This window comes from Pectobacterium parmentieri (genome assembly GCF_001742145.1).
In the GTDB taxonomy this organism is placed as follows: domain Bacteria; phylum Pseudomonadota; class Gammaproteobacteria; order Enterobacterales; family Enterobacteriaceae; genus Pectobacterium; species Pectobacterium parmentieri.
This window is the reverse complement of record NZ_CP015749.1, coordinates 288,357-519,042: the sequence shown is the minus strand read 5'-3', so window position 1 is coordinate 519,042 and position 230,686 is coordinate 288,357. Positions and strand designations below refer to the sequence as shown.

The window sequence follows — 230,686 nt, the reverse complement described above, 5'->3', positions numbered from 1 at the left end:
TGGTCGTGTCGCTGCTCATCGGGAAATCGCCGCTGATTCTGATTAGTGGCTTGGGCGCAATGGCCGCCGTGCTGATGTTGGTGTTCAAAGATCCAATTATGGGGCTCGTCGCCGGCATCCAGCTTTCCGCCAACGACATGTTAACACTGGGAGACTGGCTCGAAATGCCGAAATACGGCGCTGACGGAGCCGTCATCGACATCGGGCTGACGACGGTAAAAGTGAAAAACTGGGACAATACCGTCACCACCATTCCCACCTATTCGCTGGTGTCCGACTCCTTCAAGAACTGGCGGTCGATGTCGGAATCAGGAGGACGCCGCATCAAGCGCAGTATCAATATCGATACCACCAGCGTGCATTTTATGACGGAAGATGAACAGGCGCGCTTGCTGCGTAGCAAGCTACTGTCAGCGTATATTCAGAACAAGAAGAGCGAGTTGGAGCAACACAACGCACAGTCCGACGCCGACCTGACATCACCGCTGAACGGCCGTCGTCTGACGAATTTGGGCACGTTCCGCGCCTACCTTCAGGTTTATTTGCGCACCCATCCGGGAATTCATAAAGGGATGACGCTGATGGTACGCCAGCTTGCGCCAACGTCAGAAGGAGTGCCATTAGAGATTTACGCGTTTACCAACACCACCGCTTGGGTCGATTACGAAAGCATTCAATCTGATATTTTCGACCATATCTTTGCGATTCTGCCTGAGTTCGATCTCCGCATTCATCAGACGCCAACCGGTCACGATATGCGAATGATGGCGCAGCAGATGACTACGCCGGAAGCGTGAAAATAGGCACAAAAAAACGCTACAATGGGAACGTTGAGGTTGCTCACAAAGCCAGTAACGCGGGAATAACGGATAGATCGTAAAGACGCTGTAAATACATCCCTGTACGCTCGGATTGCGCCATCCATGGCGCAAACGCTTTACTCTTCTATTCCGTTACTCCCGTTCTCGTTCGGAAAATAGGTTAGTCAACGTACAGTCTGAGCGCTTCTTCCAATAACAAGCAACTCGCTTAATTCTGTGCAGCCACCGCGTTCTGACGCTTTTTCTTCCAAACATAGCCCACTAAAAGCACCAAAATCCAGATAATACCGACATACAGCGATATACGGGTATCCGGGAAGTAGCCAATTAATCCGATGATAAAGAATAAGAAGACGATACCAAATACAGAGGTCGCGATCCCCCCACGCAGCGGGAATGCCAACGCCTTCACTTCATCAGCACTTAGACGGCGGCGGAAAGCGATCTGAGAGAACAAAATCATGATCCACACCCACACTGTCGCAAAGGTGGCCAATGAAGCAATCACCAGGAACACTTTGCCGGGCATAATGTAATTCAGGTACACCGCTACCAGCAGTGCCATCATCATCACGACCACCGTTACCCACGGAATACCACGTTTGGAAATGCGGCTAAACACTTTCGGTGCATGTCCCTGTTCCGCCATCCCATGCAGCATACGGCCTACGCCGAACACGTCACTGTTAATCGCCGACAGCGATGCAGTAATCACGACAAAATTCAGAATACCCGCCGCTGCCGTAATGCCCATATGCTGGAACGTCAGCACAAACGGGCTACCGTTGGTGCCTACCTGATTCCACGGGTAAATGGACATAATGACGAATAGCGTACCAACATAGAACACCAGAATACGCCACGGTACAGAGTTAATTGCGCGAGGGATGGATTTATGCGGGTCTTTGGCCTCACCGGCAGTGATTCCAATGATCTCCACCCCACCATAGGCAAACATCACCAGTTGTAACGATAGGATCATCCCCATCACACCGTTACTGAAGAACCCGCCATTGCTCCATAGATTGTGGATACCGGTGGGTTCGCCACCGTTGCCAATGCCCCAGATAATGATGCCGATCCCGGCAACGATCATGATGATAATAGTGGCAACTTTGAAGAAAGAGAGCCAAAACTCCAGTTCGCCAAAGGCCTTCACATTCATCAGGTTGATGGCACCGATGATGAGCACCACGCTCAAGACCCACACCCAGTGTGGCACCGCAGGGAACCAGACGCCCATGTAGATGCCAAACGCGGTCACATCGGCAATGGCGACAATCAGCATCTCAAAGCAGTAGGTCCAGCCAGTGATATATCCCGCTAACGGCCCGAGATAATCTTGCGCATAGCGAGAAAACGAGCTGGACTGCGGGTTATGCACCGACATTTCACCCAGTGCGCGCATGATGATATACGCCACAATCCCACCAATCAGGTAAGCCAGCAACACGCTGGGACCCGCCATTTGGATCGCACTAGCAGAACCATAAAACAGACCGGTTCCGATCGCCGAGCCAAGGGCGATAAAGCGGATATGCCGCGTGCTTAACCCACGCTTGAGCTTGGAAGATGGTTGTTCCATTGATAAGCAACCCTGTCTTATAAGAGAAAAACATTACAAAAAGAAAAACCACAGGCAAATACCTGTGGTGCAGAAACCTAACGCAGTGCTGGAGCAGTAAGATATCCCCAGCGCTATCAGGTATGAACGATATTATTGATGTACCGTAACTTCCTGACGACCACACAGTCTGTCGTAAATCACTGCAATCAGTAAAACCAGCAGCGACGGTGGCAACCAGGCCAATCCTTGCTCACTCAGTGGCAAATTGAGGCTCCACTCTGGCAACAGCGACTTGAAAGCCGATGATTTTATACCATCAATCATGCCAAATAACAGGCTGACTAACATGACGGGTGCCACAATACGTGAAGCGCTATTCCACCAACGGAGCGTAAAGCTCAGTAAAACCAGAATGATACAAGGCGGATAAATCGCTGTCAGCACTGGAATAGAAAGTTGAATCAGGTGGCTCAAGCCAAGATTGGACACCACCATCGAGAACGTTCCCAGCACAAATACCAACGTGCGATAGGACAACGGCAGATATTGCGCAAAGAATTCAGCACATGCACAGGTTAAACCCACCGCCGTCACCAGACACGCGATAAAGATTAACAACGCCAGGAAGCTGCTTCCCATGTTACCGAACGTGTGTTGCACATAAGCATGGAGAATCTCTGCCCCATTCAGTGCCTGCGGCACCAGTTCACCACTGACAGAACCAAGCTGGAACAGGCTCAAATAGACCAACGTCAGGCCGATGCCCGCGATTAACCCAGCCCATACGGTGTAACGCGTCAGCAGCACTGAGCTTGTCACCCCACGTGAGCGTGCCGCATTGACAATTACGATACCAAAGACCATCGCGCCCAGCGTATCCATCGTCAGATAGCCGTTAACAAAGCCATTGGAGAACGGCAGATGCTCATACGCTTCTGTCGCAGGGATCGGTGTCCCCGCAGGCCACAGCACTGCGGCAATACCCAATACTGCCAGAGCAATGATCTTCAACGGCGCCAGCACATGGCCGACCGTATCCAGCAGTTTGCCCGGATACAGAGAAATCGCGATGACGATAGCAAAATAAATCAGGCTATAAATCAGCAGAGGGGACGCGCCATTACCAACCAAAGGCGCCAAACCGACTTCAAACGAAACGGTTGCCGTACGCGGCGTCGCGAACAGTGGCCCAACAGCCAGGTAGCACACGGTAGCCAAGACCACACCGGCCTTTTTACCAATCGGCGAGCTTAACGCATCGACGCCGCCACCAACCCGAGCAAGCGCGATGACGGTCAGCACAGGTAGGCCAACCGCCGTCAGCAGGAAGCCGATTGCCGCAGTCCAAACGTGCTCTCCTGCCTGCAATCCCACCATAGGCGGGAAAATGATATTTCCTGCCCCCACGAATAAAGCAAAGGTCATAAAACCTAATGCCACAATATCTTTGGAAGTTAAACGATGGCTCATAGTTATGTCGTGTTGCCTGTATCAAATCGATAAAAAAAATCGTGTCGTTTATCGCCGTCAGAAGCCGTTCGCAAACGGATGGCCCGAAGCATGATGCCAACACTCCGGCGATGTGAAGTATGACGAGTATAGAGGAGTTATTTTTTGCACAGCCATATTGGGTGCTAAGTAAACCGTTTATAGCGTAAAAAGACAAGTGGAGATCTAAAAACCAGAGTATCTAGCCTACTTACACTAAAAAATAAGAATATAAATTGGTTTATCATGATTTGCATAACACATGATTTGCGCATTTATCGATATTTCATTGCAATAAAACTGATAAAAACCGACATAAAATGCGTTGTTTGATCATAAAAAAAACATATTGCACAACAACATCGCGGACGAAGAGCGGGATAACAGCCACAAAAAAGGCCGGATCGTATGATCCAGCCTCTGTATATTCCATTATAAAAATAAGGTTACTTCATCGGTGTCACCACACGCGATTAGCAATATCCACGACAAGCTTCAACTTATTCCATTGTTGCTCTTCCGTCAGGCTATTGCCCTCTTCCGTTGACGCAAAACCACACTGCGGGCTCAGGCAAATCTGGCTGAGATCGACATACTTTGCCGCCTCCGCGATACGAGCCTGCACCACTTCAGCCTCTTCCAACTCACCGTTCTTCGTGGTGATCAGACCCAACACAACCTGCTGATGGCCCGGCTTCACAAAACGCAGCGGCTCAAAGCCACCCGCACGCTCGGTATCGTATTCCAGGAAGAATGCATCGACATTCACTTCACCAAACAGAATTTCTGCAACAGGCTCATACCCGCCTTCAGAAATCCAGGTCGAGCGGAAATTACCACGACAAACGTGTAAACCGATAACCAGATCGGCTGGTTTATCAGCCAAGGCTTTGTTCAGGACATCAGCATAGGTTCGAGCCAGTTGGTCTGGATCTTCGCCACGCTCACGGATCTGACGTTTTTGATCGTCAGAGCACAGGTAGGCCCACACAGTGTCATCCAATTGCAGGAAGCGGCAGCCTGCGTCATAAAATGCGTGGATCGCATCGCGCCAGGTTTGCGCCAAATCGTCGAAGTAGTCGGCCAGATCGGGGTAAACCTTCGCATCAATCGCTTTTCGTCCACCGCGAAAATGCATCACGCTAGGGCTAGGAATCGTCATTTTAGCGACGGCATCGCCAGAAATGCTGTTCAGGTAGCGAAAATGGTCGAGCATCGGGTGCTGAGGGTTAAAACTCACTTTATCCACGACACGAATCGCATGGGATTTGGTCTGAATGCCGTTGAATTGAATACCGTGGTCGGCTTCATAGCGCTCTACGCCGTGCAAATCAGCAAAGAAGTCAAAGTGCCACCAAGAACGACGTAACTCACCATCCGTCACTATCTGCAAGCCAGCTTCACGCTGCTTTTCTACCACCCGCAGAATCTCACGATCTTCAACGTTACGCAGCGCCGCATCATCAATCTCACCCGCCTGATGCTGAAGGCGTGCTTGCTTAATCGCTGCTGGACGTAAAAAACTGCCGACGATATCGGCACGGAAAGGGGATAAAGTGTTCGCCATCTGTCGCTCCTGACATGTTGCCAGCACTCGCCTTCAGGAAAGAAGCGTACTGGCAGATAGTTTCAATGTGAAATATTTGCCCAGAGGGATAGTTACATTTAATCTTATTTAGCCATCTGGACGTCCAAATTTAACAATATCGTGTCACGTGGCGAATCGCAGGGCAATAGAAGAATTTTCACGGCACGTGAAAAAAATTCATGTTCCGTGAAAATAGCGCAAATCCATGATAAGAAGAAAAGTTATTCAGGCAGACCAATCTGCTGGCGCGCCTGACGACGCGTTGCTTCCGGCAGCGGCAGATAGCCATCTTGATTCACCAGCGATTGTCCCGTTTCGGACAGCACGCGTGCCAAAAATGCCGCCGTCAGCGCTTCCAGCGGTTGTCCGGGCGCTTTGTTGACATAGATGTAGAGATAACGAGTGTAGGGATATAAACCGCTGCGGATATTTTCAGTCGAGGGGGAAATGTAGTCGGTGCCTTGTGCGGCTAACGGCAACATCTTCACACCGCTGGTACGAAAGCCCACGCTGGCATAACCAATCGCATCCGTTGATGCTGCAACCGCCTGCACAACGGATGCCGAACCGGGTAATTCATTAACTTGAGGAAGGAAGTCACCGCGGCATAGTGCTTTTTGTTTAAAGAACCCATAGGTTCCCGAAGCAGAGTTCCGCCCATAGCGCAGTAACGTCCGTTTCTCCCAACTACCGCGTAAGCCGAGGTCACCCCACTGTTTTATCGGCTGGTGGTTACCACAGCGTTGCGTAATCGAAAAAATGGCGTCCAACTGTGACACGTTCAGCCCAGACAGAGGGTTATCCTGATTTACCAACACGACGAGCGCATCCATCGCCACCGGCACCGCCAGCGGTGGGTAACCGTAGTGCTGAACAAACGCCTCAATTTCGCTGGCCTTCATTGCCCTGCTCATCGGCCCAAGTTGCGCGGCACCCGACGCCAGAGACGTCGGCGCAGACGATGAACCGGCAGCCTGAATCTGTAAATTCACGTTCGGATAATGCTGGCTGAAATCCGCCGCCCAAAAGGCCATCAGGTTAGCCAGCGTATCCGACCCCGCGCTGGAGAGGTTACCTGCCAGCATCTGACGAGGCTGCGCGGAGCAAAACGCACTAAGCAGCAGTAAAAAAGCGCCCGCAATATGTATGGCGGATATCATAAATAACGTTTTCCGTCAGGCCGAAGGTTTCGCCATATTTTCAGCCAGAGAGGTAGGGACAATCAACCGATTTGGCAACGTAAAGACAAAACGCGATCCCAGACCGTCCTCACTCATGATCTCCAAGCGGGAATCATGATGGCTGAGCGCGTGCTTAACTATCGCCAGCCCCAGCCCGCTGCCTCCCGTCTGTCGCGAACGCGCCTTATCCACGCGATAAAAACGTTCAGTCAGGCGTGGCAAGTGCTCGGCTGCAATCCCCGGCCCGTTATCGCTGACCTGAAATTGCGCCCCCTGTGGGATCTTCTGCCAACAGACCTCGATACGCGTTCCCTCTGGCGTATGGTTGACCGCGTTATACACCAGATTGGATACCGCGCTGCGCAGTTGTTCTTCGTTACCAAACACCCGGAGGTTTTCATTCACACGAAAGACGATCTCATGACGCCCCTGGCTCAAGGTCTGCGCTTCACGCTGCAATACGCGTAGCATCAACGGAATATCGACTTTTTCATTCAAATCGATTGCCGTCGCCGCTTCAATCCGGGACAGGGTAAGCAACTGTTTGACCAACCCGTCCATGCGCCGGGTCTGTTCCTGCATGGTATTCAACGCCTTCCCGCGTAGCGCCGCATCCAGCGTTTCTTCCTGCATCATTTCCAGATAGCCCTGCAACACCGTCAACGGGGTACGCAACTCATGGCTCACATTGGCAAAAAAGTTACGTCTCGCGCCTTCGAGCTGGTGCATTTGCGTAATATCACGCACCACCATCAGCAGTTGCCCTTCGGAATACGGCATCACGCGGAATTCAACATGGTGAGAATTATTCAACTGCAACGTGAGAGGACGGCTAAAGTCTTGCCCTTTCATGTAATTAGTGAATTCAGGATAGCGCAATAAGTTGAGGATATTCTGACCGTTATCCTCCGGCCAACGGAAATTAAGCAGGTGCTGCGCCAGGTGATTACACCAGAAGATCGTTCCCTCTTCTGTGGTGATCACCACCGCATCCGGCAAGGATTCAGCACCGCTGCGAAACCGTTTGATCAGGAGCGCCAGCTCCCGGCGTCGGCGTCGATTACGCAACTGCATCTGATAGAGCCCGTAAAACAGCGGCTCCCAGCTCCAGCGACCGGGCGGTGGCGTCATGCTGCGGTCAACCCACAGCCAATAAGAAAGTTTAAGCTGGTTATAAAAATTCCAGCAGAGTAAGCCTAATACGGCGACCAGCAAAAACCAGGGCAGATAGCCAAAAATCAGCCCCAGCAATAAAGCAGGCAAACAAAAAAAAGCCAGCTCCAATGCCAGCCTTTTCCAGGATAAACGTTCTAGCACGTTAGTGTTTCTCCGGTTACGATCACCTCAGTAACGCGTTGAAAAACGGTAGCCCGTTCCCCGAACGGTTTGCACCATTTTGTCATGTCCGCTGGTTTCCAGCGCTTTACGCAGGCGACGAATATGGACGTCGACAGTACGATCCTCAACATAAACGTTAGTGCCCCACACGTGATTCAGCAACTGTTCCCGGCTATAAACACGTTCAGGATGTGTCATAAAGAAATGCAGCAGTTTAAATTCCGTCGGCCCCATATCCAGCGCGTGCTCTTCAGTTGTCACGCGATGAGAGGAAGGATCGAGACTCAGACCACGCATTTCAATCACTTCTTCCACTGCCATCGGTGAAATTCGGCGCATCACAGCTTTAATTCGCGCCACCAGCTCCTTAGGTGAAAACGGCTTGGTAATGTAATCATCCGCTCCCACTTCAAGCCCGCGCACGCGGTCTTCTTCTTCGCCACGCGCGGTCAACATCATTACCGGAATATCACGCGTCAGCGCCTCGCGCTTCATATGCTTGATGAATTGCAGGCCCGATCCTCCTGGCAGCATCCAGTCCAATAACACCAGCTCTGGGAACGGTTCCGACAATTGCGTTACCGCACTGTCATAATCTTCGGCTTCCACTGGTTGATACCCATTTTGTTCCAGTACAAAGCAAACCATTTCACGAATTGGTGCTTCATCTTCCACGACTAATATGCGTTTTGCCATTGTTAATCCTGTCGTTAATCATCGTCGCTGTTAGCAGGCGAAAAGCATTATGCGTCAGTTTTATGACAGATTTATGAAAAACAAACCGCCCTCATCGCACGATGTTACAGTGCGTACATCCGATTTTTCGAACCGCTTTCCAAACTCGCGATCCCAGCGCGACAGCCATCATCCCTGCTATATATAATCATGGCATTACGATGACAAAACACCATAGCAACGATGCACCGTGCCACATAATGGATAATGATAACGTCATCCAACGCCACGCGGCATGAAGATCGAGAGAACACGATGCGCATTATCCACACCGCCGATTGGCATTTAGGGCAATATTTTTATACCAAAAGTCGCGCCGCTGAACATCAGGCGTTTCTTCACTGGTTGATCATTCAGGTAGAGCAACATCACGTCGATGCCATTATCGTAGCTGGCGATATCTTCGATAACGGCTCGCCCCCCAGCTATGCGCGTGAAATGTATTATAGCTTTGTAGTAGAACTACAGCACACAGGCTGCCAGCTCATCATTCTTGGCGGCAACCACGACTCTGTCGCCACGCTGAACGAGTCGCGAGATTTGCTGGCCTGTCTGAACACGCGGGTGATTGCCTGCGCCAGCGACGATCCAGCCCAGCAAGTGCTTCTGCTGGAAAACCGCCAGCAGCAGCCCGGCGCCCTGCTCTGCGCCATTCCCTATTTGCGCCCACGTGATGTGCTAACCAGCAAAGCCGGACAATCCGGTGATGAAAAACAGCTAGCACTACAGGAAGCGATTACCGCGCATTATCAGCAGTGTTATCAACTGGCTTGCCAGAAGCGAGACGAGCTTGGTCTGCCGCTACCGATTATTGCAACCGGGCATCTGACGACGATTGGCGTAACCGCCTCGGAATCCGTGCGCGATATCTATATTGGCACCCTCGATGCTTTCCCTGCTCAGGCTTTCCCGCCTGCGGATTATATCGCTTTGGGGCATATTCACCGCCCGCAGCGCGTGACTAAAAGTGATCACATTCGCTATAGCGGCTCCCCAATCCCACTGAGTTTTGATGAACTCGGCAGCGAAAAATCCGTTTGTCTGGTCAGCTTTATACCCGATGCACCGCCGAAGATAGACACGCTGCCTATTCCCGTGACTCAACCGATGCAGTTGATTAAAGGCAGCCTGAGCGATATTGAACAGCAACTGGCCACCTTCCAGAACTATCAGGGCGATAAACCCGTGTGGTTGGATATCGAGCTCAACACGCAGGATTATCTGAGCGACATGCAAAAACGCATTCAGGCGATGACAGAACACCTGCACGTTGAGGTACTCCTGCTACGCCGCACGCGCGAACAGCGTTTGCAGGCTATTACCCGGCAGGACAAGGAAACGCTGAACGAATTGAGCGTACATGACGTTTTTGAACGTCGTCTGGCAACGGAAAAAGACATGGAAAACGGTCGCCAACAGCGCGTTCGCACGCTGTTTAATCAGGTTATTAATGAACTAGAAAATAGCGAACCTGCCAAATGAAAATTCTCAGTCTGCGCTTAAAGAATCTCAACGCGCTGAAAGGCGAATGGAAGATCGACTTCACAAAAGAGCCATTTTCCAGCAACGGCTTGTTTGCCATTACCGGCCCAACCGGCGCAGGAAAAACCACGCTGTTGGATGCCATCTGTCTGGCGCTGTACCATGAAACACCTCGCTTGGGTCTGCTTTCCGCCAGCCAAAATGATCTGATGACCCGCGACACGGCAGAATGTCTCGCCGAGGTAGAATTTGAGGTGAAAGGCGTGGGATACCGCGCCTTCTGGAGCCAACGTCGGGCGAGAAATGTCCCAGACGGCAATTTACAGTCCCCCAAGGCCGAGCTCGCACTCATTGAAGGCGGCAAAATCCTGTGTGAAAAGCTCAATGATAAGAAAGAGATGATCACACAACTCACCGGGTTAGACTTTGGCCGTTTCACACGTTCTATGATGCTGTCGCAGGGGCAGTTTGCCGCCTTCCTCAATGCGAAAGCCGACGACCGGGCGGAACTGCTGGAAGAGCTAACCGGCACGGACATTTACGGCCTGATTTCCGAGCACGTCTATGACAAGCACAAACAGGCAAACATCGCGTTGAGCACGCTACAGGCACGCGCATCAGGTATTCAGTTGCTGACCGATGAGCAGCGCCAGCAGGTGGAAGTCCAGCTTGCCGAACTGACCCAGCAAGAGCAACAGGGCAACATTGAGCGTGAGCAAGCACTGACTACGCTACGCTGGTTTGAGCAACTGACGCGGCAGCAAACACAGCTCACCAACACGCAGTTGCAACACGCAAGTGCCGAATCCGCCATTCAGCAGGCCAAGCCGCAGCTCGACAGGTTAGCCAACGGCGAACCAGCAGAAAAACTGAGGCCGTTACATCAGGAACGAGAACGTTATCGACAGGAATCCCTTGCGCTCACTCAGCAGATTGAACAACTGTCAGGAAAGCAGGCCTCTGAGCACACTGCGCTGACAACGTTACGCCAGCAGGAAGAGAAAGCAGAGCAGGGCGTTATTCAGCACAAACAGGTGCAGCAGCAGCAAGAGTTATTGATCAATGAACAAGTTGTACCGCTTGACCATCGTATTGCCACGCTGCAACAGCAAAAAAACCAACAGCAGGACGAACTGGCAAAAACACAGCTTCGCCTACAAGCTGACGAAAGCAAACAAACGCAGATAGCAGCGCAACAACAGCAGGCCAAACAACTGCTTGAACAGATTCAAGCTTATCGCCAGCAACACGCACATCATCAGCAGTGGGGAGAACAACTTCCCCTGTGGCGTACACAGTTTCTGCAATTGCGCCAGCTTCAGGACGAGCAGCAGAAGCTGAGCCAAAAGCAGACGCAACACACCGAACAAGCGGCAGCGCTCCAACAGGAGGCTGCAACGCTGACGGCGCAGCAGCATGAACAACAAACGGTCGTTGATGCAGCCCGTCAGCAATTCATACAACACGATGAAATGCGGAAAAATCAGGAAGCGCATCAGCCGCTTGCAGCTCTACGCCAGCGGTTTAATCAACTCATCGATCAACAAGCCACACGCCGGCAGCTCGCAACAGCCAGCGACCAGTTCCAGCGCCTTCATACGCGTAAGCAGCAGCACCTCGCCAGGCAAGACGAGATACAAGGGCATATCAGCCAATCAGAAATATTACGAAAACAGCAGCAGTCTGATCATGAGCAGCGCAGCCAGCATTTGGCCGATCTGGAAATGCTGTACCGACAGGAAGAACGTATCGTTAAACTGGAAGCCGAAAGGCAGCGGCTACAGGCCGGAGAAGCGTGCCCTCTGTGCGGCTCAACCGAGCATCCAGCGATTGAACGCTATCAGGCGTTACAACCGTCTGAAACCCAAAAGCGCCTGACGGCACGACAGCAGGACGTGAAACAGTTAACAACGGCGCTGGCGAATACGACCGCACAACTCGCCTCGCTGGGGCAGCAGCGGGAACAGTTGCAACAAGAGATCGCACAACTCGATAGCGAACATCAAATCCTGCTGCAACAGTGGCAAGATGTCAGTGAGCGCTTACAGGTTAACTACACGTTGGAACAGCAGAATGAAACCGCAGCCTGGCTTACGCAACGCGAGACCGAGGAGCAGGACATTCGACAGCACATTACCGCACACGAGCAGTTGCAAAAACAGTGGCAGGAAAGTAAGGATTCACTGACGGTTGCAGAAGCCCTACAGAGGGAACTGGATCAGAAAACTGTGCTGAATACCCAGCAACGAACTTCGCTAAACGATATGCAGGCAGATACCCTTCAGTCGCAGCAAAATACGCAGCAACGGCTCGCGCAGCACACTCAGGAAATCACGCAGACGCTGGCAAACACGAATCTGCCTCTTCCGGAAGCCACTGCACAGGATGACTGGTTGGCACAGCGCGACAGCGAGTGGCAAATATGGAAAACCAAAGAACAGGATCAATCCCGCTTAATTCCCCGGTTAGCCACGCTGGAAAGCGATCTTCAGTATCTGAGCCACAGCGTGACCGAGACAACGCAGCAATTACAGGCGCAGCAACAGCAACTGGAGCAGCGCACCGCTCTGCTCAATACGAACCAGCAGGAACGACTGACGCTTTTCGGCGACAGGCAAATCGCCGCAGTACGCGAGCAGCTACAACGAACTAGCCAGCAATATGATAATGCGCTTCGGTTAGCGCAATTAGCACGTCAGCAGGCTGAAACCACGTTGAGCCGCCTGACGGGAGAGCTAACCCGCACGCAACAGCAGTATGAGCAGAGCATGCATCAACGCGATAGTGCGACTGAACGATTCACTCAGGCTTTGCAGCAAAGTGCTTTTGCTGATGAAACCACCTTCCTGAATGCGCTGCTTGCTGAGCAGGAACGACAGACCTTGCAGGTATGGAAGGAAAAGCTGTATCAGAGTTTGCAGCAGGCAGCAGCACTTCACCAGCAGGCTGAACGGGAGCTGCTCGCCCATCAACAAAAGCGACCAACTTCTCTGCTGGAAGATGCCACACAAGAAGCAGTACAGCAGCAGTTGGCAACGCTGGATGAAACGCTGCATTTCACTGTGCGGCAGCAGGGAGAAATTCAGCGTCAACTGAACGACGATCGACAACAGCGTCAAAATCAGCAGGATTTGCTCAATGAGATCGCCCAAAGTCAGCAAAAGTATGACGACTGGAGCTGTCTTAATACGCTCATCGGCTCACAAAGTGGGCATAAATTCCGTAAGTTTGCCCAGGGGCTCACCTTGGATCATCTGGTTTATCTCGCCAATCTACAGCTCTCTCGTCTGCACGGGCGCTATATGTTGAAGCGAAAACCCGGTGACGATCTGGAACTGCTGGTGGTGGACACCTGGCAAGCAGACGCCGAACGCGATACGCGCACGCTGTCCGGCGGCGAGAGCTTTCTGGTGAGTCTATCGCTGGCGCTGGCGTTATCCGATCTGGTCAGCCATAAAGCCAGCATCGACTCTCTGTTTCTGGATGAAGGCTTCGGCACGCTAGATGCCGAGACGCTGGATATCGCGCTGGATGCGCTGGATAACCTGAACGCCTCTGGCAAAACCATCGGCGTCATTAGCCATGTCGACGCCATGAAGGAGCGTATTCCGGTACAGATCAAAGTGCAGAAGGTTAACGGTCTGGGCGTCAGCAAGCTAGCACCGCAGTATGCCGTGTAGCCATTACTTCGTCTTTGGCCAAAGCCAGGCGGCTCCGCGCACTCCGCTGGAGTCGCCGTGTATGGCCTGACGCACAGGCGTTTCGCACTCACCGCCGAAGATCCACGGTTTAATCTTTTCCGGCACGGTCTGATAAAGGCGAGAAACATTGCTCATCCCACCTCCCAGCACCACGACATCCGGGTCGAGCAAGTTGATCACATGCGCCAGCGATTTTGCCAGACGATGTTCATAGCGCTGTAATGCCAGTTCGGCGATGGGATCGCCCTGCTCCGCTAAGGCAATAATTGCCTCTCCTTTGTGCGGCTGCCCACTCAGGCTCTGATAATCCAACGCAAATCCCGTACCAGAAATAAAGGATTCAATGCAGCCGGACTTGCCGCAGTAGCAGGGAACCGTCTGCCGATAGCGTAGCTCATCGTCATCCATCCAGGGCAGCGGGTTATGTCCCCATTCACCCGCAATACCGTTGCCGCCGACGTGAGCCTGGCCGTTCAGCGCAATCCCCGAACCACAGCCAGTGCCGATGATCACCGCGAAGACGGTCTGTTTCCCTGCCCCGGCACCATCAACCGCTTCTGAAACCGCAAAACAGTTCGCATCATTGGCGACCCGCACCGGCCGATTCAGCAACGTGGCAAGATCAAGATCCAGTGCCTGACCGTTGAGCCAGGTGGAGTTAGCATTTTTTACCTTGCCGGTAAACGGTGACAGCGTACCGGGGATCCCCACGCCGACACTGCTGTGGCAACCCGTCGCTTTTTCGGCCCTCTCCACCAACGTGACGATAGTCCGCAGCGTTTCCGGATAATCATTTCTTGGCGTCGGCATACGCTGCCGAAAACGTTCATTCCCCTCGTCATCCAGCGCAATAACTTCTGTTTTCGTCCCGCCCAGATCGATACCGATTCTCATGATGTCTCCCCACGTGTGGTAAATAGGCCCGTGTAAGTTTGCTACCGACCTGAAAACGTTTTTATTTATAGATAGATACCCTAAATAATTCGAGTGGCATAGCCAACGCACATGCAGCTTGAAGTATGGCGGGTATAACCAGAGAAACCAATCGACTGCAATCCAAAACGTGATAGGTATTCCTCTGAATCCAGGTATTTTATTCCACATTACGGCTTCGAATTCGTTATCATGCGCGCAACATTACAAACCCGCGTGCAAACCTGCGCGCCCAGTCAGGGATAACACCATGTTGTGGTTTAAAAACTTAATGATTTACCGCCTAAGCCGGGACAGCGCGCTGTCCAAGGATAACGTTTTATCTGCGGATGAAATGGAAAAACGGCTCAGCGCCTTCGCATTCACCCCGTGTGGCAGTCAGGATATGATGAAAACGGGTTGGGTATCGCCAATGGGATCGCATAGCGATGCATTAACGCACGTCGTTAATGGGCAAATCGTTATCTGCGTTCGCAAAGAAGAAAAAATCCTGCCGTCTCCGGTCATCAAGCAAACCCTTCAGGCCAAAATTGAACGTCTAGAAGCAGAGCAGCACCGCAAGCTGAAAAAAACCGAAAAAGATTCACTGAAAGACGAAGTGCTGCACAGCCTGCTGCCGCGTGCATTCAGCCGTTTCAGTCAGGTCTGGCTGTGGATCGATACGGTTAACGGCCTGATTATGGTCGATGCTGCCAGCGCTAAAAAAGCAGAGGACACGCTGGCGCTGCTGCGTAAAACACTGGGTTCCCTACCCGTTGTACCATTGACGATGGAAAACCCCATCGAGCTGACGCTGACCGAGTGGGTGCGTTCCGGTGAACCGGCGGCAGGGTTCGCGTTACAAGATGAAGCAGAGCTGAAAGCTATTCTGGAAGACGGTGGAGTTATCCGCTGTAAAAAACAGGACTTGGTCTGTGATGAAATCGCCGTGCATATTGAGGCGGGCAAGCTGGTCACCAAGCTGGCGCTGGACTGGCAGGAGCGCATTCAACTGGTCTTGTCTGACGACGGCTCGGTAAAACGCTTGAAGTTCTCAGATACGCTGCGGGAACAGAATGACGATATCGATCGGGAAGATTTTGCTCAGCGGTTTGATGCCGATTTCATTTTGATGACCAGCGAACTGGCTGCATTAATTGCCAATCTGATTGAAGCGTTGGGCGGCGAAGCCCAACGTTAATTCTCGGCCATTGCCCGCTACCGTTCAGGCAGCGGGCAAGACATCCTCTGTGACTGAACCCGCTAAACCCGGAAATGTCCAACAACAGAGTTCAACTCTTCAGCCTGTGATTGCAGCGCACCCGACGCAGCGGCAGACTCCTGCACTAACGCGGCGTTTTGTTGCACCATCGAATCCAACTGTGCTACCGCTTTATTGATCTCATTAATGCCACGCATTTGCTCATCTGCCGCATGCGTGATTTCAGACATCACGGTCGTCACCGTGGACACGCCACCGACAATTTCATTCATCTTGTCACTGGCATGGCGCACCTGCACTGAGCCAGACGTCACGCTAGAGACAGTCGACTCAATCAGCGCTTTAATTTCTTTTGCGGCCTGTGCGCTACGCTGCGCCAGACTGCGAACTTCGCCAGCGACAACGGCGAAACCCCGGCCCTGTTCACCTGCCCGCGCCGCCTCAACCGCAGCATTAAGCGCCAGAATGTTAGTCTGGAATGCAATGCCATCAATCACACCGATGATGTCACCAATTTTACCGGATGCGACCACGATATCTTCCATCGTGACAATCACATCGGACACCACTTGTCCGCCCGTGCTAGCATCTTTCGACAGCAGCAGCGCTTTGGCATTAACCTGCTGCGCCGACCCAGCCGATTGCGTCACCGCCGCAGAGATTTCTTCCAGAGAGGCCGCCGTTTGCTGAATACTCGATGCCGATGCTTCGGTACGCGCGGAGAGATCGTTGTTCCCCGCAGAGATTTCATCCGCTGCCACCTGAAGCGATGCGCTGATGTCGCGAATCTGAATCATTACCTGACCGATTTTATCAATGAAGGTATTAAACGCCCGGGCAATTTGCGCCACTTCATCATGTCCTTCATCCGGCAGTCGCTGTGTCAGGTCGTTGTTACCATTGCTGATATCATCCATTGCATCACGGATTTGCAGCAGTCGCTTGAGCGTAGAGGTAATGATGAAGCCAATAACCAACGTTCCCAACAGCGCGATAACCACCAGCGTGATGACCGATGTAGAAAGCAGTGAACGCATGCCTGCGGTGGCCTCGGTTTTATCCAGCGCCACCAGCATGTACCAGTTCGTGCCAGCAATCGGTTTTGCCAGCACCAGTTTTGTCACCCCAGAAAAATCCACATCGCTAGCACTTTCTGCTGAAAGAATCTCATTCAGATTAATCGCAGGAGCAATGTCGGTGATCTTCTTCAGCGTCAGTTTTTCATCCGGGTGAGCAATGATCGTACCACTACGGTCAATCAGCACGCCGAAACTCCCCGAACTGGGGTTGATAGCCTTTACATTTTCGATCACGCTTTTCATCGTGACATCGCTGCCGACTACGCCTCTAACCGTACTGCCTTCCAACACGGGTGCGACAAAAGAAACCACCAGCGTATTGGTCACCATATCGACATACGGCGCAGTCGCTAGCGGTTTGCCCTCTTTCACCGCCTGCTGATACCAGGGCCTGATAGTAGGGTTGTAATCGGCAGGAATACCGCCAGGATCGGCAAATTTTGCGGTGCCGTTGGCGTACCCCATGTATACATTCAGGAACCCGCCGGATGCTACGATCTGTTTGAACAGTGGGATAGGATCCTCATCCTTTATAGCACGATCGTGTAGCGCAGAGATCATCAGCGTTTTAGAAGCAACCCAGTCGCTAATAGCTATGGTATGGCTGGTCGCAACCGCATCCAGCGTATTTTGGATCGAGGCCTTATTAGCATTATTGGCTATGGTGTAATTAAGAAAAGTATTAATAACAAGCGAAAGTACAACAATGGTCGAACAGGCCGCAAGAATGCGGGAACGCGTCGTTTTCAGCATAAAATACTCTTTGCGTAGAATAGTTATACTATCCATAACGGCACAGAGAAATAAAACTTGAATGCGATCACATTCTACAGAAGCCATTTATCTTAAAAACTGCTTTGAAAATTAATACGTTCAACTAATCTATTACGTAAAAAAAGTAGAGCAATGAAAAACACGCCTAAAAATCAAAGTAAATCACTACCAAAAAACAACAGTGACGAATAAATAACTTATTATTTTCCATAATAAAAAATTATTGATACGATTCATTATTTATTAAACCTTAACAATTCAGGGATAATTCCTAATAATCTCTCTATTCTTTCATGTTATTAATTAATAAAAATAATTAAATAAAATAACTCATGTATGGAATTAATGATGAGCTTTACAGAGAAGAGCGAGAGATTACGCGGCAGAGATATATGCTACAGATTAATAAGTAAGTTTTATTTTATGTGGGGGGCGCAGTGGAATTTTTCGACATAAAATCATTTATTATTGGTGAATAAACAGCCAAAAGTGAACGCTAGCATTAACACACTCCCATCAAGAGCCTGCTGTGCATTTCGTATCGCAGATGCCATCGTCTGACAATGGACTGTAGCGTTGCCATTTTAGGTATAGAGACGATAATACCAGTGGTATTATGAAATCCTACGCAGGTAGATCGGGATCAGAGAAGAATGGAACACGCGCATACTCAATTAATAGAACAGCTTACTCAGCGCTTTGCGACAGTAGACAATACTCCGCTCTACCTAAAGTTTGCCGAAACGGTCAAAAATGCCGTGCGCAGCGGTGCGCTAGAGCATGGCAACATTCTGCCGGGAGAGCGTGACCTGAGTCAGTTAGCTGGGGTGTCACGCATTACGGTACGCAAGGCGATGCAGACGCTGGAAGAAGAAGGCGTTGTTACCCGCGTGCGCGGCTACGGTACACAAATCAATAATATTTTTGAGTATTCGCTGAAAGAAGCGCGCGGATTTTCACAACAGGTCGTGCTGCGAGGCAAAAAACCCAATACGCTGTGGGTGAACAAACAAATCGTAAAAAGCAGCAAGGAAGTAGCTGAACAGTTGGCTATTGCGCCAGAGACTTCCGTTTTTCTGTTAAAACGTATCCGCTATGTGGATGAAGACGCCGTTTCCATTGAAGAGTCGTATGTTCCTGTTGATCTGATCGCTGACGCTGAGGATATCGGCGTCTCGCTTTATGACTATTTTCGCAGCCAGAACATCAATCCGCAGCGTACACGCAGTCGCGTCAGTGCACGTATGCCCGATGCCGAGTTTCAATCACATATTCAGCTTGATAATAAAGTACCGGTTCTGGTCATCAAGCAAATTGCGCTCGACCAGCAGAACCGGCCTATCGAATACAGCATCAGCTATTGCCGTAGCGATCTATACGTGTTCGTCTGCGAGGAGTAACCGAGTACGAAGTTCGGCCTGCGTGGGTGCACAATCTCCCCCCCGGTGGCTCACGACAAAAGCCGCAACAGCATTCCCCAGCGTGACGGCATCCGCCAACGACCACCCAGCGGCCAAACCTGCCAGCGTCCCTCCTGCATGGCTGTCTCCCGCACCGATGGTGTCAACCACAGTTGCGGGAAACGGGGCGACGAGGCCCTCAGAAGTCGCATCAAAATACCAGGCTCCCGCTTTGTCTTGACGGATAATCACCGATGCACAGTATTTCTCCCGCCAGGCACGCCCCAGCGTTTGCACCTCAGCCGACACGCCGAGCATTTCCGCCGCCACTTCCGCCTCCTGACGATTAAGAGATACGACGGGATGAAGCGCCATAATACGCGCCATCAGGTTTGCCGGGATATCGGCAATACGTGGGCCAAAATCGATAAATGGCGTGACGTTATGCAAGGTTTCCAGCCAGCTTACCAGACGCTCGCCACACGGTGCCGCCAGTTGATAGCCCGAAAGCGAGATAAAACTCCCCGATGCGATAGATAACGACGCTAGCCACGTGTCACTCCACTGGTTTTCAACGCCGCTGAAGGACATAAACGTCCGTTCACCGTCCGGCTCAACCAGCGCCAGACACCAGCCATTGTCTCCCGAATTGGTTTGTACCACTGTAGTAATGTTCTGTTTTTCCAGACTATTACGAATGATATCCGCCCACACGCCCTGCCCGACAGGCAAAGCGTTTTGTGCTTCCATCCCAAGACGTTTAAGCGCAATGGCAATATTCAAGGCGCAGCCACCGATATTCACACTTTGCTGCTTCAGTTCAATATCGCATCCGCGGTACGGCAACGCATAAGCATCGGCAATCACATCAATCACCGCAGCCCCAACGATGGTCAGCGGCTGACGTGTCGCTAATTCATCCAATTTTGCGGCAAGTTCGCTGGCCTTCATCACGCCTCCCGTGCTGAACGGTATTGCAGCAGCAGGCTGGCATAGCGATGAAAATCAAGCTGGTTAATGTCATCCAGTTCTTGCTTCAACGCGGCATCAAGCGCCGTTACCCCGTGCAACGCACCACATATCGCCGTCGCCATCGCCCCAATAGTATCGGTGTCCCCCCCGAGGTTGGCGCACAAAATCGCACAGCGGTTTGGGTCAGTTTGCGCCAGCTCCACCATTGCGATTGCAGTAGCAACAGATTCGATCGTGCTCGTTCCCGCACCAATCAGTTGATAAAGCTGCTCGCTGGCACTTTCCGTACCGTTTGCATTACGCACGATACTCAATGCCAACTCCAGACGCGCGGCGAGAGAAGCGCTAAACGTGGTAATTCGTTTTTCCTGTGCATGGCGCGCCACAGATGGCAACGCATCGACGATATCCTGCCAGTCTGATCCGTCAATCGCACGGGAAATAGCCCAGGCAATGACGACGGCTCCCGCAATCGCCAGGTCGGATTTATGCGTCGGGCTAGATGCCAGCGCAACCTGCTCGATGAAGGTATCAAGATCGTGCGTGGGCAGCAGACAACCGAGCGGAGACGCCCGCATCGCAGCACCGTTCGTGACGCCATTATTTTCCAGTTCGCTCACCGGCGTGCCTTGGCGGATCGCATTCAACGCAATTTTAGACGTTGGACCGAGTACGTTTTTATTAAATGCATCGAACGACTCCGCCCACTTCAGGATGTGGCGACCAATCGCATCGGCATTGATTTCTCCATCACATTCAATGATGGCATCAGCCAGACTCAGCGCCATCGAGGTATCATCCGTAAACTCGCCACGACCGAAATAGCACGCGGCATTGTTTTCCGCCGGGCCGGGTAAAAAGCGATCAATCCAGCCGAAATGCGCTTTCACGCGCGTTCGAGGCCACAGTTCCGATGGCATACCCATCGCATCCCCTAAAGCTTGGCCATATAAGGCTCCGAGAATACGTTCTTGTTTCATTTGTTTTCCTCTGTACTGAAATGCTGATTTGCACCTTCTACATCAATCGTCGAGATTGCTTTATCTGACTCACGGAACAGCAGGATAAAGATCAGCGCAATAATCGCGATCATCACCGCACCAAAAAGCCACATGCCGGTCCAGTTGAAGGTCAGGCCGTTTACCGGTTCACCGTGGGCGAAAAGTTTCTCCATCATCACGCCCCCTAAACGGTATCCCAACAGGCTGCCGAAGCCCTGACAGCAAAGCGTAATCAGGCCCTGCGCCGCTGTGCGCATGTGTACAGGCGCTTTTTTATCAACGTAGATATAGGCGGTAACATAGTAGAAATCGTAACTCACGCCGTGCAGCAGAATGCCGAGGAACAGCAGTGCATACGTGAAGTAGTGATAAGCGTCGCCGTAGACGAAGAAGACATAGCGGATAGCCGCCGTCACCAGCCCCAGCAACAATACCTTTTTAATACCAAAACGTTTGGTGAAAAACGGTAACGCCAGCATGAAGAAAATTTCCGAGAACTGGCCCAGCGTCATCCAACCCGTCGCGTTTTTCATGCCAACTTCGGTAAGGAACCCAGTGGCAAAAATGTAATAAAACGCCAGTGGCATCGCGAACAGGAAGGAGCAGACAAAAAACACCAGAAAGTTTTTGTCTTTCAGCAACACAATCGCATCCAGCCCCAGCATGACTTTAACATTCAACTTGCCAGTGCTTTTCGGCTGCGTATCTGGCAGGAAAAAGGCAAAGAAACCGAGTAACGCAGAGCTGGCGGCGGTAATCAGCAACGGAATATTAGTGGGAGAAATATCGCTAAACCCAAGCCACGTCGGCAGAAAGCCACATACGATACCGGAGGCGATCCAGCCGATCGTTCCCAATACACGGATACGTGGGAAATCCCGTTCCACGTCGCCAACGTGGGAGAAAGCGATACTGTTAGTCAACGCGATAGTGGGCATGTAAGTTAATGAATACGCCAACAACAGCGGGAAGAAATACATAAATTCAGTTTGCTGTGCAGCCAGATACATTAGTATCGCTCCGGCGAACATCAGCACCGCCAACACCTTTTGCGCAGCAAAGAAGCGGTCGGTAAGTGACCCCACCAGAATCGGCGATAAAATAGCGGCAATGGCGGTACAGGCATACGACCAGCCGATTTCACCCGCCGTGAACCCACTTTTGCTCAGATACAGCCAGAGTGGAACGAACCAGGCTCCCCAGATAAACCATTCAACGAACATCATGAACGACAGCTTTGCTGTAGTTTTCATATTTACATCCTTCATGACAAAGTAAGGTACACCTTTAAAATACCAATTAATAATACCTTTTAAATACCTTTGAGTTCATTATTTGAACTCCATAACATTTTTGCAGCAAAATTTATCATTCTAGGGAGAAAAAATGACAGAAAAGCGTGATAACAGGTGGGGTTAAAAATGGGGATAAGAAGGATAGTGCAGAATCAGTATAAAAAACGCCGCGTCATGTAGCACATAGCGCGGCGAGAATGATGTATACCCGTCATATTTCAAGTTGCATCTGCGTTGTTCAAAACGCTAACACTTTGTCCTAAAACTCGAATGACTTAGGGTATAGAATATAAATAGGTATTACAAATACTTACACAAATAAGAGGTCGGTTCGACCACCTGTAAATTGAATTCGCTTTTTCCAGGAACGAAAAACGTTTCTCCCGGTGTAAAAACCTGCCAATCCGGTGCGCCGGGCAACAGCACTTTCAATGCCCCGGTGATGACCGTCATTTCTTCCGGCTGTCCGGTTCCAAACGTGTACTCACCCGCATCCATAACACCGACACTGGCGCGGCCAATGCTGTCGCCTTCAAAACCGATTGACTTGACCTTCCCTGCAAAATACTCATTTACATTCAGCATAGCGCGGCACCTATCGTCGAAAAATTCAGGAAATTCATCTTAAAAGGAGAGTCGCGCCACTGTCACGATCTATTCATTGAAAGTTAGTGTTCAATAACACTGACTGATGATTATTTTATCGGTGCCCCGTTTATCACCCTACGCTGCCGACGAGCGCAGCGCCTTCAACACATTTGCCACAATGGCTTCCGGCGTCTGCGACGCATCAATGACGTGATGCGCAACACCGCGATAAAGCGCTTCGCGCGCGGCCAGCACGTCGGCCATTTCCTCGGCGATCGGGCGACCTGTCAGCGTAGGCCGCTGGTTATCCTGCGGGTTTTCCTCCAATCGCTGAGCCAGCAATTCGGCATTCGCATGGAGGTAAATGACAATACCTTGGTCATGCATAAAACGTCGATTGGCTTCAGCCAATACCATACCGCCGCCAGTCGCAACGATGTAACGGTTGGATGTCACCTGCTGAAGCGCTAGACTTTCACGCTGGCGAAAACCATGCCATCCTTCCTGCGCAACCACATCAGCCACCGTCATATTGGTCGTCTGCTGCATAAACAGGTCGGTATCGACAAAGTCATATCCTAACGCCTGTGCCAGTTGATGCCCTACCGTAGTCTTCCCACAGCCTCTGGCACCAACCATAAAAATGGGGTGTGTCATGTAATGACGAATCCTTCTTTTTTACTCACCCGTTCCGTCATATTTCAAGCTGTACGCACATTGACTGCACTGCAACTCAAACAATTTCGGGTATCAAAGATAAATGGGGTGATTACCTGCTTTGTCGTGGACTGAATCATACCGATAAAATCAGCAGAGAGGGAAGTGACTTCTCTATGGGAACAAAAAGCGAGATAAGCAAGAGCAAAAAACCCCGCGTTTAACGGCGGGGCTATCATACTAAAAACCGCTCAGACGCTTAATAAGCGTGGAAGTAATCCTGAATCACGGCTGGGTTCGTCGTTTTCGTCAGTGCCAGCATCAGCAAAATACGTGATTTTGCCGGGCTTAGAGAATCGGCAACCAGACCAGGTTGGCCAGCATCCGGTGGTACGATACCGCTGCCGGTACGGCTGGAGCGCACAACCACCACACCTTTGCTTTCCGCTTTACGGATGCCTGCATCGCCGCGCTTAGATACGCTACCTGCGCCCATACCCGCATACACGATGCCTTTTACACCATGCTTGATAGAGGCGTCATACATATATTCTGGATCGTCCTGATAGCCATAAATAATGTCGACGGCGGGCAGTTTATCAATGTTGGTCACGTCAAACACAGAGCGCGTAGTATGAATTTTATCCAGACGCGTCTGGTAGTACACTTTGTCACCGATAATCACACCAAGATAACCTTCTTCTGGCGCTTTAAAGGTATCCAGCGTAGAGGCGTTGGTTTTGCTGATGAAACGGGCAGAACCGATACGATCGTTCAGCACCACCAGCACCCCACGGCCACGAGAGTTTTTATCCGCAGCCACTTTTACTGCACCGTACAGGTTCATCGGGCCGTCGGCACTGATTGCCGTTGCCGGGCGCATCGCAGCGACAAAGACGACCGGTTTGTCGCTTTTCACTGTCAGGTTCAGAAAATAAGGCGATTCGTCGAGCGTATCCGTACCATGCGTAATGACCACGCCATCAACATCGCCGCGGGCCAGCAGCTCGTTCACGCGCTTGCTCAGCGTTAACAACACATCGCTGGTCATATTTTCACTGCCGATGCTGGCAACCTGCTCACCTTTAATGTTGGCAAGCGTTTTCAGTTCAGGCACTGCTTGAATCAGCGTCTCTACGCCCAGCGCCCCAGCCTTGTACCCAGTGGTTTGCGTATTGGCCGCTGCGGAACCCGCAATCGTACCGCCCGTTGCCAGAATGACAATGTTAGGTAAATTTTCTGCCGCATTCGCCAGAGACGAAAAACAAACAAAAACAACAACGAATAATGCGTTAAACATCCTTTTCATAACCTATACCAACTTATTGAGTTAAGTGGCAGATCAGATACGTCAGGTGTCTGATCTGTAAGTAAAAAACCTCCACTCTGTTGGCAGCCTGCCAACATTGGCGCTTATAATGCCGCAGAATTCAACGGATTAACATATGCCTGTCAGACTTCACGTTAACAGTGTGTCGTGACTCACAGCGCAATGCTCGGACTCACCGATTTGTGCTACCGGCTAATCTGCGCGACGGCATCCTGCGAGGCCTGTTCACGCGCTGCACCCGTCAGTTCTGACAGCGTACCCTGATGCATTTCGAGTAAGCGATCGGCATGTTCAAAGTAGTGATCGTCATGGCTAATCGCCACAATCGTTTTCCCCAATGCACGCAACTGTGGTAACAGCTCAAGATAGAACACACGACGGAATTGCGGATCCTGATCGGCAGCCCATTCATCCAACAGTAGGATGTCCCGCTGTTCGGCAACGGCCAGTAGTAGTGCTACGCGCTTACGCTGTCCCTGTGAGAGCTGTAAATTCATTACCCGATGATTCTCCAGCGTCAATTTATGCCGCATATTCAAGCGATCCAGCCATTCATCAACCAACGCGGTATCCGGCTCCGTTCCCTGCGACCCCATCATCTGTCCGAACAGATGGAAATCGGTAAAAATGGCAGAAAATAGCTTTTGATAATCCCCCCGTGTTTCCGCCGTAACAGGGTGGTTATCAAGCAATAACGTACCGGAAACCGGGGTGTAAAGCCCCGTGAGCAGCATTGCCAGCGTCGATTTCCCGCTCCCGTTACCGCCAATCAGAAACACCAGTTCGCCACGCGTTATCACCAGATTGATTGGCCCAATTTCAAATTTGGAATCGTCATAGCGAAATACCACATCACGTAATTCCAGCGTGTGCCAGTCAGCAGGGGCCATCGCCGAGGAAAAAGCGTCCTGATAGCCCGCCAGATCGAGACATTTCAACTTATTAAACGCGACTTGCGCACTCAACAGCGTCGGCAGTGCGCCAACGGCCTGTAGCATCGGCGTCCGTAAAAAAAGCAGCGTGAGTGAATATGTTGCTGCAACATTGGTATCTGCCCAACCGAGATTGTTTGCCATGAAAAAAACTGCGCCAATCGCGCCCAGCATCATAATGTTCGACCAGTTCACCGCGCTAAGATGGAAAGTGTCGGCACGAATGACATTCTGTCGGTAATCCTGCGCATTGGCCTGATAAACCTCTTCATACAGTTTCTGCGCCCGTTCCCGATTGAGCGCCAGCTCCTTACGCCCGTTAATCACGGTTTCGTAATCTTTCTGGAGGCGATCTTCCGCTTCCCTAACCCGGGCAATATGACGATACACACGGGAAACCAGCATAAACCCACCCCAGAGGGTCACCATAATCCAGATGGACGTGACCACCAGCATCTTAGGAGAGAGCCACGCCAAATAAGCCGCTGAACCGAGGGTAAGCACGATGCCCTGAATCAGCTCCGGCAGCCGCACAAACGCAATCGTGATATTGCGGATATCACTGGACAGGCTGGCAAGCAGTTGCGCACTACCAATCTGCTCAATACGCGCAATATTGGTGTCCAGAATGCGCTTGATAAATTGCCCGCGCAGGCGATAAACAAAATGGTGCCCGAGCGTGGTCAACGCCAGTTGAGATACCAGCGTTACGCCCATCAAAAGCAGCAGCAACCCCAGAAATTGTGGCAATACGCTCAATGACTGATTGACCGTTTCAATCAATTGCAGATTGATAAAGGCAATCAGCCCAATCCCCAACGCGGCACTCAGTAAACTTAAAACGATAACGGCAAGAAATGGCCAACGGTATTGTTGGTAAACAATGCGGAGCAACTCCATAACAACCTAATCTCTATAATGAAAACGATTACGATTGTCCGCAGTGTAATGGGGATGACCGTGATATCAAGAATAATTCTCATATCCAGCCTCACTTCAATGTTGAACGTTCCAAAATCTACAAATGCGACCGTCAGTCAGTGTCTTAGAAAGAGTGCTTTAGAAATAATGGACTGAAAATAAAAACATTAAAAACAATAATAAATAATCACCTCTTATCATCATCACATCTTACGACAAACGTCGTTAACACTGGCAGCACACCACCAAAAACAAAAGAAACAAATTGATACAATTAACCTCATTAAAAACACAGTTACTGCGGCAAAAAAACCAGCACCCTCCCCCTGACCTGTAAAAAGAACACAGCACAAGACTATGACAAACATAATAGAGATGGTAATTCGCCATTATAATTAGCAATATAATAATTAAATAAAAAAACAAACCAGTAAAAATTGCTTATTAAGCAAGAATTTTGCTATGGATTTTTTATTTTCAAAACATTTCAAAAAAATTGGATTTTTAGTTAGGTCACACCTATAAATATCAAGAATCGGATAAATCCTATGCCGTAAAAACTCTCCATGGAAAGGGGCTGACGCACTATTTAATTTAGCCATGCTTTACTTTTTATAAACCAGGTCTGCTTTTGCGCTCCCTATTAGGTTGCGTATATACCTATACGTCCCCCGCTGCAGCACCGTTCTGCCGGAGGATGTATCCAGACAATGGTTGCAGATAAGTAAGAGGCTATTTCATGTCAGAAATGAATATTATTGCGGGAAATGCAAATATCCTGTCGCGTCATGATGGTCAGTTCATCAGTACCGTCCCTCAGGGGGCAACACATGTCGAACTGCTGGAAAGTAGCACTGTAAGGATCTCTGGCACACCAAACATGGTGGCTCGCTACGAGCGTGTCGGCGACGATCTTATCTTGCACATGAAAGACGGCACAACCACCCGCTATGAAAGCTTCTTCACCCTGGACGACGCGGGCTATCACAGTGAGTTAATTTTTGATGATGGCACTCAACTCATCCACGTGCAGTTCCCCGGTGCGGCAGGCGCAGAAGGCGCAGCGCTAGCAGGAGAGGCCATTGCCCTTACGCCAGAATACGCCACGTTGGGCGACATGGCATCGCTACTAATTGGCAGCACCACCGCCAGTACAATTTCTGCAGCAACGCTGGGCGGTATTCTGGGTGCTGTCGCCATCGGCGGAGCCGCCATCGTTGCCGCGTCGTCGAACGATGACAACAATCCCGCAGCGCCCCCTCCCCCAGCGCCTTTAACCATTAATACCTTCGCTGGGGATAATATTTTAAATCGTGGGGAGATAGGTCAATCCCACACTCTCAGTGGAAGCACAAACGGCGTCAGCGAAGGGCAGACGGTCGCGATCACCCTGAACGGGGTAATTTATACCACCACCGTTGCGGCCGATGGCAGTTGGCGCTTTACCCTGCCAGCCGATGCCTTTACCGGGCTGGAAGACAACATTTATACATTAAAAGTGAGCGTGCAGGGTACGGACGGCGTCGTTCACGAGAAAACCCTCGATCTCACCATTGATACCCTACCGCCGCATTTAACCGTTGATAAATTTACCGGTGATAATTACCTCACCGTTGGGGAGTTGGCAAACGGTCAGGTGCTCAACGGCACGGGCGAAGCGGGGGAGCGCGTCACCATCACGCTGAATGGCAAAACCTATACCACCCTTGTTAATGCAGCCGGCGACTGGACGCTAACCGTTCCTGCCGCAGATCTACGGGCGCTGACTGAAGGTGAACACGTGCTATCGTTTACGGTTAGCGATGATGCTGGCAATATCACCGTGGTCAACCGCACCATTATTGTTGACACCACGCCGCCGGAACTCTCTCTGTCACCGTTTACCGGAAACAATCTGGTTACCGCTGATGAACTGCAATCCTCACAATTCATCTCCGGTACGGCGTCGATAGCGGATGTCGGTCAGACCGTGACCGTAACATTCAACGGCGTCACCTATACCACCACCGTAGAGAGCGACGGCACATGGAACGTTTTCATCCCTTCCGGCGATATTCAGGCGCTGACTAACGGTACTTACAATCTGGTGGCATCATTAACGGATAAAGCGGGCAACACCACTACGCTACCTCCGCAAGTCATCACCGTGGATACCAACGCCGAAGCGGTCAACATTAGTATCATCTCATTTGATAATCGCCTGAATGCCGTGGAAGCAGGACAGCCGCTAACGATTGATGGCACCACTGCCAACGTTGCCGCAGGAGAAATCGTCACCGTCACACTGAATGGAAAGTCCTACACCGCAACAACAGGGGCTGACGGCAAATGGTCGGTGGACATCCCTAGCGCCGATCTGCTTGTTCTGACCGATGGCAGCAAGACCGTTACTGCTAGCGTAAAAGGGATCAGCGGGGAAACCGTCACCGTCGACCACACGCTGGATGTACACATCAATACCCTTCCTTCCATCACGCTGACACCACCTTTCACCGACGGCGTATTAAACGGAGCCGAAGCGGCGCAGGATCAGGTCATCAGTGGGGAAACCGGGATCAGCGGCCGAGGCCAGACCGTCAGCCTGACGATCGGAGGATATTACGTTACCGGAACGGTAGATACCAACGGGCATTGGACGGTCACGATACCTAAAGACGTGCTGCAAAACTTGCCATCGGATAACGTCAGTGTGCTGGAGATTGTGGTTCGCGATATCGCTGGCAACGAAACAACAGCGACACAGAATATCAGCGTGGATACAACGCCGCCGACGCTCACAGTCTCCGCCATCGCTCAGGACAACATCCTCAACGGCATGGAGCTGGTGGTCGATCAGATCGTCAGCGGAACAGCATCACTCAGCGAAGCTGGTCGCACGGTTACCGTGACGCTGAATGCCAAATCCTACACCACCACCGTCGGCAGCGACGGAAACTGGAGCATCACCCTGCCAACGGCCGATCTGGTGGCTATCGCAGATGGCAACCAGAATCTGACCGTTACGCTGACGGACGCCGCTGACAACACCACCACGGTCACGCACCCATTGACGATTGACAGTGGCGTAGCAACGCCCCCCGCGATTACCATTAATAACGTCGCGGGAGATAATATTGTTGATGGTGCAGAGGCAAAGGTTAGCCAGCAATTAAGCGGAACAACGGCCAACGTTGAAGCGGGGCAAATTGTCACCATCACGCTGAATGGCAAAACCTATCTTGCTACCGTGCAATCCGGTGGGACGTGGAGCATAGCGGTTCCCACTGCGGATATCGCCCTGCTGACGGACGGTGCGCACAGTATTAGCGTTAATGTGAGTAACAAGGTGGGCAACACAGCGACTGGAAGCCGTGATATTAGCGTCGATAAGTCTGGCGACAGCATTGCCATCAACATCATCGCCAACGATAACCTATTGAATCGGGCAGAATCACTCCAGCCGCTGGCGATCGGCGGTAATACGGCCAATGTCCCTGCGGGTCAAACGGTTACCGTTACGCTGAATGGGAAAAATTATACCACCACTATTGCCGTTGACGGCAGTTGGACGCTGCAAATCCCCAGCGCCGATCTCCAACTTCTGTCTGATGGTAATGCTACCGTCAGCGCCAGCGTCAGTGTAGCAGGTGGTGCCGCCACAGATACGCAGACGCTCGGCGTGCATATTCATACTCTGCCACAGCCGATAATTGATACCCCATTCGGCAATGGTTCACTGAACGGCGCAGAGGTGCTGGTCAGCCAGACGATTACCGGCCACACCGGCATCAGCGGCGCGGGGCAAAGCATCACCCTGTCCCTTGGCGGAAAATCTTACACGGGGACGGTTGATACGGCAGGCCACTGGAAAGTCACCGTGCCTGCGGCCGATCTCCAGCAGTTGCCAGAAGGCGACAATACGCTGTTAGTCACCGCCCAGGATGCCGCAGGCAATCAGGCAGGCCATACGTTTGTCAGCCATACCGATTTTACCGCTCCGACCCTGACTATCGGAACGATTGCAGGCGATGACACCATTAATCTGGTGGAGTCACAAATCAATCAGGCAGTCAACGGTACCGCGTCAGTGAGTGAAGCCGGTCGCACTGTCGTTATCGCTTTCGATGGACAGTTTTATACCGGTATTGTTGGCAGCAATGGCAACTGGAGCATCAATTTACCTACCGCGGCCCTGCGCGGCATGGCCGATGGCAGTTACACGCTATCCGCTTCGCTAACCGATGCGGTCGGGAATACCACTAGCGTCGAGAAGTCCATTGCGCTCAGTGCGGATCCTGCATTCCAGCCAACGATCTTCGTTAACGCGTTTGTTGATGAGAATAACGTCATCAGTGCGGCAGATCTCAAAGTCAGCCAGTGGCTAACAGGTTCTAGCTCGAATGTGGAAACGGGTCAGGTCGCAACTATCACGCTCAACAAAAAGATCTACTTCGCCACCATCCAAAGCGGCGGAAACTGGAGTGTGGAAATTCCGTCTGAACATATGGCAGAACTTAGCGAGGGGACGGTATTAATATCGGCACAGGTTACGGATATGGCGGGTAATGAAGGGAGCCATGAAACCTGGTCCGATGTGGATATTAACAATGACAGCATCTCCATCAGCATTGTCGCGCTTGATAATCAACTCAATCGCCTGGAAGCATCACAACCGCTGACCATTTCGGGTTCGACAGTCAACGTCACCACGGGAGAAAGCGTTACCGTTACGCTCAATGGCAAGACGTATATAGGTACGATTGCCGCGAACGGCAGTTGGAGCGTCACAATCGGCAGCAGTGATTTGCTTGCCTTACCGGATGGCACGGCGACCATTAGCGCCAGCGTCGCCAACCCTAACGATATTCCTGTAACAGCCAGCCGCACTATTGATGTCCATATTAATAACCTGCCGCAACCTACCATCGATCAGCCTTTCGGTGACGGAATACTCAACATCATCGAATCAGCCAGCGGGCAGAACTTGACCGGGAAAACCGGGATCAGCGGAGGAGACCAAAGCGTTACTGTAACGTTGAACGGCAAAACCTATACGGCAACGGTGGATAATCAGGGTAACTGGAGTGCAGCACTTCCCGCCGCCGATCTGCAATCTCTGCTAACCGGCGTGCAGACCATCCGCGTAGAAGCGACTGACACCGCAGGCAACAGCATAGAGAACACCCGTGATGTCACCATCGATATGGTTAGTCCTCTTCTGACGCTAAAACCCCTGACCAGCGACGGCATCATCAACGCGGCCGAAAGTTTGAACGACCAGGTGCTCTCCGGTCATGCACTACAAGCAGATGCCGGACGCACCGTCATTGTCACCGTCAACAATAAAAATTACCTGGCGCAGATTCAGATCGACGGTAGCTGGAGCACCACTATTCCCGCCACCGACCTTCAGGCTTTGGCCGATGGTAATCACCTCATTACGGCAACATTGACGGGCGTATCAGGCAATAGCACCACTAGCACAGGATCGCTAACGCTGGATGCCAGCCCTGCCAACCAGCCTCAACTCACCGTCAACGCCATCGCGCTCAATAACATCATTGATGGCGGTGAAATCAACGTCGCACAAATCATCAGCGGCAGCAGCCTGAATGTCGAAGCTGGCCAGCGCGTTACCGTGACGCTCGGCGACAATACCTACACCACAACGATTGACAGTAACGGTCAATGGCGCGTCAGTGTGCCCTCTGTCGATCTCCTTCATCTGGCGCAGGGGCCCCATACCGTCACGATTGGCGTCAACGATCTCAGCGGTAACCCGGCAACGCTCAGCCAGACGGTTACGGTGAACACCTCGCTGAGCGGTATCGCGATTGATACCATTGCGGGTGATGACAAACTGAATCAAACCGAAGCGGCACAAGACCTGATCATCAACGGCAGCAGCCAGAACGTAGCGGCAGGCACTACTGTCACGATCATGCTGAACGGGAAAAGCTACGCCGGTGTCATTCTGCCGGACGGAGCCTGGAGCATTACCGTCTCTTCGACAGATGTCCGAGTGCTGGCCGATGGTCCATCAACCTTGACAGTCACTACGGTAGACAGTGCGGGGAATGCATTGAGCGGCAGTCGCACCGTGGATGTTTTCACCCACAGCACCCCATCGCTAACGCTGAACACCCCTTTCAGCGACGGCATACTCAATGCCGCAGAAGCGGGTGTTATCCAGACGCTCAGCGGAACAACCGGTATCGCCTCACCAGGGCAAACGATCACCGCCACACTCGGCGGCGTGACTTATACAGGGATCGTCGATACAGCAGGTAACTGGGCGATTTCTCTGCCTGTGGACGGCCTGCAAAATCTGCCGAACGGCACCACGGCCTTGCAGGTTAATGTGAGCGATGCGGCGGGGAACAGCAGTACCTTAACCAGCAATGTTACCGTGGCCCTAACACCGCCTACATTGACGACAGCCAGTTTTGCTACCGACAACATTCTGAATAGCACCGAGGTACTGAGCAATCAGTTGCTAACCGGCACCGCCTCGCTATCCAGCGCGGGGCAAACCGTGACGGCAACGCTGAACGGAAAAACCTACAGCGGCACCGTCGGTAATGACGGCACCTGGAGTATGAGTATTCCGTCAGCCGATCTGAGCACCTTGTCCGATGGCAATTACAGCATCGTGACGCGTCTGACCGATGCGGCGGGTAATACAGCCACGACAACACAGACGGTTGGCGTCGATGCCAGCCCGCTCAACGCCCCTGTCATCACGATTGGTACTTTCGCCGGCAACAACATTATTGACGGAGCAGAAGCACGAATCAGTCAAGTACTCAGCGGCACCAGTAGAAATGTTGAGCAAGGCCAGACGGTGACGATTAGCCTCAATGGCAAAGCGTATACCGCGCAGGTTCTGTCGAACGGGAACTGGAGCACCACGATCTCGGATACTGATATGGCGTTGCTGGTTAATGGCAGCCAGACGATTGCCGTTAGCGTGAGTGATGTCTCCGGCAATACCGCCACATCCAGCAGTATCGTCACGATTAATACTAATGCAAGTGGGCTGTCTATTGCGCCAATCACCGGGGATAACCAGCTAAATGTGCTGGAGGCCACAAACGGTATTACGATTAACGGTAGCGCCGTCAACGTAGCTCCGGGTGCGACTATCAACGTCATCCTCAACGGGAAAACCTACCTCGCTCAGGTGCAACCAGACGGCACCTGGAGCGCAGCGATTCAGTCAGGCGACCTGCAAGCGTTAGGTGATGGTGTCATCACCGTCCATGTCACGGCAGTCGATCAGGCCGGCAACGCCCTGTCAGGTTCGCAGCAGTTGGGCGTCAGCATCAATAACCCACCAGTGGCGTCGCTGAATATACCCTTCAGCAACGGCTACCTGAACCTCAGTGATGCACAGGCAGGACAGACGCTTTCCGGCACCACGGGCCTGCACGGAGCCGGGCAAACCGTCAGCATTACCATTGGCGCCACGGTCTATTCAGGTACGGTTGACGGCAACGGTAACTGGAGCCTTCAACTGCCATCGTCTGCTCTGACTGGGCTGACAGACGGCATACTCAATATTTCCGTTACCGTCAGCGATGCGGCAGGCAATACCTCCACCGTTCAAGGCAGCGCATCCGTTGACCTGACCCCTCCGGTGCTGACTATCAACCCCATTGGCATCGACGATATCATCAACATCGCGGAAAGCCTGCTGCCGCTGGAAATCACGGGTACATCACCGGTCAACGACAGCGGTCGCCCTATCATTGTCAATGTGACCATCAACGGGCAGATCTATCAGGGACTGGCACAGGCCGATGGCACCTGGAGCGTCACCGTATCCGCAGGCGATTTGCAAAACATGCCAAACGGTATTACGGCCATCACCGCCACGTTGACCGATGCGGCGGGCAATACCGGCACCGTCAGCCATTCGATTACGCTGGATACCGATCCGGCCAAAGCACCGCTCCTGACGATAGCCACGCTATCAACCGATGATTACCTCAATCTGACCGAATCGGGCCAGCCGTTGACCATCGCTGGCAGCAGCCAGAATGTGGAACAGGGCCAACAGGTCACCATTACCTTCAACAACCAAACCTACTTTGCCACCGTGGGTGCAAACGGCAGTTGGAGCGTACAGGTTTCTGCCACGGATGTCGGTAATGTGCCTGACGGCAAGCAAACCGTGAGCGCCAGCGTGACAGACGTGAGCGGCAACCCCGGTTCAGCGACCCACTTTATCACCGTCATCACCGATGCCGCCAACCTGCCAAGCGTTGCCATTGCGACGCTGTCGGGCGGCGACATTATCAGTGCACAGAGTAGCCAATTCGATCTACTGATTTCCGGTTCCACCACTAACGTTCAGACAGGACAACGTGTCACGGTGATGTTGAATAGCAAAACCTATCTGGCTACCGTTGGTGCAGATGGCAATTGGAGCACTACCGTTCCCACCAGCGATGTGCAAAACCTGCCACAGGGCAGCCAGAATGTGACCGCGACGGTCAGTGACATCGCACAGAACCCAGCCACAACGACTCATCCCTTTACGGTCGATACCGTTCCACCGCTGCTGTCCATCGACATGCTGGTTGATACCAGCGATATCGGTCTGGCGGACGCGCTGGCCGGATTACCGCTGAGCGGCAAGGCCGAAGCTGGTCTTCAAGTCACCATAAAAGTCGGTACCGCCGTCTACAGCGCTGTTGCCGACAACAACGGTGTCTGGCAAATCGCCATTGCGGCGAACGACCTACTGGCGCTGGGTGACGGCGTAAAAACGCTGGCGGCCAGCGTGACCGATGGCGCGGGAAATGCCAGCGCCACCAGCATTGATATCACGTTGAAAACGCAGTCGCTGCCTACGCTGACGCTGAATTCGCTCTATGACAACAATGTCCTCACTACCTCGGAGCTGGCGACGGCGACGACCATCGGCGGCAGTTATACCAATCTGCCCGTCGGAACGGCGATTCAGGTCACGATAGGCGCTTACACCGTGACGGGCGTGACGCTGGCGGGCGGACTGTGGAGCGCCACCATCCCCGCCAATGCACTTAGCATACTGGCAGATGGCAACGTGCAGGTCAGCGTGACGGTCACAGACAGCGCAGGCAATACGGGTAGCGCGAGCGGCACGCTGGATGTCGTAATCCACACCAATTTCGCCATCAGTATCAACACGCCGTTTATTGACGGTGCGTTAAATCAGGCGGAAAGCACGGCCGATCAACTGCTGACGGGGAGCTCGGGGCTCACCGATCCAGGCCAAAGCGTCTCCATCTCGCTCACCAACGGCACGATAACCACCACCTACAACGCCACCGTGGCGGCAAATGGTCAATGGAGTGTGACGCTGCCAGCGGCCGATTTATCTGCTCTCGGCGATGGTACACACACTATCACCGTGACCGTGACTGACCACGCCGGCAATACGGGAATAGGCAGCAAGACGTTCACCAGCGTGATTGTGGGCGTGCCTGTCGCAACGCTGGATACTCCGTTCGGCGATGGCAAACTGAGTCTGGCTGATGCGCTGCCGGGCGGGACACTATCCGGGCAAACGGGGCTCACCAGCAACGTGGGGCAAACCGTGTCGGTCAGTATTAACGGCACCAGCACCCAGGCTACCGTGAATGCCGATGGCAGTTGGTCGCTGTCGCTAGATAGCGCCACACTGATCAACATGCCGGATGGCACAGCCACCTTCTCGGTCACCGTCACTGATGCGGTAGGCAACACCAGTTCTGCATCAGCCACGGCAGATATTCTGACAACCACGCTGCCTGCGGCAACGCTGAACCTGCCTTTTGGCGATGGCATTCTTAACGCCACCGAAATTCTGACTATCCAGAGCTTAACGGGTAAAACCGGTATTACCGGCGTGGGTCAGAATGTGATCATCACGCTAATCAATAAAACCACGCTGGCAGAAACCACCTTTACCGCCACCGCTGACGGGCTCGGCAGTTGGTCCAGAGATCTGTCCCCTGCTGATTTAGCCATCTTCACCGAAGGCAATTACAGCCTTGCCGTCACCGTCACCGACCGGGTAGGCAATACGAATACCAGCACCCCACGCGATATCAGTGCGGCATTAACTCTGCCTTCCCCGATTGTGGAGGTGCAGCCGTTTGGCATAGATAGCACCCTGAATAGCGCCGAAGCCGCATCAACGCTGTTCTTCTCCGGCCGCACGCAGGTTAGCGGCAGTGGACAAGGGGTAAAACTGGAGATCGACCTCAACGGCATTCGCTACGCCGCAGAAACGGATATCAATGGCAACTGGTCCGTTACGCTGCCACCGAATGCGTTGAACTCACTGGTTGATGGTCAGCACACCATCACGGTAACGGCCGTCGATGCCGCTGGCAACACAGGCTCCACCCCCATAACCTTTACCAGCGATTTCACTCCACCGGCCATTACACTCAATACGCCGTTTGGCGATGGTTATCTGAGTATCGCTGAAGCTGCAACGCTGGCGGGCAGAACGTTAAGTGGTAGTGCAGGTGACGCAGTGAGCGTGAACGTCACATTTGGAGGGCAACCGCTTGTCGTACAGCGGAGTGGAGAAACATGGACCGCAGAGCTGACGACAGCTCAGCTTGCCGATCTTGCCGACGGTACGCACACTATCAGCATTACGGCAACAGATAGCGTAGGCAACACTGGGACATTAAACTCTCAGGCGATCCTCGCAGTACAAACCGCCCCCACACTTACAATTAACGCATTTGCTGGACCGGATGGCCTCGACTACGCGGAAAGTCACACCACACAGACGGTCAGCGGGACATCCACTGGATTAGAAGTGGGACAAAACGTGACCATCTGGTTGAATAACGTCGATTATACGGCAAAAATTCTCGCAGACGGCACCTGGAGCGTGAACATCCCTTCTGCCGCGCTACAAGTTCTGGCGAATATGCAGTACATCATCACCGCCGATGCGACAGATAAAGCGGGCAATCCAGCAGTGCAAGCCAGTGTAGGATTCGATGTCAACTTGACGCAACCTTCAATGACGATGGTGATCGACCCCATCGCAGGTGACGATATTATCAACGCGGCTGAGATAAACGGTAATGTCACCCTATCTGGGCGAGTTACTAGTCTTCCGCCCATGACCCCAATAACCGTGTTAATTGGGGGAGTCCCGCTCTTCACCACCGCCAATGCCAGTGGCGTATGGGAAATCACCATTTCCGCCAGTACTTACTTCACAACAAACGGTGATACTAGTGTCACGGCAAGAGTGACGGCAGTCCCGACAATAACCAGCACCAAAACGGTACTGGTCGATACGGTAGCCCCTACACTGGACATCCTCACCTTTGCGTCGGACAACGTGCTCAACGCCACGGACATGAGCACGGCACAGGCGATTACCGGTACAGCATCACTGGAAGATGCCGGGCAAATTGTCTCGATTAGCCTGAATGGGGAAACCTACAGCGCACAGGTTTCCGTGACAGGAAACTGGACGGTTAATGTGCCAGCCGCCGATCTGGCACTGCTAGCCGACGGCAGCCACACCATTACGGCAACACTCACCGATAAAGCGGGAAATGCCACAACGGATACGCAGGTCGTTACCGTCGATACCGCCATTCCGCTACTCAGCGTCACGCTGTTCGATGACAATATTCTGACGCTGGCTGAGGCGCTGGCTGGCGGGGCGATTACCGGGACGGGTGAAATAGGTGCCACCGTGACGCTCACCGCAGGCCCCCTAACGGGCACAACCACCGTCGGCCCTAATGGAACCTGGACCATCCCCGTGTTGTCTGTCGATTTGCAAAGCCTGGCAGACGGGGTACAGGTCATCGGCGTAACGCTGACCGATGCCTCCGGCAACACCACACACGTTGATGCCACGCTGGACGTTGCACTCAATAAAACGCTCGGCGCCGGTATTAACGATATCTTCGGTAATGATGGCATCCTCAACCTGGCCGAATCGCTGGTGACGCAGGTCATCAGCGGTAACGCAACGGGGGACACGCTGGGCGCGAAAGTCCAGGTCACCGTGCTGGGCACCACGGTGGAAGGCACCGTGGGTGCCAACGGTGCCTGGAGCGTTTCGCTTCCTTCGACATTATTCAACGGGTTAAATAACGGGCTGTTACAGGTTAACGTCGATATCATCGATTCACACGGTAACGTGAAAAATCAACTGGTCAACGTTGACGTACTGAAATCCCTGCCGGTCATTGATTCTGTTTTGGCCTTCACGGATGGCGCATTGAATGCGGCGGACGTCACGACCAGCCAAATCATCAGCGGCGTGGTCAGCAATGTGAATATCGCGGCGGGCGCGAGTGTCACCGTGACGCTGGGTAACACGATTTATGCCGGTATTACCGTCGGCGCTGGCGGTGTCTGGAGCCTGTCTGTTCCCGCCCTTGCTTTGCAAGCCTTGCAGGATGGCACCTTAGCGCTGGGCATCGCGGTCACCGACCACGCGGGTAATACCGCCAGCCAGATCGTTAACGTGCCAACAATCATCAAAAATCTACCGAGCATTACACTCAATCCGGTCTTTGGTGATAGCGTGCTCAACCTGCCCGACCTGTTGGTCAATCAACCTCTCAGCGGCAGCGCCACCGGACTGGCGGGCAGAACCATTACGCTGAGCATTGCGGGTTCACAAATCGCTACGGCTACCGTTGGCACAGACGGTAAATGGAGCGTTGCCGTCACTCCAAGCGTACTGGGTGTGCTGCAAGGGTTGGGTAGCGGTGACTTCACCGTGACCGCGACCGCGACAGATAGCGTAGGCAATAGCGCCAATGCCGGTGCGGGTATCAAGTTCGATTTCGCACAGCCGGTGATTACGCTGAATCCGATATTTGGCGGCGATGGCTTCATCAACGCGGCAGAAGCGTTAGTGGCGCAAACGATCGGCGGTGTGGTTACCAACGCAGCCGTGGGATCGCAGGTTACCGTGACTCTTGGCAGTAAAACCTTCCTGTCTACCGTCGGGGCAGGCGGCGCGTTCAGCTTGACGCTGCAACCGTCCGATCTGAGTGCGCTGGCTGATGGCAACACCACGCTTGGCGTATCCGTCACCAATGCCTCCGGTAACATCGGCACGGTCAATAATGCCATCAATATTATTGCCAAAAACCTGCCAACGATTAGCCTGGGTTCACTGTTTGGTGGCGATGGCTTCCTCAATGCGGCGGAAGCTGCGCTGACACAAACGATTAGCGGGACTACCACCAACGCTATCGCCGGATCGTCAGTGGTAATACGCATCGGCACCCTGACATTGAACGCCACCGTTGGTAATGATGGCACCTGGAGCACCAGCGTCACGCCATTGCAACTGTCCAGCCTGGCCAACGGCAACCTCACCGTCAGTGCGACGGTGACCGATCCGGCAGGCAACAGCAACGGCATCAGCGCTGGCCTCAATGTCTCCCTCTTATCGCCAACCATCACCCTTAATCCGTTGTTCAACGGCGGCATACTGGATCTCTCCAGCCTGCTGAGCGCACAAACCCTCAGTGGGACGACAGCCAATGTAGCAGCCGGTACGGCGATCAACGTCACGCTGGGCAGCAAAAGCTACACCACGACGATTGGCGCGAACGGAAGTTGGAGCCTGCCGATCCCAAGCCTCGACCTGAAAGCCCTCACCGATGGCGCAACTAACGTTAGCGTCCGAGTGGTGGATGCAGCGGGTAACATAGGTGAGAGAACGGGCGCATTAAACGTGGCAATTAACGCTCAGCCAACGCTGACCCTCAATCCACTCTTTGGTGGTGACGGCCTACTGAATGCGATCGAGGCCGCTGCGGGTCAAGTTATCAGCGGCACCAGTACCAATGCGGTAGGTTCTACCATTCAGATCTCGTTGGGAACCAAGAGCTATTCTGCCGTGGTACAGAGTAATGGCAGTTGGTCCGTCAGCCTGCCTTCGCTCGATCTCAATAATCTGACTGACGGTACGCTCTCCCTCAGCGCGTCGTTGACCAACGCGGCAGGGAAAAGTGCCAGCGCAGGGATTTCAGTCGGCGTGGGCGTTCACGCGTTGCCAACAGTCAGCCTTGGCTCTCTGTTTGGTGGGGACGGCTACCTGAATCTGGCCGAAGCGGGCATCAACCAGATCATCAGCGGAACCACGACCAATGCGGCTGGCGGTAGCGTTACACTGACCGTAGGCGGGCTGGTGCTCAGCGCGGCTGTCGCCAGTAACGGCACCTGGAGCATCAGCGTACCGAGCGCTAATCTGCTCAACATTGCCGATGGCAATTTGACCGTGGGTGTCACCGTCACTGACCGCTATGGCAATACCAACAACGCCAACAGCAATGTGATCGTAAAAACGCACCAGTTGCCGCTATTGGGGATTGATGCGGTCGGATCGCTGATTGGCAACACCGTTGGCCTGCTGTCAAACGGTATCACCGTCAGCGGGACATCACGCTATGTGCAACAAGGTACCAAGGTGACCGTCACGCTGCTCGGCCAAACGCTACAGGGCACAGTCGGTGCGGATGGCAAATGGAATGCGCATTTCACCAGTTCCCTGCTGGGTATCAACGTTTTCAACGTGGGGGCGATTTTGACCGCGCTGTTGGGAACGGCGGTAGAAGCGTCCGTCACCGATCAAGCGGGTAATTTCACTGGGGTTTCTGCCGGTTTGACATCGGGTATCGTCCTTGGGTTGCCGCTGATGAGCATGATGGCGCTGGATACCGACGATAGCAGCCTTGCTCAGGTGGCTTCGTTGTCCAGTGAACAGCTCAATACTGGGGAAAGTACCGATATACAGCCCCTTCATGTCAGCTCGAAAATGGCAGCGGCCACGCTCAGCGAGACGCAACCCATTGATAATAACGCCAGCACCGAGATCGAGGACAGCGTGTATGCCATCGGTGGCGTTGTCATCAATCTGGCCGACGGCAGCGTGCAAACGGGGGCAGAGATCGAAGGCAGCGAGGGTGATGACCTCATTACCCTCTCGACGCTCGATTTCACCCATATCGACGGGGGTGACGGCATCGATACTCTGGTTCTCGATGGCAACGAACTCAATCTGGATCTCACCGCGCTGGGGCTGAAAATCGACAACGTGGAGATCTTCGATTTAGGCCAAAACGGCACCAACAGCATCACGCTGGATCTCGACCGCGCCCTGAATGTCACCGACCGACCAGAAGACGATCTGCTGATCGTTGGGGGCGAAGGCAGCAAGGTGAATCTGATCCCAGGCGAAGGAGCCTGGAGCACGGTAGGCCAGCGCGATATTGACGGCCAACACTTCGATGTTTACCACCATTCATCGCTGGACAGTGCCAACAATCTGGGTGATGTACTGGTGCAGCAAGGGCTGCTCGTCAATATGGTGTAACGACAGTCCTCTTATGATGAGGTTTTACTGTTACCCGGCGTAAAAATTATGCAGCGGTAGGCATGAGCACCGAGTGAGCGGCATGGATGCCGCGAAAGTCAGTGCCGCGTAGGACAAAAACGTCAGAGACGTTTTTGAACAGCACTTGTGCTGGCCCGAAGGGCGAGCCCCATTTATGGGGCGAGTAAACGCGTCACTGACGGCTCGAATCGTGCTCATGAACACCGATGGAACCGCGCCAGCGGCATAATTTCCGCCAAAAGCCTGGGGTCTCGGGGCGAGCGGCGTTTGAGCCGTCCCGAGTCGGGCGCGTGCTACGAGGTAGCATAAAAATAGCGGCATTATCGCGCACGAAACAGCCTTAACAGCAGCATAGAAATATGACGAAGAGGGAAAGTGGAAGGGGTATTAATGCATTTTGCCAGCGCGCCCTCTCCCTCTTTTAAAGGAACTAAAACAGACAGTAATGAAAACAGGGGCCATTGATGCACAAACCATTTTTTATCAGGGGGACGTTTTCTCTGCGCAATATCGCTTTTCTGACTCACACATTACGCCATCACACTCCGCGTTATGTGCTGGCGCTCGGACTCGCCTGCGGTAGCCTCGCAGCCTTCTATAGCTCACCGTTACTCGCCCAGACCGTCGCATTTGACTGGTCTGCCGCGCCGACAGAACAACAGGTCGATAGCCTGGATCTCAAGCAAGCCATTCTTCGTGCGTTCGCACGCAACCCGCAAATCGCCCAGGCTTCGGCGCAAATTCGCGTCGGTGAAGCCGATCTGCGCGTGGCGCAAAGCGCCTGGTTTCCGCAAATCGGTTTGAGCGGCAATGTCGGCCGGTCGGATCAAAGTGATACCAGCAGCACGATGAGCAACAACTCCACTGCGGGCATCACGCTGAAACAGCTCCTGTACGATTTTGGCAAGACGGGCGGCAGTATTGATGAGCAGCACAGCCTGTCAGATGCCTATCGCTACCAACTCTATGGCGTCATGACCACGGTCGGCCAGCAAACCTTGCTCACTTACCTGAAAATCAAACGCTATCAGGAACTAAATCAGGCGGCAGAACGCAATATCACGTCACTCAGTCAGGTAAAAGACATCGCTACGCTCCGCTCCGAGGCTGGTCTCAGTACGCAATCAGATATCTTGCAGGCAGAAACCCGTATTGCAGGCATGAAGGCAACGCTGGAACAATACCGGGCGCTGGAGCGTTCCTCACTAGCACAACTCAGCGTGTTGACTGGCGTCATCCCCACCGCCCTGCCCGATCTGCCCCGCGCGCTGCTGCAACAAAAGATTACGCTCAAAGCACTCCCCTACCAGCAAAGTAACGCGGTGTTAAGCGCGCAGTCCAAACAAGAGGCCTCGCGCCAGCGGATCCGTCAGGCGGAAGCCCAGCACTGGCCCACCATTGCCGTGCAGGCAGGCCGTACCCGCTATGAAACCGACCGGCGTAATTACTGGGATGACCAGTTGCAACTGGTTGTGGAAGCTCCGCTTTATCAGGGCGGGGCTGTCAGTGCACGCGTTGATGCCGCGTCAGGCACGCGTGAAGCGGCGCAGGCCGAAGTTGAAGCGGTAAAATTGGATATGAACCAGAAAGCCTCAACCGCCTATGCCGACCTTATTGGTGCGCAGCAGCGTGAAAAAGCCAGCCAGCAGCAAATCACCAGCGCGACCTACACCCGCAACGTTTATCAGGATGAGTACAAACTCAGCAAGCGCAGCCTGAACGATCTGCTCAGCGTCGAACAAGACGTGTTGCAGGCCGAAACCTCACGTATCGGTGCGTTATACGACGGCTGGGAGGCGGCGGTTAACTATGCCGCTGCCGTCGATAACCTGTTGGATATGCTGGGTATTGAGCGTTATCAAGCCAGTGGCGAGACGTTACCGTCACTGTGAGACAGGCAAGAATCGGTAGGAATGTGAATGACACAAGCAACCAAAACTGAGATCTGGATTACGGCGATGGCACGCGCCGCCGCCCACTATGGGCAAGTGGTCGATACCCAGTCGGTGCGCCAGCAGATGCGCTGGTACGAACAGCAGCCCATTGCCCGGCAGTTAGAACAAATCAGCCACCTGATGGGGGTAACCATCAGCCTGCGACACACGGAGAAAATCCGCTGGCGCAATAAGATGCTACCCGTGCTGGCGGAAACCGATGACGGTAGTGTGATCGTCATCGAATCATTAAATGACGAGGGAACCGCGACCTACTGGCTGAATGACGGCGGCGACCTTCGGCGTGAAGCCGAACTGACCGAACTCATCAAACACAGTCAGGGCATTATCGTGCTAGTCGGCATCGCAGAGCGTGGTCGCGATACCCGAATCGATGACTTTGTCAAACCGTACCGCAAGCACTGGTTCTGGCAACATTTTCGCGGCGCAAAACGACAGATCGGAGAGATCTCTCTGGCATCTATTGTGGGTAACGTGCTCGCGCTGGCAGGGATTCTGTTCTCCATGCAGGTGTATGACCGCGTGATCCCGGCACAGTCAATTCCCACGCTGTGGGTACTGTTTTTCGGCGTGCTGCTGGCTGCGGCATTAGAGTATGCCATCCGTTTGTCGCGCACCGTCGTCTCCGATTTGATGGGCAAGAGCATCGATTTGCACGTATCGGGGATGCTGTTCGCTCGCGCGCTGGCGATAAAAAATGAGGCCCGGCCTAAGTCCACTGGCTCGTTTATTTCGCAACTGCGGGAAATCGATCAGGTTCGTGAACTGCTGACCTCAACCACCGTCGGTGCCGCCGCCGATATGCCGTTCGTCTTTCTGTTTCTCGGTATCATGGCGATGATCGGCGGGCCGCTGGTGCTGATCCCTATGCTGGCGATCCCGCTGATTGTGATCCCCGGCCTGATGCTGCAATGGCCGATGGCAAAACTCGCTAAAGAAGGCATGCGCGAAAGCGCGTTGCGTAATGCGGTACTGGTCGAGTCGATTGAAGGGGTCGAAGACATCAAAGCGTTACAGGCGGAGCCTTACTTTCAACGTCAGTGGGAGCAGACGCACGAAGTTAGCGCCTCCATCGGGATGAAACAGCGCGTTTGGGGAGCACGGCTCAGCGGCTGGGCGTCAACCGTCCAGCAGTTAACCTATGCCGGCATGCTGGTGTTCGGCAGCTATCTGGTGCTGGCTGGCGACATCACCACCGGTACGCTCGTGGCCTGTAGCCTGCTCTCTTCCCGCACCATCGCCCCACTCATGCAGTTAACGATGGTCTTTTCCCGCTGGCAGCACGCGAAAACCGCCATGACCGGGCTGGATGATTTGCTGCAAAAACCGCTGGATCGGCCAGAAGATGGAAAAATGGCGCACTGCCCGATCCTTCAAGGGCACTTCCAACTCCACAACGTGCAGTACAGTTACGATCCCGAGCAGGGCGATACCGCCTTGCAGATCGGCAAACTGGAGATTAAACCGGGCGAAAAAGTGGCGCTGCTCGGTAAGGTCGGTGCGGGTAAATCCACCCTGCTCAAGCTGCTTGCCAATCAGGCTACCGCGACGCGCGGCAAGGTGATTATTGATGGCGTGGATATCAGCCAGATCGATCCAGTAGATGTCCGCCGCCAATTGGGCTTCCTGTCGCAGGAATCACGCCTGTTCTTCGGTAGCCTGCGGCAAAACCTGATGCTCGGCAACCCGCATGCCACTGAACAAGAGCTGTTGCAGGCGCTACACATTAGCGGCGCACTCAGCCTGATCCAACAGGATGCCGCCAGCCTGGATCGCATTATTCATGAAGGCGGGCGCGGTTTATCCGGCGGGCAGCGGCAAATGATCCTGCTCAGCAGAATGCTGTTACGCCATCCTCAGATTGTGCTGCTGGATGAGCCTACCGCATCCATGGACGAACAGTTGGAAGGTCACGTTATTAACCAATTAAGCAATTGGCTCACGGGCCGCACGCTGGTCCTCGTGACGCATCGGCCGGCACTGCTCAAGCTGGTTGACCGCGTGATTGTCATGGATGGCGGACGCATCGTGGCAGATGGCCCGCGTGACCAGATGTTGAAGGCCATCAACAAGCCAGCAGAGACCGCACAGAGCGTGGCGTAAGGGGAAGCATAATGAGTAGCATCACGATCCATGATGACCTGAGACGCCAGGGTCGACGCGTATCCGTCATTATCTGGCTCAGCCTGCTGGGGCTGGTCGTCTTTTTTGTCTGGGCCAAATTCGCCGTGCTGGATGAGGTATCGGTCGGGACCGGCAAGGTGACGCCCTCGACCCGCGCCCAGGTGATTGAAAGCCTGGATGGCGGGATCATCGGTCAGTTGTACGTGCAACAGGGCAATGTCGTCGAGAAAGGGCAGGTATTGGCACAGTTGGACATCAACCGCTTTCAGTCCGTCTACGGCGAAGCGTTCTCCCGCGTACAGACGCTGCGAGCGTCTGCTGAACGTCTGTACGCCGAACTCAGCGGCGAACCGCTAAAATTCAGCGCGGAAACCATGAAGGAGCCTGCACTGGCCGCACGTGAACGTCAGCTTTATGAATCACGCCTGCGCAATCGCGATGAAACGATCGCCAACCTGCAACAGTCTATGCGACTGGTCGAGCAGGAGCTACGCATGACGGAGCCGTTGGTGCAGCGCGGGGCCGCCAGCACCGTCGAAGTGATCCGGTTACGCCGCCAGATTAGCGAAATCCGCGGCAAAATCGACGAAGCCAGCAACCAGTATGCGGTGCGGGCGCGAGAAGAACAGGTTAAAAACAACGCCGATCTGGAAGCGCAGCGGGAAGTGGTCAGCGGGAAAGCCGATCAGCTCAAGCGTGCTACCATCACCTCACCGGTGCGCGGAATTGTGAAAGACATTCAGGTCACGACCGTCGGCGGCGTGCTGCAACCGGGTGGTAAACTGATGGAGATCGTACCGCTGGAAGATCAGTTGCTGATTGAAACACGCATCAACCCACGTGATATTGCCTATATTCGGCCGGGTTTGCCCGCCACGGTAAAAATCACCGCCTATGATTCTTCCATCTACGGTAATTTAACCGGCGAAGTCGAAAGCGTGTCGCCGGATACCCTTCAGGACGAAGTCAGGCGCGACCAGTTTTACTATCGGGTCTATGTGCGTACCACGCAGGCGGAACTGACCAACAAGGCCGGTGAAAAATTCCCCATCGTACCCGGCATGGTCGCCAGCGTTGAGATAAGAACGGGACAGAAAAGCGTCTTAGACTATTTGGTTAAACCGCTGAACAAGGTCAATGAAGCACTGCGAGAACGTTAAATCAGCACACTCAATGCACGCTGTCATTTTATAAATAACGGTGCTGCGACTGCTGACAAAGTGAGTCGAGCGGTGATAATGGGTAGATCGTAAAGACGCTGCAAGTACCTCCCTGTAAGCTCGAGCCGCGCCATCCCTGGCGCGGACGCTTTACTCTTCTATCCCATTACCACCGTTCTCGTTCTGTAAGTAGATTTGTCAACGCTCTGAACGTTGTCATGACAAAACAACGTAGTAATCAAACTACTTCTTAACGGTAACGTTCTTGATTTGCCATGTGCTGTCGCTGGTCAGTTTGACATTCTTCATCGTCACCTCTATCGGTTTTTTAGCATTCTCACCGTTCAGTACCACGACTCCCTTGGTTTCAGACGTCACGTCCTTAAACGTGATATCACTCCAGTCTGGGACATTACTCCCTTCCTTTTTCTCATATACCGTATCAATCACGATCGGTTTCGCGACATTCTTCATCACGACATTACTATATCGAACACCATTGACCACCCCGGCAGCCGATTTATCGCTTTTGATGCGCAAACCGTTGGTCGTGCCGTTCATCTTCAAATCATCGACCGTGACGTTATAAACGCCCATGGTTTCACTGCCGATCGACATACCATGTCCAGTACCGAAATCGTTATGGAGGATCGAGATATTGCGCGTTTCCGCCCGACCTTTATACGCTTTGATCGCGACGTTATCGTCGCCCGTTGCAATATTGCTGTAGGCAATAGTGATATTTTTTGACGACATCGGATCGATACCGTCCGTGTTTCTGGCGGTGGACGGTGTTTTAATCGTGGTTTTCCACGCGGTAAACCCATCACCGTCGCTAAAGACGACGTGGAAGTTCGGGGAATTGATTAAGGAAACGTTATACAGCGTAAAATTCTTACTCTTATTAATCTGAATCAGCCGAGGAGTATTCTGTTTTAACTTTTTCACTTTGGCATCGGCAGCCAGTTCCCACCAGCTCACCTTTTTATCCTGAAGCTTCACGCCGCCCTGCCCATCAATCGTGCCCGGCCCATAGATTCCGCTATTTGTCGTACTCACGGCAGTAATAAACGCATCACAGCCTTTACCATTTTTATCGACCACACCACAGGATGAAGGCGCATTCTCAAAAGACTTGGCGTTATTCACAGCGCGTAGGGTCACCCCTTTGTCGATTAATAGGCTAACACCTGAAGGCAGAGAGAGTGGACCGCTCAGAAAGACAGAGGTACTCCCTGCGCTCAACCTTACGGCTTTTCCTTGATCGCAATTATTCAGCGCTTTTTGAATCGTACTGGTTGCCGTGCTGCTGTCCGCTTTAAGCGTCGTACAAGAGGATGGTGTTTTCGGTTCACTCACCGTTCGTGAGTCAGAAGCCCATGCCGATGCGCTAAACAAGCCGATAAGACCCAGTGATAATGATAAAACGCGCTTGCCTGATTGATATTCCATGTCAAACCTCACCTTATAAATGTCCGTAATTTTTCGGTTACTAAAAAGGAATTACGCTTTCTTTAACTTAATAAGAAAAATAAAACGCTTTTATAGAAACTCAAAACTATCGCACATACATATGTAGATTAATAAAAGTCCATTTACATAAAAAACCTCAATACTTATTAAAAAAGCACTGGGCTTTATGCGTGATTAAATTATCACCACAAAATTAAATGAAACATCAACAGAACGTGGAAACAAACCGAATCCCGTCACGCGCGGAAGTCTACAGGTGGTAAGATTTTCATCCCTTCTCGATATCCATTTATTATTTCCATTAACAACCCTATAGATATTAATTAAAAAATAAATAATTAAACAAAACATAATTAACAACAAATAAAATTAAATTAAAAATAATAACAAGGTAAATCAAATAATATGATTAACCTCAATATTTCCCCTGAATTATTATTAATCCAAAATCCCCTGTTATATACTTCCCTCGATGCGCTAGGACTCCCTCTTTATTTAGTCTAAATAAAGAGAAAAAATATCCGTTTAATTTACAAGGAAAAACACATGTTTAAGTATTTAACACCGATATTTTTATGTACGGCTGCTTTTTCTTTTCAAGCTCAGGCTGATGACACCATGCTGATGCTGCTGAAAAAAGATAATGCCACCTATTTAAGCTGGTCTACCGATGCAGGCAATGTTGTTCGCCAGGATGTGTATCGCAGCACCAGTAATAATCAGGCTGGCAGCGAAAAAATCGCAGAACTCAATTCTACCGACAGAACCTTTACGGATTTAACCGCCAATCCGAAATCGGACTATTGGTATTGGGTGGATACGGTTAGCAGCAATAATAACGTCCAGAAGTCTAACGCAGCACAAACAGCACCAGCGCCATTACGTGCAGCGCCGCTGAAAGCAGCCAGTTCAGAGTGTAAAGCGGGCGCGGTAATTAAAGATAAAACCGTCGACTGCGGCGGTATTACTCTGGGTCTAAGTTGTACTGGTGACAGTGATAAGCAGCCTCCGGTTATCACGCTGGAAAATGCCACCATTAAGAACCTGCGTATCTCTGAAAAAGGCGGCTCTGACGGTATCCACTGTAAATCAGGCAACTGCCGTATCGAAAACGTGATCTGGGAAGACGTCTGTGAAGATGCAGCAACCAACCTGGGTAAAACCATGACCATCGTCGGCGGTGTTGCCCATAACACCACCAATGGCCCTGGCGGCAAGCCGGACAAAGTGCTGCAACAGAATGCCAAAAACAGCCACACTATCGTACAGGGCAACTTCACCCTGACTGGCCAACACGGCAAACTGTGGCGCTCTTGCGGTGACTGCACCAACAACGGTGGCCCACGTAACCTGACCATCATCAGCGCAACCGTTAACGGCACCATCGACAGCATCGCTGGCGTAAACCGTAACTTTGGAGATGTCGCTGAAATCCGCGATCTGCGTATTAAAAACTACAAAGCCGGTAACCCTAAAATCTGTGAAGAGTTTAAAGGCATCGAAAAAGGGAAAGGAAAGACTGAGAAATATGGTGAATTCTGGGATAGCAAGAACTGCAAAGTCAGCCGTTCAAACGTAAAAGCCCTGTAATTCAGCCAGTAGAACGCACTCCTCTGGAGTTCTTACGCATCAGACGCCAACAGACCGTGCTTATGCCAGCACGGTCTGTTTCATTTCATCACCCTTGCTGCAATTCGGTAAACAGCGTGCGCTTCAGCGCCAGCTCAACGCCGCGCAGTTCCGCCAGCCCTTTCAAGCGACCGATTGCCGAGTAGCCAGGATTGGTTTTCTTTTTCAGATCGTCCAGCATCTGATGCCCATGATCTGGGCGCACAGGGATAGGACGACGATCGCCCGCCTTCTGACGCCGCAACTCTTCCGCCAGGATGGCATTAATGATCGCCACCATGTCCACATCCCCCTGCAAATGCGCCCCTTCGTGGAACGAATTGGGGTTCTCTTCCCGACAGGTGGCACGCAGATGGGTGAAATGCACGCGATCGGCAAACGTTTCCAGCATGTCAACCAGATCGTTATCGGCACGCACACCGTAAGAGCCGGTACAAAAAGTAAAGCCGTTATGAAGGCTGTCAACCGTCTGTTTCAGCCAACGCATATCGTCAATGGTGGACATCACACGCGGCAACCCAAGGATTGGGCGCGGTGGATCATCAGGGTGGATAGCAAGACGGAGACCGGCCGATTCCGCGACAGGCACAATTTCACGCAGGAAGTGACCAAGGTGCTCACGCAGTTTGGCATGGTCGATACCATCATATTCAGCCAAACGACCACGGAATTGATCCAGCGTATAGCCTTCTTCAGACCCCGGCAGGCCTGCGATGATATTGCCGGTCAAGCGCGCAATATCCTCTTCGCTCATACCGCGGTAGTAGTCAGCAGCCTGTGCCTGCTCATCCGCCGTATAATCTTTTTCAGCACCGCGGCGTTGCAGGATATGCAGTTCAAAGGCAGCAAAGGCAATATGATCGAAACGCAGCGCTTTTGAGCCATCCGGCAGCACATATTCAAGATCGGTTCGCGTCCAATCCAGCACGGGCATGAAGTTATAACACACTGTATCAATGCCACACTGTGCCAGATTTCGCAGCGATTGCTGATAGTTGGCAATATGCTGTCGATAATTCCCCGTTTGGGTTTTGATCTCTTCATGAACCGGTACGCTTTCGACCACCGACCACACCAACCCTTTCGCCTTCAATTCAGCTTTACGCTTTTCAATCTCCTCAACCGACCAAATTTCGCCATTGGGGATATGGTGCAACGCCGTCACCACGCCGGTTGCTCCAGCTTGTCGAACATCATCCAGTGAGACAGGATCGTTCGGACCGTACCAACGCCAAGTTTGTTCCATACCGAGTTACCCTTTTTTGCCAAGTGAGATGGTTGTTTTCGTCACTTTTTTCATCAATAAATGAGGAAAAGCCTACCTCACCGATGCAGGCTGTCAAACGAAATGTGTAAATTGATTGACCAATTACACAAAAAATCCATTTTTTGGACTAACAACCTGCATGAATAGGCAATTAAAATGAAAAAAACGTCAGGAATAGATCATTTGGTCTGATATCTTTCTCTCCATACGCCAATATGATGTCGGAGAGAAAATCCACATAGAAAGGGAATAACGGGGAAATTAAGATTCCAGGCGGGAAGGAACGGACTCGAACAGGTAGCCGTCAAAGGTCGGATCGTCCACATTCGAGATTTCCAGCAGTTTAATTTTTACATTCTCCAGATGCTGCCACATCGCCTGACGCGCCATATTCACATCACGACGAGATACGGCCCGCAGGATCTGTTCATGATCGTCCAACCACTGGCGCTGATAGCTGAAATCATCGGTATGAGAGTGAATTCCCTGCCACATTGGACTGCGCTTACGCGCTTGCCACACCTCATACACCATGTTGGCTAAGACACTGTTTTGAGTGGATTGTGCCAACAGGCAATGGAACTGTTCATCAGCGCTTTCATCCACGCTGCCGTTCTCAAGCGACGCCCTTTCCTGTTCAATGGCCTGTCGCATTTTCACAATGTCACTTTTGGTGGCCTGCATCGCGGCAAATGCAGCAACCTCACCTTCCAGCAGTTGGCGCGCCTGCATCAGCTCGAAAGGGCCATAGCCGCTGTCGACTACGCTATCTTTCCCCTGCGCGGTCGGGAGTTGCATAACATAAACGCCCGAACCTTTGCGTACCTCAATCAGCTTTTCCAGCTCCAGCATGATCAGGGCTTCGCGTACCACGCTACGACTAACGTTGTAGGTTTCAGCAATATCACGCTCGGGAGGCAAGCGATCGCCAATCTGATAGTTTCCTTTCAGAATTTCCGCGCGAAGATTGTCACCAATCTGCTGATATAAACGCATACCGCCATCCCTTTATTCAACATCGGCCATCGTAATATTGGCCTGACCAAAAGACAGAAAAAACGCCTAATTTGTCCGAAGTATAACATGAAGCCCCACAGCGCCGCACATTGAGCGCCATGCTTGCTAAATAATTTCAGATATAGTGTTGTCGAATCGCCATATCCCATTAGCTATCAGGTTGATGTCGCCAGCAGGCAAGGAGAATAAATGACAATAAACGTATTCCGGTTCGTTTCGTGGCCAATCTGGAAACGGGTGATGGTAGGTTTGTTCGCCCTCGTGGGCGTGCTTTTTATGGTGGGGTGCAACAGCAATCCACGTGATATGACACCATTAGGGCAACCATCATTCGAGCGCTATCAGCAGGAAACGGCACGCTGGGTAGAGCAGCATCGCGCCTTCCAAACCACCGATAAACAACGGGAATTACGCTGGAATACCCCCAGTGAAACCCGCCCATCGGGTCAACCTCGTAAGGCGATTTTACTGGTGCACGGACTGGGAGACTCCCCCGGTTCGTTCATTGACATCACACCGAAATTGGTCGAACAAGGATTTCTGGTCAGAACCGTTTTGCTGCCGGGACACGGCACGCGCCCTTCCGACCTGCTGCACGTCACCGTTGATGACTGGCGCAAAGCGGTCGCCGAACAGGCAGCAATCCTCAGTAAAGAGGTGGATGAAATCTATCTGGGCGGCTTTTCCACTGGCGGCAACCTGGTGCTGGAATACGCGTCACAACACGCTGAAATCAAAGGGCTCGTGCTGTTTTCACCCGCGATTAAATCCAACGAAAAATACGATTTCATGACGCCACTGCTGTCCGTATTTACCGACTGGCTGATGCCGCCGCGCCCTGGTTATCCTGAGCAGTTAGCGACCCGCTATATGCGCGTACCGACTAACGGTTTCGCTCAATATTACTATTCCAGCAGCGGTGTTCGTTCACAACTGGCCAAAAAACCTTATGACAAGCCAGTGTTAATCGTTCTGGCGGAACATGATTCCGTCGTCGATACGACCTATATTGTCAACATGTTCGATACGCAGTTTACCAACCCGCGCAGTCGCCTAATCTGGTACGGCGATCGCCCTGCTGGGGTACATTCCTCACGAATTTTAGTGCGTACAGGTTCATTGCCTGAATGGCGTATCAGCCAGCTCTCACATATGTCGCTCCTATTTTCACCAGAAAATACGGAATACGGCAAAACCGGCTCAATCGTTATTTGCGCCAACGGACAAACCAATAACGACCTGACGGCCTGCGCGGATCGCAGCACGCTGTGGTATTCCGACTGGGGATATATAGAAAGTGGTAAAACCCATGTGCGCCTGACCTTCAACCCCTATTTCGACTGGCAAAACCAGATTATGCTCAACGTATTAGACGCACAATAACCTTACCCAAACGGATGCATTCCCTAAATAATTCGAGTTGCAGGACAAAACGTTAACGTTTTGAACAACGCAAAGCGTTGGCCCTTTCAGATATGAGCCGAGTATTGCCAACGCACCTGTGGCTTGAAGTATGACGGGAGTTGTCATCATTTGGTCATCAAGGGCAGGTATTTTGACGTAAAGATAAATTCGCCCAAAGATTAACCATGATCGCCATGCCCGTTCCTTGCGCCCGACCGCTCCTTCGCGGTACACCGGTGGCGCGAGATCTTTGCATTCCTCTGCCGGATGTTTCTCCTGACACCGACAATGCCACCGTATTGCAGTTGTTCAGTAAAAATAAAGAATGGGTCAGCCTGCCTGTCGTAGAGGATGGACGTCCTTTCGGCTTAATCAACCGCCATATTTTTCTCTCGCAAATGTCCCGGCCTTTTTATCGCGAACTGTATGACAAAAAGAGCTGCATCGCGTTTATGGATAAAAATCCGCTGATTATCGATGCGCTGGCGTCGTTAAACGACGTCGCCGATCAAACGGTGATCACCGGAGATAAATCGCTGACGGACGGCTTTATGATCACCGAAAACGGGCGTTATATCGGTATCGGACTCGGCATCGATCTGATCAAGGCCGTATCAGATATGCATCTACGCCAACATCAGCAGATCATGCAAAGTATCGAATATGCCAGCGTGATTCAGTCCGCAATGCTAACAACATCAACGCAGGCGATGTCTCGTTCTCTGGCCGATTGGTGCTTAGCCTGGGAGCCACGAGACTGTGTCGGCGGCGACTGCTATGCCTTTAAAACCTATCAAAACGGCTGGCTTGCCGCCGTCACAGACTGTACCGGGCACGGCGTGCCCGGCGCATTTATGACCTTGATCTTCGCTTCTGCGTTGGAACAAGCGCTGACCCAGCACGGCCCCATGCTACCCGCGCGGTTATTACAAGCGATCAACCGCCATATCAAAGACACGCTGGGGCAACGTGACGAAACTCGCCAGCTTTCAACCTCTAATGACGGCTGCGACGCGATGCTGGTGTTCTGCGACACAACGCGCAACACGCTGACGTTTTCCGGCGCACGGATGCCTGCATTTATGCTGCAAAATAGTACCGGGCAACTCACGCCACTCCAGTGCGATCGAATGGGTATCGGCTATACCGAGACACCTTATGACTATCAGTGGTCAAGCTACGAATTGCCGCTGCATGACAATGATATGTTTTTCACCACCACGGATGGATTGACGGATCAAATTGGCGGAGAACGCAGGATTATGTTTGGTAAACGACGGCTACGAGAGCATCTCCAACACTATCAAAGCCAACCCATGCGTGAGCTGGCTAACCAATTGCTATCCGCACACCAGATCTACCAGGGCGATCAGACCCGACGAGATGATTTAACCTTTTGGGGCTTCCGACATTGTTCGACTTTTGTTTAATCAGGTAGGCAGAATGATGCCAGACATCAAATACACCGAGTTCTTTTCACCCTCTCATCAGCATGACATCACGCTGTATTACGTGGGCTATTTTTCACAAAATATCATCAGTTCACTGGCTGAAACCATGAGGCTACAACTGGAGAAAAAGCAGCTTCCCGCCGGTATCCGTCGCAGACTGTTCTCCACATTCGTGGAAATGGTACAAAACATCACTCGCTATTCCGCCGCACAGTTAACTGCGCTTGATCACCCCGTTGAGGTACGTCATGGCTCCGTGTGCCTGGGTTACGAAAATGGGAAATATTTCCTGTTATGCGCCAACCCGGTAAGCCCCGACGATGTAGAGAAGTTACGCGGGCGTCTTGAACCACTGCGCGGGATGACGCTTGATGAAATCCGACTCGCCTACAAAGTCTCTCTGCGCGATGAAACCCCGTCATCAAGCAAAGGCGCAGATATGGGTCTGTTGACCGTCGCACGTGATGCCAGTGAGCCACTCCAGTTTACGTTTCGGGCCGACGCATCAACGGGGCTATCTACGTTTTATCTGAAGGCAATCATTTGACATGAAAAATATAACGACCCTAAGCAACCTCCATATTTCGGGGACATCCTGTACCCCGGCAGTTGATTTTCACTTTGACACACACCGTCTTTATCTTTCCGGCGAATCTTATCCTGAGAATGCTGCGGCGTTTTATCGTCCGCTGCTCACCGAGATTGAAGCCTATCTACACAAACTGACGATCTGCGCAGAAACCATGCCACCGGATGAGACTCAGCCAAGCATCGAAATACATGTTTCCCTGATTTACTTCAACAGCTCCAGCACCAAGATGCTGTTCAGTTTGTTCAACCTGCTGAATCAGGCTGCGGAACAGGCGTTATCGATTGCGCTGTATTGGTATTACGACAAAGACGACGATATTGCGGAAGAATTTGGTGAAGAACTCCATATCGACTTCCCTGCCCTGACCTTTCACAGCACGATTTTGAGTGATAACCATGAGCACAATTGACTTGTTTACACCGGAATACGACATTCTGCTCGCTGCGCGCAACATCGCTAACCAGCAGGAAAGGCCTGCTGAAGTCTATCGTGACACGCTGCTGGCATTAACCGACCATTACCAGCGACTGGTACGAGAGTCACACCGCCTGATTTCACGCAGCGATCGGGCTGAGAAGGAGTTGAATCGCCTGAACGCGCAGCTCAACCAGTTGGCGGTCGAGTTGGAATACAAAGCCAGCCACGATCCATTGACCAGCGTGTATAACCGCGGTGCGATTATTGAACGCATCAACCATGCGCTGGAACGCAACCAGGCAGCGCTCATCGTGTTAGATATCGACCACTTTAAACAGGTGAATGATACCTATGGTCATCCGACGGGCGATGCCGTGATCTGCGATCTGGTATCACGTGTGCAACACCTCCTGAGTACGACAAACAGCATTGGCCGCGTGGGCGGTGAAGAGTTCACCATTCTGCTGGAAGGGCACACACTCATGCAGGCCGTCGCCCTTGCCAGCCAACTCCATCACGATCTCAACAGGATGCCGCTCAGCGTACTGCCACAGCAGCGCGTCACCGCCAGTTTTGGTGTCAGTTGGGCACCGCAGAAGACCCGTTTCGATGCGCTATACGGCGCGGCGGACATTGCGCTTTATAAAGCCAAAGAAAAAGGAAGAAATAGGGTGGAGTTTCAATAAGTCGTAGGCTGAGCGATTGCCGTCGCTCTGGCTCACGACCATAATAGTGGGTATTGGCTCACCCGAGACACATTCCCCTATGCGATTCGATTTAACCGATCTCCGACTGTTTCTCAATATTCAGAAAGCAGGCAGCATTACCGGTGGTGCAGCGGCGTCCAGTCTGACCGTACAGGCCGCCAGCGAGCGAATCCGGGGGATGGAAGAGGAACTGGGTGTAGCGTTATTGCTGCGATCAAAGGCCGGCGTTTCGCTCACCGACGCGGGATTTTCGCTGGCACATCATGCCCACCTTATCCTGCGTCAGGTAGAACATATGCGCAGCGAATTACATCAATACGGCAAAGGGCTGCGCGGTCATATCCCCCTGTTGTGCAACTCTGCTGCACTGAACGAGTATTTGCCTGCTCTGCTGGGGCAATATCTGGTGGCCTGCCCGCAGATATCCGTATCAGTGAATGAAAAACTCAGCCGCGATATCGTCGATGCCATCCGCAACCAAACCGCCGACCTCGGCATTGTGGCCGACTCCGTTACACTCGACGGTTTAGAAACCCGACCATTCCGCCAGGATGAACTGGTCGTTGTGGTTCCTCGAACCAGCATCTGGTCAGGGACAACGCAACTTACCTTTTCCGCCATCTCTGACGCCGAATTCGTCGGGCTCAGCGAAGGTGCTGCGTTACAGGAGCACATCGATGAACATGCCAGAAAGCTGGGAAAACGTCTGAATTATCGCGTGCGTCTTGCCAGTTTCGATGCCGTCACGCAGGTGATCCACAGCGGTATCGGCATTGGCATTCTTCCGCGACATGCTGCACAGCGCATGATGGCGCGGCTAGAGATTCACACGATTCCGCTGTCAGACGAGTGGGCAACGCGCAATCTGGTTATCTGCGCTCGACAATTTTCCACTCTTCCCGGCTATGTTCAGGATTTCGTGACTTTTATTACCGCAGAACATACGGATTAGGCCAGCCCGCGTAGCGCCATGTATCCACCCAGCGCAATCAGCCCGATAAAGAAGCAGCGCCGGAAAACCTGTTCGCTAATAACGTGGCGCAAGCGCTGTCCAATTATCATGCCCAACAGAGCAGGAATTAGCACCAGCACCGACTGCCAGAGATCGACACTCTGTAGCCCGCCTCCCTGCATCAGTTGTAGCGCCAGTCCCAGAGTAGAGACGGTAAACGCCAGCCCCAGCGCCTGTACCAGATCGTTTTTATTGAGCCGCAGGCATTGTAGGTAAGGCACGGCGGGAATCACGAAGACCCCCGTTGCCGCCGTGATTGCGCCCGTGAGGTAGCCCACCAGCGGCGAGAGCCAAATTTCATGACGACCTGGCTGCGGCAAGGTGGTTGCCACGATTCCCCATAGGCCGTAGACCACCAAAATGCCGCCAAGCGCCGCGCTCGTCCATGACGATGATGACGTTAGCGCAGGTAGCCCGTTCCATAACGTCCCAATAATAATGCCGACAAATAGCGTCCAAAACCGCTTAATCAGACTGAAAAAGGCAGGGCCGCAGACAAGCTGCCAAATGTTGGTCACCAGCGAAGGCACAATCAGTAACCCTGCCGCGCTGGCTGCGGGCATCACCAGCGTTAGCAGGCCCATGGCGATCGTTGGTAATCCCAGGCCAATCACACCTTTCACCACGCCAGCCAGCAGGAATACCACCATCATCGTCGTCATTTATCGCCTCGGTTTGTTGCGTCATAGGAAGAACTCTACGCAGGAATAGTCCAATGAGGGCACTACTGGTGTCTATGCGGATTGTATTGAGGCTGATTCAGGGAAAATTTGAGATAAAGGGAGGATTGAGAGTCTTGGAGTCACATCTTTATGCATAATGCATATGCAGGCTCAGAGGCCGTTTCGTGCGCCACAATATCGTTATTTTCATGCTACCTCGTAGCACGCGCCCGACGCAGGGCGCTCAGTCGCCGCCGCCCTGCGAACCCTAGCTTCCGGCTAAATTATGTCGCTACGCGATGCCTTCGTCGGTATCAGGCTTAACGGACCGCTTGCGACACGCTCCCTGCGTGGCGCAAGCTGAGCCTGCTATCTCCTCAGCATAATTTCTTACGCCGGATAACGGCAAACCTCACTTACGTCCCTGCATTATGTAAGAGACAGCCCCTGAGAATGGGGCTGCCACACCAAGCAGATATCTTAGTCACGCTGGCCTTAGCGTGCGCGGCCTACCGCTTCACCAAGCTGCCATACGGCCATCGCGTAATGCGTGCTGTGGTTGTAGCGCGTGATGGTGTAGAAGTTCGGTAAACCGTACCAGTATTGGTAACCCGTCCCAACATCCAACCGCAGCAGGCTGGCTTCACTGTATCCCGCTAGCGAATGCTGTGGCATTAACCCTGCGGCCTGAAGTTCAGTGAGCGAGTAGCGGGTATTAAAACCGTTCGGGAGTAGCGGTGCCTGACCGTTTGCCAGCACCGCGACAGGCGCACCCTTCACCCAGCCGTGCGCTTTGAAATAATTGGCTACGCTGCCAATCGCGTCCACCGGGTCCCACAGGTTGGTATGTCCGTTGCCATCAAAATCCACGGCGTAATTCTTGAAGGATGAAGGCATAAACTGCCCGTAGCCCATCGCACCAGCGTAAGAACCACGCAGGCTGAGCGGATCGTTGCCTTCCTTACGCGCCATCAGCAGAAAGGTTTCCAGTTCGCCCGCAAAGTAATCGGCACGTCGCGGGTAATCAAACGCCAACGTTGCCAGTGCATCAATGATGCGCGTTTTCCCCATTACTCTGCCCCAGCGGGTTTCAACGCCAATAATACCGACGATGATCTCAGGAGGAACGCCGTAAATATTCTGGGCACGCTGTAGCGCATCCTGATATTGATTCCAGAACGCTACGCCGTTCTGCACGTTATCTGGCGTAATAAATTGATTACGGTAGCGGTTCCAGGCACCGTTCGGCCCTGAAGGGGGTCGAGATGTCGGGGCTTGCTTATCCATCAGACGGATCACCCAGTCCAGACTTTTCGCCTGAACCAGCACATCATGCAATTGCTGGCGATTAAAACCGTGCTCCAGCACCATTTTATCGACAAACCGTGCAGTGGCTGGGTTAGTCGCAAAATCGCCGCCTAGCGGATGGACATTGTGTGCAGGTTCAAGCAGGAAACCGCCTTTGAAAGGATTACCCGAAGGGGCTTCTGCAGGAGGGGGGGCTGGCTGAGTGCTACAGGCAGAGAGCAAAACGAGCAGAGGGAGAAAACGAACCAAATGACGCATCAGATATCCGTATAGCCAGGTAAGAAATCAATATCAGCTATGGTAAAGGATTGTCTGATGTGAAAAAACCAGCCAGAGATGAAAAAATGCTGCGCGCCAACCAGAGAGGAGACTGACGCGCGCGTCATCACACCTGAATCAGTTTTTCTTCACAAATTCAGATTTCAGCTTCATCGGACCAAAACCGTCGATTTTACAATCAATGTTGTGATCGCCTTCTACCAGGCGAATCCCTTTCACGCGGGTGCCAATTTTCAGTGGGGTCGAACTGCCTTTGACTTTCAGGTCTTTAATGACCGTCACCGTATCGCCATCCGCCAGCAGGTTGCCATTGGCATCTTTTACCACTAAAACGTCATCCTGCGCCGCCGCATCGCCTGCCGCCGACCACTCATTCCCGCATTCAGGGCAGTTAAGCATTTCGCCCTCTTGCCAGGTATATTCAGAACTGCATTTCGGACAATGAGGTAACTGTTGCATGATAAACTCCTGAAAAATTCACAATAAAAAAGCAATAAATATCATTAGGTAATCACCCTATTTCCGATATTTTACCTTTTTATACCTGTTTTTGATAGTGAAGCTGAGTTTATCGCGACTTTACAGCCCGTCTGACACCGCTCCTCGCCTTGCTGCCAGAAACACAATTAATGCTTCTTGCGTAAGCGCTTTGGAATACAGCCAGCCCTGCGCATAGGCTACACCAAGGCTTTTCAGGTAGGTTTCCTGAATCAGGGTTTCGACACCTTCGGCAACAATTTGTTGGTTAAGGCAATGTGCCATGCTGACGATATGAGACAGCACAATGTCGCCTGGTGAATGATTATTAATATTCCAGACAAAAGATTTGTCAATTTTAAGCTTATTGGCTTTGACCCGTTCAAGATACGACAGCCCGGCATATCCAGTACCAAAATCGTCAATGGCAACATCAATGCTTTTCTGTTGGTACAATTCCACCATCAATCCGGCCTTTTGTGGTTCGATCATTGATGACTCGGTTAATTCGACATTGATATTCGTCCCTTCAAGACCGTGTACGGCAATATACTCCACGAGATAATTGAAAATGGAAATATCTTCAAATTCCGCGGCCTCAAGATTGATAGAAACAAACATCTCAGGATAACTTTTCTTCAGCACGCAGGCCGTTTGTAACGCCTCATCAATGACGTATAACGTCATTGCTTTCATCAACCCCACCTGACGAATCATGGGAATAAAAGAGTCCGGCATAATTACGCGCCCGTCCGAATGACACCAGCGAATCAACGCTTCACACCCCACAACCTGGGCGGTATTCAGTTCAATAATCGGCTGATAATGCAATTCGAACTCTTTTTGCTTCAGTGCCTGATTAAGAACATAACGCGGACTCTGGATAGTCAGTGTTCGCCGAGAGATCAACGTCGAAAGCAGTAGGGAAAAGAGGAAAAAAAGGGGCAAAGAGGAGAAAAAAATTGTCAGATAACGGGTAGTACTCACGGGTTTATCTGCGCTCACCACCAGAGCAAGATTGCTATTTGATAGCGGTTTTAGAACATAATATTTACTATCAATATAAAATCTATCGGCTCGATTTTCTCCCGTTATCAGGCGAGGGAAAACGCTACCATCGATCGAATCCGACAAGATAACCTGTCCATTCTGTTTTTTTCTTTCCAGCAATGTACATCGGATATTATGGCTATGGGAGGGAATATCCAGAAATGAACGCGGATTTAACACGACAAAATGATGCGTTGCGCCAACATAAATCATTCTCTTATTACGGTTCAGCGGGCTTTCGACATTATACCAAACGCCATAGACGCTTTTATAAACAAAATCGGGTTTGGGAAGAAATAAGGTATTAATGTCGTTCAGCATTGAAGAACAGCGCGGCCGATTCCCATCGATATAGACCACGTCCTGAATATAATCATTATCGTAAGCCACCTTGCGTAGCATATTCAGATGAGGATCCTCGCAATAAGGCAAACGGTATTCTTCTAACTTATCCAGCGCGGAGGTCGCCTGCGCCATTATTTCGCCAGCGTGTTCAAGCGTGAGAGTAGAAAACGTCTCCACATCCTCTTCAAACTGTTTGAGTTTGAAAATCGAGTGGACCTCAAGTACCAGCGCAAAAAGCAAAGCTAGGATAAAAAATAGGCTGAAAAATAATAAGAAAAAACCTTTCTTAAAACAGAGCATTTGAAAACAAGCTAACAGGTTCTTTCTCATAGGGAAGGCGACGTATCATCATCACGAGAAATCCAACATAGCACATAACCCTTCCCGACAATGTATGGATATCCTAAATAATTATGATTTCAAGGCCTTGATAACAGGATTGCCAACCGCATGTTGGCTTAGCTCGTTCTGCTATTCCGCGATCCCAAGGTACTGATTACAGGATCGCCGTCTTCGCTACCGAAGGCGCTAAGGAGGAATGATAGGGGATTAACATCCTAAACTTGGCACATAGTGTTGAAATAACCATCACGGCGATGGTTATTTCAACATCACTTATTTCGTCAGCAAGGGCGTAATGCTGGGAAAGTCAAACGCCTCCTCGATATCTTTCCGCGTCATACGACAGGCTTCAGGATAATGCTCACGGTGAGTGCGCCGCAGCGGTTCAGTATCACGCCAGGTATATAAACAGCATTGGCACTGGTATACCGTCCAGATCCCTTTCACTGGCGATGTTGCCATTACTTCAATCTGCTCATCGGCACAACGTGGACAAATCATATGTCACTCCTTCGTTATCGAGTCGCCAACATGGCAGTCAGCTTTTCCACCCAGGCTTTGGCTTCAGGCAAATCTTTCACGGGCTGGCTATAGTGGCCACGGATATCCGGTGCGACTGGCGTGGTGGCATCAATGAGCAGTTTGTCGGTAATACCCGCCGGGCTTGAACTCGGATCCAGCGCCAGAACCGACATATTTGGCAGTTGAACCAGATCGCCAGCAGGATTCACTTTCGCAGACAGCGCCCACATGACCTGAGGAAGATTAAAGGGATCAACGTCTTCATCAACCATGATGACCATTTTCACATAGCCCAGGCCGTGCGGTGTCGTCATGGCGCGCAACCCTACCGCACGAGCAAACCCTCCGTATCGTTTTTTGGTGGAAATAATAGCCAGTAGTCCATGGGTGTACATCGCATTAACCGCCTGTACCTCTGGAAACTCAGCTTTTAATTGCTGATAGAGCGGTACGCAGGTTGCGGGGCCAATCAGATAATCGACCTCAGTCCAAGGCATGCCAAGGTACAGAGATTCAAAAATCAGTTTAGAGCGATAAGATACCTTATCAATTCTGACTACTGGCATATTACGGCCACCAGAATAATGCCCAGTGAACTCTCCAAACGGCCCTTCAATTTCACGCTTACGGCTTTCAATCACCCCTTCCAGAATAACTTCTGAGCCCCAGGGAACATCAAAACCGGTAAGCGGCGCAGTCGATATAGGATAAGGGCTTTCACGCAGTGCACCGGCCATTTCATATTCCGATTGATCATATTTCAGCGGCGTTGCTCCCATTAGCGTAATAATGGGGTCGTTACCGAGAGTAATCGCAATGGGTAAATCCTCGGCGCGCTCTTCTGCTTTACGAAGGTGCATGGCGATATCGTGCATCGGTACTGGTTGCAGACCCAACTTACGTTTACCCTTCACTTCCATGCGATAAATGCCGACATTTTGCTTGCCAAAATGCTCAGGATCGTCGGGATCGCGTGAAACAACGCAGGCTTTATCAAGGTAGAAGCCGCCATCAGCATCATTTAAGCGGAATAATGGCAGAAGAGAGAAAAGATTGATGTCATCCCCCTCTAATGCATTTTCTGCCCACGGTGGGTTCTCACGTCGTTCTGGTGCGACAGGAAAATTATCCCAGCGGCGAATGAACTCATCAATTTGCTGTTTTACCGGCGTATTCCCCGGTAGTCCCATCGAGATCGCATGATTCGGCCATGAACCGATTGTGTTCATCACAACGTGCGCCTCAACAAATCCTTTGATATTTGTAAAAGAAAGCGCAGGTGCACCTTCCCCGATACGTCCCGCAGCATTGGCGGCGGCGGCCAGATCGGGTTCAGCCAAAACTTCCTCATTGATGTGCAGCAGTTGACCACTTTCATCAAGTGCTTTTAAAAAGCCACGTAAATCATCAAATGCCATACTCAGATTCCTTTCTTCCGAATGTGTTGCAGAATAATTAGTCTAGTTGCTACACACGATGCTGCAAGAAACTTGCGAGTCTCCTCGCGCCTCCGATCAATAGTAGAAAAATCGGATACGCATCCTTATCTCAGTCTGGTAACGTCACTCTGGCGCAAAATAACGACCAGCAATGGTAAGATAGCGCACTCGTAGGTGATGTTTTTCATCTGTCAGTCAGTATACTTCTGGCATTCCATTTCAATGCTCAGGTGGCGAGCCATCAGCAAGGTTTACCATTAAGCCCAGTGCCATCACCTGAACGAACAAAAGCGTTAAGACTGAGTAAAATCAATATGAATGAAGCCACAGAGAAGGACTTCACCGCCCACACGCCGATGATGCAGCAGTACTTTAGGCTAAAGGCAGAGCATCCAGAAATCCTGCTGTTTTACCGCATGGGCGATTTTTACGAGCTGTTCTATGACGATGCCAAACGGGCTTCTCAACTGTTGGATATTTCGCTGACGAAACGCGGCGCTTCCGCAGGGGAACCTATCCCGATGGCGGGCGTTCCTCATCATGCTGTTGAGAACTACCTCGCCAGGCTGGTGCAAATGGGTGAATCCGTCGCGATCTGTGAACAGATCGGCGATCCGGCCACCAGCAAAGGTCCGGTAGAACGTAAAGTCGTGCGTATCGTCACGCCGGGAACCATCAGCGACGAAGCCCTGTTGCAGGAAAAGCAGGATAACCTGCTGGCAGCAATCTGGCAGGACGGTCGGGGATTCGGTTACGCCACGCTGGACATCAGCTCTGGACGCTTTCGCGTAAGTGAACCCGCCGATAGGGAAACCATGGCGGCCGAGTTACAGCGCACCAATCCAGCAGAATTACTCTACCCAGAATCCTTTGAGTCCATGGATTTGATCGAAAATCGTCATGGGCTCCGCCGTCGTCCGCTGTGGGAATTTGAACCCGATACCGCACGCCAGCAGCTTAACCTGCAATTTGGTACCCGCGATCTGACCGGTTTTGGCGTAGAGCAGGCGAAGCTCGCGCTACGGGCAGCAGGATGCCTGCTGCAATACGCGAAAGACACACAGCGTACCTCGCTGCCGCATATTCGCGGCATTACAATGGAACGCCAACAGGACGGCATTATCATGGATGCGGCCACACGCCGTAACCTTGAACTGACGCAAAACCTGTCAGGCGGCGTAGAAAATACGCTGGCTGCCGTACTGGACTGCACCGTAACGGCAATGGGCAGTCGGATGCTGAAGCGCTGGATTCACATGCCTAGCCGTGATATTGACGCGCTCAAACAACGCCAACAGGCCATCAGCGCGTTACAAGAAATCACTCCCGATCTACAGCCCTACTTGCGGCAGGTCGGCGATCTGGAACGTATTCTGGCACGCCTTGCTTTACGCACGGCACGCCCACGCGATCTCGCACGTATGCGCCATGCTTTCCAGCAGTTTCCCGCTATTCGCGAACAGCTTTCGCCATTGGAGGCCGATTCCGTTCGCCGTTTGGTCAGCCAGATTGGTCAATTTGACGAACTGCGTGATTTGCTGGAACGCGCCGTTGTCGAAGCACCGCCTGTGCTGGTACGCGACGGCGGGGTCATCGCACCGGGCTACCATGCAGAATTGGATGAGTGGCGGGCGTTAGCTGACGGTGCCAGCGATTATCTGGACCGTCTGGAAATTCGCGAACGTGAAAAACTGGGGCTTGATACGCTGAAAGTCGGCTTCAATGGTGTGCACGGCTATTACATTCAAGTTAGCCGAGGCCAGAGCCATCTGGTGCCGATCCACTACGTCCGTCGCCAGACGCTAAAAAATGCCGAACGCTATATCATTCCCGAACTAAAAGAATACGAAGACAAGGTTCTGACCTCGAAGGGTAAGGCGCTGGCGCTGGAAAAAGCACTCTACGATGAGCTTTTCGATCTGTTGCTGCCTCATCTGGCAGAGCTTCAGCAGAGTGCAACAGCGTTAGCCGAGCTGGATGTACTGGCGAACCTGGCCGAGCGTGCCGATACGTTGAATTACATCTGCCCAACGCTGAGTGATAAACCCGGCATCAAAATCACGGGCGGTCGTCACCCTGTCGTCGAACAGGTGCTGCGTGAGCCGTTTATTTCGAACCCCCTGTCGCTATCGCCACAGCGTCGTATGCTGATCATTACCGGCCCCAACATGGGAGGTAAAAGTACCTATATGCGTCAGGCTGCGCTGATTGTATTGATGGCGCATATCGGCTGCTTTGTGCCTGCGGATCTGGCAGTCATTGGCCCCGTCGATCGCATTTTCACCCGCGTAGGTGCCGCGGACGATCTGGCATCTGGCCGTTCGACGTTCATGGTAGAAATGACGGAAACGGCCAATATTCTACACAACGCCACGGAAAACAGTCTGGTGCTGATGGACGAAATCGGCCGCGGCACCTCAACCTATGACGGTTTGTCGCTAGCGTGGGCCTGCGCCGAAAATCTGGCGAACCGCATCAAAGCCATGACGTTGTTTGCAACGCACTACTTTGAGCTGACCACCCTGCCGGAAAAAATGGAAGGGGTGGTAAATGTCCATTTGGATGCGCGCGAGCACGGCGATACCATCGCCTTCATGCACAGCGTACAAGACGGTGCCGCCAGCAAAAGTTATGGCCTTGCCGTTGCCGCACTCGCGGGTGTACCGAAAGACGTGATTAAACGTGCACGTCAGAAGCTGAAGGAACTGGAAACGTTATCGAATAATGCGTCATCCAGCCATATCGATGGCGCGCAACTGGCGCTGCTGAACGCTGATGAACCGTCACCAGCGATGGAAGCACTGGAAGCCATCGATCCCGATGCGCTCACGCCACGTCAGGCGCTGGATTGGCTTTATCAGCTAAAGAAAATGCTCTAACGCGAGTCAGAATCGGGAACACCGATAGCAAAAAGGCACTGAAATAGTGCCTTTTTTTTCCAACATCACGTTAGTCTATGAATCGCAGTTTAGCTCTGCGTTCATCAAAGCTTTATTGTTACCATCAGGCACCACGGCCTTAATCATTTGCCCCTCTTCCATCGATGGAATGATGGCAAAATGAGCAGGGAGAAGAAGCAGTACCGCCTGGCCGGCTGTACTTCTTATACGAAAATATTGTCTTTCCAGCTCGGCACTATCTTCCATCACGAAGGTTTTTCCCGTCGCACAATCCGAAAACGTCGCGACATCCGCCATATAGCGGTACATCCCCTTCATCAGCATAGGCGTCTTTGGCAGCGGTTGTTCGGACACCGTTAATTGACGAGGAAGAGGCGAATTGATGGGCAGCCCCTGTTCATCCAACAGTTCCAACCCTTTAACAACCGGACGGAAGTAATGTTTTTCGCCTGAACGTTCCGTCAGCACCAGTTTATCTGCCGTGCGACGCCATTGACCATAAGAAGAGAAAACGTTCTCTCCTGGTTGGGTCGTTTTATACTGCTTAAGCAGTATAAATGTCCCATCTTTTTCCAAAAATAGTGACGTATCAACCCCTTCGCAATCAGCACAGGGTAAAACACCGCGATAACTTTGTGCCATGGGCGTAAGTGGCTCTTCCTGAACTTGTGAACGGGTATGACACCCGATCAACCCAGAAACTCCCGCAATCAACAGCACACTGATAGCCAGTTTTTTCATCATTATTCTTCTGTCCCTCTGTCCTGTTTTCCCGTTCTTACTCAATACGCTGTAACGTCCCCAACGTGTCATCATCCCTGAGTCTGAGGAATTTTCCACTCAGAAAATGCTATTTCAAGACTATTCTTATCGCCAGACAACCAGATCGTGCCGTCCTGGATCGTTGCCTGTAATGACATGGTGCGCTGAACCAGCCCGGCAAGCTGAGCCAGTTGGTTGTCATCTAAAAAACGGATCGCCAGATTTTTGTACCCGGAGACCTTATTCGATATCGCATTCCACCACACCTGTGCCGCACGCTCGCTGTAGGCATACAGCACCACGGCACGGGACTGGTTGCAGGCTTTCTTGAGCCGCTTTTCATCCGGCAGGCCTAGCTCAATCCACAGTTCCAATTCCATCGTATCATTACGTCGCCAGATTTCTGGCTCGTCATCTGCGCTAAGCCCTTTAGTAAAACGCAAATTTTCATCCGCATGACAGATCCACGCTAAAAGCCGCAACATCATGCGTTGCTCAGTTTCAGAGGGATGCTGCGCTATCGTCAGGTTCGCATCGTGGAAAAAATTCCGATCCATATCGGCAATATTGATTGCTGCTTTGTAAACCGTTGCTTTTAGTGCCATCAGTGACCTCGTTTTTATTCCCCCCTAGTTTACTTGAGTTAGCGTCATCCTCACAGTAAAGGTGATATCCGCCACGTAACCGATAGATTAGGTCTCTAAGGACTACTGATATCCTGTTAATGCCTATGCTATAGTCGGTTTGATAAATAGAGTTTATCTTCGTAGGCTTACAACATCGCGCGCACAACGAGTGATGATGCATGAATATCTACCGAGCTAAGCTTTTAAGGGAGGATATAGTGCAAGAATACTGTGAATTAGTACGTCGCTTATACGCAGAGATCGCCAGTGGCGATCTGGGCTATATACCCGATTCGCTGGGTTGTGTTTTGAAAACCCTGGATGGCATTGCTGCGAATGAGGCGCTGCCATCCTCCGTCAGGGAACAGGCCGCTTTTGCCGCCGCTAACTTATTGGTGAGTGATTATGTCAATGAGTAATGAATATCAACCCATCAACTGTGATGATTACGACAGCCTGGAAGCCACCTGTCAGCAGAGCCTGACGCTGACGCTGGAACTACGTAATGGTGAAGTTGTGACCGGTAAAGCCAGTGACATGATCTCACGTAAGCAGATCGAATATCTGGTGATTGAAGCCTCTGGCGCAACACGCGAACTGCGTCTCGACCACATCGTCAGTTTCAGCCATCCTGAAATCGGGAAAATCGTCGTCAGCGAATCCTGACAAACCTCCCCTTCCGTTTAGCGGCAAACGCTGAAGAAATGCTTCACAAACGGACAACGCAGCTTGTCCGTTTTTATTTTGAGCCCAGCCCGCATCAGTTTTTCCCCTAGGCTTATTTTTCCCACGTAATGTGCCACACAGGCTGATGTTCTCTCACCTGCCCTTCTTGCGTTACAAATCGCCCAATGGCAGCAATCAGTTGCTCGTTGTAGAACACCAGCGGCGTCCGGTCACGCCACCAGGGCGGAACATCCAGCTCCTGCCAGAGTTTCTTGATTTTCCGCCCGTGTGCTCTGCCAACAATATGCACGGTTCCACTGGTCGAGAAACGAATACTCACCACTTCACCATTTTCCGGTGCACGAACCGCTATCCCACCATCGGTCAGCAACAGCATACCCAAGTTGTCAGGGAGAGATAGCGGGCATGACGTTAGTTGCCACGGCAGAATGCGGTCTTTTAGCGACGGCATCAGCGGTAGCAGGTAAAGATGTTGGCGAAAACGACGGATCTGCATCTGATTCAACTGCAATACAGGTTCCGCATCCTGACGGCTCGTCGCAACCTCATCCCACAGCCGTTGCAACTGCTCGCGCGCAGGCATAGTCGTCCCTTGCTGCGCCAGCCAGCGCCGCAGTAGCGCAAAGCGCCGCACCGGGCTTAGCGGCAGCAGACCGTCAATACTGATCGCACCGTCCGGTTGACACAGCGCCAGCAGTGATTCTTCCAGCAACTCGTCGAGCAATTGTTCCTGTTCGGCACAAAGCTGGGCGCTACGCGCCACGGCGGAAGCGAAATGCGGCCAGCGCTGCGTCAGTCGCGGTAAGATCTGACGGCGTAGAAAATTACGGTCAAAACGCTCATCCTGATTGCTGTCGTCTTCAATCCAGTGAAGCTGATGCCGCTGCGCATAGGCTTCCAACTGGAGACGGGAAAACCCCAACAGCGGACGAATGAGGCGATAATGACCCAGCGTACTTTGCGCTGCCATTGCAGACAACCCGGCAGGCCCGCTGCCGCGTTTAAGCGCCAGTAAAAAGGTTTCGCTCTGGTCATCAAGGTGCTGCGCCGTCAACAGCGTTTCCCCTTCTTGCAGATGTGCTTGTAGCGCCCGATAACGCGCCGTTCTGGCCGCCGCTTCAATACCGCCGTTCTGCGCCTCAACCGTCACAGCCAATGAGGCAAACGGCACCTGCCAGTGTTCACACTGCTGGCGACAATGTTCAGCCCAGCTATCTGCCAGCGGATTTAAGCCGTGGTGGATGTAAGCCGCGCGAATAGCCAGCCCAGAGCGTTGACGCGCAGCCACTAGCAGATGCAGCAACACGCTGGAGTCCATACCACCACTGTAGGCCAGCAGGATCGACCCGCATCCGGCCGTTTGCGTTACGATCGTCTGGAGCAATCCATCGTCAGGTTCAGTGCAGTTCACGGCATCAGATCTCATACAGTTCTAAGGGCAAGCCGTCAGGATCGGAGAAGAACGTGAAGCGCTGCTGCGTTTCAGGATCAATCCTTACGGGTTCGCAGGCGACATCAGTCTGCATCAAAGAGGCAATGGCCTGTTCAACGTCCGCCACGGCAAAAGCCAGATGACGTAGACCACATGCCTCCGGCCGACTGACACGTTCAGGTGGATGTGGGAAAGAAAATAGCTCAATGGTGTAACGCCCATTCAGCGAGAGATCCCCTTTCCACGACTGCCGCGCTGCACGGTAGACCTCATGGTTTAGCGTGAATCCCAGCACATCACAATAAAATGCCTTGCTGCGTTCATAGTCAGAGGCAATTACCGCAATGTGGTGTACATCGAGCAATTTCAGCATTGTTTTCCCCTCATAGCAAAAAATCCGCTGTCATTGCTGACAACGGATTTTCAGAGTAACGCCAGAATAGCCTGATTGATGACACTGTAATCAATCAGACAATCACGTCATCAGCAGTAACCATAGTTCATCAGACGCTGATAACGGCGGTTCAACAGTTCTTCTTCCGTCAGACCATCGAGGTCGAGCAGATCGGCCAGCAGTTGCGTTTTCAGTGACTCGGCCATTACCGGAACGTTACGGTGCGCCGAACCCAGCGGCTCAGGGATCACGGTATCGATCAGTTTCAGCTCTTTCAGGCGCGGCGCGATAATGCCCATGGCTTCAGCCGCCAATGGTGCCTTGTCCGCACTCTTCCACAGGATGGACGCACAACCTTCCGGTGAAATAACAGAGTAGGTGCTGTACTGCAACATGTTGACCTTGTCGCCCACGCCAATAGCCAACGCACCACCGGAACCACCTTCGCCGATAACGGTACAGATGATTGGCACACGCAGCGTCGACATTTCACGCAGATTGCGCGCGATAGCTTCAGACTGACCACGTTCTTCTGCGCCCACGCCCGGATAAGCGCCCGGCGTGTCGATAAAGGTGATAATCGGCATCTTGAAGCGATCGGCCATTTCCATCAGGCGCAGCGCTTTGCGATACCCTTCCGGTGCAGGCATCCCGAAATTACGGCGAATCTTTTCTTTGGTTTCACGTCCTTTCTGATGACCAATGATCATCACCGGACGCCCATCCAAACGGGCAATCCCGCCGACAATGGCTTTGTCATCAGCATAGGCACGATCGCCCGCCAATTCATCAAAGTCGGTAAAGATGTGCTTAATATAATCAAGCGTATAAGGACGTTGCGGATGGCGCGCTAATTGCGCAACCTGCCAGGCACCCAAATCGGCGAAGATTTTGCGCGTCAGTTCAACGCTCTTCTCACGCAGACGCTGGACTTCTTCGTCCAGGTTAATATCTAATTTTTCGTCTTGACGGCTGACTGCGGTCAGCGAGTCAATTTTCGCTTCCAACTCTGCAATCGGCTGCTCAAAATCAAGAAAATTCAGACTCATAGTATTCCTATATTAGTCAAATTCCAGTTCCACCTGCTCATTACCCACTAATGTGCGCAGCTCGTTCAGTAGCGTATCGGCAGGCGTTACACGCCATGCTGCGCCGAAACGTAGTCGGGCGCGCGCATCTTCACGCTGGTAATAGAGATGCACTGGGATCGTCCCCGATCGATGGGGTTCCAACGATTGGCGGAGACGGTTTAATAGCTGGTCATCAATTTGCCTGTCAGTCAGCGAGATAGCAAGCCCGCGCGCGTATTTTTCCCGCGCTTCACTGATATCCATTAACTCTCGGACGGTCATTTTAAGCCCGCCGCTGAAGTCATCAAAGCTGACCTGTCCACTGGCGATAAGGATACGGTCTTTCTCAAGTAAATGCTGATATTTTTCCAATGCATCGGTAAACAGCATAATCTCAAGCCGACCGGAACGATCGTCCAATGTACAGACACCAATACGGTTACCCCGTTTGGTGACCATGACGCGAGCCGCCAACACCAGCCCAACGGCAGTGGTCATTTTACCCCGATCCGTCGGGTGCATATCTTTCAAACGCACACCACCGGCATAGCGTTCAATTTCCTTAATATATTGCGTGATCGGGTGACCGGTCAGATACAGCCCCAACGTCTCCCGCTCACCATCCAACACGACCTGCTCCGGCCACGGTGGCACGGTACTGTAGGATTGCTCCACCTGCTCAGGCGCATCGGCCAGCACGCCGAACATATCCACCTGACCAATGGCTTCCGCTTTAGCATGCTGATCGGCAGCCTTCAGCGCATCAGCCAATGAGTTCATCAGCGCGGCGCGATGCGGCCCAAGACGGTCAAACGCCCCAGACATAATCAGCTTTTCCAGCACACGGCGGTTCAGCTTTTTAATGTCAGTACGCGCGCAGAGGTCAAACAGCTCTCTAAAATAGCCGCCCTGATTACGCGCTTCAATAATCGCCTCAATCGGACCTTCACCGACGCCTTTAATCGCGCCAATGCCGTAAACAATCTCGCCATCGTCGTTAACGTGGAAGTGGTACAGGCCACTGTTGATGTCCGGGGGCAGGATTTTTAACCCCATCCGCCAGCATTCATCAACCAGCCCCACCACCTTATCCGTGTTGTCCATATCGGCCGTCATCACCGCCGCCATGAATTCAGCCGGATAGTGCGCTTTCAGCCACAGCGTTTGGTAAGACACCAGCGCATAAGCCGCGGAGTGTGATTTATTAAAGCCGTAACCGGCGAATTTTTCCACCAGGTCGAAAATCTTAACCGCCAATTCGCCGTTCACGCCGCGCGATTTGGCACCATCTTCAAAGCCACCTCGCTGCTTCGCCATCTCGACGGGGTTCTTTTTCCCCATCGCACGACGCAGCATATCCGCGCCGCCCAGCGTATAGCCCGCCAAAACCTGCGCGATCTGCATCACCTGTTCCTGATACAGGATGATGCCGTAGGTCGGCTCCAGTACAGGCTTGAGAGACTCGTGCTGCCATTCGATATCAGGATATGAAATCGCTTCACGCCCATGCTTACGGTCGATGAAGTTGTCCACCATACCGGATTGCAGCGGACCGGGGCGGAACAACGCCACCAGTGCGATCATATCTTCAAAACAGTCAGGCTTCAGACGCTTGATCAGGTCTTTCATGCCGCGTGATTCAAGTTGGAATACCGCCGTGGTTTCCGAGCGTTGCAGCATGTCGAAGCTTTTCTTATCGTCGAGCGGGATCGCGGCGATATCAATCGGTTCCTGACCTTGCTTCGCACGACGGGCGTTGATCATCTCCAGTGCCCAGTCGATGATGGTCAATGTACGCAGGCCAAGGAAGTCGAATTTCACCAGCCCGGCATATTCCACATCGTTTTTATCAAACTGAGTAACCGGATGGTTCCCTTCCGAATCACAATACAGCGGCGCGAAGTCAGTAATCTTGGTGGGGGATATCACCACCCCGCCAGCATGTTTACCGGCGTTACGCGTGACCCCTTCAAGTTTGCGGGCCATATCGATAAGGGCCTTAACTTCCTCATCGGCTTCATAAATTTCTGGCAACTGCGGCTCGGCTGCAAACGCCTTTTCCAGCGTCATGCCCGGATCGGGCGGCACCAGTTTTGAAATACGATCGACAAACCCATAAGGGTGTCCGAGCACGCGCCCGACGTCACGAATCACCGCTTTAGCCGCCATCGTACCAAAGGTAATAATCTGCGAGACCGCATCACGCCCGTACATTTCCGCGACGTGATCGATAACCTTGTCGCGTTTTTCCATACAGAAATCGACATCGAAGTCAGGCATGGAGACACGTTCAGGGTTGAGGAAGCGTTCGAACAGCAGGTCGAACTCCAGCGGGTCTAGATCGGTAATTTTCAGCGCGTAGGCGACCAATGAGCCCGCACCGGAACCACGTCCTGGACCAACAGGCACATCGTTATCCTTCGACCACTGGATAAACTCCATGACGATCAGGAAGTAGCCAGGAAACCCCATTTGGTTGATAACGCCCAGCTCAATATCCAGACGCTCATCATATTCCAGCCGACGAGCCGCACGCACTTCCGGGTCAGGGAACAGGAATTCGAGACGATCCTCTAACCCTTTTTTCGAGCACTGAACCAGAAAATCTGCGGTGCTCATCTCACCCGTAGGGAACTGCGGCAGAAAATATTCACCCAAGCGGATCGTTACGTTACAGCGCTTAGCAATTTCAACGCTGTTCACTAGCGCTTCGGGGATATCGGCAAACAGCTCGCACATTTCCTCTTCCGAGCGCATGTACTGCTGCGGGCTGTAATGACGTGGGCGTTTGGGATCGTCAAGCGTGTAGCCATCGTGAATGGCTACACGGATTTCGTGAGCATCAAAATCATCAGTGCTGATAAAGCACACTTCATTAGTCGCTACAACGGGTAACCCGTACTTGGTTGCCAACTCCACGGCTGAATGTATGTAGCTTTCTTCATCAGGGCGCGATGTACGGGTCAGTTCCAGATAATAACGCTGGGGGAAGTGTTCCTGATAGAACGCCACACACTGTTCAGCCTGTGCCTGATTACCACGCAGCAAAAACCGGCCAACATCACCCCGGCGGCCACCAGACAGAAGAATCAGCCCTTCCTGATGTTCAATCAGCCAATCGCGGTCAATCGTCGGCCCGGCAGCACCATAGCCACGTTGGTAAGCATGGGAAATCAGCAGCGTGAGATTCTGGTAACCTTCATTGTTCATGGCAAGCACCGTGAGATGCGCCAGTTCATCTCCTAATTCATCGCTTTCGACATAGAAGTCTGCGCCGATGATAGGTTTGACCCCCGCACCATGCGCGCCGCCATAAAATTTAACCAGACCACACAGGTTGGTAAAATCGGTAATCGCCAGCGCTGGCATACCGAGCGCCGCCGCTTTTTTTACCAGCGGACCGACTTTGGCCAGCCCATCGATCATGGAATAGTCACTGTGAACACGCAGGTGAACAAAACGTGGTTCGGCCATATCCAGATCCCAGAATTTATCGAGTAGTCAGCGTTGTGATAGTGATATCACAACACAGAGGATGAATGATGATGTTTTACGCCAGCCCTAATGCACGCTTGACTGGCGCGAAGCTCCGACGGTGAAACTCAGTGGCACCCAGTGCGGCCAGTTTCTCCAGATGAAAAGCCGTTGGGTAGCCTTTGTGTTGGGCAAAACCATAAGCGGGGAAGCGTTGATCCAACTCAACCATCTCACGATCGCGGGTGACTTTCGCCATGATCGACGCCGCACTGATCTCTGCCACACGACTGTCGCCTTTAACCACCGCCTGAGCACGCATCGGCAATGCTGGGCAACGGTTGCCGTCAATAAGAACAAAGTCCGGCACGATAGACAACCCAGCCACCGCACGCTGCATCGCTAGCATCGTAGCATGCAGGATATTCAGTTGGTCAATCTCTTCCGGTTCGGCACGACCAAGGCTCCACGCCAGCGCCTTTTCGTTGATTTCATCATAGAGCGCCAGCCGGCGTTTTTCACTCAACTTTTTGGAATCCGCCAGCCCGACAATCGGTCGGGTCGGGTCAAGGATCACCGCCGCCGTCACGACAGCACCAACCAAAGGGCCACGGCCTACTTCATCAACGCCAGCGATACAGGTCGCCTGCGGGTAAATAAATATTTCGCTCATGGTTTTATTAATATGCTTTTATTAACAAGGATTTACTAATTCCAGTACCGCCTGAGCCGCTTGCTCATCGGCGTTACAGCGGATCTGCTGATGCAAATCCACAAACGTTGTGCGTAATTCAGCCATTTTATCCGTCTCGGCAAACAGCGGCAGCAGCGCAGCCGCGAGCTTATCCGGCGTACAATCAGTCTGTAGCAACTCCGTCACCAGCTCACGCCCAGCCAGCAAATTCGGCAACGACACCCACGGTGTTTTGACCAAACGCTGTGCCAACCAGAAGGTAAAAGGCTTCATGCGGTAACCCACAACCATCGGGCATTTCGCCAGCATACACTCCAGCGCAGCCGTGCCGGATGCCAACAGTGCCGCATCGCTGGCAATCATGGCTTCACGCGCCTGCCCATCCAGCAGATGTACACGCAGGTCGGGGGCCACACTATTTTTTATCCGCTCGAACTGTTCACGCCGTTTGCTGTTCACCAACGGAACCACGATTTCCAGATCGGGAAAATTCTGGCGTAATAGCACGGCAGTATTGAGGAAATCCGCGCTAAGCATTTCAACTTCGGCACCACGACTGCCCGGCAGCAGTGCCAGACAATGCACATCGGGCGCAATACCCAGCATCGCGCGTGCTGCCAGCTTATCGGGATGCAGCGGCATTGCATCAGCCATCGTATGGCCGATAAAGCGACAAGGTACATTGAAACGATCGTAAAACGCTTTTTCAAAAGGCAAGAAGGCCAGCACCAGATTAGTCGCTTTACCTATTTTGAAAACGCGTTTTTGACGCCATGCCCACACGGACGGGCTGACATAGTGAATGGTATTGATACCACGCAGCTTGAGGTTACCCTCCAGCGTGATATTAAAATCAGGTGCATCAATGCCCACGAAGACATCAGGCTGAAGTTCGCTAAAACGTTGGGTTAAATCTCGCCGAATTTTCAGCAGACGAGGAAGGCGTCCGAGCACTTCAACAATGCCCATGACGGCCAGCTCTTCCATTTCGTACCAGGCTTCACAGCCTTCAGCCTGCATACGCGGCCCGGCTACGCCGACAAACCGCGCATTCGGTACCTTTTCTTTTAGCGCCCGGATCAGACCTGCGCCCAGGATGTCGCCGGAAGTTTCTCCGGCGACTAGCCCAATAGTCAAAGGACGTGATGACATGGATTAACGAATGATGCCGCGAGTAGAACGCGCGAAGAAATCGGTAAATGCCTGCACCGCCGGGTGTTCAGCCGCCAGCGCTTCGATTTCCGGTTTTACCTCATCCAGCGTTTTACCGCTACGATAGAGCAGCTTGTATGCATTACGGATCGCATGCAGCGTTTCTTTTTCGAATCCACGACGTTTCAAGCCTTCAATGTTCAGACCAAACGGCGTGGCATGGTTACCCTGCGCAATAACATACGGAGGCACGTCTTGCGCTACACCAGAGCACCCACCAACCATAACGTGAGCACCGATAATGCAGAACTGGTGTACCGCAGTCATTCCGCCAATAATCGCAAAATCATCGACGGAAACGTGGCCACCCAGCGTCGCATTATTCGCCAGAATACAGCGATTGCCCACTACACAGTCGTGTGCGATATGCGTGTTGATCATCAACAAGTTATCGCTACCGACTTTAGTCAACCCACCGCCCTGCGTCGTGCCACGATGAATGGTGACACTTTCACGGATACGGTTACGATCGCCAATTTCAACGCGGGTCGGTTCCCCAGCATATTTGAGATCCTGGTTCACTTCACCAATTGACGTGAACTGATAGATTTCGTTGTCGCGACCAATTTTAGTGACGCCATTGACGACGACATGCGATTTCAGCACCGTCCCTGCACCGATCTCAACTTGAGAACCGATGTAGCAGAAAGGGCCAATATGAACACCAGCGCCAATAATGGCACCGTCTTCAACAATCGAACTAGGATGAATAAAGGCGGTTTGATCAATCACGTTATCAGGACTCCCGACGACGAGCACACATCATTGACGCTTCACAGGCCACTTCGCCATCAACTTTGGCAACACCTTTAAAGCGCGCAACGCCGCGGCGCTCTTTAATGAATTCAACTTCAAGGATCATTTGATCGCCTGGCTGTACCGGGCGCTTAAAGCGCGCTTCGTCAACAGCGGCGAAGTAATACAGCTCACCCGGCTCCAGTTTACCCACGCTTTTAAACGCCAGAATACCCGTAGCCTGAGCCATGGCTTCCAGAATCAACACGCCGGGGAAAATCGGTTTACCCGGGAAATGCCCTTGGAAGAAGGGTTCGTTAAAAGAGACGTTTTTCACCGCCCGCAGAAACTTCCCTTCTTCAAAATCCAGTACCCGATCAACCAGCAAAAATGGGAAACGGTGCGGTAATAATTCTAAAATCTCTTCAATATTCAGAGTATGAGTGTCAGTAGTCAAAATACTCTTCCTGTCCATAAAAAACTGATGCCATCAACAACACGGCCTGCGCAGACCCTAAATTAGGTGTCTTCAGGCAGGCCGCAAATAAAACGCGAGTGATTAAACGTTATCGACTTTTCGTTCAACGGCTTTTAACCGTTTGCTTATCTCATCAATATTCATCACCAGCGCTGCAGTTTTGCGCCATACTTTATTGGGTTGCAAAGGAATACCCGAAGAGTATACCCCAGGTTCAGTGATTGGTCGCATGACCATCCCCATCCCCGTTACCGTCACTTTATCGCAGATCTCCATGTGCCCGTTAATCACGCTAGCACCGCCGATCATGCAATAACGGCCAATTTTCAAGCTCCCCGCCATAATGACGCCACCCGCGACCGCGGTATTGTCGCCAATCACGACGTTGTGCGCAATCTGACATTGGTTATCAATGATAACACCATTGCCAATGACCGTATCATCCAACGCACCACGATCGATAGTCGTGCTCGCACCAATCTCAACCCGATCGCCAATTCTGACCGTTCCCAACTGCGGGATCTTCACCCAGTTGCCACGATCGTTGGCATAGCCAAAGCCGTCAGAACCGATCACCGTGCCAGACTGGATCAGACACTGTTCACCAAGCTCAACGCGGTGGTAAATCGTTACATTTGCCCACAAACGGGTGCCGGCACCAATGCGGGCGTTTTTACCGACAAAACAGCCGGGGCCGATGACAACACCATCACCCAACTGAGCGCCAGATTCGATGACAGCATTTGCACCAACGGATACCTGCTGACCCAGCGTCGCATCGGGAGCAATGACGGCACTCGGGGCGATATCGGTTGCCGGTTGCGGCGTCGTATCCAGCAACTGAGCCATGCGCGCATAGGTCAGATAAGGATTTTTCACTACCAGCGCAGCAACCTGACAGTAAGGTAAATCTGCTTCCGTCAGCACGACGACAGACGCTTGTGTCTCGGCCAGTTGCTCACGGTAACGACTGTCAGAAAGAAACGTAATTTGCCCAGTTTTTGCCGAATGCATAGACGCCACACCGGTGATGACGATATCGCCATCACCGTGTAATTGTGCATCCAACTGTTGAGCTAACGCGTCCAGTCGAATCGAATACATGTATTATTTAACCTGTTTCAGCACATCAGCAGTAATATCTTTAGCATTGGCGACATACGCAACGGCGTTAGCGTCAATCACAACATCATAGCCTTCTTTAGTTGCAACAGCTTTCACAGCATCCTGAATACGGCTCAGAATTTTGTTACGTTCTTCACCCTGACGACGACGGTTGTCCTGCTCAAAAGCCTGCGCTTTCGTAGAGAACTGCTCGCGCTGTGCCATGACGTCTTTTTCCATTTTGCTGCGTTCGCTCGCTTTCATGGTAGAACCATCACGCTGCAACTTCTGCATCTTGCCTTGCAAATCGTTTTCCATCGATTGCAGCTCAGAAGCACGACCTTTGAACTCGTTTTCCAGTTGCTTGCCAACGGTTTCACGCTGTGGCAACTGTTGGAAGATGCTGGAAACGTTAACAACGGCAATCTTGTCAGCAGCCTGAACGCTGGCTGAAGCAGCCAATGCTAAACCGAGGCCTGCGGCACATAACCACTTTTTCACTATAAACTCCTCAACCTAACCTAATTTGTGTCTTAACACTTTAATGATGGGCATCGCGCCAGGGCGTCAACTGGATTTCCAGCATTCACGCCAATGAACAGCGATGCAACATTCCCTGCATACGACCTATGGACGTCACACTACCAGGTTTTGCCAATGTTAAACTGGAATTGTTCCGACTTGTCTCCATCGTACTTTTTAACCGGCTGGGCATAGGAGAAGACCAATGGCCCAAGCGGAGACATCCACTGCAATGCGATACCGCTGGAAACACGGAAATTGCTCGCCTTGCTGTAATCTGGCACGCCTGCATCAATAGTTGCTTGCGTATTTTTCCAGTTGGTATCCCATACCGTACCGCCATCCACAAAGAAGGAAGTACGCACAGAGCTCGCGTATTTGTCACTGATAAATGGCGTCGGTACGATCAGTTCCGCACTCAACACCGCCATCGCGTTACCACCAACGGCATCATCCAGATTGGTTTTATCAATACCACAACCAGAATAAGAAGGTGGGAGAGCTCCACCCGGCGTTGCTGGACGGCATTGATAATACGCTGCTTTAGGCCCAATCGTATTCGACTGGAAGCCACGTACCGTACTGGAACCACCTGCATAGAAGTTGTCGTAGAACGGCACTTCTTTGCTACCGATACCATCCGCAAAACCTGCGCGCGTACGGCCCATCACCACCCAGTTACCGCTATCGCTCAATGGGTAGTAGCTCGCCGAATCAAACGTCAGTTTGTAGTATTCGTTATCCGAACCCGGTACGGCAATCTTGGCATTCGCAGACGCACGTGTGCCTTTCGTCGGGAAGTAGCCGCGATCCAGATTGTTATACGACCATCCGGTATTCAGGAAGAAATCGTTCGCTTTGAAGTCAGCGCTGGATTTGACGTTCTCGCCAACCACGGATGGATTGACACCCACGGAATCCAGATAACGCCACATCGCCACCTGCGGTCTCATGTCCGACAGGTCGTTATGCACATAATCCAGACCGACACGCAGTGAGTTATTCTCGTTAATCGGGAAACCCAAGGTGCTGCCAACGCCATAACTCACGTTGGTGTAGTCGGACAGATCGGCGTCAGACGCTTCAAATTTGTTATAGAAGATGCGGCCACCGAGGCTAACGCCATCAACGGTAAAATACGGGTCGGTCAGTGACAGCTCAACATACGTTTGGTAGTCGTTTTTAGTCCCGCTGATACCAACAGAGTTACCTGTTCCCAGCCAGTTGTCCTGCTGAACCCCAGCCTGGAAACTCACGCCGCTTTCCGTACCGAAACCAACACCAAAGTTGAATGTACCCGTATTACGCTCTTTAACTTTATACGTCACATCAACCTGATCGGCCACACCGGGAACGCGCTGCGTTTCTACCTCAACGCTTTCAAAGTACCCCAGTCGGTTTAGACGCTCTTTGCCCTGCTCAACCAGATCGTTACCTAACCAGGCACCTTCCATCTGGCGCATTTCACGGCGCAGAACAGAATCTTTAGAAGTATCATTGCCGTCAAAGCGAACATGACGCACATAGAAGCGGTTACCTGCATCGACGTTGATGTTTAATCTCACCGTCTTGTCTGCATCATTAATGTCCGGCTGTGTGACCACTCGCGGATAGGCATAGCCATAACGACCCAGCAGTTTCTTGATGTCCTCTTCCATGCGGGTGACTTTCGTCCCGTTGTAGAGTTCACCCGATTCGATTTTCGTCAGCCCTTCGATTTCCGCAGAGTGCCCCGCCAGGTTACCTTTCACCGCAACGCCGGACAGCTTGTACTGCTCACCTTCCGTCATATTAATGGTGATATAGATGCCTTTTCTATCTGGCGTCAGGCTCACCTGAGTGGAATCGATGTTAAAACGCGCATAGCCGCGATCCAGATAGAAGCTGCGTAGGGTTTCGAGATCGCCAGACAGTTTCTGTTTCTGGTATTTACGGTCACCGACCACGTTCCACCACGGCACTTCATCACGCAGTTGAAAACGCGAGATCAATTCGTCGGAACTGAACGCTTTGTTACCGACAATATTAATCTGCTGGATTTGGGCCGACACACCTTCCGTGAAGACCAGTTTCAGGTCTACGCGATTACGTGGCAATGGCGTGACAACGGCTTTCACCGACGCACTGTACTTACCCACGCTGTAATAGAAATCCTCCAGTCCTTTTTCGATGCTGGTGAGCGCCGTGCGGTCTAACGCTTCACCAACGCGCACGCCAGAGGCTTCCAGGTTTTCTTTCAGCATGTCGTCTTTGACTGACTTATTGCCGGAAAACGTGACGCTGGCGATTGTCGGACGTTCTTTCACCTGCACAATCAGCGTTTCGCCGTCGCGCAGGACGCGAACATCTTCAAAATTTCCGGTCGCAAACAAGGCACGGATAGTGTTACCGATATCATCGTCACCGATGGTATCGCCAACGCGGACAGGCATACTGAGGAGTGCCGCCCCGACGGCAACCCTTTGCAGGCCCTCGAAATGAATGTCCTTCACTACGAACCCGTCTGCACCGTATACGGTTGCGCTGCTAAACAGCAGCGACGCTATGAGCAACTTTTTGATCGCCATCGTTGTTATGCGTTTTTCCTAACCTAATCCCGCGCCTAGAGACGCGAGAAATCATTGAAAAGTGCGAGTCCCATTAACAACATCAGCAATACTGTGCCAATACGATAGCTAATGTCCTGCACACGCTCAGAAACCGGCCTACCCTTCAGCTTTTCAACCGCAAGAAAGAGCAGGTGTCCACCATCCAATACCGGCAGAGGAAACAGATTGATGATCCCCAAATTGACGCTGATTAAGGCCAAAAACATCAGGTAATAAATCAATCCATAATCTGCTGACATTCCTGCACCCTGAGCAATCGAAATGGGACCACTCAGGTTATTCAGCTTAACATCACCCATAACCAGTTTGCCTAACATACTGACGGTCAACTTCATCAGTTGCCAGGTTTTATCTGTTGCCTGATAGACAGCGCTGAACGGCCCATACTGGCGCACAGTCCTGTATTCTTCGGGCAGCGGCGTCACGCTTGGCATAACGCCGGCCAACCCTTCAACTTTGCCATTTCCCACAGATTTGCTGTCTGGCGTTAACGTTAACGGCACTACTTCGCCATTTCGTTCCACCTCCAGCGCAATAGATTGTCCGGGGTTATCACGCACGGCGATGACAAAATCACGCCAATGTACTAAAGCCTGCCCGTCGACTTTAACGATCCTATCTCTGACTTGCAAACCTGCTTTTTCCGCTGCCGAGCCAGCCTGCACCTGATTCAGTACCGGTTCAATTTGCGGGCCGCGTGGGATAATCCCGAGCGAAGCAACCGGATCTTGCTTATCAGGTTCAAACTGCCACTCGCGTAAATCCAGGGTTTTCTGGACGACACGGTCAGAGCCTAAAGGTGCGGTTCCGATCACGACATCGCTGTCACCGATTTTACCGATCATCGCCAGACGCGCGGTATCCCAATCAGGCGTTTCGATACCATCAACGGACTTTAGTTCCATTCCTGCCGACATTTCCGCTTGCGCCGCGATGGAGTTGGGCAGTATTTCACCCACAACCGGACGCACGCCAGGAACGCCGAGAATGAACACCAGCCAGTACGCCACAATGGCAAACAGGAAATTAGCGATCGGACCGGCACTGACGATAGCCGCACGCTGCCAGACCGTTTTGCTGTTAAAGGATTGGTGACGAAATTCTGGCGCTACCGTGTCGACACGCTCATCCAGCATCTTCACGTAGCCGCCAAGCGGGATCAGCGCAATCACGAATTCTGTACCAGTACGATCGCGACGGCGCCATAGGGCGCGGCCGAAACCGACAGAGAAGCGCTCTACCTTCACACCACAACGGCGTGCCACCCAGAAATGTCCAAATTCATGGACGGTGACCAGCACACCGAGTGCAATGATAAACGCGGCAAGATTCCAGAGAAAACTCAACATAAATAGCTCTACCGCTTTATTCTAAGCTACTTTAAACAGCAGCAGCATCAGGCAAGAGAACACAGGAACCGCAGCCGTCAGGCTATCGATACGATCGAGCACGCCACCATGCCCCGGAATCAAATGGCTACTGTCTTTGATGCCCGCCTCGCGTTTGAACATACTTTCCGTCAAATCACCCAGTACCGAGGCCAGCGCGGCGACAATAGAACAAATTAACAACGTCGATGCTGCCACCGTTAATGGTGCATAAAGGCTAAACAGCAGAGAGATTAGCGCTGAGGTTGCCAGACCACCGAGAAAGCCTTCCCAGGTTTTGCCCGGCGAAACCTTTGGCGCGAGCTTACGTTTACCAAACAGTTTGCCAAACATGTAGGCTCCGCTGTCTGCACCCCAGACCAGCAGCATGACGTACAGCAGCCACCAGGCACCGGCAAAAGGATTCATCGCATAATTGTAATGACGAAGCGCGACCATACCCCAGAAAAACGGCACGATAGTCATGATACCGAACACCAGTCGCAATGTGCGTGAATGACGCCAGAATGAGGCTGAAGTCGGATAAAACAGAACCAACAGTAGTGCCACACTCCACCACACCAGTGATGACCAAAGCGCGATACTGATTTGCGGAATATGGACAGAATAATGGTAAGCCGGGAGCGATAACAGCATCAGCGCCAGTAAGAAACCACACAGGATCGCGAGCCACAGGCGTTGGCCATAGGAGGCAAACCCCGCCAGTTGACCCCATTCCCATGCCGCCAGCATACAAACAGCCAGCGTAACAAGCGTGAATCCCAAAGGAGGCAGCAAGAACAACGCTGCAATAACAATCGGGATCAAAATAAAAGCAGTAATCAGGCGATACTTCAGCAAAAGTTCCCCCTAGGATGCATCAGCATCGATAGGTGTTGTTCCCCCGAAGCGGCGCTCGCGTTGTGCAAAAGCATTCAGCGCACCTTCAAAGACTTGTTCATCGAAATCAGGCCAGAGGACATCAGTAAAGTAAAGTTCAGCATAAGCAATTTGCCACAGAAGAAAATTACTGATGCGGTGTTCCCCACCGGTTCTGATCACCAAATCAACCGGAGCCAGATCATTCAGACAGATGTACTGACATAATGACGCTTCATTAATGCTATCAGGGCGAAGAATACCTTCCTGCACCTGCTCTGCAAGTTGCCGTACTCCCTGAATAATATCCCAACGGCCGCCATAATTCGCGGCAATATTGAGTGTGAGCCCCTGATTCTTTTCTGTCAGCGTCTCTGAACGACGAATTCGCTCTTGTAAACGTGGGCTGAAACGGCCGATATCGCCAATCACCCGCAAGCGAACATTGTGCTTGTGCAGGCTTTTCACTTCGCTATCCAACGCCCGAACAAACAGTTCCATAAGTGCGGAGACTTCCTGCGCCGGACGGTTCCAGTTTTCACTGCTAAATGCATAAAGTGTCAGAGCGTCAAGCCCTTGGCTCACGGCGAAACTGACTGAACGTCGCACGGCCTTTACACCAGCCTGATGGCCAAAAATCCGCATTTTCCCCCGGTTTTTCGCCCAGCGACCATTGCCATCCATGATAATGGCAACATGCCGTGGCCCAGCGGGTGGCAGATCGTGAATATTTTTTTGATTATCGGACGGCATAACGCGTACTTATTTCCTCAAGCAAGAAATACAACAGTCCTTCCGTAACATCAGACCCCGTTAGCGCAAAAAAAGCCGTGAACGATCACGGCTTAGCGTCACAGTCAATTAAACAAATTTCGCCTAATCAACTATTGAGTGGCGCAGACTATACCACCTCAACCGCACATGAACAAATCGTGCCACGGGCCTATCCGACTATCGTGTGTAATGTGTCAGAGTCTGTGCTGCGGCCTGTCTGGCCCAGCGATCGATAAACAGAACATCGTCAACACTGGCAGGCTCTGGCAGTGTAAGTTGTTCAATGACATCCCGATTTACCGCCGCGATATCCGTAAAGCGTATCTGCGACTGCAAAAATGCCGCTACTGCAATTTCATTTGCAGCGTTCAATGCCGTGGTAGCCGATTGACCATGATGACAAGCGTCAATCGCCAACTGTAAACAAGGATAGCGTGCATAGTCCGGCGCTAAAAATGTCAGCGCACCAATCTGGCAAAAATCTAACGATTTTACGCCCGATGTCACACGTTCGGGATACGCCATCGCATGGGCAATCGGCGTGCGCATATCGGGCGAGCCCAACTGCGCCAGAACGCTACCATCACGATAACGCACCATAGAATGAATCACCGATTGCGGATGAATAATGACTTCCATCTGTTCAGCAGAGGCATTAAACAACCAACGTGCTTCAATATACTCCAGCCCCTTGTTCATCATCGTGGCTGAATCAACCGAAATTTTGCGCCCCATTGACCAGTTTGGATGCGCACATGCCTGATCCGGCGTCATATCCGCCAGCGCCGACACCGACGTTTCACGAAAAGGCCCACCAGAACCGGTCAAAATAATGCGTTCAACCCCATGTTGCGACAATGAAGCGTAACCTAATTGGCGTTGAATTTGCTCAGGTAAACTCTGAAAAATCGCATTATGTTCACTATCAATCGGTAAAAGCTGCGCACCACTTTGTGCTACGGCGTCCATAAAGAGACGTCCACAGGTAACCAGTGATTCTTTATTCGCCAACAAAACCTGTTTTCCCGCATGGATTGCAGCCAATGTCGGCAGTAGCCCAGCAGCTCCCACAATCGCGGCCATGACCTGATCGACGCCATCCAATGCAGCAAGATCACACGCTGCCTGAACGCCCGCCAGCACCTCTGTTTTACAGCCGTATTCCGCCAACTGCTGGCGCAGAACCGTTGCAGAAGCTTCATCAGCCATTGAGGCATAGGCAGGTTGGAAAGTGAGGCATTGCTCCACCATCAGTTTGACGTTATACCCAGCGGATAGCGCACGCACGGCAAATTTATCGGGGTTAGCTTTAATTACCGCCAGAGAACTAACGCCAATAGAGCCGGTGGAACCAAGAATTGTCAGTTGCTTCATTAAAAATGCTCTGAATAACCGGATTTGATGACAGGAAGGTACACGAGTCTGAGACGATTACCATGATATATCTCTGCTATCGATCACAGCCATGACGCTTGCAGGTATATACATGGCAAAAAATTGTTTACTGCCCAGAGGGGCTAGCCTTCACCCATTGATGACATAACGCGCATTATATAAAAATAAAGCGCCGCCGAAAAAAGGGGCAAACCCACAAGTTTCCTGCGACGCACTATCTAGCAGGCTGATTAGAACTCCATCAGCTCCGCTTCTTTTTCTGCCAGTGCCACGTCCACTTTCTTGATGAAGTTATCAGTCAATTTCTGCACATCATCCTGAGCACGACGCTCTTCATCTTCACTGATCGCTTTGTCTTTCAACAATGCTTTAAACTTGTCGTTAGCATCGCGGCGCACGTTGCGTACAGAGATACGCCCCTGTTCTGCTTCGCCACGAACCACTTTGATCAGATCTTTACGACGTTCTTCCGTCAGCGGTGGCAACGGAACGCGGATTACAGTACCCGCAGAAGACGGGTTCAGGCCGAGATCGGAAGCCATAATCGCTTTCTCGACCGCTGGGCCCAGTGAACGATCGAATACCGAAATGGCCAACGTGCGAGAATCTTCTACCACAACGTTAGCGAGTTGGCGCAATGGCGTTGCACTGCCATAGTATTCAACCTGAATGCCGTCAAGAATACTTGGCGATGCACGGCCAGTACGGATTCTGTTGATCTGGTTTTTAAACGCTTCAACACATTTGTCCATGCGCGTTTCAGCATCTTTTCTGATTTCATTAGTCACGTTGTGAACCCTTGAAAACTGGTTGCCTGGCAGGCCATGTCAGTACATAGCCCGGTGAATAATTAATACCAGCGCTTGGCTGGCGTATGGAGCAATACTGACAATATATTACCCCATAACTTGAGTTACTGACTGATTAACGTCCCTTCTTTTTCACCCATGACAACGCGACGCAGTGCGCCAGGTTTGTTCATGTTGAAAACGCGGATCGGCAAATTATGGTCACGAGCCAGCGTGAATGCAGCAAGATCCATCACTTTCAGTTCACGTTCTAGCACATCTTGATAAGTTAGCGTTTCGTACATTGTCGCAGAAGGATCTTGTACCGGATCGGCAGAATAGACGCCATCGACCTTGGTCGCTTTCAATACGACATCCGCTTCAATCTCGATGCCGCGCAGACAAGCTGCGGAATCCGTAGTAAAGAAAGGGTTACCGGTTCCGGCGGAGAAAATCACCACGCGATTATTACGCAGCAGGCTGATTGCTTCCGCCCAACTGTAGTTGTCACAAACGCCATTCAGGGGGATCGCAGACATCAGGCGAGCGTTCACATAGGCACGGTGCAACGCATCACGCATTGCCAGACCATTCATGACGGTCGCCAGCATCCCCATGTGGTCGCCCACAACGCGGTTCATACCCGCTTTAGCCAGACCCGCGCCACGAAACAGGTTACCACCGCCGATAACCACACCGACCTGAATGCCTAACTCAACCAGTTCTTTCACTTCCTGAGCCATGCGATCCAGAATACTCGCATCGATACCAAAACCTTCAGTTCCCTGTAAAGCTTCGCCACTGAGCTTCAGCAGGATTCGTTGATAGACGGGTTTTGCATTGGTTGCCATGGTGTTCTTATCCTACAGGCTGTCGTCGTATTGGGGGTTGTAAAAATCAACACTATTCCACCTGGCCCCTACCTGAATGCAGGAAGCCAAGCGAACTAAAACTATTGGGGCTGGATAAAAAGGAACCGCCAACTGGCGGCTCTTTTTTTACTATTAAGACTGCTTACTCATTGCTGCAACTTCAGCAGCAAAGTCAGTCTCAACTTTCTCAATGCCTTCACCCACTTCGAAACGGATGAAGTTAGTCACATCAGCGTTGTGCTCTTTCAGCAGTTGGCCAACAGACTTAGCTGGATCCATAACGAAAGGCTGGCCAGTCAGAGAAACTTCACCGGTGAATTTCTTCATACGGCCTTCAACCATTTTCTCTGCGATTTCTTTCGGTTTGCCAGACTGCATCGCGATTTCCAACTGAACCTGGTACTCTTTCTCTACCACTTCAGCAGACACGTCTTCTGGTTTAACGAATTCAGGCTTGCTTGCAGCAACGTGCATAGCCAGGTGCTTAACCAGCTCTTCATCAGCGCCTTTAGCGGCAACTAGAACACCGATGCGCGCACCGTGTTGGTAGTTACCCAGCACTTCGCCTTCCAGAGCAGAAACGCGGCGAATGTTGATGTTCTCACCGATTTTAGCAACCAGTGCAACACGCTCTTCTTCGAACTGCGCCTTCAGCACGTTGACGTCAGTGATTTTGCCTACAACCGCAGCGTCCAGCACTTTGTCAGCAAACGCCTGGAAACCACCATCTTTAGCGACGAAGTCGGTCTGGCAGTTAACTTCCAGGATCACAGCGTAGTTACCGTCGATCTTAGTCTTGATCACGCCATCAGCAGCAACGTTACCTGCTTTCTTCGCCGCTTTAATCGCGCCAGATTTACGCATGTTTTCGATTGCCAGCTCGATGTCGCCATTAGCTTCAACCAGCGCTTTCTTACATTCCATCATGCCTGCAGCGGTACGCTCACGCAGCTCTTTTACCAGGGATGCGGTAATTTCAGCCATTCTAAAATCCTCGGAAGATTTGTTCTGCCCGGCCGTCACGACCAAACAGCTTTAAAAGTGAAAAAGGGGCCATAAAAAGGCCCCTAACCAAACTAGTACTACCTGGTTAATAAGGGCTCAACGAGCCAGACTTATTATTCAGCTTCTACTAAGCCTTCTTCTGCCTGCACAGCCAGATCTTGAGAACGGCCTTCGCGGACAGCAGTAGCAACAGCGCTCAGGTACAGGCTAACTGCACGGATTGCGTCATCGTTACCAGGGATGATGTAGTCAACGCCATCCGGATCGGAGTTGGTATCAACCACAGCGAATACCGGAATACCCAGGTTGTTAGCTTCTTTGATTGCGATGTGCTCGTGATCGGCGTCGATAACGAACAGCGCGTCTGGCAGACCGCCCATATCTTTGATACCGCCCAGGCTGTTTTCCAGCTTGTCCAGTTCACGAGTGCGCATCAGCGCCTCTTTTTTGGTCAGCTTGTCGAACGTGCCGTCTTGAGATTGGGTTTCCAGATCTTTCAAACGCTTGATGGACTGACGAACGGTTTTCCAGTTAGTCAGCATACCGCCCAACCAGCGATGGTTCACGAAGAACTGATCGCAGTTGTTGGCTGCATCTTTTACCGCTTCGCTTGCTGCGCGTTTAGTACCAACGAACAGAATTTTGCCTTTGCGAGAAGCAATTTTGCTCAGTTCAGCCAAAGCATCGTTGAACATTGGTACGGTTTTTTCAAGGTTGATGATGTGAACTTTGTTACGCGCACCGAAGATGAATGGCTTCATTTTCGGGTTCCAGTAACGGGTCTGGTGACCAAAGTGTACGCCAGCCTTGAGCATATCGCGCATGGAAACAGTTGCCATGATTACCTCTATTAATTAAGTATGGGGTTATGCCTCCACATGTCCCATTGCGCCGACCCCATCCGGTGAAACACCTCAGGAGCACCCCGGCGAACGTGCCGACATGTGTGTGTTATTTACACAAAGTGAGTTTAGTCGATGATGTAGTCGAATACCGTATAACCGTTATCCAGCCGGATCATCGGCGCGCTTTATACCATAAATCCCCCCACGACACCAACATTTGTTATTCAATGGTCTACAAATCAGAATGATAATTTGGCAAGCCAGCGGCATGGCTGGTAACATAAGTTATTAGTTATCGCTCTTAATTTTCGTGCTTAGCAGGCACCTGCGGACAATTATCAATGGCAATTTCAATCAAAACCCCTGAAGACATCGAAAAAATGCGCGTAGCTGGTCGTCTGGCTGCCGAAGTCCTGGAAATCATCGAACCTCACGTCGTACCCGGCGTGAGTACCGCCGAGTTAGACCGAATCTGTCACGATCACATCACCAACAAGCAGCAGGCTATTTCTGCTTGCCTGGGCTACCACGGTTTCCCGAAATCCGTCTGCATTTCCATCAATGAAGTGGTATGTCACGGCATCCCTAGCGAAGAGCGGATCCTGAAAGACGGCGATATCGTCAACATCGACGTCACCGTGATCAAAGACGGCTTCCACGGCGATACGTCAACCATGTTTATCGCGGGCAAGCCTACCATTCTGGGTGAGCGTCTCTGCCGCATCACACAGGAAAGCCTCTATCTGGCACTGAAGATGGTTAAGCCGGGGATTCGCCTGCGCACCTTGGGCAAAGCGATCCAGCAGTTTGCGGAAGGGAACAACTTCTCTGTAGTACGTGAGTATTGTGGCCACGGCATCGGCAAGGGCTTCCACGAAGAACCGCAAGTTCTGCACTACGATGCAGATGACGGCGGCGTGGTGTTGCAGGCGGGAATGGCCTTTACGATCGAGCCCATGCTTAACGCAGGTGATTACCGCATCCGTACAATGAAAGACGGTTGGACGGTAAAAACCAAAGATCGTAGCTTGTCGGCACAGTACGAGCATACTATTGTGGTAACCGATAACGGCTGCGAAATAATGACGTTGCGAAAGGATGACACTATCCCCAACATCATCACTCATGAGCAGTAAACACTAAGCCGGCAAATGCCGGCTTTTTTATGGCGTGCAGAAAGCACGCCCCCTCCGGGCCGTCGCAAGCGACGTTGAGAAACGCGCTCTGCGTTTTTTTATGGGCTGCGCTATGACAGATAAACGCTTTTCACCAGACAAGACGCCACCTGATGCGTCCTCACCCGACAGCCCTGTAGACGCCATTGCAGCACAGCCCCCTGCTTCACCGCTGACCTACGCCGATGACATGTTGAACTGTCAGGCGTTGAAACAGCAGTTGGAGCTATTCCAGCTCTGGCTCGGTTCAGAATTTCGTTCCGGCGTCAGTGCGGAAAAGCTGATTGATGCCAGAACCTTATTCATCGATCGCCTGTTGCAGCGGCTGTGGTACTTCCACGGTTTTGAGAATATTGCACAAACCGCACTCGTTGCGGTTGGTGGGTATGGCCGCGGTGAATTGCACCCACTTTCCGATATCGACGTGCTGGTATTGAGCCAGACAGAACTTAGTGAAGAACATTCCCAGCGCGTCGGCCAATTCATTACCCTACTGTGGGATTTAAAGCTGGAAGTCGGCCATAGCGTCAGAACGTTGGAAGAGTGCTTGCAAGAAGGGCGTGCGGATATCTCTGTCGCGACCAACCTGATTGAATCCCGCATGATATGCGGCGATGTTGCCCTATTTCTCACGCTGCAAAAACACGTCTTCAGTGATGAATTTTGGCCGTCCTCCACGTTTTTCCCAGCAAAAATTATCGAACAACAGGAACGCCATCAACGCTATCACAGCACCAGCTACAACCTGGAACCCGATATCAAGAGCAGTCCAGGTGGGCTACGCGATATTCATACGCTGCTGTGGGTAGCAAGACGCCACTTCGGCGCAACGTCGCTCAACGAAATGGTGGGTTTCGGCTTTCTGACAGAGGCCGAGCGTAAAGAGCTTAACGAATGCCAGAGCTTTTTGTGGCGTATCCGCTTCGCTCTGCACCTGATCCTGCCGCGTTACGACAACCGACTGCTGTTCGACAGACAGCTTAACGTCGCGCAACTGTTGCAGTATCAGGGCGAAGGTAACACGCCAGTCGAGCGAATGATGAAAGACTTCTACCGCATGACGCGTCGCGTCAGCGAGTTGAACCAGATGCTGTTACAACTCTTTGACGAAGCGATTCTGGCGCTGGATGCGAGTGAAAAACCCCGCCCGATAGACGATGAATTCCAGCTACGCGGCAATCTGGTAGACCTGCGTGATGAAAACTTGTTTATCAAAAAGCCAGAAGCCATCATGCGTATGTTCTACCTGATGGTGCGCAACCGCGACATCAGCGGCATTTATTCCACCACATTGCGCCAGTTGCGCCATGCACGTCGCCATCTCGCCAGCCCGCTTTGTACCATCCCAGAAGCGCGCCAGTTGTTCATGAATATTCTGCGCCATCCGCATGCGGTAAGCCGTGCGCTGCTGCCGATGCACCGTCATAGCGTGCTGTGGGCCTATATGCCGCTATGGGGGAATATTGTTGGTCAGATGCAGTTCGATCTGTTTCACGCCTATACGGTGGATGAGCACACGATCCGCGTTCTGCTCAAGCTGGAAAGCTTCGCCGACGAGAATACGCGACCACTGCATCCGCTGTGCGTAGAGCTCTACCCTCGCCTGCCTCAGCCTGAATTATTACTGCTGGCCGCGCTGTTCCACGATATCGCCAAAGGCCGTGGGGGCGATCACTCTGAATTGGGTGCGCAGGACGTACTGGAATTTACCGCGCTGCACGGGCTGAACTCGCGCGAAGCCCAGTTGGTGTCCTGGCTGGTACGCTGCCACTTGCTGATGTCCGTCACCGCACAGCGCCGCGATATTCAAGATCCCACGGTTATTCAGCAATTTGCTACGGAAGTACAAAGCGAAACCCGCTTACGCTATCTGGTCAGCCTGACGGTTGCGGATATCTGCGCCACTAATGAAACGCTGTGGAACAGTTGGAAGCAGAGTCTGTTGCGGGAACTCTATTTTGCTACCGAGAAACAGCTACGCCGTGGCATGCAAAATACGCCGGATTTACGTGAACGCGTCCGGCATCATCGCTTGCAGGCGCTGGCTCTGCTGCGCATGGATAACATTGACGAAGAGGCGTTGCACCACATCTGGAGCCGCTGTCGGGCCGATTATTTCCTGCGCCACTCACCGAACCAGCTTGCCTGGCACGCGCGCCACCTGCTGGAGCATGATACCGACAAACCGCTGGTGCTAATCAGCCATCAGGCCAGTCGTGGCGGCACCGAGATTTTTATCTGGAGCCCGGACAGGCCTTATCTTTTCGCGGCCGTCGCCGGTGAATTAGACCGACGTAACCTCAGCGTGCACGACGCACAGATTTTTACCAGCCGCGACGGCATGGCGATGGATACGTTTATCGTGCTAGAACCGGATGGCAGCCCGCTGGCGCAGGATCGGCATGAAATGATACGCCAGGCGCTGGAGCAGTCGCTGACCCACCGACACTACCAGCATCCACGGGTGCGTAGGCCGTCGCCTAAACTACGTCACTTCAGCGTGCCAACCGAAGTCAACTTCCTGCCGACGCATACGGACAGACGCAGCTACATGGAGCTCAGCGCACTCGATCAACCGGGGCTGTTGGCACGAATCGGCGAGATTTTTGCCGATCTTAATCTGTCGCTGCATGGCGCACGTATTTCGACAATCGGCGAACGGGTGGAAGATCTTTTCATCCTGGCCGACAGCGACAGGCGAGCATTGAAGCCGGATTTGCGCCTTAAATTGCAAGAACGGTTGACAGAAGCCCTTAACCCAAACGATAAAGTACCATTGAGTTAATTTTTACAATCAGGAAAGAGAAATCAGGATGCACCAACAATTACAGAACATCATTGAAACGGCTTTCGAGCGCCGCGCAGAAATCACTCCGGCAAACGCAGACACCGTCACGCGTGAAGCCGTTACTCAGGCCATCAGCCTGTTAGATAGCGGCGCCCTGCGCGTTGCAGAAAAAATCGACGGCCAGTGGGTTACCCATCAGTGGCTGAAGAAAGCCGTGCTGCTCTCTTTCCGTATTAATGATAACCACCTTATCGAAGGCGGAGAAACACGCTTTTTCGACAAAGTGCCAATGAAATTTGCTGACTATGATGAAGCGCGTTTCCAGCGTGAAGGCGTGCGCGTTGCACCGCCAGCCAGCGTGCGTCGCGGTGCCTATATCGCACGTAATACCGTGCTGATGCCGTCTTACGTCAACATCGGTGCTTATGTCGACGAAGGCACTATGGTGGATACGTGGGTAACCGTTGGTTCCTGCGCCCAAATCGGTAAAAATGTTCACCTGTCCGGCGGTGTCGGTATCGGTGGCGTTTTGGAACCGTTACAGGCTAACCCAACCATCATTGAAGACAACTGCTTCATCGGTGCGCGTTCTGAAGTAGTAGAAGGCGTTGTCGTTGAAGAAGGTTCGGTCATCTCCATGGGCGTGTTCATCAGCCAAAGCACTCGTATTTACGATCGTGAAACCGGTGAAATTCACTATGGCCGAGTGCCCGCTGGCTCCGTCGTGGTTTCCGGCAACCTGCCGTCCAAAGATGGTAGCCACAGCATGTACTGTGCCATCATTGTGAAGAAAGTGGATGCGAAAACCCGCGGTAAAGTGGGCATCAATGAGTTATTACGCTCCATCGACTAAACTGAAAACGGCGGGTGATTAACCCGCCGTTTTTTTACCGAGAAGGTGACGCTATGTATGACAATCTAAAAAGCCTGGGCATTACCAATCCCGATGATATCGATCGCTATAGCCTGCGTCAGGAAGCCAATAACGACATCCTGAAGATCTATTTCCGTAAGGATAAGGGCGAGTTTTTTGCTAAAAGCGTGAAGTTCAAATATCCACGCCAGCGCAAGACCATCGTGGCCGACAACAGCGGACAGGGCTATAAAGAGATCAACGAGATCAGCCCAAACCTGCGTTATGTGATTGATGAACTAGATAAGATTTGTCAGCAGGAGCAGGTTGAAGTCGATCTGAAACGCAAAATCCTCGACGATCTGCGTCATCTGGAAAGCGTCGTTTCGCACAAAATTAGCGAAATCGAAGCCGATTTAGAGAAGTTGACTAAGAATCGCTAAACACGATCGTCTCTAAATGCCATCGTCGCTAGAACACACGGCGATAATAGGCAGCAACGAAAACGGGAGCCGTATTAGCTCCCGTTTCTTATCTCAGTACGACATCACTGGGCATCAACCAAATCGGCCCATTCTTCGACCCACGGGCATGAAATGACTTCAGGTTCAGGATTTTCGACCGCATCAATATCCAAAACATCGCCCAGGCGTTTAGCACCTATTTCCTGCAATAACGCATCGAAAAGATGACCACCCGCACAGAAATTCGGGTAGCTGCTGTCACCCAGCGCAATGACGCCATAGCGCAACGTGGGCTGATAACCGCCTTTCTCCCGCAGAGCCGCGTAAAGCGGAACAATAGAATCAGGCAGTTGGCCCTGCCCTGTCGTTGACGTGACGACTAAAACAGCATGTTCACGGTAGTCCAGCCAGGATCCCAGCGTCGCATCCTCAAAGACCTTCACCTCGTGGCCACGATCTTTGAGAATATTTTCCGCTTCTTCGGCCACCAGCAATGCATTTCCGTAGACCGTACCAACAAAAATACCAATCTGCGCCATGCTTCTGACTCCCTTTTTAATTCGAAATGTTTGATATAAAAGTAATACAAAAGTAATACAGCAGTGATAAGACAGGTATTACTCGACGAGATTCCCGCTATCCTGACCTGACTCTGCAAGAAACTCAACCCCTTCAAACTCAGGGAGAATCCCTTGCCAGCCAAACTGCCTCATCACCCCCTGCCACGGTGCATCCCAGCGTGCCTGCAACGTTAATGGCTGCCCGCTCACGGGATGATTCAACTGTAACTCGCTGGCATGCAGCATGAGCCTGCCGCAGGAGAAGTGCGTTTCCATACCACGATTGTGTCGCAGGTCGCCGTGGGCGGTATCGCCGATAATCGGATGGTGAAGATGTGACATGTGACGGCGTAGCTGATGTTTACGCCCGGTCTGCGGCTTCAGCTCCATCAAACTGTAGCGCGCCGTAGGGTAACGACCGATGGCAACCGGCATCTCAGCCTGTGCTAAAGCGCGGTAATGCGTAACGGCAGGCTGCGGTGCTTTATCAGGATTGGCAAATTTATCGGCAATCTTGTCCAACTCTTCGGTGAGCGCGTAGTCAATCACGCCGTCATCCAGCACATAGCCCCGCACAACGGCATGATACATTTTCTGCATCTGGTGCGATTCAAACTGCTGGGATAGCGCACGCGCCACTTCGCTGGACAGCGCGAGCAGCAACACACCGGATGTCGGCCTGTCGAGGCGATGAACGGTATACACATGCTGACCAATTTGATCGCGCACGGTCTGCATCACCACGACCTTTTCTTTGCGATCCAACCAACTACGATGCACCAGCCAGCCACTCGGTTTATTGACGGCAACCAGATGCTCATCCTGATAAATAATCTCAAGCATCGTGCACTGCGCCATCCTGTACATCGGGGTTGAATAACTCATCGAGCTGCTTGAGACGCAAAAAGACCGCCGCCGTCTGTTCCGGCGAACCTTCTAACGCGTCTTCAAAATAAGGCAGCAGTGCCAGCTCGGCAGGCAACGCTAAATCGCTGTCCAACAAAGCATGCATGCGCGGCAAAAAAACCCACTGCAACCATTCTTCTGGTCGCATGGTATCAAGGCTGAAAGGCTCAGTGCTGTTAAACGCCTCATCTTCCGGTGGGACAACCTGCCAGAAAGGACTTTCTCTCAATGCGCGCTCAATATCGAATAATGACTGACGAACCTGATTCTCTCTACTCATGCGGTTTCTCGCCCTTGAAGCCAACAATAATGGCGGCAAGCATAGCATTGATATCAAGCTGACCCAATCGCCAGTACGAGAAGGCTGTGCGACTACTCACTACGCCCAGGCACATTATCCATCTCTTGTTCAAACACCCTGCAAAACCCCTCTAAATTAGAGAAAAGTTGCTGCGTTTGTTCCTGACCCAAAGCCCCGAAAGCACGTTCACTTAATATCTGCGATTGCGTCAAAATCGGCTGAGTGCGTTTTTTCCCCAGTTCTGTTAGCGTCAGGATCTTTTCTCGCTTGTCGTGTTCGCTTTCAGCGATGTCAATCAGACCTTGTTCTTTGAATAACTTGCAGATGCTAAACACCGTTTGCTTAGGCAAGCTCCATCGCTCACAAATATATTTTTGCGTACATTTTCCATCTGGAGATACCGCCAAAGAATGCAGAACCGCAAAGGCATTCTGATTAAAACCTAGCTTCTTCATCCATTGTTGAAACAAGTTATCGAGGTGATTGAGCTGTCTGCCTAATTCATCTAATCGATGCATATGAAATATCCTACAAATGGGCTACTTGCTCACAATCGCCAAGGCAATGAAACCCGATCACCGCATTACATTACCTACCCAACATATTTCGGGTTACAGGTGCGTTGATATGATTATCCGGCCCATCCATAGGCTTCGTACTATTGGGGAAATGGCAGCCCCCGGGGAATTCATTCGGTTGCTGCCTTTCCACGCGGCCAAAGTATATTGGATACCATGTGCCTTAGTACACTTTTTCCCCTTTGAAATAGGTTGCCAACACCTTGGTATTTTTCAATTTTTCCAGGTCTGCGCTGCCAATATCGGTATCTACAATAATAAAGTCGGCGTTTTTCCCTTTCTCAAGACTGCCGGTGATATCACTGATACCAAGCTGTTTCGCACCGTTAATTGTGTAAGCCTGCAAGCTTTGATCTAACGTCATTGCAGCCTCAATTGGAGGAAGGTAGCCAGCATTCGGCTGACCGCGTTTGATGGCATGATACATTTGGCTGAACGGGTTCACCGCATCAAAGGTATTAGCGGGATAATCAGAACCGAAGGTTACCGCGACGCCCTCGCGTACCACTTGCCCGAGCAGATATTGATGATTGTATGCAGCACTACCAATTTTGGATTTGGTCTCATCTTTTTCATTGACCACCGTCCAGTTTGGCGTCGTTTGCAGGAATAGATTGTCCTTCATTGCGGCAAATTTCTGCACACCCTGTGGCTCAAACACTTGGTTATGGGCAATCACGCGAGCCAAATGCGGGTTAATTTTTTTGTTAGCCTCAAAGGCGTCTAAAATCGACTGCTGCGCTTTATCGCCTATCGCGTGTACATGCACCGAGAAACCCGCTTTCAACGCCGCTGCGACATTGTCGTTAATCTGTTTCTGGCTTAAAAAGGGTTCGACGACCTTGCCGTTGGGATAAGGCCGGTACATCGCCCCCGAATCCATTTCAATCGTGCCATCCATAAATAGCTTATACAGATTCATCGACAAATTGCCCTGGTGATATTTTTCACGCAGGGCTTTAAGGCTGGCAATATTTTGTTCGGTCGATTTGGCAGCATCATAAAAATAGCCGCGCTGATAATAGACCTTCAGTTTCCCCTGCTCGTTTAAGCGGGCAATGGCAGCCACTGTCGTGCTAAACGTATCGCCAACGTCGGTAATCGCCGTAAACCCCAGCGAGTGGTAGGTCTTTAAAATCGGTTGAAGTTTCTCAGCAACGTTTTCTACCGCGTTAAATTGCTGCGCATCAACAACACGGTGCATCGCACTTTCGTGCATAAAACCGGTAGGGTTGCCTTTGTTATCGCGCTCAAAATAGTGTTTACCAGGAATAGGGTCAGGCGTATTCGCATCGACGTGAGCAACCTTCAACGCTGCGCTATTCGCCCATCCCGCATGCATGCCGCTGTCATAAACCACGATCGGAACACGCGTGGATACCGTATCTAAATCAGCAGCCGTCGGCAGCCCTTCTTGTGGTAAACCAAGTGAAGCAACGTTAAATCCTTGTGCCAACAAATAGTTCGCGTTCGGGTGTGCGGTTAAATAATCTTTTAATTGGCTAAGGATCTGCGTCAGCGTTGCCGCACCGTCAACATACACAAAATCGCCCGCCTCCATCACCGCTACCGTTGCTGGATGAGCGTGGCTCTCAATAAAACCGGGAAGTACAGTTTTTCCTTCTAAATCAACCAATTCAGCAGCGGTTGTTTTAAAAGGCTTCGCACCATCACGTCCACCGACATAGATAATTTTGCCCTGATCCACGACCAGAACTGAGGCCGTTGGCTGTTGATCATTAACGGTATAAATCCGTGCATTTTCATAGACGGTGTGTGCGAAAGCATGGCTGGTAAACAAGCCAAGTGTGACTGACAGCATTTTTACATTGAATTTCATCACTGCGTTTTCCTTTGCTAAATAGTCCGATAAATTACTAAAAAATTAAAATAGTAAATTTTCAGACTAATTGCAAATTCTGGACGCAGGGTTACCTTTAGCAGTCACTCAGGTATCACGTTTTAAACATTTTTTCTTCGTAGCATGGGCACAGCATCAATGCGTTCTGGGAGGGAGAGACTTGTCTTACAGGCAAAAAATTGGGGGTACTGATTGCTCAGTACCCCCGGTTCGTTTTATAGCTATCCCGCTACACATTTGCATCCCTGCTCATCCGTGAAAACTTTTCCTTTTTGGTCATCCTGACCCACAATCCCTGCTGGCGTCCCACTTTCGTCCTGACGTTTCCATCCTGTATCTTCCGTGATTCAATCCCTTTAGGCTCCTGCCCCACCGACATTCCTAATCGGCTCTCGATCTCCTTCCTGGAGGTGTCCCTGATTTCATCCTGAAATCGTGTTTCTTCCTGAAAGCTGCGCTTCTTCCTGAAGCTACTGTTTCTTCCTAAAACAATGTCTCTTCCTAAAACAATCCGAGTGCAGTAACAGTGTTTTGTTACCAACAGTCACCGTTACACACACTGTAACCGGTTACTAACTTAAGTAATAAGATGTATTAATTGTCAGCTTTCGGCAAGGGGTAAGTGACAATGTTTCTCAATCTCTCTTAAGCAATACCACTATTTTTTATTATAATTCGCTAATTAATAATGAAAAAATAAAAATGAAACGTATTTTCAAGATTAAAGATAAGACATTTCTTACAGCAAATGTAAGAGATCTCTTACAAAGCAGAAAGTGAAATTCGATTAACCATTAGACTGCTAACGGGTTAAGGCCAGAAAGGAACGCTGCTAGCGTCGGGGCTAAGATTTGACGCTTTTTCGTGCCGAATTCTTCCAGGACAATCTCCCCAGAAACATTACATAACGACACCATTGTCATCTCAGAATCCGTCGTCGCTAAAAACAGCGTAGGCGTGAGCTTAAGGCGTTTCTGCGTTAACAAATGACCAATCAGGTTCTCCTGCATACGGGTGAAATCCTCTTCACTCCACACTTGCAGCAGTTGGCAGGATAGTGAATCAAACTGCGCCGCCATATCCCCGGCATACTGTGCGGTGTAGAAAGCGTGAACATCTGGATGCAGGCTGATTTCCAGCGCGCGCTCCACGCCATCCAATGCGGCAGAAGGAACGAAAGGCTGCGGCGACCAGTAAACTGTCTCCTCATGATTTTCAACAATACACGGGGAGGCTATGCCGTAAAGTGCTTCACTGGCAGGTAAATGCCCCTTTTCCTGTTGCCAACAAGCAACATAGCGCTGGGTAAACGCCGCTAGCGCCGAAACAACTTCATGCTCCATAATTTTTCTCATCACTCTTTTAGTCAGGTTACACTATTCGCCATCACGCTTATTACATCAAGGTAACAGCATGTCCGTTTATGACAAGCACCAGGCCCTAAGCGGGCTAACACTGGGCAAAGCCACGCCCTATCACGACCGCTATGATGCGGCACTTCTGCAACCCGTGCCACGTAGCCTGAACCGCGATCCACTCGGTATTTATCCTGACAACCTGCCCTTTCATGGTACAGATATCTGGACGCTCTACGAGCTTTCCTGGCTGAATCATCGTGGCGTCCCTCAGGTGGCCGTTGGTGAAATGCACCTTAATGCAGAAAGCCTGAATCTGATTGAATCAAAAAGTTTTAAGCTGTATCTGAACAGCTTTAATCAGACGACATTCGATGATTGGGAAGGTGTTCGCGCAACGCTAGCCAAGGATCTGGCGCAGTGCGCACAGGGGGACGTCAACGTCACGCTTTTCAAACTCAGTGAGCTTGAAGGCCAACCGTTAGCCGGGTTTACTGGTGAATGCATCGACGATCAAGACATTCAGATCGACAGTTACGACTTCAACGCAGACTATCTGGCGACAAACGAGCAAGATGCCCCTGTCGTTGAAGAAACGTTGGTCAGCCACCTACTGAAATCCAACTGCTTGATCACCCATCAGCCCGACTGGGGTTCAGTACAAATTCACTATTGCGGCAAACGCATTAATCGTGAAGCGCTGCTGCGCTACATTGTTTCGTTTCGCCATCATAACGAATTTCACGAACAGTGTGTGGAACGAATTTTTAACGACATCATGCGCTATTACCAGCCGGAAAAACTCAGCGTTTACGCACGCTATACCCGGCGCGGCGGGCTGGATATCAACCCGTGGCGCAGTAACTACCCGTTTAACGCGCCAACTGGCCGCCTGCCACGCCAGTAATCGGCCGATAAGTTACGGGTTTGCACGGTAAGATACCCTAAATAATTCGAGTTTCAGGGCAAAAACGGCAAAGCGTTTTTGAACAGCGCTTGCACTGGCCCCGAAGGGACGAGTATTTGAATGAAGGCAACGCACATGCAACTTGAAGAATGACGGGTATATGCGTAGCGTCACGCAAGTTAGGCGAGAGACTGCCGTCAGCATTGGAAAAAATGATGGCAGCGCGTTAAGGTGGTATGCCAGACAACAAAAGATCCATAACGTCTGAACGGTGCTCAAGTAGGTTTCATTTAGGTTCGCTGCATTTAACTTATTCGCATAGCGGCTTAAATGAATGACATTCGTGCCATGGTGCTGAAACGTCGAGCGTGCAACAACGGATCGAGCTCTCGGCAGCCAGCATGGCATCGCGATTATATTGCGTTTCAAGGAGCAAAATTGATTACACATATCAGCCCATTGGGATCGATGGATTTGTTATCTCAGTTGGAAGTCGACATGCTGAAAAGCACGGCCAGCAGCGACCTCTACCGTTTGTTTCGCAACTGTTCCCTCGCCGTACTGAATTCCGGTAGCCAGACAGATAACAGCAAAGAACTGCTGTCTCGTTATGAAGACTTTGATATCAACGTGCTGCGCCGTGAACGTGGCGTCAAACTGGAACTGGTGAATCCACCGGAAGACGCTTTTGTTGATGGCAACATCATTCGAGCGTTGCAAGCTAACCTGTTCGCCGTATTGCGCGACATTCTGTTCGTCAACGGCCAAATCGCCAGCGCAGGGCGCTATCAGAATCTGAATCTGGAAAATTCTGCCCATATCACTAATTTGGTGTTTTCTATCCTGCGTAATGCCAAGGCGCTCCACGTCGGCGAAGAGCCGAACATGGTGGTCTGCTGGGGCGGCCACTCGATTAATGAGATCGAATATCTGTATGCGCGCAAGGTGGGTAGCCAACTCGGCCTGCGTGAACTGAATATCTGCACGGGCTGCGGTCCGGGCGCGATGGAAGCACCAATGAAAGGTGCCGCGGTCGGCCATGCACAGCAGCGCTACAAAGAAGGACGCTTCATCGGCATGACCGAACCGTCTATCATTGCTGCCGAACCACCAAATCCGCTGGTCAATGAACTGATCATCATGCCGGATATCGAAAAGCGTCTGGAAGCGTTTGTCCGTATCGGGCATGGCATCATTATTTTCCCTGGCGGCGTTGGAACAGCGGAAGAGTTCCTCTATTTGCTGGGCATCATGATGAACCCGGAAAACAGCGAGCAGGTGCTGCCAATAATCCTGACCGGACCAGAAGAAAGTGCCAACTATTTCCACGTGCTGGATGAATTCATTGTTGGCACGCTAGGACGTCAGGCGCGTCGCTACTACTCGATCATCATTAATGACGCCGCAGAAGTTGCCCGTCAGATGAAGAAAGCAATGCCACTGGTGAAAGAGAGCCGCCGTCACACGGGCGACGCTTACAGTTTTAACTGGTCACTGCGGATTGCACCCGATCTGCAACTGCCTTTTGAACCGAGCCACGAAAACATGGCCAATCTCAACCTGCATCCGAATCAGCCGGCTGAAGAGCTTGCTGCCGCGCTGCGTCGGGCGTTCTCAGGTATTGTGGCAGGGAATGTTAAAGAAGTCGGTATTCAGGCGATTGAGCAACGTGGGCCGTACAAAATTCATGGCGACCCGCAGATGATGAAAAGCATGGATACGCTGTTACAGGGCTTTGTCGCACAGCAGCGCATGAAGCTGCCCGGCAGTGCCTATATCCCCTGCTACGAAATCTGCGCCTAACGGTTCACCGATAGCACCAACGTGGGGAAGCGTAGCTTCCCCCCTTTTTCAGGAATGATGCGATGCCCGTCCATTTGCTGATTGTCGACGCGCTCAATCTGATCCGCCGCATTCATGCGGTACAAGGTTCGCCCTGTATCACAGCATGCCAACATGCGCTGCATCAACTCATACAAAATAGCCAGCCTACGCACGCGGTGGCCGTCTTTGATGATGACGATCGCGATACCAGTTGGCGTCACCACCTTTTGCCTGACTACAAGGCAGGCCGCACGCCAATGCCGGATAATCTGCAACAGGAACTCCCGCAGATTAAAGCGGCATTTTCCACCATTGGTGTAGCGAGCTGGCATAGCCCCGGTAATGAAGCCGACGATCTCGCTGCTACGCTGGCCGTCAAGCTGTCATCCGCGGGTCATCAGGCAACGATTGTGTCGACCGATAAAGGCTACTGCCAGCTACTGGCACCACATATTCAGATCAGAGATTACTTTCAAAAACGCTGGCTGGATCTGCCGTTTATCGAACAGGAATTTGGTGTTTCACCGCGGCAGTTGACAGACTACTGGGGGCTGGCAGGCATTAGCAGCAGCAAAATCCCGGGCGTTGCGGGTATCGGCCCTAAAAGTGCCGCACAGCTCTTACAACAGGCAGGAAGTCTGGAGTCGCTTTATCAGCAGTTAGATGCGGTGCCAGAAAAGTGGCGTAAGAAGTTGGAACAGCATAAAGAAATGGCGCTAATCAGTCGTCAAATTGCCACACTGCGTACCGATTTAACGCTTAATGGCAATCTGCAACAGTTGAGATTACCCGTGCAGAGTAGCACCCAGCCGAATTCTTACTCACGGCAGAATTAATACGGATGCGTACCTGAATGACTCCAGATACGCATCAACACAATACTATCGCTCGTCGCGACGGCCGGGCACCGCGCTCCAGAAACGACGTACATGCACCGTGACTTCTTCACGGTCATGGTACAAATGCTTGGCATGCACTTCGGCATGAATACCATTTTCACTGAGGCGTTCACGCAGCAACGCCAGATTCTGCGACACTTCTTCGTAGCGCTTCTTCATTGGCAATTTCAGGTTGAATATCGCTTCACGACACCAGCCTTTAATTAACCAATCACTCATCAGGCTCGTGACTTTAGCGGGTTTTTCCACCATGTCGCACACCAGCCAATACACATTATTGCGCGGTGGTTCAAAACGGAACCCATCCGCCTGATGGTGCATCACCTGCCCGGTATCCATCAGGCTCGGTGCCATTGGTCCGTTGTCTACCGCATAAACCATCATGCTGCGTTTGACCAACTGATAAGTCCAACCGCCGGGGCACGCCCCCAAATCCACCGCATACATGCCGCTGCCCAGACGCTCATCCCACTCATCCGCAGGAATAAAGACATGAAAAGCTTCTTCCAGCTTCAGCGTCGAACGGCTTGGTGCATCAGAAGGGAACTTAAGACGTGGAATGCCCATATAAAACGGTGAATGGTTATTGCTATAAGAGTAACCGACATAACAGCAGCCTGGTGCAATAAACAGCACATGCAGCACGGGTCGATCTGCTTTTTCATAGCCCAGCAAAATGTTGTGTTCGCGCAACGCGGCACGCAACGGCACGGTGAATTTGCGGCAGAACTTCATCAGTTCTTTGCTTTCATTGGTGTCAGGGACTTCAACACGCAGCTCCCCTGCGCGTTCAATTGCACCGGTCAACATCCCCACGATCGGCGTAATACGGTCTTCCGGCGGCAGGTCTCGCAGCAAGTCACCGCTGACGAACATCTGACGGACAAAAATCAGCTCATGGAACGGCAGCGTTTTCACCAGACGGTCGGCATCTTCATGCTGATAGCATTCAAATACGACGTAACCGCTGTTTTCTTTTACCCGCGCAAATCCGAACGCATTGTGCTGCGTGGCTTTTTCGGTGATCTCTGCCGCACACTCTTTCTCAAACCCAGGACGGCAATACAAAATGACTTTATTCATGGCGTTCAGCCTTTCTCTTCAGACGCAGTGCGCCAATCAACATTAATATCCATCCCACCAGAAAGCAGGCTCCGCCAATCGGCGTCACATAAACCCATAGTTTCAGGTGAGAAAGCGCCAGACAGTACAAACTTCCACTGAAGAGTACCGTTCCCAACGCCAGAAACACGCTGCTCCAGTAAAACCACAGATTGGTTCGCTGTTGCATCGCAACCGCCAGCGCCAGAATCGCTAACGTGTGAAATGCTTGATACTCCAGGCCGGTTTTCAACCACCCTAGCTCCGTAGCACCCAGCGTTTTGCTGAGCACATGGGAACCAAACGCGCCTAGCGCAACAAAAATAAACCCGCTGATAGCGGCAAACATCAGCATGAAGCGACTATTCATCGTTATTACCTGTACGTTAATACCTATAAACAAGGTGGCTGATAAAAGCCGTTGAGCGGTAGTAACGGATAGATCGTAAAGACGCTGCAAGTACATCCATGTAAGCTCGGATTGCGCCATCCCTGGCGCAAACGCTTTACTCTTCTATTCCGTTACTCCCGTTTTCGTTCGGCAAATAGGCCTATCATCAGCCTGATACGTAGTGACCTGCGTAAATTATTCGGTCCATCGATCTTCGAGAGTCAACGATGCGACCTCAGCGGGTACCGCTGTCATAGCGGAAGCGAAATTTTTCCTGCTCGCTAGCCGCCCGCGCCAGAATCCAGTGGCGAAAGGCGGCTATTTTACCCAGTTCTGCCTGACTGTCATGACATACCAGATAAAAAGCATTCCGGCTCACCAACACATCGTTAAACGGACACACCAGTCGCCCGGCTTCGAGTTCCGTCTGCGCCATCACATTATTCGCCAGCGCCACGCCCTGCCCGTGGATCGCCGCCTGCAACACCATCGCGCTATGGCTGAAAATTGGCCCTTGCTGCACATTAATCTGCACCCCAAGCTGACGCGTATAGGACAGCCAGTCACGGCGCGATGCATCGTGCAGCAGAGTGTGTGCCACCAGGTCATCCGGTGTCTTCAGTGGATGATTCCCCGTCAGCAATACCGGTGAGCAAACCGGCAAGAGATACTCAGCGTAGAGTTTTTCCACCCGCAATCCCGGCCAGTTTCCTCGACCATAAAAAATCGCGACATCCACATCATCCGCCAGACGATCTTCATCACGATCTACCGCCTGAATACGAACATCAATCCCCGGATAGTCGGAGTTAAAGCTCGAAAGACGCGGAACCAGCCAATGAATAGCAAAACTGGGTAGCAGGCTGACCGTTAATGCGCCTTTCGCGCTGCGGGATTGCAGCTTACGCGTCGCGTCATTCAACGATGAGAAGATCTCTTTGATATCAAGGTAGTAACTTTGCCCTTCTTCCGTCAGTAGCAGGGAACGATTACGACGGCGGAATAATTTAAGCCCTAGGAAATCTTCCAGAGATTTAATTTGGTGGCTGACGGCAGCCTGCGTAACAAACAATTCTTCTGCCGCTTTGGTAAAACTTAAATGGCGAGCCGCCGCATCAAAAACGCGCAATGCGTTGAGCGGAGGTAGACGTTTTGACATGAATGAAATCTTTTTGTTTACGCTAGATCAGCGATTTATCAGGCACATTCGTACCCATTAAATCTTAAGATGCAGAAAGGCGACAGCGGGAAAGATCGCCAGCCAATTAGCTGGCTAAGCGATTAATGCCACCAGCAACAGCCAGACTTTCTGCAACGAAAAGATGACGGGTACATCAATACCCTAAATAATTCGAGTTGCATGAAGGAGGCAACCGCACGAGTCCCCAGGAGCTTACATGAGTAAGTGACTGGGGTGAGTAAGGGAAGCCAACACACATGCAGCTTGAAGTATGACGGGTATATTAGTTTTTGTAATCCGAGACATTATAATTTGTCCATTGAGGATGTACCAGCAAATACCTATATTAGCGCAACTTCCTGAGCCGGAACGAAAAGTGCGGATGGGTGACCTGAGGTGCTTTTGGCTTGTGGTTGTGATGTTGTGTTTGCTATTTGTTTGTCTGCCTTTTGCAGATGTGGTAGCGAGTCTACCCTATTCACTTCCTGTACATTTACCCTGTCTGTCCAAAGTGATTTTTTGTGTAGCACCGCAAATTGCGGTGCTTTTTTTTGCTTACGATTTCACGCCTGAACGCCATGACAGTCTTACGTAATTCTGGCGCAGATTAACAGGCAGTGTGTGATAACAGGCAAACGGCGCTATTTTCCTTTCGCCATTTCTTTCACATTATCACGATTAATTTGCTGCTGCTGACCGTAAGCATCGGTATAGCTGATCATACCCGTCTCATCATCAACCTTCGGTTTCCCCTCAGCCACGATGGTACGTCCATCATTAGTATGCATGACGTAATTACTCGAACAGGCTGCCAGAGAAAACGCCATCACGATGGCGGCAAAAATAGAAATTTTATTCTTCATAGTTAACCCTCGATGAATTTAAATGTCTTATAGTTAACCTTATACATCAGGAAATCCTGAAAATTAACACTTTAAAGCGTAGCAATAATTGCTTTTTTTTCCATAAAATCGCATTAGGCATAGTCCTAAACTTGTCTCTCTCGACAAAATGGGACAGGATCTATCCTCTATAAGAGGATGCTCATGACACCGTTTAACCCTGCTACTTTTCGCCAACAGTTCCCCGCACTCCAACATTCGACGGTGTATATTGATAGCGCCGCGACCGCGCTGAAACCGCAGGCCGTCATTGATGCGGTGCAGCAGTTCTATTGCAGCGAGAGTGGTACGGTGCATCGCAGCCAGCATCACGGCGCGCAGGCGCTGACCCAGCGTTTTGAAGGCGCTCGTGAGCAAGTTGCGGCCTTGCTCCATGCAGGCGATCCGCGTTCGATTGTCTGGACCAGAGGTACAACGGAAGCGATCAATCTGGTCGCACAGAGCTATGCCCGCCCTCGCCTTCAGCCGGGCGACGAGATCATCGTTAGCGAAGCGGAGCATCACGCTAACCTTATCCCATGGCTCATGGTGGCACAGCAAACCGGCGCGAACGTGGTGAAGTTACCGATTGGCACGGACTTATTACCGGATATTGAACAGCTAACTACGCTGATCACGCCAAAAACCCGCCTGTTGGCGCTGGGCCAGATGTCAAACGTAACGGGTGGTCAGCCCGATCTGGTTCGCGCAATTACGTTGGCTCATCGCTATGGCACGGTCGTAGTGGTTGACGGTGCACAGGGTGTCGTCCACTCTCCACCCAACGTGCAGGAACTGGATATTGATTTCTACGCGTTTTCCGGGCACAAGCTTTATGCCCCCACTGGAATCGGCGTGCTGTACGGCAAAACCTCCTTGCTGGAAAGCATGATGCCGTGGCAAGGCGGCGGGAAGATGATGACGCAAGTGTCCTTTGACGGCTTCCTGCCACAGGCGATTCCGCAGCGATTTGAAGCGGGAACGCCGCACATTGCTGGCGTGCTCGGTCTGTCTGCGGCCTTAGACTGGCTAACCACGCTGGATTGGCGCGCCGCAGAGCAGCACAGTCAGCAGTTGGCAGAGCTTGCCGAAACGCATCTGGCGCAGTTTCCCGGCTTTCGCAGTTTCCGTAACCCGCATTCCAGCGTGTTGTCCTTTGACATAGCCGATGTACACCACAGCGATCTGGTGACACTACTCGCCGAAAGCGGCATCGCACTGCGTGCCGGACACCACTGCGCACAGCCGCTCATGGACGCGCTCGGCGTCAGCGGCACGCTCCGCGCTTCGTTTGCCCCGTATAATAACCAACAAGATGTTGCTGCGCTTATCGCTGCGGTGGGCAACGCCCTTGAATTATTGATCGACTAAGTGATACCACAAACCATGACTGCACCAACCGACACCACACATCCTTTTGGCCACCACATCTCCGCTGCCGAGCTGCTCATGCGCTTCGATACCTGCCGCTCATGGGAAGATCGCTATCGACAGCTCATTTTGCTGGCAAAAGCGCTGCCAGCGCTGCCCGATGCACTAAAAACCGAGGGTATTTCGTTATCCGGTTGTGAAAATCGCGTCTGGCTGGGTTATCAACGCCAAGAGGACGGCAGGCTACATTTTTACGGCGACAGCGACGGGCGCATTGTGCGGGGATTACTGGCAGTATTGTTAACCGCCGCTGAGGGAAAAACGCCAGAAACGCTATTACAACACGATCCGCTGACGCTGTTTGATATGTTGGGGTTACGTGCTCAGCTCAGCGCTTCGCGTTCAAGCGGGCTAGCGGCGCTGGCCGCCAGAATCAAGGACATTGCCGAACGAGAAGCGGCGAGCAAGTAGCAGATTACGCGATGCTATTTCTGCGCCGCAGACGATCTTCCCCTTTTCGCTATCATCTTCTTCAGCGCATGAGATACCGCAACAAACCCAAAGGTTGCGGTGACCATCGTCGCCGCGCCAAAGCCTGACGCACAGTCCATGCGCATTGCACCATCTGCCGTACTGCGAGACGCACAGACGGAACCGTCGGGCTGCGGATAAACCAGCGGTTCACTGGAAAACACACAATCGATACCCAGCTTTCCTTTGCTGTTTTTCACCACGTTAAAATCGTGCTTTAGCCGTTCACGCAGCTTGGCCGCTAACGGGTCCTGAATCGTTTTGGCTAGATCGACAACCTCAATCCGGGTCGGATCGATCTGCCCCCCCGCACCGCCGGTTGTCACGACCGGGATCTTATAGCGACGACAGTAGGAGAGCAGCGCAGCCTTCGGGCGCACACTATCAATGGCGTCAATCACATAGCTAAAATTTTGGTCGAGCAGTTCCGCCACGTTTTCCGCACTAATGAAATCATCCACGCAGATGACGTGGCATTCCGGGTTGATCGCCAGAATGCGTTCCGCCATCACTTCCGTCTTCGACTGTCCGGTATGTTGACGCAATGCATGAATCTGGCGGTTGGTATTACTGACGCACACATCATCCATGTCAATCAGCGTAATCGCACCGATGCCGGTACGCGCCAGCGCCTCAGCCGCCCAGGAACCAACGCCACCAATACCAATCACACAAACGTGAGCTTGAGAAAACAGCGCCAGCGCCTGTTGACCATATAGCCGGGCGGTGCCGCCGAAGCGTTGCAAATAGGCTTCGGATAATTGCGTATTCATTCAACCAACCTTACGAAAACAAAATCACAGGAAAATAACACGGCGAAAAAGCGGCTCAGGATAGCGCTAAACCCGCACCACATCCACCAGGCAGCTCATAGCGTTCGGCCCCTGCGTCAGCGGCGACGTGCCAATATCCAGCGTTAATACATTCGCATTTCCTGATTGTTCAACCGGATGCCACGTTTTCTGGCCGAAACCGGGCTCAAACCAGGCACCAGTGGACATAACCACCACGCCCGGCCTCACGCCGTCGGTAATCTGTACGCCAGCCAAAATACGACCACGCGCGTTTCTGACTTCGACCTGTGAACGGTCAACGATATCTCGAACAACAGCGTCCTGCGGGTGCATGTACAGCGTCTCTTTTCCTGCGGTCTTATTCGCAGCAACCTGCGGTGTAGCGGCCAGTTGGCTGTGCAAACGGTCAGATGGCTGAATAGAAATAAAGTGCAGCGGCCATTCTTCCGTGCTTTTGGCTCCCAGCCATTCAACGGGAGGCTGCCACTCAGGATGCGGCGCAAAATCGGCATAGCCATAGCTGGCAATCGCTGAGCTGAACAGTTCGATCTTACCGCTTGGGGTACTCAAGGCATGCTGCTGCGGATCGCGGCGGAAATCCTCAAAGAACACAAACGGCTTTTCGTCCATCGGGATTTCTACATGTCCCTTCTGCCAGAAATCCTCAAATGATGGCCAACTGTCAGCCACATCCCGCTGCTTTGAGCGACATTCGTCATAAAGATGTTCCAGCCACTGCTGCTCACTGCGGTTTTGCGTAAACACGTCTCCATACCCTAATCGCTCCGCCAGCTCGCTAAAGATATCCACGTCATTACGCGCCTGATGCTGCGGCGCAATCGCCTGATGCATGGCAAAGACAAAGCGATCGCGGGACGATCCGCCGATATCATTACGCTCCAGCGTGGTAGTGACGGGCAGCACGATGTCAGCCATCTGCGCCGCGGGTGTCCAGACGATATCCTGCACAATCACCGTATCGGGCTTACGCCAGCCGTCCACCAGGCGGTTCAACTGCTGGTGATGATGGAACGGGTTGCCGCCCGCCCAGTGAATCAGGTGAACATCGGGATAAGTGTGGGTTTCCCCCTGAAAGGTATAAGGCGTGCCCGGTTGCAATAGCATATCGGCGATACGCGCTACAGGGATCGCCCGCCCGGCGTTCGGAGTGGAAGGCGAAGCCGGTGCAGGCGTTGAAATCCGCTCGTTACCGACGCTATTCATCGAACCGTGGCCGAAGGAGAAGCCGCCGCCCGGTAGCCCCACCTGTCCCAGCATGGAAGACAGCGCGATCATCATCCAGTACGGCTGTTCACCACGGTGTGCGCGCTGCACAGAGTAAGAGCAGGTAATAAAGCTACGCACGCCAATCAGTTGCTGTGCCAGATGCCGGATACGATCGGCGGGAATGCCCGTAATGTCGCTGGCCCATTCGGGGGTTTTCACCACGCCGTCACCGCGACCGTGCAAATAGTCACTCAGTTGTTCATAACCGACGCAGTAGCGTTGCAGGAAATCCTTATCGTCAGCGCCCAGACGCAGAATCTCATAGCCCAGAGCCAACATGAGGGCAACATCGGTATTCGGGCGGATGGGGATCCACTCAGCATTCACAAACTCAGGGCAATCGTCACGCATCGGGCTGACGTTAATAACGGGGATCCCTTTCGCCACCAGCGCTTCCAGTGCGGGCTTCAGCGTATGGTGCCCAGCACCGCCGGAGGCTATCTGCGAATTTCTTAACGCCAACCCACCAAACGCGAGGAAAATATCACAGTGTTCGGCGACGCTGCGCCATTCGGTCACCTTGCCCGTCAGCGGATGGAAGGTGCCAATCACGTAAGGCAGGAAGAACTGCGCGGCTCCCCAACTGTAATTTCCCTGTTGGTCGACCGCGCCACCACCGGAAAAATAGAAGCGGCGTACCTGAGAACGCGCATGGTGATAACGTCCAGCCGACGACCAACCGTAGGAACCGGCAAAAAGGCCGTCCGCACCATAGCGATCGCGAATACGGCGATTTTCCTGCGCGACCAGATCGAGCGCCACGTCCCAATCCACCTCAACAAAATCCTCCCGACCGCGCAGCGTTTTATCGCTGTTTTCCCGCTTCTGGAGCCAGGAACGGCGCACCGAAGGCCGACGGATACGTCGGTCGGAATACACCAGCGGTACGATGGAGTCGAGCATGGCGGAAGGGGCTGGATCGCCCGCAAACGGCTCGCATCGAATCAGCCTGCCGTCTTCAACCACAGCGGTAAACGCGCCCCAATGCGCAAGATGTGGATAACGTTTAATCGCCATGACAACCTCAGGAAAGCATCAATTTTTGTTAATGATTAACCAGCAACGATCCTGAGCCATTGGTATTCATTGTCGGTGTATTCTGTGCGTTGCTGAATAACGGCTGGCTGCTTTGCCCGTTCTTGAGCACCCAGACCCGACCATAGTGGTTATAAAAACCCGCCGAGTGCCCCGCGTCCGGCCCAATACCCTGATACATATCGAAGTGCTGGCCTTTAATCGCGCCACCAACATCCAGCGCAATCATCAGACGCATTTCATACTTGCCGGTAAATTTGCCGACGTTATCCAGCAATGGCACTTCCATTAACAGAGCCGTGCCTGCCGGGATCAGTGAACGGTCAGAAGCCACGGAAGCCTTCGCCACCAGCGGCACAGCACTCGCCCCTTTCACAGGCGCAGACATCATCGGTTTAAAGAAGACAAAAGAAGGGTTCTGTTCAAACAGTTCACGCACGTCATACTCGGAATGCTGCTCCGCCCATTTGCGGATGGCCTGCATAGACATCTCTTCACGCGGGACTTCACCACGATCGATCAGCACCTTACCAATACTGCGATAGGCATGGCCATTTTTGCCCGCGTAGCCGAAGAACGTCAGCGGGCGTCCATCGCCAAAATCAATATAGGCGCTGCCCTGCACTTCCATCATGAAGTTATCAACCAGAGAATTGGTCCAGGCGAGAACCAATCGCTCATCCAGCGCGCCTGAATAAATTCCGGCACGATCCGGCAGGCGACGGTTATTTTTACCCTTTGACGGCATAGCATATAAAGGATGGCGGAATTCTCCCTGACGGGTATGGCGCGCCTGCAATACTGGCGTGTAATAGCCGGTGAACTGCACGTTACCAAAGTTATCAACGCCTTCCATCTGCCAGGCGTTCAGACCAAATTTACTCAGCTCGCGAGTATCCGCTCCTGACATCATCCAGTTTTCGATCGCCTGAAAGACTGTGTTATTGCGCATATAAAGGTTCGGTGACGCCGACCGAATTTCCGCAACCTGGGTGATGAAATCCCGCGCGTTGACGGGTTTTCCTTTGGCATTGGGTTCATTCACCAATTCCAAAGGCTGGTTGAGGTGACCATCCTTATATTGCTGCCCGCGATCGGTTGGCCTGGATTGGCACCCCGCCAGAATGGCGATGACCACTGCGGTCAGCACATATTTTCCCCACCGTCCCTTCATCTTTTGCGCTCGCTTTTTACATCAAAAATTTACCGTCGAACGATAACAAACGCCTATCCAGAAAGGAATGGGATAGCGCATAAATCAATGAGGTAAGGAAAAACGGTTCGGCGCACGGCATCGCAGGAAGCTATTTTCTGTAAATCGCCCCATTACGTTCACAAAACAACCCATCAGATGGTAAATCAATCACCTAACAGCCAAATGCGGCGCTTTTTACAGAAATAGGTTGCATCAATGTTCATGGAGAGTATAGTGCGCATCCACGGACGCGGGGTGGAGCAGCCTGGTAGCTCGTCGGGCTCATAACCCGAAGGTCGTCGGTTCAAATCCGGCCCCCGCAACCAATTGATGTGAGTCGTCCATCAAAAGCAGTAAAGATTAGTTATTACGGACGCGGGGTGGAGCAGCCTGGTAGCTCGTCGGGCTCATAACCCGAAGGTCGTCGGTTCAAATCCGGCCCCCGCAACCAATTGATGTGAGTCGTCCATCAAAAGCAGTGAAGATTAGTTATTACGGACGCGGGGTGGAGCAGCCTGGTAGCTCGTCGGGCTCATAACCCGAAGGTCGTCGGTTCAAATCCGGCCCCCGCAACCAACTAAAACTATGTCTTCTTAAGAACCAAGCGACAAAGCACCTTAACGGGTGCTTTTTTGTTTTTGGCGTTACATGTTTTCTACGCATACCCTACTTCTACGCTCGTCTACGACACATTATCTCTGAACCGCGCCGACAAGACGCGGTCACTGCGTAATAGTAACGATCCCCCACTATCGCTCAGCCTGACTGGCGAAGTAGGCTTTAATACCCGCAAAAATAGATTCGGCAATCTGCTGCTGAAACTGGCTGGTGCGCAGCTTACGCTCTTCTTCCAGATTACTGATAAATGCCGTCTCGACCAGAACAGAAGGGATATCCGGGGCTTTCAGTACCGCAAATCCAGCCTGATCGACGCTATTTTTATGCAGGCGATTCACCTTGCCCAGTCGAGTCAGGATCTCGTTACCAAACTTCAGACTATCGCCAATCGTCACGGTCTGCACCAGATCGAACATGGTGTGATCCAGATAGCGATCGCCACTCATGCTCACTCCACCGATCAAATCTGATTCGTTCTGGGTCTCAGCTAAAAATTTAGCGGCGGTGCTGGTTGCCCCTTTTTTCGAGAGTGCAAAAACCGACGATCCCCTGGCTGAGCGGTTGGTAAAGGCATCTGCATGGATCGAAATGAACAGGTCGGCCCGCTGCTTGCGCGCTTTTGCCACCCGCACACGCAGCGGAATGAACACATCTTCATTACGCGTCATATACGCTTTCATGTTGGATTCATTATCGATCAACTTGCGCAGGCGACGGGCAATTTGTAGCACAATGTCTTTCTCACGCGTTTTATTCTTGCCAATCGCGCCGGGATCTTCACCGCCGTGACCGGGGTCGAGCATAATAATCAGCGGACGATCGCGACCCGCTTTCCCGGCTTTCGGCGCTTCTGCCGGCAGCGTGCGCTCCAGTTCGCCTTTGTTGTAATCCTCCAACAGCGCCAGCAGTGGATCTTCTTCGTTATCGTAGCGCCCTGCTGCAGGATACAAATCCAATACCAGCCGGTGCTTAAATTCGGCCACCGGTCCCAGCGTAAAGACTTTAGTCGTTGCCTGCTGCTTGAGTTCTAGTACCAAACGTACCGTACTTTTATCAAACTGCCCGATGCGCGCCTCTTTAATCAGCGGATCGTTATCCTGCTGAAACTGGCTGGCAATCTCCTTCAGTACGCTGTTCAGGTGAACATTTTCGATATCCACCACGATGCGTTCAGGATTACTCAAACTAAACTGTTTATATTTCAGCGGGTGGTTAGATTCTAACGCAACGCGGGTATAGGCGGAGGATGGCCAGACGCGCACGGCGATAACCTGTGTGGTCGCTGCCATTCCTACACCGCTTACGCTTAATAGCCAGGTTGCTGCTGCGCTTTGTAATAGACGCCGCCGAGTCAGATGATGATTCGAATGAGACATGCCACTCCGATCTTATTGCTGTGCGCTACCCTGCATTGTCGTGGTGCCACAGTGCTGGATATGCCATCAAAAAATGAATAAAGGTAAAAATTGTCAAAAACTTTAACGAATCAGCTTCGCTCTGTCATGCAAAAATCATGTGCAGGCCTTATAACAGGCGGATATCATAAATTTGAAGTATTAACCGTGCTTTTCTGGTTAATACTTCCTCTTGCGTTTTATGTCATAAAGAATAAAAATACAGAAATTACGAATAAAAATGCAAAGAGGGCTCACAGTGAAGGAACGTAGTACAGAGCTGGTTCAGGGCTTCCGCCATTCAGTTCCCTATATCAATGCCCACCGTGGCAAAACGTTTGTCATCATGTTAGGTGGCGAGGCCATTGAACATGCCAACTTCTCTAGCATCGTAAATGATATTGGGTTGTTACACAGTTTGGGGATCAAGTTGGTGGTGGTTTATGGTGCCCGCCCCCAGATCGATGCCAACCTGACAACACACCACTACGAGCCCCACTACCATAAAAATACCCGTATCACCGACAGCGCCACGCTGGAACTGGTCAAACAGGCGGCGGGCATGCTGCAACTGGACATCACCGCTCGGCTGTCTATGAGCCTGAACAACACACCACTGCAAGGTGCCCACATTAATGTCGTCAGCGGTAATTTTATTATCGCCCAGCCGCTTGGCGTTGATGACGGCGTGGACTACTGCCACAGCGGTCGTATTCGTCGCATTGATGAAGAAGCGGTTCATCGCCAGTTAAATAGTGGCGCAATTGTGCTGCTCGGCCCAGTTGCGGTTTCCGTGACGGGTGAAAGTTTCAACTTAACCTCGGAAGAGGTCGCAACCCAGCTCGCCATTAAGCTGAAAGCAGAGAAGATGATCGGCTTCTGCTCCTCACAGGGTGTGACCAATGAGGAAGGACGCATCATTTCCGAGTTGTTCCCAGACGATGCGCAGCAGCGTATTGATGTACTGGAACAGGCCGGCGATTACCACTCTGGTACGGTCAGATTTCTGCGCGGCGCAGTCAAAGCCTGTCGTAGCGGTGTGCGTCGCAGCCACTTGATCAGCTATCAGGACGACGGTGCCTTGTTGCAGGAACTGTTCTCACGCGACGGCATCGGCACGCAGATTGTGATGGAAAGCGCCGAGCAGGTTCGCCGTGCAACCATTAATGACATCGGCGGCATTCTGGAGTTGATTCGCCCGCTGGAAGAACAAGGCATTCTGGTCAGGCGCTCACGTGAGCAGTTGGAAATGGAGATCGACAAATTCACCGTTGTCGCACGCGATAACCTGACCATCGCCTGTGCCGCGCTTTACCCGTTCCCGGAAGAGAGCATCGGTGAAATGGCCTGCGTTGCGGTTCACCCGGATTACCGTAGTTCATCGCGTGGCGATATGCTATTACAGCGCGTTGCCGCTCAGGCACGCCAGCAGGGTCTGCAAAAGCTGTTTGTGCTGACGACGCACAGCATCCACTGGTTCCAGGAACGTGGCTTTTTACCCGCCGAGGTGGAGATGCTGCCGAAGAAGAAACAGGAGTTGTACAACTACCAGCGGCGATCAAAGATTCTGGTACTAGACCTCTGAATTATTTCATTCAATAACGCTTCTCGTGGCCGATCGTAACATCGGCCACAGCGCGTTAATCCGCTTATGGCTGCTTGCCAAACTCACAGCTCAGCGTCGTCCACTTCCTTGCTTGTTCACTCAGCGTAAACCCAAGCCCCAGACGATCGGATACCCACATGCGCCCATCGCGTAACTCGAGTTGTTCGTTGAAGAGCGGATTCAGCCACTCGAAGTGCTCCAACCAGGGCTCAATCGGATAAGCGGCGGCCAGATGTAAATGCACTTCCATCGCAAAATGCGGTGCCAGCTTACGACCGTGCTTCGCTGCCAAATCCATGATTCTCAGGAAAGGAGAAATCCCACCTACGCGCGGTGCATCCGGCTGCACGAAGTCACTGGCGTTACCGAGAATCAACTGTTCATGCTCGCGGAAACTGGTCAACATCTCACCCGTGGCAATCGGCGTATCCAGCGCAGCCGTCAGCGCCGCATGACCTTCCACATCGTAGGCATCCAGCGGCTCTTCAATCCAGACCAGATTAAAGGCTTCCATCTTTCTGCCCATCCGAATCGCTGTTTCGCGATCCCACTGCTGATTGGCATCCACCATCAGCGGGAAATCGTCTCCCAACGCTTCTCGCACCGCCGTGAGACGACGGATATCCTCCGCAGTATTCGGCTGCCCCACTTTTAGTTTGATTCCGCCGATACCGCTTTCGCGAGAAATCACGACATTTTTTAATACCTGATCCAACGGCGTATGCAGGAAGCCACCGGAGGTGTTGTAGCACTGAACGGAATCACGATGTGAACCCAACAACTTCGACAGAGGCAAACTTGCACGCTTGGCTTTCATGTCCCACAGTGCGATGTCGAGCGGAGAAATGGCCTGCACTGCCATTCCGCTGCGGCCAACCGATGCGCCGGCCCACAGCAATTTGGTATAGATCTTATCGATATCATTCGGATCTTCGCCTAACAGGTTATCCGCAATTTCTTTCGCGTGAGCATAGATACCTTGCCCACCCGCCCGCTTGGAGTAGCTGAACCCCACTCCTTCAAACCCATCACGACTGCGAATTTCCGCAAAAATAATAGCGACTTCGGTCAGCGGTTTTTGCCTTCCGGTCAGCACTTTTGCATCGCTGACTGGCGTTGCCAACGGCAAAAACGCCAGAGAGAGTTTTACCCATTCGATCCGATCGCCCGATTCGGCAGCCGTTCTGACATTCGTGGCTTTTGCATAACTAACCGCCGCTGAATTTGCACTGATGGTCATGTCTCACCCCTTAAAATGATTGCGCTAACATTTACAAACAGAAAGGAAGATAGCGACAAATGAAGAAAAAACATGCAACTTAGATCACAAAATAATCATTAAAATACCAAAAACACATCCTAAGCAACCAAATAATGATTGCGCAATCACCACAAAAAATAAGAGGATAAAACCAAAATACGAAGCGGAAAATTTAGGTGTCAGCCCGAAAAAACGAGAAAATTCAGGCTGGTTGCTAAAAATACAGGTGACTGGAAAACCGATGTACCATCAACGATAATCTCGCAACACGTGAATGTGCGCGCAACCTCAAAAGAGAACCGGTGATTGAAACACGATAAGAACGCCAGCAGCACCCCGCCTCGCGCGCCCACGCTTGAAGATGTGGCACGCGCCGCGGGTATTTCGCCCATGACCGTCAGCCGTGCACTGAACAACCCGAAAATTGTTCGTGCGGAAACCGTGAACAAGGTGATGGAAGCTGTCCAAGCCACAGGCTACATCCCCAATATGTTAGCGGGTGGGCTGGCTTCCCGGCGCAGCAAACTCATTGCCGTCGTGGTGCCGCAAATCAACAACAACATGTTTGTTGATACTGTTCAGGCAATTAGCGATGAGCTGGCCGCGCGCGGTTACCACATGCTGCTGTGCGTCTCTGGCTATACCAATGAATCCGAGGCGGAGATTGTCACCACTCTGCTTTCTCGCCGCCCTGATGGTATTGTTCTCACCGGTATTCACCATACGCCCGAACTCAAACGCCTTCTGCTCAACGCCGCAATCCCCGTCGTCGAAATCTGGGATCTGACTCCAACACCGCTCGATATGCTGGTCGGTTTTTCCCATGAAAGTATCGGGAATACCATCGGGCAGTATTTGATCGGTAAGGGACATTTGCGCTTCGGCCTTGTCTGGACGGAAGATGCACGCGCCGGACTGCGTAAGAAAGGCATTTACGACATCATACAAAAACAACCGGGAAGCTATGTGCATGAAGCCATCGCCCCGTGGCCCGCAACGCTGGCATTAGGTCGGCAGGGGCTGAGCGAACTTCTCGCCGATGGCGAGGCTTTTGATGTCATCATTTGCAGTTCCGATACGCTAGCGCAAGGTGTGATTATCGAGGCCGCCGCCAGAGGATTAGCGGTGCCGAAGCAACTGGCAGTCATGGGATTTGGCGATCTTGATTTCGCGGCACACAACACGCCAACCATTACCACAGTCAGAATCGATCGCTGGAGAATCGGTACCGATGCCGCAGCAATACTGGCAGAAAAGATTGAGGGGAAAGACGTGCCATCCCCCGTCATGGATATTGGTTTTTCGCTGATTGAGCGCGAGTCCGCCTGACTTTAGCGCTCGTTCAAAAGCAGAACCCTATTCAATGTCCCATTAGTGCGCTAATCCTCTCTTCCAAGCCGCTATAGCGCTGTGTTGGCGTTTTCACCGCCCGACAGAGTATGCGAACATCGGTATAGAGCGACAAACGCTGGCGCGCACGCGTGATGGCGGTATACACCAACTCTCGGGTCAGCACGGGTAAGTAATGGTTCGGCAGTACTAGCGCAGTATGATCGAACTCCGATCCCTGCGATTTATGCACCGTCATCGCATAAGCCGTTTCATGCGGCGGCAGACGGCTTGGCGTAACATCTTTGGTTTCGCCATTCGGCAAGGGGAAAAATACGCGCAGCTCCCTGTTTTCTCCCATCATTGCAATACCGATATCACCATTAAACAGACCCAACGCGGCATCATTACGCTCAATCATCACCGGTCGGCCGGGATACCAGCGGTTAAGCGGATTGCGGCTGCGCTGAATCAGCCCAGACTGATGCAAAGCCTGCTCGATACGCTGATTGAGACCGGCTACGCCAAACGGCCCTTCACGCAACGCACACAGTTGACGATAACGCTGGAAGGCAAGTAACACTGCATCCGGCGGCGCTCCCACAGTGATAAGCTGTAGATAATCACGATACCCCTCGACACACTGCGCCAACATCACCTGATACTCTTCAGCTTCGGCTAACGGACTACAGGTGATATCGGCAAACTCGCCGTTCAGCACCGCACGCACGCGAGCCTCATCGCCACCGTTCACCGCCAGCGCCAGTTGCCCAATACCGGAATGCGGATCGAAGCGGTAGCTGCGGCGTAACAGGCAGATACTGTCACCCACCGTCGTCTGCCCTTCAGGACCGCTTCCATCCAGCATACAGCCCGTCAGGCGCTGCAATTGCTGCGTTCGTCCACGGCTATAGCCAGCCTCGGCAAAACGGCAGATGTCACCTAACACCGCCCCCGCCTCGACGGACGCTAGCTGATCGCGGTCACCCAGAAAGATAATTCGGGCCTGTGCCGGAAGCGCGGCGATCACATTCGCCATCATCGGCAGATCGACCATCGACGCCTCATCCACAATCAGCACATCCAGATGCAGTGGATTTTCCTGATGGTGACGCAGCCGCTGGCTATCCGTCACCGCGCCTAAAAGCCGATGCAGTGTTGTCGCTTCCTGTGGAAACGCCTCTCGCTGCGTCTGATCCACCGCCAGACGGTGCAATGCCAGCCCCAATGATTCCGTTAGCCGTGCGGCCGCCTTTCCAGTAGGCGCAGCCAATTGAATACGTAACGCCTCTCCCGTATTCAACTCAATCAGCGCCGCCAACAGCTTGGCAACCGTCGTGGTTTTCCCCGTTCCCGGACCACCAGAAATAATCGCAATACGGCGCGTCAAGGCAACGGCGGCGGCCACTTTTTGCCAGTCAATCTCTTCGCCCGCGTCAGGAAACAGCCGATCCAGCACTGCCCGGATCGCCGGTTCATCAGCCGATACCGTATCGCGTTCACTGGCAATGAACTGCGCCACGCGGCCCTCACTCTGCCAGCTACGCTGTAAATAAAGCTTTTCACCTTGCAGCACCAGCGGCGTCGGTTTGCTACCGTCGCTAACGGCATCGGACGTCAGCAAACGCTGTTGCCAGGCGGCAGCCGTGTTTAGCCCAACTCCCGCGAGCAACTGCTGTGCCAGTTCAGGATCGCGGCCATCAAACAGCGTCTGTGCTTGCAAATTTCCCAGAGGTAAACACACGTGTCCCGCTCCCGAATGTGCACTCAGGCAGGCCGCCGCCAGCAGCAGATCGGGCTGCGTCTCATCTGCCAGCATTCTGGCAAACTGTATATCCAGCGGGCGCAGCAACCGCCGCGCCTGCGCCATTTCAAGCAAGACAATCATGATGAAATTCCTGTGTCAGCATCATCAGGTACCTTTTCCTTAAACGCATCACCTTTGAACAACGCATCAAGCCCGAAAACAAATTCAGCAGAGGGGCGAAAAGCAAAAATGCCATTACCGGGATGAGATTCCTCAACGCCGCGTAAAAACAGATAAAACACCCCACCAAAATGGCGCTCATAGTCATAATCTGCAATCCGGTGACGTAGATAACGGTGCAAGGCCAGCGTGTAGAGTTGGTATTGCAAATCATAACGGTGCTCAGCCATCGACTGCGCCATGGCAGTTTGGGTATAAGCGCTGGCATCGGGGCCGAGCCAGTTGGATTTATAGTCGAGCAGGTAATAGCGCCCTTCCCAACGAAAGACCAGATCGATAAACCCTTTCAGCATGCCTTTAACCTGTTGAAACGACAGCACGGGACACTGTGCAGATAACGGGTCGTAGCACTTTGCCAATCGATCGAGTTGCGCCGCCTGCATCGGAGCTTCAATCGGTATATAGAACTGTAATTCAGCCTGCTTATCCTGATTCTCCAGTGCCGATAGCGTAATTCCTTGCTCGTCAAGCGGCGTAGTCAAAAGCGTGTCCATCCACACCTTCAACACCGGATGCCAGTGTGCTTCAAATCCCTGTAGCTGCAACTGCTCGGCCAGCCAGTCATCATCAACCGGTTGGGTAAAGTCCAACGTTTCAAACAGGCTATGCAAAAACGTCCCTGGACTCGCACCACGCGGGAACGTATGCGGCGTCAATTGGGTTTCCCCCACTTCCTGACGTTCACCTATCGCTTCAATATCCAGACGTGGCACCAGATCCTGCGTGTTTGTGCTGCCGTGTTGCTGAAGCCCTGAATAACTGGTTACTCGCCAATTATCACGCAGCGGGCGTTCAATATGTCGAGCCCGCAACGCAGTCAATTCCGGGATATCCGGTTGCCAACGCGGTGCTTCCGTCGTCTGTAGCCGCGTCAATGCAACACCGTCGCCCACCATTCCCTCAAGCTCGCTGACCAAGGTGGCGACATCCGCCTCTTGACCCCGCTGGAGCAAATAGCCCAACGCGCTGTGATGCATATCGCTGCTACCATCTTTCTTACGCGACCGCTGAACGGGCGCGACGCCAACGCTACAGTGGTAGATAGAACGGGTTAATGCGACATACAACAGACGTAAATCTTCCGCCAGCCGTTCTTCTTCCGCTAGCGCCTGACTTTCTTCATTATTTTGCAGATCCAACACGGCCTGATAGCTATCACGATCGTGATAAATCCCCTGGTCCTGCACGCGGAAATTACTGATGAAAGGCAGCCACACCAGCGGATATTCCAGCCCTTTCGATTTATGGATCGTCACGATCTGCACCAAATGGCGATCGCTTTCCAGACGTAACTGCTGACTCTCTGCCTGCGGATTAGGTTGGACAATCTGTTGCGATAGCCAGCGCACCAGCGCATGCTCGCTATCAAGCGTTGCCGAGGCATCCTGCAATAATTCGCCAATATGCAGAATATCGGTAATACGGCGTTCACCCTCTGTACTTGCCAGCAAATTCTCAGACAACTGATGTTGGCTCATCAACGCTCGCAGCATTGGTAAAACACCCCGCTGACGCCACAGCGCACGGTAGCCAGCAAACTCATCTACCAGCGCATCCCACGCTGATTCACTTTGCCCCAGTGCATCGACCTGTGCAGCATCCAGCCCCATTAACGCCGTCGCCATTGCGCTACGTAACGTGCGCTCCTGCTCCGGTGCCAACACCGCCTGTAACACCCACAAGATATCGCTGGCTTCCGGCGTACTGAACACGCTATCGCGATTAGACAGGTAGACCGAGGGGATGGATAAACGGCTCAGCGCATCGCGAATCAGAGACGCTTCACGCCGACTGCGCACCAGCACGCTCATGTCAGAGGCTTTGACCAAACGCTGAGAATCATCGGTTATCAACCAGGCTTCATTACGCTGGCTGGCCGCCAGCCAGTCACGAATTTGCGCCGCACACTGACGCGCCATCTGTTGTTGATAATCTCCCACGCCAATCGGTTCCGCCCCCGTTAGCCAGAATTGCAGCGCGGGCTGAGGCTGTCCGGCGACGTCAAACACCAAACTGCGCTTAGATTCAGCAGGGTTAACCGGCAGAAAAGGGATATTGTGAAAAATAAAAGGGTGTTCGAGACGTTCAAACAGGCGATTTACGCCACCTACCATCTGATGAGACGAACGCCAGTTCGTACCCAGCGTATAATGAGCAGCGACTTCTCCACGCGCGTGCATGTAGGTAAAAATATCTGCGCCGCGAAATGCATAAATAGCCTGCTTAGGGTCACCGATCAGCAATAGCCCGCACTGCGGTTGCCCGACATAAAGCGTGCGAAAAATACGGTATTGTTGAGGATCAGTATCCTGAAACTCATCGATCATCGCCACCGGATAACGTTCACGAATGGCGTCAGCGAGCCTTTCTCCTGCCGGCTGTTGTAATGCATCATCCAAACGGCTCAGCAAATCGTCAAACCCCAGTTCCGCACGCTGCCGTTTTTCTTCACGCACAGAATCCCGAATTGCCGACAGTGCACGTACAATGACCAAATCACGCAGTGACAGCGGTGCTACAAGCAGTTGCTCCGTCGCCTCAAACACAGGATGAACCGGTGGAGCGCCTTTCTTCGTTTTCTCGATTAACGTTTGCTGGGAAAATCTCACCAAATCTTTCGGCAGTTGATAATCCAGCGTGAGCTGCTCCGCCCACAGCGTGACTTTCTGCAGCCAATTGGGGAGATGCTTACTGCTATAGCTGCGTTTATCCACACCCGACGCCACGATTAGCGCTTCCAGCTCCGATGCTGATGCCAACCAACGTTGTTTGTAAGCGTCGATCGTCGCCACGATTTTCTCATGTCGACTCAGCAACGTTTCGCTCTCTTCTGGCGGCAAGCGAAATGCAGGTGCTTCGCCGTGCAGATACGGAGCCAGATCGGCTAGCAAATTCTCCGGCCCTTTCCACTCCAGACCGACAATACGCGCAACCTCTACCGGCAGCGGATAGCAATAGCGACGCCAGAAATCGGCGCAGGCCTGACGGCGCAACGGTTGCTCATCTTCTATCAGCATCTGTTCAAACAGCACACCGGATTCAAATGCATTGGTACTGAGCATGCGTTGGCAGAAACCGTGGATCGTGTAAATCGCCGCCTCGTCCATTTGTCGTTCGGCTGCCAACAATACATCGGCAGCCTCTCGATGATCCGCAATCTCCTCCAACAGTTGTGCTAGCGACGTATCCTTATGCTTCCCCGCATTTTCACCCTGAGCGCTTTTACGCAGGCAGGCGATGCGCAACGCGTGGATTCTTGCACGAATACGCTCACGCAGCTCTTCAGTCGCGGCCTCAGTAAAGGTCACAACCAGAATCTCCTCGACCAGTAACGGGCGTGGATACGCGGCTTGCTTACCTAGCCCCAGCAACAGGCGCAGGTAAAGCGCCGCCAGCGTATAGGTTTTACCCGTTCCGGCCGATGCCTCAATCAACCGCTCCCCCAGAAGCGGCAACGTCATGACGTCTAATGATTGCGGCGCGGTGTTCTTCATTCTGCAGAAACCTTACCGACAGCTTCCGACGCGGCTGGTGCAGGGATCATCGCAGGGGCTTTCTCACGTGGTAACGTTTTCTGCAATGACGATGCATCCGCGTAGGTATGCCACCCTTTCGGAGCAGCATAATCGGCTTTACCATGATGGCTACCGGAAACCTGCGACAGCACCGCCAGACCTTCAGGTTTCAGCGCCTGCTGGAAGAAATCCGCCAGTTGCTTCACCGTCAGCGGCTTGATTTGTTCGAGCAGTTTCTCACGCGAATCAAAAGCAAAGTTCTCCCGATCCAGATCGCGGCGCAGTCGGCTGGCCTCTTCGTCCAATGTTTGCGGACGCTGGCTCAGTTCATTCATCACACCTTGCTTATACTGTGCAAACTCTTCTTCACTCATTTCACGCAGTCGTTTTTGCGCTTTCAGGAAGAAGTCTTCATAACGCTGATACAAATAAGCAGGTTGTTTGCTATTGCTTTGCAGCAGGAAGCCGATGCCCATCTGTCGGCCAATGGTCGTCGGGAAGGCAAACACCGCATAGCCCAATTGCTCCTCCGTTCTGAGTTGGCTATAGAACCAAGGCTGGACGATCTGCCCCAGTACGGAGCCATAGGCCATGCTTTCTGTTTCCGAATACCCCGTCGGTACATACACTGCCGCTAGCGCAGAATCCGTGCTGCTGCCTGGGCGCTGTAGATTGGCAAGCTGCGGCTTACTGACCTTAACATCATCACTGCGCGACAGATTCTCTCCACCCGCCTTCAGATGCGCTTTCAGCGTACTCGCCAGTTCGGTTACCCGCTCTGGTGCCAGATTGCCGACAACCAGCATTTCCGGCGTGGCTTTTTGCAGCAGATCGTTGCGGTAGTTAACCACGTCCTGTAAGCGGATGTCCTTCAGTAACTTACGGCGTTCACCGCGCTCGAAGTAAGGCAGTTGTGATACTGCCTGAATCGGCTGTAGCGCCTGTTCAAAGGCTTTTGATTTCTCTACGGCATCCAATTGCTGTAAGTACCAGGATTTAGCCTGCTCTAACTGCGCTTCCGTTGAGGTAAAGGAGGCATAGCCATCCGCCAACGTCAGTAGCAACCGTGGCAAATGCTGGGTATAGCCATCTGCACTAATCACTAGACCATCATTGCTGCGGGTGGAGAAACTGATGCCACCAATCGATGCCTGATAACTCAGCTCATCCAGCGCCAGACCCGCCAGATAATCATTTAACGCAAACAACACCTGATTACGTGCGGTACTACGTGCTTCCTGATTACGCAAAAACAGCGTGATTTCTGCTTTCGGCTCATCAGCGAAATAGTGACTTGGCATGTACAACACGCGCAACCCCGGCTGATTCAGCAGGAGCGTCGGTTTAGTCATCGCCTTATTCGCGTTGATCAGGGAAAAATCATCCGGAATATAAGGGTTGATCGTTGGCAAAGACAGGGACATTTTCTGCCCCAGCGTTTTCCATTTGGCAAAAGTCGTAGACGGGATTTTATCCATCTCGTAAGGCGCATCGACAAAATAGGCCACTTTATTATGCGGCTCATTCGGGCTGATGACCCAAACGCGCGCATTCTGCGGCGTCATCTCGTCCAGTCGTGCAGCGATAGCCTTCGGATCGTAGCGATCCGCCACATACTGTGCATCCAACGTATGCTCAACTGGCACGCGCAGCATGGTATCAACCAACCATTCGATGTAATCCATATCCCGGCTGATGGACGGATAGCGGAAATCCAGATCCAGAACATGCGCGATCTCATCAAAATAACGCTGTTGAATCCCCTCAGTACGGATTTGTTGCAGGTAACGGAATATAGCCGCAATCACCTCGTCACGCTGCGCCAGACCTTTATCAGTCAGCGAGGCCGAAATCGCAAACATACCGCCGTTACGGTCGATAATTGGGGAGGAACCTGCACCGATAGACTCAACCAGCCCTTCCTTTTGCAGCCAGTCGGAAAGCGTATTCTGGCTGCGGTTACCAAGCAGATAGCTGATATAAGTATCTGTCTTGCTACGGAATTCCTGACTAATATCACTGACGCGAAACTCAATACGCAGTTGTTTTCTCGGCTGGGCCGGAACGTAATGAATCATCACGCCACGCTGCTTTTCTGTCGTCACAGGAACGGTAACCACAGGAACGCTAGCATTGTGATTGGCAATGCGCCCGAATGTGTCGGCCGCCAGTTTCGCCAATTCAGGCAGAGGCTGATTGCTGTAAATCACCCCCTTCATCAGGTTAGCTGAGTAGTATTGCTGGTAGAACTTCACCAACTCATCATGCAGTTTACTGTCGGGTTTATCGCTCAGGGTTTCAAGATTGCCCCCCGAGAAACGTGCACTCGGGTGCGCCGGATTCAACGTTTCCGCCCCTACCTGCGCCATGCGGTGACCATCACGCGAACGCGCCATCGTTAATTCCGCATTGACAGCATTACGCTCGCGATCGGCATTCACCGGATCGAGCAGCGGTTCCGCAATCGCATCGGCCATCCTATCTACAGCAGGCCGCAGCGCATCGTTTTCCACTTCCAGATAAAATGCCGTGCGATAAGACGCCGTACTGGCATTGTGGCTGCCGCCGTGCTTTTTCAAAAACTCGGACAGCGCCTCAGGCTCTGGATAACGTTTCGATCCCATCAGTACCATGTGTTCAAGGTAGTGCGCTAAACCCAGTTGGTTATTGGGATCGTCCAATGAGCCAATAGGCAGCGCCAGTGATGCCAAAGATTTGGGTGCTTGCGGATCGGAAACCAGCAGAACGGTCATTCCGTTATCCAGTTTGATCGCCTGATATTGCCGCGGATCTTTTTCGCTTTTTCGAATGGTCTGAGCCAGCGGCTGCCAACCCATTTCAGCCCAACTCGCCGGAAGCCAGAATGTGAATAAAAGAAACCACCCGGTAATCCAGACCCACTGTTTACGCATGCAATTCTCCAACCTCATATCCATCACTTTTCACGTTGCAGTGCGTTATCTTCTCGCACCTCGAAATCTCTTCAAAACCAGCTTATCAAGCCAGATTAGAGCGGAACGGTGGCAGTAGCCAGATTTGTGCCGCTTCAACCACTTCATTCATTCGTTTTTCATCCAATTCACGAACAATACGTTGCAGGTAATAATCTTCGCCTTCGCCCCGCATTCCCATATTACCCTGCCAGGCTTGCAGCAAGCGGGCACGCGCTTTGTTCTGTGCTTCCTCATCCGATCGCAGGCTATCGCTTTCACGATCATAACATTCAGCTAACCACGCACTCCCTGCTTTATTGAGCAGTAATAGCGGCTTACTCATTCCCTGACGATATCCATCCAGCATGACGCTCAGGTGTTCTCTGGCCTGCGCTTCCGACAAGGCAGCAAAGCGCCACGCAGTATCTTCGCGTCCATACAGCCGACTTTCGCCCTGCCCACCCGCGGCACAGTACGCCAGATGTTCCAACCACAGCGTAATACCATCTTTCATGGAAAGCGTACCTGGACGCCAGCGCAGCAAACCATCCGGCTGTACCTGATTCAACCAACCGCTGACGCGCACACCGTCAAGGATAATGTCCACTTCCCGACTCACCGACAGCGTTGGCGTTAACTCATCGCGCACACGCGAAGCCAGTTGCGCCATATCCTGATGTTGTTCCTGCCAGTAAATTTCACCGAATGCCCCATAGGGCAGCTCGCCCGCGGCTCTGGCACGACGATACAGTTTTTCCGTATCACCTTCATTAATCAAGGTGTTAAGCAGTTCACTATTCAATTGATAGCGGTTAAGGCTATCAACCACAAAGGGTTCTTCATCCAACAGTTCGTCACTGTGCAGCATAAAACTCACGCCAAGCCGCAGTTGAAAGAAGGCTCGAACAGGGTGACGATAGAAACGCTTCAAATCGTCCAAACTGACACTGCGATCGCTCGTTTTTTCGGAGAGCACTTCACGATCAAAATCAGGCTGGGCTTCCCCTTTTCGGTTTGCCGCCGCTAACCATTCTGCCGCAAAGCTCAACGGCAGTGGCACCGGCAAGAAATTATTCGCATCAAAAGGCATCCGGCTATGCTCACGGCAGAGGTGCTTCATAACACGCCCCGCGCTGCTATCGATATCCAGCACTTCATCACCCGGCAAGACGTAACTCTGTGCGATATACTCCGTCAGTTCGCTGACCAATACTGAAGGATAGCGGCGCGTATTATCCTGGATCGAGCGCCCGATATAGCTGATATAAAGCTTGTGCTGCGCCGACAAGAGCGCCTCAAGAAATAGGTAGCGATCATCGTCACGTCGGCTACGGTCACCGCGTTTGATTTTTCTCCCCATCAGATCGAACCCAAGCGGCGGTAGTGTTCGTGGGTAAACACCATCATTCATGCCCAGTAAACACACGACCTTAAACGGGATGGAGCGCATAGGCATCAGCGTACAGAAATTGATAGAGCCGGCCAAAAAGCGCTGGCTAAGTCGTTCTTGATCGAGGCGCCGCGACAGCTCATCACGCAGTCGAGAGATCGACACCAGATGCGGATAACGCGCCATCGTGCCCATGCCAATTACGTATTGCCACTGCTTTTCAACCAATGCCAGCGCGGCTTCGGTCTCGCTGTCAGCATCAAAGAAGGTGTCGATCAGCTCTCGACAGAGCGGTAGCCAATCGGCAAGCACACGCGGTTGAGACAGACGCTGACGCCATTGATGGATCTGCATCAGCAGTTCAGCCAGTTGACCGGCCAACTCTGCAATCAAACCGCTGGATTCATCGTAAGGCAGTACCCCCTGCCAATCGCCAACCTGGCTGTCCATCGCATAGCCCAGCAGCATTCTCGTCAAGCCGAAACGCCACGTATGCTGACCCGTTGGTGGCAGCATAAGATCGCGCACGTTGTCATCATCCAATCCCCAACGTACACCCGACTCCACCACCCACAGGCGCAAGCGCCGTAGCCCTTCTTCCTGAATACCGAAACGGGCAGCCAGTGCAGGTACTTCAAGCAATGCTAGAACCTGTTCCGCCGTAAAACGGCTGGTAGGTAAATCCAGCAGGCTAATCACCGCTTGCAATGCGGGATGTGCATGTCGCGCACGCTGGTCAGAGATGGCAAAAGGCAGGTAGCGGTTATCCGGCGCGTTGCCAAATACCGCCTGAATAAACGGCGTATAGCTATCGATATCCGCCATCATCACAATGACATCACGCGGCATCAGTTCAGGATCGTCCGCCATCATAGCCAACAGTCGATCGTGAAGCACTTCAACCTCACGCTGCGGGCTATGGCAAGCATGAAAATCAACCGAGCGATCGTCGAGTGCCAGCAGGCGTTTTTGCGTGCTGGTGTTCTGCGTCTCGTGGCTAACAGCAACCACAGCACAATCTTCCAGCTCAAGAATATCGCGCTGCAAGGTTTGCAGTAGGTTTTCGCCATCCGACTCAACAAAAGCATCGATTTCCTGCACGTTATCCAGCTCAGCCAGCAGATAAAGGTTATCGCGTCCCAGTTTGCCCCACGATGCCAACAACGGATTATTAATCGACTGTTTACCATCGTCATTGAACAGCGTTTCTGCCAGTGAGAGATCGCGAAATAACGGACGAACGTCATCAGTCTGCTCGCCGTCAAAGCGATGTAAGCGCCGATTGCGGGCTTTTAGCTTCGCCAGAAATTTGTAATCCTGAATATCGCTCCAATAATGGCGGCAGGGATTAGTAAACAATAGGTGCACATCAATGTGCTGTGCCAGCGCGTTCAACGCCTGTAAATAGATAGGGGGTAGCGCTGAAATACCGCAGATAAAAACGCGTGGTGGCAGGCCTTTCGGACACTCTTTTGCCTGACCTAACGTGTTGATGAAGCGTTGGTACAGAATCGCATGGTGCCATTCAGGCTGCGCCAATTCGCGGGTGTAATCGACCAACGCACGCCACAGCGCCGACTGCCACAGTTGATTACCACCGAGATCGTCAACCTGTTTTCCCTCTTGCCATGCTTTAATCCACTCAGGGCGATAAATCAGGTATTGATCGAAAAGGTCCGCCACGCGCCCGGCCAACTGATGCAGCTTGTGCTGGTTATCATCATCCTGTAAATAGTGGTTAAGCGCCGAAAAATCAGGCTGTTCCAGCAAATCAGGCAGCAAATGCATGAGCTTCCACGTCATCGCATCCTTGCTGAAGGCGCTTTCTTTTGGAATATCTGACAGCACATGGCGACACATATTCCACAAAAAAACGCCGGGCAACGGGAATTGGATGTTGGCAGCAATACCAAAATCCCCAGCCAGTTCAATTTGCAGCCACTGCGCCATCCCTGGGCTTTGCACCAAAATCACTTCCTGCTGGAAGGGGTCCGCAAGCGGCTGACGTTTTATCAGCTCAACCATCAGTTCTTTCAAGATATCCAACTGATTGGAGTGATAGATTCTAAACATTCTGGCTCCTGCTCGCCGCGGCTTACGATTTATAATTCATAGTTTACCCACACTCGCCGACTAGACAGGCGATAACGGGCAAAACCAACGGTTCAGTGTAGCCTGATAGCGACGTGGCGTCATGACCCTAACAGTTACCTGACGGCATTCGTTGCGCTGTAACTGCTCTGACAGACTAAACTGCCAGTTTTTACTCAAGAAAGACGCAGTATTATCAGGAGCGGACGGATGATACGGCACGCCTGCTTCATAAGCCTCCAACTGCTGCATCGCAAACCGCCAGGCCTGACGCTGCTGCCACTGGTGCTGAAATGACTGCTGTAAGATCTGGTGATATTGCAACAATCCCATCAGCGAGACGGCAAACAGCAGCGCCGCCACCAGCGTTTCCGGTAGGCTAAAACCGGATTGATGACTCACGAATCTGTTGTTCACTGCGCTATTCCGTTGCATCACAGCGTGCCACGTCCTTATCAGGGCAAAAATCCAGCCAGCCGTTACCTAATGGCCGAATCGCGATCTGACCCGACGACAGCGCAGACAATGACACCCGTTGATACAGCTTCAGCGGTCGTGTCGGAGTGGGGAGTGTCCCTTCACCACGCAATAACCCTTGTGTCCCATCAGAGGCCATACGCAAGCACACCACGAGCTGCTCTGCCGGCAATTGCTGACACTGCCAGCTTTCAGTTATCGTGTTCCACTGCTGCCCTCTTGCCCAATTTAGTGAAGACAATGCCTGATTGAAGGCACGCAGATAATGCCGCTCATCGTTCCCCACCTGAATGGCAGTATCAAGCTGGCGCTGCAAACCGGACATCAACAGCAGGCCGATAATGGCAATCAGCAGTACCATCGCCAGTGTACCGCTTCCCTTTTGCGATCCTTTCTTCACTGGTTACGCCTCAATATCAGGCGGGTAATATATTGCCGAACAGCAGGACGCTTGGCCCAATAACCGGCTAGTTGCAGTTCATACAACGCCACATCATTTTGCGCAGACAGGCGCTGTAGCCGGAACACCGTCAGCACCACCTCCTGCGGATCAAACAGCTTCTCCCACCTGTCGCCCTGACAGTTATGTGCGCCACTCTGAATCTCCAGTGACCGACCACGCAGGCGATAGCCAAAAGATTCCGCATCTTGTTGTTCCCCTCCATCCCAAGTCCCATTCCGGTTCAGATCGTAAGAGACATTCAGGCAACTGTTTTCCACTTCCCCCGGGTAATTCCCTATGCTGATCGCCTTTCCCTGACACGTGCCTGCACAAAACCCCGCCCGCCGGATATCTTTCTCAATCCCCATCGCCACCTGACTGAATAGCTGTTCCAGTCGGAAACGCTGTGCACTGTCCTGACTTTGGCTGCGTAACAGCGGGTACAACTGTGCCGCCGATAGCATAATCAGGCTGCCTAAGCTCAGTGCGAGTAAGATTTCGGGCAACGTGAAACCGCGTTGTTCACCCCCTGCCCCTGCTTGCCTCAACGCTGTTTTCCTCAATACGTTTGGCTTCAACACGATCTGTTTCAACATAAGGGAATCGCCAAGACAACTTGCGACTCACTGCACAGACGCATACGCCCCCTCACTGAGATAACAAGACGCAGTTTCCCCGCAGCATTAGACAGCGAGATGTGCCCAGCCTGTGCGGCGTTACGCAAGCCAAAGAACGTAAAAACATTACTTGTAAACGTTGCCAGCACCACATCCTGAGAACGGCGAACAAACTGCCTAGGGTGGTTCTCACGGCACACATCCTCGACCTGTTTTTCACTCTGACCAATCACTATGCACCACAGCGCTCCCTGCTGTTGAAGCTTCACCGTCTGGGTTTCGTTATGCCAATAGGCATTCGCCTGAACCCGACTCAAGAAGTCCAACAGTTGCTGTGCACTCTGTTCCAGACGAATTGCCTGCTGATACTGAACCCAGCCATGCAGGCCACCGCCCGCCATCAGCGCGACAATCGTCAGCACCACCAATAATTCGAGCAAGGTAAACCCCCGCTGTTGCCGATTCCCTATTTTCATGGCGTCAGGATAGTGAGTCCTCTCAATAAAAACAGCGGGTTAATAGCGTTATTCGTGGCGATTCGCAATATTTTACTGCAATGATGTAACAATAGAAAAAGCGTGCGGGGAGGTAGGAAATAAAGAGGAAATCACAAAAAAGGCCGCATATGCGGCCCTGAGAAACAGTGAAAGAATTTAGATCGCAACCGGTGCTTTGATGGCGGGATGCGGATCGTATCCCTCGATTTCAAAGTCTTCGAAGCGATAGTCGAACAGCGTATCCGGGCGGCGCTTAATCACCAGTTTAGGTAGCGCGCGCGGTTCACGGCTCAACTGTAAATGCGTCTGTTCCATATGGTTGTTGTACAGATGCGTGTCGCCGCCAGTCCAGACGAAATCGCCGACCTCCAGATCGCACTGCTGCGCCACCATATGTACCAGCAACGCATAGCTGGCGATGTTGAACGGCAAGCCGAGGAAGATATCGCATGAACGCTGATAAAGTTGGCAAGAGAGTTTGCCATCTGCCACGTAGAACTGGAAAAACGCGTGGCATGGTGCCAACGCCATTTTGTCCAGTTCACCCACGTTCCAGGCAGAAACGATGATACGGCGAGAATCTGGATCTTGTCTCAACTGGGTCAGAACATTCTTCAGTTGGTCGATCTGACGACCGTCAGCCGCTCCCCACGAACGCCACTGCTTGCCGTAAACCGGTCCCAAATCGCCGTTCTCATCTGCCCATTCGTCCCAAATACTGACTTTATTTTCATTCAGATAAGCAACATTGGTATCCCCATTCAGGAACCAGAGCAATTCATGGATAATCGAACGCAGGTGGCATTTTTTGGTGGTAACCAGCGGAAATCCGTCCTGCAAGTTGAAACGCATCTGATGGCCGAAAATAGAACGCGTTCCCGTACCAGTACGGTCGGCCTTCGGCGTACCCTCTTCAAGCACTTTGTTCATCAGATCCAGATACTGTTTCATACTACCTCACCACAAATATTAAAGAAGGACGGCGGATTATTGCTGTGCAGGCTGACGGCGATAAGCCCAAACCATCATCAGAACACCAGCGATCACCATTGGCAGCGACAGGATTTGTCCCATGCTGAACAGGTCACCGAATAGACCCAACTGCGCATCCGGCTGGCGGAAGAATTCGGTAATAATCCTGAACATGCCGTAGCAGATAAGGAAAAGCCCCGACACACTGCCCATTGGCCGAGATTTACGAATAAAGAGGTTCAGAATGATAAACAGAGCCACACCTTCCAGCATCATTTGATACAGTTGGGAAGGATGACGCGGTAGCATACCGTACTGATTGAAAATCGTCTGCCATTGCGGGTTGCTAACGGCCAGCATCATATCTTCGCTGCGCGAACCCGGAAACAGCATGGCCCACGGGGTATCCGTCGTGACACGCCCCCACAGTTCGCCGTTGATAAAGTTGCCCAATCGGCCTGCACCGAGTCCGAAAGGAATCAGGGGCGCAATAAAATCAGCGACCTGGAAGAAATGGCGTTTGGTCCGGTGAGCAAACCACAGCATGACGCAGATAACGCCCATTAAGCCGCCGTGGAACGACATGCCGCCATCCCAGACTTTGAAAAGATAGAGCGGATTTTCAAGAAATGACGGGAAGGCATAAAACAGAACATAGCCCAGACGCCCGCCGACGAAGACCCCAAGGAACCCCATATACAGCAGATTTTCGACTTCATCCTTGGTCCAACCGCTACCCGGTTTATTTGCCCGACGCACCGCCAACCACATGGCAAATACAAAACCCACCAGATACATCAGCCCATACCAGTGCAGCGCCAGCGGGCCAATTGAGAAAATCACTGGATCAAACTGAGGAAATGCCAGATAGCTTGTCGTCATCATTCACCACATATTTTATTGTGTTATCCCTGCTTTCGGGATCGTCATTGATAGGCAAAAGGCAGGAAAATGGATCAGTTCCTGCAAACCGCGGTGGCGAATCATAGCATACGCCCCCGCGCTCGTTGCTCGCATCGGGGAAAAGTTCTGTAAAACATTGAGCCGTCATTAAACATTTATTCGCAATTAAATAGTGATACCAGTAAAAATCGCATCGCTACAAATTAGCGCCCGCCACGAATCAAGCCGCCCAACCCACGCTCTTCCATGAAAATCGCCGCCCACTGTCGGACTTCCATCGCACTCTGTGCGTTCAGTAATTGCTGCACCAACGTCTGCGACTCAGCCAGCGTAATTTGGCGCAGCAGGTATTTAATTCGCGCCACGCTGCGTCCGTTCATACTCAGCGAACGATAACCCAGTCCGGTCAATAACAGTGCGCCAAGCGCTTCCCCGGCCATTTCACCGCACACGGAAAGCGGAATATTATGCCGTTCGCACTCGGCAGCGATCATCCTCAATGCCTGCAACATCGAAGGATGAAGGCTGTCATAGAGCGATGCGACATGGGCGTTGTTACGATCCACCGCCAGCAGATATTGCGTCAGATCGTTGGTGCCAACCGAAACAAAATCGATACGGGAAGCCAGATGAGGGAGCAGAAACAGCATCGACGGAACCTCAATCATGATCCCAATCCGCGGCTTGGGCTGCGGGAAGCCCAATAATTCCTCTACCTCACCTGCCGCTTGATCAATCAGGCGGCGCGCTTCACTGATTTCATCCAGACTGCTGATCATCGGCAGCAGGATATTGAGATTGCCGATATGCGCATTAGCACGCAGCATGGCACGTGCCTGAATCAGAAAGATTTCGGGCTGATCGAGCGTAATACGAATGCCGCGCCAGCCAAGACACGGGTTCTCCTCGCTGATAGGCAGATAAGGTAACGGCTTATCTGCACCAATATCCAGCGTGCGTAGCATCACAGGGCGCGTAGGATAAAGCTGCAACATACTTTGATATTGCGCCATTTGCTCATCTTCGGACGGAAACCCGCTCTGCAGCATAAAAGGGATTTCCGTGCGGTACAGCCCGACACCATCAACCTGATTGATAAAGCGTTTTTCATGTTCGGCACTTAAGCCCGCATTCAGCATAACCTGAATGCGTTCACCGCTTTTCAGCACGGCGGGCTGTTCCATCTCGCCTTCGGCCAGACGAGTTAGCTCATTTTCTTCCGTCAGCAGACGCTGGTATTCCTGCACCAGCACAGGCTCTGGATCGACCAACAGTTCACCGCGATAACCGTCAATGATCAACTGGCGCTGATGCAGTAAATCAGGCTGAATCTCCGCGCCAACCAGCGTCGGAATGCCCATGGCCCGCACCAAGATCGCCGCATGCGAATTGGCGGCACCGTCATAGACAACGACGCCCGCTAACCGCTCCGGCGGCAACTCTGCCAACAGCGTGGCTGTTAATTCGTCCGCCACGAGGATAAAGCGTTCAGGCCACTGCCCCATGATTTGCGCATTATCGTCGAGGTGAAACAGCAGTCGTTGCCCTAACGCACGCAGATCGCCGGCACGCTCACGTAAGTAAGTATCCTGCAAATGGGTGAACTGCGCGGCAAAGCGTTCGATCACCAGTTTGACGGCCCACTCAGCAGCATTGCCTGCATCGACTTCCTGAAATAATTCACGTTTGAGCCGCGCGTCGTTCAGCAAGTGCGAGTACAAATCGAAAATCGCCGCGCTCTCTTTTTGCGCACTGGCACTGAAGCGTTTACTAAAGCGACGGAATTCCGCCGTTGCTTCTTCTAACGCCAGTGTTAAGCGGGAGCGCTCACGCTCGCTGTCCAAACTCGATGCGGGAAAAACCTGTTCCAGAGAAGGCTGGGTACAATCCTGCCAGCCAGGGGCAATCGCCACGCCTGGGGCAGCCACCAGCGCCTTGACGCGCGTCTGGCGGTATTGGCCGAAAAGCGTTTTTATCTGCGAAAGGGAAAGGATCGCGGCCATCTGCGTGGCCAGCGTCACCATGAACGACTCTTCGTTTTTATCGAACTGACGATGTTCGCGCTGTTGAACCACCAGCACGCCCAACAGGTGACGACGGTAAATAATGGGGACACCAAGAAAGGAGCGGAAATGTTGCTCTTTCACAGCGGGGATGAATTTAAAGCTGGGATGCGCACGAGCGTCAGCCAGGTTGATAGGCTCGGCACGTTGCCCGACCAACCCGACAATACCTTGCCCAAATGCCAGCGTAACCGTGCGCCCGCGCGGTTTTTTCAACCCGCGCGTCGCCATCAGGTAATAACATTGCCGATCGTGATCGGCCAGATAAATGGAGCAGACTTCCGTGTCCATAGCCTGACAGGTCTCATTGACCAGAATGTCCAGCGCATCACTAAGGCGGGCCGTTGCCGCAACATTTTCGACAATTTCTCGCAAGCGCGTGAGCATAATGTGCCTGAATTACCCTCTTTTCCGCCGGGGACCGGGTGGAGGGGGCGCCATCCGAACCGCAACACTCTCCTGAAGCAGGATCACCGGGTTGATAAATTCCTTCATCACGCGACGATACACATCCCGCTTAAAAGAGACGACCTGACGTACCGGATACCAGTAACTCACCCAGCGCCAGCCATCAAATTCCGGCGTGCCGCTGCTCTGCATATTAATATCCGACTCATTACACATCAACTGTAGCAAAAACCATTTCTGCTTTTGGCCGATACAGACCGGTTTTGTATCCCAACGCACCAAACGCTTTGGTAATTTATAGCGTAACCAGTTACGGGTAGATGCCAACACGCGCACATCCTTTTTTCTTAACCCGACTTCCTCAAACAGTTCGCGGAACATCGCTTGCTCGGGACTTTCACCGGGGTTAATTCCCCCCTGCGGAAATTGCCATGAGTGCTGGCCATAGCGCCGGGCCCACATCACCTGCCCCTGCCGATTACAAATTACAATACCAACGTTTGGGCGGTAGCCATCATCATCGATCACCGGACTACCTCAATAAACATCAATGCAAAGATAACCCGATTGTTTCACACTCCCGTCAGGCGGTAAACCACTGCTTAGAAAGCATGTGACACGAATAAAACTAAGATAACCCACAGATAAGATCAAAGTTATAAACATGTGAAGACCAGAACCCGCAGTTTATTCACTTTTTCTGTGGACATCTTTGTGCAGAACCCATGAAGAAGTGAGTGAAACTCATTTTTCATGAAGAAAAAATATTACTGAAAATTAAAAAATAGTGCTTTTCATTCATTAAATTACAATCAATTCCAACCGAAATAACGCCCCCTTAATTTTTGCTCAAATGGCATCCAATGCAAGATTGGCGAAAGATCGCACTATGCCGATTTTATCCACAGGGAATGTCTCAAACTCAGGCAATAAATAGGCAAACACAGCAAAAAGGCCGGGAGTCAAGGCTGTAAATGGAACCAGTAATTCATGTTTATGTGGGTTATCCAAGATATCTGTGGATAACCTAGTGTAAAATCCTGTTTATTGTCGGTGGCTATACGTGCACAGTTTGCAAAACCGCATTCAGTGATCGCCATCACATTGAAAAAAAACGCTATGAATCATGCTATTATTGTTTCTCTCCACAACCTTGCAGGCTATGTATTTGTCTTTTGCATTTATTGTATTTTTTTTGAGCGGAAAACATCGAGCTACCCCCTATGAATTCACCCTCGGTTCACGCCACAGCACCACAAAATGAACAAGCCTTGCTGGAACGTGCGCAATCTCTCGCAAGTTATAATCTCGCGGAATTAGCGGACATCGCCCGCCTCCCCCTCCCCGCCAACCTGAAACGCGATAAAGGCTGGATTGGCATGTTGCTGGAACGTTTTCTGGGCGCAAGCGCAGGCAGTAAGCCTGAGCAGGATTTTCCTGACATTGGCATTGAGCTAAAAACTATCCCTATTGATGAACAGGGCAAACCGCTGGAAACCACCTTCGTCTGTGTCGCACCGTTGACAGGCAACAGCGGCGTGACGTGGGAAAGCAGTCACGTGCGGCATAAGCTCGCTCGGGTACTGTGGATTCCGGTGGAAGGCTCGCGTCACATCCCGCTGGGGGAACGCCGTATTGGTACACCACTGATGTGGAGCCCCAATGAAGAAGAAGAAGAGCAACTACGCTGTGATTGGGAAGAGCTGATGGATCTGATCGTACTTGGCAAGGTAGAAAGCATCACCGCCCGACATGGTGAAGTGCTGCAATTACGCCCCAAGGCAGCAAATAGCCGGGCATTAACAGAGGCGATTGGCGAATTTGGTCAACCGATTTTGACCCTACCACGCGGGTTCTATTTGAAGAAAACCTTTACTGCGCCACTGCTGGCCCGCCACTTTATGCAAGTCGAGTGATACATAATTAAGCCTTCCAAACGCATTTTTTCCATTATTCCTACGTTATCCCACACGACCATTTGCTAGACTCACCTTAAGCGTTAGATTTCTTTATGGGTTAATACAATGAAAATACGGCTGAAAATGGCAATAACACTGGCACTATTATTTACCCTTGCGGGCTGCTCCAGTGACTACGTGATGGCGACAAAAGAGGGGCAAATGCTCCTGACACAGGGGAAACCCGTGTTAGATAAAGATACCGGGCTGCTCAGCTACACCGATGAGCAAGGTAATCAGAAACAAATCAACAGCGACCAGATTTCCCAGATCGTACAGCGCTAAGATCGCTGTCAGCCCGAAACGCTCTACCTCGGACTGCATCATCAAGAATAATCCGAAAAGGATAACAGAAGAGACTTCCCCACCCGCCACGGCTTCGTTTATAGTCGAATTCAGGTGTGTCTTCCCAAACTCATTGGAATCGCAGCAAATCATGCGGAGATGACGGGAAATACGCCTGCTATTTTCAGACATAAGGAAGCTGGCAATGCAATATCACCGTATTCCCCATAGTTCTTTAGAAGTGAGCGTGCTGGGTCTTGGTACGATGACCTTTGGCGAACAGAACAGCGAAGCAGACGCTCATGCCCAGTTAGATCACGCCATTGCCGCAGGTGTTAACCTGATTGACACAGCAGAAATGTACGCCGTTCCTCCACGCCCAGAAACGCAAGGGTTAACCGAGAGCTATATCGGGTCCTGGCTAAAATCTCGTGGCGGACGCGAGAAATTAATTGTGGCGAGTAAAGTCTCAGGCCCTGTGCGCGGCAACGATCACAGCATTCGCCCACAGCAGGCGTTGGACAGAAAAAACATCCGTGCCGCGCTGGATGCCAGCCTGCAACGCCTGAATACTGACTATATCGATCTCTACCAGTTGCATTGGCCACAGCGCCAGACCAACTGCTTTGGCAAGCTGAACTATCAATATACCGATGACAAACCGCAATATACCGACGACAAACCGGTAGTAACACTGTTGGAAACGCTAGAAGCGCTGAATGAACAGGTACGCGCCGGTAAGATCCGCTATATCGGCGTGTCCAACGAAACCCCATGGGGCGTGATGCGCTACCTGAATTTGGCGGAAAAACACGATCTGCCACGTATCGTATCGATCCAAAACCCCTATAGTCTGCTGAACCGCAGTTTTGAAGTTGGTCTGGCAGAAATCAGCCAGCATGAAGGCGTGGAACTTCTCGCCTATTCATCGCTGGCGTTCGGTACGCTGACGGGCAAGTATCTGAATGGCGCGAAACCCGTTGACGCACGTAACACGCTATTCAGCCGCTTCACACGTTATACTGGCCCACAGGCTCAGGCAGCAGTTGCCGAGTACGTGGCTCTGGCACAAAAACACGGTTTGAACCCGGCGCAAATGGCATTGGCGTTTGTGCGTCAACAGCCTTTCGTTGCCAGTACGCTGCTGGGTGCGACCACACTGGAGCAGTTGCAAATCAACCTCGACAGCCAGAACCTGATGCTGGACGGCGAGATCCTTGACGAACTGGAAGCCATCCATCGTCGTTTCACATTCCCAGCACCGTAAACGCAAAAAACCGGGCATTGCCCGGTTTTCTTTAATGCATGCACAAGAACGCTGAACAATTACTTCAGCGACTGCAACAGGCCCTTGCGCTGGTTTTCCAACGACGTGACGCGGCTACACACATCATCACCAAAGCGCTGGAATTCAAGTTCCTGATTGTTCCACTCAGCCTGAATCGCTTTCTGTAAACCACCTAGGTTGCCCATCATCGCCTGTAGCGGGTTGCCGCCGCTGGACATTTGTTTTACGCCCATTTCATTCAGGCTGTCCTGCAAGACGCCGCCCATGCTTTGCTGCACGATTTGCTTGCCATCTTGCTCAACCTGCTTGATCGCCTGATGGTGGAACGTCAGGCCATCGCTGCGGTGTTCGATAATACGGTTCATCTGCTGTTTAAGCTGTTTATCCAGCGTGGTCAGACGATTGCGCACATTGCTGTCGCTGCCAAGCTCCTGCACGATGACTTTATCCAGCGCGACCCGCGCTTTTTCCAGATGCTGCTGCGCCCCTTGGTCGATCCACGGCAGTTGCTGGCGTAAATCCGCCTGATAGGCTTTGGATTTCTGGCGCTGTTCGGCGTTCAGGGTCAATGGCGTCCCGTTACGGACGATATCGCCCTGCGGGGAAAGTTGTAAATTGCCGCTGGCACCCACGATCTGTACCTGCTGCGGACTGATAATGATGTCGTCCTGCGGATTCACGTTGCACTGGTAAGCCGCCTGCGCGTGCCAGGACAGCAACATCAACAAACCCAAGGTCATTTTACGCGACATATTTTCTCCTGAAGAAAACAACGGCAGTGGCGGGAAAATAGCAATATGCCAGTGATGAGGCGAATAACGCCTGAGCCAAAATCAGCTCAGGCATTCCTTGATAAGACCAAGGATTACAGCAGGTGTTCTGGCAGATCCCACCAGATATCGAACAGGTTGCTGACTTTCACGTCCGTCAGCTTTTGCTCTTCCAACCAGCGGCTAACCAGTTGACGATGCTCTTCGGTGCAGTGACCGATTTTTTGCAGGCAGACCAAACCTTCCCAGAGCAAATAACCACTGCCTTCAAATGCCAGGCCTTGTGGTTCAATGACGTCGTCGACGAACTTATCCATCAGCTTATCGATGTCTTCCACGCCAGTGCCTTCTGGAAAGCGAAAGCTGACTGAAAAACCTAATTCCTGAAACTCATCAATGTGCAGTTTTTTACGCAAACGACGGCTACGAGCTTGTGCCATTTTATTTTATCCTCTCAAACATCAGATCCCACACGCCATGCCCCAAACGCTGGCCGCGTGCTTCAAATTTCGTCAGCGGACGGGATTCCGGCCGCACAACGTACTCATTATTATCGGAAAGATTACGGTACCCAGCGACAGACGTCATCACTTCGAGCATGTGTTGCGCATAAGGTTCCCAGTCGGTTGCCATATGGAACACACCGCCAACTTTCAACTTACTCTGCACCAGTTCGACGAACGGCACCTGCACGATACGACGTTTATTATGACGGGCTTTGTGCCACGGGTCAGGGAAAAAGAGTTGAACCATGGATAGTGAGCCATCGGGGATCATCTTCATCAGTACTTCAAGCGCATCATGACACATCACGCGCAGATTGCTGATCCCCGCTTCCTGTGCGGAAGCAAGGCACGCCCCCACGCCCGGCAGGTGAACTTCAATACCGAGGAAGTTTTGTTCGGGATGCTGCGCCGCCATCGTCACCAGCGATGCTCCCATCCCAAAACCAATTTCCAGCACCACTGGCGCGTCACGACCAAATAGCGCGTTAAAATCTACCTGTTCGGTCTGATATTCCACACCCATCACCGGCCAGTAGTTATCCAGCGCCAACTGTTGCCCGTTGGTCAAGCGCCCCTGACGGCGGACAAAACTGCGAATACGACGCATCGGGCGCCCGTTTTCATCAAATTCCGGTGAAATGACGTTGTTAATCATAAAGAGTGCTTACTTGCTGTCCGATTACATTAAGGAAACGCGCATTATGCAAGGATACCGCGGTTTAGCAAGCCCACTGCCTCGGAAAGTTCCGGTTTACAGCACATTCACTCTGTGCTGGAATCGCAGTCAAACTTTTTACCTGTCGGATAGTGACCCCATTTTATGATGCAAGCGCAACAGTTCGCCCATCAGGTGCTGGACTGGTATCAACGCTATGGCCGCAAAACCCTGCCATGGCAGCTTGAGAAAACGCCCTATAAAGTATGGCTATCCGAAGTGATGCTGCAACAAACGCAGGTCACCACGGTTATTCCTTATTTCCAACGCTTTATGGCTCGCTTTCCCAACGTGAACGCACTGGCGGCAGCACCGCTGGATGAAGTGCTCCACTTATGGACTGGGCTGGGCTACTACGCCCGTGCGCGTAATCTACACAAAGCCGCGCAGACCATTGTGTCGCGCCACGGCGGTGATTTCCCCACCACCTTTGATGAAGTCGCGGCGTTACCGGGCGTCGGGCGCTCTACCGCAGGCGCGGTGTTGTCGCTCTCTCTCGGCCAGCATTTCCCGATCCTTGACGGCAACGTGAAGCGCGTGCTGGCACGCTGCTACGCCGTTGACGGCTGGCCGGGCAAGAAAGAAGTCGAAAAGAAACTGTGGGCGCGCAGTGAGGATGTGACACCCGCCGAAGGCGTCAGCCAGTTTAATCAGGCGATGATGGACCTCGGTGCGATGGTTTGCACCCGCAGTCGCCCCAAGTGCGAACTGTGCCCTCTGAACACCGGCTGCATTGCTTACGCTAACCACAGTTGGGCGCAATATCCCGGTAAGAAACCGAAGCAGACACTGCCGGAAAAAACGGGCTGGTTCCTGCTGATGCAACAGGACTCTCAGGTCTGGCTGCAACAGCGCCCTACCGTGGGCCTGTGGGGTGGGCTATTTTGCTTCCCACAGTTCAGTGAACGTCAGGAATTGGAACTCTGGCTGCAACAACGCGGTCTGAATCCTGATGGATTGCAACAGCTTGTCGCGTTCCGCCACACATTCAGCCATTTTCATCTGGATATTGTTCCGCTCTGGCTGAACGTATCGCAGGACGATCGTTCACAAAACAGGTCCTGCATGGATGACGGTGCGGGTCTCTGGTATAACTTAGCGCAGCCGCCGTCTGTCGGACTGGCCGCCCCGGTAGAACGCCTACTGAGGGAACTGGCTCACCCACAGTCAACACGTTTAAATGCCTGCGCAATTGATGAGGAAGAAGCATGAGCAGAACGATTTTTTGTACTTTTTTACAACGCGACGCCGAAGGGCAGGACTTCCAGCTCTATCCCGGCGATCTGGGCAAGCGCATCTATAACGACATTTCTAAAGAAGCCTGGGCGCAGTGGCAAACCAAGCAAACCATGCTGATCAACGAGAAGAAACTCAGCATGATGAATGTTGACGACCGTAAGCTACTGGAACAGGAGATGATCAAGTTTCTGTTTGAAGGGAAGGACGTTCACATCGAAGGCTACACGCCTCCGAGCCACTGAGATGGCGGGCTTTCGGGCCCGCTTACGTCCCTATTCCGACACGGCTTGTTATATGAAGAAAATATTAGCTCTGCTGGTGATTGCTCCGTTGCTGGTTTCCTGTTCGGGAAACAAAGGGAATACCAACGACGAAGAATTTCTCAAGGATACCAATGCTTTCGATATTTTGATGGGGCAATTTGCCAACAACATCGAAAATATCTGGGGGATGAATGAAGTTCTGATCGCCGGTCCGAAAGACTACGTTAAATACACCGATCAATATCAGACGCGTAGCCACATCAACTTTGATGCCGGTACGATCACGATCGAAACCCTTTCAGCGACCAACTCCGTCGCCAGCCTGCGTCAGGCGATTATCACCACCCTGCTGATGGGCGATGACGCCAGTAACACCGACCTGTATTCCGACGCTAACGATATCCAAATCAGCCGCGAACCGCTGCTGTACGGTCAGGTGCTGGATAACACCGGACAAGCGATCCGCTGGGAAGGCCGTGCTGCCAGCTTCGCGGATTATCTACTCCAGAACCGTCTGCAAAAACGGACCTCTGGCCTGCACGTTATCTGGTCGGTCACGATGCAGCTTGTCCCTAACCATCTGGATAAGCGTGCGCACAAATACCTGCCGCTGGTGCGTAAAGCCTCCGAGCGTTACGGTATTGAAGAGTCGCTGATTCTGGCGATTATGCAGACAGAATCCAGCTTCAACCCTTACGCCGTCAGCCGTTCCGATGCATTAGGTCTGATGCAGGTGGTGCAGCACAGCGCAGGACGTGACGTCTTCAAAATGAAAGGGAAATGGGGACAGCCGAGTCGCAGCTATTTGTTCGATCCAGAACAAAATATCGATGCAGGTACCGCCTATTTGTCGATTCTGAAGAACAGCTATCTGGCCGGTATTGAGAACCCGACATCGAAACGCTACGCCGTCATCACCGCGTATAACGGTGGCGCAGGCAGCGTGTTGCGCGTCTTCTCCAGCGACCGCGATCGCGCTGTGGGCATTATCAACAATATGTCTCCGGGCGATGTCTACCAAACGCTGACGACGAAGCACCCGTCTGGTGAATCACGTCGCTACCTGTACAAAGTGAATACGGCACAGAAAAATTATCGCCGCTAATTCACGTGATCCACAGAACGCCGCGCTACCGGGGTTATTCCGGCGGCGCGGCCTCATCAGACCCACAATATGACCACGATTCCCTTACCATTTATCACCGCACTTCTGCTGGTTATTTTGTTCCTTCGCATCCAGCTTCTGCATATTCAAAATAAAGAGACTGAAAGGCGTAATACCAAAGCAGAGGCGATATTCATCGGTGTGAGCTGTATTGCACTGGCGCTGGTGGCATTACGGTGGGGCAGCCATTTTGCCTTCCCCCTGTTTATCCAACCCGCTATTGCTGCATCGATTCCGTCATTGCTATGGCTCTGCCTTTTCTCCCCTGGAGAGAAAGCCCCCAATGCCTTAATGCGCAGACGGCAGTTGCCTTTCTTTCACCTGCTACCGTCCTTGTTCACCCTTGGTGCAGGCTTGATTCAGAGTAGAACGACCATTCCGCTCATCGATATAGCGCTGGTGAGTATTTACTTCGGTTATGGGGCTACGCTGATTTACCGCGCTCGCCATCTTCAAACACCATCGCCGATGTGGAAACGCGCACCGTTTATCGCAGGATTGTATGTCCTGGTTTCCGGCGCGATTGACACGGTGATTGCACTAGATATCGCTTTCTACCGCGGTAATAGCGCGGCGACCATCATCACCGCATTCCATATTGTCATGCTGGCGATATTGACCCTGCTTATCATCACGCATCGCACATCACCGCAAGCAGGACTTGCCGCGCCACCTGACCAGAAACCTGAAACGCCCCCCGCTACCGACGATGAGCACCAACTGGCGAAAGTGTTAGATGATTTCATCCGCACTCATACGCTATACACCGATCCGAGTATGACGCTTCAGCGCCTAAGCCGACGTATGGGAATACCGCTCAGACGCCTGTCCGAAACCATCAATCGCGTTCACGGGCGTAATTTCTCGCAGGTGATAAATGAATACCGCATCGAGGAGGCTAAGCGCCTCCTCAGCCAAACGGATGCGCGCATCACAGATATCATGCTGGAGAGTGGGTTTCAGACTAAATCAAACTTCAACCGCGAGTTTTTGCGGTTAACTGGCGTGAGTCCCAGCGTCTGGCGTAGTCAGTACCCACTTCAGGAACAAGCTACGGCTTCAGCCACGCCGTCTGAAGAAAGCCACTGATATCTTTTGCCACTTCCTGATGAATCTGCTCACGCGAGCGTTCACCGCCATCGAGGCAAATCATGCCGTCTCCTGGGTTTTCGGCGTTGATGATCTCAACGGCACCCGGTTTACAAAGCTGCATGAAGCTAAAATGCGTCGCGTCAGCAATTTCCTTATACGCTGAATGCGCTGGCGACATTTTCTGCACCAGATAGTGAGATTCCAGTTCGGCAGGTAGTTCTTCATTGGGATACCCCGCTGCCATAATCAAGACAGGAATATTTATTGCGGCCAGACTCTCCGTGGTAAACCCTCTTGCCAGCCCCATATCCAGCGAGACCACCGCGCCGATGCGTCGATCGGCTAATGATGTATCAAGCTGCGCGCGCGATGGGGCACTTTTTGCGACCTGCATCTTTTCATAAACATTGCAGGAAGCCAGCCCAACGTGTGTCAGACAGTCCCGTTCAAATTGATCTGTGCTGAAACGTCCACCCGCAAGCTCAAGCACCGTCCACCCTCCCAGCGAATGACCCACAGCGGCAATGCGCTTCGCATCAACCTGTCCCGTTTTTTCCGGCGTAGCAAGTAATGCCGTAATGACGCGGCTGATGTCCTTAGGCCGTTGCCACAATTCTTGAGCGTTCTCCATCCGCATATCTTTAGTCGTCGTTCCTGGGTGATTAGGCGCGGCAACAATATAACCTTGCTTGACTAAGGCTTGCGCCAGCCAGAGCTGATTAAACCAACTCCCACCATAACCGTGTGAAACCACAATCAAAGGATGTTCACCGGATTCAGGCACAGCACTTTTGCTCACTGCGATACCGGGAAAAACAACATTCTCACCAATTATCGTAGCCTGTTGTGATGACGAGGCAGGATAAAATACGGCGACATCCAACGACCTATTATTAACCCCATCAGCCAGGGTTATTTGTTGAAACCCGACCCCCGTATCTGCCATAACGGTAAAACTGAGTAGTAAGTTTGTTATTAATCCTATCGTGATACGCCATGTCATCGCTATTTCTCCGAAGTTCCTGCACTGTGAAAAATAGCATTTATAACAGTGGATTTCTTACCGGCGCGACCTAAAACGCTATTCAGTACTTCTTTTTTCCTGAGCATAAACAGAGTTTCTGAGCGATAGAGGAATCAAGAGTCGATAATAAACGCTCGATTAACGCCAATAAACACCGCTATTTCTTGCTATTACATGAAGAAATCGAGCAGAGGCAGGTGTTAATCGCAATATTAAATTTTACTTATATCAATCAATTATTCTGCATTAATTAAAATAATAAGAATAATTAATTATGAAAATAAATTTCCCGCGACGAGTAAATTTAGCCTCACCGTTGATTAACCCTACTACCGATGTGATTAACGCGGTCATAATAGCTAAAAATTAGCACGCTACTAATAACCACACTCAATTACCACAGTGAGGTACAAAAAAAGTATTAACGGAAAGTAATACAAAAAAACTTCATAGTGGCGATAAGGAAACCCAGCCAGTAAAATCGCTACCGAAATTATTTACAGCAATATTATTCACGATACAAAATAAGGGATCTGTTATGGAAAACACCGTAGAGAAGCAATACTCAAAAAAATGGCAAACCCGCATCTCGTTTTATAATGAGTTTGGCGCACCCAATACGCCAGCCCATAAGAATGCATTAAAAAACCTCAGTTTTTTCGAAAAAATACGGATTAACTTCAACTTTATAGCTTTCTTTTTTGGCCTAATTTACTTCTTTGTACTTGGATTATGGCGAAAAAATCTGACGCTATTTGCTATTACTATTGCTATTGGCATTATTGTCAATTTTATTCAAATCATCTTTGACGTCACGATCCCCGAAAATATGGACACGCCTATTGGCCTTGCTCTCAGTGTTATGTGGGGATCAACCGCCAACTACGCCTACTACCTGAAAGAAACCCGGAACAGCAAAAGCTGGAACCCGTTTGAAGGTATGTTCTAACCTTCGTTCACATAAAATGTCGGCCAGCCTACGCTGGCCGTATCCCTGATATTGGCGCAAAATTTACCCGCCTTCACTCCTGCTTTAGGACATCAGCGGGTATAGAGCCAAAAAGTGTGTTAACGCTTAATTTTTTTGAATTGCTGTGTCGTAGCCGTTAACGCTATTTCTGTCGGTAGCCGCTCCATGGAGCTGGCACCGTAAAAACCATCACACTGTGGACAGTGATCCATAATGAACTGTGCATCCTGCGGCGTTGAAATCGGCCCACCGTGACACAGCACAATCACATCCTTACGCACTGCTTTTGCTGCATCCGCCCAGTGGTTAATCAACGGAATGCAATCCGCCAGATTAAGCGAAGTTTCTGCCCCAATGTTGCCACCAGTCGTTAATCCCATGTGTGGCACAATGATATCCGCCCCCGCTTTCGTCATCGCAACCGCATCTTCTGCACTGAACACATAAGGTGTAGTCAGCATGTCTTTTTCATGCGCCAGACGAATCATGTCCACTTCCAGCGCATACCCCATGCCAGTTTCTTCCAGATTGGCGCGGAAATTACCGTCAATCAGCCCCACGGTTGGGAAGTTTTGCACGCCAGAGAACCCCAGCGCTTTCAGGTCATCCAGAAACTTATCAAACTGGCAAAAAGGATCGGTGCCGTTAACACCCGCCAGCACCGGCGTGTGCTTTACAACCGGTAGCACTTCTTTCGCCATATCCACGACGATTTCATTCGCGTTGCCGTAGGCCAACAGGCCAGCCAGCGACCCTCTCCCCGCCATACGATAGCGCCCAGAGTTGTAGATCACGATCAGATCGATGCCGCCCGCTTCTTCACATTTTGCGGAAAGCCCGGTTCCCGCACCACCACCGATAATCGGTTCACGGCGGGCGATCATTGCGCGGAATCTTGTCAGCAGTTCCTGACGATTTATGCCTGACATAATGCCTTCTCCCTTTTACTTCAGTAACGCCCTGAACGCATCAACAGTCGCGTGGGCAAATAAAGGATCGTTAATATGGAAAGGCAGACGAATGATCTGTCGTCTTGCCGTTTGCTGGACGACGTTTTCCAGCGTGTTGATAAACGCGGCACGTGCTTCGGGGTGCCAGAATGCCTGATCCGGCGCATCCAATGCGGAGAAGCCGCCTTCCGGGATCAGAAAACGTACCTCGCCCTCACAGCGGTTAAGCTTCTCCCCAATCCAGCGTGCCATCGCGATGTTTTCGTCTATCGTGGTACGCATCAGAGTGACCTGTGCGTTGTGGTTGTAAAACAGACGATGTGCGTATTTCTCCGGCACGCTGGCAGGAGAGCCAAAATTCACCATGTCCAGCGCACCGCAGGACGCCACGTAAGGCACTCGCGTATTGGCGATCGCATCAAATCGTTCCGGCCCGCAGGCCAGCACGCCATCAAACAGTAAATCACACACTTCGGTCGTGGTGAGGTCAAGCACGCCAGTGAGCAAATGGCTATCCACCAGCTTTTCCATCGCTTTCCCGCCGCTACCCGTCGCGTGGAAGACCAGACAGTCAAACTCCGCTTCCAGCAATTTGCTGGCTTCCTGAATACAGGGCGTCGTGACACCAAACATGGTCAGGCCAATCGCGGGCTTATCTTCATGATGTTCCTGAATATGAAACTTCACGGCTCCAGCAATCTGGTGCGCAGCGTTGCCAAGAACCTGACGGGAAATGCGGTTCAGACCTGCGACATCGGTGACGGAATACATCATGCTGATATCGCTAGCGCCGATGTAACCGGAGATATCTCCGGAGGCCATCGTTGAGACCATCAGCTTCGGCATCCCAATTGGTAACGCCTGCATAGCGGGCGTGATCAGCGCCGTACCGCCGGAACCACCAAGCCCAAGCACACCAGCAATATCATCACGGGACAGCATGAAGTGCTCGAATGCAACGGCCATGGCGCTAATAGCCTGCCCTCGGTCATGGCAAAATACCGCCGATACGCCTTGCGGGTGGTAAGATGCCACCGTTTCTGCGCTGATATCTGTTGCATCCGACATCCGCGAATGCGTTGACAGATCGACCGTGACAGTTTTCAAGCCCGTTGCGGCAATCAGCTCGCGGACATAAACCTGTTCTTTTCCTTTAGTATCCGTTGTACTTGCAATATAAACGCTGCCAACTTCACTTCCCACTTGGTATCCCTCCCATCGCCAGATAAAAAATTAACAGATTGATATAAATAACAATTACAAGAAAACAAAAATAGAAAAGATTAATTTATCGCCATATTGAGACTTGAGTATCAGAAAGGCAAATCATTAAATAAACAAATGAGATAAAAGTCTCAAAATGTTATGTATGACTACACACTACCAGTAAGAAAGCTTGACGTGGCACAAGAATCGCTCAATTTGCTATAGTTCAGGCGATAACGCCGTGCTGCCTGATAGCTTCCGGCCCGAAAATTCAATGAGGTCTATGTGATTGAACAGGATGAAAAACTGACATCAACACGGGCGAAAACCCGTCGTTTACTGATCGATACCGCCATGAATATGTTCGATCAAGGTATATTCCCTTCCATTACTGATGTTGCCGCTGCGGCCCAGCTTTCACGCGCGACGGCATACCGCTATTTTCCGACGCAAAGTGCGTTAGTATCGGCCGTTGTGGGCGAAAGCCTTGGTCCCATCCTTGCATGGCACCCGACACAACCGGATGCCAGCGAACGCGTTGCCGAATTGCTGCGTTTTGCTTACCCAAGGATGCTGGAGCATGAAGGTGCGCTGCGTGCAGCGCTGCACCTTTCGCTTCAACAGTGGGCCGACCGCCGTTCTAACCGACTGCATTCCGATACGCTGACGCGCGGCAATCGTAAACGCCTGCTCAAGATCGCCACCGAACCGCTGGAAGGAAAGATCACACCGGAAGCACAACAGCGGGTGATTTACGCCTTATCGCTCATTTATGGCTCCGAAGTTTTCTTGGTACTGAAAGATATCTGGAATCTGGAAGAAGATAACATTCAGGATGTCACGCAATGGGTCGCCAAAGCCATTTTACGACAGGCAGAAGAAGACGCCGCACAGGCCGATTCGCCGAAAATATAACGAACGCATTGATGCAGCATCTCGCCACGTTGTCGGATGCATAGGGACAGAAGAATAGGCGTTGGGGGAACATATGATGCTGAAAGGTAAACGCGCGATTGTCACTGGCGGTGGCCGCGACTTTGGACAAGCGGTATCCGTCTGGCTAGCTCGCGAAGGGGTGAAAGTCGATCTTTGCGCCCGCAAACAGGCCGATGCACAGGCCAGCGTGGACATCATTCATCGGGAAGGTGGCACAGCTCGCGCCTATCAGTGCGATATTGCCCATCCTGATTCAGTCAGAGATTTTTCCGCACAGTTGCTGGAAGACCACACGCCCGTCGATGTTCTCGTGCTAAGTGCCGCACAATGGCTGGAAGGCGCATTAGGGGAAGCGATGCGTTTTGTGCTTACGCAACCGCGCAGTTGCCATATCAACGCAATACATTTTCAAGGGCCAACGCGCGCGGACGTCGGCGCATAATTCGTCACTTTTTTGCTGTTCATCCCACCCCGGATATCCATCATGTACCCGGGGCAGTTGAGTTTGTTTCCCGTCTAACGCACTGCAATCCCACACGCCATCATGCTCTGACACACTTTCCTTCTCTCCATTTTTTGCCACAGAACACAGGAAAAGGTAGCATCGCTGCCGTTATTCTCGGCCATGCGACTTACCGCGCTCAGCGCACAAATAAAAAAACGCCGGGAGCGTTTTTCAACGTTGCGTAGCAACGGCCCGAAGGGTGGCGTACAGGGATGTACGACATAAAAAAACGCCGCAGGTAAAAAATAACCATTTGATTCTTAAATAATCATAGCGAACACGTCACCACAGGATGCGTGACAGACAGGAAAACATCAATATCAATGACACAACATTCTTCCCCCCATAGTGAACATCAAACCACTCAGCAGCGTCTCCACGAAAAGGGTTATCACCAAAGTCTGGGCAACCGCCACGTACAGATGATCGCGATTGGCGGCTCCATCGGCACCGGGCTGTTTCTTGGCGCGGGTGCGCGTTTGCAAATGGCAGGGCCAGCACTAGCGCTGGTCTATCTGGTTTGCGGCATTTTCTCTTTTTTCATCCTGCGTGCGCTGGGCGAGCTGATCGTTCATCGCCCCACCAGCGGCAGCTTCGTTTCGTATTCGCGCGAGTTTCTCGGTGAAAAAGCCTCCTACGTGGCAGGCTGGATGTACTTCCTCAACTGGGCGATGACCGGGATTGTCGACATCACTGCCGTCGCACTCTATATGCACTACTGGGGCACCTTTGCCGATGTACCACAGTGGCTATTCGCGCTAAGTGCGCTATCCATTGTCACGCTGATGAATCTGATTGGCGTGAAGTGGTTTGCCGAAATGGAATTCTGGTTCGCGTTGATTAAGGTCGCGGCCATCGCCATTTTTCTGGTGGTCGGCACGGTCTATCTTGGCACCGGCAGCCCGCTAGACGGCAACACGCCCGGCCTGCATCTGATTACCGATAACGGTGGCCTGTTCCCACACGGCATTCTGCCCGCACTGGTGTTGGTTCAGGGGGTGATATTTGCCTTTGCCGGTATCGAAATCATCGGAACCACGGCGGGCGAATGTAAAAATCCGGAACAGATACTGCCGAAAGCGGTCAACAGCGTTATCTGGCGTATCGGTCTGTTCTACGTCGGTTCTGTTGCGCTATTGGTCTGTCTACTGCCGTGGAACGCGTATCAGGCCGGACAAAGCCCGTTCGTAACCTTCTTCAGCAAACTGGGCGTTCCTTATATCGGCACGATTATGAATATCGTGGTGCTGTCTGCCGCGCTGTCCAGCCTGAACTCCGGTCTCTATTCGACGGGTCGCATTCTGCGCTCGCTGTCGCTGGGTGGCTCAGCGCCCGCCTTCCTGTCGAAAATGAGCAACCAGTCCGTACCCTATACCGGTATTTTGGTGACGGTCTGCATCCACATTATCGGTGTGGTGCTTAACTACGTAGTGCCGTCACAGGTGTTTGAGATCGTCCTGAACATCGCCTCGCTCGGTATTATCTGCTCCTGGGCATTCATCATTCTGTGCCAGATGCAGTTGCGTAAAGCAATTCGTCAGGGGAAAGCCAAGCCAGTTGCGTTCAGAATGCCCGGTGCGCCCGTAACATCATGGCTGACGCTGGCTTTTTTAGTCAGTGTGTTAGGGCTAATGGCGTTTGATTACCCGAACGGCACCTGGACAATTGCAACGATTCCAGTGCTGACAATCATGTTGATCATCGGCTGGCGCGGGCTGAAAAAGCAGCGTGAAGCGGTGAAATTTGCCAATCAGCAGGGATCCAGCCTGCGTTAGCGATCCTGCGGTAAGAAATCATCTTGCTTTAAGAAAGAAAAAATTCAGGCTCGTTTCCGAGCCTGAATTCCTGATTTGAAGAGAGATATCGTTATTTTTCTACTACGTAGCCGTACAGCCGTTTGCTGCCATCTTCTTCCGCAACGCTGTAAACCCCCTGCAATTCCGGTGAAAAACCGGGCAGCAGGTTAATCCCATCTTCCAACGCCAGAAAATAACGCTGTACCGCCCCGCCCCAGCTTTCCCCAGGCACCACACACAGTACGCCCGGTGGATACGGCAATGCCCCTTCTGCCGCGATACGTCCTTCCGCTTCATCGATAGGAATAAGCTCAATATTCCCGCGTACAAATTCCCTGTTGGCATCCTGTGGCAACATCACCACGGACGGAAACTCGGTTTTGCGGAACATCGCTTTTTGCAGATCTTTCACATTGTGCTGGGCGTAAAAATCATGCATTTCCTGGCACAACCGACGCAGTCGGTAACCACGGTAACGCTCTTTGTATTTCTGATACAGGCTGGGCAGCACTTCACTCAGCGGCGCATCACGGGCAATCAGCGTTTCAAAATGCACCAGCGCATTCACCAGTTCCTGCATTTTTACAGCGTCTTCCGCTGGCGTTAGCAGGAACAGAATCGAGTTCATATCGCATTTTTCAGGGATAATTCCATGCTCACGCAGATAGTTGGCAAGGATCGTCGCCGGAATACCAAATTCGGTGTAATCGCCGCTAGTCGCATCAATACCCGGCGTAGTCAGCAACAATTTGCAGGGATCGATAAAATACTGATCCTCTGCGTATCCTTCAAACGCGTGCCATTTCTCGCCCGGCTCAAAATTGAAGAAACGCACGTCCTGCGCGATCGTTTCCGTATCGTGATCCTGCCAGAGCGCACCGCCCACCGTTACGGGTACGAACGGTTTGATGAGCGAACAGCGCGTCAACAGTTGCTTACGCGCTTCAATGCCCAGCTTCACGCAATCCATCCACATACGACGCCCGCTGGCCCCTTCGTGCATTTTGGCATTGACATCCAACGCGGCGAACAGCGGGTAAAACGGGCTGGTCGACGCATGCAGCATAAAGGCGTTATTCAGTTGCTTATGGTTACAGAAACGACGCTGCCCTTTGATATGCGTATCTTTTTTGTGGATCTGCGAAGTTTGGGAGAAGCCCGCCTGCTGCTTATGCACCGACTGGGTGACGAAGATACCCGGATCGTTTTCGTTCAGATCCAGCAACAGCGGCGAGCACTGTTCCATCATCGGGATAAATTGCTCGTAACCAACCCAGGCCGAGTCAAACAGGATGTAGTCACACAGGTGCCCGATGCTATCGACCACCTGACGCGCGTTATAAATCGTGCCGTCATAGGTGCCGAGTTGGATCACCGCGAGACGGAACGGACGTTGCTCGTTGGCACGTTCCGGCGCCACTTCCGCAATCAGCTTACGCAGATAGGCTTCATCAAAGCAGTGCGCATCCACACCGCCGATAAAGCCGAACGGATTGCGCACAGTTTCCAGATAGACCGGCGTCGCCCCTGCCTGAATCAGCGCACCGTGATGGCTGGATTTATGGTTGTTACGGTCAAACAGCACCAGATCGCCACGCGCCAGCAGCGCGTTCGTCACCACTTTGTTCGCAGAGGAGGTGCCGTTCAACACAAAATAGGTTTTATCAGCGTTAAATACCCGCGCAGCGTGCTTCTGTGCCTTCTTCGCCGCCCCTTCATGAATCAGCAAATCACCCAGTTTGACGTCAGCGTTACAGATATCCGAACGGAAAACGTTCTCACCGTAAAACTCAAAAAACTGGCGCCCTGCCGGATGCTTACGAAAGAACTGACCGCCCTGATGTCCGGGGCAGGCAAACGTCGTATTTTTCATTTTGACGTACTTGGTCAGCGTATCGAAAAACGGCGGCAGCAGCGCATCCTGATAGGCTTTCGCCGCACGTTCCAGCACGCTGGCATGCTCACCTTCATCATCGAGAATCAGCCATTCGCTGCCCGCAGGCAGAACATCTGACTCTTTATCTTCATCAGGCTCTTCGACAAACGCCGGAATGCTAAAACCGGTGTGCTGCAATATCGATAAAATACCGCTACGGGCTTCTTCAATAGAGACGACAACTGCCGCCACATCGGTGAAGTCAGTCTGACTCAACGCGACAATCTCGCGCGTTGTGATTAAACGGGTGGCAACCGCTGCATTTGCCGCAATTTTTAACTGTTTCATGTAACCAAACCCAAACGGTTAAGGGTAAGTGGACGTGCCTGGAAGACACCGTGCAGGGATAACAATCCCGACCAATCACAATGCCAATCAATAACGACAAGCGTATGATCCCTACAGGTAAACTGTAGGCTAAGAATGGAAAAACTGGAGCCAGCACCATCCGATAGACATCAGTAAAAGCAGAGCAGCACTCTATTTTTACTCATGCCTAACAGCGAGCGAACGAACGCCTCACCGCATGGTGAAGGGGGATAATCGACAGGAAGAAAAGTAAACCGCGCAGTGGTGATAAGAAGAAACACGCAGCGACGTCATCAACGAGCTGGCGCGGGCGTTCTGCACCATTAGCAATGAATCTGACATATCGGCGATCCTCTTTTAGCTATACGCTAACTACGCTTAAAGGGGCGTTCAGGTGAACGAGACGTTAAAAAACCGCGCAATAGTGGCATTATTCTTCACCAAATTCAACAATGCAGCCTGCGCTCAACGCGGTAAAAAGTGCAACGAAACATACCGCGCGTATCAGAAAGAAACATTACCACACTAAGTGTGCTGAAAGGATCGTCAGAAATCGGCTAGCAAATAATACAATTGCCTGAAAATAGCGCAGACGCTCCGCTTTGTGACAGAAACCCGTTGACGCCACGCAGCCAATACGGTTTAATGCGCCCCGTTGCCCGGATAGCTCAGTCGGTAGAGCAGAGGATTGAAAATCCTCGTGTCCTTGGTTCGATTCCGAGTCCGGGCACCACCTTTCCTTTTTTATGCTTCCTTATCAATCCCTATATTGTTGCGATTCAATAAGTTGGCGTAAAAATCTTTTCCGATGCGTTTTGATTTATCCCTTCGTATCGGGGAATTTGTGGGTCAGATTGCGGGTCATTCAGTTCGATGAACGGGAGTGACCCTCATATGTTAACTGACAGCAAAGTCCGATCTGCGAAACCTCTCGCAAAATCTTATAAGCTCACTGATTCGCAAGGCCTGTACCTCACGGTATCTACCAGCGGCGCTAAGTTATGGTATTTCCGCTATCGCTTCGGCGGTAAGGAAAACCGTCTGGCCTTCGGCCCCTATCCTCAAATCACACTGGCAGAAGCCCGCGAAAAGCGCGATGCAGCACGTAAGTTGCTGGCGTCTGGACTCAGCCCTTCTCAGCTTCGTAAATCGAACAACCCCGCCGTTGAGGAATCCCGCACCTTTCAGTCTGTCGCGATGGCGTGGCACACCAGCAGCCTTAAACTCTGGTCGGACGCGCACGCCGATAAAATCCTCACCTGTCTGAAACGCTACGTTTTCCCCATGATTGGCGCGATGGATATTGCTCAGGTTGAAACCCGCCATCTTGCGCAGTTGGTTAAGGCGATTGACGATAAAGGCGTGCATGACGTCGCCGGACGAGTGCGCCAGCATCTGACTAAAATTATGCGCCACGCCGTGCAGCAGGGCGTCATCAAATATAATCCGGCTTACGATTTGGACGGTGTCGTGACCCCGGTCGTGACCCAACATCACCCCGCCCTGCCGCTGAAACGCCTGCCTGAACTGCTGGCGAAGATGGAGAACTACAAAGGCCGGATGCTGACCTGTCTGGCGCTGGAGCTGAATCTGCACGTTTTTCTGCGCTCCAGTGAACTCCGTTTTGCCCGCTGGGATGAATTCAATCTGAAAGCGCATATCTGGAGCGTGCCCGCCCAACGTGAAGCGGTAAACGGCGTGCGATTCTCAGAGCGTGGCGCAAAAATGAAGGATGAACATCTGGTGCCGCTGTCACGGCAGGCGGTCGCCCTGCTGAAACAGATTCAGGTGATTTCCGGCGAATCGGTCTTCGTTTTTCCCGGCGCACATACACTGAACAAGCCGATGAGTGAAAACACCATCAACAAGGCGCTGCGCGTGATTGGCTACGACACCAAAACCGAAGTCTGCGGGCATGGTTTCAGAACCATGGCCTGTAGCGCCCTGAACGAGTCCGGACGCTGGTCAAAGGATGCCATTGAGCGGCAGATGAGTCACAAAGAACGCAACGGCGTGCGGGCTGCCTACGTGCACAAAGCGGAGCATCTGGAAGCCAGAATCGAAATGATGCAGTGGTGGTCGGACTATCTGGACATCAACCGTGAAGGATATGTCGCGCCGTATATTTATGCACGAAGTTATACGGCTGGCTAACGCGCTGCGCTTGTTGGCTCCTGAAGGGCTTTCTATGTGATAGAAAACCCGTCAGGAGCGTTGCCGTAAAATCATTCGGGCATTCTGCTAAACATTTCTTATACGTCAGGATTTCACAGGCTTGTCGCGTTTTGGCGCTGCCAACTTTCTGTTACAAGCATCCAGAACCCAGGCTGAAAAATTAGCATCGGGATCTTCCGCTTTCTCCTGCGCAACGCTGGCATTGATTTCTTCGATAAGCTCATGCGGGAAGCGAATTCCCTTTGTGGTCGAGCGCTTGTTTTTAGAACCTGTAGGCATGCCGTTTTCCTTTCTCGCTGAACGCACACTATACAAGGAAAAATATTTTTAAACACGTTGACGTGTATGTGCACCTAGCGCTAAGGTGTATGAACACCAAGAGCGAATTCATGGTGAAAAACGAAACCCGGCAGTGCGCCAACACTAACCGGGCTTCTGACCACAACATTATGAGGACTAATGCTATGGCTGACACCGATAGTAACACGGGCGCGTCTTATCAATCACTGCCGGATTATGAGAACCATTACTCCGCCATGAGTGCCGCGCTGGCCCGTCTGGACTTTTCAAACATGGACACTGACGAACTCTCGCAGGTCACTGAGTATTGCGCCGAAACACAGGCCGGGCTTTGCCATTGCCTGAATTTCATTGGTGATGCGCTGATTACCTTTGCCGATAATGACGTGTGCGAATCGACGCCTGAAAGCTTGTGCCAGTTGGGACATGGGTTAACCGCAATCAGTTTACTCATCCCAGCCCTTACCACGATGCACAAACGCGCACATTCACTCACCGTCAGATAACCATCTAAATATGTTCTGCCTGATTAAAGCTCTGCCGTTAGGTCAGAGCTTTTTTTCTTTCGTGGCTCAATAACCATAATTCTCCCTATCCGATATTGAATTGTTTGCAGGCATCTTCCCTCTTTCCCGATAGCCTTCCCTACTGGCTGATTCCAGTGGGGAGAAGACATGCCTGAACGTTTTATTTTCGCAACATTTACAGCGCTCAATATGCCATTCAGGCACGACGCAGGACGCGACGGGGTTAGGCGGGTGAATGCCTGCGCTTCGCGGGCATTCATCCGTGGTGTGAGGCGAGAAAATGGCCTTTCGCAGAAAGGGCTCATTTGCGTCGCACGAACCCACCGGCGAGCGTTTCCTCCAAGGGAAACCGAGCAGGCCGGGGGGAGCCGAATAAATTTTGCCGCCCCAGCGAGCAAAAAGACGCGCCCACGCGTCGGTTTATTTGGGGGGCGACAGCCCCGCACACCGTCGCGGCTAAGTCTCCGGTCACAAGCCGGTAGCGAGGCGCGACTACCCGCTTTGAAGGCGTTTTCCCATTTTTTCGCTGGCCGGAACGGGCAAAAGAAAAAGTGGGCTAAAAACGGCGTCTCAAAGGGGGTAGTCGCGCGTAGCGGGCGACGGTGTGCCGCTGTTGACGTTGGGGGTTTTGGCGTGGCGTCCAGCCGCGACATTACCCCCATGCGACAGGCAATAAGGGCGTCCAGCCCGCATGAACTGGCGCACGCCGTTTTGTGCCGGGAAAGGTATTTTCCGGCGCATGGCTGCAAAGCAGACACCTCTTTATCCCCACAAGATCGCCTCATGACGTCGACTCATGCCAGTACCCCAAGGTATGCGCCCATGTAATGAGGCGATAAAGCCGAAAGAGCGAACACCCCAGTAAAATGCGAAGGAGGAACCATGCTGATTTCTGATTACCGTGAACGCCGGGCGCGTAGTCACGAAAAAATGCGACTTCTGCTCACCTTTCTGAAAGAAGAAACCTACAGCGACTTTAAAACGCTGATGCTGCTTTTTAATTATAAAAATCACAAGCCGCTGTATCTGTTGCTGGAAAAAGCCATCGATATGGGATTCATTCAAAAACAGACGTTTTGCACAAGAATGGAAAAAATCTCACTATGGGGGATCACCAACGACGGATTATCCGTTGTCGTTACACCGCATGAGGATGGCTTTCCTGCACGGTTTGAGCCCTCAAAAGTCACTGGCTGGACGCTGATACAGCGCCTTGATCGTCAGCTCGCACGGCTCCTTCTTGAGAAGAAAGGCGCTTATGGGTGGATCAGCGGCGCTGATTCAACATTCCGCAGCCGCTATGAGGTATATCATCGCCCGGCCGGGGTGATAACGTTACCAGACGGAACCGTCATCGCCATTGAGACTGAACGCCATCTGAAAACCAAGGCCCGGTATCAGACTATTATCACCCAGCATTTGATAACTCGTACTCAAAAACTTTGGATGTACGTCTTCTATATCGTGCCAGATCCACAGAAAAAACGGGCTATCGAACTGCTGTTCAATAGCGTGAAATACGTCATCGTGGATCATCAACATATCCCGCTGGAAACGAAGCACCGCCATGTTTTCCGGGTTTATACGTTTGAGGAGTTGAAGGGGTTGGATTTGAATCTTGGCTAATTGCTGAACAATCATATGAAGTATATACTCAAAGTATGCACAAGAGAGGAGCACTATCATGAAACACCGCGTCAGCGTTACCGTGGACAAAGACAATTACCAGGTTCTGAGTGCTGCCGGAGTCAATATTTCCGGGCTAGTGAATGACGCCATTGGCAAAGAAGCCCGCCGCATCAAGGCTGAGGAGTGGAAGAAGGAAAACCGCGAAGGGATGGAAGAAGTCGCCCGATTTATCGCGCAGAATGGCTCGTTTGCGGATGAAAACAGGAACTGGTGATCATGCAATTCATTGTTTATCAATACAGACGCGCCAGCCGCTACAAAATGTTTGTCGATGTGCAAAGCGATATTGTCGAGACACCCAAGCGGCGCATGGTCATCCCGCTTATCGAAGCACATAACCTGTCTGAGAAAGTGAATAATACGCTGTTTCCTCTGATCCGCATCGACGGCGAAGATTATCGGCTGATGACGACTGAACTATCGAGCGTACCTGTTGAAGTCATGGGTGAAGTGATTGCGGATCTTGGCGACTACGCGGATGAGATCAAAGATGCTATTAATCTTATGTTTTGGGGGATTTGAAAGAAATTCAATGCATTCACATTGGGCTTGGCCCACAGCACCATGCACAGCATGAGTAGCTGAAAATATCTAAACGTGAATGGCCCTGCCTGATGGCATACTTACAACATTACCGGGGTATTATCTGCATTGGGGGATAACCTTAGTGAGTTCCTTAAGCATATAAACATTAAGAAAAGAACTGGCATCTCCATTCACTCTACAACTTATTTCTACGGTTGTAAGAGATAGAGACTATTTTAAAATAACTGCTGGCGGTCTGAAAACATTGATTACGATTAGTTACATGAAATCAAGACTTAGGCATTCACTTTACAATAACATTAACCATCCTAGAATTTTATTATTGGATACGGTAGGTAAATATTTGGGAAAGAGCACTAAGCAACAGTATCTCTCGGGTACAGATGTAAAAGAGGATGTAATTGAGGGTACATCTGCTCCTAAAAAATATGAATTGGTATTCAGCACTCTCATCGATCTTTATAACTTTTCTGAAAACAGAAAGATCCCGTGTCAAATAATCGTTGTTGATAATAATATGCCTGCAGAGTTAGCTGATTGGCCCAAGGAAAGAACAGTTGTACAGTACAGTTCTACTGGAGAGAACGGTTTGCGTAAAGGCTTAATTGATGATATATAAATCATCCCCCTAATTTAAAGGGGGGGTATTTTAGAATGTTCCCATCCCAATATCGGTGCCAGCTTGAATCAGATATCCAGAGGAATTCACAATGATGCTAATTTTTTTTCTCGAATTTAATTACACCTGCAGTATTTTCACCATTCTGCCAACAACGATTAGTCCAAAACACCCCTTTCATACTCATTGTTTTTATATCAGTTACTCGTAATCTAGCCGCTCCTTCATAAAAACTCTCATCTGTCACTGAAGGAGTATCATTAAATACCTTAAACATGTAGTGTAGTTCAAAGCAATCGTCCTCTGTTCTGAAAATTTTGCAATAATTTGAGTAAGTCCTTCCAATTGTTGTAGTCCCTTTCATTTTTATTGAAAAAAAACTCGCTTCTATTTCAATTGGAAATTCGATTTTAGTATTTCCGTTGTAATTCGATTCTATACTTCCTATCCATTGGCCATTGAAATCCGGACAGAAATTATTCTTTAAATAATCAATGTAAAAATACTTCCATAGATACTTACCTGAAATCCAGGCTAATACAGTAATTGTGGTAATAGTATATGAAATTGAGCGAAAAAATGGTTGACTCAAATACTCACTAAAAAACGAATAAACCACAATAGATATTGCCGCAGGGGTTCCATATTTTATTTTTAATGGCAAAAGATCCCACATGTCATTTCCTCCATATCTTATTTATTTTTCTTCTCACAGTACGGGCAGGCTTAACCATTACATGTATTGTTTTAAATCCTATTAAGGACCCGTTATAATTAATCATACATTCCATTGTATGGGCACCTGTGTAGGAAGTATCTCTTTTATGGCTTTCATTGGTTTTACTTACAACAGTATGTCCAATATCATTAGCGTCTGTTGCTTGAACACCGACATTCCTTACTGTCCATTGTGCATTTGAATAGATATTGAATTCATTATGGTTGCAAATGGTAAAGGTTAGTGAGTCGCCTTTGTTTACAGTTAATGTATCTGTAGTTATTGTTTCAACATGATTACCATTTTTATCATATCTACAAATTGAAATTTCTGGAACAGTTACCACTGCAGGTAAACCAACAATTTCGCTCCCAGCATCTAAATACACTTGAGGGAAGTAATGTTGAAAAATATTAGAAAATAGGATTCCTCTTTGAAAATCATCGGCATCAAGACATTTAAGACAAAATTGCTTTAATTCATCTAATTTCTGATGAGCAAAGGTTTCAGAGTCAAATGGCATAGAAACTATATTACTACTGTTCAATGGGTTACTGACGATAAACGTAGATTCAAGCTCCTCACAAATACTTAATGCTGTATATACAAAGCATTCATCCTCGCGAGAATACTTTTTCATATGTTGAGCTACGAGTACGTTCATAGCCAGTGATGGTAATTTCTTGAACTTAGTCCCTTGCCACTTTACATTTATCCAAGCTTTAAAATATCGAACAATTCGTTTCATTAAAGCTCTATCAGACTTGTCGTCATAATAATCCGTAAGCCATTCTTGTATGGCTTTAGGATCACTATCACTCCACCCACTATCTGTAGCTAATTTTAACCCATCTGCTGTCTTATAATAAATTGGCGTATCAACAGTAAGAAACGTTGAAAATTTCAGACCCTCGCAAGCATTTTTTGACTTTTGAAGTTCTGCTTCATTATTAATTTCACAGTATGAAGAAAGGGCATCCCTTAATATATCTTTAACGTCCTTAGAGTCGACACCTTCCTCTTCAGCATCAAAGAATAAGTATATTCCAATATCGATATCATATGATGAGAACTTATCAACAGGTTTTATTAGAGTGTGACTTTTATAAGAGCCTTGCAACCAAAACTTAACTTCGCAATCGAATGATTCTTTTAGCTCTTCACGTAAGAACTCTATTAACTCATCTTTCTTTGCTATGCCTTTTGACAAAACCACATCAGATATTTTTGTTCTCTGATGAAGAGTATTTTCTGGATTGTCTGTTAAATAAAAAAGGTCGCTGCAATTCATGACATCTTCCTTGTGGTTAATATTAATTGAAAATAGAAATACATTTTGACTACTGTGGAAATTGCGAACGCTGTAACCATAAAAAAACAGCTAGTGATGGTCACATAGTCTTTTATTTTAAAAAAATTTTCCCATGAAATTAAAATCATAAATCCCAAGAAGGGAAATAACGTTATGATTATTTAACTCAAAAGCAACCATATGACTACAAGTTCATCTTAGAAGCAAAAGCTCTACTTAAGAGCTTCCATACAGACACTACGCTACACCTACGATAATTTCAATTAGGCATACGAATTTCCTGTGTAAATTTTAGTACATACTCTATACTCCCTTAAGGTCTAAGTGTAAGTTTGACTTAAATACGTTTTTGCTTTAGGTAACAAAAGTATCTCGGCAAACTCAGCGATTCATTATAGATATCTGATGACATAAGGATTATATACCATCAGGGAGATCGCTGTGCACAAGGCTTGGATAATATCGCATAAGGTATGAACAACCCCAGAGGATGCTGCACTACATTTTAATTACCAACCCAAATACGGGTCAACCCACGGGTCTTGACAACAGCCACGGTTAAAATTTATGCTACATTTCAACTTAATAGAAAGCTGAATGATCCCGAGTCCGGCACCACTAATTTAAAGAAACCAGCCTAACGGCTGGTTTTTTGCTTTTGGGGTTGGGACTCTCCATCGAACTACGTTCGATTATTTGCCGCCAGCGGCTCACCCTTTCAGGGCCAGCGCGACAAGCGCGATGTTCAACGCCTTCGGCGTGTGTCCGAGTCCAGCACCACCTTTCCTTTTTATGCCTCCTTATCAATCCTTATTTTGTTGAGATTCAATATAATTGGCGTAAAAATCTTTTCCGATACGTTTTGATTTATCCCTTCGTATCGGGGAATTTGTGGGTCAGATTGCGGGTCATTCAGTTCGATGAACGGGAGTGACCCTCATATGTTAACAACTGACAGAAAAGTCCGATCCGCGAAACCTCTCGCAAAATCTTATAAACTCACCGACTCGCAAGGCCTGTAGCGCCCTGAACGAGTCCGGACGCTGGTCAAAGGATGACATTGAGCGGCAGATGAGCCACAAAGAACGCAACGGCGTGCGGGCTGCCTACGTGCATAAAGCGGAGCATCTCGAAGCAAGAATCGAAATAATGCAGTGGTGGTCGGATTATCTGGACGTAAACCGAGAGGGCTACGTCGCACCGTATATTTATGCGCGAAATTACACGGCTGGCTAACGCGCTGCGCTTGTTGGCTCCTGAAGGGCTTTCTATATGATAGAAACCCCTTCAGGAGCGTTGTCTTAAAACCATCCGGGCATTCTGCCAAACGTTTCTTACACGTTAGGATCTCACTGCTTATCCACATCGATTAAACGTTCCCTGCACCACATTGTCGCCTTTCTCAAGGCTTACCATGTAGTCGGCATACCATTGCAGCATCTCGCGTCTGCCATCGAGATATTGCGCATGGTTGTAGGTGCCACGGATAGCATTCTTATCAACATGCGCCAGTTGGGTTTCAATCCAAGCGGTGTTGTAGCCCTGTTCATGAAGAACGGTGCTCATGGTATGACGGAAGCCGTGACCCGTAACCCGGCCTGTATAGCCAATTCGCTTAAATACCTGATTGATACTGGCTTCGCTCATGGTCTTACTTGGATCATTGCGCCCCGGAAACAGTAAAGGAAATTGCCCCGTCATTGCTCTGATTTGTTCGATAATGGCTAGTGCTTGGGTAGATAGCGGGATGATATGAGGACGGCGCATTTTCATGCGTTCAGCAGAAATTTCCCATAGCGCTTTATCAGTATCGATTTCCGACCATAACGCACCGCGCAATTCACCTGTTCTCAGGCCAGTAATGATCAACAATCTTGCTGCCAGCACCATCAATTCACTACCAGAGTAGCCAGCAAGGGCTTTAAAGAAGGCGGGAAGCTCTTCGGTGGTCAGGAACGGGTAATGTGTTGATTCATGCCCTTGCATGGCACTGGTGAGATCTGGCGCGGGGTTATACTCAGCTCGGCCTGTCACGATGGCGTAGCGAAACACTTCACCACAGCGTTGACGCACTTTCTTAGCTTTCTCGGTCGCGCCTCGGTCTTCCATCTTTTTAAGCACGTTCAGCAATTCCAACGGCTTAATGTCTGCAATAGGGCGTTGACCAATGAACGGGAAGACATCTTTGTTGAACGCTTCAAGAACGTCAGAGGCATACCCCGCAGACCATTTCTTCACTTTCATGCTGTGCCATTCGAGCGCAATTTCTTGAAAGGTGTTTTTGACTTCTTCGATGTGGGCTTGTTTGCTTTCTTGCTTAAACGCACTCGGATCAACGCCATTAACCAGCAGCTTTTTAGCATCATCTCTTTTGCTTCTGGCATCGGCTAAAGTAATGGTCGGATAGACACCAAACACCACACGTTTTTCTTTACCTGCGATCCGGTATTTCATGCGCCAGCTTTTGGTGCCGTTGGGGAACACCTCCAGATACATGCCCCCACCATCCGCTAACTTGTAGGGTTTATCTTTGGGCTTGGCAGTCTCTACCTGTCTGGCATTGAGCTTCATGGGGGCATATCCTCTAGACCGAACACGACATGCCCCCACCAATGCCCCCAACTCACCGTAGATTTCTGTGAACGTGAGTAGACGAGCAGAGACAATAAGGGCCGTGAAACCGCGTATTATAAGGGTTTAAAGGGTGTTTGAGTAGACTTAGGGAGACGTTAAAATAGGCAGACTGGTGCCGATAATAGGAATCGAACCTACGACCTTCGCATTACGAATGCGCTGCTCTACCAACTGAGCTATATCGGCTTTGAGAATCGTCGCGGCGAGAGCCTGACGTGAACTACGGGGTGACAAACTAGTGAAATCAGCACATCAAGTCAAGTGATTGGCGCTCGTCTGCTGGTTTTATCGTCGCTTGATGAAAAATGAAGATTTTCTAATAATTAACCAAACTAATAACAAAATATTTTATAACTTTCAGGCTTAACACACGAGGATTGCGTTACACAGGCTCACCTATCAACATCGCGAGATCGCGATCGTTTTCAGGCCCGAAAACCCACATATTGGGGATTATTGGGTACATCGCAGGAAACAATTAGCGAGAACATAAATAAAAAAACAAATAATTATAAAAAATAAACATCCAAAATCATTTATCACATTAAGTTATTTTTTAAAAATTTACTTTGTTTTTATGTTTACTATCTTAATGTTTTTAACTTTACTTAAATAATTACGCCATAAATAGCAAGGGGTATTATCGTTTAAAAAAACCATGAATCATCTTATATACTCTAGGTGAAGATCGTTAATTAAACAATGAAAACAAAAAGATAAAAAACAAACCACCTTATCATAGCAAGTCAATTAAATTACATATGCCCGTTATACTTCAAGCTGCATATGCGTTGGCTTTCCTGCAACTCGAATTATTTAGGGTATAACACTAAAATATTTAGGCATGGAGAATATATGGTGCATAAAAAATCACTTCTCAGCGCAACGGCTTTACTATTCAGTTTTTATTTCCCCCACACCGGGGCGCAAGAGGTAGAAAATGAACAGCAAGCGAACACGTTCATAAATCCCCCCGTACTGACAGAGTCTTCATTAATGCCGTCAGGTACGCTTTACCAAAGGGAAATCAACGAATCAGCGCCACCTCATGTAGGCCGAGAGCGAACGTTAGATCTGAAAGTGCAATATACCGAGGGACTCATTCGTAACCCAGCACAAGGCCATCCGGATAAAGTTCGCTTACGCAGTTATAGTGGCACCAATGTCGATCCCTATCATCCTTTTATAGCCCCAACCATTGAAGCCACGCCGGGTGATACCGTCAGAATAAGGCTCGATAATCAGCTTCCCGTTGAACCTGAATGTGCCACAAAATCGGAAGATATTAATGTCCCACACTGCTTTAACCGTACCAATCTACATAGCCATGGGCTTTGGATAAGCCCAACGGGAAATAGCGATAATGTTTTGTTATCGATTAACCCGGGTATGAAATTCGAGTATGAATATAATATCCCCAGCGATCACCCAGCCGGAACATTTTGGTATCACCCACACAACCATGGTTCAACGGCAATTCAGGTTGGCAGCGGTATGGCCGGGGCGCTTGTTATTCGGGGCGATCGCATACCCACCGAAACCTCAAACGGCGATATCGATACGTTGCTGAAAACTGCGGACGGCAAGCCCTTCCCTGAACGCCTATTAGTCTTTGAACAAGTTCCCTATGCCTGCCTCAAAGATGGCAAGCTGAAGAAAAAATCAGATGATTCAATTGACTGGTCATGCGCCCCTGGAGAAGTTGGTGAGGTCGTTTCTTACGAACAATTCAAACCTGGATCGTGGGATGACTCAGGGCGTTTTACTACGGTCAACGGCCGGGTAAGGCCTGTTTTTGCCAATGCTAAGGCAGGTCAGATTGAACGCTGGCGCTTGGTTCATGCCGGGGTGCGTGAGACGATAAAAGTCGAGTTCCGCAAGCTCGATACCCGTGATTTTCGCTCTCGGGAGAAAACACTTGGTACAGAAAATCAGGATCGATTTGTACGCGAACTCTGCACAGGCTCACCAGTTCCTTATGCTGTCATCGCAGCCGACGGGCTGACGATGCCTCAAGGGCAGGTACAAACGAACACTACTCTACAACCTGGCTATCGTAATGATCTACTGGTCAATTTCCCCGAAGACGGCCTCTATTGTATTGTCAATCCGCCAGTAAAAGCGGCGGATAACGTCTCACGTGAAGACAAGGCACGTTCGGTTTTAGGTTTTGTCAGAGTTAAAGGCGGGCAGTCTATAGCAGACCCCATCGCATCAACCACTCAGCAATTAATCACGCAAGCGCAAAAAACCTATCAGCCAGCCAAACTGGCTAAAGAAATCGTCAGTAGTTTGGAAGATGGGCTCAAACTGACCAAATTCATTCCCCATCCGCCTATTACGGATAAAGAAGTCAGCCATGTTCCACCGCAGGAGTTGGTGTTTTACATTGATGTCACGAAAAAGCCCCCAACGTTTGAGGTGGGTAACTCATTTTCTGTAGTAAAAAATAGCGATGGCTCCTATAGCCCTGAGGGCGCTCGGCCTTATGATCCGAAACATATCGATCGCCAACTAGTGCTCGGAACTGCTCAAGAATGGCAATTGCAATCCTATTTTGTCAGTCATCCTTTCCATATCCATGTGAATCCCTTCGAAATTATTCAGGTCCTCGATCCGGATGGTAATGACGTAAGCTTGCCAGGCGCAAAGGAAGCGGATGGCAGTATCTCACAATATGCCGGTCTGAAAGGCGTGTGGAAGGACACACTATGGATAAAAAGCAATATAAATGGCGCGTTGGAATCCACAGAGGCGCCAAAGGGCACGTACAAGATCTCTATTCGGACACGTTATGAACGCTATATCGGCGAGTTTGTACTGCACTGCCATATCCTGGATCATGAAGATCAGGGCATGATGCAAAATGTGGCAATTGGGCTTCCAGATGGCACAGGAGGGGTTGCACAAGGCCACCATTAATAAGCAGCCTTAGCATTTTTAATCAATAAACTACGGTAAACAAGGGCTCGCGGTTTGTCTTCCTGACTTATCGCGAGCCTCCTTTGACTAAATCAGCTTCATGGCTGAAAAATCAACATTACGCACGAATCAAATCGTCGCCATAACCAATCCATTTATAGGTGGTCAGCGCTTCCAGCCCCATCGGGCCACGCGCGTGCAGCTTCTGGGTACTGACCGCCACTTCCGCGCCCAAACCAAACTGGCCGCCGTCGGTGAAGCGTGTACTGGCGTTGACATACACCGCCGAGGAATCCACTTCTCGCACGAAGCGTTCCGCGTTGCTCAAGGAGCGAGTCAGAATGGCATCGGAGTGCTGCGTACCATGCTCACGAATATGCGCAACCGCTGCATCCAGATCGTCCACCAGCGTAACGTTCAGGTCGTTAGAGAGCCATTCGTCATTGTAGTTGGCCTCTTCCACTGCGACTACACTCGCTGGGCCACAGGTCAGGTATGGCATTGCTGAAGGGCTGGCGTGTAACGTGACGCCCGACGCTGCCATTTTCTTGCTCAGTTCTGGCAGGAAACGGTCGGCAATACCTCGATTGACCAGCAGCGTTTCCAGGCTGTTACAGGCACTAGGGCGTTGCACTTTAGCACTTTCAATCACCTTCAGCGCCTTGTCGAAATCGATGCTGTCATCGGCATAGATGTGACACACGCCGATACCACCAGTGATGACAGGGATCGTCGATTGTTCACGACACAGTTTATGCAAGCCTGCACCACCACGCGGAATCAGCATATCCACGTAGCGATCCAATTTCAGCAGTTGATTAACCCATTCGCGATCCGGGCTTTCAATCGCCTGCACCGCAGCGGCAGGCAGGCCGCACAGTGATAGCGCCTGCTGAATGACTTCTACCGTCGCCGCATTGGTGCGGTACGTCTCTTTGCCACCGCGCAGAATCACTGCATTACCGGTTTTCAGGCACAGGGAAGCCACATCGATAGTGACGTTCGGGCGTGCTTCATAAATCACGCCAACTACGCCCAGCGGCACGCGGCGACGCTCCAGCTTAAGCCCGTTATCCAACATGTTACCGTCAATCACCTGCCCCACCGGATCGGTCAGGCGACATACTTGACGCACATCACTGGCGATCGCATTCAGCCTTTCCTGCGTTAAGAGCAGACGATCCAGTAACGCTTCACTCATGCCATTTTGGCGCGCATCGGCTAAATCCAGTGCGTTAGCCGCCAGAATCGCCGCACTCTCAGCTTCCAGCAAATCTGCAATCGTCAGCAGCGCACGATCTTTCTGCGCGGTACTCAAAACTGCCAACTGATAAGAGGCCGCTTTTGCCGCTTTACCCATTTGTTCAAGCATCGCGAACTCCTTAATTGATAATCATGTCGTCGCGGTGGATCGCTACCGGACCATATTCGTAGCCAAGAATATCGGCAATCTGTTGAGAATGATGCCCGGCAATCATACGCAGCGCATCGCTGTTATAGCGCGTCACGGCATGTGCCACGTCACGACCCGCCAGGCTGCGCACGCGGATCACTTCGCCGCGAGAGAAATTGCCTTCCACCGTGCGAATGCCTTTCGGCAACAGCGAGCTGCCGCGTTCGAGGATCGCAGAGATCGCGCCGTCGTCAACGGTGATTTCTCCCGCAGGTGGCGCACCAAAAATCCAATGTTTACGGCTTTCCAGCGGCGCATCGAGTGCATGAAAACGCGTTCCAACGGAAATATCGGCAATCACATCACCGATCACGCCGGGCTTGCTGCCTGCGGCAATCACTACGTCGATACCCGCGCGACAGGCCACATCGGCAGCCTGCAATTTGGTCGACATCCCACCCGTTCCGAGGCCAGACACGCTATCCCCTGCGATGCTGCGCAGTGCATCATTGATGCCAGTCACTTCACGGATCAGCTCAGCATCAGGATTATTACGCGGATCGGCGGTAAACAGCCCGGCCTGATCGGTCAGCAGCAGCAGCTTATCCGCATCGGCCAAAATCGCCGCCAGCGCGGACAGGTTGTCATTGTCACCAACCTTGATCTCAGCGGTAGCAACCGCGTCGTTTTCATTAATCACTGGAACAATGTTGTTATCCAGTAGCGCCCGCATGGTATCGCGCGCATTGAGGAAACGTTCACGATCTTCCATATCGGCACGCGTCAGCAGCATTTGCCCAACATGAATGCCGTAAATGGAAAATAGCTGTTCCCACAGTTGAATCAGGCGGCTTTGACCCACGGCGGCCAGCAGTTGTTTGGTCGCAATCGTGGCCGGGAGTTCGGGGTAACCCAAATGTTCGCGCCCGGCGGCAATCGCCCCCGAAGTAACGATAACAATCCGATGCCCTGCCGCATGTTGCTGCGCACACTGGCGCACCAGTTCAACAATATGGGCACGATTAAGACGGCGCGAACCGCCGGTTAGCACGCTGGTGCCCAGTTTCACAACCAAAGTCTGGCTGCCGCTCATAATTTTTCTGCCGTTAGATGTCAAAAAATAAGAATAAGGAAAACGTTGTAGCAGGACAGACGCGTTATGCCAACAGGCACAACGCGAAAACCGGCGAATAAATCGGGGATCGTCAAGGAAGCATCACGGTCGTACAGTAAGAGTACAGGCGGGTTCCAGCGAGTGCAGCAGTTTCTCCAGTCGGACATGAAAAGCCTGTTTGGCATTTTCCACCTGTTCCATCGCGGCTTTGTCTTTAATTTTTTCCTCACGCCAGTTGCCCTGTTTGTCAAACAGGCCGTAGTGATACTTATAGGCAAAAGCTTTACCGGTATCTTCCAGGTTCAGCCACCAGCCCCAAAACTCACGCTCTTCCGGTGCAGGTTTGGTGTTGACGCAGACAGCCAAACAATCAAAGAAGAACGCGGTATCCTCGCACTGCGCTTCACGTATATAAGGCCCCAACGCTGTAAAATTTTTCATCAGTCGGCTTTTGGCGTGTCCACTCGGTAACATCATCTGCGATCTCCTTTGGTTGAACCTTCTTTTTAGCAGAGAATGGTAATTTATCAACCACCTGGCATGAAGTTACTACCAGCATCTGACTTTTCTGCCTCTCCCCTAACGGGCCCCAGTGCCGCGGGTTTACGCGGTATGGAAAAATATGAAAGCCCCGCTTCAGCGTGTGGTGCAGGTAATGCCAACAACGTTTGCAGGCGCTCAGCAAAATAAGCGAGAACCGGACGTTTGCCGTCCAGCAAGCATCTCAGTTGTTCCTCGGTAAACGACGTCAGCCTGAGCAACGCTTCAAAGATCTCTTTCCGATCGTCCTGCACGCTAAGCGACAGCGGCGTTATTCCGTCGTCATTCCCTTGGCTGAGATTCGCACCATAGGCATGCAGTATCGCCAGCATACGGGCGGACACTGACTCAGGGCGAGGCGGGAAATCAATAGAGTGTCGGCTCATTATCGCAAACAGCGCGGGCGTCATTCCGCCTGCGGCACGTGCATTCGGGTTCGCACCATATTGTAGTAACACCTCAAGGCAATGCTGCGCGCCCTGTTTCGCCGCCAGCATCAACGGCGTCATCGCGTGTTCGCCCCACACGATGTCTTTATCTATCCCGTGTTGCAGCAGTACCTCAAGCGTTGCTTTACGTCTTTCGGACGTTACGCCCACATTATAAATAACGCGATACGGCGGCGGAGAAAGGTGGCTAGCGGTTTCCGTATTGAGGCTAACTCCTTGTTGAATCAGCCAATTCAGCACCAGTGGACGGCATCCAGCAGCGGCAGCATAGACCATATTCATCCCGTCTGGTGCCAAACTATGCAGGTTCATTCCGCAGGCATGCAGATGCTGGAAGATATTCAACAGTGCGCTTTCATGCGGGCTTGATTGTGAATACAGGAGCAGCGCCATACCCAGCGGAAGCGCTCCACTTTCTTGCAGTACATGTTGCTGATTGAAATCGACGCCGTGTGCCATTAACAGATCGATCAGATCGGTATGATATTGTCCGGTGGCGATCATCGCCTCACAGAGCGTATAAAGCGCAGGCCACGTCGTCGGTGTGTCGTCGCAATCCTCCCAAATCGTATAGCCGATATTAGGGGAAGCACCTGATTCCAATAGATGCTGGAGGGTGGAAGAAAACACGCGATAAACGCGACTATCAGTCACCGCTGCCTTTGCACTCAGCACGAGATATTGCGCCAGTACGGTGCCCTGGCTGGCATAATGCTCATGCTCTGCGTAATACTCATCCCCCTCATAGTCAGGTTCGTTTTGATCAAAACGCAGCGGGTAGCGGCGATCAAGGTCAGCAGTCCGTTCCGCAATACGCCGAATCAGTGCCGGAGGATACGACTTTTCCAGCGCATCCAGCAGGACGCTGTGCGAAGGCACGTCGCAGCGCATATCCGGGAATGTTTCCAATAAGAACGCACAGAATGGTGCAGGCATGCCACAACGCAGCGCCATCTCCAGCCAGGTGAACGTGCTTTTCTGTGTCTGATTTTTCAGAGCTTGATCAAACGACAGCATAAAACCCGATTCCCGCATCCCTTCCCGCTCGGCCTGCGCAACAATCAACTGAAAGACTTCCAGCGTCATCCATGATCCGGCGTGCCGAAATACCGTTTCCAGTATCGACGTCCCCGTTAGGCGTACCCGGCTATCCGCCTGAAACAGACGCATTAACAAGAAGCGATCCTGCTTTTCCAGCAAAATCTCGACCGGATGGTGTTTCTCCGCTTTAGGGTGAAACAGGACGGGCTGGTTGATATCCAGCCCATTTTCCAGCAACCGCTCCAGCATCGTAGCGCGTTGAGCATGGGTATAGACCGCGCTTTCTGGCAGATCAAAAAAGCAGTTTAGCCAACCGCGCCTCTGGTTATCATAAAAATCCAGTTGGGCACCACGCTGTAAAAGCAGCGTAGTAAGCTCAGGAGAGTAAGACGTGATGGCAGCAAAGAGTGCACTTTCGCCTTCAGGCGTTTCGACACTCGCCCCTTTCTCCAGTAAGTAGCGGACAAGGTCGATTTCCGAGTCTCGATCCTGGCTCAATTTATATAGGACGGTTTGCCCGTCGCTCAGCGCGTTGATATCGCCATTCGCTGCCAGATAGCGATCGATCCGCTTCCGTTTCTTGCTAACGGATTCATCAGAGAAGCAAATCGTATCTAAAGAGTCCGTTTTGGAAGATGAACCAAACATATACTATGTCCTTATAGCGGCAACGAATAATGAGAAGATGGCGAGGATTTTCCCGAGCTTAGTCGCGCAACCTGCCGACGTAGCTGATCGGAGAAATAGCAGTAGCGGTTGCCCCGCGCCAGCCAGTCCAGCAGCCGGTGCATGTCATCCAGATCAGGAGAAAGTATCTCCAATAGCGCTTTAAACATGAGTTCGTGTTTATTACGAATACAACTGACCAGTAGATCGTTCCCCTCTTCGTCCACTCGCTCAATCGTCACCCCATACTGGTGAAGCAGGGTCAAAATTCGCACCGCTGCCGCATCGGCACGGTGTAGCGCACAGCGCAGTGGCGTCATGCCGTTGGCACTGCGGGCGAGCGGATTCGCCCCCCGAGCCAGCAACACTTCTGCACACTTCGCTTCGCCATAGTAAGCCGCACACATCAATGGCGTGAATTGTTCATCAATCGAGAACTCATCAATATTCGCGCCATTATCCAGCAGTACCGCAACGGTTTCTGCGCGTCGTTCCTGCGTCAGTGCTTCATCGCTATAAAGGCTGATGGTTTTATGCAAAATGGGGGAATTGTCGAACCCACTCAGGATATGAATATCCGCACCACGGTCGATGAGCCATTGCATGATCCGTGGTCGAGAACCGATACCTGCGGCAGCAACCATATTGATCAGATAAGCATTAGTCGCCTGCAAATCCATACCGTGTTCGTAGAGGTAGGTCATTACCTGAAACAGCACGCCTTCATTCGTTGAATTGAAGCCACGCTGAAGCAACGTAATGCCAAGCGGTTCATTCACTACACTTTTCTTAAGGTTGAAATCCGCGCCGTGAGCAACAAATAAATCCAGCAAGTCGGGACAAAAACGATTTTCCACAACCATATCGATGCATACAGAATTCAGCATTGACCAATTGCGCATCTCATAATGGCGACCGCCATTCATTTTATCCACGTTTGGCGATGCACCATATTTCAGCAGCAGAGTCACGCAGTCGTAGAAATAGTGGTAATACTCTGGCTCCCGCAACGCACGAATACACCGGTGATAAACAAACTGCATCATGGCTGTGCTGCCGACATCTGGGTAGGCATCTTCCTCCCACCCCGGTTTCTTTTTATTGCCAGCAGGAATGAACAGCGAATAAGGACGGTCGATATCCGCCGTTTTTTGCATAATCCGCTCAACCAGTGCGGGCGAATACAGATTAAGCAAAGCATCTAAAACAAAGCTATAGCTGTTCACATCACAGCGAATATCAGGACAGGTATCGAGCAAACAGGCACAAAGTCGCTCGTCCGCACCGTAAAAAATAGCCATTTCCAATAGCGATCCATCGGTACGGATTTTTTTGTCTTCGGAAAGTATCACGCCGGACTCACGATAAGCCGATCCACCCGCCCGTTTCACGATCTGCTGAAAGAGCGGCAATGGAAGCCACTCGCTTTTATAGGTAAAGATACGTTCAAAAATGCCGGTTTCGGCGAAATGAATAGGAATATCGAGCTGAAAAATGTGCTCCAGAAGACTCACATCTTTTTCACTCACAATGACGTCAATCGGAAAGCTGATTTCCAGCGATGTCCAGAAAATGGTTTCACGATTGAGATCCAACCCGTAGCGTAACAACAGATCCAGCATTTGCTTACGCTGTTCATCGGTGTAGATATACCGTTCCTGAGGACAATACAGATAATTCAGCCACGAATTGCTGAAGTAATTGAGGTAATGCACATCAGCACCATGCTGAAGATAGAGCTCGGCAAGTTCCAGATGGAAAAACTCGATCGCATTATGCAATGAGCTAAATCCCCCCGGTTGTTCAATGAAGGCCCCTTTATCCAGCAGGTAACGAACCAACGCCGTATCCGGCGCTTCCGTACTTACCGTTAGTAAACCGAGTACATTAGCACTATTGGGCTGCCTTTCATTAATACTGCCCCCTTGTGCCAGAAAGCGGTCGATTTGTCGCTTTTTCTTTTCCAGCGGTAATTCAGAACAACAGATGTCATGCAGACTTTGCCGCTGACGAGACCCCATTCCCCACATCATTGCATCCCTCAACGATCGCCCAAACGAGTAAAAAATTGGCAGGTTCTACGCCTGCCATTGATAAATCATGCTCAACACACTTTATCCTGCAACCATCCGCTGATTTGCCGTAATGCACGATCGAAGTTCTGGTATACCGGCGAGAAATTAACTGGCAGCAATTTTCCTTGCGCGGATGAATTCACAATCAGGCTGGCTTCTTCTTTCGGGCATAGCAGATCGTTATCCCAGTAACCTGCGAGCATCGGCGTCGGGCAGCGGCGTCCTAGCAACCCCTGCGTTTTCAGCGAATAGCGCCCCAGTTCGGTTTTCAGCGACGCATCCGTCGAGTACGGCATACCTAACCGGCTCGCCAGCACATCCATAAACATATCCGGCACCTGCTGCTGGCGAGTCGGATCGCTTAACAGATGGTGCACCACCGGGCCGAGACAGGCCACACCACGTAAGCGCTGTGGTTCCAGATAAGCCAGCCGAACGGCAATATTGGCACCAAAGCGGAAGCCAAACGCACCGACGCAACAGTGATCAACCCACGGGATATCCGGCAGTGCGCGCAAGACCTGCTGATGCAGGAAACTGGAGTCCTGAGTCAACTTCCAGCGGGAAGAAAATCCAACGGAGGGAACATCAATCGTTAACATCGCCATACCCGCGGGTGCAAAATAGTTCTGAAACAGGCGATGATAATCGCTTTGCAACATTTCCAGGCTGCCGCACATCAAAACAGTAGGGAAAGGCGCTTTCCCTTGTGATGGCATATGTAAAAAGCCGGTCAGCGTGCCGCCGCCCGTAATTGGGAAAGCCAGCGCTTTGAGTTCATAAGGCAGATATTTGGCCGCTTCTTCATAGGCGCGATTGGCCAACGTTTGCGCCTGTTCCGCCAGCTCATCGCCTTTAATATGCGGATAGGCAGCGATGCTGTAGAGGTTGGCAGCATTCAGCCAGAACTGCCCGGTTTGTGCGTCGCTCTCACTCTCGATCGCCCGCTGCTGCCAGTCTGCGCCCTGCTTCGCCCATTCATAAATCCAGTTACCACCGCGGTAGCCGATCACCGTATCGAGCAACTGCTCGTTGCTTCTGTCAGCCTTACTGGCGGCAATACGTGACAGCACGTCTTCGATTTCCCACGGATCGACACCACGCCAAATCCACATCAGCCGGTTAATCATCCGATACCAACTGCGGGTTTTTTCTCCTTCCAGCGTAGAATGCAGCCCCTGCACGTCCTGACTATTCCGCGTGCGTCTGACTAACGTCGAGGTTTCTGGATGTTTGAAAGAGGGTTTGAATAGCGTTTCAGACAGGTTAGCTTGCGCCACAGCAGCCTCCATTAATGTAAACCGCTGTTAGCGGACATCAGACGACATCTTCGTCATCCGCTAAAGTGTAACGAACTCAAGCCAGGGAAGACAAATGCCAACGGCAGAAACACACGATCGGATCAAAGCCTACGCTAAAAATAACGGGAGAGTAGAAACAACAATGCCCGGCTAAACCGGGCATTGTTGGGAATCGATATTCGTTCTGGCGATTAACGGCCAGACAAAGGCGGAACAAACACCACGCCCATATCCCACGGCTGTTCAATCCAAGTATCCTGCGGGATATCAATTACGTAGTCATCGACCAGCGGTTGACCAGCAGGTTTGGCGAAAATGGTTACAAAATGCGCCTTCGGATACATATCACGAATCGCTTTTGCCGTACCACCGGTATCAACCAGATCGTCAACCACGATAAATCCTTCGCCATCTCCCTCGGCACGCTTGATCACTTTCATTTCGCGCTGGTTGTCATGGTCATAACTGGAGATGCAAACGGTATCAACGTGACGAATGCCAAGCTCACGCGCCAGCAGCGCGCCAGGAACCAGACCACCACGACTGACGGCAATGATGCCTTTCCATTGATCGGCTGGCAGTAAACGCTGTGCCAGTTTGCGGGCATGAATTTGCAACATATCCCAGGTTACGACGTACTTTTCGCTCATAAAATATATCCCAGCCGAATAAAAACCGGCTTAAGTTGAGTCTGAGGGGGGAAAAAGGTTGCGCGAGATTATAGATAGCCAACAACATAAAAACCAGTTTTTCTCAACGAGAGAACCGAGTTTTTCCTGATAACCTGCGCCCTGCCAAACCTGCGGATTCATATTTCAGCGGGGAAAATAAGCGGGGACGACGGCAATTTCCCCTGCTTTGATGGAAAATGATATTCTGTTGCAACACGCCATGTTAAATGGCTAACCACGATTAACTTTTAACCTATAGCCCTGCCCGCCAGAACGCGAAGGCTGGCCGCTAAAAAGGAGACTGCAATAGTGTCTGAATTGTCTCAACTTTCCCCCCAGCCTCTGTGGGATATTTTCGCTAAAATCTGTTCTATCCCGCACCCTTCTTATCATGAGGAAGCGCTGGCCGCGCATATTCTGGAATGGGCTAAAGAGAAAGGCATCTATGCCGAGCGCGATCAGGTTGGCAATATTCTGCTGCGCAAAGCGGCAACCGCAGGCATGGAAAACCGTAAACCTGTCGTGTTGCAGGCGCATCTGGACATGGTGCCGCAGAAAAACAACGATACCGTACACGATTTTACGACCGATCCTATCCAGCCTTATGTTGACGGTGAATGGCTCAAAGCACGCGGCACCACGTTAGGCGCAGATAACGGTATTGGTATGGCTTCCGCACTAGCGGTGCTGGCCGCTCCAAACGTCGAGCACGGCCCACTGGAAGTGCTGCTGACGATGACCGAAGAAGCAGGCATGGATGGCGCGTTTGGCCTGCAACCTAACTGGCTTCAAGGCGAAATTCTGATCAATACCGATTCAGAAGAAGAAGGCGAAATCTACATGGGTTGCGCGGGCGGTATTGATTTCATTACCCGTCTGCCGCTGGTGCGCGAAATGCCGCCTGTTGGTTATCAAACGTTGAAACTGACGATTAAAGGGCTGAAAGGCGGCCATTCTGGCTGCGATATCCATCTGGGGTTGGGCAACGCCAACAAGCTGCTGGCACGCTTCCTGTTCGAGCAGGCGAAAGCATTGGATCTCCGCATTCTCGATCTGAACGGCGGTACACTGCGTAACGCGATTCCACGTGAAGCCTTCGCCACGCTGTCACTGCCTGCCGCTAACGTCGAACAGTTGAAGACGCTGAGCCAGGAGTATCTGGCCGTGTTGAAAAATGAGCTGTCTGCCGTTGAGAAAAACCTGACTGTGCTGGTGGAAGCCAACGACAGCAATGAGCACCCGCTGACGCAGGACTGCCGCGACCGTCTACTGGCGCTGCTCAACGCGACGCCAAACGGCGTGATCCGCATGAGCGACGATGTCAAAGGCGTGGTGGAAACCTCACTGAACCTCGGCGTTGTCACCATGGAAGACGACCACGCAGAAATTATCTGCCTGATTCGTTCACTGATCGACAGCGGTAAAGACGCCGTAGTTGGTACGTTGACAGCGTTGGGTGAATTGGCTGGCGCAAAAACATCGCCGAAAGGCGGCTATCCAGGCTGGCAGCCGGATGCACATTCGCCGGTCATGGCGCTGGTGCGCGAAACCTATCAGAAGCTGTTCAATAAGACGCCGAACATCATGGTGATCCACGCAGGTCTGGAATGTGGCCTGTTCAAGAAGCCGTATCCAGACATGGATATGGTTTCCATTGGGCCGACCATCACCGGACCGCACTCGCCGGATGAGCAAGTTCACATCGGCAGCGTGGATCTGTACTGGAAATTGCTGACAGAATTGCTGAAAGCGATTCCGCCACGCGCCTAAGCGTATTGTTGTAAAAACCGAGGCGACGGATATCTGTCGCCTTTTTACTCCCAGCCAGCCCCTGCTATCCCCAATCAAATACTAGCTGTCGCTCAATTTGCGGGTCGAGCAGCGTCACATGCAGCCCAACCAGTCGGACGCCTCGAGATTTACGTCGCTCCTGCCAGGTTTGTTGCGCCAGCTTCAACAAATCCTGTTTATTCAACATCGGCCACACATGTTCCTGCGTCGTTTGCTGAAAATCATCAAACTTGAGTTTGACGCCCTGACGCGCAATATGCAGATCGGGTTTCACCCGTTGCAAACGGACTTCCAGCTCCTGATAAAGCTGTTCAATCAGGTTTTCACACTGATCCCAGTCATGGATATCCTGCGCCAGCGTCTTCTCCACCCCGACCGATTTCCTCAGCCGATCCGGTGAAATCTGCCTATCGTCGATCCCCTGACATCGCTCCCACAGCACGCGGCCAAACTTGCCGAATTCTTTCAGCAGATCCGCCAGCGCATACCCCCGCACATCGGTACAGGTATACAGCCCACGCTCTTCCAGCCGTTTCGCCGTCACTTTCCCTACGCCAGGGATCTTCTCCAGCGGCAGCGCCAGCAGGAAATCATCCACCTGCTCCGGTGTAATCACATATTGTCCATTCGGCTTATTTAACTCGGACGCGATCTTCGCCAGAAACTTGATCGGCGCAATGCCTGCCGAAGCTGTCAGATTCAATTCATTCGCAATGGTTCTACGGATTTCTTCGGCAATGCGCGTCGCCGAACCGTTACAGTGCGGGCTATCGGTGACATCCAGATAGGCTTCATCCAGAGAAAGGGGTTCAATCAGTGCGGTGTAGCGGGAAAATATCTCGCGGATTTGGCGCGAAGTGGACTTATACACCTCCATACGCCCCGGTAACAACGTGAGCTGTGGACACAAGCGCAAGGCGGTTGCCGTTGCCATCGCGCTGCGGACACCGTAACGTCGGGCAGGATAGTTAGCGGTACTGATGACACCACGTCGATCGGCGCTTCCACCAATCGCCAGAGGGATATCGCGCAGGCGCGGGTTATCACGCATCTCAATTGCTGCGTAGAAGCAGTCCATATCAACATGAATGATTTTGCGCATACAGGCCCTCTGATAACACTGTATGAATATACAGATCAAAGTCAGTGTAGACAAGTTGCGTGATGCTGACGCGTTTACTGCATGATGAGCATCACCAGTTTAACGTCCCCATGTCCGACAGGATGGAAAGTCTGTTGATGGTAGGCTACATCGCCAAGTAGAGGATGGTGAAAACGTCGCTCGCCGCCTTCACGGGCGGTAACGGCCTGCTGCGACCACCAAAGGTTGAACTCGTGACTGTCTTCACACAGCCTCATCACGATTTTCCGAACGGATTCCGTAGACGCGTAATGACTTGATTCCGCACGAAACTCCGCCACCACACGCCTGGCGCGTTCCGGCCAGTCCACCACCAGCGATCGTGCCAATGGATTAAGAAACATGAAGCGCAGTAGATTCGGCTCTGGATCGTTTTCCAGCCATCCGGCAAATAGCTGCTCCGACGGTGCATTCCACGCCAGCATATTCCAGCAACCATCCAGAAGATATGCCGGGCAGGCAATATGGTGCAGGCTGGCGGCGACCTGTGCATCCAGCGGCGTGGATCTATTCTGCTTCTGAGGGTCCTTCACGCCAGCAAGGCTAAAAAGGTAATCACGCTCGGCGGGTTCAAGTTTTAACGCCTGCGATAAACGAGTCAACGCAGATGCCGAAGCAGACACATCACGTCCCTGTTCAAGCCAGGTATACCAGGTGGTACTGATTCGGGCGATTTGCGCCAATTCTTCGCGGCGTAATCCGCTGGTGCGCCGCCGCCCAGAGGCAGGCAGACCGACCATTTCCGGCGTAGTTCGCTCACGCAACGCCCGTAAGAAAGCCCCCAGCGCTTTTGGGCCACTCAGAGAATTGGCAGACATAAACGTATTTGCAGACATCAGTCAGGCGTCCTTTTCATCCCGTTCGTATAGGCAGCTTACGGTGACAGCAGCATCAGTAAAAACCGTGTTAATCAAACAGGGAGTATTTTATACCCGTATAAATGCTCATATTGTACCCGTATTTTTCCCTCATTATAGTGTTCTCAGACTAAGGTCTTCTTTATTGGCAGGCGCGCCGCCGTTTAACCATTGAGATAAAGCGAGAGCAATATGAAAGATCAACAGGATCATAATCGTCGTGTCGAAGACCAGTTCGGCTCACAGGCACAGAACTACCTGACCAGCGCGGTACATGCGCAGGGTAAAGACTTAACCCGTCTGGCTGCTTTATTAGCCCCTTTCCCACAGACGCAGGTGATCGATATCGGCTGCGGCGCGGGACATGCCAGCTTCGTCGCCGCGCAGGCCGTCGCAGAAGTTGTCGCCTATGACCTGTCATCTCAAATGTTGGATGTGGTGAGCCAGACCGCTGTGCAAAAAGGGCTGAATAATATCCGCGTTCAGCAAGGCGTAGCCGAATCTTTACCGTTCGATAACGGCAGTGCAGACATCATCATCAGCCGTTATTCGGCCCACCACTGGCATGATGTCGGGCAGGCGTTACGTGAAATGCGGCGCGTTCTGAAACCGGGTGGGCACGTAATCATGATGGATGTCGTGTCGCCCGGCCATCCGCTGCTGGACAGCTATTTGCAGACGGTAGAGAAACTGCGCGATACCTCACACGTGCGTAATTACGCGCCGGGCGAATGGCTGAGTCTGTTTACCGAAGCAGGGTTTATCGTGCGTAACGTCACCAGCGACAGGTTGACGCTGGAATTCAGCAGTTGGATCGCCCGTATGCGCACGCCAGAACACTTCGCTATCGCCATCCGTGAGTTGCAAAAAACGCTGGCGGACGAGGTGGTGCAACATTTTGAGGTACAGGCCGACGGTTCCTTTGTCACCGACATTATGATGATCGAAGCCACCCGCGCCTGACGCATTCACCCCCCACAATTAACGACCTCAAACTGAGCGGTCCGCATTCTTTCGGGCCGTTTTTTGTAAATGTTATTTCCTAGCGCTTTTCAACGCTTGATTAATATGAAACCAATGATAATGTGATTTCGCTTTCGTCGTTATCTATTCAGCGACGAAGAAATAGATACCGATAACGGCTGTCCCAACGCTTTCGCTAAAACACCAGTAGCGCGACGCGGATGCCGCGTGTAGCACAGCAATTTTATTATCAGGAACCATAATGCAAAAAATCGCGCTGTCGTTTGCGATGTTGTTTTTTTTGCCTTCTCTTGTTGTTACCAGCGCCGCCAGCGAGACGTCTCCGCCGCTTGCGCCGATAGCAAAAGAATTAAAACAGCAATTATTAGGCTCTCCGATCTATATTCAGATCTTTAAAGAAGAGCGAATATTCGAACTTTATGCGAAAGTCGGCAACGAATATCGTTTATTGGAACAATATCCAATTTGTAAATATTCGGGCGGATTAGGGCCAAAACGCGTTGAAGGCGATTTAAAAAGCCCGGAAGGCTTCTATCAGGTCGATCTGCGTCAGCTCAAGCCGGACAGCCACTATTACCGTGCGATCAATATCGGTTTCCCTAACGACTATGATAAATCACAAGGATATTCCGGCCGCTATTTAATGATCCACGGTGAATGTGTATCGGTTGGCTGCTATGCCATGACCAACAATTACATGGATGTGATTTATCGCTATGCTGAAGCGGCGCTACGCAACGGGCAGGCGAAAATTGATATCGCCATCTATCCGTTCCGCATGACGGAGCAGAACATGCAGCGCCACCGTAATTCCACTTACGCCAGCTTCTGGAAACAGCTTCAGCCGGGGTACGCTTACTTTAATCAGCACAATCAGCCACCGGCCATCACGGTTTTTAACGGACAATACGTCGTTAATCCACCTCTGATGACCAGTCAGCCGACCTTAAAGTATGCGCTCGCCGAAACAAAATAGAACGAATTCACCTGGCATGATCTGATGCCAGGTTTCGTTACCCGTTAGCGGCTGCGTCGCCAGCACGGTGACAACATCATTGGGTGTTGTCTGCTGTTGGAAATCAATCTCTACATCCTGATCCAACAGCGTCGCTTTACCAAACGGCGCGCGGCGGGTGATCCAATAGAGTTTGGTTGAGCAATACCCCATCACAAAACGCCCGTCCGACAGCAGCATGTTAAACACGCCTTTCTCCCGCAAGACATCCGCTTGTTTAGCGATATAGCGGAATACTGCAGGCCAGTTGCCCGGCGTGCGCGGATAGCGCTCAGACAGTTGGGACAACAGCCAGCAGAAAGCAAATTCGCTGTCCGTCTGGCCGACAGGGCGAAACATCCCCGTTTTCAGGGTGTTGTAGCCTTTCAGTTGCCCGTTGTGGGCATACGTCCAGTTTCGTCCCCACAGCTCACGGGTAAAGGGATGGGTATTTTCCAACGACACCGCGCCGCGATTCGCCTGTCGAATATGTGAAATCACCGCGCACGATTTGATCGGATAATCCTGCACCAGCCGGGCAATCGGCGAGTTATAGCTTGGCAGCGGATCTTTGAACGTGCGACAACCATTCCCTTCATAAAAGGTAATCCCCCAGCCATCCCGGTGCGGCCCGGTGTTCCCACCGCGTTGTATCAGCCCGGTAAAACTAAAGCAGATATCCGTCGGTACATTCGCGCTCATCCCCAGCAGTTCACACATCTGACTTCCTACCCTTCCCTTCTCGTCATATTTCACGTTGCCTATGCGTTAGCGACCTGAAACTCGAACTATTTAGAACCTATTATTAAGCGGCTTACTGATCTGCCATCTCTTTTTCAATCAGTTGAATCAGGATGTGAATCGCTTTGATATGGATTTCCTGAATGCGGTCAGCATAGCCGAAGTGCGGAACACGGATTTCTACATCGGCCGATCCTGCCATTTTACCGCCGTCTTTCCCCGTTAGCGTAATGACCTTCATGCCTTTCGCTTTTGCCGCCGCAATCGCTTTAATAATATTGCCAGAATTACCGGAAGTGGAAATCCCCAACAGCACATCGCCTTCACGTCCCAGTGATTCAACGTAACGGGAGAAGACAAAATCGTAGCCAAAATCATTGCTGACACAGGACAGGTGGCTTGGATCGGAAATCGCAATAGCCGGGTAGCCAGGACGATTTTCACGGTAGCGACCCGTCAGTTCTTCAGCAAAGTGCATCGCATCACAGTGTGAGCCACCGTTACCGCAGGAGATCACTTTACCACCCGCTTTAAAAGCGTTAGCCAACAATACCGCAGCGTTTTGAATCGACTGAATATTCGCATCATCACTCAAGAAATTATTCAGTGTTTCTGCCGCTTCTTTCAGCTCACTACGGATTAAATCCTGATACATGGAACCCTCTCATTTTGTCTGGTGACAGCATTCTATTCTGTGTTGCAGTGTAGCGGATCGTACCAACAGCGAGAAGCGTGTAATCACGGGATCGAGAGGATCGCTGATGCCTGTCAGAAAACTCACGGCAGCCACTTGGTTTGTGAAGTGAGTTGTAATTATGATGTAAACAAATTGATAAAAATAAGCAGATAAACTACAACAAATATAAGCAACAGGTCAGACCTCTTACAATATTGTCCTATTACGCCTTATTTCACTGATGAATATAGTCCCCGCTTTCCACTGTCGTAAACACGCGGTGGCGGGGTAAAAATCTCAATTCGATCACTATGCTGGAGACTCGTTATGGTTGCTATCAGTACCCTCCTCCTACTGATTATTATCGGGGCGATGTTTTACCATCGGCTCAGCCTACTGCTCGGCAGTGCCATCCTACTGGCGTACTTTGCAGCGATGTCCGCCATGTTGCTGTGGCCCATCTGGTTGATGATTCCACTTGTGATTTTACTGGTTCCGATCACGGTTCCCGCCCTGCGTCAAAAACTGGTTTCCGCTTCCGCGCTGCGCATGTTCCAGAAGGTCATGCCGCCGATGTCGAACACGGAGAAAGAAGCGATCGATGCAGGAACGACCTGGTGGGAAGGCGATCTATTTCGCGGCGCGCCGGACTGGAAAAAGCTGCATCACTACCCGCGTCCGCAATTGACCGCTGAAGAGCAGGCATTTATCGACGGGCCAGTTGAAGAAGCCTGCCGGATGGCCAACGACTTTGAAATCACCCACGAACGCGCTGATATTCCACCGGAACTATGGGCGTTTTTAAAAGAACATCGCTTCTTCGCCATGATCATCAAAAAACAATATGGTGGGCTGGAATTCTCCGCCTATGCACAAGCACAGGTGCTGCAAAAACTGGCAGGCGTATCCAGTATTGTGGCGATCACCGTCGGTGTGCCCAACTCACTCGGCCCCGGCGAACTGCTACAACACTACGGGACGGAGGCGCAAAAAGATCACTACCTGCCACGTCTGGCACGCGGTCAGGAAGTTCCCTGCTTTGCGCTAACCAGCCCGGAGGCCGGTTCAGATGCCGGCTCGATTCCCGATACCGGCATTGTCTGCTATGGCAACTGGCACGGGGAACAGGTCGTGGGCATGCGTCTGACCTGGAACAAACGCTATATCACACTCGCGCCAGTCGCCACCGTGCTTGGGCTGGCCTTTAAGCTATACGATCCTGACCACCTGCTAGGTGATGAGGATGACGTAGGCATTACCTGTGCATTAATTCCGACGGATACCGATGGCGTTAAAATCGGCCGCCGCCATTTCCCGCTGAACGTTCCGTTCCAGAACGGGCCGACGCAGGGTGAGAACATTTTTGTTCCGCTGGATTACATCATCGGTGGTGCGAAGATGGCCGGTCAGGGCTGGCGCATGCTGATGGAATGCCTGTCAGTCGGGCGCGGTATTACGCTACCGTCCAATTCCACTGGCGGCCTGAAGTCGATAGCCCTCGGTATTGGTGCTTATGCCCACATCCGCCGCCAGTTCAAAATCTCTATCGGCAAGATGGAAGGCATCGAAGAGCCGCTGGCACGCATCGCGGGCAATGCTTATGTGATGGATGCCGCTGCGACGTTGATTACCAGCGGCATCATGCAGGGGGAAAAACCAGCGGTGCTCTCCGCTATCGTCAAATATCACTGTACCCACCGCGGTCAGCGCAGCGTGCTGGATGCGATGGATATCGCCGGCGGTAAAGGTATCTGTCTCGGTCCATCCAACTTTCTGGCACGCAGCTATCAGGGCGCACCGATTGCCATCACCGTGGAAGGGGCCAATATCCTGACGCGCAGTATGATCATCTTCGGGCAAGGCGCAATCCGCTGTCATCCTTATGTTTTGGATGAAATGGCAGCCGCACAGGACAACGATGTGCCACGCTTTGACCGGGCGCTGGTTGGACACGTCGGGCACGTCGCCAGCAACAAAGTGCGCAGCTTCTGGCTTGGCCTGACCAACGGCCTTCTAAGCCGCGCACCAGTGAACGACAAAACGCGTCGCTACTATCAACAGCTCAACCGACTCAGCGCAAACCTGGCACTGTTGGCGGATGTGTCGATGGCGGTACTCGGCGGTAGCCTGAAGCGTCGTGAGCGTATCTCAGCCCGTCTGGGGGATATTCTCAGCCAGCTCTATCTGGCTTCTGCGACACTGAAACGCTATGAGGATGAAGGTCGTCAGAAAGCGGATCTCCCGCTGGTGCACTGGGGCGTGCAGGACAGTCTACATCAGGCAGAACAGGCGCTGGACGATCTGCTGCGTAACTTCCCGAATCGTGTCGTCGCAGGGTTATTGACCTTCATTATCTTCCCGCTGGGACGACGTTACGCTGCACCGTCTGACCACCTCGATCATGAGGTTGCGAAGATTCTGCAAACGCCATCGGAAACGCGCAATCGTCTGGGACGCGGCCAATATCTGGTTGCCAGCGAACATAACCCCGTTGGGCTGATGGAAGAAGCCTTGCTGGATATCATCGCCGCCGAGCCTATTTACCAACGCCTGTCGAAAGCCAGCGATAAACCGCTGTCATTCATGCGATTGGATCAGTTGGCAGAACAGGCACTGGTAGAAGGTCAAATTACTGTGGAAGAAGCGGATATTCTGACTAAAGCCGAAGCCAGCCGCTTGCGTTCTATCAACGTGGACGACTTTGCGTTCGATGCACTGGCCGCCAACAAACCTAAATCGGTATCACAGCCGGAAAGAAAAACCGAAGTGGCATAAATAGAATCAGGCCGTCAATATGACGGCCTGTTCTTTCCTTTACACGTTCATCAGTTGTAAAATCGACGTCATCTTTCCTTCTGAATGAAACCTGACACATGGCTTACATCCCCAAGAACTACGCCAGACTTGAAAGCGGCTACCGCGAAAAAGCGCTCAAACTTTTCCCGTGGGTATGTGGTCGTTGTTCACGCGAATTCGTCTATTCCAACCTGCGTGAATTAACCGTTCACCACGTCGATCACGATCACAGCAATAACCCGGAAGACGGCAGTAACTGGGAAATGCTGTGTCTCTATTGCCATGACCACGAGCATTCGAAATATACCGATGCGGATATGTACGGTTCGACCGTCGTTGCCGGTGAGGATGCGCAGAAAGATGTTGGCGTTGCTACGCATAATCCTTTTGCGGATTTACAGGCCATGATGAATAAAGGGAAAAAATAGAGATAAGAAATCATCGAATTGCCGCTCCCATCCGGTTCGTTGACGGGAGCGGATCTTGAAATTGTGTGACTAATATTGAGTGGCTAATTAAGCACCGCTCTGCCGCACTCGAGCCAGTAGCGCATCCACATCAGCAATGTGCGGGGCGGCCAGCACTAACGTCCTGCCCAGCGAAATCGTATGGCGCTGACATGCCAGACGCGCTTCCGTCTCCTGAATGCTGTCCAGATCGGCAACGTGCGCCAGCCCAACCGTGCGGCGAATCAATTCAGTTCCACAGTAGCCAATAGCATCCAGCCAGACCTGCTGCAAAAATAGCGCGGCATAGCCCGATTCTGCCAGTGACGGATCGCGGCCGTCATTTTCGCTCAGAGCCAGAAAACGGGCGGAAAAGGTCTGCCATAGCGTGCGGATATCTTCCAGACGCCGTTCACGCCCTGCAGCCGCCTCACGCGGAGCCAGCAGCCCCGGTAAGCCACAATAATTCAGCAGCAGGTTGCCCACAGCGGTGCCAACGTCAAACCCCATCGGCCCATAAAAACCGAATTCGGCGTCAATCGCCTTCAGGCGCCCTTCCGCCACAAAGATCGACCCACTGTGGATGTCACCATGCAGCAGCGCCTCGGTTTTGCTCAGGAAACGGTGCTTCAACCCAGCGACCGCCAGCTTCAGCGCGCGATCGTCACGCAATGCCTGCACATCCGGCGTAAGCGCTGCGTCAAACTGATTTCTTTCGTGATCGATATAGGGGTCGGTAAAAAACAGATCTTCGGTAATCTGGCACAATTCAGGGTTGGTAAACTGGCTTACTGCCGCTTTCTTCTCATGCGGGTGCTGATAGAAATCAGACGTATGGAATAACGTTTGTGCCAGATATTCCCCTAACTGCGCTGCCGCCTGAGGATAATCCGCACCGTTCACCAACTCGCTGCGCCAGATACGATGATCGGAGAGATCTTCCTGCACCATCACCGCCAGTTCGGGATCGTGGTATAGCACGGTCACGGTATGTTGCGGACAAAAACGCGCGTGCGTCAGTAACGTCTCGGCTTCAATACGGGCACGGTCGAGCGTCAACGGCCAGGATTCCCCGACGCAGCGCACATAGGGCAGCGCCTGTTTGACAATCACCCGACTGATACCTGTTTCATCTTTAATTTTAAACACCAGATTCAGATTACCATCGCCGATCTCTTCTGCGGCGACCAGCGTTTGCGGTTGACTGACACCACCGTACTGGCGGGCATATTCCACTGCATCATCCGCCGTAAAAGTGCGGTAAAGTGACATTCCAACTCCTCGCTATTCTGTAATCAAAACCATTCTGAAATTAAAATTTTTTTGCAATAAAAAACACGGACATAAAAACGTTCGGACGTCTATACATCTATCAGGCATCTTGGCAGAATACGAATATCGATGCAACATGGATTTAACGACCTATGCAGACACTTAACACAACCAGCCTGAAAATCGTTGATAACCAACTGTGGATCCTCGACCAGCAGGCGCTGCCGCAAGAGAAACGCTGGTGCCCGTGCCCGGATGTCGCTTCACTGGTTGAACATATCCAGACACTACGAGTACGCGGCGCGCCGCTAATTGGCCTGTCTGCCAGCCTGCTGCTCGCGCTGCTGGCGGAAAAAGGCTTATCACAGGATGAGCTGGCGCAGGCGCTGGAGACGCTGCGGGCATCGCGCCCTACCGCCGTCAACCTGATGAACAATTTGGATCGCATGAAGCTGGCGCTGGCACAGCCGCAGTTCGTCGCGGCGCTGGTTCAGGAAGCCCTACGGTTGGTAGAAGAAGATCGCGCATTGTGCGAACACATCGCCGATCGTGGTGCAGCACTGGTGAAACCAAATAGCCGCTTGCTAACCCACTGCAACACTGGCGGGCTGGCAACCGCAGGCATCGGCACCGCGATCGGCGTACTGCTGCGTGCGCACCAACAGGGGAAAATTACGCAGGTGTGGGTCGATGAAACCCGCCCGCTCTTACAAGGTGGACGCCTTACGGCCTGGGAGCTAGGCGAGTTGGGCATTCCCTATCAGCTAATCTGTGACTCGATGGCCGCCAGCCTGATGGCGCAGGGTCAGGTCGATGCAATTTGGGTCGGCGCAGACCGCATTGCCGCCAACGGCGATGTCGCCAATAAGATCGGCACTTACAGCCTCGCGGTGCTCGCACACTATCACCAGATTCCGTTTTACGTCGCCGCACCGCACACCACGCACGATCCGGCGTGTCAGGACGGCAGAGCCATTCCTATCGAACAACGCGCCGCTACTGAAGTCACCGGCGTTTCCGGCAGCTTCGGCCACTGCCAGTGGGCACCGCAGAATGCTGCCGTCTACAACCCGGCGTTTGACATCACCCCCGCCGCATTAATCAGCGGCTGGGTACTCGACACCGGAGTGGTCACACCGCAAGACGTCAAAGAGGGGATATTTCAGACAGCGTTGAAGTGACGACAAACCAGATGTTTCAAAGAACATCAGAATACGCCGCACGGACGCGGCGAAACCGTCATCCAATGTTTACCGTTCCTCCGCCCATCACCACGCCGCCGCAGCTCACCCTGTAAGTATCCCAGCTTTAGTTCCACGCACTTTTTGAGAGTTCCGGTTTTTCAGCCATCAGCCGGTACTCTTCCGGGGTCAGGTTGTTCAGGGATTCATGAGGCCGTTCGCTGTTGTATTCCGTCAGCCAGCGCTCCGTGATTTCCCGTGCTTCGTTCAGCGTTCTGAACAGGTAAAAATCCAGGATTTCTGTTCGGTACGTCCGGTTAAAACGTTCAATAAAGGCATTCTGTGTTGGCTTGCCCGGTTTAATAAATTCCAGTGCTACACCATGCTCTTCCGCCCATTGCGCCAGCGTCAGCGAGACCAGCTCTGGACCGTTATCCATCCGCATCTTTAGCGGATATCCTCGGCTTGCCACTATCCTGTCCAACACCCGAACAACGCGTTGTGCCGGGATATTCAGGTCAATTTCTATCGCCAGCACTTCACGATTAAAATCATCCACCACGTTGAACGTGCGAAAACGCCTGCCACACACCAGTGCATCATGCATAAAATCCACTGACCAGCTCTGATTCTGGTGTTCCGGGGTCACCAGTGGTGCGGGATTACGCACAGGCAAACGCTGCTTTCCCTTACGACGAAAATTTAGTTTCAGTAAGCAATAAATACGATGAACGCGTTTATGATTCCATGCGTGACCCTGCCTGCGTAGCTTCTGGAACAACTTCTTGAAGCCGTATCGCGGATAGCGTTCAGCCATGTCGGTCAGCGCCTGAACGACCGGCTCATCACGCCGGGTGTCGGGCTGGTACAAATACACCGTCCTGCTCAGCGATAACGTCCTGCATGCCTGGCGGATGCTCATCGTAAATTGCGCGGTCAGGTAATTGACGAGCTCACGCTTTATCGCTGGTTTTAAAGCTTTTTTTCAATAACATCTTTGAGTGCACGGCACTCCAGACTCAGATCGGCAAACATCTGTTTCAGCCGCCGGTTTTCGTCCTCCAGATCTTTCATCTTTTTGATATCAGACGCTTCCATACCACCAAATTTGGCTTTCCAGTTGTAGTACGAGGCCTCGGATATCCCCGCTTCGCGACAAACGTCTTTGACGGTACGTCCGGCTTCAACAGACTTCAACACGGCGATGATCTGGTGCTCGGTAAATCGGGCTTTGCGCATAGCGATCTCCTCAATGGAACATAATCAGTATGTCGGAAGATCTCTAAAAGTGAATGGTTCGGTTTACCGGGATACTTACAACCCCATCGCCGGTGCGCGCAGCCGGCTTGCCATCAACGAACACACTGGATGAACCGCCGCTGATGTGCCGGCTGTGGCCGTGAGGAACCAGAGGCTCGCCCTGCCGAGCCAATGGCAGACCATCAACTTTAACCGTTGATGAGCCAGCAGAAACCGGAGTCGGTGGATGACTACCGTGCCCGGTGTCACTATCGCCTAATTTAACTGCGTTACCCATTATCAGTCCTTTTTTAATCCATCCATTACACTACCGAAGTAAGCAAATGAGCGACTCGGTATTAATCCCACGTTACCTCACCAGCGTCACCTTGCCATCTATTATCGAGAAATAAGGGTTATAAGTAAAAACAACATCGCCGTTAGAATTTTTGAATTTCAGTGGTGAATTCTGGAAGAATCCAATAGCAAGGCGAAAAAGTCGCCCATTGCGGTATCTAATGATCTTGTATTTATCCCATTCAATAGGAACCGGTGTAAGCTGTTTATCAATCACATGCTGCGGGAAATCGGTAGAAATAAACATCATTCCCGTATTGGATCCTTCCGCGAAGGCCATCTCCTGATTCGAGATCTGTGTGACTTTTTTCAGGCCTTCAATATCACGATCTTTCATCATCATCCAGATATCCGTATAGGCCACCTTGATTTTTTGCAGGTCATCTTCTGTCACCGGGGTGGCATTGAACCACGACCAGCGAGGCAAACCAGCGGCCTTCAGACGACCTCTGACTTTATAGAAGCCATAGTCTTTTTCATTTTTGGTATAGCCTTCAAACACTGTCGAACTATTGGTTGTCGTGGCAGAATCACTCGCTGTAATTTCACCTTTTTCATTCACGCTTAATTTAAAGTTGGCGATTTCGGTACTGGTTGTCTCCGTATCCTTAGTAACAATCACCTGGCAGGATGAGTCAGGAAACAGCGTTTTGGGATCCTCATAATCCTGCGGCCCCATCAACAGTTCAATATCATTGTTTCCATTTTCTAAAAATGCCGTCAGGTTAAATCCCGCCGACATAGTTTTAGAAGGAATAGTTGTATTGTCACCAGCCGGAAGATCGTTGATCCTTAGAAGGCAAGTGCTTTTATAGGTTTTAAAGGAAATCAGATATTTTTCTTTTATCCCTTCTTCAGCCTTAGCCGGAAAAACTAACACTAACAGCAAAAACGTTGCCATCTTCAATAAAAATAGAGGTAGATTATAAGATGCTCTACTAAAAATCACGGTAAGTCTCCCTGTTAATCAATCCATTAATAAATAATAAAAATCAGTTTATGTTTTTATTTCATCTAATAGCACTCCCATTCTTTCATAAGGTGTATTAACACGTTGGAGTAAATGTTTTACTCCAACATAATTAATCTAAATTACCTTACCAAAGTCACTTTACCATCTATTATTGAGAAATAAGGCCTGTAAGCAAAAGCAATCTTCCCTTCCTCATTTATAAATCTTAATGGCGAGTTTTGGAAAAAACCCACGCCTAAACGAAATAATCGCCCATCACGATACTTGATTATTTTATATTTACTCCAATCAATTGGAAGAGGGGTAAGTTTTTTATCAATCACATGCTGCGGGAAATCGGTAGAAATAAACATCACCCCTGTATTAGATCCTTCCGCGAAGGCCATCTCCTGATTCGAGATCTGTGTAACTTTTTTCAGGCCTTCAATATCACGATCTTTCATCATCATCCAGATATCGGTATAGGCTATTTTAATTTTTTGCAGGTCGTTTTCTGTCACCGGGGTGGCATTGACCCACGACCAACGGGGCAAACTAGCGGCCTTAAAACGACCTCTGACTTTATAAAATCCATAGTCTTTTTCATTTTTGGTATAGCCTTCAAACACTGTCGAACTATTGTCTGTCGTGGCAGAGTCACTCGCCGTAATTTCACCTTTTTCATTTACGCTTAATTTAAATTTGGCAATTTCGGTACTGGTTGTCTCCGTATCCTTAGTGACTATCACCTGACAGGATGAGTCTGGAAACAAAGTTTTAGGATCGTCATGGTACTGAGGAGCCATCAACAACTCGATATCATTGTTTCCATTCTCCAAAAATGCCGTCAGGTTAAATCCTGCCGATATGGTACCAGAATCAATTTTTGTATTATCAATCGCAGGCAGATCGTTGACCCGTAAAATACAGGTGCTTTTATAGGTTTTAAAAGAATAAATATATTTATCACTACTCATCTCATCAGCCTTGGCTGGAAAAACTAATGCTAACAGCAAAAACGTTGCCATCTTCAATAAAAATAGAGGTAGATTATAAGACGCTCTACTAAAAATCACGGTAAGTCTCCCTGTTAATCAACCCATTAACACATAATTAAAATTAGTTTATTTTTATTATTTCATCTAATACACCCCATTTTTTATGGGGTGTATTAACACGTTGGAGTAAATGTTTTTTACTCCAACATAGTTACCCTATATTACCTCACCAGCGTCACCTTACCATCTATTATCGAAAAGTAAGGATTGTAAGTGAATACACCATCACCATTAGAGTTTTGAAACTTCAGGGGTGAATTCTGAAAAAATCCGAATCCAAGGCGAAAAAGTCGCCCATCGCGGTATCTAATAATTTTGTATTTACCCCATTCAATCGGGGCAGGTGTAAATTGTTTATCAATCACATGCTGCGGGAAATCGGTAGAAATAAACATCATCCCTGTATTAGAGCGTTCCGCAAAGGCCATCTCCTGATTCGAGAGCTGTGTGACTTTTTTCAGGCCTTCAATATCACGATCTTTCATCATCATCCAGATATCCGTATAGGCCACCTTGATTTTTTGCAGGTCATTTTCTGTCACCGGGGTGGCATTGACCCACGACCAGCGAGGCAAACCAGCGGCCTTCAGACGACCTCTGACTTTATAGAAGCCATAGTCTTTTTCATTTTTGGTATAGCCTTCAAACACTGTCGAACTATTGGTTGTCGTGGCAGAATTACTCGCTGTAATCTCACCTTTTTCATTCACACTTAATTTAAAGTTGGCGATTTCGGTACTGGTTGTCTCCGTATCCTTAGTGACTATCACCTGACAAGATGAATCAGGAAACAGCGTTTTGGGATCTTTATGATTCAGCGGCCCCATCAGCAGTTCGATATCATTGTTTCCATTTTCTAAAAATGCCGTCAGATTAAATCCCGCCGACATAGTTTTAGAAGGAATAGTTGTATTGTCACCAGCCGGAAGATCGTTGATCCTTAGAAGGCAAGTGCTTTTATAGGTTTTAAAGGAAATCAGATATTTTTCTTTTATCTCTTCTTCAGCCTTAGCCGGAAAAACTAACACTAACAGTAAAAACGTTGCCATCTTCAATAAAAATAGAGATAGATTATAAGATGCTCTACTAAAAATCACGGTAAGTCCCTCTGTTAATCAATCCATTAACACATAATTAAAATTAGTTTATGTTTTTATTTCATCTAATAGCATTAACATTCTTTCATGAGGTGTATTAACACGTTGGAGTAAATCTTTTTACTCCAATATACCTAACCTATATTATCTCACCAGCGTCACCTTGCCATCTATTATTGAGAAATAAGGATTGTAACTGAAGACGGCTTCCCCATGAAAATCATTGAATTGTAATGGGGATATTTGAAAAAATCCTACCCCCAATCGGAAAAGACGTCCACCTCGATATGTTCTCAATTTATAATCATTCCACTCAATCGGAGCGGGGGTGAATTGTTTATCGATGACGTGCTGTGGAAAATCGGTAGAAATAAACATCATCCCCGTATTGGATCCTTCCGCAAAAGCCATTTCCTGATTCGATATCTGTGTGATTTTCTTCAGGCCTTCAATATCACGATCTTTCATCATCATCCAGATATCGGTATAGGCTACTTTAATTTTTTGCAGGTCATTTTCTGTCACCGGGGTGGCATTGACCCACGACCAACGTGGTAAACCAGCAGCCTTCAGACTCCCTCTGACTTTATAGAAGCCATAGTCTTTTTCATTTTTGGTATAGCCTTCAAACACTGTCGAACTATTGGCTGCCGTGGCAGAATCACTCGCTGTAATTTCACCTTTTTCATTCACAGTTAATTTAAAGTTGGCGATTTCGGTACTGGTTGTCTCCGTATCTTTAGTAACAATCACCTGGCAGGATGAGTCTGGATACAGGGTTTTGGGATCTTTATGATTCTGTGGCCCCATCAGAAGCTCAATATCATTGTTTCCATTTTCTAAAAACGCCGTCAAATTAAACCCCGCCGACATTGTTTTGGAATAAACCAAGGCATTATCAGCCGCGGGAAGATCGTTGACCCGTAAAATACAGTTGCTTTTATAGGTTTTAAAAGAAAACAGATATTTTTCTTTTATCTCTTCTTCAGCCTTGGCCGGAAAAACTAACACTAACAGTAAAAACGCTGCCATCTTCAATAAGAATAGAGGTAGATTATAAGACGCTCTACTAAAAATCACGGTAAGTCCCCCTGTTAATTAACCCATTAACACATAATGAAAATTAGTTTATTTTTATTATTTCATCTAATAGCATCCCATTTTTTATGGGCTGTATTAACACGTTGGAGTAAATGTTTTTTACTCCAACATAATTACCCTATATTACCTCACCAGCGTCACCTTACCATCTATTATTGAGAAATAAGGGTTATAAGTAAAAACAACATCACCGTTAGAATTTTTGAATTTCAGTGGTGAATTCTGGAAGAATCCAATTGCAAGGCGAAAAAGTCGCCCATCGCGGTATCTAATGATCTTGTATTTATCCCATTCAATAGGAACCGGTGTAAGCTGCTTATCAATCACATGCTGCGGAAAATCGGTAGAAATAAACATCATCCCCGTATTAGAGCCTTCCGCAAAGGCCATCTCCTGATTCGAGATCTGTGTGACTTTTTTCAGGCCTTCAATATCACGATCTTTCATCATCATCCAGATGTCCGTATAGGCCACCTTGATCTTTTGCAAATCATTTTCCGTAACCGGAGTGGCATTGACCCACGACCAGCGAGGCAAACCAGTGGCTTTCAGACGACCTCTGACTTTATAAAATCCATAGTCTTTTTCATTTTTGGTATAGCCTTCGAATATCTTTGAACTATTAGCTGTCGTGGCAGAATCACTCGCTGTAATTTCACCTTTTTCATTCACAGTTAATTTAAAGTTGGCGACTTCAGTACTGGTTGTCTCCGTATCCTTAGTAACAATCACCTGACAGGATGAGTCTGGATACAGAGTTTCAGGATCTTCATGGTACTGTGGAGCCATCAACAACTCGATATCATTTTTTCCATTTTCTAAAAATGCCGTCAGGTTAAACCCTGCAGATATGGTACCAGAGTCAATTGTTGTATTATCAACTGCTGGTAGATCGTTGACCCGTAAAATACAGGTACTTTTATAGGTTTTAAAAGAAAAAAGATACTTTTCACTACTCATTTCGTCAGCCTTGGCTGGAAAAACTAATGCTAACAGCAAAAACGTTGCCATCTTCAATAAAAATAGAGGTAGATTATAAGACGCTCTACTAAAAATCACGGTAAGTCTCCCTGTTAATCAATCCATTAACACATAATTAAAATTAGTTTATGTTTTTATTTCATCTAATAGCATTAACATTCTTTCATGAGGTGTATTAACACGTTGGAGTAAATGTTTTACTCCAACATAATTAATCTAAATTACCTTACCAAAGTCACTTTACCATCTATTATTGAGAAATAAGGCCTGTAAGCAAAAACAATCTTCCCTTCCTCATTTATAAATCTTAATGGCGAGTTTTGGAAAAAACCCACGCCTAAACGAAATAATCGCCCATCACGATACTTGATTATTTTATATTTACTCCAATCAATTGGAAGAGGAGTAAGTTTTTTATCAATCACATGCTGCGGGAAATCGGTAGAAATAAACATCATCCCTGTATTAGATCCTTCCGCGAAGGCCATCTCCTGATTCGAGATCTGTGTAACTTTTTTCAGGCCTTCAATATCACGATCTTTCATCATCATCCAGATATCAGTATAGGCTATTTTAATTTTTTTCAGGTCGTTTTCTGTCACCGGAGTGGCATTGACCCACGACCAACGGGGCAAACTAGCGGCCTTCAGACGGCCTCTGACTTTATAGAAGCCATAGTCTTTTTCATTTTTGGTATAGCCTTCAAACACTGTCGAACTATTGGCTGCCGTGGCAGAATTATTCGCTGTAATTTCACCTTTTTCATTCACGCTTAATTTAAAGTTGGCGATTTCGGTACTGGTTGTCTCCGTATCCTTAGTAACAATCACCTGACAGGATGAATCAGGATACAGAGTCTTAGAATCTTTATGATCCAGTGGCCCCATTAGTAATTCAATATCATTATTTCCATTTTCTAAAAATGCCGTCAGGTTAAATCCTGCCGATATAGCTACAGAATCCATTTCTGTATTATCAATAGCAGGGAAATCATTTACCCGAAGAAGGCAAGTGCTTTTATAAGTTTTAAAAGAGAAAATATATTTTTCACTACTCATTTCATCAGCCCTAACTGGATATGTCACTAATAGGCAAAAGAAAAAACACACATTAAATAATATTAAACCGATGTTTAGATTCATATTTTTCCAATTTATCATGAATTACCCACTCCTTTTCAGCCTGTTTATTTTGGCCAGAGGTTTTATTAGTTGAATTTCTATCCGACATATCAGCACCATCATTCCCCGCCCCCTTCGAGCTAGAAGAAACCCCCACTGTATAATTCACATAAACCTTCGCCGTGATGCCTTCGTGGTAAAGCACCAAATCCAGTTGATCTTTTGTCGGCGCATATAGCCCCAGGCATCCTTTTGCGATGGCTTTCCCGCCAATTTCCAGTGCTCCCTCGGCAATATAAAAACGCACACCGGCACGGATATTGGCTTCCATGGTCAGTGTTAGTGTGGCTTCTACCGATTCGTCTTTCTGCCATTCCCACTCATTTTTGGCGTCTGATTTAAATACCAGTGAGAAGTTGAGATCCCCATCCGCAACGAGCCAAAATTTGGTCCAGAAATACGCAGCGTTACCACCTTCCTCGTAGGCCTGTTGCTGAGACAGCAGTTTTTCACGAACGGCCGCTAATAACACATCCGCCCGATACCAGGCAGCAAATACCTGAAGCAGATCCAGTGTCATTGTTATCCCGATCAGCGGGGCTAACCGGAGCGACAATTCTCTTTCAATATATACAGCGCCCGATTGACTATCTTCTTTTAATTCACCCTTGGCGCTAATCTCTACTGCCGGATAGGTGATGTCTGTTTCCAGCAACCTGATTTTGTCATTCTCGCCTTCGGCCGTAGACAGCGCCTTGCTAATAAAATCGATTGCTTTTACTGATTTATTCAAAAAGGAAAGCGTATTGCCTTTTTTCTTAAAATCTTTTTTCATTGAAGATTGATATTTCTTCTCTGGCTCACCGCTGCCTAACGTGTATGAAAACGTTCCGCCAATGTCAAGAGAGTGGCTTATTTCATAGTTAGGGCGCCTCGTCCATCCTCGAGCGCCACGCTGCGGACTCCCATTGGCAATATTTTCCTCTTGAGCCTATTTCCTTTTCTGTCGCTCAGTAAACTCGGTAGCCTTCCCATCAGTGCCAATAGCAACATCGATATTCCAACTAAACGCCGGATAAATCACAATTTCTGAACGAAGCACGTCTCTGGAAGGCAGGCTAAATACCTGTGATATACCATTAAGAAAATATAGTGACTCACTGATAAAAGGCTCATCGTTACACTGCCCTAATCCCGGCTTCTTCCAGCAGGGTGCCGATAATCGCGTCTGGTTTCTGCGCCTGAAAGATGCGGGCGTTGGTGCGTAAGCCCAGCCGCCACAGCGCCGGACGCACTTCCGCTCGATAGCGGGTGCGGCGAAAACCGGTGTCTCCCTGCGTGAAGCCACTGATAATCCCGCTGACCCGACGCTTTAGTTCACCCTCATACCAAATCATCAGCTCGCACGGCTGATCCAGTACCGCGCCAAAATCCACATCAGGTAACGCGCTCGCCAAGCTCAGCGACAGGCTGAAAGGCTGGTTAAGCGCCTCGCCGAGCTGAAAATCCACCACCGCAAAGGTGCCGGCCGCCAATGCGCCGACCTTTACGGTGAACTGTAATCCTGTACTGTTGGCCACCTATCCTCTCCTTCTCTTTCACGGTAGCCATGGCTACCGCACGCCCCGGAACTCCCCAGAGCGGCATGTTGTAATCCTAATTAACATCAAATACTTGAGTTGTGGTCTGCGTCTACCCACACCACAATCCACTTTGATAACGACACCACATTGATAAAAACGCCACGCAGGAGAGAAGCGCAGAAAATTTAGGTTGAGCAGAGACTCGGCGTGTTCACACGGTAGAAAGCAAGTTGGTCGCGGGGCTGAGACAGCAGGCAGAATAATGAAAACGTTCCCTGTGACATCCTTGGCGATATTCCTTTTGAGAAAGAAAGTACGGGTAAAGGATAGCAAAACGATCAGAAGGGCAATAGAACAAAAAAAGGCCTAAAAACAAGCAAACGCATTGATTAACAATAAAATAATTTCAATTTAAATCAATTAGACAGCAAATTAAAAAACAACCTCATCATCTGGGGACAGTGTATCTCCTGTCCCCACCATACTTCATATTGCTGGTGCGTTCGCAAGGGTCAAACGCCCACGTATTAGCGCTCCAACTTCGGATACACATCGGCGATCTTGTCGCCGGTAAAATGGGCGATCCAGCCTTCCGGGTTATCGAACAGGCGGATTGCGGTAAAGTGCGGCTCCGGTCCCATATCAAACCAGTGCGCCGTGCCTGCGGGTACAGATAGCAGATCATTCTTCTCACACAGGATCTGGTAAACCCTGCCGTTCAGATGCAGGCAAAACAACCCTGCGCCTTCCACAAAAAAGCGCACTTCATCTTCGTGGTGGACATGCTCGGATAAAAATTTGGTCCGCAGTTCCGCACGCTGCGGATTGTCCGAACGCATGCTGATCACATCCCAGCTTTGATAGCCTTTTTCTGCCACCAGCTTATCGATTTCATGCTGATACACCGCCAACACTTCCTCGGACGATGGCGCATCACTCAGCTTCTGGCTGGCTTCCCAACGCTCAAAACGTACACCGATATCATTCAGTTGTTTCTTAACCGCGTCGGCATCCTGACTTTGCCAAATCGGCTGGCTTGCATCGCTGTCGCTAAAAATGGTTAATCCACTCATTTGGCATACTCCGGTAAGTCGATCTGGTCAAAACGTGCCACCTGACGGTGACGGCTTACACTATCCGCATCATCGCGAATAAGCTGGCAGGTGTGCCAACCGGCTTCCTGCGCAGCATCCAACTCCTGACGAATATCCGATAGGAACAACAGTTGCTCAGCAGGCAGTCCGATGGCGTGCGCAATGGTGCGATAAGAATCCGTCTCTCGCTTCGCACCGACGCGAGTATCAAAATAGTCGCTAAACAGCGGTCGCAAGTCACCCGCATTGCTGTAACCGAACAGCAGTTGCTGCGCTTCCACCGAGCCTGATGAGTAAACATACAGGCGAAGACCTTGCTGCTGCCATGCCGCAAGCTGTTCTGCCACTTCAGGGTACAGATGCCCCTGAAAATCACCATTAAGATAGCCCGCGCGCCAGATAATGCCTTGTAGCTGCTTCAGCGCCGTAGATTTACGATCTTCATCCATAAACTGATTCAGGGCGGTAATCAACGTCTCGCTATCCGCATCAGGCTGAGCCAATTCCTGACGTAAGGCGTTCAGCGCCTGCGCGATCTCAGAATAGTTACCATGCTGTCGCACCGTGTCAGCCAGCCGCGCACGGGCATAGGGAAACAGCACGCGGTGAACAAAACGGATGTCGCTGGTGGTGCCTTCAATATCTGTCACAATTGCGTTAATCATGCTTTCGCCTCCAGCAGTCGGCGCTGCAATTCGCACTGAAACAGGAACTCTAACCCTTCCAGATGACGGCGCGCTTCTTTCACTGTTGCGCCCCAGCAGTAAAGACCGTGGCCGCGTACCAGAAAGCCGTAGCGCAGCGGCGTGTGGCTGGCGTATTCGGTTACCCGCTGCGCCAGCGCCGGAATATCCTGATCGTTATCGAAAATCGGGATCGCCACACGATCCAAATGCGTGGTTTGCCCCGCCAGCGATTTTTGCATTTCGTAGCCGTGCAGCACCAGTTCAGCGCCCTTCTCTACCCGAGACAGCACCGTCGCATTCACCGAGTGGGTATGCAGCACCGCACCAATGGTTAGCTCACGACGGTACAGCAGCGTATGCAGCCCCGTTTCCGCCGATGGCGTGCGGCCGCTCGGCACATGGTTTGTAGCAATCTCCACCAGCAGGAAATCCTCTGCCTGAAGGCTGCCTTTATCTTTACCCGATTCGGTAATCAGGCACTGCGCGTCATCAAGCCGCACGGACATATTGCCACCCGTCGCGGGACACCAGCCCTTCTCACCTATCCAGTGGCAGGCCGCAAGCAGCGCCGTCAATTGTTGATTTTCAGTCATGAGGCTTCCCGTTTTGGTTTTTCTGTTTCAAAGCATGCAGTTGCAACGTTTAGATTTTTTCTCTATGTCTTAGTACGCAAAGGAATTTAGCCGTTTAAACGTCCAAGCGTCTTGATTGCCAAATACTAACAGCATGTTATATTACCAAGCAATACAGGCTTGCAGGAGTCCTATCGCTATGAGCGCCGCTCTGATCCCCGACAGTAAACTGCCTTCGCTGGGCACCACCATTTTTACCCAGATGAGCGCACTGGCCCAACAGCATCAGGCCATCAATCTATCACAAGGTTTCCCTGATTTTGACGGCCCGGCGTATTTACAACAGCGGCTGGCGTATCACGTCAGTCAGGGCGCAAACCAATACGCACCGATGACCGGCGTTGCACCGTTGCGTCAGGCAATTGCCGAAAAAACGGAAGAACTGTACGGCTGGCGACCGGATGCCGATAGCGAAGTGACCGTCACCGCAGGGGCAACTGAAGCGCTGTTTGCCGCTATTGCCGCACTGGTTCGCCCCGGTGACGAAGTGATTTGTTTCGATCCCAGCTATGACAGCTATGCGCCGGCTGTCACATTGGCTGGTGGCGTACTCAAACGCATCGCCTTGCAGCCGCCGGCGTTTCGCGTGGACTGGTCACATTTTGCCGACTTGCTGAGCGCTCGCACACGGCTGGTCATCCTGAATACGCCGCACAACCCGTCCGCCACCGTGTGGCAGAAAAACGATTTTGAGCAGTTGTGGCAGGCGATTGCCGCACGTGACATTTTCGTGCTGAGTGATGAAGTCTACGAGCACATCTGTTTCGACAGCGGCGGGCACGCCAGCGTGCTGGCCCATCCCTCACTGCGCCAACGCGCAATTGCCGTTTCCTCGTTCGGTAAAACGTTCCACATGACCGGCTGGAAAGTCGGTTATTGCGTCGCACCAGCCGCCTTAAGCGCGGAAGTCCGTAAGGTTCACCAATATCTGACGTTCTCCGTGAACACGCCCGCGCAGTTCGCGATTGCCGATATGCTGCGTGAACAACCGCAACACTGGCGCGAACTGCCCGATTTTTACCGCGCACGTCGCGATCGCTTCATCAATGCGCTTGCAGGCAGCCGTTTTGAAATTCTGCCCTGCGAGGGCACCTACTTCCTGCTGGCGGACTATCGGGCGATTTCAGCTCTGGACGATGTCAGCTTCTGCCGCTGGCTGACCGAGCACGTTGGCGTCGCGGCCATTCCGCTGTCAGTCTTTTGCGCCGATCCGTTCCCACATACGTTGATTCGGCTATGCTTTGCTAAACAGGAAGCAACGTTGGATGCCGCTGCGGAGCGTTTATGTCAACTTTAAAGATTTCATTGCTGCAACAGCCATTAGTCTGGCGCAATGGAGAAGCCAACCTGCGCCACTTCGATGCCTTATTGGAGGAGATGAGCGGGCGTGATGTCATTGTGCTACCGGAAATGTTCACCACCGGTTTTGCGATGGAAGCCGCCAGAGGCAGTCTGGAGCAATCAGTCGTCGAGGCGTGGCTGCGCCAATGGGCGAAAAAGACCAATGCGCTGATCGGTGGCAGCGTGGCGGTAAATACGTCGAAAGGTGCGGTGAACCGGTTCCTGCTGGTCGATCCGCATGGCGTGGTGCATCACTACGATAAACGCCATCTGTTCCGCATGGCGGATGAACACCAGCACTATCAGGCGGGTACGGAGCGGCTCACCCTTGAGTGGCGCGGCTGGCGCATCTGCCCGATGATCTGCTACGACCTGCGTTTCCCAGTATGGTCGCGCAACCGGCAAGACTACGATCTGGCACTATATGTTGCCAACTGGCCCGCTCCACGCGCGGCACACTGGCAGACGCTGCTGGCGGCACGTGCCATTGAGAATCAGGCCTATGTTGCAGGTTGCAACCGTATCGGCACTGACGGCAACGGCCACAGCTACCGTGGCGATAGCCTGATTATTAACGCTCAAGGGGAAATTCTGGCCTCTGCCGCCCCCAATCAGCCCGCCCGTCTGGACGCCGAACTGTCGCTGGAAGCGCTGCAAAGCTACCGGGAATCCTTTCCTGCGTGGCGCGATGCCGATCGGTTTACGCTGTAAGCTTTTTCCTGACGATCGCCGCTAACGCGGCGATATTCGGCGACACCATCATGCCATTGGCGCACCATAACGCTCACCACAGCGAGTTTTGGCTTGCTGAATAATATCGGCACCCACCTCATCACAAAGCAGTTGTTCCGCTGGTAAATAGTCTCGCCCCAGCAGGCGATATTTGTCTCGGCCTAAACGGTGATACGGCAAAATTTCGTAGCTAACTTGTGACAGTGGCAGAATGAAATCAATAATCGCTTGGATATCATGCCAGTTAGCATTAAATCTTGGGATCAACGGTGTGCGAACATGAATAGGTAAGTGAGGAAACGCTTGCCGCAACTGTAATAAATTGTTCAGGATGCGGTGATTGCCACGTCGGGTAAACCGACGATGCTGCACGTCATTCATACTCTTCACGTCGAAATAAATGGCGTCAGTGTAATTGGCAATCTGGCATAAATCAGACCAGTGTCCATCACCACAGGTTTCCAATAGCGTGCCGATATGCCTTCTTTTGGCTTCCTGCAATAGTGCCAGCGCAAACATCCCCTGCATCAACGGTTCTCCACCGCTCAGCGTTAATCCCCCACCAGAACGCCGATAAAAAATACTATCAGACTCGACGATATCCAGAACCTGGCGCACCGTCATCGGCTCGCCAAAACCATGCAAAGCCTGCGTTGGGCAGTGGGTCGTGCACGTCAAACAGTTGGAACAGAGGTGGCGATCGAGGCATATCTCTCCGGTTGGCGTATAGCTAAGCGCCGCTGTCTGGCACTGGGACTCACACAAACCACAGATCGTACCGCCCAGACATTTGCGAACATCAACAGCGATTTCTGGCTTGCCGCTCTGGGATTCTGGATTGCTGCACCACTCACAACGTAGCGGGCAGCCTTTCAGAAACACCACCGTACGGATACCCACACCGTCATGCAGAGAATAACGCTGGGTATTAAATACCCAGCCCGTCAGTATTTCGGAATGAAGTAGCGATTTATTCATCGCACTTAATTCAGCAGCACCGCAGTTATTTTCCCTCAACATTCACCGCCTAAAACATTTCATGCCCGGTTCGGGCGATCAGATCATCCTGTAAATCCGGTGACAGATCGGTGAAATAAGCGCTGTAACCCGCGATACGCACAATCAACCCACGATAACGTTCGGGGTCGGCTTTTGCAGCCAGCAGCGTTTCTCGGTTAATCACGTTAAACTGCACATGCCATAATTTCAGGTCGCACCAGGAACGGATTAAATCGCACAGTTTACGAGTTCCCTCCTCGCCAGCAACAATCGATGGCGTGAACTTGATATTCAGCAAACGAGCCGCTCGTTCGCTAAACTGATAATTCTTGGTCTGATAATTAGACAGCAGCACCGCCGTCGGCCCTTTTGCATCACATCCCTGCGAGGCAGAGGATCCATCGGACAGCGGCATCCAGGCTTTACGACCATTTGGTGTGGCGTGCACCACTTTGCCAAACGGCACATGGGAAGTGAAAGGCACCAATCTGAGGTCAAGGTGTACACCAAGCGTTTTTGAATATTTGCGGGTAAAATCCAGGCAGACTTTATCCAGGGTCTTACCAATCGCATCGGCATAAGGGTCGTTATTACCATATTTGGGCGCACTAGCCAGCAGCGCGCGCAACACCTGATGATGCGTAAAATTATCTTCCAGCGCCTCTAACAACTGAGACATGGTGATTCGCTGATCTTCGTAAACCAATTTTTTAATGGCTACCAGCGAATCAATGACCGTTCCATAGCCCATAAACTCGAAATAGCCTAAATCAATCCCGCCTTCAATCACTGGCTGGTGAATATCTTTACAGGCAGCCATAGACAAATCATGTAATGCCGATCCCAGCGGCCAGGCGAAATGTTTAGCACGCAAATCAATAATGATCTTTTGCTGGATAAAAGCATGACGAAGAAAATTATTATGCTGTTTGATATATGCCTGCCAGAAATCCTCCCATGAGGAGAAATCGCGTGGATCGCCCGTTTCCAAGCCAAGCAATTCCGTGCCGTGACGCTGCATCCTACCGTTATAAAGCGTCATTTCTAACGCCGCAGGAAAATTGATGTAAGCGCAAGGGCTGGTATAGGTGTCGCGGTTTGGCATCCTGCACTCGGCGCAACCTGAAACCGCATAATCATAGGCCTGAGAAAAATCGGCCCCCTTGGACAACAACAAGGGAACGACTTCTTCATCATTAATCAATTTTGGAAAGCCTGTGCCTTCCTTAATCGTCTCCGCAATATCGTGGAGAAAATGTGCGGGAGTTCGATTATGAATACGTGCTGCCAGATCGGGATAATGCAAAGGGAACTCGCGCTTGGAGCGTAGAAACAGATGGGATAAAGCATTGGTGGCATCCATCCCTTCCGACGTCTGCCCACCGATTGTCACCGCTTCCCAGTGTGCGTAGCCCTCATTAAAAGCACCGCCAGTGGGTGAGATATACAAGTCAACAAACTGCGCCATCGCAACCCACATGCAGGACAACCACTCCAATGCCTGTTCATCGTCCAGCACGCCCCGTTTAATATCCCGCTGATAGTAAGGAAAGAGATATTGATCCATGCGACCATTAGAAATAATTGTACCGGTCTTCTGCTCCAGACGAGAAAAAAGTTGGGTAAACCACTGCGATTGCAGCGCATCGCGGAAATCCCGCGCTGGGTTTTCCGGCACCCATTCACAACGCTCGGCAATATCCAACAACTCCAACTGCCGCTGGGGATCTCGCTCTTTTTCCGCTAATTCCTTGGCTAGCTGTGCATGGCGTTTAGCCCACAGTACGATCGCGTCGGCGGCGATAACGATCGCCTGTAAAAATGGCGCTTTCTCCATGCTTTCAACAGGATTAAACGGATCAAGTTCTGCCAGACGTTGCTCTGCGTCCTGCCGAATCCCTTTAAAGCCTCGCTGTAAGACCTTTTCATAATCATGCACCCATTGTATGGATGAACGAAAGGAAGAGGTTTCATTGACGATAAATCGCGAAGTCTGGCGATCTGCTGGATCGTAGGTCAGGCGTAACGTTTCTTCCGGCAATGCCTGCGATAAATGTTCATGGTAAGTTTTCCCCTGCCAATAGGGGGAAATCTCATCGTGGATTACGGCGCAGTCCCTTTCATCAATAGTAAACGGGGATTCCTGACGCAGGGGAAGCTGGCTGATAGCAGCATCAAGAAAATCGCCATCCAACTCAGGATACAAAATACCGTAACGTCCCTGCTTCCCTGCTCGCCCGACGATCAGTTGTTCATCATCGATATAGACCGTAATGTTCTCGGCAATATGATACATCGCCTTAGCCCAGCGTAGGATCAGCATTTGCCCTTCAGTCACGCGCATCGACTCGGTGAAATAGCGAGCACGATCTACGTCAATACTGGGGCTTCCCTGCTGAATGTGTTCCAATATCGTATCGGTTCTACTCAGCTTTTTATTCCGCGGTACATCACCGTTTTGCAGAAGACGAGACTCCTGCGGACTCAACACCGTTGCGCTCTGGCTCATTCGTGTACCCCATAATATTTATTTCAAGATCAGTATCTTGATTAACACGCACCTCGTGCCGATAAAAAAATCGGTAATGCCTTCCCTTGCCATAAGATGATCATCCGTGCCAAAGCCGACCGTAATCGCGTCTATAGAGAGCCATGAGTCATTGAGGTGGAGTCCATACCGCTTGCTTGATATCCAGCTTTTTCGGAATCAATTTCAGGCCAACAAAGGTATCGGCGATACGCTGCTGGCTGGCAATCGCTTCAGGCGAAATAAACTGTGCATCATAGCCCTGCCTCTCAACGGCAAGCTGGGCGATATTTGCAGGAAGCCCTAACAAGGGGGCGATCTGACGGGCAACCTCTTCCGGAGAGTCGACGGCTTTCTTGCCAATCAGACGAACCTCTTCGATTAGCGCGGTGATGATATGTGGATGTTTGTCGGCAAAATCGCGCCTTGCCAGATAAAACTGGTAATTATCAACAATCCCGCGCCCATCGCGCAGCACCCGAGCATGGATCTGTTTTTCTGCCGCAGCACTGAAAGGATCCCAGATAACCCAGGCATCGACACTGCCATTTTCAAATGCCGCACGCGCGTCTGCGGGGGGTAAATAAACGGGTGTGATATCGCTATATTGCAGGCCAGCTTCGAACAACGCCCGTACTAATAAGTAATGAACGTTAGAGCCTTTATTTAAGGCAACCTTTTTCCCTTTTAGCTGTGCCACTGAGCTCAGCGGCGAATCCTTAAGAACCAGGATCGCTTCCGCCGTCGGGGAAGCAGGTTCATTGGCGACATAAACCAAATTAGCATTTGCCGCCTGAGCGAATACTGGCGGTGTTTCTCCCGTAAAACCAAAATCAATCGCTCCAATATTCAGCCCTTCCAGCAGTTGAGGTCCACCGGGAAACTGTGTCCACTCCACTTTAACGCCTTGTGAACGTAACCTATTTTCCAGAGAACCTTCTTCTTTTAGCAAAACTAACGTTGTCGCCGACTTTTGATATCCGATCCGTACTACATCGGCAGAATAGGCCATCGCAGGAAGTACCAGCGACGCAATGAAAATGAAGCTGTAACGGAAAAAACCGATCATAAACACACCATAGAGTCAGAAGGAATAATGCATCCTAGCCTTTATCTAACGGTGTTATGAAATATCAGATATTGATAAAAATATCGATTATTTGTCTAACGCACTACACAGCAACAATTATTAATGAGACGTTAAATAAAACGCAAAAACAAGTTAATAAAAAGAAATTAAATATAATAGAAAAAATAAAATATATAGTATTCATCCTAAATAACTCATGCTGAAATATTTTATATTCCACCATATTAAAAATCAGCAATAAAAAAGAAAAAAATCATCTTTTACATTAGCAATAACTTTATGAAACATACTCTCATCAGGAAACACTCAGTGTATTAATCCGAAAAAATGCCCCACCGTAAGTCCTGCGAAAAAACTAAATATTCAAACATTATCAGGTAACTCGCCATGACCAAACAACGGAAAGATCTCCGTAATATCATTAATGACAACTTCTGGCTTCCCTTTACACCAAACGGGGATTTCCGCCAGGACCCGAAATTATTTACTCAAGCTGAAGGGTTTTATTATCAGGACAACGCAGGGAATCACATACTGGACGGCGTCTCCGGTTTGTTTACTTCTGCTTTAGGTCATCGTCGCCAGGAAATTGCCGATGCGGTTTATCAGCAATTTATGACACTGGACTACAGTCCCAGCTTTTATCGCAGCCATCCTCTGGCATTTGAAACCGCGAACGAGTTGGCAAAAATTCTTCCCCCACAGCTTGATCGCCTATTTTTTGTAAATTCCGGTTCAGAAGCGATCGACAGCGCCCTGAAAGTCGCACTTGCCTACCAACGGGCCCGTAAACAGAGTTCACGTAAGTTGTTTATATCCCGTGAACGCGCTTATCACGGCGTCAACTTTGGTGGTGTAGCATTGAGCGGGCTGACCAACAACCGTCGACAGTTTGCAGGTAGCTGGCCGCAGGTTGTTCACCTACGCCATACCTGGCTGGAGGAGAACCGTTATCAGCGGGGGCAACCTGAACACGGCGACTATCTGGCAGACGATCTGCAACGCCTGATTGAATTACATGGCGCTGAAAATATTGCGGCCTGCGTGATCGAACCTATCGCGGGCTCTACTGGCGTATTGGTTCCGCCCAAAGGCTATCTTGAACGTATCCGGCTACTGTGCGATCGCTATGACATTCTGCTGATTATGGATGAAGTGATTTGCGGATTCGGGCGAACCGGCAAGGCATTCGCCAGCCAAACATTTTCTATCCGCCCAGACATTATTACCCTTGCCAAGGCACTGACCAACGGCACACAGCCTATGGCCGCTGTTGCCGTCGATCGTCGTATTTACGATCAAATTATTAACGCCGCGGGCGAACAGGAAATTGAATTTTTTCACGGTTACACCTGGAGTGCCCACCCGGCAGCCTGCGCGGCAGCACTCACCACTTTACGTCTGTATCAAGAAGAGAACGTTTTTGCCAACGGAGAAAAACTAAGCCCTTATTTTCTTGATAAGTTATTTGAACTACAAGGGCTGCCGATAATTAGCGATATTCGTGGATTTGGTCTATTAGGCGGTATCGATCTACACCCTACAGAGAAGGCAGGACAGCGCGGTTATCGGTTACAAAAAAAACTCTTCGAACGCCGGCTACACCTGAAATCCACTGGTGATACCTTAATTATCGCCCCAATACTGGTTTCGAACCCTACCTATATTGACGATCTTTTCTCTATTCTCCGCGAGGTGCTCAGCGAAGAACATTAAATAGTATCCTTTCCCACTGCTATCGCAACAAGCGATAGCAATCGTCAGGCTCGCCAGAATTACGACGTCGGGGCATAACTAAATGTATTATCTGGCGGGTTCACAGCTAAAGTGGATCGATAATATGCAAGGTTATTTAGTGAAAACATTAGTAAATAATATTACGCCTCACCTGGTGAAATAACGAAAAGGCATCGAATGCCACAAACCGCATTCAAAATACAGATTGGCTTATTTCGATGAGAAAGATGAAACTAAATCACTGTTATCGTTATACGCTAATATCATATTTCCCAGCGCACTTAATGCCAGTGCCACATCTGCCGTGATAACGGATTCGTCGGGATGGTGGCTGATGCCGCTGCGACAGCGGACAAAGAGCATCGCCACTGGCCAGCATTCGGCGATGGCGATAGCGTCATGCCCTGCGCCGCTCGGTAGCATCAGCGTTTTCCCCTGCACCTGCATCACCGCCTCATTTAATGCCGACTGTAACGTAGGATCGCAGCGGGTTGCCGCAATACGATAATACTCTTCGGCGCTGAACTGGCAGCCGCGCTGGTACGCGATATCCTGTGCCAGCGTCAGGAGTTTTTGCAGCAACGCATCCAGCGTCGCATCCTCCGGTCCGCGAATATCCAGCGTCATCTTCACTTCACCGGGGATGACATTCGCCGCGCCCGGTAAGCATTGCAACGTACCAAACGTAGCGACCAGATGAGGATCGCTTTCCCGCGTCATCCGTTCTGCCTGTGCCATCCAGTCGGCCGCCGCGGCCAGAGCATCCTGCCGCTGCGTCATCGGCACCGTTCCTGCATGCCCCGCCAGACCGAGAAACGTGCAGTTGAGCCGCCGCGCCCCGTTGATTGCCGTCACCACGCCCAGCGCCAGATCCTGCTGTTCCAGACACGGCCCCTGCTCGATGTGCAATTCCAGATAAGCGACGATGTCACTGACCGGACGTGCCGCCTGCGCCACCTCAAGCGGGTCCAGCCCTGCAATGGTCAACGCCTGCGCCACGCTGGTGCCTTCTGCATCCTCACACGCCAGCCAGTTTTCCGGCCAGGTGCCCGTCAAACCTCGGCTTCCCAGCAGAGTAATGCCAAAACGCGTACCCTCCTCATCGCCGAAGCCGATAATTTCCAGCGCCACGGGCAATCGAATTCCCTGCTGCTGAAATGCGCGCACTACCTCAATCGCCGTTAATACGCCTAGCATCCCGTCATAGCGACCGGCATTGCGTACCGTATCCAGATGCGAGCCGAGCAGTAACGCGGGTGCATCCGGTGTTAATCCTTCATAGCGACCACAAATGTTGCCAACGCTATCCTGCCAAACGTTCATCCCGGCTTCGCGCATCCACTCCCCCACCAGCCTATTGGCACGCAGGTGTTCCAGCGACAGGTAAACACGGGTCAGTTGACCGGGCGTTTCGCTAATTTCAGCCAGTGCATCGCAGCGCGACATAATCTGTTCGGCGGCAGCCTGTGCAGCAGCGGGCAACATCAGAATTTCACTCATGCACGCTCCTCGCTCACCGCATAGCTGTTCCAGGCGGCCTGCATGGCCTCGCCCTGCACGGTGTGGAAGCCAAGACGATTCAGTACCGCCTCTAGCGCCGTCAGCGTTTGCATCACGCAGTCTTTACGTGCGTTGTAACCCATGGTGCCAATACGCCAGATTTTGCCCTGAAGCGGGCCAAATGAAGTGCCGATCTCAATCGCAAAGTCTTCCAACAGCAGCTTACGCACCTGTTCGCCGTGAACACCGTCGGGAATCTCCACGCCCAGTACGTTATTCATTTTGTGGCTGAGATCGCCAAAGGTTTCCAGCCCCATTCCCTGAATCCCTGCCACCAGCGCATTACCGTGTAGCGCATGGCGGACAATGCTGCGATCCAGCCCTTCTTCGAGGATCACCCGCGCACACTCGCGTGCGGCAAACAACATGCTTGTTGCTTCGGTGTGGTGATTCAGGCGCTCCGGCCCCCAGTAATCCATCACCATGCCCAGATCGAAATAGTTGGAATAGATCATCTCGTCGTCGCCGTCCTGATGCGCGTCGGTTCTGATCCCCTGCTCGATGCATTTACGGCGGCGGATCACCGCTTCCATCTGCGGGCTGAGCGTAATGGGTGAGCTGCCAGACGGCCCGCCCAGACACTTCTGTAATCCGGCAGAGACCGCATCCAGTCCCCACTTATCGGTTTCCAGAGGATTCCCGCCAAAAGACGCGGTGGCATCGGTGTAGAACAGCACGCCGTGGCGACGGCAAATCTCACCCAGTTCCGCCAGCGGTTGCAACATGGTGGTCGATGTGTCGCCCTGCACCGTCAGCAACAGACGTGGACGCACCGCTTTGATCGCTTCTTCGATCTGGTCAGGCGAGAACACCTCACCCCACGGCACTTCGATGGTATGGACCTCGGCACGGCAGCGGCGGGCAATCTCACACAGCAAATGACCAAAACGACCAAATACTGGTACCAGTACCTTGTCACCGGGGCGGATCGCCGACAGCAGGATCGCTTCGATACCCGCACGCGAGGTGCCGTCCACCAGCATCGTCCAGCGGTTTTCCGTACGAAAAAGTTGACGATAGAGCGCCATAACCTGATTCATATAATGGGTCATCGCGGGGTCATATTGACCAACCAATTGGCTGGACATTGCCCGTAATACGCGCGGATCGGCGTTGATCGGCCCCGGCCCCATCAGTAAACGATGAGGGGGATTAATTTGCGCGAACAGTTCGCTGCTCATGGTTATTGCTCCAGACTTTTATTTCGGCTTACACACTCGAAAAGCGTCATTACGCTTCCGATAATCCTCGTACCGAGGCGATAAACTGTTTCAACTCGCGGGTCTGCGGGTTAGCGAACAGCGTTTTACTGTCGCCCTGCTCCCAGACGGTGCCCTGATGCATAAACACCACGCGGTCGCCCACTTCGCGGGCAAAATTCATTTCATGCGTGACCAGAATCAGCGTCATGCCTTCTGCGGCAAGCTGTTCCAACACCTTCAACACTTCGCCGACGAGTTCAGGATCGAGTGCCGAGGTAATTTCGTCACACAGCAGGACTTTTGGATTCATCGCCAATGCGCGGGCAATAGCGACGCGCTGCTGCTGACCACCCGACAGGTTGCCGGGATAATAATGAAGGCGTTCACCCAGCCCAACCTTGTTAAGCATCTGTTCGCCTAACGCCTGACACTCCGCCGCGCTTTTACCCAGCACGCGGCGCGGCGCCAGCATCACGTTTTCCAGCGCCGTCATGTGCGGAAACAGATTGAAGTTCTGGAACACCATCCCGACCGAGCGGCTGATCTCGCGCGCCTGCGAATCCCTGTCGGTGACCGTCACCCCGCCCAGCTTGATACTGCCGTCCTGATAGCCTTCCAGACCGTTCATGCAACGCAGTAATGTGCTCTTACCCGAACCGCTGCGCCCGATGATCGAAATAACCTCACCCATTTCGATATCCAGATCCACCCCTTTCAGGACATGGTTCTGGCCGTAATATTTTTGAACCTGATTAATGGTGATGAGCGGCATTGAATTTCTTCTCCAGATAGCGGCTGTAGTAAGAGAGCGGATAGCACATCAGGAAATAGCCCAGCGCCACCAATCCGAACACTTTAAACGGCTGATAGGTCACGTTATTCAACATGGTTCCCGCTTTGGTCAGTTCGATAAACCCGATGATCGACGCCAGCGCGGTGCCTTTGATCACCTGCACGGAGAACCCAACGGTAGGTGCGATGGCAATACGCATCGCCTGCGGCGCAATCACCCGATAGAGCGTCTGACCGAAATCCAGCCCGAGACAGCGCGACGCTTCCCACTGCCCTTTCGGTAACGCTTCCACGCTGCCGCACCAGATATCCACCAGAAAGGCGCTGGTAAACAGCGTCAGCGCCAGTGCGGCCGCCGTCCACGGGCTGACATCAATACCGAACAGCGCCAGACCGAAGAACGCGAGAAACAACTGCATCAGCAGCGGCGTGCCCTGAAATAACTCGGAATACAGATGGACAAAGCGCGTCGCCCATTTGCGTTTGGTCAGCCGCAACAGCATAAGCGGAAACGTCACCAGCGCCCCGCCGATGAAGGCCGTCAGCGACAATAGCAGCGTCCAACGCGCCGCCAGCAGCAGGTTGCGCACAATATCCCAGTCGGTAAATGTCATGATTGCTGACTCCCTAAGAAACGCCGACCTGCCAGCAGTAAAAGTTGCCGCATCAGAACAGACAACACGAGATAACACAGCGTGGTCGCCAGATACACTTCAAAGCTCAGAAAAGTACGGGACTGAATCAGGTTAGCGGCAAAGGTCAGTTCCTCGTAGGAAACCTGTGACACCACCGACGATCCCAGCATGACAATAATGCATTGACTGACCAGCGCCGGATAAATCCGCTGGAGCGCAGGCGGCAAAATCACGCGCAGAAAAGTCTGCATCCGCGTCAGCCCCAGCACGCGAGCGGCTTCCCACTGGCCTTTCGGCGTCACCTGAATGCCCGCACGAATAATCTCGGTGCTGTACGCGCCAAGATTAATCAACATCGCTAACAGCGCAGCCTCCCCGGCCGTCAGCTTCCAACCCAGACTCGGCAAGCCGAAGACGATAAAGAACAACTGAACCACAAACGGCGTATTGCGGATCAGCTCGACGTAGATCCCCCACAGCCGACTCAGCAGGGTGGGCTTGCCGCTACGCAAGGCCGCCCCGCAGATACCAATGGCGATACCGCCGAAGGTTGCCATGACTGTCAGCTCAATGGTGACCCACAGCCCCGCCAGCAGCTCAGGCCAGAACGGCAACAGTGCGGAAAAATTAAGCTGATAGGTCATGGCCCGCTCCCGTTACGCTTTGATGCTGGCTGGCAACGGCGCTTTCAGCCATTTTTCCGACAGGCTATTGAGCGTCTCGTCTTTCAATGCCTGTTCGATCAGCGCATCGACTTTCGCTTTCAGCGCAGGCTCATCTTTCTTCATCCCGATGTAGCACGGCGAATCTTTCAGCATAAACTTCGCGACAGGCGCTTTCGTTGGGTTCTGCTCGGCGATAGCGGCGACAACCAAATTGCCCGTGGCAACAAACTCCACCTGCCCTGACAGATACGCCGACAGCGTGGTGTTGTTATCTTCGTAGCGCTTAATCTGTGCGGCCTTCGGTGCCGTTTCCGTCAGGACCATATCCTCTACCGCACCGCGTGTGACGCCAATGCTCTTCCCTTCCAGCGCTTCTGACGAGGCTAACGCGCTGTCTTTCGGTCCGAATACACCCAGAAAGAACGGCGCATAGGCGCGACTGAAATCGATCACTTTTTCACGCTCGGCATTTTTTCCCAAGCTGGAGATCACCAGATCAACCTTGTTGGTTTGCAGATACGGCACGCGGTTGGCGCTGGTTACCGGAACCAGTTGCAACGTTAGTTTCATCTCTTTCGCCAGATAGCGGGCGATATCGATGTCATAGCCCTGCGGTTGCAGATCGGTGCCGACCGACCCAAACGGTGGGAAATCCTGCGGTACGGCAACACGCAGCACACCGCGTTTCTCGATATCCTGCAACTGATCGGCCATCGCGCTACCGGCCTGAACCAGTAACATTGCCGCGCCCATCACCGCCAGTAACCCTTTTTTGATGCCCAGTTTATTGATCAACATCGTCTCTGCCCCCGGTTAGTGTAATTGAAACGAAAGATTCTTTAAAAATAAATACTGAAACTATCGTTACAAACACTAAGCAAGGAGCATGCCAGATTAAATTCGTACTCTTGGCGATGAGGAACAGCGTAGAAGGTCAGGGAATCATGGCATCGCTGTGGATATGGATATGCGATATCAGTGAACAGTTTCGGGCGTGATTGAAGAGAGATCATTTATGCAACTCATGCACCACGCCCGACGTAGGGCTGCTCATTCGGGATGCCCCACGTTTCTCATCATAATTTTTTACGCCTATGAACAGATAACAACGAGAAACAATCCACAGCGCTACGTCACAAAAATAATCCAGAGCTATCACGCCCGAAACGATCTGCATGGCTATATAATAACCAGTCAAAACGCACTATTAAAGTGCAAAAGCACCATCCCAACGCACCATTAGCGTTGCTCAAGCTCCTCCAGTTCACCATAAAGATCCGCGATCTGGTGGATGCGCTGGCGTCCATCACGCAGCATTTCATGCAATAGCGCATTACTGATCACATTCACCAGACTCATGGCAGACGAATAGCTATCAAACGCCGATACGCTATCCAGCGGAACGCACAGCGACCAGGTTGCCAACGGCATCAGCGCACTCACCTGAGGTTCGCAGAGCAGCAGCACAGGCACGCCACGTTTTTGCAGTTGCACCAGCAGCGGCTGGATTAACCGTGAGCGGCGGCGAAAGGCCACCACAATCACAACATCCTGCGCCGTGAGATCGACCAGCTCTTCGGATAGCGTCTGCCCCGGCTGCGTCAGCAGCGTGACCTGTTGGCGAATCTGAAGCAACTGTTGGCGCAGATGCAGCGCGACTGGATAGCTGTTGCGTAGCCCAATCAGACACAGGCGCTGCGCCTGCATCAGCGCCTGAATCACGGCACCAAACTGTACGGAGTCAATCTGGTTTATCCACTGCGTCAGGTTCGCCATTTCCTGTTTGTAATGCCGTGCCAGCAGCGTATTCCCCTGCACCGTATCGCGGTTATCCGCCAGCGGCATCCCACTCTGGCGCAACGTTCTCAGTTCATCGCGCATGTCGCGGTAGCTGGGGTAGCCCAATCGTTTGAACAAGCGGCTGACGGTCGCTTTGGAAGCGCCACTCAGCCGTGCCAGCTCGGCGCTGTTGTAGCTGATCAGATCGTCAAAGTGATCGAAGATGAAATCCGCAACGCGCTGTTCCTGCGGTGCAAGCTCGCTGTAGCGATCCCGTAATCGTTCATCTATTTGCATCATCATCTCTCGTCCATTGCGCTTGCTGTAACGTTTGTTTCATTACGCAGAACATAGCACAGGATTGTCAGGATGATATAGCCACGCCTTACGGCACACATATGGACTTCCCATCGCACCGAAAAACTGGAACGCCGTTTGCTTATAGCTAGGGTTAATAGAGCAACTCACACTACCCTACATAAAAAGGAATATCGAAATGATGCAAAGTAATACCGCCCCGCTGGGCATGGCGGTGGCACCTCATCATTTAGCCAGCGCCAGCGCATTGGCTATTCTGCGTGAAGGTGGAAACGCCATTGAAGCCATGGTCGCGGCGGCAGCAACCATGGCCGTGGTGTATCCACATATGAACGGGATCGGCGGTGACGGTTTCTGGCTGATTGTGCCGCCACGCGGCGAACCTGTCGCCATTGATGCCAGCGGCGCGGCGGGGTCATTGGCCTGCCGTGAGTGGTATCGGGGTGAGAGCCGTATTCCGCATCGCGGCCCGAAAGCGGCGTTGACGGTCGCGGGCACCGTCGGCGGCTGGCAGGAAGCGTTAGCATTCTCTCAAGAAATGGGAGGAGAACCGCTACCGCTCGCTCGTTTACTGTCTGACGCGATTCGCTATGCAGCGGACGGCATTCCCGTCACGCAATCGCAGGAAGATGCGCTCACCCAGCGCTATCATGAACTGAGCGATTTTCCGGCCTTTAGCCAACTCTTTATGCCACAGGGAAATATCCCGCGTGCGGGCAGCCGTTTCACGCAGTCTGACTTAGCCGATACCTTAACGACGCTGAGCATTGAGGGGCTGGACAGCTTTTATCGCGGCTCCGTCGCCGCTCGGCTGTCAGCACAGATGACGCGGCTCGGGATGCCACTAACGGCTGACGATCTGGCAAACTACCGCGCCAAGCGAACAACGCCGCTGGTGCTGAAACACAGTAAAGGCGATATCTACAACCTCGCGCCGCCGACGCAGGGTCTGGTGTCTCTCGCGATCCTCGGCCTGACCGATCATTTAGAAATGGAAGATCTGAGCGATAGCCAGACGATCCATCGTATTGTCGAATCGACCAAGCTGGCGTTTGGCCTACGTGACCGCTTCATTACCGATCCCAAGTTGATGACGCAAAATGTTCAGGCGCTACTGGAAAACGATGCGCTTGGTGTACTGGCGCGACAGATCGATACGCGAAAAGCCGCATCGTGGGGAGAAGGTAAAGGCCCCGGCGACACCGTCTGGATGGGCGTATGTGACAGCAGCGGCCTATGCGTCTCTTTCATTCAGAGTATTTATCACGAATTTGGCAGCGGTGTTGTGCTGCCGGGAACTGGCGTGCTCTGGCAGAACCGCGGTGCCTCATTCAGCCTCGATCCGGCACATCTGCTGGCGTTAGAACCCGGTAAGCAACCTTTTCATACCTTAAACCCTGCCGCCGCACGTTTATCCGACGGACGTACGATGGTCTACGGCTCGATGGGTGGAGACGGACAGCCACAGACACAGGCAGCCATCTTTATTCGTCACGTCCAGCAAGGGCTACCGCTACAACAGGCGATTACCGCTCCACGCTGGCTGCTGGGTCGCACCTGGGGGCAATCCTCTGACACCCTGAAGATCGAAGATCGCTTTAAACCCGCCACCGTGGATGCATTGCGCCAGCTAGGGCATGACGTCGAGCTGTTGGGCAGTTTTAGCGAAACCGTCGGTCACGCAGGAGCCATCGTGCGCCACACCAACGGCATGCTGGAAGGCGCTTTCGATCCACGCAGCAACGGCAGCGCGGCAGGCTTTTAGTCCTACTTAACTGGGAGAAAACAGAATGACGATGATCGAACAAGACGCGCTGGCGGCGTATCTGCAACAGATGGAAACACTATTATCCCTGCAACTCAGCCAGGAACGGCGTCAGGAACTGTTAGTGCAATTCAGCCGTATCCACGCCATGGCACAGCCGTTGATGGCATTTCCCCTCGATGAGCATCAGGAAATTGCCGGGGTTTATACGCTAGGAGCTTATACGCTATGAGTTTATACGCCAAGCGCGCGTCCTCACCGTTATCCATCCGGCAGATTCAGCAAGGCCTGCAGGCGGGAACGTTCTCCGCCAAAGAGCTTGCACAGCAGGCACTAGCCGCGATTGAGCAAACCAATCCTACAATTAATGCTTATACCCATGTCACCGGTGAACGCATGTTGGCAGAAGCTGAGCATATTGATGCATGCCGTCAATGCGGGGAAACCTTACCCGCGCTGGCCGGTGTACCTTATGCCGTAAAGAACCTGTTTGATGTCAGCGGCGAAACCACGCTGGCAGGTGCCGAACTTCTCAGTAAACGCCCCCCCGCCGCACAGGATGCTTTTGCCATCCGCCAGCTTGCCAGTCAGGGCGCGCTGCTGTCCGGCATGTTAAATATGGATGCCTATGCCTACGGCTTTACCACTGAGAACAGCCATTACGGCCCCACGCGTAACCCGCTCGACACACAGCGTATTGCAGGAGGATCTTCTGGCGGATCGGCGGCCGCCGTCGCCGCAGGGCTGGTTAACTTTACACTGGGCAGCGACACCAATGGCTCGATCCGCGTGCCGTCGTCGCTCTGCGGCATTTTCGGGCTTAAGCCGACGTTTGGCCGTTTATCACGTCACGGTAGCCACCCGTTTGTCGCCAGCCTCGACCACATCGGCCCATTCGCACGTAGCGTGGACGATCTGGCATTGGTGTTCGATGCACTACAAGGCCGCGACAAGCACGATCGCTTTCAGGCCGAGCGGGAAACGCAACATACCGCCGAACAGTTGGAGACAGGCAGCGACGGACTACGCTATGCGGTACTCGATGGCTACTTTTCCACATGGGGTAGCGAGGAGGCAAAAACCGCCGTCTGCCAAATCGCACAGGCGCTGGACGTGCAGGACAGCCTGACGTTAACCGACGCCGCATTGGCACGCAGCGCCGCTTTTATTCTGTCGGCCAGCGAAGGCGGGAATCAGTATTTGCCCGATTTACGTACTCAACCTGAACGCTTCGAGCCACTGTCACGCGAGCGGTTGCTGGCTGGCGCGATGATCCCAGCCGCCTGGTATGTACAGGCCCAGCGCTTCCGTAACTATTTTCGTCAACAGACGTTGGCGTTATTTGAACACACCGACCTGCTGATTGCCCCCGCGACACCCTGCTCCGCCACGTTGATTGGTCAGGAAATCATGCATATTAATGATACCGACCTACCCGTTCGCGCCAGCATGGGCATGCTGACACAGCCGATCTCTTTCGTCGGGCTGCCCGTCGTGACAGTACCGGTAGCAACCGCCAGCGGCCTGCCGATAGGTATTCAGATTATTGCCGCACCGTGGCGCGAGGATCTTTGCCTGCGGACGGCGTGGGCGCTTGAGCAACAAGGAATAACCTATACCTTATGAGGAAAGAAAATATGTTGCCTGACGATATCAACCAACCGGATGTGCTGGCCGATGTGACTGCCGCCTTTTATCGCTACGAAAAAGCCTTAACGGGTAATGATATTGCGGTGCTGGATGAGTTGTTCTGGCACGATGAAAAAACGGTGCGCTACGGTGCGGGAGAAAATCTGTACGGGATCGAGGAAATCCGCGCCTTTCGCCTCACTCGTCCTTCTGCTGGTCTGGACAGATCCCTGGGTAATACGGTCATCACCACTTACGGTCATGATATGGCCGTCGCCAGCACCGAGTTTACCCGCACAGGCAGCACGACGATTGGCCGCCAAATGCAAACCTGGGCCAAAATGCCCGAAGGCTGGCGCATTGTCGCCGCCCACGTCAGCCTGATGAGCGAGTGATAAAGGGGAATTCCCCCCTATCACCATGTCGACAGAATCCGACGTTCAAGGCTGGCGGTGATACACCGCTTCAATATTGTATCCATCCGGGTCGCGCACGAATGCGGCGTAATAATCCCGATGATAATTCGGACGCAGCCCCGGTGGCCCATTATCTATGCCCCCCACCGCCATAGCGGCAGCAAAAAAAGCCTCCACACGCTCTCGCGAGGCGGCACTGAAAGCAAAGTGCACCGCAGGACAAGGCTCGCCCTTTGACTGATAAATCCAGAATTCGCCACCGGGATCGCTCGACTCGCCATATCCTTCCGTCACCGCAAAACTGACGGCAAACGACATGTCCTTAATCAGTGTGTAACCCAGTGGTTCAAGCGCAGCCGCATAAAATTGTCGGCTACGGGTAATATCCCGAACCGGTATGCTCAGGTGATCTAACACGATGGCCTCTTTCGATAGTCGTCATGGATGATATTTAACCATCATAACCCTATATTTTATCTGGATAACGCGATCGCGATCGGCAAAATACACATGCACGATAGCGCACGAAGCATCTCACCAAATTGGTACCGCATCTCGACTTTATTACGCTGCAAAAATGAAGAATATATTATTCAGAACACTCTCATTTATTGGTGGGAATTAACACAATCATTTCACCCATTATATCTTTGCTATACTGTATAAAATACCGACAGATAGCATAAGTAAAAAATGTACCTGCGTCGGCCTATTTGAGTGTCTACAAGTCAAAAATTGTGATTTATTTACCCTATTATTCGATTAGTGAAATTCACTATAAATAGCGGTTTATTCACAATCAGAAAAGGTTATATCAGCCACCAATCTAATACGCAAAACCTAACAGGTAACGCACTGTTATAAAAAGAATTACCTTTCAAATCAAAAACCATAAAGATCACGTAAATCATGAAGATAACGCAGCAATAATCACGTTACCGCTATCGCTAATATTAGCCTGACAAGAGATTGCATTGAGGCAATAAAGGGTTGTCTCAGAATCTGAGTATGTTAGGGTAGATTATGTTTAATCATTATCAGGGTTAAGTTATAGAATTATATACGACACAGGAAAACAATAATTTCATGGCAATTAAACTTGAAGTAAAGAATCTTTATAAGATATTTGGCGAGCACCCAGACAGAGCATTTAAACTGATTGATAAAGGCCTGAGCAAAGATCAGGTATTTGAAAAAACAGGGCTTACTGTCGGGGTAAAAGATGCCAGTCTGGCCATTGAAGAAGGCGAGATATTTGTCATCATGGGATTATCCGGTTCCGGCAAATCAACCATGGTACGCCTTCTCAATCGTCTGATCGAACCCACCCGTGGTCAGGTACTGATCGACGGCGAAGATATCTCCAGGATATCCGATACCGCGCTGCGCGACGTGCGTCGTAAGAAGATCAGTATGGTGTTCCAATCCTTTGCGCTCATGCCGCATCTGAATATCCTCAACAATACCGCGTTTGGTATGGAACTGGCTGGCGTGCCGAAAGCGGAACGCGAGCAAAAAGCGCTGGATGCATTACAGCAGGTCGGCCTTGAAGCCTACGCGGCATCTTACCCGGATGAACTATCCGGCGGGATGCGGCAGCGTGTCGGTCTGGCGCGAGCGTTAGCGAATGACCCCGATATCCTGTTGATGGATGAGGCATTCTCCGCGCTTGATCCGCTGATCCGTACTGAAATGCAGGATGAGTTAGTCAAACTTCAGTCCCGTCATCAACGCACTATCGTCTTTATCTCGCACGATTTGGATGAAGCGATGCGCATCGGTGACCGGATTGCCATCATGCACGGCGGCGAAGTGATTCAGGTCGGTACGCCCGATGAGATCCTGAATAACCCAGCCAATGACTATGTGCGCACCTTTTTCCGCGGTGTCGATATCAGCCACGTGTTTAGCGCCAAAGATATCGCCCGTCGTCGCCCAGTCACCTTAATCCGTAAAACTCCCGGCGTGGGGCCACGTTCCGCGCTAAAAATCCTTCAGGACGAAGACCGTGATTATGGCTACGTGCTGGAAGGAGGGAAACGCTTCATTGGCATCGTGTCTATTGATTCACTGAAACAAGCGCTGAAAGAACAGTTGCCGCTGGAACAGGCGTTACTGCCCGAACCTGCTCCCGTGCCCGCAGATATGTCACTCAACGAGCTGATTTCTCAGGTCGCACAGGCTCCCTGTGCCGTCCCTGTCGTCGGCGAAAACCATGAGTACATTGGCATCATTTCCAAAGGAATGCTGCTACAGGCACTGGATAAGGAAGGAGTGACCAATGAGTAAATCAACCTCAAATCCGTGGGACACCACCACGACACAAAATCAGCCAGCCGATCACACGGCTGATAGTGCGACACCAGCACAGCACGGTTCGACGCCAGATAGCGCACCACAGAGCGATCCCTGGTCTACCGGCGCACCTACTCAAGATGCACCGGCTAACAGCAGCGATGCCTGGAGCAGCGCACCGGCTCCCGATGGTTCTACCGATGCCGCCCATCAGGCTGCGCAATCCGGCAGTGACTGGCTAAACAGCGCCGCCCCCTCGACGCCTGAGCATTTTAATCTGCTCGACCCGTTTAAGGACACGCTGATCCCGCTGGACAGTTGGGTCACCCACGGTATCGACTGGGTTGTCCTGCACTTCAGACCTATCTTCCAGGGCATTCGCGTGCCGGTCGATTTTATTCTGGGCGGCTTTCAACAATTCCTGCTGGGGATGCCTGCGCCGATTGCCATTCTGGTGTTTTCGCTGATTGCCTGGCAGATGTCCAGCCTCGGTATGGGCGTGGCAACCCTACTGTCTCTGATTGCGATTGGCGCGATTGGTGCCTGGTCACAGGCCATGATCACGTTAGCGCTGGTGCTGACCGCACTGTTCTTCTGCGTACTTATCGGACTCCCCATGGGGATCTGGCTGGCACGTAGCGAACGAGCCGCCAAGATTATTCGTCCACTGCTCGATGCCATGCAGACTACGCCCGCGTTCGTCTATCTGGTGCCTATCGTCATGCTGTTCGGTATCGGTAACGTGCCGGGTGTGGTGGTGACCATTATCTTTGCCCTGCCGCCGATTATTCGCTTAACGATTCTGGGTATTCGCCAGGTTCCCGCCGATCTGATTGAGGCCGCGGAGTCATTCGGTGCCAGCCCACGCCAGATGCTGTTTAAGGTTCAACTGCCGCTGGCCATGCCGACCATCATGGCTGGTGTTAATCAGACGCTGATGCTGGCACTGTCGATGGTGGTTATCGCCTCGATGATCGCCGTGGGTGGTTTAGGCCAGATGGTACTGCGCGGGATTGGCCGTCTGGATATGGGTCTGGCTGCCGTCGGCGGTGTTGGGATTGTTATTCTGGCCATTATTCTTGACCGCCTTACCCAGTCTCTGGGGCGCGATCGTCGCAGCAAGGGCAATAAAAGCTGGTACGCCAGCGGCCCAATTGGCCTGCTGACACGTCCTTTCATCAAGCAGTAATGCTCGTCCCGCTTGTCTGGCATACGTCAGACAAGCGGCGACATTCACTGTTCGTTTTATCCGCAATATTCATTTTATTAGCCACACTCACGAATCAACGCACGATAAAAAAACAGAGGGAATCATGATGCCAAACACCAAACTTTGGGCCGCCGCCCTGACTACCGCACTGTTGAGTACGCAGGTTTACGCCGCTGACACCGCGCAACCGGGGAAAGGTATTTCCGTTATTCCAGTGCAAAGTACCATCTCCGAGGAAACGTTCCAGACGCTGCTGGTCAGCCGCGCGTTGGAAAAACTGGGCTATGACGTGCAATCTCCCCGTGAAGTGGACTACAACGTCGCCTACACCTCAATTGCCTCTGGCGATGCAACGTTTATCGCGGTGAACTGGGATCCGCTACACGCCGACCAATATAAAGCGGCTGGCGGGGACGCGAAGTTCTACCGTCAGGGCGAATATGTCTCCGGTGCCGCTCAGGGCTATCTGATCGACAAGAAAACCGCTGAAAAATACAAGATCACCAATATTGCGCAGCTAAAAGATCCAAAAATTGCCAAGCTGTTTGATACCAACGGCGACGGCAAAGCCGATCTGACAGGCTGTACGCCGGGTTGGGGATGCGAAGCCGCCATCAACCACCATCTTCCCGCCTATGGCTTAACCAACACGGTCGAGCATAATCAGGGCAACTATGCGGCGATGATCGCCGATACCATCACCCGTTACAAAGAAGGCAAGCCGATTCTGTACTACACTTGGACGCCGTACTGGGTGAGTGATGTGCTGGTTCCGGGCCGTGACGTAGTCTGGTTGCAGGTGCCTTTCTCTTCTCAACCGGGTGAAATGAAGGATGTCAGCACTAAGCTGCCAAACGGTGCCGACTATGGCTTCCCGGTTAACACCATGAAGATTGCCGCGAATAAAGTATGGGCCGAGAAAAACCCCGCAGCGGCGAAGCTGTTCGCCATCATGAAGCTGCCGATTGCCGATGTGAATGCGCAGAATCTGCGTATGCATGAAGGTCAGGGTTCACAGAAGGATATCGAACGTCATGTGGATGGCTGGATCAAAGCCCACCAGCAGTTGTTTGACGGCTGGGTGAAAACCGCCGCCGATGCCGCAAAATAATCACCTGTAGACGCTCGCCCCTTTCCAGCGAAAGGGGCGAGCGTTTTCTACGTTCCCACAACAACACTTCCCCCCTGACGCCTCATCAAACCCAATCAGAAAATCATTTTATATTGTCGTCCAGGAATGTGTGGATGACAGGGATGATGTCATTTGCATG

At 51.4% G+C, this 230,686-nt stretch carries 185 protein-coding genes, 5 tRNA genes and 2 pseudogenes (2 of these 192 only partly in view); 69 read left to right on the top strand and 123 right to left on the bottom strand.

Annotated features, from left to right (window positions below):
- Positions 1–797 carry the 3' portion of a mechanosensitive ion channel family protein gene (locus tag A8F97_RS02175; RefSeq protein WP_033071831.1) on the top strand. The gene continues 478 nt to the left of window position 1, outside the view, so 797 of the gene's 1,275 nt are visible here — the last part of the coding sequence; its start codon lies beyond the left edge, outside the window; its stop codon occupies positions 795–797.
- A 232-nt stretch (positions 798–1,029) separates the two neighbouring features.
- On the opposite strand, the gene proY is transcribed toward A8F97_RS02175, so the two are convergent.
- The 6 genes from proY to phoB form a co-directional block, all read right to left on the bottom strand.
- Positions 1,030–2,406 carry a proline-specific permease ProY gene (gene proY / locus A8F97_RS02170; protein WP_025918786.1) on the bottom strand — a complete coding sequence of 459 codons (1,377 nt, stop codon included), beginning with the start codon at positions 2,404–2,406 and terminating at the stop codon, positions 1,030–1,032.
- Between the two features lie 132 nt (positions 2,407–2,538).
- Positions 2,539–3,858 carry a branched-chain amino acid transport system II carrier protein gene (gene brnQ, locus A8F97_RS02165; protein ID WP_033071832.1) on the bottom strand — a complete coding sequence of 440 codons (1,320 nt, stop codon included), beginning with the start codon at positions 3,856–3,858 and terminating at the stop codon, positions 2,539–2,541.
- A 478-nt stretch (positions 3,859–4,336) separates the two neighbouring features.
- Positions 4,337–5,443 carry a cobalamin-independent methionine synthase II family protein gene (locus A8F97_RS02160; protein WP_033071833.1) on the bottom strand — a complete coding sequence of 369 codons (1,107 nt, stop codon included), beginning with the start codon at positions 5,441–5,443 and terminating at the stop codon, positions 4,337–4,339.
- A gap of 242 nt (positions 5,444–5,685) precedes the next feature.
- On the bottom strand, positions 5,686–6,624 hold the full coding sequence (locus A8F97_RS02155; protein ID WP_014700857.1) for a PstS family phosphate ABC transporter substrate-binding protein: 939 nt from the start codon (positions 6,622–6,624) through the stop codon (positions 5,686–5,688).
- 15 nt (positions 6,625–6,639) lie between these two features.
- Entirely contained in the window at positions 6,640–7,962 is a 1,323-nt protein-coding gene (gene phoR / locus A8F97_RS02150) for a phosphate regulon sensor histidine kinase PhoR (RefSeq protein WP_014700858.1), read from the bottom strand.
- Positions 7,963–7,989: 27 nt separating this feature from the next.
- Entirely contained in the window at positions 7,990–8,679 is a 690-nt protein-coding gene (phoB, locus tag A8F97_RS02145; protein WP_005975981.1) for a phosphate response regulator transcription factor PhoB, read from the bottom strand.
- 294 nt (positions 8,680–8,973) lie between these two features.
- Between phoB and sbcD the strand changes: the two genes are divergently transcribed.
- Positions 8,974–10,200, top strand: coding sequence for an exonuclease subunit SbcD (gene sbcD, locus A8F97_RS02140; RefSeq protein WP_033071834.1), 1,227 nt, complete (start codon positions 8,974–8,976; stop codon positions 10,198–10,200).
- On the top strand, positions 10,197–13,880 hold the full coding sequence (locus tag A8F97_RS02135) for an SbcC/MukB-like Walker B domain-containing protein (RefSeq protein WP_033071835.1): 3,684 nt from the start codon (positions 10,197–10,199) through the stop codon (positions 13,878–13,880). The genes sbcD and A8F97_RS02135 overlap by 4 nt, the downstream gene beginning before the upstream one ends.
- Positions 13,881–13,883: 3 nt before the next feature.
- Here A8F97_RS02135 and mak read toward each other — a convergent pair whose 3' ends face one another.
- On the bottom strand, positions 13,884–14,795 hold the full coding sequence (gene mak, locus A8F97_RS02130) for a fructokinase (RefSeq protein WP_014700861.1): 912 nt from the start codon (positions 14,793–14,795) through the stop codon (positions 13,884–13,886).
- 289 nt (positions 14,796–15,084) lie between these two features.
- Here mak and rdgC point away from each other — a divergent pair, with 289 nt between their 5' ends.
- Positions 15,085–16,014: a recombination-associated protein RdgC gene (rdgC, locus tag A8F97_RS02125; protein ID WP_014700862.1), complete on the top strand. Its 930-nt coding sequence runs from the start codon at positions 15,085–15,087 to the stop codon at positions 16,012–16,014.
- 62 nt (positions 16,015–16,076) lie between these two features.
- Here the strand turns inward: rdgC and A8F97_RS02120 are convergent, their stop codons facing one another.
- On the bottom strand, positions 16,077–17,867 hold the full coding sequence (locus tag A8F97_RS02120) for a methyl-accepting chemotaxis protein (RefSeq protein WP_033071836.1): 1,791 nt from the start codon (positions 17,865–17,867) through the stop codon (positions 16,077–16,079).
- Between the two features lie 674 nt (positions 17,868–18,541).
- Here A8F97_RS02120 and A8F97_RS02115 point away from each other — a divergent pair.
- Positions 18,542–19,288 (top strand): GntR family transcriptional regulator, encoded by a 747-nt coding sequence (locus A8F97_RS02115; RefSeq protein WP_014700864.1) that lies wholly within the window; start codon positions 18,542–18,544, stop codon positions 19,286–19,288.
- Here A8F97_RS02115 and A8F97_RS02110 read toward each other — a convergent pair.
- The 7 genes from A8F97_RS02110 to A8F97_RS02080 form a co-directional block, all read right to left on the bottom strand.
- Positions 19,262–20,239 carry a PfkB family carbohydrate kinase gene (locus A8F97_RS02110; RefSeq protein WP_015730991.1) on the bottom strand — a complete coding sequence of 326 codons (978 nt, stop codon included), beginning with the start codon at positions 20,237–20,239 and terminating at the stop codon, positions 19,262–19,264. The genes A8F97_RS02115 and A8F97_RS02110 overlap by 27 nt on opposite strands.
- Positions 20,239–21,240: an ADP-ribosylglycohydrolase family protein gene (locus A8F97_RS02105; protein ID WP_014700866.1), complete on the bottom strand. Its 1,002-nt coding sequence runs from the start codon at positions 21,238–21,240 to the stop codon at positions 20,239–20,241. The genes A8F97_RS02110 and A8F97_RS02105 overlap by 1 nt, the downstream gene beginning before the upstream one ends.
- The gene (locus A8F97_RS02100) at positions 21,237–22,514 is read right to left on the bottom strand and encodes a nucleoside permease (RefSeq protein WP_014700867.1); all 1,278 of its coding nucleotides are present in this window, start codon (positions 22,512–22,514) and stop codon (positions 21,237–21,239) included. The genes A8F97_RS02105 and A8F97_RS02100 overlap by 4 nt, the downstream gene beginning before the upstream one ends.
- Before the next feature lie 342 nt (positions 22,515–22,856).
- The gene (gene ppnP / locus A8F97_RS02095; protein WP_005975968.1) at positions 22,857–23,141 is read right to left on the bottom strand and encodes a pyrimidine/purine nucleoside phosphorylase; all 285 of its coding nucleotides are present in this window, start codon (positions 23,139–23,141) and stop codon (positions 22,857–22,859) included.
- Positions 23,142–23,279: 138 nt separating this feature from the next.
- Positions 23,280–23,801: a shikimate kinase AroL gene (aroL, locus tag A8F97_RS02090; RefSeq protein ID WP_014700868.1), complete on the bottom strand. Its 522-nt coding sequence runs from the start codon at positions 23,799–23,801 to the stop codon at positions 23,280–23,282.
- A 259-nt stretch (positions 23,802–24,060) separates the two neighbouring features.
- Positions 24,061–25,110 carry a type II asparaginase gene (locus tag A8F97_RS02085; protein WP_181374917.1) on the bottom strand — a complete coding sequence of 350 codons (1,050 nt, stop codon included), beginning with the start codon at positions 25,108–25,110 and terminating at the stop codon, positions 24,061–24,063.
- A gap of 206 nt (positions 25,111–25,316) precedes the next feature.
- Positions 25,317–26,963, bottom strand: coding sequence for a multidrug ABC transporter permease/ATP-binding protein (locus A8F97_RS02080; RefSeq protein WP_014700870.1), 1,647 nt, complete (start codon positions 26,961–26,963; stop codon positions 25,317–25,319).
- 760 nt (positions 26,964–27,723) lie between these two features.
- Here A8F97_RS02080 and A8F97_RS02075 point away from each other — a divergent pair.
- The 4 genes from A8F97_RS02075 to A8F97_RS02060 all read left to right on the top strand — a co-directional run bounded on the left by A8F97_RS02075 (position 27,724) and on the right by A8F97_RS02060 (position 47,581).
- Positions 27,724–42,321, top strand: coding sequence for an Ig-like domain-containing protein (locus A8F97_RS02075; RefSeq protein WP_033071837.1), 14,598 nt, complete (start codon positions 27,724–27,726; stop codon positions 42,319–42,321).
- A 485-nt stretch (positions 42,322–42,806) separates the two neighbouring features.
- Positions 42,807–44,234 (top strand): TolC family outer membrane protein, encoded by a 1,428-nt coding sequence (locus tag A8F97_RS02070; protein WP_082218639.1) that lies wholly within the window; start codon positions 42,807–42,809, stop codon positions 44,232–44,234.
- Between the two features lie 27 nt (positions 44,235–44,261).
- Positions 44,262–46,400: a type I secretion system permease/ATPase gene (locus tag A8F97_RS02065; RefSeq protein WP_015730995.1), complete on the top strand. Its 2,139-nt coding sequence runs from the start codon at positions 44,262–44,264 to the stop codon at positions 46,398–46,400.
- Positions 46,401–46,411: 11 nt separating this feature from the next.
- Positions 46,412–47,581 carry an HlyD family type I secretion periplasmic adaptor subunit gene (locus A8F97_RS02060; protein ID WP_033071838.1) on the top strand — a complete coding sequence of 390 codons (1,170 nt, stop codon included), beginning with the start codon at positions 46,412–46,414 and terminating at the stop codon, positions 47,579–47,581.
- Positions 47,582–47,824: 243 nt separating this feature from the next.
- Here the strand turns inward: A8F97_RS02060 and A8F97_RS02055 are convergent, their stop codons facing one another.
- Complete coding sequence (locus A8F97_RS02055) at positions 47,825–49,033, bottom strand: glycoside hydrolase family 28 protein (protein ID WP_033071839.1); 1,209 nt, start codon at positions 49,031–49,033, stop codon at positions 47,825–47,827.
- A gap of 567 nt (positions 49,034–49,600) precedes the next feature.
- Between A8F97_RS02055 and pelI the strand changes: the two genes are divergently transcribed.
- Positions 49,601–50,644, top strand: coding sequence for a pectate lyase PelI (gene pelI, locus A8F97_RS02050; protein WP_014700878.1), 1,044 nt, complete (start codon positions 49,601–49,603; stop codon positions 50,642–50,644).
- 88 nt (positions 50,645–50,732) lie between these two features.
- Here pelI and uxuA read toward each other — a convergent pair whose 3' ends face one another.
- Both uxuA and A8F97_RS02040 read right to left on the bottom strand, forming a co-directional pair.
- Entirely contained in the window at positions 50,733–51,929 is a 1,197-nt protein-coding gene (gene uxuA / locus A8F97_RS02045) for a mannonate dehydratase (RefSeq protein ID WP_015730997.1), read from the bottom strand.
- Positions 51,930–52,211: 282 nt separating this feature from the next.
- Complete coding sequence (locus A8F97_RS02040) at positions 52,212–52,946, bottom strand: FCD domain-containing protein (RefSeq protein WP_005975951.1); 735 nt, start codon at positions 52,944–52,946, stop codon at positions 52,212–52,214.
- Positions 52,947–53,156: 210 nt separating this feature from the next.
- Between A8F97_RS02040 and A8F97_RS02035 the strand changes: the two genes are divergently transcribed.
- The 6 genes from A8F97_RS02035 to A8F97_RS02010 all read left to right on the top strand — a co-directional run bounded on the left by A8F97_RS02035 (position 53,157) and on the right by A8F97_RS02010 (position 58,490).
- Positions 53,157–54,350, top strand: a complete 1,194-nt coding sequence (locus A8F97_RS02035) for an alpha/beta hydrolase (protein WP_033071840.1) — start codon at positions 53,157–53,159, stop codon at positions 54,348–54,350.
- Between the two features lie 206 nt (positions 54,351–54,556).
- On the top strand, positions 54,557–55,801 hold the full coding sequence (locus tag A8F97_RS02030; protein ID WP_014700881.1) for a SpoIIE family protein phosphatase: 1,245 nt from the start codon (positions 54,557–54,559) through the stop codon (positions 55,799–55,801).
- Between the two features lie 13 nt (positions 55,802–55,814).
- Complete coding sequence (locus tag A8F97_RS02025; RefSeq protein WP_015731000.1) at positions 55,815–56,369, top strand: SiaB family protein kinase; 555 nt, start codon at positions 55,815–55,817, stop codon at positions 56,367–56,369.
- 1 nt (position 56,370) lies between these two features.
- On the top strand, positions 56,371–56,823 hold the full coding sequence (locus A8F97_RS02020) for a DUF1987 domain-containing protein (protein WP_014700883.1): 453 nt from the start codon (positions 56,371–56,373) through the stop codon (positions 56,821–56,823).
- Positions 56,810–57,517 carry a GGDEF domain-containing protein gene (locus A8F97_RS02015; protein WP_025918797.1) on the top strand — a complete coding sequence of 236 codons (708 nt, stop codon included), beginning with the start codon at positions 56,810–56,812 and terminating at the stop codon, positions 57,515–57,517. The genes A8F97_RS02020 and A8F97_RS02015 overlap by 14 nt, the downstream gene beginning before the upstream one ends.
- A 79-nt stretch (positions 57,518–57,596) precedes the next feature.
- A complete protein-coding gene (locus A8F97_RS02010; RefSeq protein ID WP_033071841.1) occupies positions 57,597–58,490 on the top strand; it encodes a LysR family transcriptional regulator in 894 nt (297 codons plus the stop codon).
- On the opposite strand, the gene A8F97_RS02005 is transcribed toward A8F97_RS02010, so the two are convergent.
- The 6 genes from A8F97_RS02005 to A8F97_RS01980 all read right to left on the bottom strand — a co-directional run bounded on the left by A8F97_RS02005 (position 58,487) and on the right by A8F97_RS01980 (position 64,953).
- Positions 58,487–59,212, bottom strand: coding sequence for a sulfite exporter TauE/SafE family protein (locus tag A8F97_RS02005; protein ID WP_014700886.1), 726 nt, complete (start codon positions 59,210–59,212; stop codon positions 58,487–58,489). The two genes, A8F97_RS02010 and A8F97_RS02005, sit on opposite strands and share 4 nt — an antisense overlap.
- A 495-nt stretch (positions 59,213–59,707) precedes the next feature.
- Entirely contained in the window at positions 59,708–60,778 is a 1,071-nt protein-coding gene (mltB, locus tag A8F97_RS02000) for a lytic murein transglycosylase B (protein ID WP_033071842.1), read from the bottom strand.
- Between the two features lie 138 nt (positions 60,779–60,916).
- Positions 60,917–61,258 (bottom strand): zinc ribbon domain-containing protein YjdM, encoded by a 342-nt coding sequence (locus A8F97_RS01995; protein ID WP_010285776.1) that lies wholly within the window; start codon positions 61,256–61,258, stop codon positions 60,917–60,919.
- Between the two features lie 120 nt (positions 61,259–61,378).
- Positions 61,379–63,001 (bottom strand): EAL domain-containing protein, encoded by a 1,623-nt coding sequence (locus A8F97_RS01990; protein ID WP_033071843.1) that lies wholly within the window; start codon positions 62,999–63,001, stop codon positions 61,379–61,381.
- Between the two features lie 285 nt (positions 63,002–63,286).
- Complete coding sequence (locus tag A8F97_RS01985) at positions 63,287–63,514, bottom strand: non-oxidative hydroxyarylic acid decarboxylases subunit D (protein ID WP_014700891.1); 228 nt, start codon at positions 63,512–63,514, stop codon at positions 63,287–63,289.
- Positions 63,515–63,528: 14 nt separating this feature from the next.
- Positions 63,529–64,953 carry a non-oxidative hydroxyarylic acid decarboxylases subunit C gene (locus tag A8F97_RS01980; protein WP_014700892.1) on the bottom strand — a complete coding sequence of 475 codons (1,425 nt, stop codon included), beginning with the start codon at positions 64,951–64,953 and terminating at the stop codon, positions 63,529–63,531.
- A gap of 335 nt (positions 64,954–65,288) precedes the next feature.
- Between A8F97_RS01980 and mutS the strand changes: the two genes are divergently transcribed.
- Positions 65,289–67,853 (top strand): DNA mismatch repair protein MutS, encoded by a 2,565-nt coding sequence (gene mutS, locus A8F97_RS01975; protein WP_033071844.1) that lies wholly within the window; start codon positions 65,289–65,291, stop codon positions 67,851–67,853.
- A gap of 75 nt (positions 67,854–67,928) precedes the next feature.
- Here the strand turns inward: mutS and nlpE are convergent, their stop codons facing one another.
- A complete protein-coding gene (gene nlpE / locus A8F97_RS01970) occupies positions 67,929–68,618 on the bottom strand; it encodes an envelope stress response activation lipoprotein NlpE (protein WP_014700894.1) in 690 nt (229 codons plus the stop codon).
- A 68-nt stretch (positions 68,619–68,686) separates the two neighbouring features.
- Complete coding sequence (locus A8F97_RS01965) at positions 68,687–69,241, bottom strand: YaeQ family protein (RefSeq protein ID WP_033071845.1); 555 nt, start codon at positions 69,239–69,241, stop codon at positions 68,687–68,689.
- A gap of 239 nt (positions 69,242–69,480) precedes the next feature.
- Here A8F97_RS01965 and A8F97_RS01960 point away from each other — a divergent pair, with 239 nt between their 5' ends.
- Together A8F97_RS01960 and rof are read left to right on the top strand one after the other, a co-directional pair.
- Complete coding sequence (locus tag A8F97_RS01960) at positions 69,481–69,681, top strand: YaeP family protein (RefSeq protein WP_015731006.1); 201 nt, start codon at positions 69,481–69,483, stop codon at positions 69,679–69,681.
- The gene (gene rof / locus A8F97_RS01955; RefSeq protein ID WP_014700896.1) at positions 69,668–69,928 is read left to right on the top strand and encodes a Rho-binding antiterminator; all 261 of its coding nucleotides are present in this window, start codon (positions 69,668–69,670) and stop codon (positions 69,926–69,928) included. The genes A8F97_RS01960 and rof overlap by 14 nt, the downstream gene beginning before the upstream one ends.
- 112 nt (positions 69,929–70,040) lie before the next feature.
- Here rof and tilS read toward each other — a convergent pair whose 3' ends face one another.
- The 19 genes from tilS to rpsB form a co-directional block, all read right to left on the bottom strand.
- Positions 70,041–71,375, bottom strand: a complete 1,335-nt coding sequence (gene tilS / locus A8F97_RS01950) for a tRNA lysidine(34) synthetase TilS (RefSeq protein ID WP_033071846.1) — start codon at positions 71,373–71,375, stop codon at positions 70,041–70,043.
- Complete coding sequence (locus tag A8F97_RS01945) at positions 71,365–71,754, bottom strand: VOC family protein (RefSeq protein WP_014700898.1); 390 nt, start codon at positions 71,752–71,754, stop codon at positions 71,365–71,367. The genes tilS and A8F97_RS01945 overlap by 11 nt, the downstream gene beginning before the upstream one ends.
- A 110-nt stretch (positions 71,755–71,864) precedes the next feature.
- Positions 71,865–72,824, bottom strand: coding sequence for an acetyl-CoA carboxylase carboxyl transferase subunit alpha (accA, locus tag A8F97_RS01940; RefSeq protein WP_014700899.1), 960 nt, complete (start codon positions 72,822–72,824; stop codon positions 71,865–71,867).
- A gap of 12 nt (positions 72,825–72,836) precedes the next feature.
- On the bottom strand, positions 72,837–76,319 hold the full coding sequence (gene dnaE / locus A8F97_RS01935; protein ID WP_015731008.1) for a DNA polymerase III subunit alpha: 3,483 nt from the start codon (positions 76,317–76,319) through the stop codon (positions 72,837–72,839).
- Positions 76,320–76,395: 76 nt separating this feature from the next.
- Positions 76,396–76,992 carry a ribonuclease HII gene (gene rnhB, locus A8F97_RS01930; protein WP_014700901.1) on the bottom strand — a complete coding sequence of 199 codons (597 nt, stop codon included), beginning with the start codon at positions 76,990–76,992 and terminating at the stop codon, positions 76,396–76,398.
- Positions 76,993–77,013: 21 nt separating this feature from the next.
- Positions 77,014–78,165 carry a lipid-A-disaccharide synthase gene (gene lpxB / locus A8F97_RS01925; RefSeq protein ID WP_025918803.1) on the bottom strand — a complete coding sequence of 384 codons (1,152 nt, stop codon included), beginning with the start codon at positions 78,163–78,165 and terminating at the stop codon, positions 77,014–77,016.
- A 3-nt stretch (positions 78,166–78,168) separates the two neighbouring features.
- Complete coding sequence (lpxA, locus tag A8F97_RS01920; protein ID WP_014700903.1) at positions 78,169–78,957, bottom strand: acyl-ACP--UDP-N-acetylglucosamine O-acyltransferase; 789 nt, start codon at positions 78,955–78,957, stop codon at positions 78,169–78,171.
- 4 nt (positions 78,958–78,961) lie between these two features.
- A complete protein-coding gene (gene fabZ, locus A8F97_RS01915) occupies positions 78,962–79,435 on the bottom strand; it encodes a 3-hydroxyacyl-ACP dehydratase FabZ (protein WP_170309992.1) in 474 nt (157 codons plus the stop codon).
- Positions 79,436–79,519: 84 nt separating this feature from the next.
- Positions 79,520–80,542: a UDP-3-O-(3-hydroxymyristoyl)glucosamine N-acyltransferase gene (gene lpxD / locus A8F97_RS01910; protein WP_014700904.1), complete on the bottom strand. Its 1,023-nt coding sequence runs from the start codon at positions 80,540–80,542 to the stop codon at positions 79,520–79,522.
- Between the two features lie 3 nt (positions 80,543–80,545).
- Positions 80,546–81,043, bottom strand: coding sequence for a molecular chaperone Skp (gene skp / locus A8F97_RS01905; RefSeq protein WP_014700905.1), 498 nt, complete (start codon positions 81,041–81,043; stop codon positions 80,546–80,548).
- 140 nt (positions 81,044–81,183) lie between these two features.
- Positions 81,184–83,631, bottom strand: coding sequence for an outer membrane protein assembly factor BamA (gene bamA, locus A8F97_RS01900; RefSeq protein ID WP_033071847.1), 2,448 nt, complete (start codon positions 83,629–83,631; stop codon positions 81,184–81,186).
- Positions 83,632–83,666: 35 nt separating this feature from the next.
- A complete protein-coding gene (gene rseP / locus A8F97_RS01895; RefSeq protein ID WP_014700907.1) occupies positions 83,667–85,022 on the bottom strand; it encodes a sigma E protease regulator RseP in 1,356 nt (451 codons plus the stop codon).
- 21 nt (positions 85,023–85,043) lie between these two features.
- A complete protein-coding gene (gene cdsA / locus A8F97_RS01890) occupies positions 85,044–85,901 on the bottom strand; it encodes a phosphatidate cytidylyltransferase (protein ID WP_014700908.1) in 858 nt (285 codons plus the stop codon).
- Positions 85,902–85,910: 9 nt separating this feature from the next.
- Positions 85,911–86,672 carry a (2E,6E)-farnesyl-diphosphate-specific ditrans,polycis-undecaprenyl-diphosphate synthase gene (ispU, locus tag A8F97_RS01885; RefSeq protein ID WP_014700909.1) on the bottom strand — a complete coding sequence of 254 codons (762 nt, stop codon included), beginning with the start codon at positions 86,670–86,672 and terminating at the stop codon, positions 85,911–85,913.
- A 198-nt stretch (positions 86,673–86,870) separates the two neighbouring features.
- The gene (gene ispC / locus A8F97_RS01880) at positions 86,871–88,067 is read right to left on the bottom strand and encodes a 1-deoxy-D-xylulose-5-phosphate reductoisomerase (protein WP_014700910.1); all 1,197 of its coding nucleotides are present in this window, start codon (positions 88,065–88,067) and stop codon (positions 86,871–86,873) included.
- 251 nt (positions 88,068–88,318) lie between these two features.
- Positions 88,319–88,876 (bottom strand): ribosome recycling factor, encoded by a 558-nt coding sequence (frr, locus tag A8F97_RS01875; RefSeq protein ID WP_005975911.1) that lies wholly within the window; start codon positions 88,874–88,876, stop codon positions 88,319–88,321.
- 125 nt (positions 88,877–89,001) lie between these two features.
- Positions 89,002–89,727: a UMP kinase gene (gene pyrH, locus A8F97_RS01870; protein ID WP_005975910.1), complete on the bottom strand. Its 726-nt coding sequence runs from the start codon at positions 89,725–89,727 to the stop codon at positions 89,002–89,004.
- Positions 89,728–89,880: 153 nt separating this feature from the next.
- A complete protein-coding gene (tsf, locus tag A8F97_RS01865) occupies positions 89,881–90,732 on the bottom strand; it encodes a translation elongation factor Ts (RefSeq protein WP_014700911.1) in 852 nt (283 codons plus the stop codon).
- 134 nt (positions 90,733–90,866) lie between these two features.
- Positions 90,867–91,592: a 30S ribosomal protein S2 gene (rpsB, locus tag A8F97_RS01860; RefSeq protein WP_010284816.1), complete on the bottom strand. Its 726-nt coding sequence runs from the start codon at positions 91,590–91,592 to the stop codon at positions 90,867–90,869.
- A gap of 347 nt (positions 91,593–91,939) precedes the next feature.
- Here rpsB and map point away from each other — a divergent pair, with 347 nt between their 5' ends.
- The 4 genes from map to A8F97_RS01840 all read left to right on the top strand — a co-directional run bounded on the left by map (position 91,940) and on the right by A8F97_RS01840 (position 96,857).
- The gene (gene map, locus A8F97_RS01855) at positions 91,940–92,734 is read left to right on the top strand and encodes a type I methionyl aminopeptidase (RefSeq protein WP_005975905.1); all 795 of its coding nucleotides are present in this window, start codon (positions 91,940–91,942) and stop codon (positions 92,732–92,734) included.
- Between the two features lie 112 nt (positions 92,735–92,846).
- The gene (gene glnD / locus A8F97_RS01850; protein WP_014700912.1) at positions 92,847–95,558 is read left to right on the top strand and encodes a bifunctional uridylyltransferase/uridylyl-removing protein GlnD; all 2,712 of its coding nucleotides are present in this window, start codon (positions 92,847–92,849) and stop codon (positions 95,556–95,558) included.
- Between the two features lie 28 nt (positions 95,559–95,586).
- Positions 95,587–96,414 (top strand): 2,3,4,5-tetrahydropyridine-2,6-dicarboxylate N-succinyltransferase, encoded by an 828-nt coding sequence (dapD, locus tag A8F97_RS01845; RefSeq protein WP_015731012.1) that lies wholly within the window; start codon positions 95,587–95,589, stop codon positions 96,412–96,414.
- Positions 96,415–96,467: 53 nt separating this feature from the next.
- Positions 96,468–96,857, top strand: a complete 390-nt coding sequence (locus tag A8F97_RS01840) for a DUF3461 family protein (protein WP_014700914.1) — start codon at positions 96,468–96,470, stop codon at positions 96,855–96,857.
- A gap of 104 nt (positions 96,858–96,961) precedes the next feature.
- Here the strand turns inward: A8F97_RS01840 and A8F97_RS01835 are convergent, their stop codons facing one another.
- The 6 genes from A8F97_RS01835 to syd form a co-directional block, all read right to left on the bottom strand.
- On the bottom strand, positions 96,962–97,417 hold the full coding sequence (locus tag A8F97_RS01835; RefSeq protein ID WP_014700915.1) for a flavodoxin: 456 nt from the start codon (positions 97,415–97,417) through the stop codon (positions 96,962–96,964).
- A gap of 78 nt (positions 97,418–97,495) precedes the next feature.
- Positions 97,496–98,281: a tRNA pseudouridine(65) synthase TruC gene (gene truC / locus A8F97_RS01830; RefSeq protein ID WP_014700916.1), complete on the bottom strand. Its 786-nt coding sequence runs from the start codon at positions 98,279–98,281 to the stop codon at positions 97,496–97,498.
- Positions 98,274–98,624, bottom strand: a complete 351-nt coding sequence (locus A8F97_RS01825; protein ID WP_033071848.1) for a YqcC family protein — start codon at positions 98,622–98,624, stop codon at positions 98,274–98,276. The genes truC and A8F97_RS01825 overlap by 8 nt, the downstream gene beginning before the upstream one ends.
- A 92-nt stretch (positions 98,625–98,716) precedes the next feature.
- Entirely contained in the window at positions 98,717–99,163 is a 447-nt protein-coding gene (locus A8F97_RS01820; protein WP_014700919.1) for a MarR family winged helix-turn-helix transcriptional regulator, read from the bottom strand.
- 223 nt (positions 99,164–99,386) lie between these two features.
- Positions 99,387–101,063: an amidohydrolase gene (locus A8F97_RS01815; RefSeq protein ID WP_033071849.1), complete on the bottom strand. Its 1,677-nt coding sequence runs from the start codon at positions 101,061–101,063 to the stop codon at positions 99,387–99,389.
- A gap of 815 nt (positions 101,064–101,878) precedes the next feature.
- Entirely contained in the window at positions 101,879–102,427 is a 549-nt protein-coding gene (gene syd, locus A8F97_RS01810) for a SecY-interacting protein (protein WP_033071850.1), read from the bottom strand.
- A gap of 70 nt (positions 102,428–102,497) precedes the next feature.
- On the opposite strand from syd, the gene queF reads away from it, so the two are divergent.
- The 3 genes from queF to xni all read left to right on the top strand — a co-directional run bounded on the left by queF (position 102,498) and on the right by xni (position 106,006).
- Entirely contained in the window at positions 102,498–103,346 is an 849-nt protein-coding gene (gene queF / locus A8F97_RS01805; protein ID WP_014700922.1) for an NADPH-dependent 7-cyano-7-deazaguanine reductase QueF, read from the top strand.
- A gap of 438 nt (positions 103,347–103,784) precedes the next feature.
- Entirely contained in the window at positions 103,785–105,149 is a 1,365-nt protein-coding gene (ppnN, locus tag A8F97_RS01800) for a nucleotide 5'-monophosphate nucleosidase PpnN (RefSeq protein WP_014700923.1), read from the top strand.
- Positions 105,150–105,211: 62 nt separating this feature from the next.
- Positions 105,212–106,006 carry a flap endonuclease Xni gene (gene xni / locus A8F97_RS01795; RefSeq protein WP_033071851.1) on the top strand — a complete coding sequence of 265 codons (795 nt, stop codon included), beginning with the start codon at positions 105,212–105,214 and terminating at the stop codon, positions 106,004–106,006.
- A 45-nt stretch (positions 106,007–106,051) separates the two neighbouring features.
- On the opposite strand, the gene rlmM is transcribed toward xni, so the two are convergent.
- The 4 genes from rlmM to A8F97_RS01775 all read right to left on the bottom strand — a co-directional run bounded on the left by rlmM (position 106,052) and on the right by A8F97_RS01775 (position 109,604).
- Complete coding sequence (gene rlmM / locus A8F97_RS01790; RefSeq protein WP_014700925.1) at positions 106,052–107,152, bottom strand: 23S rRNA (cytidine(2498)-2'-O)-methyltransferase RlmM; 1,101 nt, start codon at positions 107,150–107,152, stop codon at positions 106,052–106,054.
- Complete coding sequence (locus A8F97_RS01785; protein WP_014700926.1) at positions 107,145–107,540, bottom strand: DUF423 domain-containing protein; 396 nt, start codon at positions 107,538–107,540, stop codon at positions 107,145–107,147. The genes rlmM and A8F97_RS01785 overlap by 8 nt, the downstream gene beginning before the upstream one ends.
- A 256-nt stretch (positions 107,541–107,796) precedes the next feature.
- The gene (locus A8F97_RS01780; RefSeq protein ID WP_014700927.1) at positions 107,797–108,720 is read right to left on the bottom strand and encodes a transcriptional regulator GcvA; all 924 of its coding nucleotides are present in this window, start codon (positions 108,718–108,720) and stop codon (positions 107,797–107,799) included.
- A 662-nt stretch (positions 108,721–109,382) separates the two neighbouring features.
- Positions 109,383–109,604, bottom strand: coding sequence for a YgdI/YgdR family lipoprotein (locus A8F97_RS01775; RefSeq protein WP_005975888.1), 222 nt, complete (start codon positions 109,602–109,604; stop codon positions 109,383–109,385).
- 183 nt (positions 109,605–109,787) lie between these two features.
- Here A8F97_RS01775 and csdA point away from each other — a divergent pair, with 183 nt between their 5' ends.
- Entirely contained in the window at positions 109,788–110,993 is a 1,206-nt protein-coding gene (gene csdA, locus A8F97_RS01770) for a cysteine desulfurase CsdA (protein ID WP_033071852.1), read from the top strand.
- Between the two features lie 15 nt (positions 110,994–111,008).
- The gene (gene csdE, locus A8F97_RS01765; RefSeq protein WP_033072078.1) at positions 111,009–111,464 is read left to right on the top strand and encodes a cysteine desulfurase sulfur acceptor subunit CsdE; all 456 of its coding nucleotides are present in this window, start codon (positions 111,009–111,011) and stop codon (positions 111,462–111,464) included.
- Between the two features lie 14 nt (positions 111,465–111,478).
- Here the strand turns inward: csdE and tcdA are convergent, their stop codons facing one another.
- The 3 genes from tcdA to mltA all read right to left on the bottom strand — a co-directional run bounded on the left by tcdA (position 111,479) and on the right by mltA (position 115,814).
- Complete coding sequence (gene tcdA, locus A8F97_RS01760) at positions 111,479–112,297, bottom strand: tRNA cyclic N6-threonylcarbamoyladenosine(37) synthase TcdA (RefSeq protein ID WP_014700930.1); 819 nt, start codon at positions 112,295–112,297, stop codon at positions 111,479–111,481.
- Positions 112,298–112,363: 66 nt separating this feature from the next.
- Entirely contained in the window at positions 112,364–114,622 is a 2,259-nt protein-coding gene (locus tag A8F97_RS01755) for a molybdopterin-dependent oxidoreductase (RefSeq protein WP_033071853.1), read from the bottom strand.
- Between the two features lie 28 nt (positions 114,623–114,650).
- Positions 114,651–115,814, bottom strand: coding sequence for a murein transglycosylase A (mltA, locus tag A8F97_RS01750; RefSeq protein ID WP_014700932.1), 1,164 nt, complete (start codon positions 115,812–115,814; stop codon positions 114,651–114,653).
- 270 nt (positions 115,815–116,084) lie between these two features.
- Here mltA and A8F97_RS01745 point away from each other — a divergent pair.
- The 3 genes from A8F97_RS01745 to A8F97_RS01735 all read left to right on the top strand — a co-directional run bounded on the left by A8F97_RS01745 (position 116,085) and on the right by A8F97_RS01735 (position 116,411).
- A tRNA-Met gene (locus A8F97_RS01745) sits at positions 116,085–116,161 on the top strand.
- Positions 116,162–116,209: 48 nt separating this feature from the next.
- Positions 116,210–116,286, top strand: a tRNA-Met gene (locus A8F97_RS01740).
- A gap of 48 nt (positions 116,287–116,334) precedes the next feature.
- A tRNA-Met gene (locus A8F97_RS01735) sits at positions 116,335–116,411 on the top strand.
- A 173-nt stretch (positions 116,412–116,584) separates the two neighbouring features.
- Here the strand turns inward: A8F97_RS01735 and amiC are convergent.
- On the bottom strand, positions 116,585–117,829 hold the full coding sequence (amiC, locus tag A8F97_RS01730; RefSeq protein WP_014700933.1) for an N-acetylmuramoyl-L-alanine amidase AmiC: 1,245 nt from the start codon (positions 117,827–117,829) through the stop codon (positions 116,585–116,587).
- A 259-nt stretch (positions 117,830–118,088) separates the two neighbouring features.
- Between amiC and argA the strand changes: the two genes are divergently transcribed.
- Positions 118,089–119,432: an amino-acid N-acetyltransferase gene (gene argA / locus A8F97_RS01725; protein WP_183042264.1), complete on the top strand. Its 1,344-nt coding sequence runs from the start codon at positions 118,089–118,091 to the stop codon at positions 119,430–119,432.
- Between the two features lie 64 nt (positions 119,433–119,496).
- On the opposite strand, the gene A8F97_RS01720 is transcribed toward argA, so the two are convergent.
- Entirely contained in the window at positions 119,497–120,693 is a 1,197-nt protein-coding gene (locus A8F97_RS01720) for an L-talarate/galactarate dehydratase (protein ID WP_033071855.1), read from the bottom strand.
- A gap of 327 nt (positions 120,694–121,020) precedes the next feature.
- On the opposite strand from A8F97_RS01720, the gene A8F97_RS01715 reads away from it, so the two are divergent.
- Positions 121,021–122,043, top strand: coding sequence for a LacI family DNA-binding transcriptional regulator (locus A8F97_RS01715; protein WP_014700936.1), 1,023 nt, complete (start codon positions 121,021–121,023; stop codon positions 122,041–122,043).
- 31 nt (positions 122,044–122,074) lie between these two features.
- Here A8F97_RS01715 and recD read toward each other — a convergent pair whose 3' ends face one another.
- From recD to rppH, 12 genes are all read right to left on the bottom strand, one after another.
- Entirely contained in the window at positions 122,075–123,931 is a 1,857-nt protein-coding gene (recD, locus tag A8F97_RS01710; protein WP_033071856.1) for an exodeoxyribonuclease V subunit alpha, read from the bottom strand.
- The gene (gene recB, locus A8F97_RS01705) at positions 123,928–127,524 is read right to left on the bottom strand and encodes an exodeoxyribonuclease V subunit beta (protein ID WP_033071857.1); all 3,597 of its coding nucleotides are present in this window, start codon (positions 127,522–127,524) and stop codon (positions 123,928–123,930) included. The genes recD and recB overlap by 4 nt, the downstream gene beginning before the upstream one ends.
- Complete coding sequence (ptrA, locus tag A8F97_RS01700; protein WP_033071858.1) at positions 127,521–130,457, bottom strand: pitrilysin; 2,937 nt, start codon at positions 130,455–130,457, stop codon at positions 127,521–127,523. The genes recB and ptrA overlap by 4 nt, the downstream gene beginning before the upstream one ends.
- Before the next feature lie 85 nt (positions 130,458–130,542).
- Positions 130,543–133,941 (bottom strand): exodeoxyribonuclease V subunit gamma, encoded by a 3,399-nt coding sequence (gene recC, locus A8F97_RS01695; protein ID WP_033071859.1) that lies wholly within the window; start codon positions 133,939–133,941, stop codon positions 130,543–130,545.
- Between the two features lie 60 nt (positions 133,942–134,001).
- Complete coding sequence (locus tag A8F97_RS01690; RefSeq protein WP_014700941.1) at positions 134,002–134,394, bottom strand: prepilin-type N-terminal cleavage/methylation domain-containing protein; 393 nt, start codon at positions 134,392–134,394, stop codon at positions 134,002–134,004.
- Entirely contained in the window at positions 134,381–134,797 is a 417-nt protein-coding gene (locus A8F97_RS01685; RefSeq protein ID WP_025919987.1) for a YgdB family protein, read from the bottom strand. Before A8F97_RS01685 ends, A8F97_RS01690 begins: the two co-directional genes overlap by 14 nt.
- 35 nt (positions 134,798–134,832) lie before the next feature.
- The gene (locus tag A8F97_RS01680) at positions 134,833–135,474 is read right to left on the bottom strand and encodes a prepilin peptidase-dependent protein (RefSeq protein WP_025919988.1); all 642 of its coding nucleotides are present in this window, start codon (positions 135,472–135,474) and stop codon (positions 134,833–134,835) included.
- The gene (locus tag A8F97_RS01675; RefSeq protein ID WP_014700944.1) at positions 135,468–135,971 is read right to left on the bottom strand and encodes a prepilin peptidase-dependent protein; all 504 of its coding nucleotides are present in this window, start codon (positions 135,969–135,971) and stop codon (positions 135,468–135,470) included. Before A8F97_RS01675 ends, A8F97_RS01680 begins: the two co-directional genes overlap by 7 nt.
- A 177-nt stretch (positions 135,972–136,148) precedes the next feature.
- On the bottom strand, positions 136,149–136,943 hold the full coding sequence (thyA, locus tag A8F97_RS01670; RefSeq protein ID WP_014700945.1) for a thymidylate synthase: 795 nt from the start codon (positions 136,941–136,943) through the stop codon (positions 136,149–136,151).
- Between the two features lie 36 nt (positions 136,944–136,979).
- On the bottom strand, positions 136,980–137,846 hold the full coding sequence (gene lgt / locus A8F97_RS01665; RefSeq protein ID WP_005975859.1) for a prolipoprotein diacylglyceryl transferase: 867 nt from the start codon (positions 137,844–137,846) through the stop codon (positions 136,980–136,982).
- 224 nt (positions 137,847–138,070) lie between these two features.
- Complete coding sequence (gene ptsP, locus A8F97_RS01660; protein ID WP_033071860.1) at positions 138,071–140,317, bottom strand: phosphoenolpyruvate--protein phosphotransferase; 2,247 nt, start codon at positions 140,315–140,317, stop codon at positions 138,071–138,073.
- A gap of 12 nt (positions 140,318–140,329) precedes the next feature.
- A complete protein-coding gene (rppH, locus tag A8F97_RS01655) occupies positions 140,330–140,866 on the bottom strand; it encodes an RNA pyrophosphohydrolase (RefSeq protein WP_014700947.1) in 537 nt (178 codons plus the stop codon).
- A gap of 695 nt (positions 140,867–141,561) precedes the next feature.
- On the opposite strand from rppH, the gene mutH reads away from it, so the two are divergent.
- From mutH to A8F97_RS01640, 3 genes are all read left to right on the top strand, one after another.
- On the top strand, positions 141,562–142,254 hold the full coding sequence (mutH, locus tag A8F97_RS01650; RefSeq protein ID WP_014700948.1) for a DNA mismatch repair endonuclease MutH: 693 nt from the start codon (positions 141,562–141,564) through the stop codon (positions 142,252–142,254).
- Between the two features lie 108 nt (positions 142,255–142,362).
- Entirely contained in the window at positions 142,363–142,581 is a 219-nt protein-coding gene (locus A8F97_RS01645) for a YgdI/YgdR family lipoprotein (protein WP_015731029.1), read from the top strand.
- A gap of 205 nt (positions 142,582–142,786) precedes the next feature.
- Positions 142,787–143,848 (top strand): NADP(H)-dependent aldo-keto reductase, encoded by a 1,062-nt coding sequence (locus A8F97_RS01640; RefSeq protein ID WP_033071861.1) that lies wholly within the window; start codon positions 142,787–142,789, stop codon positions 143,846–143,848.
- Positions 143,849–143,907: 59 nt separating this feature from the next.
- On the opposite strand, the gene A8F97_RS01635 is transcribed toward A8F97_RS01640, so the two are convergent.
- The 3 genes from A8F97_RS01635 to trmB all read right to left on the bottom strand — a co-directional run bounded on the left by A8F97_RS01635 (position 143,908) and on the right by trmB (position 145,800).
- Positions 143,908–144,621: a YggN family protein gene (locus A8F97_RS01635; protein ID WP_033071862.1), complete on the bottom strand. Its 714-nt coding sequence runs from the start codon at positions 144,619–144,621 to the stop codon at positions 143,908–143,910.
- A 113-nt stretch (positions 144,622–144,734) separates the two neighbouring features.
- Entirely contained in the window at positions 144,735–145,079 is a 345-nt protein-coding gene (locus A8F97_RS01630) for a YggL family protein (RefSeq protein WP_005975848.1), read from the bottom strand.
- Position 145,080: 1 nt separating this feature from the next.
- Positions 145,081–145,800, bottom strand: a complete 720-nt coding sequence (trmB, locus tag A8F97_RS01625; protein WP_014700953.1) for a tRNA (guanosine(46)-N7)-methyltransferase TrmB — start codon at positions 145,798–145,800, stop codon at positions 145,081–145,083.
- 165 nt (positions 145,801–145,965) lie between these two features.
- On the opposite strand from trmB, the gene mutY reads away from it, so the two are divergent.
- The 4 genes from mutY to A8F97_RS01605 all read left to right on the top strand — a co-directional run bounded on the left by mutY (position 145,966) and on the right by A8F97_RS01605 (position 149,616).
- Positions 145,966–147,072, top strand: a complete 1,107-nt coding sequence (mutY, locus tag A8F97_RS01620) for an A/G-specific adenine glycosylase (RefSeq protein WP_014700954.1) — start codon at positions 145,966–145,968, stop codon at positions 147,070–147,072.
- Positions 147,069–147,341, top strand: coding sequence for an oxidative damage protection protein (locus A8F97_RS01615; RefSeq protein WP_014700955.1), 273 nt, complete (start codon positions 147,069–147,071; stop codon positions 147,339–147,341). Before mutY ends, A8F97_RS01615 begins: the two co-directional genes overlap by 4 nt.
- A gap of 52 nt (positions 147,342–147,393) precedes the next feature.
- Positions 147,394–148,467 (top strand): membrane-bound lytic murein transglycosylase MltC, encoded by a 1,074-nt coding sequence (gene mltC, locus A8F97_RS01610; protein WP_033071863.1) that lies wholly within the window; start codon positions 147,394–147,396, stop codon positions 148,465–148,467.
- A gap of 69 nt (positions 148,468–148,536) precedes the next feature.
- A complete protein-coding gene (locus A8F97_RS01605) occupies positions 148,537–149,616 on the top strand; it encodes a helix-turn-helix domain-containing protein (protein WP_033071864.1) in 1,080 nt (359 codons plus the stop codon).
- Here the strand turns inward: A8F97_RS01605 and A8F97_RS01600 are convergent.
- Positions 149,579–150,622, bottom strand: a complete 1,044-nt coding sequence (locus A8F97_RS01600) for an alpha/beta hydrolase family protein (RefSeq protein WP_033071865.1) — start codon at positions 150,620–150,622, stop codon at positions 149,579–149,581. The genes A8F97_RS01605 and A8F97_RS01600 overlap by 38 nt on opposite strands.
- 559 nt (positions 150,623–151,181) lie before the next feature.
- Between A8F97_RS01600 and A8F97_RS01595 the strand changes: the two genes are divergently transcribed.
- Entirely contained in the window at positions 151,182–151,592 is a 411-nt protein-coding gene (locus A8F97_RS01595) for a DUF2628 domain-containing protein (protein ID WP_014700959.1), read from the top strand.
- Between the two features lie 119 nt (positions 151,593–151,711).
- Here A8F97_RS01595 and A8F97_RS01590 read toward each other — a convergent pair whose 3' ends face one another.
- Together A8F97_RS01590 and A8F97_RS01585 are read right to left on the bottom strand one after the other, a co-directional pair.
- On the bottom strand, positions 151,712–152,542 hold the full coding sequence (locus A8F97_RS01590; protein WP_014700960.1) for a phosphoenolpyruvate hydrolase family protein: 831 nt from the start codon (positions 152,540–152,542) through the stop codon (positions 151,712–151,714).
- 15 nt (positions 152,543–152,557) lie between these two features.
- The gene (locus tag A8F97_RS01585) at positions 152,558–153,766 is read right to left on the bottom strand and encodes a Tm-1-like ATP-binding domain-containing protein (protein WP_015731035.1); all 1,209 of its coding nucleotides are present in this window, start codon (positions 153,764–153,766) and stop codon (positions 152,558–152,560) included.
- A 288-nt stretch (positions 153,767–154,054) separates the two neighbouring features.
- On the opposite strand from A8F97_RS01585, the gene A8F97_RS01580 reads away from it, so the two are divergent.
- From A8F97_RS01580 to ansP, 3 genes are all read left to right on the top strand, one after another.
- On the top strand, positions 154,055–154,684 hold the full coding sequence (locus tag A8F97_RS01580) for a TetR/AcrR family transcriptional regulator (RefSeq protein WP_014700962.1): 630 nt from the start codon (positions 154,055–154,057) through the stop codon (positions 154,682–154,684).
- Positions 154,685–154,760: 76 nt separating this feature from the next.
- Positions 154,761–155,147 (top strand): SDR family NAD(P)-dependent oxidoreductase, encoded by a 387-nt coding sequence (locus A8F97_RS01575; protein ID WP_015731036.1) that lies wholly within the window; start codon positions 154,761–154,763, stop codon positions 155,145–155,147.
- A 386-nt stretch (positions 155,148–155,533) separates the two neighbouring features.
- Positions 155,534–156,985: an L-asparagine permease gene (ansP, locus tag A8F97_RS01570; RefSeq protein ID WP_033071866.1), complete on the top strand. Its 1,452-nt coding sequence runs from the start codon at positions 155,534–155,536 to the stop codon at positions 156,983–156,985.
- A gap of 91 nt (positions 156,986–157,076) precedes the next feature.
- On the opposite strand, the gene A8F97_RS01565 is transcribed toward ansP, so the two are convergent.
- On the bottom strand, positions 157,077–159,230 hold the full coding sequence (locus A8F97_RS01565) for an ornithine decarboxylase (protein WP_033071867.1): 2,154 nt from the start codon (positions 159,228–159,230) through the stop codon (positions 157,077–157,079).
- A gap of 231 nt (positions 159,231–159,461) precedes the next feature.
- A complete protein-coding gene (locus A8F97_RS24950; protein ID WP_257785658.1) occupies positions 159,462–159,593 on the bottom strand; it encodes a hypothetical protein in 132 nt (43 codons plus the stop codon).
- Positions 159,594–159,908: 315 nt separating this feature from the next.
- Here A8F97_RS24950 and A8F97_RS01560 point away from each other — a divergent pair.
- Both A8F97_RS01560 and A8F97_RS01555 read left to right on the top strand, forming a co-directional pair.
- Positions 159,909–159,984, top strand: a tRNA-Phe gene (locus tag A8F97_RS01560).
- A gap of 161 nt (positions 159,985–160,145) precedes the next feature.
- A complete protein-coding gene (locus tag A8F97_RS01555; protein ID WP_069704166.1) occupies positions 160,146–161,405 on the top strand; it encodes a tyrosine-type recombinase/integrase in 1,260 nt (419 codons plus the stop codon).
- A 105-nt stretch (positions 161,406–161,510) separates the two neighbouring features.
- On the opposite strand, the gene A8F97_RS01550 is transcribed toward A8F97_RS01555, so the two are convergent.
- Positions 161,511–161,705 (bottom strand): YlcI/YnfO family protein, encoded by a 195-nt coding sequence (locus A8F97_RS01550; RefSeq protein ID WP_033071869.1) that lies wholly within the window; start codon positions 161,703–161,705, stop codon positions 161,511–161,513.
- A gap of 185 nt (positions 161,706–161,890) precedes the next feature.
- Here A8F97_RS01550 and A8F97_RS01545 point away from each other — a divergent pair, with 185 nt between their 5' ends.
- On the top strand, positions 161,891–162,232 hold the full coding sequence (locus tag A8F97_RS01545; protein ID WP_033071870.1) for a hypothetical protein: 342 nt from the start codon (positions 161,891–161,893) through the stop codon (positions 162,230–162,232).
- 591 nt (positions 162,233–162,823) lie between these two features.
- Here the strand turns inward: A8F97_RS01545 and A8F97_RS24310 are convergent.
- Positions 162,824–162,994 (bottom strand): hypothetical protein, encoded by a 171-nt coding sequence (locus A8F97_RS24310; protein WP_154665134.1) that lies wholly within the window; start codon positions 162,992–162,994, stop codon positions 162,824–162,826.
- A 141-nt stretch (positions 162,995–163,135) separates the two neighbouring features.
- Between A8F97_RS24310 and mobC the strand changes: the two genes are divergently transcribed.
- The 4 genes from mobC (at position 163,136) to A8F97_RS01520 (ending at position 165,107) form a co-directional block, all read left to right on the top strand.
- Complete coding sequence (gene mobC / locus A8F97_RS01535; RefSeq protein WP_033071872.1) at positions 163,136–163,879, top strand: MobC family replication-relaxation protein; 744 nt, start codon at positions 163,136–163,138, stop codon at positions 163,877–163,879.
- Positions 163,880–163,937: 58 nt separating this feature from the next.
- Entirely contained in the window at positions 163,938–164,156 is a 219-nt protein-coding gene (ccdA, locus tag A8F97_RS01530) for a type II toxin-antitoxin system antitoxin CcdA (RefSeq protein WP_015855076.1), read from the top strand.
- Between the two features lie 2 nt (positions 164,157–164,158).
- Entirely contained in the window at positions 164,159–164,464 is a 306-nt protein-coding gene (gene ccdB / locus A8F97_RS01525) for a type II toxin-antitoxin system toxin CcdB (RefSeq protein ID WP_033071873.1), read from the top strand.
- Between the two features lie 286 nt (positions 164,465–164,750).
- Positions 164,751–165,107: a hypothetical protein gene (locus A8F97_RS01520; protein WP_033071874.1), complete on the top strand. Its 357-nt coding sequence runs from the start codon at positions 164,751–164,753 to the stop codon at positions 165,105–165,107.
- A 97-nt stretch (positions 165,108–165,204) separates the two neighbouring features.
- Here the strand turns inward: A8F97_RS01520 and A8F97_RS01515 are convergent, their stop codons facing one another.
- Positions 165,205–165,783, bottom strand: a complete 579-nt coding sequence (locus A8F97_RS01515; RefSeq protein ID WP_033071875.1) for a Cap15 family cyclic dinucleotide receptor domain-containing protein — start codon at positions 165,781–165,783, stop codon at positions 165,205–165,207.
- Position 165,784: 1 nt separating this feature from the next.
- Entirely contained in the window at positions 165,785–167,116 is a 1,332-nt protein-coding gene (locus A8F97_RS01510; protein ID WP_033071876.1) for a cyclic GMP-AMP synthase DncV-like nucleotidyltransferase, read from the bottom strand.
- A gap of 1,035 nt (positions 167,117–168,151) precedes the next feature.
- Here A8F97_RS01510 and A8F97_RS22870 point away from each other — a divergent pair.
- A pseudogene (locus A8F97_RS22870) lies at positions 168,152–168,373 on the top strand (integrase); the annotation flags it as partial.
- A gap of 120 nt (positions 168,374–168,493) precedes the next feature.
- Here the strand turns inward: A8F97_RS22870 and A8F97_RS01505 are convergent.
- Complete coding sequence (locus A8F97_RS01505) at positions 168,494–169,708, bottom strand: tyrosine-type recombinase/integrase (protein ID WP_033071877.1); 1,215 nt, start codon at positions 169,706–169,708, stop codon at positions 168,494–168,496.
- Between the two features lie 173 nt (positions 169,709–169,881).
- A tRNA-Thr gene (locus A8F97_RS01500) sits at positions 169,882–169,957 on the bottom strand.
- A gap of 669 nt (positions 169,958–170,626) precedes the next feature.
- Here A8F97_RS01500 and A8F97_RS01495 point away from each other — a divergent pair.
- Complete coding sequence (locus tag A8F97_RS01495) at positions 170,627–172,693, top strand: multicopper oxidase family protein (protein WP_033071878.1); 2,067 nt, start codon at positions 170,627–170,629, stop codon at positions 172,691–172,693.
- Positions 172,694–172,811: 118 nt separating this feature from the next.
- Here A8F97_RS01495 and proA read toward each other — a convergent pair whose 3' ends face one another.
- From proA to gpt, 7 genes are all read right to left on the bottom strand, one after another.
- Positions 172,812–174,065 carry a glutamate-5-semialdehyde dehydrogenase gene (proA, locus tag A8F97_RS01490; protein WP_025920014.1) on the bottom strand — a complete coding sequence of 418 codons (1,254 nt, stop codon included), beginning with the start codon at positions 174,063–174,065 and terminating at the stop codon, positions 172,812–172,814.
- Positions 174,066–174,075: 10 nt separating this feature from the next.
- The gene (gene proB, locus A8F97_RS01485) at positions 174,076–175,179 is read right to left on the bottom strand and encodes a glutamate 5-kinase (RefSeq protein ID WP_014701108.1); all 1,104 of its coding nucleotides are present in this window, start codon (positions 175,177–175,179) and stop codon (positions 174,076–174,078) included.
- Positions 175,180–175,302: 123 nt separating this feature from the next.
- Positions 175,303–175,677, bottom strand: coding sequence for a sigma factor-binding protein Crl (crl, locus tag A8F97_RS01480; protein ID WP_015731047.1), 375 nt, complete (start codon positions 175,675–175,677; stop codon positions 175,303–175,305).
- 50 nt (positions 175,678–175,727) lie between these two features.
- Positions 175,728–177,878, bottom strand: a complete 2,151-nt coding sequence (locus A8F97_RS01475; RefSeq protein ID WP_033071879.1) for an ankyrin repeat domain-containing protein — start codon at positions 177,876–177,878, stop codon at positions 175,728–175,730.
- Between the two features lie 11 nt (positions 177,879–177,889).
- On the bottom strand, positions 177,890–179,929 hold the full coding sequence (locus tag A8F97_RS01470; protein WP_033071880.1) for an ankyrin repeat domain-containing protein: 2,040 nt from the start codon (positions 179,927–179,929) through the stop codon (positions 177,890–177,892).
- A 71-nt stretch (positions 179,930–180,000) separates the two neighbouring features.
- Complete coding sequence (gene frsA, locus A8F97_RS01465; RefSeq protein ID WP_014701112.1) at positions 180,001–181,251, bottom strand: esterase FrsA; 1,251 nt, start codon at positions 181,249–181,251, stop codon at positions 180,001–180,003.
- Positions 181,252–181,463: 212 nt separating this feature from the next.
- Entirely contained in the window at positions 181,464–181,922 is a 459-nt protein-coding gene (gene gpt / locus A8F97_RS01460; protein ID WP_005975741.1) for a xanthine phosphoribosyltransferase, read from the bottom strand.
- Positions 181,923–182,252: 330 nt separating this feature from the next.
- Here gpt and pepD point away from each other — a divergent pair, with 330 nt between their 5' ends.
- On the top strand, positions 182,253–183,713 hold the full coding sequence (gene pepD, locus A8F97_RS01455; RefSeq protein WP_033071881.1) for a beta-Ala-His dipeptidase: 1,461 nt from the start codon (positions 182,253–182,255) through the stop codon (positions 183,711–183,713).
- Positions 183,714–183,777: 64 nt separating this feature from the next.
- Here pepD and dinB read toward each other — a convergent pair whose 3' ends face one another.
- On the bottom strand, positions 183,778–184,836 hold the full coding sequence (dinB, locus tag A8F97_RS01450; protein ID WP_014701114.1) for a DNA polymerase IV: 1,059 nt from the start codon (positions 184,834–184,836) through the stop codon (positions 183,778–183,780).
- Positions 184,837–184,910: 74 nt separating this feature from the next.
- Positions 184,911–185,711: a helix-turn-helix transcriptional regulator gene (locus A8F97_RS01445; protein WP_033071882.1), complete on the bottom strand. Its 801-nt coding sequence runs from the start codon at positions 185,709–185,711 to the stop codon at positions 184,911–184,913.
- A gap of 213 nt (positions 185,712–185,924) precedes the next feature.
- On the opposite strand from A8F97_RS01445, the gene A8F97_RS01440 reads away from it, so the two are divergent.
- Complete coding sequence (locus tag A8F97_RS01440; RefSeq protein ID WP_033071883.1) at positions 185,925–186,695, top strand: class I SAM-dependent methyltransferase; 771 nt, start codon at positions 185,925–185,927, stop codon at positions 186,693–186,695.
- A gap of 262 nt (positions 186,696–186,957) precedes the next feature.
- Positions 186,958–187,692 carry a peptidoglycan meso-diaminopimelic acid protein amidase gene (dpaA, locus tag A8F97_RS01435; RefSeq protein ID WP_014701117.1) on the top strand — a complete coding sequence of 245 codons (735 nt, stop codon included), beginning with the start codon at positions 186,958–186,960 and terminating at the stop codon, positions 187,690–187,692.
- Here the strand turns inward: dpaA and A8F97_RS01430 are convergent.
- Positions 187,663–188,430 (bottom strand): class II glutamine amidotransferase, encoded by a 768-nt coding sequence (locus A8F97_RS01430; protein ID WP_014701118.1) that lies wholly within the window; start codon positions 188,428–188,430, stop codon positions 187,663–187,665. The genes dpaA and A8F97_RS01430 overlap by 30 nt on opposite strands.
- 94 nt (positions 188,431–188,524) lie before the next feature.
- Entirely contained in the window at positions 188,525–189,106 is a 582-nt protein-coding gene (lpcA, locus tag A8F97_RS01425; protein ID WP_005975726.1) for a D-sedoheptulose 7-phosphate isomerase, read from the bottom strand.
- A gap of 348 nt (positions 189,107–189,454) precedes the next feature.
- Here lpcA and fadE point away from each other — a divergent pair, with 348 nt between their 5' ends.
- Together fadE and yajD are read left to right on the top strand one after the other, a co-directional pair.
- Positions 189,455–191,902, top strand: a complete 2,448-nt coding sequence (gene fadE, locus A8F97_RS01420) for an acyl-CoA dehydrogenase FadE (protein WP_033071884.1) — start codon at positions 189,455–189,457, stop codon at positions 191,900–191,902.
- A gap of 98 nt (positions 191,903–192,000) precedes the next feature.
- Positions 192,001–192,351 carry an HNH nuclease YajD gene (gene yajD / locus A8F97_RS01415; RefSeq protein WP_005975722.1) on the top strand — a complete coding sequence of 117 codons (351 nt, stop codon included), beginning with the start codon at positions 192,001–192,003 and terminating at the stop codon, positions 192,349–192,351.
- Between the two features lie 87 nt (positions 192,352–192,438).
- On the opposite strand, the gene mtnK is transcribed toward yajD, so the two are convergent.
- Complete coding sequence (gene mtnK / locus A8F97_RS01410; RefSeq protein ID WP_033071885.1) at positions 192,439–193,641, bottom strand: S-methyl-5-thioribose kinase; 1,203 nt, start codon at positions 193,639–193,641, stop codon at positions 192,439–192,441.
- Positions 193,642–193,793: 152 nt separating this feature from the next.
- Here mtnK and mtnA point away from each other — a divergent pair, with 152 nt between their 5' ends.
- On the top strand, positions 193,794–194,822 hold the full coding sequence (gene mtnA / locus A8F97_RS01405; RefSeq protein WP_033071886.1) for an S-methyl-5-thioribose-1-phosphate isomerase: 1,029 nt from the start codon (positions 193,794–193,796) through the stop codon (positions 194,820–194,822).
- Between the two features lie 127 nt (positions 194,823–194,949).
- On the opposite strand, the gene A8F97_RS01400 is transcribed toward mtnA, so the two are convergent.
- From A8F97_RS01400 to A8F97_RS01340, 13 genes and pseudogenes are all read right to left on the bottom strand, one after another.
- A protein-coding gene (locus A8F97_RS01400; RefSeq protein WP_121313211.1) for an IS3 family transposase occupies positions 194,950–196,061 on the bottom strand; the annotation gives its coding sequence in 2 pieces (ribosomal slippage) (positions 194,950–195,800 and positions 195,800–196,061; 1,113 coding nt in all).
- Between the two features lie 43 nt (positions 196,062–196,104).
- The gene (locus tag A8F97_RS01390; protein ID WP_050512672.1) at positions 196,105–196,359 is read right to left on the bottom strand and encodes a PAAR domain-containing protein; all 255 of its coding nucleotides are present in this window, start codon (positions 196,357–196,359) and stop codon (positions 196,105–196,107) included.
- 72 nt (positions 196,360–196,431) lie between these two features.
- Complete coding sequence (locus A8F97_RS01385) at positions 196,432–197,367, bottom strand: IdsF (RefSeq protein WP_083255951.1); 936 nt, start codon at positions 197,365–197,367, stop codon at positions 196,432–196,434.
- 143 nt (positions 197,368–197,510) lie between these two features.
- Positions 197,511–198,446: an IdsF gene (locus tag A8F97_RS01380; protein ID WP_083255950.1), complete on the bottom strand. Its 936-nt coding sequence runs from the start codon at positions 198,444–198,446 to the stop codon at positions 197,511–197,513.
- A 143-nt stretch (positions 198,447–198,589) separates the two neighbouring features.
- Positions 198,590–199,525 (bottom strand): IdsF, encoded by a 936-nt coding sequence (locus A8F97_RS01375; RefSeq protein WP_083255949.1) that lies wholly within the window; start codon positions 199,523–199,525, stop codon positions 198,590–198,592.
- A 144-nt stretch (positions 199,526–199,669) separates the two neighbouring features.
- On the bottom strand, positions 199,670–200,605 hold the full coding sequence (locus A8F97_RS01370; protein ID WP_069704163.1) for an IdsF: 936 nt from the start codon (positions 200,603–200,605) through the stop codon (positions 199,670–199,672).
- 144 nt (positions 200,606–200,749) lie between these two features.
- Positions 200,750–201,685 (bottom strand): IdsF, encoded by a 936-nt coding sequence (locus A8F97_RS01365; protein ID WP_083255948.1) that lies wholly within the window; start codon positions 201,683–201,685, stop codon positions 200,750–200,752.
- Positions 201,686–201,828: 143 nt separating this feature from the next.
- The gene (locus tag A8F97_RS01360) at positions 201,829–202,767 is read right to left on the bottom strand and encodes an IdsF (RefSeq protein WP_099092829.1); all 939 of its coding nucleotides are present in this window, start codon (positions 202,765–202,767) and stop codon (positions 201,829–201,831) included.
- Positions 202,718–203,563, bottom strand: a complete 846-nt coding sequence (locus tag A8F97_RS01355; protein ID WP_227001577.1) for a hypothetical protein — start codon at positions 203,561–203,563, stop codon at positions 202,718–202,720. The genes A8F97_RS01360 and A8F97_RS01355 overlap by 50 nt, the downstream gene beginning before the upstream one ends.
- Positions 203,564–203,918: 355 nt before the next feature.
- A pseudogene (locus tag A8F97_RS22865) lies at positions 203,919–204,308 on the bottom strand (contractile injection system protein, VgrG/Pvc8 family); the annotation flags it as partial.
- 530 nt (positions 204,309–204,838) lie between these two features.
- A complete protein-coding gene (locus tag A8F97_RS01350) occupies positions 204,839–205,384 on the bottom strand; it encodes a 1,2-dihydroxy-3-keto-5-methylthiopentene dioxygenase (protein ID WP_014701127.1) in 546 nt (181 codons plus the stop codon).
- Positions 205,381–206,070 (bottom strand): acireductone synthase, encoded by a 690-nt coding sequence (gene mtnC, locus A8F97_RS01345; protein ID WP_033071890.1) that lies wholly within the window; start codon positions 206,068–206,070, stop codon positions 205,381–205,383. Before mtnC ends, A8F97_RS01350 begins: the two co-directional genes overlap by 4 nt.
- Entirely contained in the window at positions 206,067–206,684 is a 618-nt protein-coding gene (locus tag A8F97_RS01340) for a methylthioribulose 1-phosphate dehydratase (protein ID WP_015731063.1), read from the bottom strand. Before A8F97_RS01340 ends, mtnC begins: the two co-directional genes overlap by 4 nt.
- Positions 206,685–206,862: 178 nt before the next feature.
- Here A8F97_RS01340 and A8F97_RS01335 point away from each other — a divergent pair, with 178 nt between their 5' ends.
- Both A8F97_RS01335 and A8F97_RS01330 read left to right on the top strand, forming a co-directional pair.
- Positions 206,863–208,020 (top strand): pyridoxal phosphate-dependent aminotransferase, encoded by a 1,158-nt coding sequence (locus A8F97_RS01335; protein WP_014701130.1) that lies wholly within the window; start codon positions 206,863–206,865, stop codon positions 208,018–208,020.
- Positions 208,008–208,775, top strand: coding sequence for an amidohydrolase (locus tag A8F97_RS01330; RefSeq protein WP_033071891.1), 768 nt, complete (start codon positions 208,008–208,010; stop codon positions 208,773–208,775). Before A8F97_RS01335 ends, A8F97_RS01330 begins: the two co-directional genes overlap by 13 nt.
- Before the next feature lie 48 nt (positions 208,776–208,823).
- On the opposite strand, the gene A8F97_RS01325 is transcribed toward A8F97_RS01330, so the two are convergent.
- The 3 genes from A8F97_RS01325 to A8F97_RS01315 form a co-directional block, all read right to left on the bottom strand.
- Positions 208,824–209,816 (bottom strand): glycyl-radical enzyme activating protein, encoded by a 993-nt coding sequence (locus A8F97_RS01325; protein WP_033071892.1) that lies wholly within the window; start codon positions 209,814–209,816, stop codon positions 208,824–208,826.
- 7 nt (positions 209,817–209,823) lie between these two features.
- Positions 209,824–212,304, bottom strand: a complete 2,481-nt coding sequence (gene hpsG, locus A8F97_RS01320) for a (2S)-3-sulfopropanediol dehydratase (protein WP_015731066.1) — start codon at positions 212,302–212,304, stop codon at positions 209,824–209,826.
- Between the two features lie 148 nt (positions 212,305–212,452).
- Positions 212,453–213,391: a sulfonate ABC transporter substrate-binding protein gene (locus A8F97_RS01315; protein ID WP_033071893.1), complete on the bottom strand. Its 939-nt coding sequence runs from the start codon at positions 213,389–213,391 to the stop codon at positions 212,453–212,455.
- Between the two features lie 408 nt (positions 213,392–213,799).
- On the opposite strand from A8F97_RS01315, the gene aptA reads away from it, so the two are divergent.
- The gene (gene aptA / locus A8F97_RS01310) at positions 213,800–215,128 is read left to right on the top strand and encodes an omega-aminotransferase AptA (protein WP_033071894.1); all 1,329 of its coding nucleotides are present in this window, start codon (positions 213,800–213,802) and stop codon (positions 215,126–215,128) included.
- A gap of 231 nt (positions 215,129–215,359) precedes the next feature.
- Here the strand turns inward: aptA and hpxK are convergent, their stop codons facing one another.
- From hpxK to A8F97_RS01275, 7 genes are all read right to left on the bottom strand, one after another.
- The gene (gene hpxK / locus A8F97_RS01305) at positions 215,360–216,649 is read right to left on the bottom strand and encodes an allantoate amidohydrolase (protein WP_033071895.1); all 1,290 of its coding nucleotides are present in this window, start codon (positions 216,647–216,649) and stop codon (positions 215,360–215,362) included.
- Positions 216,646–217,890, bottom strand: coding sequence for a pyridoxal-phosphate-dependent aminotransferase family protein (locus A8F97_RS01300; protein WP_014701137.1), 1,245 nt, complete (start codon positions 217,888–217,890; stop codon positions 216,646–216,648). Before A8F97_RS01300 ends, hpxK begins: the two co-directional genes overlap by 4 nt.
- 49 nt (positions 217,891–217,939) lie before the next feature.
- On the bottom strand, positions 217,940–218,683 hold the full coding sequence (locus A8F97_RS01295; protein ID WP_011094997.1) for an amino acid ABC transporter ATP-binding protein: 744 nt from the start codon (positions 218,681–218,683) through the stop codon (positions 217,940–217,942).
- Positions 218,664–219,317, bottom strand: coding sequence for an amino acid ABC transporter permease (locus A8F97_RS01290; protein ID WP_011094998.1), 654 nt, complete (start codon positions 219,315–219,317; stop codon positions 218,664–218,666). The genes A8F97_RS01295 and A8F97_RS01290 overlap by 20 nt, the downstream gene beginning before the upstream one ends.
- Positions 219,314–219,982 (bottom strand): amino acid ABC transporter permease, encoded by a 669-nt coding sequence (locus A8F97_RS01285; RefSeq protein ID WP_033071896.1) that lies wholly within the window; start codon positions 219,980–219,982, stop codon positions 219,314–219,316. The genes A8F97_RS01290 and A8F97_RS01285 overlap by 4 nt, the downstream gene beginning before the upstream one ends.
- Positions 219,983–219,994: 12 nt before the next feature.
- Positions 219,995–220,780, bottom strand: a complete 786-nt coding sequence (locus tag A8F97_RS01280; RefSeq protein WP_033072082.1) for a transporter substrate-binding domain-containing protein — start codon at positions 220,778–220,780, stop codon at positions 219,995–219,997.
- Positions 220,781–221,242: 462 nt separating this feature from the next.
- Positions 221,243–222,082, bottom strand: a complete 840-nt coding sequence (locus A8F97_RS01275) for a MurR/RpiR family transcriptional regulator (protein ID WP_033072083.1) — start codon at positions 222,080–222,082, stop codon at positions 221,243–221,245.
- A gap of 196 nt (positions 222,083–222,278) precedes the next feature.
- Between A8F97_RS01275 and A8F97_RS01270 the strand changes: the two genes are divergently transcribed.
- From A8F97_RS01270 to hpxZ, 4 genes are read left to right on the top strand one after another with little or no spacing between them, the layout of a single operon-like run.
- A complete protein-coding gene (locus A8F97_RS01270) occupies positions 222,279–223,865 on the top strand; it encodes a gamma-glutamyltransferase family protein (protein ID WP_033071897.1) in 1,587 nt (528 codons plus the stop codon).
- Between the two features lie 25 nt (positions 223,866–223,890).
- On the top strand, positions 223,891–224,097 hold the full coding sequence (gene hpxX, locus A8F97_RS01265) for an oxalurate catabolism protein HpxX (protein WP_033071898.1): 207 nt from the start codon (positions 223,891–223,893) through the stop codon (positions 224,095–224,097).
- Positions 224,094–225,491: an AtzE family amidohydrolase gene (locus A8F97_RS01260; protein ID WP_033071899.1), complete on the top strand. Its 1,398-nt coding sequence runs from the start codon at positions 224,094–224,096 to the stop codon at positions 225,489–225,491. The genes hpxX and A8F97_RS01260 overlap by 4 nt, the downstream gene beginning before the upstream one ends.
- 11 nt (positions 225,492–225,502) lie before the next feature.
- Positions 225,503–225,889, top strand: coding sequence for an oxalurate catabolism protein HpxZ (hpxZ, locus tag A8F97_RS01255; protein ID WP_014701143.1), 387 nt, complete (start codon positions 225,503–225,505; stop codon positions 225,887–225,889).
- Between the two features lie 45 nt (positions 225,890–225,934).
- Here the strand turns inward: hpxZ and A8F97_RS01250 are convergent, their stop codons facing one another.
- Entirely contained in the window at positions 225,935–226,327 is a 393-nt protein-coding gene (locus A8F97_RS01250) for a VOC family protein (RefSeq protein WP_014701144.1), read from the bottom strand.
- A 669-nt stretch (positions 226,328–226,996) separates the two neighbouring features.
- On the opposite strand from A8F97_RS01250, the gene proV reads away from it, so the two are divergent.
- From proV to proX, 3 genes are all read left to right on the top strand, one after another.
- On the top strand, positions 226,997–228,199 hold the full coding sequence (proV, locus tag A8F97_RS01245; RefSeq protein WP_014701145.1) for a glycine betaine/L-proline ABC transporter ATP-binding protein ProV: 1,203 nt from the start codon (positions 226,997–226,999) through the stop codon (positions 228,197–228,199).
- The gene (gene proW / locus A8F97_RS01240) at positions 228,192–229,394 is read left to right on the top strand and encodes a glycine betaine/L-proline ABC transporter permease ProW (protein ID WP_033071900.1); all 1,203 of its coding nucleotides are present in this window, start codon (positions 228,192–228,194) and stop codon (positions 229,392–229,394) included. Before proV ends, proW begins: the two co-directional genes overlap by 8 nt.
- A 127-nt stretch (positions 229,395–229,521) precedes the next feature.
- Positions 229,522–230,526 (top strand): glycine betaine/L-proline ABC transporter substrate-binding protein ProX, encoded by a 1,005-nt coding sequence (gene proX / locus A8F97_RS01235; RefSeq protein ID WP_025920047.1) that lies wholly within the window; start codon positions 229,522–229,524, stop codon positions 230,524–230,526.
- Between the two features lie 103 nt (positions 230,527–230,629).
- On the opposite strand, the gene A8F97_RS01230 is transcribed toward proX, so the two are convergent.
- Positions 230,630–230,686: the 3' portion of an alpha/beta fold hydrolase gene (locus A8F97_RS01230; protein ID WP_033071901.1), read on the bottom strand. The gene runs 834 nt beyond the window's last position; 57 of the gene's 891 nt are visible here — the last part of the coding sequence; its start codon lies beyond the right edge, outside the window — the gene reads right to left on this strand; it ends in the stop codon at positions 230,630–230,632.

Coding starts and splice junctions, on each gene's coding strand:
- A8F97_RS01565 (WP_033071867.1), bottom strand. CDS start 159,230: ATGAAACAGTTAAAAATTGCGGCAAATGCAGCGGTTGCCACCCGTTTA.
- tilS (WP_033071846.1), bottom strand. CDS start 71,375: ATGAGATCTGATGCCGTGAACTGCACTGAACCTGACGATGGATTGCTC.
- nlpE (WP_014700894.1), bottom strand. CDS start 68,618: ATGATGAAAAAACTGGCTATCAGTGTGCTGTTGATTGCGGGAGTTTCT.
- A8F97_RS01825 (WP_033071848.1), bottom strand. CDS start 98,624: ATGAGTAGAGAGAATCAGGTTCGTCAGTCATTATTCGATATTGAGCGC.
- mutS (WP_033071844.1), top strand. CDS start 65,289: ATGAATGAAGCCACAGAGAAGGACTTCACCGCCCACACGCCGATGATG.
- A8F97_RS01840 (WP_014700914.1), top strand. CDS start 96,468: ATGTATGACAATCTAAAAAGCCTGGGCATTACCAATCCCGATGATATC.
- A8F97_RS02015 (WP_025918797.1), top strand. CDS start 56,810: ATGAGCACAATTGACTTGTTTACACCGGAATACGACATTCTGCTCGCT.
- A8F97_RS01290 (WP_011094998.1), bottom strand. CDS start 219,317: ATGACATTTACCGACTGGGATATTGTGCGCAACCTGCTGCTGGCGGCG.
- A8F97_RS01350 (WP_014701127.1), bottom strand. CDS start 205,384: ATGAGTGGATTAACCATTTTTAGCGACAGCGATGCAAGCCAGCCGATT.
- bamA (WP_033071847.1), bottom strand. CDS start 83,631: ATGGCGATCAAAAAGTTGCTCATAGCGTCGCTGCTGTTTAGCAGCGCA.
- A8F97_RS02005 (WP_014700886.1), bottom strand. CDS start 59,212: ATGACGACGATGATGGTGGTATTCCTGCTGGCTGGCGTGGTGAAAGGT.
- proA (WP_025920014.1), bottom strand. CDS start 174,065: ATGCTTGAACAAATGGGTAAAGCGGCAAAAGCGGCCTCTTATCAGTTG.
- ccdB (WP_033071873.1), top strand. CDS start 164,159: ATGCAATTCATTGTTTATCAATACAGACGCGCCAGCCGCTACAAAATG.
- A8F97_RS01515 (WP_033071875.1), bottom strand. CDS start 165,783: ATGTGGGATCTTTTGCCATTAAAAATAAAATATGGAACCCCTGCGGCA.
- mtnC (WP_033071890.1), bottom strand. CDS start 206,070: ATGATTAACGCAATTGTGACAGATATTGAAGGCACCACCAGCGACATC.
- A8F97_RS01340 (WP_015731063.1), bottom strand. CDS start 206,684: ATGACTGAAAATCAACAATTGACGGCGCTGCTTGCGGCCTGCCACTGG.
- A8F97_RS01835 (WP_014700915.1), bottom strand. CDS start 97,417: ATGGCGCAGATTGGTATTTTTGTTGGTACGGTCTACGGAAATGCATTG.
- A8F97_RS01270 (WP_033071897.1), top strand. CDS start 222,279: ATGATGCAAAGTAATACCGCCCCGCTGGGCATGGCGGTGGCACCTCAT.
- tsf (WP_014700911.1), bottom strand. CDS start 90,732: ATGGCTGAAATTACCGCATCCCTGGTAAAAGAGCTGCGTGAGCGTACC.
- mtnA (WP_033071886.1), top strand. CDS start 193,794: ATGCAGACACTTAACACAACCAGCCTGAAAATCGTTGATAACCAACTG.
- pelI (WP_014700878.1), top strand. CDS start 49,601: ATGTTTAAGTATTTAACACCGATATTTTTATGTACGGCTGCTTTTTCT.
- A8F97_RS01360 (WP_099092829.1), bottom strand. CDS start 202,767: ATGATAAATTGGAAAAATATGAATCTAAACATCGGTTTAATATTATTT.
- rlmM (WP_014700925.1), bottom strand. CDS start 107,152: ATGAATAAAGTCATTTTGTATTGCCGTCCTGGGTTTGAGAAAGAGTGT.
- recD (WP_033071856.1), bottom strand. CDS start 123,931: ATGATTGTCTTGCTTGAAATGGCGCAGGCGCGGCGGTTGCTGCGCCCG.
- lpxB (WP_025918803.1), bottom strand. CDS start 78,165: ATGTCATCACGTCCTTTGACTATTGGGCTAGTCGCCGGAGAAACTTCC.
- lgt (WP_005975859.1), bottom strand. CDS start 137,846: ATGACGACAAGCTATCTGGCATTTCCTCAGTTTGATCCAGTGATTTTC.
- queF (WP_014700922.1), top strand. CDS start 102,498: ATGTCCGTTTATGACAAGCACCAGGCCCTAAGCGGGCTAACACTGGGC.
- rdgC (WP_014700862.1), top strand. CDS start 15,085: ATGTTGTGGTTTAAAAACTTAATGATTTACCGCCTAAGCCGGGACAGC.
- A8F97_RS01335 (WP_014701130.1), top strand. CDS start 206,863: ATGAGCGCCGCTCTGATCCCCGACAGTAAACTGCCTTCGCTGGGCACC.
- A8F97_RS02120 (WP_033071836.1), bottom strand. CDS start 17,867: ATGCTGAAAACGACGCGTTCCCGCATTCTTGCGGCCTGTTCGACCATT.
- A8F97_RS01390 (WP_050512672.1), bottom strand. CDS start 196,359: ATGGGTAACGCAGTTAAATTAGGCGATAGTGACACCGGGCACGGTAGT.
- A8F97_RS01470 (WP_033071880.1), bottom strand. CDS start 179,929: ATGATGTGGGGAATGGGGTCTCGTCAGCGGCAAAGTCTGCATGACATC.
- A8F97_RS02160 (WP_033071833.1), bottom strand. CDS start 5,443: ATGGCGAACACTTTATCCCCTTTCCGTGCCGATATCGTCGGCAGTTTT.
- A8F97_RS02100 (WP_014700867.1), bottom strand. CDS start 22,514: ATGAAAACTACAGCAAAGCTGTCGTTCATGATGTTCGTTGAATGGTTT.
- A8F97_RS01675 (WP_014700944.1), bottom strand. CDS start 135,971: ATGAAAATAGGGAATCGGCAACAGCGGGGGTTTACCTTGCTCGAATTA.
- A8F97_RS01330 (WP_033071891.1), top strand. CDS start 208,008: ATGTCAACTTTAAAGATTTCATTGCTGCAACAGCCATTAGTCTGGCGC.
- mtnK (WP_033071885.1), bottom strand. CDS start 193,641: ATGTCACTTTACCGCACTTTTACGGCGGATGATGCAGTGGAATATGCC.
- A8F97_RS01995 (WP_010285776.1), bottom strand. CDS start 61,258: ATGCAACAGTTACCTCATTGTCCGAAATGCAGTTCTGAATATACCTGG.
- proV (WP_014701145.1), top strand. CDS start 226,997: ATGGCAATTAAACTTGAAGTAAAGAATCTTTATAAGATATTTGGCGAG.
- lpcA (WP_005975726.1), bottom strand. CDS start 189,106: ATGTATCAGGATTTAATCCGTAGTGAGCTGAAAGAAGCGGCAGAAACA.
- A8F97_RS02135 (WP_033071835.1), top strand. CDS start 10,197: ATGAAAATTCTCAGTCTGCGCTTAAAGAATCTCAACGCGCTGAAAGGC.
- A8F97_RS01430 (WP_014701118.1), bottom strand. CDS start 188,430: ATGTGTGAACTGCTGGGGATGAGCGCGAATGTACCGACGGATATCTGC.
- A8F97_RS01445 (WP_033071882.1), bottom strand. CDS start 185,711: ATGTCTGCAAATACGTTTATGTCTGCCAATTCTCTGAGTGGCCCAAAA.
- A8F97_RS01965 (WP_033071845.1), bottom strand. CDS start 69,241: ATGGCACTAAAAGCAACGGTTTACAAAGCAGCAATCAATATTGCCGAT.
- tcdA (WP_014700930.1), bottom strand. CDS start 112,297: ATGAATACGCAATTATCCGAAGCCTATTTGCAACGCTTCGGCGGCACC.
- A8F97_RS02105 (WP_014700866.1), bottom strand. CDS start 21,240: ATGAAACAAGAACGTATTCTCGGAGCCTTATATGGCCAAGCTTTAGGG.
- thyA (WP_014700945.1), bottom strand. CDS start 136,943: ATGAAACAGTATCTGGATCTGATGAACAAAGTGCTTGAAGAGGGTACG.
- map (WP_005975905.1), top strand. CDS start 91,940: ATGGCAATTTCAATCAAAACCCCTGAAGACATCGAAAAAATGCGCGTA.
- fadE (WP_033071884.1), top strand. CDS start 189,455: ATGGTTGCTATCAGTACCCTCCTCCTACTGATTATTATCGGGGCGATG.
- accA (WP_014700899.1), bottom strand. CDS start 72,824: ATGAGTCTGAATTTTCTTGATTTTGAGCAGCCGATTGCAGAGTTGGAA.
- proB (WP_014701108.1), bottom strand. CDS start 175,179: ATGAGCGGCAGCCAGACTTTGGTTGTGAAACTGGGCACCAGCGTGCTA.
- A8F97_RS01285 (WP_033071896.1), bottom strand. CDS start 219,982: ATGACCTATCAGCTTAATTTTTCCGCACTGTTGCCGTTCTGGCCTGAG.
- proY (WP_025918786.1), bottom strand. CDS start 2,406: ATGGAACAACCATCTTCCAAGCTCAAGCGTGGGTTAAGCACGCGGCAT.
- A8F97_RS01545 (WP_033071870.1), top strand. CDS start 161,891: ATGGCTGACACCGATAGTAACACGGGCGCGTCTTATCAATCACTGCCG.
- dpaA (WP_014701117.1), top strand. CDS start 186,958: ATGCAAAAAATCGCGCTGTCGTTTGCGATGTTGTTTTTTTTGCCTTCT.
- csdE (WP_033072078.1), top strand. CDS start 111,009: ATGACTGCACCAACCGACACCACACATCCTTTTGGCCACCACATCTCC.
- yajD (WP_005975722.1), top strand. CDS start 192,001: ATGGCTTACATCCCCAAGAACTACGCCAGACTTGAAAGCGGCTACCGC.
- A8F97_RS01315 (WP_033071893.1), bottom strand. CDS start 213,391: ATGATCGGTTTTTTCCGTTACAGCTTCATTTTCATTGCGTCGCTGGTA.
- A8F97_RS01755 (WP_033071853.1), bottom strand. CDS start 114,622: ATGGCGATTAAACGTTATCCACATCTTGCGCATTGGGGCGCGTTTACC.
- A8F97_RS02085 (WP_181374917.1), bottom strand. CDS start 25,110: ATGAAAAGGATGTTTAACGCATTATTCGTTGTTGTTTTTGTTTGTTTT.
- rpsB (WP_010284816.1), bottom strand. CDS start 91,592: ATGGCAACTGTTTCCATGCGCGATATGCTCAAGGCTGGCGTACACTTT.
- ptrA (WP_033071858.1), bottom strand. CDS start 130,457: ATGCGTAAACAGTGGGTCTGGATTACCGGGTGGTTTCTTTTATTCACA.
- hpxZ (WP_014701143.1), top strand. CDS start 225,503: ATGTTGCCTGACGATATCAACCAACCGGATGTGCTGGCCGATGTGACT.
- A8F97_RS02155 (WP_014700857.1), bottom strand. CDS start 6,624: ATGATATCCGCCATACATATTGCGGGCGCTTTTTTACTGCTGCTTAGT.
- A8F97_RS01325 (WP_033071892.1), bottom strand. CDS start 209,816: ATGTTGAGGGAAAATAACTGCGGTGCTGCTGAATTAAGTGCGATGAAT.
- A8F97_RS02010 (WP_033071841.1), top strand. CDS start 57,597: ATGCGATTCGATTTAACCGATCTCCGACTGTTTCTCAATATTCAGAAA.
- A8F97_RS01505 (WP_033071877.1), bottom strand. CDS start 169,708: ATGAAGCTCAATGCCAGACAGGTAGAGACTGCCAAGCCCAAAGATAAA.
- phoB (WP_005975981.1), bottom strand. CDS start 8,679: ATGGCAAAACGCATATTAGTCGTGGAAGATGAAGCACCAATTCGTGAA.
- ispC (WP_014700910.1), bottom strand. CDS start 88,067: ATGAAGCAACTGACAATTCTTGGTTCCACCGGCTCTATTGGCGTTAGT.
- hpxK (WP_033071895.1), bottom strand. CDS start 216,649: ATGAGTGAAATTCTGATGTTGCCCGCTGCTGCACAGGCTGCCGCCGAA.
- aptA (WP_033071894.1), top strand. CDS start 213,800: ATGACCAAACAACGGAAAGATCTCCGTAATATCATTAATGACAACTTC.
- A8F97_RS02070 (WP_082218639.1), top strand. CDS start 42,807: ATGCACAAACCATTTTTTATCAGGGGGACGTTTTCTCTGCGCAATATC.
- A8F97_RS01600 (WP_033071865.1), bottom strand. CDS start 150,622: ATGACATGGCGTATCACGATAGGATTAATAACAAACTTACTACTCAGT.
- A8F97_RS01945 (WP_014700898.1), bottom strand. CDS start 71,754: ATGCTGAAATTGCTCGATGTACACCACATTGCGGTAATTGCCTCTGAC.
- mobC (WP_033071872.1), top strand. CDS start 163,136: ATGCTGATTTCTGATTACCGTGAACGCCGGGCGCGTAGTCACGAAAAA.
- A8F97_RS01990 (WP_033071843.1), bottom strand. CDS start 63,001: ATGAGAAAGAACCTGTTAGCTTGTTTTCAAATGCTCTGTTTTAAGAAA.
- A8F97_RS01295 (WP_011094997.1), bottom strand. CDS start 218,683: ATGCCGCTCATCACCATTAATCAGGTTCAAAAATATTACGGCCAGAAC.
- truC (WP_014700916.1), bottom strand. CDS start 98,281: ATGCTTGAGATTATTTATCAGGATGAGCATCTGGTTGCCGTCAATAAA.
- A8F97_RS01985 (WP_014700891.1), bottom strand. CDS start 63,514: ATGATTTGTCCACGTTGTGCCGATGAGCAGATTGAAGTAATGGCAACA.
- A8F97_RS01260 (WP_033071899.1), top strand. CDS start 224,094: ATGAGTTTATACGCCAAGCGCGCGTCCTCACCGTTATCCATCCGGCAG.
- pyrH (WP_005975910.1), bottom strand. CDS start 89,727: ATGGCAACCAATGCAAAACCCGTCTATCAACGAATCCTGCTGAAGCTC.
- A8F97_RS01680 (WP_025919988.1), bottom strand. CDS start 135,474: ATGTTGAAACAGATCGTGTTGAAGCCAAACGTATTGAGGAAAACAGCG.
- mutH (WP_014700948.1), top strand. CDS start 141,562: ATGAATTCACCCTCGGTTCACGCCACAGCACCACAAAATGAACAAGCC.
- A8F97_RS01590 (WP_014700960.1), bottom strand. CDS start 152,542: ATGTCAGGCATAAATCGTCAGGAACTGCTGACAAGATTCCGCGCAATG.
- rnhB (WP_014700901.1), bottom strand. CDS start 76,992: ATGAGCGAAATATTTATTTACCCGCAGGCGACCTGTATCGCTGGCGTT.
- A8F97_RS01690 (WP_014700941.1), bottom strand. CDS start 134,394: ATGCAACGGAATAGCGCAGTGAACAACAGATTCGTGAGTCATCAATCC.
- A8F97_RS01555 (WP_069704166.1), top strand. CDS start 160,146: ATGTTAACTGACAGCAAAGTCCGATCTGCGAAACCTCTCGCAAAATCT.
- mltC (WP_033071863.1), top strand. CDS start 147,394: ATGAAGAAAATATTAGCTCTGCTGGTGATTGCTCCGTTGCTGGTTTCC.
- A8F97_RS01495 (WP_033071878.1), top strand. CDS start 170,627: ATGGTGCATAAAAAATCACTTCTCAGCGCAACGGCTTTACTATTCAGT.
- mak (WP_014700861.1), bottom strand. CDS start 14,795: ATGAGAATCGGTATCGATCTGGGCGGGACGAAAACAGAAGTTATTGCG.
- hpxX (WP_033071898.1), top strand. CDS start 223,891: ATGACGATGATCGAACAAGACGCGCTGGCGGCGTATCTGCAACAGATG.
- proX (WP_025920047.1), top strand. CDS start 229,522: ATGCCAAACACCAAACTTTGGGCCGCCGCCCTGACTACCGCACTGTTG.
- recB (WP_033071857.1), bottom strand. CDS start 127,524: ATGAAGAACACCGCGCCGCAATCATTAGACGTCATGACGTTGCCGCTT.
- A8F97_RS02055 (WP_033071839.1), bottom strand. CDS start 49,033: ATGGAATATCAATCAGGCAAGCGCGTTTTATCATTATCACTGGGTCTT.
- A8F97_RS02030 (WP_014700881.1), top strand. CDS start 54,557: ATGATCGCCATGCCCGTTCCTTGCGCCCGACCGCTCCTTCGCGGTACA.
- A8F97_RS24310 (WP_154665134.1), bottom strand. CDS start 162,994: ATGCGCCGGAAAATACCTTTCCCGGCACAAAACGGCGTGCGCCAGTTC.
- sbcD (WP_033071834.1), top strand. CDS start 8,974: ATGCGCATTATCCACACCGCCGATTGGCATTTAGGGCAATATTTTTAT.
- A8F97_RS01685 (WP_025919987.1), bottom strand. CDS start 134,797: ATGGTACTGCTGATTGCCATTATCGGCCTGCTGTTGATGTCCGGTTTG.
- ispU (WP_014700909.1), bottom strand. CDS start 86,672: ATGCCGTCCGATAATCAAAAAAATATTCACGATCTGCCACCCGCTGGG.
- A8F97_RS02020 (WP_014700883.1), top strand. CDS start 56,371: ATGAAAAATATAACGACCCTAAGCAACCTCCATATTTCGGGGACATCC.
- A8F97_RS01780 (WP_014700927.1), bottom strand. CDS start 108,720: ATGTCAAAACGTCTACCTCCGCTCAACGCATTGCGCGTTTTTGATGCG.
- A8F97_RS02025 (WP_015731000.1), top strand. CDS start 55,815: ATGATGCCAGACATCAAATACACCGAGTTCTTTTCACCCTCTCATCAG.
- dinB (WP_014701114.1), bottom strand. CDS start 184,836: ATGCGCAAAATCATTCATGTTGATATGGACTGCTTCTACGCAGCAATT.
- dnaE (WP_015731008.1), bottom strand. CDS start 76,319: ATGGCCGAACCACGTTTTGTTCACCTGCGTGTTCACAGTGACTATTCC.
- mutY (WP_014700954.1), top strand. CDS start 145,966: ATGATGCAAGCGCAACAGTTCGCCCATCAGGTGCTGGACTGGTATCAA.
- syd (WP_033071850.1), bottom strand. CDS start 102,427: ATGGAGCATGAAGTTGTTTCGGCGCTAGCGGCGTTTACCCAGCGCTAT.
- uxuA (WP_015730997.1), bottom strand. CDS start 51,929: ATGGAACAAACTTGGCGTTGGTACGGTCCGAACGATCCTGTCTCACTG.
- rof (WP_014700896.1), top strand. CDS start 69,668: ATGTCAATGAGTAATGAATATCAACCCATCAACTGTGATGATTACGAC.
- gpt (WP_005975741.1), bottom strand. CDS start 181,922: ATGAGCGAAAAGTACGTCGTAACCTGGGATATGTTGCAAATTCATGCC.
- ppnP (WP_005975968.1), bottom strand. CDS start 23,141: ATGCTGAATGTAAATGAGTATTTTGCAGGGAAGGTCAAGTCAATCGGT.
- trmB (WP_014700953.1), bottom strand. CDS start 145,800: ATGATTAACAACGTCATTTCACCGGAATTTGATGAAAACGGGCGCCCG.
- ccdA (WP_015855076.1), top strand. CDS start 163,938: ATGAAACACCGCGTCAGCGTTACCGTGGACAAAGACAATTACCAGGTT.
- A8F97_RS01605 (WP_033071864.1), top strand. CDS start 148,537: ATGACCACGATTCCCTTACCATTTATCACCGCACTTCTGCTGGTTATT.
- A8F97_RS01980 (WP_014700892.1), bottom strand. CDS start 64,953: ATGGCATTTGATGATTTACGTGGCTTTTTAAAAGCACTTGATGAAAGT.
- rseP (WP_014700907.1), bottom strand. CDS start 85,022: ATGTTGAGTTTTCTCTGGAATCTTGCCGCGTTTATCATTGCACTCGGT.
- A8F97_RS02080 (WP_014700870.1), bottom strand. CDS start 26,963: ATGGAGTTGCTCCGCATTGTTTACCAACAATACCGTTGGCCATTTCTT.
- A8F97_RS01440 (WP_033071883.1), top strand. CDS start 185,925: ATGAAAGATCAACAGGATCATAATCGTCGTGTCGAAGACCAGTTCGGC.
- A8F97_RS01595 (WP_014700959.1), top strand. CDS start 151,182: ATGGAAAACACCGTAGAGAAGCAATACTCAAAAAAATGGCAAACCCGC.
- argA (WP_183042264.1), top strand. CDS start 118,089: ATGCAAAGAGGGCTCACAGTGAAGGAACGTAGTACAGAGCTGGTTCAG.
- fabZ (WP_170309992.1), bottom strand. CDS start 79,435: ATGGACAGGAAGAGTATTTTGACTACTGACACTCATACTCTGAATATT.
- A8F97_RS02035 (WP_033071840.1), top strand. CDS start 53,157: ATGACAATAAACGTATTCCGGTTCGTTTCGTGGCCAATCTGGAAACGG.
- A8F97_RS01640 (WP_033071861.1), top strand. CDS start 142,787: ATGCAATATCACCGTATTCCCCATAGTTCTTTAGAAGTGAGCGTGCTG.
- ansP (WP_033071866.1), top strand. CDS start 155,534: ATGACACAACATTCTTCCCCCCATAGTGAACATCAAACCACTCAGCAG.
- hpsG (WP_015731066.1), bottom strand. CDS start 212,304: ATGAGCCAGAGCGCAACGGTGTTGAGTCCGCAGGAGTCTCGTCTTCTG.
- mltA (WP_014700932.1), bottom strand. CDS start 115,814: ATGAAGGGACGGTGGGGAAAATATGTGCTGACCGCAGTGGTCATCGCC.
- A8F97_RS01575 (WP_015731036.1), top strand. CDS start 154,761: ATGCTGAAAGGTAAACGCGCGATTGTCACTGGCGGTGGCCGCGACTTT.
- ptsP (WP_033071860.1), bottom strand. CDS start 140,317: ATGCTCACGCGCTTGCGAGAAATTGTCGAAAATGTTGCGGCAACGGCC.
- csdA (WP_033071852.1), top strand. CDS start 109,788: ATGACACCGTTTAACCCTGCTACTTTTCGCCAACAGTTCCCCGCACTC.
- A8F97_RS02060 (WP_033071838.1), top strand. CDS start 46,412: ATGAGTAGCATCACGATCCATGATGACCTGAGACGCCAGGGTCGACGC.
- lpxD (WP_014700904.1), bottom strand. CDS start 80,542: ATGTATTCGATTCGACTGGACGCGTTAGCTCAACAGTTGGATGCACAA.
- A8F97_RS02040 (WP_005975951.1), bottom strand. CDS start 52,946: ATGCGTTTATATCAGCAGATTGGTGACAATCTTCGCGCGGAAATTCTG.
- aroL (WP_014700868.1), bottom strand. CDS start 23,801: ATGACACACCCCATTTTTATGGTTGGTGCCAGAGGCTGTGGGAAGACT.
- A8F97_RS01785 (WP_014700926.1), bottom strand. CDS start 107,540: ATGAATAGTCGCTTCATGCTGATGTTTGCCGCTATCAGCGGGTTTATT.
- A8F97_RS01645 (WP_015731029.1), top strand. CDS start 142,363: ATGAAAATACGGCTGAAAATGGCAATAACACTGGCACTATTATTTACC.
- recC (WP_033071859.1), bottom strand. CDS start 133,941: ATGTTTAGAATCTATCACTCCAATCAGTTGGATATCTTGAAAGAACTG.
- A8F97_RS01300 (WP_014701137.1), bottom strand. CDS start 217,890: ATGAGCAGCGAACTGTTCGCGCAAATTAATCCCCCTCATCGTTTACTG.
- amiC (WP_014700933.1), bottom strand. CDS start 117,829: ATGTCTCATTCGAATCATCATCTGACTCGGCGGCGTCTATTACAAAGC.
- dapD (WP_015731012.1), top strand. CDS start 95,587: ATGCACCAACAATTACAGAACATCATTGAAACGGCTTTCGAGCGCCGC.
- A8F97_RS01355 (WP_227001577.1), bottom strand. CDS start 203,563: ATGAAAAAAGATTTTAAGAAAAAAGGCAATACGCTTTCCTTTTTGAAT.
- A8F97_RS01510 (WP_033071876.1), bottom strand. CDS start 167,116: ATGAATTGCAGCGACCTTTTTTATTTAACAGACAATCCAGAAAATACT.
- glnD (WP_014700912.1), top strand. CDS start 92,847: ATGACAGATAAACGCTTTTCACCAGACAAGACGCCACCTGATGCGTCC.
- A8F97_RS02065 (WP_015730995.1), top strand. CDS start 44,262: ATGACACAAGCAACCAAAACTGAGATCTGGATTACGGCGATGGCACGC.
- A8F97_RS01275 (WP_033072083.1), bottom strand. CDS start 222,082: ATGATGCAAATAGATGAACGATTACGGGATCGCTACAGCGAGCTTGCA.
- brnQ (WP_033071832.1), bottom strand. CDS start 3,858: ATGAGCCATCGTTTAACTTCCAAAGATATTGTGGCATTAGGTTTTATG.
- A8F97_RS24950 (WP_257785658.1), bottom strand. CDS start 159,593: ATGTCAGATTCATTGCTAATGGTGCAGAACGCCCGCGCCAGCTCGTTG.
- proW (WP_033071900.1), top strand. CDS start 228,192: ATGAGTAAATCAACCTCAAATCCGTGGGACACCACCACGACACAAAAT.
- A8F97_RS01720 (WP_033071855.1), bottom strand. CDS start 120,693: ATGACCATCAGTGCAAATTCAGCGGCGGTTAGTTATGCAAAAGCCACG.
- A8F97_RS01520 (WP_033071874.1), top strand. CDS start 164,751: ATGAAATCAAGACTTAGGCATTCACTTTACAATAACATTAACCATCCT.
- A8F97_RS02115 (WP_014700864.1), top strand. CDS start 18,542: ATGGAACACGCGCATACTCAATTAATAGAACAGCTTACTCAGCGCTTT.
- A8F97_RS02075 (WP_033071837.1), top strand. CDS start 27,724: ATGTCAGAAATGAATATTATTGCGGGAAATGCAAATATCCTGTCGCGT.
- xni (WP_033071851.1), top strand. CDS start 105,212: ATGCCCGTCCATTTGCTGATTGTCGACGCGCTCAATCTGATCCGCCGC.
- A8F97_RS01635 (WP_033071862.1), bottom strand. CDS start 144,621: ATGTCGCGTAAAATGACCTTGGGTTTGTTGATGTTGCTGTCCTGGCAC.
- A8F97_RS01820 (WP_014700919.1), bottom strand. CDS start 99,163: ATGCATCGATTAGATGAATTAGGCAGACAGCTCAATCACCTCGATAAC.
- mltB (WP_033071842.1), bottom strand. CDS start 60,778: ATGCGTCATTTGGTTCGTTTTCTCCCTCTGCTCGTTTTGCTCTCTGCC.
- A8F97_RS01815 (WP_033071849.1), bottom strand. CDS start 101,063: ATGAAATTCAATGTAAAAATGCTGTCAGTCACACTTGGCTTGTTTACC.
- A8F97_RS01475 (WP_033071879.1), bottom strand. CDS start 177,878: ATGTTTGGTTCATCTTCCAAAACGGACTCTTTAGATACGATTTGCTTC.
- A8F97_RS01615 (WP_014700955.1), top strand. CDS start 147,069: ATGAGCAGAACGATTTTTTGTACTTTTTTACAACGCGACGCCGAAGGG.
- A8F97_RS01550 (WP_033071869.1), bottom strand. CDS start 161,705: ATGCCTACAGGTTCTAAAAACAAGCGCTCGACCACAAAGGGAATTCGC.
- A8F97_RS02110 (WP_015730991.1), bottom strand. CDS start 20,239: ATGAAGGCCAGCGAACTTGCCGCAAAATTGGATGAATTAGCGACACGT.
- A8F97_RS01775 (WP_005975888.1), bottom strand. CDS start 109,604: ATGAAGAATAAAATTTCTATTTTTGCCGCCATCGTGATGGCGTTTTCT.
- A8F97_RS01630 (WP_005975848.1), bottom strand. CDS start 145,079: ATGGCACAAGCTCGTAGCCGTCGTTTGCGTAAAAAACTGCACATTGAT.
- crl (WP_015731047.1), bottom strand. CDS start 175,677: ATGATGTTACCGAGTGGACACGCCAAAAGCCGACTGATGAAAAATTTT.